General features: G+C 72.9%; 206 protein-coding genes, 1 tRNA gene and 6 pseudogenes (2 of these 213 cut by a window edge). 123 read left to right on the forward strand and 90 right to left on the reverse strand.

What is annotated here, in order from left to right; translation table 11 throughout:
* Positions 1–89: the 3' end of a class F sortase gene (locus IO33_RS0106270; RefSeq protein ID WP_031161130.1), read on the forward strand. 583 nt of this gene lie to the left of the window's left edge; 89 of the gene's 672 nt are visible here — the last part of the coding sequence; its start codon lies beyond the left edge, outside the window; the stop codon is at positions 87–89.
* Between the two features lie 15 nt (positions 90–104).
* On the opposite strand, the gene IO33_RS0106275 is transcribed toward IO33_RS0106270, so the two are convergent.
* From IO33_RS0106275 to IO33_RS0106285, 3 genes are all read right to left on the reverse strand, one after another.
* Positions 105–1,271 carry an SGNH/GDSL hydrolase family protein gene (locus IO33_RS0106275; protein ID WP_031161132.1) on the reverse strand — a complete coding sequence of 389 codons (1,167 nt, stop codon included), beginning with the start codon at positions 1,269–1,271 and terminating at the stop codon, positions 105–107.
* 82 nt (positions 1,272–1,353) lie between these two features.
* Positions 1,354–1,923, reverse strand: coding sequence for a TetR/AcrR family transcriptional regulator (locus IO33_RS0106280; RefSeq protein ID WP_031161134.1), 570 nt, complete (start codon positions 1,921–1,923; stop codon positions 1,354–1,356).
* 592 nt (positions 1,924–2,515) lie between these two features.
* Positions 2,516–2,866, reverse strand: coding sequence for a winged helix-turn-helix transcriptional regulator (locus IO33_RS0106285; protein WP_031161136.1), 351 nt, complete (start codon positions 2,864–2,866; stop codon positions 2,516–2,518).
* A 67-nt stretch (positions 2,867–2,933) separates the two neighbouring features.
* Between IO33_RS0106285 and IO33_RS0106290 the strand changes: the two genes are divergently transcribed.
* The 3 genes from IO33_RS0106290 (at position 2,934) to IO33_RS0106300 (ending at position 7,095) form a co-directional block, all read left to right on the forward strand.
* Positions 2,934–3,821, forward strand: a complete 888-nt coding sequence (locus IO33_RS0106290) for an NAD(P)-dependent oxidoreductase (RefSeq protein ID WP_031161138.1) — start codon at positions 2,934–2,936, stop codon at positions 3,819–3,821.
* 184 nt (positions 3,822–4,005) lie between these two features.
* Positions 4,006–4,956 (forward strand): LysR family transcriptional regulator, encoded by a 951-nt coding sequence (locus IO33_RS0106295; RefSeq protein ID WP_031161140.1) that lies wholly within the window; start codon positions 4,006–4,008, stop codon positions 4,954–4,956.
* Positions 4,957–5,202: 246 nt separating this feature from the next.
* Positions 5,203–7,095, forward strand: a complete 1,893-nt coding sequence (locus tag IO33_RS0106300; protein ID WP_037684999.1) for a collagenase — start codon at positions 5,203–5,205, stop codon at positions 7,093–7,095.
* A 70-nt stretch (positions 7,096–7,165) separates the two neighbouring features.
* On the opposite strand, the gene IO33_RS0106305 is transcribed toward IO33_RS0106300, so the two are convergent.
* Positions 7,166–8,611 carry a glyceraldehyde-3-phosphate dehydrogenase gene (locus IO33_RS0106305; protein WP_031161145.1) on the reverse strand — a complete coding sequence of 482 codons (1,446 nt, stop codon included), beginning with the start codon at positions 8,609–8,611 and terminating at the stop codon, positions 7,166–7,168.
* A 184-nt stretch (positions 8,612–8,795) separates the two neighbouring features.
* Here IO33_RS0106305 and IO33_RS0106310 point away from each other — a divergent pair, with 184 nt between their 5' ends.
* The 4 genes from IO33_RS0106310 to IO33_RS0106325 all read left to right on the forward strand — a co-directional run bounded on the left by IO33_RS0106310 (position 8,796) and on the right by IO33_RS0106325 (position 12,976).
* Positions 8,796–10,007, forward strand: coding sequence for a hypothetical protein (locus IO33_RS0106310; protein ID WP_245235713.1), 1,212 nt, complete (start codon positions 8,796–8,798; stop codon positions 10,005–10,007).
* Between the two features lie 405 nt (positions 10,008–10,412).
* Entirely contained in the window at positions 10,413–10,733 is a 321-nt protein-coding gene (locus tag IO33_RS0106315) for a hypothetical protein (protein ID WP_031161150.1), read from the forward strand.
* A 121-nt stretch (positions 10,734–10,854) separates the two neighbouring features.
* Positions 10,855–11,679 carry a PP2C family protein-serine/threonine phosphatase gene (locus IO33_RS0106320; protein WP_031161152.1) on the forward strand — a complete coding sequence of 275 codons (825 nt, stop codon included), beginning with the start codon at positions 10,855–10,857 and terminating at the stop codon, positions 11,677–11,679.
* A 274-nt stretch (positions 11,680–11,953) separates the two neighbouring features.
* Positions 11,954–12,976, forward strand: coding sequence for an MASE1 domain-containing protein (locus tag IO33_RS0106325; RefSeq protein WP_209438816.1), 1,023 nt, complete (start codon positions 11,954–11,956; stop codon positions 12,974–12,976).
* An 11-nt stretch (positions 12,977–12,987) separates the two neighbouring features.
* Here the strand turns inward: IO33_RS0106325 and IO33_RS0106330 are convergent, their stop codons facing one another.
* Complete coding sequence (locus IO33_RS0106330) at positions 12,988–13,356, reverse strand: hypothetical protein (RefSeq protein WP_031161157.1); 369 nt, start codon at positions 13,354–13,356, stop codon at positions 12,988–12,990.
* Positions 13,357–13,489: 133 nt separating this feature from the next.
* Between IO33_RS0106330 and selA the strand changes: the two genes are divergently transcribed.
* Positions 13,490–14,905, forward strand: coding sequence for an L-seryl-tRNA(Sec) selenium transferase (gene selA, locus IO33_RS0106335; RefSeq protein ID WP_031161160.1), 1,416 nt, complete (start codon positions 13,490–13,492; stop codon positions 14,903–14,905).
* Positions 14,905–16,710 (forward strand): annotated as a pseudogene (gene selB, locus IO33_RS46585) (selenocysteine-specific translation elongation factor); the annotation flags it as partial. The gene selA and the pseudogene selB, both read left to right, overlap by 1 nt.
* 31 nt (positions 16,711–16,741) lie before the next feature.
* Here the strand turns inward: selB and IO33_RS0106340 are convergent.
* Positions 16,742–16,838: transfer RNA gene (locus IO33_RS0106340), tRNA-Sec, on the reverse strand.
* Between the two features lie 37 nt (positions 16,839–16,875).
* Here IO33_RS0106340 and selD point away from each other — a divergent pair.
* A complete protein-coding gene (gene selD, locus IO33_RS0106345; RefSeq protein WP_031161162.1) occupies positions 16,876–17,895 on the forward strand; it encodes a selenide, water dikinase SelD in 1,020 nt (339 codons plus the stop codon).
* Between the two features lie 6 nt (positions 17,896–17,901).
* On the opposite strand, the gene fdh is transcribed toward selD, so the two are convergent.
* The gene (gene fdh, locus IO33_RS0106350) at positions 17,902–21,162 is read right to left on the reverse strand and encodes a formate dehydrogenase (RefSeq protein WP_157857807.1); all 3,261 of its coding nucleotides are present in this window, start codon (positions 21,160–21,162) and stop codon (positions 17,902–17,904) included.
* 277 nt (positions 21,163–21,439) lie between these two features.
* On the opposite strand from fdh, the gene IO33_RS0106360 reads away from it, so the two are divergent.
* Complete coding sequence (locus IO33_RS0106360; protein WP_031161167.1) at positions 21,440–22,123, forward strand: haloacid dehalogenase type II; 684 nt, start codon at positions 21,440–21,442, stop codon at positions 22,121–22,123.
* A gap of 2 nt (positions 22,124–22,125) precedes the next feature.
* On the opposite strand, the gene nrfD is transcribed toward IO33_RS0106360, so the two are convergent.
* Entirely contained in the window at positions 22,126–23,139 is a 1,014-nt protein-coding gene (nrfD, locus tag IO33_RS0106365) for an NrfD/PsrC family molybdoenzyme membrane anchor subunit (RefSeq protein WP_209438817.1), read from the reverse strand.
* Complete coding sequence (locus IO33_RS0106370) at positions 23,136–24,152, reverse strand: 4Fe-4S dicluster domain-containing protein (RefSeq protein ID WP_031161171.1); 1,017 nt, start codon at positions 24,150–24,152, stop codon at positions 23,136–23,138. Before IO33_RS0106370 ends, nrfD begins: the two co-directional genes overlap by 4 nt.
* A gap of 567 nt (positions 24,153–24,719) precedes the next feature.
* On the opposite strand from IO33_RS0106370, the gene IO33_RS50280 reads away from it, so the two are divergent.
* From IO33_RS50280 to IO33_RS0106385, 3 genes are all read left to right on the forward strand, one after another.
* Positions 24,720–24,893, forward strand: a complete 174-nt coding sequence (locus tag IO33_RS50280; protein ID WP_157857808.1) for a hypothetical protein — start codon at positions 24,720–24,722, stop codon at positions 24,891–24,893.
* A 514-nt stretch (positions 24,894–25,407) separates the two neighbouring features.
* Positions 25,408–29,670: a HAMP domain-containing protein gene (locus tag IO33_RS0106380; RefSeq protein WP_031161173.1), complete on the forward strand. Its 4,263-nt coding sequence runs from the start codon at positions 25,408–25,410 to the stop codon at positions 29,668–29,670.
* 55 nt (positions 29,671–29,725) lie between these two features.
* Positions 29,726–32,149, forward strand: a complete 2,424-nt coding sequence (locus IO33_RS0106385) for a SpoIIE family protein phosphatase (RefSeq protein ID WP_031161176.1) — start codon at positions 29,726–29,728, stop codon at positions 32,147–32,149.
* Here IO33_RS0106385 and IO33_RS0106390 read toward each other — a convergent pair.
* Both IO33_RS0106390 and IO33_RS47020 read right to left on the reverse strand, forming a co-directional pair.
* Positions 32,136–32,603 carry an ATP-binding protein gene (locus IO33_RS0106390; RefSeq protein ID WP_031161178.1) on the reverse strand — a complete coding sequence of 156 codons (468 nt, stop codon included), beginning with the start codon at positions 32,601–32,603 and terminating at the stop codon, positions 32,136–32,138. The two genes, IO33_RS0106385 and IO33_RS0106390, sit on opposite strands and share 14 nt — an antisense overlap.
* A 300-nt stretch (positions 32,604–32,903) precedes the next feature.
* Positions 32,904–33,077 carry a CsbD family protein gene (locus tag IO33_RS47020; protein ID WP_078963351.1) on the reverse strand — a complete coding sequence of 58 codons (174 nt, stop codon included), beginning with the start codon at positions 33,075–33,077 and terminating at the stop codon, positions 32,904–32,906.
* Positions 33,078–33,236: 159 nt separating this feature from the next.
* On the opposite strand from IO33_RS47020, the gene IO33_RS0106400 reads away from it, so the two are divergent.
* The gene (locus tag IO33_RS0106400; RefSeq protein ID WP_031161181.1) at positions 33,237–33,659 is read left to right on the forward strand and encodes a MarR family winged helix-turn-helix transcriptional regulator; all 423 of its coding nucleotides are present in this window, start codon (positions 33,237–33,239) and stop codon (positions 33,657–33,659) included.
* 50 nt (positions 33,660–33,709) lie between these two features.
* Positions 33,710–35,464, forward strand: a complete 1,755-nt coding sequence (locus tag IO33_RS0106405) for an MFS transporter (protein ID WP_051926529.1) — start codon at positions 33,710–33,712, stop codon at positions 35,462–35,464.
* On the opposite strand, the gene sph is transcribed toward IO33_RS0106405, so the two are convergent.
* A complete protein-coding gene (sph, locus tag IO33_RS0106410; protein WP_051926472.1) occupies positions 35,461–36,486 on the reverse strand; it encodes a sphingomyelin phosphodiesterase in 1,026 nt (341 codons plus the stop codon). The genes IO33_RS0106405 and sph overlap by 4 nt on opposite strands.
* 264 nt (positions 36,487–36,750) lie before the next feature.
* On the opposite strand from sph, the gene IO33_RS50285 reads away from it, so the two are divergent.
* Positions 36,751–37,926: an ANTAR domain-containing protein gene (locus IO33_RS50285; RefSeq protein ID WP_031161187.1), complete on the forward strand. Its 1,176-nt coding sequence runs from the start codon at positions 36,751–36,753 to the stop codon at positions 37,924–37,926.
* 19 nt (positions 37,927–37,945) lie between these two features.
* Here IO33_RS50285 and IO33_RS0106420 read toward each other — a convergent pair whose 3' ends face one another.
* Both IO33_RS0106420 and IO33_RS0106425 read right to left on the reverse strand, forming a co-directional pair.
* Positions 37,946–38,569, reverse strand: a complete 624-nt coding sequence (locus IO33_RS0106420) for a DedA family protein (RefSeq protein ID WP_031161189.1) — start codon at positions 38,567–38,569, stop codon at positions 37,946–37,948.
* 99 nt (positions 38,570–38,668) lie between these two features.
* Entirely contained in the window at positions 38,669–38,851 is a 183-nt protein-coding gene (locus IO33_RS0106425; protein ID WP_031161191.1) for a hypothetical protein, read from the reverse strand.
* A 634-nt stretch (positions 38,852–39,485) separates the two neighbouring features.
* On the opposite strand from IO33_RS0106425, the gene IO33_RS0106435 reads away from it, so the two are divergent.
* The 3 genes from IO33_RS0106435 (at position 39,486) to IO33_RS0106445 (ending at position 42,709) form a co-directional block, all read left to right on the forward strand.
* A complete protein-coding gene (locus tag IO33_RS0106435; protein WP_157857809.1) occupies positions 39,486–40,073 on the forward strand; it encodes a hypothetical protein in 588 nt (195 codons plus the stop codon).
* 120 nt (positions 40,074–40,193) lie between these two features.
* Positions 40,194–41,723, forward strand: a complete 1,530-nt coding sequence (locus tag IO33_RS0106440) for an MFS transporter (RefSeq protein ID WP_051926532.1) — start codon at positions 40,194–40,196, stop codon at positions 41,721–41,723.
* 146 nt (positions 41,724–41,869) lie between these two features.
* Positions 41,870–42,709, forward strand: a complete 840-nt coding sequence (locus IO33_RS0106445) for a chitosanase (protein WP_031161197.1) — start codon at positions 41,870–41,872, stop codon at positions 42,707–42,709.
* A 9-nt stretch (positions 42,710–42,718) separates the two neighbouring features.
* Here the strand turns inward: IO33_RS0106445 and IO33_RS0106450 are convergent, their stop codons facing one another.
* Complete coding sequence (locus tag IO33_RS0106450) at positions 42,719–43,339, reverse strand: DUF4328 domain-containing protein (RefSeq protein ID WP_031161199.1); 621 nt, start codon at positions 43,337–43,339, stop codon at positions 42,719–42,721.
* A gap of 156 nt (positions 43,340–43,495) precedes the next feature.
* Here IO33_RS0106450 and pgm point away from each other — a divergent pair, with 156 nt between their 5' ends.
* A complete protein-coding gene (gene pgm / locus IO33_RS0106455; RefSeq protein ID WP_031161201.1) occupies positions 43,496–45,136 on the forward strand; it encodes a phosphoglucomutase (alpha-D-glucose-1,6-bisphosphate-dependent) in 1,641 nt (546 codons plus the stop codon).
* Between the two features lie 49 nt (positions 45,137–45,185).
* On the opposite strand, the gene IO33_RS0106460 is transcribed toward pgm, so the two are convergent.
* Positions 45,186–46,103 (reverse strand): SGNH/GDSL hydrolase family protein, encoded by a 918-nt coding sequence (locus IO33_RS0106460; protein ID WP_031161203.1) that lies wholly within the window; start codon positions 46,101–46,103, stop codon positions 45,186–45,188.
* Between the two features lie 218 nt (positions 46,104–46,321).
* On the reverse strand, positions 46,322–46,579 hold the full coding sequence (locus IO33_RS0106465; RefSeq protein WP_031161206.1) for a DUF5133 domain-containing protein: 258 nt from the start codon (positions 46,577–46,579) through the stop codon (positions 46,322–46,324).
* A gap of 322 nt (positions 46,580–46,901) precedes the next feature.
* On the opposite strand from IO33_RS0106465, the gene IO33_RS52245 reads away from it, so the two are divergent.
* The 4 genes from IO33_RS52245 (at position 46,902) to IO33_RS0106485 (ending at position 51,976) form a co-directional block, all read left to right on the forward strand.
* A complete protein-coding gene (locus IO33_RS52245) occupies positions 46,902–48,035 on the forward strand; it encodes a hypothetical protein (RefSeq protein ID WP_063765739.1) in 1,134 nt (377 codons plus the stop codon).
* Between the two features lie 216 nt (positions 48,036–48,251).
* A complete protein-coding gene (locus tag IO33_RS0106475) occupies positions 48,252–48,908 on the forward strand; it encodes a maltokinase N-terminal cap-like domain-containing protein (protein ID WP_031161211.1) in 657 nt (218 codons plus the stop codon).
* A gap of 223 nt (positions 48,909–49,131) precedes the next feature.
* Entirely contained in the window at positions 49,132–50,988 is a 1,857-nt protein-coding gene (locus tag IO33_RS0106480; protein ID WP_031161213.1) for a M1 family aminopeptidase, read from the forward strand.
* 139 nt (positions 50,989–51,127) lie between these two features.
* The gene (locus IO33_RS0106485; protein WP_031161215.1) at positions 51,128–51,976 is read left to right on the forward strand and encodes a lysozyme; all 849 of its coding nucleotides are present in this window, start codon (positions 51,128–51,130) and stop codon (positions 51,974–51,976) included.
* A gap of 21 nt (positions 51,977–51,997) precedes the next feature.
* Here IO33_RS0106485 and IO33_RS0106490 read toward each other — a convergent pair whose 3' ends face one another.
* Positions 51,998–52,633 (reverse strand): LysE family transporter, encoded by a 636-nt coding sequence (locus tag IO33_RS0106490; protein WP_031161218.1) that lies wholly within the window; start codon positions 52,631–52,633, stop codon positions 51,998–52,000.
* 191 nt (positions 52,634–52,824) lie between these two features.
* Positions 52,825–53,253, reverse strand: a complete 429-nt coding sequence (locus IO33_RS0106495) for a DUF6234 family protein (RefSeq protein WP_031161220.1) — start codon at positions 53,251–53,253, stop codon at positions 52,825–52,827.
* A gap of 283 nt (positions 53,254–53,536) precedes the next feature.
* Here IO33_RS0106495 and IO33_RS52250 point away from each other — a divergent pair, with 283 nt between their 5' ends.
* The 6 genes from IO33_RS52250 (at position 53,537) to IO33_RS0106525 (ending at position 58,393) form a co-directional block, all read left to right on the forward strand.
* Positions 53,537–53,827 carry a SpoIIE family protein phosphatase gene (locus tag IO33_RS52250; protein WP_031161222.1) on the forward strand — a complete coding sequence of 97 codons (291 nt, stop codon included), beginning with the start codon at positions 53,537–53,539 and terminating at the stop codon, positions 53,825–53,827.
* 51 nt (positions 53,828–53,878) lie between these two features.
* Positions 53,879–54,409, forward strand: coding sequence for a PadR family transcriptional regulator (locus tag IO33_RS0106505; RefSeq protein WP_031161224.1), 531 nt, complete (start codon positions 53,879–53,881; stop codon positions 54,407–54,409).
* A 93-nt stretch (positions 54,410–54,502) separates the two neighbouring features.
* On the forward strand, positions 54,503–55,678 hold the full coding sequence (locus IO33_RS0106510; protein WP_245235714.1) for a DUF2306 domain-containing protein: 1,176 nt from the start codon (positions 54,503–54,505) through the stop codon (positions 55,676–55,678).
* Between the two features lie 171 nt (positions 55,679–55,849).
* A complete protein-coding gene (locus IO33_RS0106515; protein ID WP_031161228.1) occupies positions 55,850–56,932 on the forward strand; it encodes a hypothetical protein in 1,083 nt (360 codons plus the stop codon).
* A 38-nt stretch (positions 56,933–56,970) separates the two neighbouring features.
* Positions 56,971–57,525, forward strand: a complete 555-nt coding sequence (locus IO33_RS0106520; protein ID WP_051926477.1) for a hypothetical protein — start codon at positions 56,971–56,973, stop codon at positions 57,523–57,525.
* A 55-nt stretch (positions 57,526–57,580) separates the two neighbouring features.
* Entirely contained in the window at positions 57,581–58,393 is an 813-nt protein-coding gene (locus tag IO33_RS0106525) for a class I SAM-dependent methyltransferase (RefSeq protein WP_031161233.1), read from the forward strand.
* A 244-nt stretch (positions 58,394–58,637) separates the two neighbouring features.
* Here IO33_RS0106525 and IO33_RS54055 read toward each other — a convergent pair.
* A pseudogene (locus tag IO33_RS54055) lies at positions 58,638–59,779 on the reverse strand (FUSC family protein).
* A gap of 690 nt (positions 59,780–60,469) precedes the next feature.
* Positions 60,470–61,627: an FAD-dependent monooxygenase gene (locus IO33_RS0106535; RefSeq protein ID WP_031161235.1), complete on the reverse strand. Its 1,158-nt coding sequence runs from the start codon at positions 61,625–61,627 to the stop codon at positions 60,470–60,472.
* Positions 61,628–61,756: 129 nt separating this feature from the next.
* On the opposite strand from IO33_RS0106535, the gene IO33_RS0106540 reads away from it, so the two are divergent.
* A complete protein-coding gene (locus tag IO33_RS0106540) occupies positions 61,757–62,314 on the forward strand; it encodes a TetR/AcrR family transcriptional regulator (protein ID WP_031161236.1) in 558 nt (185 codons plus the stop codon).
* Between the two features lie 70 nt (positions 62,315–62,384).
* Here the strand turns inward: IO33_RS0106540 and IO33_RS0106545 are convergent, their stop codons facing one another.
* On the reverse strand, positions 62,385–63,578 hold the full coding sequence (locus IO33_RS0106545; protein ID WP_037685002.1) for an AI-2E family transporter: 1,194 nt from the start codon (positions 63,576–63,578) through the stop codon (positions 62,385–62,387).
* Between the two features lie 340 nt (positions 63,579–63,918).
* Between IO33_RS0106545 and IO33_RS51075 the strand changes: the two genes are divergently transcribed.
* Entirely contained in the window at positions 63,919–64,068 is a 150-nt protein-coding gene (locus IO33_RS51075; RefSeq protein ID WP_167349437.1) for a hypothetical protein, read from the forward strand.
* Here IO33_RS51075 and IO33_RS43900 read toward each other — a convergent pair.
* A complete protein-coding gene (locus IO33_RS43900; RefSeq protein WP_051926479.1) occupies positions 64,062–64,430 on the reverse strand; it encodes an ANTAR domain-containing protein in 369 nt (122 codons plus the stop codon). The genes IO33_RS51075 and IO33_RS43900 overlap by 7 nt on opposite strands.
* Positions 64,431–64,606: 176 nt before the next feature.
* Complete coding sequence (locus IO33_RS0106560) at positions 64,607–65,059, reverse strand: DUF2267 domain-containing protein (protein ID WP_031161245.1); 453 nt, start codon at positions 65,057–65,059, stop codon at positions 64,607–64,609.
* Positions 65,060–65,307: 248 nt separating this feature from the next.
* Here IO33_RS0106560 and IO33_RS0106565 point away from each other — a divergent pair, with 248 nt between their 5' ends.
* On the forward strand, positions 65,308–66,045 hold the full coding sequence (locus IO33_RS0106565; RefSeq protein ID WP_031161247.1) for an MgtC/SapB family protein: 738 nt from the start codon (positions 65,308–65,310) through the stop codon (positions 66,043–66,045).
* A 192-nt stretch (positions 66,046–66,237) separates the two neighbouring features.
* Here IO33_RS0106565 and IO33_RS0106570 read toward each other — a convergent pair whose 3' ends face one another.
* Positions 66,238–66,738, reverse strand: a complete 501-nt coding sequence (locus tag IO33_RS0106570) for a DUF1360 domain-containing protein (RefSeq protein WP_031161249.1) — start codon at positions 66,736–66,738, stop codon at positions 66,238–66,240.
* A gap of 236 nt (positions 66,739–66,974) precedes the next feature.
* On the opposite strand from IO33_RS0106570, the gene IO33_RS0106575 reads away from it, so the two are divergent.
* The 9 genes from IO33_RS0106575 to hypE all read left to right on the forward strand — a co-directional run bounded on the left by IO33_RS0106575 (position 66,975) and on the right by hypE (position 76,252).
* Entirely contained in the window at positions 66,975–67,505 is a 531-nt protein-coding gene (locus tag IO33_RS0106575; protein WP_031161251.1) for a hypothetical protein, read from the forward strand.
* 385 nt (positions 67,506–67,890) lie between these two features.
* Positions 67,891–68,259 (forward strand): hypothetical protein, encoded by a 369-nt coding sequence (locus tag IO33_RS0106580; RefSeq protein ID WP_031161253.1) that lies wholly within the window; start codon positions 67,891–67,893, stop codon positions 68,257–68,259.
* 66 nt (positions 68,260–68,325) lie between these two features.
* Entirely contained in the window at positions 68,326–70,035 is a 1,710-nt protein-coding gene (locus IO33_RS0106585; protein WP_031161255.1) for an enoyl-CoA hydratase-related protein, read from the forward strand.
* The gene (locus IO33_RS0106590; protein ID WP_031161257.1) at positions 70,032–70,598 is read left to right on the forward strand and encodes a hydrogenase maturation protease; all 567 of its coding nucleotides are present in this window, start codon (positions 70,032–70,034) and stop codon (positions 70,596–70,598) included. Before IO33_RS0106585 ends, IO33_RS0106590 begins: the two co-directional genes overlap by 4 nt.
* A 75-nt stretch (positions 70,599–70,673) precedes the next feature.
* Complete coding sequence (gene hypB, locus IO33_RS0106595; RefSeq protein WP_031161259.1) at positions 70,674–71,396, forward strand: hydrogenase nickel incorporation protein HypB; 723 nt, start codon at positions 70,674–70,676, stop codon at positions 71,394–71,396.
* Positions 71,393–73,741: a carbamoyltransferase HypF gene (hypF, locus tag IO33_RS0106600; RefSeq protein ID WP_031161262.1), complete on the forward strand. Its 2,349-nt coding sequence runs from the start codon at positions 71,393–71,395 to the stop codon at positions 73,739–73,741. Before hypB ends, hypF begins: the two co-directional genes overlap by 4 nt.
* A gap of 3 nt (positions 73,742–73,744) precedes the next feature.
* Positions 73,745–74,035 (forward strand): HypC/HybG/HupF family hydrogenase formation chaperone, encoded by a 291-nt coding sequence (locus IO33_RS0106605; RefSeq protein ID WP_031161264.1) that lies wholly within the window; start codon positions 73,745–73,747, stop codon positions 74,033–74,035.
* Positions 74,032–75,186, forward strand: a complete 1,155-nt coding sequence (gene hypD, locus IO33_RS0106610; RefSeq protein ID WP_031161266.1) for a hydrogenase formation protein HypD — start codon at positions 74,032–74,034, stop codon at positions 75,184–75,186. Before IO33_RS0106605 ends, hypD begins: the two co-directional genes overlap by 4 nt.
* On the forward strand, positions 75,179–76,252 hold the full coding sequence (hypE, locus tag IO33_RS0106615; protein WP_031161268.1) for a hydrogenase expression/formation protein HypE: 1,074 nt from the start codon (positions 75,179–75,181) through the stop codon (positions 76,250–76,252). Before hypD ends, hypE begins: the two co-directional genes overlap by 8 nt.
* A 37-nt stretch (positions 76,253–76,289) precedes the next feature.
* Here hypE and hypA read toward each other — a convergent pair whose 3' ends face one another.
* The 8 genes from hypA to IO33_RS0106655 form a co-directional block, all read right to left on the reverse strand.
* Entirely contained in the window at positions 76,290–76,631 is a 342-nt protein-coding gene (hypA, locus tag IO33_RS0106620) for a hydrogenase maturation nickel metallochaperone HypA (RefSeq protein ID WP_031161270.1), read from the reverse strand.
* A gap of 7 nt (positions 76,632–76,638) precedes the next feature.
* Positions 76,639–76,815 carry a hypothetical protein gene (locus IO33_RS50300; RefSeq protein ID WP_209438827.1) on the reverse strand — a complete coding sequence of 59 codons (177 nt, stop codon included), beginning with the start codon at positions 76,813–76,815 and terminating at the stop codon, positions 76,639–76,641.
* 32 nt (positions 76,816–76,847) lie between these two features.
* Positions 76,848–77,054, reverse strand: a complete 207-nt coding sequence (locus IO33_RS0106630) for a hypothetical protein (RefSeq protein ID WP_031161272.1) — start codon at positions 77,052–77,054, stop codon at positions 76,848–76,850.
* 20 nt (positions 77,055–77,074) lie between these two features.
* Positions 77,075–77,665 (reverse strand): DUF5947 family protein, encoded by a 591-nt coding sequence (locus IO33_RS0106635; protein WP_031161275.1) that lies wholly within the window; start codon positions 77,663–77,665, stop codon positions 77,075–77,077.
* Complete coding sequence (locus IO33_RS0106640) at positions 77,662–78,216, reverse strand: NifU family protein (RefSeq protein WP_031161277.1); 555 nt, start codon at positions 78,214–78,216, stop codon at positions 77,662–77,664. The genes IO33_RS0106635 and IO33_RS0106640 overlap by 4 nt, the downstream gene beginning before the upstream one ends.
* Positions 78,209–80,002 carry a nickel-dependent hydrogenase large subunit gene (locus IO33_RS0106645; protein ID WP_031161279.1) on the reverse strand — a complete coding sequence of 598 codons (1,794 nt, stop codon included), beginning with the start codon at positions 80,000–80,002 and terminating at the stop codon, positions 78,209–78,211. The genes IO33_RS0106640 and IO33_RS0106645 overlap by 8 nt, the downstream gene beginning before the upstream one ends.
* A 63-nt stretch (positions 80,003–80,065) precedes the next feature.
* Complete coding sequence (locus IO33_RS0106650) at positions 80,066–81,154, reverse strand: NADH-quinone oxidoreductase subunit B family protein (protein WP_031161281.1); 1,089 nt, start codon at positions 81,152–81,154, stop codon at positions 80,066–80,068.
* Between the two features lie 102 nt (positions 81,155–81,256).
* Complete coding sequence (locus tag IO33_RS0106655) at positions 81,257–82,819, reverse strand: hypothetical protein (protein ID WP_245235716.1); 1,563 nt, start codon at positions 82,817–82,819, stop codon at positions 81,257–81,259.
* A 244-nt stretch (positions 82,820–83,063) separates the two neighbouring features.
* Between IO33_RS0106655 and IO33_RS0106660 the strand changes: the two genes are divergently transcribed.
* A complete protein-coding gene (locus IO33_RS0106660; protein WP_031161285.1) occupies positions 83,064–83,267 on the forward strand; it encodes an antitoxin in 204 nt (67 codons plus the stop codon).
* Positions 83,268–83,325: 58 nt separating this feature from the next.
* On the opposite strand, the gene IO33_RS0106665 is transcribed toward IO33_RS0106660, so the two are convergent.
* Positions 83,326–84,222, reverse strand: coding sequence for a LysR family transcriptional regulator (locus IO33_RS0106665; protein ID WP_031161288.1), 897 nt, complete (start codon positions 84,220–84,222; stop codon positions 83,326–83,328).
* Positions 84,223–84,379: 157 nt separating this feature from the next.
* Between IO33_RS0106665 and IO33_RS50305 the strand changes: the two are divergent.
* Positions 84,380–84,712, forward strand: a pseudogene (locus IO33_RS50305) (DoxX family protein); the annotation flags it as partial.
* A gap of 34 nt (positions 84,713–84,746) precedes the next feature.
* Here the strand turns inward: IO33_RS50305 and IO33_RS0106670 are convergent.
* From IO33_RS0106670 to IO33_RS0106680, 3 genes are all read right to left on the reverse strand, one after another.
* Positions 84,747–85,973: a PP2C family protein-serine/threonine phosphatase gene (locus IO33_RS0106670; protein ID WP_051926481.1), complete on the reverse strand. Its 1,227-nt coding sequence runs from the start codon at positions 85,971–85,973 to the stop codon at positions 84,747–84,749.
* Positions 85,970–87,070 carry an FUSC family protein gene (locus IO33_RS0106675; RefSeq protein WP_031161292.1) on the reverse strand — a complete coding sequence of 367 codons (1,101 nt, stop codon included), beginning with the start codon at positions 87,068–87,070 and terminating at the stop codon, positions 85,970–85,972. The genes IO33_RS0106670 and IO33_RS0106675 overlap by 4 nt, the downstream gene beginning before the upstream one ends.
* A gap of 313 nt (positions 87,071–87,383) precedes the next feature.
* On the reverse strand, positions 87,384–87,797 hold the full coding sequence (locus tag IO33_RS0106680; RefSeq protein ID WP_031161295.1) for an SRPBCC family protein: 414 nt from the start codon (positions 87,795–87,797) through the stop codon (positions 87,384–87,386).
* Between the two features lie 247 nt (positions 87,798–88,044).
* On the opposite strand from IO33_RS0106680, the gene IO33_RS0106685 reads away from it, so the two are divergent.
* Positions 88,045–89,850 carry an alkaline phosphatase family protein gene (locus IO33_RS0106685; protein ID WP_031161297.1) on the forward strand — a complete coding sequence of 602 codons (1,806 nt, stop codon included), beginning with the start codon at positions 88,045–88,047 and terminating at the stop codon, positions 89,848–89,850.
* Between the two features lie 136 nt (positions 89,851–89,986).
* On the opposite strand, the gene IO33_RS0106690 is transcribed toward IO33_RS0106685, so the two are convergent.
* Positions 89,987–90,220, reverse strand: a complete 234-nt coding sequence (locus tag IO33_RS0106690; RefSeq protein ID WP_031161299.1) for a response regulator transcription factor — start codon at positions 90,218–90,220, stop codon at positions 89,987–89,989.
* A gap of 49 nt (positions 90,221–90,269) precedes the next feature.
* Between IO33_RS0106690 and IO33_RS0106695 the strand changes: the two genes are divergently transcribed.
* Entirely contained in the window at positions 90,270–91,157 is an 888-nt protein-coding gene (locus tag IO33_RS0106695; protein ID WP_078963364.1) for a nitrilase-related carbon-nitrogen hydrolase, read from the forward strand.
* A gap of 12 nt (positions 91,158–91,169) precedes the next feature.
* Here the strand turns inward: IO33_RS0106695 and IO33_RS0106700 are convergent, their stop codons facing one another.
* Positions 91,170–91,982: a serine hydrolase gene (locus IO33_RS0106700; protein WP_031161303.1), complete on the reverse strand. Its 813-nt coding sequence runs from the start codon at positions 91,980–91,982 to the stop codon at positions 91,170–91,172.
* Between the two features lie 202 nt (positions 91,983–92,184).
* On the opposite strand from IO33_RS0106700, the gene IO33_RS0106705 reads away from it, so the two are divergent.
* Together IO33_RS0106705 and IO33_RS0106710 are read left to right on the forward strand one after the other, a co-directional pair.
* The gene (locus IO33_RS0106705) at positions 92,185–93,222 is read left to right on the forward strand and encodes a permease (protein ID WP_245235718.1); all 1,038 of its coding nucleotides are present in this window, start codon (positions 92,185–92,187) and stop codon (positions 93,220–93,222) included.
* Positions 93,219–93,953 carry a TIGR03943 family putative permease subunit gene (locus IO33_RS0106710; RefSeq protein ID WP_031161307.1) on the forward strand — a complete coding sequence of 245 codons (735 nt, stop codon included), beginning with the start codon at positions 93,219–93,221 and terminating at the stop codon, positions 93,951–93,953. Before IO33_RS0106705 ends, IO33_RS0106710 begins: the two co-directional genes overlap by 4 nt.
* Positions 93,954–94,019: 66 nt before the next feature.
* Here the strand turns inward: IO33_RS0106710 and IO33_RS0106715 are convergent, their stop codons facing one another.
* Entirely contained in the window at positions 94,020–94,484 is a 465-nt protein-coding gene (locus IO33_RS0106715; RefSeq protein ID WP_031161309.1) for a pyridoxamine 5'-phosphate oxidase family protein, read from the reverse strand.
* A 388-nt stretch (positions 94,485–94,872) separates the two neighbouring features.
* On the opposite strand from IO33_RS0106715, the gene IO33_RS0106720 reads away from it, so the two are divergent.
* Positions 94,873–95,475: an Rv1733c family protein gene (locus tag IO33_RS0106720; RefSeq protein ID WP_031161312.1), complete on the forward strand. Its 603-nt coding sequence runs from the start codon at positions 94,873–94,875 to the stop codon at positions 95,473–95,475.
* Positions 95,476–95,957: 482 nt separating this feature from the next.
* Here IO33_RS0106720 and IO33_RS0106725 read toward each other — a convergent pair whose 3' ends face one another.
* Complete coding sequence (locus IO33_RS0106725) at positions 95,958–96,329, reverse strand: STAS domain-containing protein (RefSeq protein WP_031161314.1); 372 nt, start codon at positions 96,327–96,329, stop codon at positions 95,958–95,960.
* 208 nt (positions 96,330–96,537) lie between these two features.
* Between IO33_RS0106725 and IO33_RS0106730 the strand changes: the two genes are divergently transcribed.
* The gene (locus tag IO33_RS0106730) at positions 96,538–97,851 is read left to right on the forward strand and encodes a hypothetical protein (RefSeq protein ID WP_031161317.1); all 1,314 of its coding nucleotides are present in this window, start codon (positions 96,538–96,540) and stop codon (positions 97,849–97,851) included.
* Between the two features lie 36 nt (positions 97,852–97,887).
* Here the strand turns inward: IO33_RS0106730 and IO33_RS0106735 are convergent, their stop codons facing one another.
* From IO33_RS0106735 to IO33_RS0106750, 4 genes are all read right to left on the reverse strand, one after another.
* Positions 97,888–98,298 (reverse strand): hypothetical protein, encoded by a 411-nt coding sequence (locus IO33_RS0106735; RefSeq protein ID WP_031161319.1) that lies wholly within the window; start codon positions 98,296–98,298, stop codon positions 97,888–97,890.
* Positions 98,299–98,706: 408 nt separating this feature from the next.
* Complete coding sequence (locus IO33_RS52270; RefSeq protein WP_245235719.1) at positions 98,707–99,192, reverse strand: GyrI-like domain-containing protein; 486 nt, start codon at positions 99,190–99,192, stop codon at positions 98,707–98,709.
* 452 nt (positions 99,193–99,644) lie between these two features.
* Positions 99,645–100,289, reverse strand: coding sequence for a LysE family translocator (locus IO33_RS0106745; protein ID WP_031161321.1), 645 nt, complete (start codon positions 100,287–100,289; stop codon positions 99,645–99,647).
* Between the two features lie 331 nt (positions 100,290–100,620).
* Positions 100,621–100,887 carry a GlsB/YeaQ/YmgE family stress response membrane protein gene (locus tag IO33_RS0106750; RefSeq protein WP_031161323.1) on the reverse strand — a complete coding sequence of 89 codons (267 nt, stop codon included), beginning with the start codon at positions 100,885–100,887 and terminating at the stop codon, positions 100,621–100,623.
* Between the two features lie 243 nt (positions 100,888–101,130).
* Between IO33_RS0106750 and IO33_RS53480 the strand changes: the two genes are divergently transcribed.
* From IO33_RS53480 to IO33_RS0106765, 3 genes are all read left to right on the forward strand, one after another.
* Entirely contained in the window at positions 101,131–102,291 is a 1,161-nt protein-coding gene (locus IO33_RS53480) for a TerD family protein (protein WP_031161324.1), read from the forward strand.
* Between the two features lie 92 nt (positions 102,292–102,383).
* The gene (locus IO33_RS0106760) at positions 102,384–102,755 is read left to right on the forward strand and encodes an ArsR/SmtB family transcription factor (protein WP_037685007.1); all 372 of its coding nucleotides are present in this window, start codon (positions 102,384–102,386) and stop codon (positions 102,753–102,755) included.
* 277 nt (positions 102,756–103,032) lie between these two features.
* Complete coding sequence (locus tag IO33_RS0106765; RefSeq protein WP_031161326.1) at positions 103,033–104,736, forward strand: LCP family protein; 1,704 nt, start codon at positions 103,033–103,035, stop codon at positions 104,734–104,736.
* Between the two features lie 30 nt (positions 104,737–104,766).
* Here the strand turns inward: IO33_RS0106765 and IO33_RS0106770 are convergent, their stop codons facing one another.
* Together IO33_RS0106770 and IO33_RS0106775 are read right to left on the reverse strand one after the other, a co-directional pair.
* Positions 104,767–105,000 (reverse strand): hypothetical protein, encoded by a 234-nt coding sequence (locus IO33_RS0106770; protein ID WP_031161327.1) that lies wholly within the window; start codon positions 104,998–105,000, stop codon positions 104,767–104,769.
* Positions 105,001–105,066: 66 nt separating this feature from the next.
* Complete coding sequence (locus IO33_RS0106775; RefSeq protein ID WP_031161329.1) at positions 105,067–105,936, reverse strand: class II glutamine amidotransferase; 870 nt, start codon at positions 105,934–105,936, stop codon at positions 105,067–105,069.
* A 404-nt stretch (positions 105,937–106,340) separates the two neighbouring features.
* Between IO33_RS0106775 and IO33_RS0106780 the strand changes: the two are divergent.
* The 11 genes and pseudogenes from IO33_RS0106780 to IO33_RS0106830 all read left to right on the forward strand — a co-directional run.
* A pseudogene (locus IO33_RS0106780) lies at positions 106,341–106,607 on the forward strand (heavy metal translocating P-type ATPase); the annotation flags it as partial.
* A gap of 173 nt (positions 106,608–106,780) precedes the next feature.
* Complete coding sequence (locus IO33_RS0106785; RefSeq protein WP_031161333.1) at positions 106,781–107,455, forward strand: hypothetical protein; 675 nt, start codon at positions 106,781–106,783, stop codon at positions 107,453–107,455.
* Between the two features lie 244 nt (positions 107,456–107,699).
* Positions 107,700–108,317: a sigma-70 family RNA polymerase sigma factor gene (locus IO33_RS0106790; RefSeq protein WP_031161334.1), complete on the forward strand. Its 618-nt coding sequence runs from the start codon at positions 107,700–107,702 to the stop codon at positions 108,315–108,317.
* A gap of 482 nt (positions 108,318–108,799) precedes the next feature.
* Positions 108,800–109,873, forward strand: coding sequence for an ABC transporter substrate-binding protein (locus IO33_RS0106795; RefSeq protein ID WP_209438818.1), 1,074 nt, complete (start codon positions 108,800–108,802; stop codon positions 109,871–109,873).
* Positions 109,874–109,875: 2 nt separating this feature from the next.
* Entirely contained in the window at positions 109,876–110,952 is a 1,077-nt protein-coding gene (locus IO33_RS0106800) for a FecCD family ABC transporter permease (RefSeq protein ID WP_031161339.1), read from the forward strand.
* Positions 110,949–111,752 (forward strand): ABC transporter ATP-binding protein, encoded by an 804-nt coding sequence (locus IO33_RS0106805; RefSeq protein WP_031161341.1) that lies wholly within the window; start codon positions 110,949–110,951, stop codon positions 111,750–111,752. The genes IO33_RS0106800 and IO33_RS0106805 overlap by 4 nt, the downstream gene beginning before the upstream one ends.
* Before the next feature lie 14 nt (positions 111,753–111,766).
* Positions 111,767–113,212, forward strand: coding sequence for an MFS transporter (locus IO33_RS0106810; protein WP_245235720.1), 1,446 nt, complete (start codon positions 111,767–111,769; stop codon positions 113,210–113,212).
* 34 nt (positions 113,213–113,246) lie between these two features.
* Entirely contained in the window at positions 113,247–115,073 is a 1,827-nt protein-coding gene (gene asnB / locus IO33_RS0106815) for an asparagine synthase (glutamine-hydrolyzing) (protein ID WP_031161346.1), read from the forward strand.
* A gap of 11 nt (positions 115,074–115,084) precedes the next feature.
* Positions 115,085–116,353, forward strand: coding sequence for a cytochrome P450 family protein (locus IO33_RS0106820; protein ID WP_031161348.1), 1,269 nt, complete (start codon positions 115,085–115,087; stop codon positions 116,351–116,353).
* 392 nt (positions 116,354–116,745) lie between these two features.
* Entirely contained in the window at positions 116,746–117,678 is a 933-nt protein-coding gene (locus tag IO33_RS0106825; protein WP_031161351.1) for an L-tyrosine/L-tryptophan isonitrile synthase family protein, read from the forward strand.
* 21 nt (positions 117,679–117,699) lie between these two features.
* Positions 117,700–118,926 carry an MFS transporter gene (locus tag IO33_RS0106830; protein ID WP_037685011.1) on the forward strand — a complete coding sequence of 409 codons (1,227 nt, stop codon included), beginning with the start codon at positions 117,700–117,702 and terminating at the stop codon, positions 118,924–118,926.
* A 6-nt stretch (positions 118,927–118,932) separates the two neighbouring features.
* Here the strand turns inward: IO33_RS0106830 and IO33_RS0106835 are convergent, their stop codons facing one another.
* Positions 118,933–119,925: a TIGR01777 family oxidoreductase gene (locus tag IO33_RS0106835; RefSeq protein WP_031161356.1), complete on the reverse strand. Its 993-nt coding sequence runs from the start codon at positions 119,923–119,925 to the stop codon at positions 118,933–118,935.
* A gap of 128 nt (positions 119,926–120,053) precedes the next feature.
* On the opposite strand from IO33_RS0106835, the pseudogene IO33_RS52285 reads away from it, so the two are divergent.
* From IO33_RS52285 to IO33_RS0106845, 3 genes and pseudogenes are all read left to right on the forward strand, one after another.
* A pseudogene (locus IO33_RS52285) lies at positions 120,054–120,439 on the forward strand (SAM-dependent methyltransferase); the annotation flags it as partial.
* Positions 120,436–120,987, forward strand: a complete 552-nt coding sequence (locus tag IO33_RS0106840; protein WP_031161358.1) for an NADPH-dependent FMN reductase — start codon at positions 120,436–120,438, stop codon at positions 120,985–120,987. The pseudogene IO33_RS52285 and the gene IO33_RS0106840, both read left to right, overlap by 4 nt.
* Positions 120,988–121,204: 217 nt before the next feature.
* Entirely contained in the window at positions 121,205–121,948 is a 744-nt protein-coding gene (locus IO33_RS0106845; RefSeq protein WP_031161360.1) for a class I SAM-dependent methyltransferase, read from the forward strand.
* A 139-nt stretch (positions 121,949–122,087) separates the two neighbouring features.
* On the opposite strand, the gene IO33_RS0106850 is transcribed toward IO33_RS0106845, so the two are convergent.
* Entirely contained in the window at positions 122,088–123,254 is a 1,167-nt protein-coding gene (locus IO33_RS0106850; protein WP_245235721.1) for a PucR family transcriptional regulator, read from the reverse strand.
* A gap of 185 nt (positions 123,255–123,439) precedes the next feature.
* Between IO33_RS0106850 and IO33_RS0106855 the strand changes: the two genes are divergently transcribed.
* Both IO33_RS0106855 and IO33_RS0106860 read left to right on the forward strand, forming a co-directional pair.
* Positions 123,440–124,933, forward strand: coding sequence for a long-chain-fatty-acid--CoA ligase (locus tag IO33_RS0106855; RefSeq protein WP_031161365.1), 1,494 nt, complete (start codon positions 123,440–123,442; stop codon positions 124,931–124,933).
* A gap of 67 nt (positions 124,934–125,000) precedes the next feature.
* Entirely contained in the window at positions 125,001–125,444 is a 444-nt protein-coding gene (locus IO33_RS0106860; RefSeq protein ID WP_031161368.1) for a hypothetical protein, read from the forward strand.
* On the opposite strand, the gene IO33_RS0106865 is transcribed toward IO33_RS0106860, so the two are convergent.
* On the reverse strand, positions 125,441–128,611 hold the full coding sequence (locus tag IO33_RS0106865) for an amidohydrolase family protein (RefSeq protein WP_051926488.1): 3,171 nt from the start codon (positions 128,609–128,611) through the stop codon (positions 125,441–125,443). The two genes, IO33_RS0106860 and IO33_RS0106865, sit on opposite strands and share 4 nt — an antisense overlap.
* A 684-nt stretch (positions 128,612–129,295) precedes the next feature.
* Here IO33_RS0106865 and IO33_RS0106875 point away from each other — a divergent pair.
* Entirely contained in the window at positions 129,296–129,781 is a 486-nt protein-coding gene (locus tag IO33_RS0106875; RefSeq protein ID WP_031161374.1) for a DUF6083 domain-containing protein, read from the forward strand.
* Between the two features lie 53 nt (positions 129,782–129,834).
* On the opposite strand, the gene IO33_RS0106880 is transcribed toward IO33_RS0106875, so the two are convergent.
* Positions 129,835–131,325, reverse strand: coding sequence for a membrane protein (locus IO33_RS0106880; protein WP_031161376.1), 1,491 nt, complete (start codon positions 131,323–131,325; stop codon positions 129,835–129,837).
* Between the two features lie 113 nt (positions 131,326–131,438).
* Here IO33_RS0106880 and IO33_RS0106885 point away from each other — a divergent pair, with 113 nt between their 5' ends.
* Complete coding sequence (locus IO33_RS0106885; RefSeq protein ID WP_031161378.1) at positions 131,439–132,671, forward strand: molybdopterin-dependent oxidoreductase; 1,233 nt, start codon at positions 131,439–131,441, stop codon at positions 132,669–132,671.
* Positions 132,672–132,984: 313 nt separating this feature from the next.
* On the opposite strand, the gene IO33_RS0106895 is transcribed toward IO33_RS0106885, so the two are convergent.
* Genes IO33_RS0106895 through IO33_RS0106905 form a run of 3 tightly spaced genes read right to left on the reverse strand, consistent with a single transcriptional unit; the run spans position 132,985 to position 135,052 of the window.
* Positions 132,985–133,749: a class I SAM-dependent methyltransferase gene (locus IO33_RS0106895; RefSeq protein WP_031161383.1), complete on the reverse strand. Its 765-nt coding sequence runs from the start codon at positions 133,747–133,749 to the stop codon at positions 132,985–132,987.
* A complete protein-coding gene (locus tag IO33_RS0106900) occupies positions 133,746–134,363 on the reverse strand; it encodes a TIGR04282 family arsenosugar biosynthesis glycosyltransferase (RefSeq protein ID WP_031161385.1) in 618 nt (205 codons plus the stop codon). Before IO33_RS0106900 ends, IO33_RS0106895 begins: the two co-directional genes overlap by 4 nt.
* The gene (locus IO33_RS0106905; protein WP_031161388.1) at positions 134,360–135,052 is read right to left on the reverse strand and encodes a glycosyltransferase family 2 protein; all 693 of its coding nucleotides are present in this window, start codon (positions 135,050–135,052) and stop codon (positions 134,360–134,362) included. The genes IO33_RS0106900 and IO33_RS0106905 overlap by 4 nt, the downstream gene beginning before the upstream one ends.
* 111 nt (positions 135,053–135,163) lie before the next feature.
* Between IO33_RS0106905 and IO33_RS0106910 the strand changes: the two genes are divergently transcribed.
* Together IO33_RS0106910 and IO33_RS0106915 are read left to right on the forward strand one after the other, a co-directional pair.
* The gene (locus IO33_RS0106910) at positions 135,164–135,895 is read left to right on the forward strand and encodes a response regulator transcription factor (RefSeq protein WP_031161391.1); all 732 of its coding nucleotides are present in this window, start codon (positions 135,164–135,166) and stop codon (positions 135,893–135,895) included.
* 2 nt (positions 135,896–135,897) lie between these two features.
* Positions 135,898–137,010 (forward strand): sensor histidine kinase, encoded by a 1,113-nt coding sequence (locus tag IO33_RS0106915; RefSeq protein ID WP_031161394.1) that lies wholly within the window; start codon positions 135,898–135,900, stop codon positions 137,008–137,010.
* A gap of 4 nt (positions 137,011–137,014) precedes the next feature.
* On the opposite strand, the gene IO33_RS0106920 is transcribed toward IO33_RS0106915, so the two are convergent.
* Together IO33_RS0106920 and IO33_RS0106925 are read right to left on the reverse strand one after the other, a co-directional pair.
* A complete protein-coding gene (locus IO33_RS0106920; protein ID WP_031161397.1) occupies positions 137,015–137,320 on the reverse strand; it encodes a hypothetical protein in 306 nt (101 codons plus the stop codon).
* Between the two features lie 86 nt (positions 137,321–137,406).
* The gene (locus IO33_RS0106925) at positions 137,407–138,396 is read right to left on the reverse strand and encodes an NAD-dependent epimerase/dehydratase family protein (RefSeq protein WP_031161399.1); all 990 of its coding nucleotides are present in this window, start codon (positions 138,394–138,396) and stop codon (positions 137,407–137,409) included.
* A gap of 365 nt (positions 138,397–138,761) precedes the next feature.
* Here IO33_RS0106925 and IO33_RS0106930 point away from each other — a divergent pair, with 365 nt between their 5' ends.
* Positions 138,762–139,634 carry an SGNH/GDSL hydrolase family protein gene (locus tag IO33_RS0106930; RefSeq protein ID WP_031161400.1) on the forward strand — a complete coding sequence of 291 codons (873 nt, stop codon included), beginning with the start codon at positions 138,762–138,764 and terminating at the stop codon, positions 139,632–139,634.
* A gap of 21 nt (positions 139,635–139,655) precedes the next feature.
* Here the strand turns inward: IO33_RS0106930 and IO33_RS0106935 are convergent, their stop codons facing one another.
* Positions 139,656–140,456 carry an SDR family NAD(P)-dependent oxidoreductase gene (locus tag IO33_RS0106935; RefSeq protein ID WP_031161402.1) on the reverse strand — a complete coding sequence of 267 codons (801 nt, stop codon included), beginning with the start codon at positions 140,454–140,456 and terminating at the stop codon, positions 139,656–139,658.
* Between the two features lie 86 nt (positions 140,457–140,542).
* Here IO33_RS0106935 and IO33_RS0106940 point away from each other — a divergent pair, with 86 nt between their 5' ends.
* From IO33_RS0106940 to IO33_RS0106960, 5 genes are all read left to right on the forward strand, one after another.
* Positions 140,543–141,388 (forward strand): helix-turn-helix transcriptional regulator, encoded by an 846-nt coding sequence (locus IO33_RS0106940; RefSeq protein ID WP_031161404.1) that lies wholly within the window; start codon positions 140,543–140,545, stop codon positions 141,386–141,388.
* A gap of 115 nt (positions 141,389–141,503) precedes the next feature.
* Positions 141,504–142,178: a DUF6518 family protein gene (locus tag IO33_RS0106945; protein WP_245235722.1), complete on the forward strand. Its 675-nt coding sequence runs from the start codon at positions 141,504–141,506 to the stop codon at positions 142,176–142,178.
* A 128-nt stretch (positions 142,179–142,306) separates the two neighbouring features.
* Positions 142,307–142,672 carry a 5-carboxymethyl-2-hydroxymuconate Delta-isomerase gene (locus tag IO33_RS0106950; protein WP_031161408.1) on the forward strand — a complete coding sequence of 122 codons (366 nt, stop codon included), beginning with the start codon at positions 142,307–142,309 and terminating at the stop codon, positions 142,670–142,672.
* Positions 142,673–142,774: 102 nt separating this feature from the next.
* On the forward strand, positions 142,775–143,428 hold the full coding sequence (locus IO33_RS0106955; protein WP_031161410.1) for a maleylpyruvate isomerase N-terminal domain-containing protein: 654 nt from the start codon (positions 142,775–142,777) through the stop codon (positions 143,426–143,428).
* A gap of 164 nt (positions 143,429–143,592) precedes the next feature.
* Complete coding sequence (locus tag IO33_RS0106960) at positions 143,593–145,779, forward strand: MMPL family transporter (protein ID WP_031161412.1); 2,187 nt, start codon at positions 143,593–143,595, stop codon at positions 145,777–145,779.
* A 122-nt stretch (positions 145,780–145,901) separates the two neighbouring features.
* On the opposite strand, the gene IO33_RS45840 is transcribed toward IO33_RS0106960, so the two are convergent.
* The 3 genes from IO33_RS45840 to IO33_RS43915 all read right to left on the reverse strand — a co-directional run bounded on the left by IO33_RS45840 (position 145,902) and on the right by IO33_RS43915 (position 148,860).
* On the reverse strand, positions 145,902–148,028 hold the full coding sequence (locus IO33_RS45840) for a hypothetical protein (protein ID WP_157857812.1): 2,127 nt from the start codon (positions 148,026–148,028) through the stop codon (positions 145,902–145,904).
* A gap of 149 nt (positions 148,029–148,177) precedes the next feature.
* Positions 148,178–148,576, reverse strand: coding sequence for a hypothetical protein (locus IO33_RS0106970; protein WP_031161417.1), 399 nt, complete (start codon positions 148,574–148,576; stop codon positions 148,178–148,180).
* A 32-nt stretch (positions 148,577–148,608) separates the two neighbouring features.
* Positions 148,609–148,860: a 2Fe-2S iron-sulfur cluster-binding protein gene (locus IO33_RS43915; protein ID WP_107069249.1), complete on the reverse strand. Its 252-nt coding sequence runs from the start codon at positions 148,858–148,860 to the stop codon at positions 148,609–148,611.
* A gap of 159 nt (positions 148,861–149,019) precedes the next feature.
* Between IO33_RS43915 and IO33_RS50310 the strand changes: the two genes are divergently transcribed.
* The 5 genes from IO33_RS50310 (at position 149,020) to IO33_RS0107000 (ending at position 151,991) form a co-directional block, all read left to right on the forward strand.
* Positions 149,020–149,181, forward strand: coding sequence for a hypothetical protein (locus tag IO33_RS50310; protein WP_157857813.1), 162 nt, complete (start codon positions 149,020–149,022; stop codon positions 149,179–149,181).
* Between the two features lie 15 nt (positions 149,182–149,196).
* Positions 149,197–149,592, forward strand: a complete 396-nt coding sequence (locus IO33_RS0106985; protein WP_031161420.1) for a GNAT family N-acetyltransferase — start codon at positions 149,197–149,199, stop codon at positions 149,590–149,592.
* 102 nt (positions 149,593–149,694) lie between these two features.
* Entirely contained in the window at positions 149,695–150,153 is a 459-nt protein-coding gene (locus IO33_RS0106990) for a pyridoxamine 5'-phosphate oxidase family protein (protein ID WP_031161422.1), read from the forward strand.
* 204 nt (positions 150,154–150,357) lie between these two features.
* Positions 150,358–150,828, forward strand: a complete 471-nt coding sequence (locus IO33_RS0106995; RefSeq protein WP_245235731.1) for a GNAT family N-acetyltransferase — start codon at positions 150,358–150,360, stop codon at positions 150,826–150,828.
* Between the two features lie 479 nt (positions 150,829–151,307).
* Positions 151,308–151,991, forward strand: coding sequence for a dienelactone hydrolase family protein (locus tag IO33_RS0107000; RefSeq protein WP_031161424.1), 684 nt, complete (start codon positions 151,308–151,310; stop codon positions 151,989–151,991).
* Positions 151,992–152,034: 43 nt separating this feature from the next.
* On the opposite strand, the gene IO33_RS0107005 is transcribed toward IO33_RS0107000, so the two are convergent.
* Positions 152,035–152,421: a DUF2267 domain-containing protein gene (locus tag IO33_RS0107005; protein WP_031161425.1), complete on the reverse strand. Its 387-nt coding sequence runs from the start codon at positions 152,419–152,421 to the stop codon at positions 152,035–152,037.
* A 482-nt stretch (positions 152,422–152,903) separates the two neighbouring features.
* Positions 152,904–153,247, reverse strand: a pseudogene (locus tag IO33_RS43920) (dienelactone hydrolase family protein); the annotation flags it as partial.
* A gap of 386 nt (positions 153,248–153,633) precedes the next feature.
* On the opposite strand from IO33_RS43920, the gene IO33_RS0107015 reads away from it, so the two are divergent.
* Both IO33_RS0107015 and IO33_RS0107020 read left to right on the forward strand, forming a co-directional pair.
* On the forward strand, positions 153,634–154,521 hold the full coding sequence (locus IO33_RS0107015) for an MBL fold metallo-hydrolase (RefSeq protein WP_031161426.1): 888 nt from the start codon (positions 153,634–153,636) through the stop codon (positions 154,519–154,521).
* A 245-nt stretch (positions 154,522–154,766) separates the two neighbouring features.
* A complete protein-coding gene (locus tag IO33_RS0107020) occupies positions 154,767–155,759 on the forward strand; it encodes an NADPH:quinone reductase (RefSeq protein WP_031161427.1) in 993 nt (330 codons plus the stop codon).
* Between the two features lie 92 nt (positions 155,760–155,851).
* Here IO33_RS0107020 and IO33_RS0107025 read toward each other — a convergent pair whose 3' ends face one another.
* Positions 155,852–156,694, reverse strand: a complete 843-nt coding sequence (locus tag IO33_RS0107025; protein WP_031161428.1) for an NmrA/HSCARG family protein — start codon at positions 156,692–156,694, stop codon at positions 155,852–155,854.
* A gap of 184 nt (positions 156,695–156,878) precedes the next feature.
* Here IO33_RS0107025 and IO33_RS0107030 point away from each other — a divergent pair, with 184 nt between their 5' ends.
* Positions 156,879–157,859 (forward strand): pirin family protein, encoded by a 981-nt coding sequence (locus tag IO33_RS0107030; protein WP_031161430.1) that lies wholly within the window; start codon positions 156,879–156,881, stop codon positions 157,857–157,859.
* A 156-nt stretch (positions 157,860–158,015) separates the two neighbouring features.
* Here the strand turns inward: IO33_RS0107030 and IO33_RS0107035 are convergent, their stop codons facing one another.
* Positions 158,016–159,200: a macrolide family glycosyltransferase gene (locus IO33_RS0107035; protein ID WP_245235723.1), complete on the reverse strand. Its 1,185-nt coding sequence runs from the start codon at positions 159,198–159,200 to the stop codon at positions 158,016–158,018.
* A 143-nt stretch (positions 159,201–159,343) separates the two neighbouring features.
* Positions 159,344–160,312 carry an esterase/lipase family protein gene (locus IO33_RS0107040; RefSeq protein WP_245235724.1) on the reverse strand — a complete coding sequence of 323 codons (969 nt, stop codon included), beginning with the start codon at positions 160,310–160,312 and terminating at the stop codon, positions 159,344–159,346.
* Between the two features lie 454 nt (positions 160,313–160,766).
* Here IO33_RS0107040 and IO33_RS0107045 point away from each other — a divergent pair, with 454 nt between their 5' ends.
* From IO33_RS0107045 to IO33_RS0107055, 3 genes are all read left to right on the forward strand, one after another.
* Positions 160,767–162,185 (forward strand): MFS transporter, encoded by a 1,419-nt coding sequence (locus tag IO33_RS0107045; RefSeq protein ID WP_031161437.1) that lies wholly within the window; start codon positions 160,767–160,769, stop codon positions 162,183–162,185.
* 195 nt (positions 162,186–162,380) lie between these two features.
* A complete protein-coding gene (locus IO33_RS43925) occupies positions 162,381–163,181 on the forward strand; it encodes an SCO4651 family lipoprotein (RefSeq protein ID WP_063765740.1) in 801 nt (266 codons plus the stop codon).
* An 83-nt stretch (positions 163,182–163,264) separates the two neighbouring features.
* The gene (locus IO33_RS0107055; RefSeq protein ID WP_031161443.1) at positions 163,265–163,741 is read left to right on the forward strand and encodes a hypothetical protein; all 477 of its coding nucleotides are present in this window, start codon (positions 163,265–163,267) and stop codon (positions 163,739–163,741) included.
* Positions 163,742–163,872: 131 nt separating this feature from the next.
* Here the strand turns inward: IO33_RS0107055 and pcp are convergent, their stop codons facing one another.
* The 3 genes from pcp to IO33_RS0107070 are packed head-to-tail and all read right to left on the reverse strand — an operon-like array spanning position 163,873 to position 166,245.
* Entirely contained in the window at positions 163,873–164,523 is a 651-nt protein-coding gene (pcp, locus tag IO33_RS0107060) for a pyroglutamyl-peptidase I (protein WP_031161445.1), read from the reverse strand.
* Positions 164,524–164,554: 31 nt separating this feature from the next.
* Positions 164,555–165,529, reverse strand: a complete 975-nt coding sequence (locus tag IO33_RS0107065) for a DUF979 domain-containing protein (RefSeq protein WP_031161447.1) — start codon at positions 165,527–165,529, stop codon at positions 164,555–164,557.
* The gene (locus IO33_RS0107070; RefSeq protein ID WP_031161450.1) at positions 165,526–166,245 is read right to left on the reverse strand and encodes a DUF969 domain-containing protein; all 720 of its coding nucleotides are present in this window, start codon (positions 166,243–166,245) and stop codon (positions 165,526–165,528) included. Before IO33_RS0107070 ends, IO33_RS0107065 begins: the two co-directional genes overlap by 4 nt.
* 169 nt (positions 166,246–166,414) lie before the next feature.
* Between IO33_RS0107070 and IO33_RS0107075 the strand changes: the two genes are divergently transcribed.
* The 5 genes from IO33_RS0107075 to IO33_RS0107095 all read left to right on the forward strand — a co-directional run bounded on the left by IO33_RS0107075 (position 166,415) and on the right by IO33_RS0107095 (position 171,647).
* Complete coding sequence (locus IO33_RS0107075; RefSeq protein WP_031161452.1) at positions 166,415–167,167, forward strand: LamB/YcsF family protein; 753 nt, start codon at positions 166,415–166,417, stop codon at positions 167,165–167,167.
* A complete protein-coding gene (locus tag IO33_RS0107080) occupies positions 167,164–167,811 on the forward strand; it encodes a 5-oxoprolinase subunit B family protein (protein ID WP_031161455.1) in 648 nt (215 codons plus the stop codon). The genes IO33_RS0107075 and IO33_RS0107080 overlap by 4 nt, the downstream gene beginning before the upstream one ends.
* The gene (locus IO33_RS0107085) at positions 167,808–168,665 is read left to right on the forward strand and encodes a 5-oxoprolinase subunit C family protein (RefSeq protein ID WP_031161458.1); all 858 of its coding nucleotides are present in this window, start codon (positions 167,808–167,810) and stop codon (positions 168,663–168,665) included. The genes IO33_RS0107080 and IO33_RS0107085 overlap by 4 nt, the downstream gene beginning before the upstream one ends.
* 84 nt (positions 168,666–168,749) lie before the next feature.
* Positions 168,750–171,026, forward strand: coding sequence for an FUSC family protein (locus IO33_RS0107090; protein ID WP_107069250.1), 2,277 nt, complete (start codon positions 168,750–168,752; stop codon positions 171,024–171,026).
* Between the two features lie 120 nt (positions 171,027–171,146).
* Positions 171,147–171,647, forward strand: a complete 501-nt coding sequence (locus IO33_RS0107095) for a hypothetical protein (RefSeq protein ID WP_051926493.1) — start codon at positions 171,147–171,149, stop codon at positions 171,645–171,647.
* Here the strand turns inward: IO33_RS0107095 and IO33_RS0107100 are convergent.
* Positions 171,583–172,614: an alpha/beta hydrolase gene (locus tag IO33_RS0107100; protein WP_031161465.1), complete on the reverse strand. Its 1,032-nt coding sequence runs from the start codon at positions 172,612–172,614 to the stop codon at positions 171,583–171,585. The genes IO33_RS0107095 and IO33_RS0107100 overlap by 65 nt on opposite strands.
* A gap of 264 nt (positions 172,615–172,878) precedes the next feature.
* Between IO33_RS0107100 and IO33_RS0107105 the strand changes: the two genes are divergently transcribed.
* Positions 172,879–173,442: a hypothetical protein gene (locus IO33_RS0107105; protein WP_031161468.1), complete on the forward strand. Its 564-nt coding sequence runs from the start codon at positions 172,879–172,881 to the stop codon at positions 173,440–173,442.
* A 48-nt stretch (positions 173,443–173,490) separates the two neighbouring features.
* Here IO33_RS0107105 and IO33_RS0107110 read toward each other — a convergent pair whose 3' ends face one another.
* Positions 173,491–174,399, reverse strand: a complete 909-nt coding sequence (locus tag IO33_RS0107110) for a TolB-like translocation protein (protein ID WP_031161471.1) — start codon at positions 174,397–174,399, stop codon at positions 173,491–173,493.
* A 275-nt stretch (positions 174,400–174,674) separates the two neighbouring features.
* Here IO33_RS0107110 and IO33_RS0107115 point away from each other — a divergent pair, with 275 nt between their 5' ends.
* Complete coding sequence (locus IO33_RS0107115; RefSeq protein WP_157857814.1) at positions 174,675–176,084, forward strand: hypothetical protein; 1,410 nt, start codon at positions 174,675–174,677, stop codon at positions 176,082–176,084.
* Positions 176,085–176,206: 122 nt separating this feature from the next.
* Complete coding sequence (locus IO33_RS0107120; RefSeq protein WP_031161476.1) at positions 176,207–176,851, forward strand: dihydrofolate reductase family protein; 645 nt, start codon at positions 176,207–176,209, stop codon at positions 176,849–176,851.
* Positions 176,852–176,878: 27 nt separating this feature from the next.
* Here the strand turns inward: IO33_RS0107120 and IO33_RS0107125 are convergent, their stop codons facing one another.
* On the reverse strand, positions 176,879–177,748 hold the full coding sequence (locus tag IO33_RS0107125) for an alpha/beta fold hydrolase (RefSeq protein WP_031161479.1): 870 nt from the start codon (positions 177,746–177,748) through the stop codon (positions 176,879–176,881).
* 201 nt (positions 177,749–177,949) lie between these two features.
* Here IO33_RS0107125 and IO33_RS0107130 point away from each other — a divergent pair, with 201 nt between their 5' ends.
* The 4 genes from IO33_RS0107130 (at position 177,950) to IO33_RS0107145 (ending at position 184,213) form a co-directional block, all read left to right on the forward strand.
* The gene (locus tag IO33_RS0107130) at positions 177,950–178,927 is read left to right on the forward strand and encodes an asparaginase (protein WP_051926496.1); all 978 of its coding nucleotides are present in this window, start codon (positions 177,950–177,952) and stop codon (positions 178,925–178,927) included.
* A gap of 195 nt (positions 178,928–179,122) precedes the next feature.
* Positions 179,123–180,106: an ABC transporter ATP-binding protein gene (locus IO33_RS0107135; RefSeq protein WP_031161484.1), complete on the forward strand. Its 984-nt coding sequence runs from the start codon at positions 179,123–179,125 to the stop codon at positions 180,104–180,106.
* On the forward strand, positions 180,103–181,461 hold the full coding sequence (locus tag IO33_RS0107140; protein WP_031161486.1) for an ABC transporter permease: 1,359 nt from the start codon (positions 180,103–180,105) through the stop codon (positions 181,459–181,461). Before IO33_RS0107135 ends, IO33_RS0107140 begins: the two co-directional genes overlap by 4 nt.
* Positions 181,462–181,465: 4 nt before the next feature.
* Positions 181,466–184,213, forward strand: a complete 2,748-nt coding sequence (locus IO33_RS0107145) for a bifunctional YncE family protein/alkaline phosphatase family protein (RefSeq protein WP_031161487.1) — start codon at positions 181,466–181,468, stop codon at positions 184,211–184,213.
* Between the two features lie 35 nt (positions 184,214–184,248).
* Here the strand turns inward: IO33_RS0107145 and IO33_RS0107150 are convergent, their stop codons facing one another.
* Positions 184,249–184,980, reverse strand: a complete 732-nt coding sequence (locus IO33_RS0107150; protein WP_051926541.1) for a response regulator — start codon at positions 184,978–184,980, stop codon at positions 184,249–184,251.
* A gap of 426 nt (positions 184,981–185,406) precedes the next feature.
* On the opposite strand from IO33_RS0107150, the gene IO33_RS0107155 reads away from it, so the two are divergent.
* Complete coding sequence (locus tag IO33_RS0107155) at positions 185,407–185,610, forward strand: hypothetical protein (protein WP_157857815.1); 204 nt, start codon at positions 185,407–185,409, stop codon at positions 185,608–185,610.
* Positions 185,611–185,634: 24 nt separating this feature from the next.
* Positions 185,635–186,501 (forward strand): universal stress protein, encoded by an 867-nt coding sequence (locus IO33_RS0107160; protein ID WP_031161495.1) that lies wholly within the window; start codon positions 185,635–185,637, stop codon positions 186,499–186,501.
* Between the two features lie 25 nt (positions 186,502–186,526).
* Here IO33_RS0107160 and IO33_RS0107165 read toward each other — a convergent pair whose 3' ends face one another.
* Positions 186,527–186,925: an STAS domain-containing protein gene (locus tag IO33_RS0107165; protein WP_031161497.1), complete on the reverse strand. Its 399-nt coding sequence runs from the start codon at positions 186,923–186,925 to the stop codon at positions 186,527–186,529.
* Between the two features lie 162 nt (positions 186,926–187,087).
* Here IO33_RS0107165 and IO33_RS0107170 point away from each other — a divergent pair, with 162 nt between their 5' ends.
* Positions 187,088–188,806, forward strand: coding sequence for a sensor histidine kinase (locus tag IO33_RS0107170; protein ID WP_031161499.1), 1,719 nt, complete (start codon positions 187,088–187,090; stop codon positions 188,804–188,806).
* Positions 188,807–188,869: 63 nt separating this feature from the next.
* On the opposite strand, the gene IO33_RS0107175 is transcribed toward IO33_RS0107170, so the two are convergent.
* Together IO33_RS0107175 and IO33_RS0107180 are read right to left on the reverse strand one after the other, a co-directional pair.
* Positions 188,870–189,523 carry a CBS domain-containing protein gene (locus IO33_RS0107175; RefSeq protein WP_031161501.1) on the reverse strand — a complete coding sequence of 218 codons (654 nt, stop codon included), beginning with the start codon at positions 189,521–189,523 and terminating at the stop codon, positions 188,870–188,872.
* A gap of 26 nt (positions 189,524–189,549) precedes the next feature.
* Entirely contained in the window at positions 189,550–190,008 is a 459-nt protein-coding gene (locus IO33_RS0107180; protein WP_031161504.1) for a Crp/Fnr family transcriptional regulator, read from the reverse strand.
* 162 nt (positions 190,009–190,170) lie between these two features.
* Between IO33_RS0107180 and IO33_RS0107185 the strand changes: the two genes are divergently transcribed.
* Entirely contained in the window at positions 190,171–191,037 is an 867-nt protein-coding gene (locus IO33_RS0107185) for a winged helix-turn-helix transcriptional regulator (RefSeq protein WP_031161506.1), read from the forward strand.
* Between the two features lie 27 nt (positions 191,038–191,064).
* Here IO33_RS0107185 and IO33_RS0107190 read toward each other — a convergent pair whose 3' ends face one another.
* Positions 191,065–191,490, reverse strand: coding sequence for a GNAT family N-acetyltransferase (locus IO33_RS0107190; protein ID WP_245235725.1), 426 nt, complete (start codon positions 191,488–191,490; stop codon positions 191,065–191,067).
* 23 nt (positions 191,491–191,513) lie between these two features.
* Complete coding sequence (locus tag IO33_RS0107195; RefSeq protein WP_031161510.1) at positions 191,514–192,329, reverse strand: SAM-dependent methyltransferase; 816 nt, start codon at positions 192,327–192,329, stop codon at positions 191,514–191,516.
* Positions 192,330–192,512: 183 nt separating this feature from the next.
* On the opposite strand from IO33_RS0107195, the gene IO33_RS0107200 reads away from it, so the two are divergent.
* Both IO33_RS0107200 and IO33_RS43930 read left to right on the forward strand, forming a co-directional pair.
* The gene (locus IO33_RS0107200; protein WP_031161513.1) at positions 192,513–193,622 is read left to right on the forward strand and encodes a CapA family protein; all 1,110 of its coding nucleotides are present in this window, start codon (positions 192,513–192,515) and stop codon (positions 193,620–193,622) included.
* 50 nt (positions 193,623–193,672) lie between these two features.
* On the forward strand, positions 193,673–193,996 hold the full coding sequence (locus IO33_RS43930) for a hypothetical protein (RefSeq protein ID WP_245235726.1): 324 nt from the start codon (positions 193,673–193,675) through the stop codon (positions 193,994–193,996).
* 11 nt (positions 193,997–194,007) lie between these two features.
* On the opposite strand, the gene IO33_RS0107210 is transcribed toward IO33_RS43930, so the two are convergent.
* Positions 194,008–194,634: a TetR/AcrR family transcriptional regulator gene (locus tag IO33_RS0107210; RefSeq protein WP_031161519.1), complete on the reverse strand. Its 627-nt coding sequence runs from the start codon at positions 194,632–194,634 to the stop codon at positions 194,008–194,010.
* A 99-nt stretch (positions 194,635–194,733) separates the two neighbouring features.
* On the opposite strand from IO33_RS0107210, the gene IO33_RS0107215 reads away from it, so the two are divergent.
* Positions 194,734–195,780 (forward strand): aldo/keto reductase, encoded by a 1,047-nt coding sequence (locus IO33_RS0107215; protein WP_031161521.1) that lies wholly within the window; start codon positions 194,734–194,736, stop codon positions 195,778–195,780.
* A 60-nt stretch (positions 195,781–195,840) separates the two neighbouring features.
* Here IO33_RS0107215 and IO33_RS0107220 read toward each other — a convergent pair whose 3' ends face one another.
* The 5 genes from IO33_RS0107220 to IO33_RS0107240 form a co-directional block, all read right to left on the reverse strand.
* On the reverse strand, positions 195,841–196,068 hold the full coding sequence (locus IO33_RS0107220; protein ID WP_031161523.1) for an orotidine 5'-phosphate decarboxylase / HUMPS family protein: 228 nt from the start codon (positions 196,066–196,068) through the stop codon (positions 195,841–195,843).
* A gap of 4 nt (positions 196,069–196,072) precedes the next feature.
* Positions 196,073–197,608 (reverse strand): L-piperidine-6-carboxylate dehydrogenase, encoded by a 1,536-nt coding sequence (amaB, locus tag IO33_RS0107225; protein ID WP_031161526.1) that lies wholly within the window; start codon positions 197,606–197,608, stop codon positions 196,073–196,075.
* A 24-nt stretch (positions 197,609–197,632) separates the two neighbouring features.
* Positions 197,633–199,030: a 2-oxoadipate dioxygenase/decarboxylase gene (hglS, locus tag IO33_RS0107230; protein ID WP_031161528.1), complete on the reverse strand. Its 1,398-nt coding sequence runs from the start codon at positions 199,028–199,030 to the stop codon at positions 197,633–197,635.
* 22 nt (positions 199,031–199,052) lie between these two features.
* Positions 199,053–200,228 carry an NAD(P)/FAD-dependent oxidoreductase gene (locus IO33_RS0107235; protein WP_031161531.1) on the reverse strand — a complete coding sequence of 392 codons (1,176 nt, stop codon included), beginning with the start codon at positions 200,226–200,228 and terminating at the stop codon, positions 199,053–199,055.
* 188 nt (positions 200,229–200,416) lie between these two features.
* Positions 200,417–201,364, reverse strand: a complete 948-nt coding sequence (locus IO33_RS0107240; RefSeq protein ID WP_031161534.1) for an alpha/beta fold hydrolase — start codon at positions 201,362–201,364, stop codon at positions 200,417–200,419.
* Between the two features lie 336 nt (positions 201,365–201,700).
* Here IO33_RS0107240 and IO33_RS0107245 point away from each other — a divergent pair, with 336 nt between their 5' ends.
* The 4 genes from IO33_RS0107245 to IO33_RS0107260 all read left to right on the forward strand — a co-directional run bounded on the left by IO33_RS0107245 (position 201,701) and on the right by IO33_RS0107260 (position 206,892).
* Positions 201,701–202,417: a FadR/GntR family transcriptional regulator gene (locus IO33_RS0107245; protein WP_031161536.1), complete on the forward strand. Its 717-nt coding sequence runs from the start codon at positions 201,701–201,703 to the stop codon at positions 202,415–202,417.
* On the forward strand, positions 202,414–203,808 hold the full coding sequence (locus IO33_RS43935) for a hypothetical protein (RefSeq protein WP_107069251.1): 1,395 nt from the start codon (positions 202,414–202,416) through the stop codon (positions 203,806–203,808). The genes IO33_RS0107245 and IO33_RS43935 overlap by 4 nt, the downstream gene beginning before the upstream one ends.
* Positions 203,805–205,661 (forward strand): GMC family oxidoreductase, encoded by a 1,857-nt coding sequence (locus tag IO33_RS0107255; RefSeq protein ID WP_031161540.1) that lies wholly within the window; start codon positions 203,805–203,807, stop codon positions 205,659–205,661. Before IO33_RS43935 ends, IO33_RS0107255 begins: the two co-directional genes overlap by 4 nt.
* Before the next feature lie 151 nt (positions 205,662–205,812).
* Entirely contained in the window at positions 205,813–206,892 is a 1,080-nt protein-coding gene (locus IO33_RS0107260) for a MerR family transcriptional regulator (protein WP_031161543.1), read from the forward strand.
* Here IO33_RS0107260 and IO33_RS0107265 read toward each other — a convergent pair.
* Positions 206,889–207,962, reverse strand: coding sequence for a hypothetical protein (locus IO33_RS0107265; protein ID WP_031161545.1), 1,074 nt, complete (start codon positions 207,960–207,962; stop codon positions 206,889–206,891). The two genes, IO33_RS0107260 and IO33_RS0107265, sit on opposite strands and share 4 nt — an antisense overlap.
* Before the next feature lie 106 nt (positions 207,963–208,068).
* Between IO33_RS0107265 and IO33_RS0107270 the strand changes: the two genes are divergently transcribed.
* The 7 genes from IO33_RS0107270 (at position 208,069) to IO33_RS0107300 (ending at position 217,271) form a co-directional block, all read left to right on the forward strand.
* Entirely contained in the window at positions 208,069–208,686 is a 618-nt protein-coding gene (locus IO33_RS0107270) for a TOPRIM nucleotidyl transferase/hydrolase domain-containing protein (protein ID WP_031161548.1), read from the forward strand.
* A gap of 121 nt (positions 208,687–208,807) precedes the next feature.
* Positions 208,808–209,512, forward strand: a complete 705-nt coding sequence (locus IO33_RS0107275) for a hypothetical protein (protein ID WP_031161550.1) — start codon at positions 208,808–208,810, stop codon at positions 209,510–209,512.
* A 212-nt stretch (positions 209,513–209,724) separates the two neighbouring features.
* Complete coding sequence (locus tag IO33_RS0107280; RefSeq protein ID WP_051926497.1) at positions 209,725–210,918, forward strand: carboxylate-amine ligase; 1,194 nt, start codon at positions 209,725–209,727, stop codon at positions 210,916–210,918.
* 184 nt (positions 210,919–211,102) lie between these two features.
* Positions 211,103–212,884, forward strand: a complete 1,782-nt coding sequence (locus IO33_RS0107285; RefSeq protein ID WP_031161554.1) for an N-acetylglutaminylglutamine amidotransferase — start codon at positions 211,103–211,105, stop codon at positions 212,882–212,884.
* Positions 212,860–215,109, forward strand: coding sequence for a prolyl oligopeptidase family serine peptidase (locus IO33_RS0107290; protein WP_031161556.1), 2,250 nt, complete (start codon positions 212,860–212,862; stop codon positions 215,107–215,109). Before IO33_RS0107285 ends, IO33_RS0107290 begins: the two co-directional genes overlap by 25 nt.
* Before the next feature lie 312 nt (positions 215,110–215,421).
* Complete coding sequence (locus IO33_RS0107295) at positions 215,422–216,375, forward strand: quinone oxidoreductase family protein (RefSeq protein WP_031161558.1); 954 nt, start codon at positions 215,422–215,424, stop codon at positions 216,373–216,375.
* Positions 216,376–216,467: 92 nt separating this feature from the next.
* Entirely contained in the window at positions 216,468–217,271 is an 804-nt protein-coding gene (locus tag IO33_RS0107300) for an IclR family transcriptional regulator domain-containing protein (protein ID WP_037685014.1), read from the forward strand.
* 137 nt (positions 217,272–217,408) lie between these two features.
* Here IO33_RS0107300 and IO33_RS0107305 read toward each other — a convergent pair whose 3' ends face one another.
* Genes IO33_RS0107305 through IO33_RS0107325 form a run of 5 tightly spaced genes read right to left on the reverse strand, consistent with a single transcriptional unit; the run spans position 217,409 to position 224,772 of the window.
* Positions 217,409–219,943, reverse strand: coding sequence for an acyl-CoA reductase (locus IO33_RS0107305; protein WP_031161563.1), 2,535 nt, complete (start codon positions 219,941–219,943; stop codon positions 217,409–217,411).
* Complete coding sequence (locus IO33_RS0107310; RefSeq protein ID WP_031161565.1) at positions 219,940–221,106, reverse strand: LuxE/PaaK family acyltransferase; 1,167 nt, start codon at positions 221,104–221,106, stop codon at positions 219,940–219,942. The genes IO33_RS0107305 and IO33_RS0107310 overlap by 4 nt, the downstream gene beginning before the upstream one ends.
* The gene (locus IO33_RS0107315; RefSeq protein WP_031161567.1) at positions 221,103–222,239 is read right to left on the reverse strand and encodes a GNAT family N-acetyltransferase; all 1,137 of its coding nucleotides are present in this window, start codon (positions 222,237–222,239) and stop codon (positions 221,103–221,105) included. Before IO33_RS0107315 ends, IO33_RS0107310 begins: the two co-directional genes overlap by 4 nt.
* Positions 222,236–223,513, reverse strand: a complete 1,278-nt coding sequence (locus tag IO33_RS0107320; protein ID WP_245235727.1) for an MFS transporter — start codon at positions 223,511–223,513, stop codon at positions 222,236–222,238. Before IO33_RS0107320 ends, IO33_RS0107315 begins: the two co-directional genes overlap by 4 nt.
* Entirely contained in the window at positions 223,510–224,772 is a 1,263-nt protein-coding gene (locus tag IO33_RS0107325; protein ID WP_031161572.1) for a phenylacetate--CoA ligase family protein, read from the reverse strand. Before IO33_RS0107325 ends, IO33_RS0107320 begins: the two co-directional genes overlap by 4 nt.
* A gap of 433 nt (positions 224,773–225,205) precedes the next feature.
* Here IO33_RS0107325 and IO33_RS0107330 point away from each other — a divergent pair, with 433 nt between their 5' ends.
* Complete coding sequence (locus IO33_RS0107330) at positions 225,206–226,051, forward strand: DUF1206 domain-containing protein (protein WP_209438821.1); 846 nt, start codon at positions 225,206–225,208, stop codon at positions 226,049–226,051.
* A gap of 159 nt (positions 226,052–226,210) precedes the next feature.
* Here IO33_RS0107330 and IO33_RS0107335 read toward each other — a convergent pair whose 3' ends face one another.
* Positions 226,211–227,060, reverse strand: partial view of a non-ribosomal peptide synthetase gene (locus IO33_RS0107335; RefSeq protein WP_167349439.1) — the end only. Its footprint extends 3,083 nt past the window's final position; only the last 850 of its 3,933 coding nucleotides appear in the window; the start codon falls outside the window, past its right edge; it ends in the stop codon at positions 226,211–226,213.

Below are 227,060 nucleotides of genomic sequence, written 5' to 3' on the forward strand. Positions count from 1 at the left end.
AGGTCCGGCTGATCACCTGCGCGGGGGACTACGACCACGATGTGCGGGACTACACCGACAACCTCGTCGTCTTCGCCCACCTGGTGTGAGCCGGCCCGTACGGGTCAGGCGGCGGTGTCCGTGAAGGGGCCGCCCGGCGTGAACGCCAGCGCCGCGAACCGTTCGCCGATCCGGCGGTGGGCGGCGGCGTCCGGGTGGAGCCCGTCGGGCAGCGGCAGTTCGGCGGCGTCGGCCTCGCCGTACAGCTCACGGCCGTCGAGGTGGTGCAGATGCGGGTCGTCGGCCGACCGCTCGCGCACGATCCGGGAGAGTTCGTCCCGGATGACTCCGAGGGTGAGTTTCCCGCTCGCCCTCTCCGCCGGATCCCCGGCCGCACGGAACCGCAGCCGGCCCTCGCTCAGGGCGGAGAAGTCCGGGAGGCTGGGGCCGGGCGTGTCCTCGTGGATGGGGCACAGGATCGGCGAGACGACGAGCAGCGGGGTGTCCGGGTGACCGTCGCGCACGGTGTCGAGGAAGCCGTGGACGGCGGGGCCGAACGCGCGCAGCCGCATCAGATCGGTGTTCACGAGGTTGATGCCCAGTTTGACGCTGATCAGGCCGGCCGGCGTGTCGCGCAGCGTGCGCGCGGTGAAGGGGTCGAGCAGGGCGCTCCCGGCCAGCCCCAGGTTGATCAGGTCCACGCCGCCGAGGGACGCGGCGAGCGCGGGCCAGGTGGTGGTCGGGCTCGCGGCGTCCGAGCCGTGACTGATGGAACTGCCGTGGTGCAGCCACACCCTGCCGCCCTGGTCCGGTACGGGTTCGACGGGTGCGTCGGTGCGCAGCGCGACGAGTTCGGTCGTCTCGTTGTGCGGCAGCCAGATCTCCACGAGCTTGACGGTGCCGGGCAGTCCGGTGAAACGGAGGGTGCCGACGGGGCCCTGCCGGTGTTCGGCGGTCCCGGCGGCCATGTCGATCGTGAGGGTGCTGCCGCCGGCGACCCGGCCGCTGCCGGCCGGACGTCCGTCGACGAGCAGGTCGTACACGCCGTCCGGGCGGGGCGGTGCGCCGACGTAGACCCGCTTGGTCGGCAGGGTGTCCAGCTCGACCGTGGTCGCGCGGGTGCGGAAGACCAGCCGTACGCCGGAGGGCTGGGACTCCGCCACGGCCAGCTGGGGATCGGCGCACTGCGCACGCGCGCGGGCCGGCAGCCGGTGCGGCAGCAGCCCCTGGGCGGTGCGTTCCAGATCGAGGGCGCCGCGCAGGAGGTCGGGGGTGATCGGGATGGTGTCCATGGTGTCGCCCTGCGTTTCGGGGGAGTCGTAGGAGGCCGTCAGGCGTCGTGAGAGGGGGGAGCGGACGTGCGAGGTGCTGGGATCAGGCCGTGGGCCAGGCGCGCAGCAAGGAGTCGAGGGCGTCCAGGATGCGGGTCCAGGACTCCTGGGAGTCGGGGGCGCTGTGGCTGAACCCGCCGGCCGTCTCCAGGCTGACGTAGCCGTGGAAGACGCTGCCGAGGAGCCGGACCGCGTGGGTCTGTCCGGGCTCGGGCAGGTCGTAGCCGCGCAGGATCGCCCGGGTCATCTGCGCGTGCCGGCCGCCCGCGCTCGCGGCCGCCGACTCGGGGTCCAGCGGGTGCCGGGCCGCCGCGTAGCGGCCGGGGTGTGCGCGGGCGTAGTCGCGGTACACGTCGGCGAACGCGATGAGGGCGTCCTTGCCGGCCCGGCCGGCGAGCGCCTCGGCGGCGCGGTCGGCCAGCTCCTCCAGGGCGAGCAGCGCGATCCGGGTCTTGAGGTCCTGGGAGTTCTTCAGGTGCGAGTAGAGGCTCGCGGCCTTCACGTCGAACCGCCGGGCCAGCGCGGACACGGTCACCTGGTCGAAGCCGACCTCGTCGGCCAGCTCCGCACCCGCACGGACCAGCCGGTCGGTCGTCAGACCTGCGCGAACCATCAGCTCTCTCCCTCCCGCCATAAGTGATTATGTATTTGCCTAAACACTTTAGGCAAATGAAGGCGTGCTGTAGCCAAGTGAGGCCGGAGGAGTCCGGTCACGGGGCCGTGGACTCGCGGGGCACCAGGGAGAGGGGCCGACGAACTCCTCCTGGTCCACCGGCGGACCCGCGCTGCCCGGCCGGGCGAGGAGCAGGGCGACGGCCCGCTCGGCCATCAACACGCCGTCGAAGTCCGGCCCACCGGCCACCATCCCCCGTGCCTCCCGGGCCCCTGCCGCCATGGTGAGCGCCGGTACGCTCCGCACCAGCTCCGGATCCCCGGGCAGGCCGGCCACGGCGAGCGCCTGCCGGTAGCCGGTGTGCCGCAGGCCTGCGGCGTCCGCGGGGCGTCGACCATCCGGGGGCGCCGCTCGCGGGGGCCGATGCCGTCCTTCCAGTGGTACTCGTCGGCGAACAGCCGCCCGGCCAGCGCGGGTTGGGGACACCCACTTTTTTGTGCGTACTTGGCAGCCGCAGCACCCCCGGGAGAGGCTGTTTCACGAGGTCAGAGGCCAGCGCGACGATGCGGGAGGAGGTGACGGCGGTGGTGCGTCAGGACGCGGCCCCGCGTGCGCGAAGCCGTTCCAGGCGGCGGTGTCCCCAGTCGGACACGGGGCCCAGGGCCGCGGCCAGGTCGCGGCCGAAACCGGTCAGCGTGTACTCGGTCTTCGGCGGCAGCACGTCGTACACCTCCCGGTGCACCAGGCCGTCCTCCTCCATCTCGCGCAGCGCCTGAGTCAGTACCTTCTCGCTCAACCCCGGCAGCAGACGCCGTAGTTCCGCGGGCCGGCGCGGGCCGGACTCCAGGTGCCACAACAAGGACGTCTTCCACTTGCCGTCGATCACGGCGATCGCGGCGGTCACCCCGCAGACGTTCGGGTCCTGGGCGCGGCTGCGTGTCATCGGCGTCCTTTTCTGTCCCTCATCAGGCCGTACGGCCGTATTCCTTTATCTCTACGGGAGTTGAAACATGCCCACATCCACGAATCTTCCTGCCGTCACCGTGCTCGGTCTCGGCCCGATGGGCCGCTCGCTGGCCGGTGCGTTCCTGCGGGCCGGGCTGCGCACCACGGTCTGGAACCGCACACCCGGCCGGGACCGGGAGCTGGTCGAGCAGGGTGCGGCGAGCGCCGGATCGGCCGAGAAGGCCGTGGCCGCCGGTGACCTGACCGTCGTCTGCGTGGTGGACTACGACGCGGTCGACGCCCTCCTGCGGCCCGAGCCCGTCACCCGCGCGCTCAAGGCCCGAACCGTCGTGAACCTCACCGCCGACACCCCTGCCCGGGCCCGGGAGACGGCGGACTGGGCGGCGGCCCACGGCATCCGCTACCTGGACGGCGCGATCATGACCCCGGCGCCCAGCATCGGCACCCCGGAAGCCGTCTTCCTGCACAGCGGACCGCGGGAGCTGTACGAGGAGATCCGGCCCGCGCTGGAGGCACTGGGCGGCACGCACACCCACCTCGGCGAGGACCCCGGACGCGCCGCCACGTTCGACATCGCGCTGCTCGATCTCTTCTGGACGGCCATGGCGGGCTACGCGCACGCCGTTGCGATCGCCCGCGCGGAGGGCGTCACGGCCGGGGAACTGGCACCCTTCGCCCAGGGCATCGGCGCGATCCTGCCGCCGCTCTTCGCCCAGTTCGCGCAGGACGCCGACGACGGCACTTACTCCGGGGCGATCAACCCCCTCACCTCGGCTGCGTCGACCATGGCCCATGTCGTGGCCGTCTCCGAGGCGCACGGCATCGACGCGGGCGTGATCCGCGCGGTGGAGGGCATGGCCCGGCGCACCATCGGCCTCGGCCATGGCACGGACGGCTTCATCCGGGTCGCGGAGGTGCTCGGCCGCCACTGAGACCGGCCCGCCCGCAAGCGCTGCCACGAGGTCGGCGGGCCTGCGACTTGTGCCGGACGCGGCACAGTGCGACGCTTCGGTCCGCCGGCCACGACCACAGCCGGCGGTGGCTGTGAGCAGTGGTTTTCCCCGGGAGGCGGATGGATCCCCCGGGGCGGCCGTGGACGGAACGGGGAGTGGCGCGATGGAGCTGGAGCTGCGGCACCTGCGGGTGCTGTGTGCGATCGCCGACGCCGGCAGCGTGGGGCGCGCGGCGGCACAGCTCGGCTACTCGCAGCCGGCCGTGAGCACCCAGCTGCGGCGCATCGAGCGCCACCTCGGCGAGCCGCTCTTCGAGCGCGGCACGAGCGGGGTCCGGCCGACCCGCTACGGTGCCGAGGTCGTCGCCCAGGCCCGCGACGTGCTGGCCCGCGCCGACGCCATCGGCCACCGCCCGGCCGCCGCGCGAGCCCGCCGTACGCTGCGCGTGGCGGCCACCAACTCGCCCATGCTGTCCGGCACGGTCTCCCGCGTCCGCACCCGCCTGCCGGAACTGTCCCTCGCGGTCACCAGCGTCTACGCCTCCTCGCGGATCGTCGAGCTGCTGGAGGAGGGCGGGGTGGACGCGGCCATCGCCGCCGACTACCCGGGCATGGAGCTGAGCCACTCGGCCGCGGTGCGGCACCGCGGGATCGTCACCGAGCCCACGTTCGTGGCCCTGCCCTCCCGGCACCGGCTGCGCCAGTGCGCCCAGGTCCAGCTCGCCGATCTCGCCGAGGACGCGTGGTTCGTGACCCCGGACGACGGCGCCGGCTGGCCCGGGGTGTTCTACGACGCCTGTGCGGCGGCCGGGTTCACACCGGTCACCGTCCACGAGTTCCTCGGCGACCAGACCCAGCTGCAGAGCATGATCGCCGACGGCCTGGGGGTGTCCCTCGTGCAGCCGACGCTGCGCCCGATCCCGCACGTCGTGGTCAAGCCGCTGGTCGGCTCGCCGCTGTGGTGCCGGTATGTGCTGGCCTGGCGACCCGACACCGTCACCGAGGAGGTCGTGGACGCGCTGTCCCAGTCCGCCACGGCCGCCTACCGCGAGCTCGTCGCCCAGGCACCCCACCTGCGGGCCTGGGCCTCGCGGACGTGGAGCGTCGGGGCGTAGCGACCGGCGTCCGCGGACGGTCGCCGCGATCGCGGCACGTCACAGGCGTGCCGTGATGTTATGAGCGATCAGTGTCATGTGCTATGTCACACGGCATTGTTGGGGCGGGCGGCCCGCTGAGACAGTGCCTCACACGCCTCAACACCCCACCGAGGCGCATCCCTTCGTGGAGGAATCCCGATGCGCTATCGCTTCGCGCCGCCCAGACGCATGCCCGGCCGTCCCCACCCCCGTGCACGCGGACGCATGGCCGGTGCCGCGGCCGTCTGCGTCACCGTGGCCGGGCTGCTGTCCACGCCGGCGCTGGCGGCACCACAGCCGCACACCGCTGCCGCCGGCACTCCCCGCGGGCACACGTCCGTGCCCTCACCGACCGGCGCGTCCACCGCCGTCACCGAGCGTCCAGCACACCAGGCCCGGCGGCTCAGCCCCGCCCAGCTCCCGCCCCTGCAGCCGCTGGCGGGCAGGCCGGTCCGCAAGGCGGCGACGGCGGCCTCCTGCACCCCGGGTGACTTCGGCAGCCGTTCCGGCTCCGCCCTCGCCGCCTTCGTGAAAGCCTCGTCCACGGACTGCGTCAACACCCTGTTCTCGGTGACCGGCAAGGACGCGCACGACGTCTTCCGTCAGTCCCAGATGCTCAGCGTGGCGGCCGCGTACACCCGCACGGCCGGGCAGTACCGCGGTGACGACTCCGGCGGCCTGGAGCAACTGGTCCTCTTCCTGCGCGCCGGCTACTACGTGCAGTTCAACCACTCCGGGGACGTGGGCTCCTACAGCGCTCGTCTGACCAAGGCGGTCACGGCCGGCCTGGACGCGTTCTTCGCCCGGTCCCACTCGCGCGACGTGACGGCGGTGAACGGCGACATCCTCGGCGAGACCGTCATCCTCACCGACAGCGCCGACCAGCAGGGCCGCTATCTGTACGTCTACCGGCGGCTGCTGAACGCCTACGCCGGCTCGTACGACTCCGTCGACAGCATGGTCAGGGCCGTCAACGACGTCTACACCCCGTTGTGGCGCGGCAACTGGAACCCCGACTACGTGAAGGCGGTCGCGGACGACCCCCGGATCATCGACACCCTGTACGACTTCGCGCTCGCCCACACCGATCTGCTCGGCACCGACCGGGCGTTCCTGGACTCCAACGCCGGGATGAACCTGGCCCGTTACGTCGAGCACCCCGAACTGCGGGGCACCGTCCGCCCGTTGACCAGGGACCTGCTGGACGAGACCGCGATGACCGGCCCCACGGCCGGGCTCTGGGTCGCCGCCGCCACGCAGGCCAACGCCTATGACAGCGCCGACTGCGCGTACTACGACGTCTGCGACCTGCCCGGCAAGCTGACCAAGGCCGTCCTGCCGGTCAGCCGCCAGTGCGATGCGAACGTCACCGTCCTCGCCCAGTCGCTGACCGCCACCGACCTCGACGCCGCCTGCGCCAGCGTGCTCAACCAGAGCGACTACTTCCGCGGAGTCGTGAGGGCCGGGGGAGCGATACCGGGCCAGTACGTGTCCACCATCCAACTCGTGGTCTTCACCAGCCGCGCCGACTACCAGACCTACGCCGGCCCGATCTACGGTATCGACACCGACAACGGCGGCATGACCCTGGACGGCACCCCGTCCGACCCGGCCAACCACGTCACCTCGATCATGTACCAGAAGCCCACGGACGACGGTTTCACGGCCCGGATCTGGAACCTCAACCACGAGTACACGCACTTCCTCGACGGCCGCGACGACATGAAGGGCGCCTTCGACCAGCAGATCTCGGTGCCCGACGTGTGGTGGATCGAGGGCGTCGCCGAGTACGTGTCCTACAGCTACCGGGGCATCGCCGACGGCCAGGCGATCCAGGAGGCGGCCAAGCACACGTACAAGCTGAGCACCCTCTTCGAGAACACCTACGAGAACAGCGACGTCATCCGCACCTACCCGTGGGGCTATCTCGCCGTGCGCTACATGGCCGAGAAGCACCCCGACGACGTCCAGCGCATGCTCGACCGCTTCCGCGCCGGTGACTACGCCGGCGGATACGCCGTCTACCACGACGGCATCGGCACCCGCTACGACGCCGACTTCGACCAGTGGCTCACGGCGTGTGCCGCGGGCGCCTGTGCCGGTCCGGCCAAGGCCTGACCGTACGCGCCCCAGCGGGACGGCCGCCGACCGGAACCCGGTCGGCGGCCGTGGTCGTACCCCGGTACCGTCAGACGGCGGTCGCCGGGTACGTGGGGTACTCCACGCCCGACACGTGCTGGACGACGCGGACGACCTGGCAGGAGTAGCCGAACTCGTTGTCGTACCAGAGGTAGAGGATGGCGTTGTCGCCGTCGACCTTCAGGGCGCCGGCGTCCACGATCGAGGCGTGGCGCGAGCCGATGAAGTCGCTGGAGACCGCGTCGGGCGCCGTGATGAAGTCGATCTGCCGCTTGAGCGGCGAGGTCAGCGAGACCTCGCGCAGGTAGTCGTGGACCTCCTCGCGGGTGGCCTCGCGGGCCAGCTGCAGGTTCAGGATCGCGATCGAGACGTCCGGCACGGGGACGCGGATCGAGCTGCCGCTGATCTTCGCCTTGAGGTCCGGCAGCGCCTTGGCGACGGCGGACGCGGCACCGGTCTCGGTGATCACCATGTTCAGCGGCGCGGAGCGGCCCCGGCGCTCGGACTTGTGGTAGTTGTCCAGCAGGTTCTGGTCGTTGGTGAACGAGTGGACGGTCTCCACGTGGCCGCGCAGCACACCGTACTCGTCGTCCATCGCCTTCAGCGGCGGGACGATCGCGTTGGTGGTGCAGGAGGCGCAGGACAGGATCTGCTCGTCCGGCTTGATGGTGTCGTGGTTGACGCCGTGCACGATGTTCGGGACGTCGCCCTTGCCCGGCGCGGTGAGGACGACCTTCTCGATGCCCGGGCGCAGGTGCTTGGACAGGCCCTCGCGGTCGCGCCACTTGCCGGTGTTGTCGATGAGGATGGCGTCCCGGATGCCGTACTCGGTGTAGTCCACGGCCGACGGGTCGTCGGCGTAGATCACCTTGATGGCGTTGCCGTTGGCGACGATCGTGCTGCTGTCCTCGTCGACGGTGATGGTGCCCTGGAACTGGCCGTGGATGGAATCGCGGCGCAGCAGCGAGGCACGCTTCACGATGTCCTGGGCGCCGCCGCCGCGCACCACGATGGCACGCAGCATCAGGCCGTTGCCGGAGCCGGACTTCTCGATCAGCAGACGGGCGACGAGCCGGCCGATGCGGCCGAAGCCGTACAGCACCACGTCGCGCGGCTCACGGCGCTCGATCTTGTTGGCGCCGGTGGCGCCGGCGACGGCCTCCGCGGTGAACTCCGCGACGCTCAGCCCGCGTTCGTCGGCCTGGTACGTGGTGGCCAGCATGCCGAGGTCGATCTGGGAGGGCCCGAGGTCCAGCGAGGCCAGGGCCTCCAGGAACGGCATGGTCTCGGTGACCGACAGCTCCGCACCCGCGATCTGCCGGGCGAAACGGTGCGTCTTGAGAATGCTGACCACCGACTTGTTCACCAGGGAGCGGCTGTGCAGCAGGACGGTCACGTCCCGCTCGCGGTGCAGCTTCCCGATGAGCGGGATCATCGACTCCGCGATCTCCTCGCGGATCTTCCAGTTGGTGAACGAGTCGTCGTTGACAGTCACGGATCCATCTTTCGAGCTAGGCAGCGCTCATATGGTAACCGCACCCCTCAGGTGCTCCTTCCGAGGGGTCCGGTGTAAGGGATTTGCACCCATTCCTTGACTGATTCCTGAATAGGGGTGGAAGTGCGTAAGAAACCCGGGTCGCGCATTGCACGTCTTACCTGGCGTGCCCAAGGTCAACAGAGTGAGCACCTCTTCCGTACCGCGGCCGCCCGAGCCGGCCGCGCCTTCCGGTCCCCTCCGCCGCCCGGCCCTGCCGCGCATCGCCCGGCGCGGGACCCCCGAGGGCGTACTGCCCGCCCTCGCCCTGTTCGTGTCCGTCCGGCTCGCCGGGATCCTGGTGGTGATCCTCACCAACGCCGTCAGGGGCCACCCGCTCCTGCGGACCCTGGCCCACTCCTGGGATTCTCGCTGGTACCTGCACATCGCCGCCCACGGCTACGGCCACAAGATCTGGATCACCCCGCAGGGCGCCGTGCAGAGCGACTGGGCGTTCTTCCCGCTGTATCCGGGGCTCATCAGGGCGCTGACCACGGTCCTGCCGTTCACCCCCGGCCAGGCCGCGCTGCTCATCGCCTGGGCCGCGGCCGGCGTCGCGGCGTACGGCGTCTACGCCATCGGCCACCACCTCTACGGCCGCGGGGTCGCCACCGCGCTGGTCGCGCTGTGGGCCGCCCTGCCACACTCCGTCGAACTGACCATCGCCTACACCGAGTCGCTGTTCGCCGCGCTCGCGATCTGGTCCCTGTACTGCGTGCTCAGGGGGCGCTGGCTGTGGGCCGGGGCACTGGCCGCGCTGGCCGGGCTGTCCCGCCCGAGCGGCTTCGCGATCGCCGTGGCCGTCTCCCTCGCCGCCGGGTACGAGGCGCTGCGCCGGCGCGGCCGGGTCCCGGTGAGCCTGTGGGCCGGTGCCGTGCTGGCCCCGCTCGGCTGGCTCGGCTATGTGCTGTGGGTGGGAAGCCGGATAGGAGACGTGCTCGGCGGCTACTTCACGGTGCAGAGCGCCTGGGACTCCCGCTTCGACTTCGGCGTGGGTTCGGCACGCTTCCTCAAAGCCCTGCTGCTGCACGGCGGGGGTGTCGTCTACCCGGCCTCTCTGGTGATCGTCGCGGCCGGCGTGCTGCTCTTCGCCCTGCTGTGCCTGGAGCGTGCTCCGCTGGTCCTCGTGGTCTTCGCCGGCGTCCTGATCCTGCTCGTGGTCGGCGGCTCCGGCTCCTTCTCCTCCAAGCCGCGGTTCCTGCTGCCCGCCTTCCCGCTGCTCATCCCCATGGCCCGTGCGCTGGCGCGGAGTTGGCGGAACCGGCCGACCCACGCGATGGTCGTCTACGGTGCACTCACCGTCGTGTCCCTGCTGTTCGGCGCCTATGTGACGGCGGTGGCCCGCTCCCCGCTGTGAGCGACCCACCGGCTGCTTGGCAGCAGCCGGCGCCGGGCCGTCCGGCACCGGGCGATGATCGTGGCCGGGGCGGGCGTGCCGACAGCAGGACCACCGCCCGGAACGCCGAGCGCCCCCGGCAGTTGACCCGGCAGGCCCCTGGCGCGCACGCCCATCACACAGGGGGCGTGCCCGCCGGGGCGGCCCGGGCCCCCGGCGGCCGGCGCGACCATTCCGGTCGCCGCCGCGAGCGCCGGCGTCGGCCACGGCCGCGCGCACTCGGTTGGTCAGCGGCACGCCGAAGTATGAGGTGAGCGCCCCGACGGCAGGGGCGGCACGTCAGCGCCCGGACGCACGGGTTCGTCCGGCGCTGTGCGAACGCCGCGAATCGGGGTAGGCGGGGGGACGCCCGAGGAAAGGATCGTCATGACGACCTATGTGATCAGCGTCCCCGGCACCTTCACGGCGGACATCGGCACCGACACCCGCAGTCGCCTGGCCACGGCGCTCAGGCCCGCCGATCCGCACGGCACCCGGATGGGCAACGCCGAGGACCTGGACGTACTCAGCGTCAACGAGGACAACACCTTCACGCTCCGCCTGACCGTCGAGGCGGACACCGGCCCGCACGCCGAGCAGGAGGCCCGCCGGATCGCCGGCTCCGCCCTCCGGAACGCGGGACTGGACGAGGGGAGCGCGCCGCTGGGGCCCGCCGTGATCACGGGGATCGACTCCGAGGTGCGCTGAACGGGATCCGTACCGCGGCCCGCAGCGGAGGCGAGATCTCACGGTATGGGTAAAATCTAGGCGTTTGCCGAACATGCAGGCGGCCGGTCAGGGAAGGCCACCGCCCCGCCGGAAGTGATCGATGCCCCGCAAGCGCCCCCCGGACGAAGGCGACGAGCTGCTGGCCAGGCTCGGCTCGCTCACCGCCCAGGCACGGGAGCGCGCGGAGCTGCAGCGCACCCGGGTCGAGCTGGCCATCGCCCTGCAGCGCGGCATGCTGCCCCGGGACCTGCCCACCGCACCCGGCCTGCACCTCGCCGTCCGCTACACACCGGCCAACCTCGGTCTCAACGTGGGTGGCGACTGGTACGACGCGTTCGCCCTGCCCGACGGCCGGATCGGGCTGTCCATCGGCGACGTCCAGGGGCACAACATCGAGGCCACCGCCTTCATGGGCCAGGTGCGGGCCGGGCTGCGCGCCCTCGCCTCCGTCACCGGCGAGCCGGGCGAGCTCCTCGCCCGCACCAACGAGCTGCTGCTCTCGCTGGGCAGCGAACTGTTCGCCACCTGCACCTTCATGCGCCTCGACCCGGCCACCGGAGTGCTGGAGTGCGCACGGGCCGGCCACATCCCGTTCGTGTGGGCCACGGCGGACGGCAAGTCGGGCGTCGTCGACGAGGAGGGAGGGCCGCCGCTCGGCATCGAGCCGGGCATGGAGTTCCCGGTCAGCAGCCACCGGCTCACCACGGGCGGCGTGTTCGTACTGGTCACCGACGGCGTGGTGGAGGGACCCTCGCTGAACATCGAGGACGGCCTCGACCAGGTGGTGCGCCTCGCCGGTATCGCCGCCGTCGCCGGCCTGGAGGCGCATGCGCTGGCCGCCGCCGTGATCAAGTGTGCCGAGAGCGTCGGCCACGAGGACGACGCGGCCGTCCTGGTCGTCGGCCTGGACGGCATCCACGCATGACCCGGAACCGAACCCGGCGCCGCCCGGCCCGGCCGACCGCCCCCGCTCAGGCGGGCCGGGGGCGATGCCGTCCGTCTCCGCCGCCGATGTGACGGCGGTCCTCCGGTTCGGCCGGCGTCGGCGCAGGTGGTCCGGGGGTCGGCGGTGGCCCGTGCGGGGGCGGAGCCGGATCTGGAGCGGGCCGGGCCGGCCGGCGCCGGGTCGCCCGGGGATTCAGCCATAGGGCCGGACGGGATCGGCTCTCGCCTCGCCGTCGCGGGGCCGCCGGTGTGAGATGGCTGCTGTGGTGGGTTTCGAGGTGCTGCGCCGACCGGGCGGCTACGCCGTCCAGGTGCTCGCCGTCGCGGCCTGCTACTACGCCGCGGCCCGGCTCGGACTCCTGCGCGAACTCACCGTCGAGGGTGCCGTCGTCACCCCCGTCTGGCCGCCCACGGGCGTCGCCGTCGCCGCCCTGCTGATCCTCGGCCTGCGCTGCTGGCCCGGCATCACGATCGGTGCCTTTTTCGCCGTGCTGTCCGTCACCGACCTCCGCCCGGACGTGCTGATCACCGTCGCCGGCCAGACCGGCGCACCGGTGTGCGCGGCGCTCCTGCTGCGCCGCGCCCGCTTCCACACCGACATCGGCCGGTTGCGGGACGGCGTCGCCCTGGTCTTCCTGGGCGCACTGACCGCCACCCTGATCAGCGCGACGGTCGGCGTCGGCCTCCTCGTCGTCACGGACAAGCTGGACGCGGCCTCGTTCTGGCCCGTGTGGCTGGCCTGGTGGGTGGGCGACGCCATGGGCGTCCTGATCGTCACCCCGTTGCTGCTGATCGTGAACCGCGCGCGCTGGCCTCCGCCGCTGGCCCGCTGGAAGGAGGCGACCGCGCTGGTCGTCGTCGCCTGCTGTCTGGTTCCGGTGGCCGCCTACAGCTCGATCAGCGTGCTCTTCCTCGTCTACCCGCTGCTCATCTGGGCCGCCCTGCGCTTCCAGCTCCTGGGCAGTGTGCTGTGCGCCCTCCTGACGTCCGTGCTGGCCACCGTCGCCGCGACGGACGGCGTCGGCCCCTTCGCGGGGCTGAGCCGGATCGAGGTCATGGCGAAGCTCCAGGCGTTCAACGGATCCATGGCCCTGACCGCGCTCCTGCTGTCCGCGGTGATCACCGAGCAGCGCAACACCCGGCGCTCGGTGGAGAAGGCCTGCCAGGAACTGGTCGAGGTGCTGGAACACCTCACCGCCGACGAAGCCCCGCCGCCCCGGCCACAGCCGGACACCGGGTACGCGGACGGCCGACCCTGGCCGAACGGACCCCCGTGACGCCTGCCGCGTCACCGGCCGGAGCGGTTCACCGGTCCCTCGTCGTCGCTGCCCGGCTCCGCGGAACCCGTACGTGACGTCGTGTCCCGGGGCGCGGCGGCCGGCGGGTGCGTGGCGCCGGGCCGACCGCCGCCGGTCGTGCCGTAGCCGCACGGGATGCCCGGCGGCGCGTCCGCGGCGGCCTGGGCGTCGCTCATGCGGCGCCGGCCCCGGACCCCGGCCCAGCGCTCCGGGCGGGGGTGGTCGAACGGCTTTGCGGAGACACGCTCGCGCTCCGTCTCGCGCCGGCCGCGGGCGGCCTGCTCGGCGGCCGTGGCGCCCTCGCCCCGCCGGCGGCGGTCCCTGTCGTCGTGCCCGTGCCTACGGTCCTCGTCGCTCATGCGCGGCCGGGTACCCGGGCGGCGGCCGGCGCCACCCCCGTGCCCCGGCGTGTCGAACGGCCGGTCCGGGGCACTGGGAGACGATGGGCGCAGCCCGGACGGGCCCGGGCCGGACCGGAGGGACGGCGGCGGCATGGAGCAGCGGACGGCGAGAGCGGCGGACCAGCCGAGCGGCGCGGCCCGGCCCCGCTCCGGGTCCGCGCGACCGCACGACGGCCCGGCCGTACCGGTGCCGGACGCCGCCGACGCCCGCCGCGCCATCCCACGCACCGACCACCTGCTGTGCGACCCCCGGCTGTCCCCGGCCGTGGACCGGCTCGGCGCCGGCGTGGTCAAGACCGCCGTACGCGAGGCACAGCAGCGCGCCCGTGAGGGAGGCATCCCGCCCGAGCAGGTGCTGCAGACCGCCCTCGCCCTGCTGCCCGGGACCGCGAGCGGCCTGCGCCCGGTGCTCAACGCCACCGGGGTGCTGCTGCACACCAACCTCGGCCGGGCCCCGCTGTCCGCCGCCGCCCGGCAGGCCGTCCAGGAGGCCGCCGGGCCCACGGACGTCGAACTGGACCTCGCCACCGGCGTACGAGCCCGCCGCGGCCGCTCCGCCCTCGCCGCCCTGCGGGACCGGGTGCCGGCCGCGGGCGCGGCGCACGTCGTCAACAACGGCGCCGCCGCGCTGGTGCTCGCCGCCACCGCCCTCGCGGCCGGCAAGGAGATCGTGGTCAGCCGTGGCGAGATGGTGGAGATCGGGGACGGCTTCCGCCTGCCCGACCTGCTCGTCACGACCGGCGCCCGGCTCCGCGAGGTCGGTACGACCAACCGCACGACCGCCGCCGACTACGCCGCCGTGCTCGGCCCCGACACCGGGTTCGTGCTCAAGGTGCATCCGTCCAACTTCCGCATCACCGGCTTCACCCGCTCCGCCGAGACCGCCGAGCTCACCGGTCTGGGCGTGCCGGTCGTCGTCGACATCGGCTCCGGACTGCTCGCCCCGCACCCGGTGCTGCCCGAGGAACCCGACGCCGACACGCAGCTCCGCGCGGGCGCCGCCCTCGTCACCGCGAGCGGCGACAAACTGCTCGGCGGACCCCAGTGCGGACTGCTGCTCGGCGACCAGGACCTGGTCCGCGCCCTCGCCCGGCACCCGCTGGCCCGTGCCCTGCGTGTCGACAAGCTGACCCTGGCAGCGCTGGAGGCCACCCTCACCGGACCGCCCACCCCGACGGCCCTCGCCCTCACCGCCGACCCGGTCCGCCTGCGCGCCCGCGCCGACCGACTCGCCGGAACCCTCGCCGCCGACGGCCTCGACGTACGGGCCGTCGACTCCCGTGCCACCGTCGGCGGCGGAGGAGCACCCGGGGTCACCCTGCCCAGCGCGGCCCTCTCGCTGCCCGAGCCGTACGCCGCCGCCTTGCGCACCGGCCGCACCCCGGTCGTCGGACGCCTGGAGGCGGGCCGCTGCCTGCTGGACCTGCGGGCCGTGCCCGAGCAGGACGACGCGCGGCTGGCCGAAGCCGTGCGCGCGGCCGGGCCGGCCGGGAAGGGACGGGCATGATGCGCGTGCTCGCCACCGCCGGCCATGTCGACCACGGCAAGTCCGCCCTGGTGCGGGCCCTGACCGGCATGGAGCCCGACCGCTACGAGGAGGAACGCCGCCGGGGCCTCACCCTCGACCTGGGCTTCGTATGGACCCGGCTCGGCCCGGAGGGCGACCACCTCGCCTTCGTCGACGTCCCCGGGCACGAACGCTTCGTGCCCACCATGCTGGCCGGAGTCGGACCGGTGCCCGCCGTGCTGTTCGTGGTCGCCGCCGACCAGGGCTGGCAGCCGCAGTCGCAGGAGCACCTGGCGATCCTCGACGCGCTCGGCGTCCGGCACGCCGTCCTCGCGGTGACCCGCAGCGACCTCGCGGACCCAAAAGCCGTGCGCTGCGACGCCGTCGAGCGGCTGGCCGCGACCTCCCTCGGCAAGGTGCCCGCGGTCGCGGTGAGCGCGGTCACCGGTCGGGGACTGGACGAGCTGCGCGGTGAACTGGCGCGAATGGCGGACGAGTTGACGGACCCCGACCCCGACGCCGACGTACGTCTGTGGCTCGACCGGGCCTTCACCGTGCGCGGGCACGGCACCGTGGTGACCGGCACGCTCGGCGCCGGCACCCTGCGCGTCGGCGACCGCCTGGTCACCGGGGACGGCACCGCCGTGCTGCGGGTACGCGGGCTGCAGAGCCTGCACGAGGAGCGGGCGGAGGTCAGCGGGGTGGCCCGCGTCGCGGTCAACGTGCACGGCCAGGGGGACGGCATCCTGCGCCGCGGACACGTGCTGCTGACCCCGGACCGCTGGCTGAGCAGCGAGGTGATCGACGTCCGGGTCACCGGTGAGCCGGTCGCCGACCTGCCCCGTTCCGTCACCGTGCACATCGGCACCGCCGCCGTACCGGTGACGGTGCGCCCGCTCGGCGAGGACACCGCCCGCCTCACCCTCGCCCGGGGACTGCCCCTGCGCGTCGGCGACCGCGCCGTGCTGCGCGAACCCGGCGGCAGCCGCACACCCCGCGGCGCCACGGTCCTCGACGTACGTCCGCCCCGGCTGACCCGGCGCGGGGCCGGCCGGGCCCGCGCGGCGGAGCTCGCGAGCATGACCGGCCGCCCCGACGGCACCGCCGAACTGCGCCGCCGCAAACTGATCCGGCGCGCCGACCTGCGGGCGATGGGCGTCCCGCCGCCTTCCGCGCTTGAGGGGCAGGACCCGGTTGACACCGCCGGCACGGGGACCGGTGAGGCGCGCGTCCCCGCCCACGCCGCCGGGGACTGGCTGGCCGACCCGACGTACTGGAACGCTCTGCGGGACCGGCTGGCCGCCGAGGCCGGCCGGCACGCCCGCGCCCACCCGCTGGAACCCGGCCTGCCCGCCGAGGCGGCCCGCCGGCTGCTCGGCCTGCCCGACCGCGCCCTGGTCGACGCGCTGGCCGCAGCGACCCCCCGGCTCCAGGCCCGCGGCGGCCGGTTGTACCCCTCCGACAGCCTGCGCCCCGCCCTTCCCCCGCCCGTCCAGGCCGCCGTGGACGCGGTACGCGACGACCTCGCCCGGACGCCGTTCCATGCCCCCGAGGCCGGACGGCTCGCCGAACTCGGCCTGGACCGCAAGGCGTTGGCCGCCGCCGTCACCGCCGGAGCGCTGCTGCGGATCGCCGACGGGATCGTGCTGCTGCCCGGCGCCGACGCCGAGGCCGCCGCCGTACTGCGCGCCCTGCCCCAGCCGTTCACGCTCAGCGAGGCCCGGCGCGCGCTGGACACCACCCGTCGGGTGGCCGTACCGCTGCTGGAGTTCCTGGACGGCCGGGGGCACACCGAACGCGTCGACGACCAGCGCCGGCGCTGCCGCGCGGACGCGGTGGACGGAGGCGGACGGGAATCGAACCCGCCGGCCCGAGATCCTCGGACCCCTCGGTTTTGAAGACCGGGAGGGCCACCAGGCACCCACACGCCTCCACCGCTCGCCAGGCTACTGCCCCAGGAGACCGCCGGTATGACATCGACATCCCCACCGACCGGCCAGGCGCCCGTCCGGCTCACGCAGTACGCGCACGGCGGCGGATGCGCCTGCAAGATCCCGCCCGGAGAGCTGGAGGAGGTGGTCGCCGGGCTGACCGCCCCCCCGCTCACCGGCGGCGACACCCCGCTGCTCGTCGGGCTCGCCACCGGTGACGACGCCGCCGTGGTCACGCACCGCGGGACGGCGGTCGTCTGCACGGCGGACTTCTTCACCCCGGTCGTGGACGACCCGTACGACTGGGGGCGCATCGCCGCCGCGAACGCGCTGTCCGACGTGTACGCGATGGGCGGCCGGCCGGTGCTCGCCGTGAACCTGCTGGCCTGGCCGCGTGACCGGCTCCCCTTCGCGCTGGCCCGCGAGGTGCTGCGCGGCGGACTGGACATCGCCACCGAGGCCGGCTGCCATGTCGGCGGCGGGCACAGCGTCGACGACCCGGAACCGAAGTACGGCATGGCCGTCACCGGCCTCGCCGACCCCGAGCGGCTGCTGCGCAACGACGCCGGCCGGCCCGGGCTGCCGCTGTCGCTGACCAAGCCGCTGGGCGTGGGCGTCCTGAACAACCGGCACAAGGCCACCGGCGAGCGGTTCGAGCAGGCCGTCGCCACCATGACGGCGCTCAACCGGGACGCCGCGCAGGCCGCCCTCGCGGCCGGGGCCACCTGTGCCACCGACGTCACCGGGTTCGGTCTCCTCGGCCACCTGCACAAGCTGGCCCGCGCCTCCGGCGTGACCGCCGTGGTCGACACCGCCGCCGTCCCCTATCTGGACGGGGCGCGGGAGGCCGTCCGGGACGGATACGTCAGCGGCGGCACCCGGCGCAACCTCGAATGGGTCGCCCCGCACACCGACTTCGGGAGCACCGACGCAGACACCCGGCTGCTGCTGGCGGACGCCCAGACCTCCGGCGGGCTGCTCGTGGCCGGTGAGGTGCCCGGAGCACCGGTGGTGGGCGAGCTGGTGCCCCGCGGCGCGCACTCGATCGTCCTCCGGTAGGGGCCCTCACGGCTCCGTTCCGGTGTGGTCGTCGATGCCCGCCCGCGCCCGGTAGGCCCGCACCAGCTCCACGGACGCCGGGCCGCGCGGCCGGCGGCCCGGGCGGATGTCCACGGCGAACGCCTTCGACTCCTGGATGTGCGTGTTCGGATCCAGCGACAGATGCAGCAGCTCGTTGGCCGCGTCGCCGGTGCTGTAGCCGTTGGGACCCCAGTGGTACGGCAGGCCCACCTGGTGCAGTCGCCGTCCCTGTACCGTCAGCGGCGCCATCCGGTCCGTCACCAGCACCCGCGCCTCGATCACCCCGCGGGCGCTGACGATCGTCGCCCACCCGGTGTGCTCCAGGCCCCGCTCGGCCGCGAGCTCCGGGGAGACCTCGCAGAAGAACTCCGGCTGCAGCTCGGCCAGATACGGCTGCCAGCGGGACATGCCGCCCGCCGTGTGGTGCTCGGTCAGCCGGTAGGTGGTGGCCACGTACGGGAACACCTGGGAACCGGGCTCGTCACCGCTCGGCTGGTAGCGGTTGTCGCGGACCGTGGGCATCAAGTGCCGCACCGGGTTGCGCTGTTGGTCGTAGAGCAGGTTCGGGAACGGCGAGTCCTGCGGCTCGTAGTGGGCCGGCAGCGGGCCGTCGGTGAGCCCGGACGGCACATACAGCCAGGCCTTGCCGTCGGCCTGCATGATGAACGGGTCCGTGCCGGACAGCGCCTCCGGGCCGGTGGCGTCCTTCGGCGGCTCGTGATCGGGCGCCTTGTCCTTCTTGAAGTCGGGCACGTCGTGCCCGGTCCACTCGCCCTTCGCCGGGTCCCACCACACCAGCGCCTTCCGCTCGCTCCACGGCCTGCCCCCCGGATCGGCGGAGGCACGGTTGTACAGGATCCGCCGGTTGGCGGGCCAGGCCCACGCCCACTCGGCGGCCACCCAGTCCTGCTCCCCGCCGGGCTTGCGGCGGGCCGCCTGGTTGACGCCGTCGGCGTAGACCCCGCAGTAGATCCAGCAGCCGCAGGCGGTGGAGCCGTCGGGTTTCAGCTCCTCGTAGGAGGACAGCGGGCCGCCCTCGGCGTCCTGGCCGTTGATCTCGGCGAGGACCGCCTCGGCCTCCGGTTCGGCGATGCCGCCCTTCGTCGGGTAGTCCCAGGTCAGGTCGAGCAGCGGCCGGTCCATCTCGTCGGTGGACCCGGCGAGCTTCTCCCGGATGATCCGCCCCAGGTGGTAGGTGAACCACAGGTCGCTGCGCGCCTCGCCGGGCGGCTCGACCGCCTGGTGGTGCCACTGCAGCAGCCGCTGGGTGTTGGTGAAGCTGCCGTCCTTCTCGGTGTGCGCGGCGGCCGGCAGGAAGAACACCTCCGTGCGGATGTCCTCGGTGCGCAGCTCCCCGGTCTCGATCTCCGGGCCGTCCTTCCACCAGGTGGCCGACTCGATCAGCGAGAAGTCACGGACCACCAGCCAGTCCAGGTTCGCCATGCCGAGCCGCATCAGCTTGGAGTTGGCGTTGCCCACCGCCGGGTTCTCGCCGTACAGGAAATAGCCCTTGCAGGTGCCCTCCCGCTGGGCCATGGCCGTCTCGTACGCCGAGTGGGAGCCGGTGAGCCGGGGCAGGTAGTCGAAGCAGAAGTCGTTCTCCTCGGTCGCCGCCTCACCCCAGTACGCCTTGAGCAGACTCACCAGGTACGAGCGCATGTTGCCCCAGTAACCCTTGTGCGCCGCCTCCGCCTCGACGAAGGCGTTCAGGTCCTGGTCCTGGTGGGCGTGCGGCATCGGGATGTAGCCCGGCAGCAGGTTGAACAGCGTCGGGATGTCCGTGGAGCCCTGGATCGAGGCGTGCCCGCGCAGGGCCAGAATGCCGCCGCCCGGCCGGCCGATGTTGCCGAGCAGGGTCTGCAGCACGGCCGCCCCGCGGATGTACTGCACCCCGACCGTGTGCTGCGTCCAGCCGACCGCGTAGGCGAAGGCCGTGGTCCGCTCACGCCCGGAGTTCTCCGTGACCAGCTCGCACACCTGCCGGAACAGGTCCTGCGGCACGCCGCAGACCTGCTCGACCATCTCCGGGGTGTAGCGGGCGTAGTGGCGCTTGAGCACCTGGAAGACACAGCGCGGATGGGTGAGCGTCTCGTCCCGCTCCGGTTCGCCCTCGCCGATCACCGCGCCGCCGGAGCCGTGTGCCTCGCCGCGTGCCGCCTCGGTCACCGAACTGCCGCCGCCGGTGCGCTCCTCGTACTCCTGGTCGCGCTCCCCGGACGCCGCCTGGATCTCGGTGCCCTCGTACTGCCAGCTGCTGTTGTCGTAGGAACGGCTGTCGGCATCGAGACCGGAGAAGACACCCGCCAGGTCCTCGGTGTCGCGGAAGTCCTCCCGCAGGATCACCGGGGCGTTGCTGTACGCCACGACGTAGTCCCGGAAGTACTTCTCGTGCTCCAGAACGTAGTGGACGATCCCGCCGAGGAACGCGATGTCCGTCCCCGCGCGCAGCGGCACGTGCACGTCGGCGAGGGCGCTGGTGCGGGTGAACCGCGGGTCGACATGGATCACCTTCGCACCCCGCGCCTTGGCCTCCATCACCCACTGGAACCCGACCGGATGGCACTCGGCCATGTTCGAGCCCTCGATGACGATGCAGTCCGCGTTCTGCAGGTCCTGCTGGAAGGTGGTCGCGCCGCCGCGTCCGAACGAGGTTCCCAGACTGGGAACGGTGGAGGAGTGTCAAACACGCGCCTGGTTCTCGATCTGGATCGCTCCGAGCGCCGTGAACAACTTCTTGATCAGGTAGTTCTCTTCGTTGTCGAGCGTGGCCCCGCCGAGGCTCGCGATGCCGAGCGTGCGCCGGGTGCGGGTCTCGTCGACCTCCCACTCCCAGCCGGCCCGGCGCGCCTCGATCACCCGGTCGGCGATCATGTCCATCGCCGTGTCGAGGTCCAGCCGCTCCCACCCGGTGCCGTACGGGCGCCGGTAGAGGACGTGGTGCTCGCGGGCGTCCCCGGTCGTCAGCTGCAGGCTCGCCGCACCCTTGGGGCACAGCCTGCCGCGCGAGACGGGGGAGTCCGGGTCACCCTCGATCTGGGTGACCTTCTCGTCCTGGACGTACACGTTCTGGCCACAGCCCACCGCGCAGTACGGGCAGACGGACTTCACCACCCGGTCGGCGGTGGCCACCCGGGGCTGCAGCCGCTCACTGCGCCCGCTCTTGGCCGCGGAGCCGCGGCCCAGCGGGTCCGTGCCCGTCAGCTGGCGGTAGACCGGCCAGGAGTCGATCCAGGTGCGTACGCCCACGGCCACTCCTCCCGCTCGGTCTCCTGATTTTCCCGCACCCGCGCGGCCACTGCATCTCTCCCTGGTGGGCCGCGGAGTACCCCCGTCGGACGGGGCCAAACAGAGGCGCCGGGGAGCCGGGAGGCCCCGCCGCTGGTGTGTCGGCGCACGGCCCCCCACCTGGTGCCGGTAATGTCCGGTTGGCACCGCCGTCGCGAGCCCGTCGGGCAGTCCCGGGTATCCGGGAGGAACGCGAGGCCCAGGCGCTCGCCCTCCCCGCGCCCGGAGGTGACCCCCCTTGCCCGCTGTCCGCCGCCCCTACGTCGTGCTGTTCGACGTGAACGAGACACTCACCGACATGGCTCCGCTCGCCGCCCGCCTGGAGCGCGTCGGTGTGCCCGGGCATCTTCTCACCGCCTGGTTCGCCGGCGTGCTGCGCGACGGCGTGGCCCTCACCCTGGCCGGCGGCCACGCCTCCTTCGCGGCCGTCGCCGGGGAAGGACTGCGGGCGCTGGCGGCCGCCGAAGAGGGCGCCGGCGACCCGGAACAGGCCGCGGCGTACGTCCTCGCCGGGCTGCCCGAACTGCCCCTGCACCCGGACGTGCCCCGAGGTGTACGCGCCCTGCACGCGGCCGGATACCGACTGGCCACCCTGACGAACGGCTCGGCCGACACCACCCGTGCCGTGCTGGACCGGGCCGGACTGGCCGACTGCTTCACCACCCACCTGGACGTGGCGGGCCCCGGCCGCTGGAAGCCCGCGCGGGAGACCTACGCGTACGCCCTGGACACCGTGGGAGTGGCCGCCGACGAGGCCCTGCTGGTCTCCGTGCACCCCTGGGACGTCGACGGCGCCGGCCGCGCCGGCCTGACCACCGCCTGGCTGCGCCGGACATCGCACCCCTACCCCTCGGTGGCCCGCCCCGCCGACCTGACCGCCACCTCGCTGCCGGACCTGGCGGCCCGGCTCGGCGCCGAGTAGCTTCAACGCCCGCGCGTGGCGAGCCGTTCCCGCTGCGGTACGACCGTGTACTTCGGGTCCTCGGCGGACGCCACCCCTGCGTGGAACACGCCGAAGCGCAGCGCCGCCGAGCCGGTCAGCAGGGCGGCCCCGGACGCCAGGGCGAGCCGCCGGTCCCGTCCGCCGAACAGGGCGAGGGCCGCGCCGCCCGCCGTCAGGAGCTCCGCCGCCCGCAGCAACAGGTGCGGCCTGCCCCGGTCGAAGGGCTCGGCGGCCAGGCCCATGCGCCGCTTCATCGTCCGGAACGCACCCAGTTCCAGGGCGGCCCCGAGGACGGCCGTCCGACGGGCGGGGCCCGCCTCGGCGGCCGGAGCCGCGGCCAGGGCCAGACCGGAAGCGGCGGTGGCCGCGGAGCCCGCGAAGACGAACGGCAGTTCCCGGTAGCCCTCGTGCCAGGCGGGCACCGCCGTGTCCGAGAGCAGCACCGCGGTGTACGTCGCCACCGCTGGCCCGAGCACGGCGGAAGCCGCCGTCGCGGCCGAACCCAGCGGCCGCCAGCGGCCCGCCACCTCGGTGGCCGCCGCGGTCAGCGTCAGCGGCGCGTACCCCGCCAGCAGCCATGAGCCCACGCTCATCGGGGAGGTCGGCTTGAGGACCCGCAGCATGTTCAGGAAGCGGGCCGGGCGGCCCAGGTCGTGCACCAGCGCGGCCAGCGAGAGCGAGATCGCCCCGGCCGCCCCGAGCTTCGCCGGTGCCGCGAGCCCCGGCCGGCCGGTGACCTGGCCTCCGGCCGCGAGCAGCGAGGAAGCCCCGGCCAGGCCGCCCAGGTAGAGATAGCCCGCGATGTCCAGGGGCTTCCACGTCGGCTTGTTCAGCACCGGCTTGCCGTAGTACGACGAGAACGTGGCGTCCGGCACCATGGGCTGCTCGCCCCGCCCGCGCCGCCGCCGACGGTGACCCGCGCGCGTGCCTGTCGGCGCCTCCCGGCCGGGCCGCGTGCCCTGGACGCCGTGGCGCGTGACGTCCGACTCGCTCATCGCGGCCTCCGCACGAAACCGCCGAGGGCGAGGGCGGCCAGGGAGGCGGCGGCCAGGGCCGCGTGCCGCCACATGTCGGGCAGGTCCCGGGTGGTGACCACCGGGTCCGGGGGCAGGCCGTAGACCTCCGGGTCGTCCAGCAGCAGGAAGAACGCCCCGTCGCCGCCGACCCCGTCCTCGGGGTTCTCGCCGTACAGCCGGGCGTCGGCCACGCCGGCCGCGCGCAGCTGCGCCACCCGGTCCCGGGCCCGCTCGCGCAGTTCCTCCAGCGGGCCGAACTGGATGGAGTCCGTGGGGCAGGACTTGGCGCAGGCGGGCTCCATGCCGACGCCGAGCCGGTCGTAGCACAGCGTGCACTTCCACACCCGGCCGTCGTCCTTGCGCTGGTCGATGACGCCGTACGGGCAGGCGGGCACGCAGTAGCCGCAGCCGTTGCAGACGTCCTCCTGGACGACGACCGTGCCGAACTCGGTGCGGAACAGCGCCCCGGTCGGGCAGACGTCCAGGCAGGCGGCGTGCGTGCAGTGCTTGCACACGTCCGAGGCCATCAGCCAGCGCAGCTCGGTGCGGCCGTCGGGCGACAGGGGCGAGATCTGCCCGGCGGGCGCGCCCTCGGGGGCCGGGCCGGGCGGGGGGGCGGTGGCGCCGGGACCGGGGGAGGCCGCGTCGGTGCCGAGGCGCCCTGCGGCGGCGAACACGTCGACGTCCTCGTGCGCCACCCCGGGCTCCTGCCCGCCGAACGGTTTGCGCTGCTCGATGAAGGCCACGTGCCGCCAGGTGTCGGCGCCGAGGCTCTGCGTGTTGTCGTAGGACATACCGGTCAGTTCGAGACCGTCCTCCGGGATGGCGTTCCACTCCTTGCAGGCCACCTCGCACGCCTTGCAGCCGATGCACACGGACGTGTCCGTGAAGAAGCCCATCCGCGGCGGGGCGTCCGGGTAGCCGGAGGCGCCGGCCACGTCCGGCAGTGGGCCGTACAGCAGATTTCCGTGGACCTCGGTGCCCTCGCTCATCGCCGTACCTCCTCGCTCATCCCTCCTCGGCCACCACGCCCGGCGCAGCTGCGCCGTCGTCTCGCCGCCCGGCAGCCGCCGGTCCGCCGACTGCGGGCCCGGACGGCGCCTGGCGGCGTAGTACGTCGGGAACGGCGCCACGAAGGGCCCTGCGGGCCGGCTGGTTGCGCGGCCGGTCGCACGGGTGCTGCTCTGTTGAGCGTGGCACGGGTGCCCTCGCTCCGCTCGCCCGAAACGGCACGGCTGGACGGCGTACCCGGTGCCGTCGTCCGCTTGCCGGGACCGGCGCGTGGCCACCCGGCGCCCGGACAGGCGTGCGGGTGTGCGGAGGTCGGCGTGGTGGGCCTGGCCGAGATGGTCGCCGCCCGGCTGCGGGCCCGGGGGCGGAGCAGGTCTTCGGCGTGCCGGCGGTGGAGGTCGCCCCGCTGGTCGGCGCCCTCGACGGCGGGCCGGAGGCGCCGTGGTTCGTGCAGGCGCGCGGCGAGGCGGCCCCCGCCCTCATGGCGTGCGCCGACGCCCGGTCCACCGCCCCTCGGCCGCAGCCCCGTTCCGCCGGGCGCGGGCGCGTTGCGGCTGCTGGGCGGGCTGTGCGACGCGGCGGCGGACGGGGCTCCGGTACGCGCCGTCGTGCGGGACGCGACGAGCGTCCGGCGTCCCGGCGGGCGGATCGTGCGCCCTCTTGCGGAGGTGCGCGTCTTCCGCGAGGAGGACTCCGCGCCGGAGCTGAGGGGCGTGCCCTGAACCGGTCCGTGCGGGCCGCGCCGACCGACCGGGGGCGCCGCGGCCTCGTCATACCGCCATGTCCTCGCGGGCCGGGCCCCCGACGGGAGCTTTCCGGGCGGCTGCCCCACCGGGCCGTCGTCACCGATTCGGGAACCCTTGCCGGACTGGCTGCGTGCTGGACGACGGGGACCTGAAGCGGCTGACCTGGCAGCGCCGCGCCGTGCCGGCGATCCGCTGATCCCGCTGTCCGCCGAGCACATCGCCTTCGGCGGGCCCTTGGCCAAACTCCTTCGGGTACCCCGCCCGTCCGGTCTCAATCCTGCTTGCCCCAGGTGAATTTCAAGATCGCTGCAGGTTGGCCGAGTGCTTTGTCCGTGCTGCCGAAGGTGGGTTAACCTGCGGCGTATTTTCTCATCGAGTACTTCCGTGAACTGCGGAAATGCACATGCCAGTCGCCGGGTCAGGCCGTGTGCCCGGCAATGGTTCCGAGTCCTCCGCGCGAGGGCTCTTGGGGAGCGGAACGAGGGTGCGCATGGCCGGCAAGGCTACCGGGACGACCGACGCGGTCCCGGGGGACGAGGAACTGAGAAGACTGCTCGCGGGGTTGACCGCGGTGCGGGACGGAGACTTCGGCACCCGGTTGCCGGACGACTCCACCGGGCTCATGGGGGACATCGCCACCGTCTTCAACGGCATGGTCGACCAGTTGTCGGTGTTCACCTCCGAAGTCACCCGGGTGGCCCGCGAGGTGGGCACCGAGGGCACCCTCGGCGGCCAGGCGCGGGTACCGGGAGTCTCCGGTACCTGGGCCGATCTGACCGACTCCGTCAACGCGATGGCGGGCAACCTCACCACTCAGGTCCGGGACATCGCCCAGGTCGCCACGGCCGTGGCCAAGGGCGACCTGTCCCAGAAGATCGACGTCGACGCACGCGGCGAGATCCTTCAGCTGAAGGAGACCGTCAACACGATGGTCGATCAGCTTTCGGCCTTTGCGGACGAGGTGACCCGGGTGGCCCGCGAGGTGGGCACCGAGGGCCGGCTCGGCGGCCAGGCGCAGGTTCCCGGCGTCGCCGGTGTCTGGCGCGACCTGACGGACTCGGTCAACTTCATGGCCGGGAATCTCACCGCCCAGGTGCGCAATGTCGCCCAGGTGACGACGGCCGTCGCACAGGGTGACCTGTCGCAGAAGATCACGGTGGACGCGCGCGGCGAGATCCTTCAGCTGAAGTCGACCATCAACACGATGGTGGACCAGCTTTCGGCCTTTGCGGACGAGGTGACCCGGGTGGCCCGCGAGGTGGGCACCGAGGGCCGGCTCGGCGGCCAGGCGGACGTCAAGGGCGTCAAGGGCACCTGGCGGGACCTGACGGACTCGGTGAACTTCATGGCCGGGAACCTGACGGCCCAGGTGCGCAACGTGGCTCAGGTGGCCACCGCGGTGGCGCAGGGCGATCTGTCGCAGAAGATCACGGTGGACGCGCGCGGCGAGATCCTTCAGCTGAAGAACACCATCAACACGATGGTCGACCAGCTCTCGGCGTTCGCGGACGAGGTGACCCGGGTGGCCCGCGAGGTCGGTACCGAGGGCCGGCTCGGCGGCCAGGCACAGGCCCGCGGGGTCGCCGGGACCTGGAAGGACCTCACCGACAATGTCAACGTGATGGCCTCCAACCTCACCGGCCAGGTCCGCTCCATCGCCCAGGTCGCCACCGCCGTCGCCAAGGGCGACCTCTCGCAGAAGATCACCGTCGAGGCCAAGGGCGAGGTCGCCGCCCTCGCCGACGTCATCAACACCATGGTCGACACCCTGTCGGCGTTCGCGGACGAGGTGACCCGGGTGGCCCGCGAGGTCGGTACCGAGGGCCGGCTCGGCGGCCAGGCGCATGTGCCCAACGTGGCCGGTATCTGGAAGGACCTGACCGACAACGTCAACTCCATGGCCAACAACCTCACCGGCCAGGTGCGCAACATCGCGCTGGTGACGACGGCCGTGGCCAAGGGCGACCTGTCGAAGAAGATCGACGTCGACGCGCGCGGCGAGATCCTCGAACTGAAGACCACCATCAACACGATGGTCGACCAGCTCTCCGCCTTCGCCGACGAGGTGACCCGGGTGGCCCGCGAGGTCGGCACCGAGGGCCGGCTCGGCGGTCAGGCCGAGGTGGAAGGCGTGTCCGGCACCTGGAAGCGCCTCACCGAGAACGTCAACGAACTCGCCGGGAACCTCACCCGGCAGGTCCGCGCCATCGCCGACGTGGCCAGCGCCGTCGCCGAGGGCGACCTGACCCGGTCCATCACCGTCGACGCCTCCGGGGAGGTCGCCGACCTCAAGGACAACATCAACTCCATGGTGGAGTCGCTGCGCGAGACCACTCGGGCCAACCAGGAACAGGACTGGCTCAAGACCAACCTCGCCCGGATCTCCGGCCTCATGCAGGGCCACCGCGACCTGCCCGTCGTCGCCGAACTCATCATGGACGAGCTGGCACCCCTGGTCCTGGCCCAGTACGGCGCCTTCTACCTCGCCGAGGACGGCGCGTCGGGACCCGAGCTGCGGCTCGTCGGCTCCTACGGCCGCCCCGAGGAGGACACACGGCCCGTCCGTATCCCCTTCGGCCGCTCCCTCGTCGGTCAGGCCGCGCGCAGCCGCCGTACCATCGTCGTGGACGAGCTGCCACCCGGCTACGTCACCATCTCCTCCGGACTCGGACGGATCGAACCCACCGCACTGCTGCTGCTGCCCATCGTGTTCGAGGAGCAGCTGCTCGGGGTCATCGAGCTGGCGTCCGTCACCCGGTTCACCGCGACCCAGCGGGACTTCCTGCAGCAGCTCGTGGACACCATCGGCGTCAACGTCAACACGATCGTCGCCAACGCCCGCACCGACGAACTCCTCCAGGAGTCGCAGCGTCTGACCAGTGAACTGCAGTCGCGCTCCGCCGAGTTGCAGGCCCGGCAGGAGGAACTGCAGCAGTCCAACGCCGAACTGGAGGAGAAGGCCTCGCTGCTGGCCGAGCAGAACCGGGACATCGAGGCGAAGAACCTGCAGATCGAGCAGGCGCGGCAGGAACTGGAGACACGCGCCCAGCAGTTGTCGCTCGCCTCCAAGTACAAGTCCGAGTTCCTGGCCAACATGAGCCACGAGCTGCGCACCCCGCTCAACAGCCTGCTCATCCTCGCCCAGCTGCTCGCCCAGAACCCCTCGCGCAACCTCACCCCGAAGCAGGTGGAGTACGCGGGCATCATCCACTCGGCGGGCTCGGACCTGCTCCAGCTGATCAACGACATCCTCGACCTGTCCAAGGTCGAGGCCGGCAAGATGGACGTCACCCCGGAGCGGGTGCCGCTGAAGCAGCTGATCGAGTACGTCGAGGCCACCTTCCGGCCCATGACCGCGCAAAGGAGCCTGGAGTTCACCGTCACCACGGCCGCCGGCGCACCCGCCGACCTGCTGACCGACGACTCCCGGCTGCGGCAGATCCTGCGCAACCTGCTGTCCAACGCGGTGAAGTTCACCGAACAGGGCGGTGTCGAACTGCGCGTGGAGCCCGCTGCCGACGACGAGGTGCCCGAGGGTGTGGTGCGCGGCGGCGCGGTCGTCGCCTTCCGGGTGAAGGACACCGGTATCGGTATCCCGGAACAGCAACTGGAGACCATCTTCGGCGCGTTCCAGCAGGCGGACGGCACCACGAGCCGCAAGTACGGCGGCACCGGGCTCGGTCTGTCCATCACCCGGGAGATCGCCCACCTGCTCGGCGGCGCCGTCGCCGTCGACAGCACACCCGGCAAGGGCAGCACCTTCACGCTCTTCCTGCCCGTCGCCCGGCCCGACTTCGACGCGCTCCTGCGCAGCGGACGCACCGCGCCGAAGGCGGCCGAACCGGAGCGAGCGGACGGGGCGGCCGGGGACGAACTCACGGCCGCTGCGCCGCTCGTCAGTGCGAACAGCCAGCGCCCGCGCCGGCTGCTCGTCGTGGAGGAACGACCGCGCGGCCTGCTGACGCTCGTCGCGGAGAGCGTGGTCGGCGACCTTCAGCACCTTCACGCCGAGGGCGCCGGCACACCCGTCGACATCATCACCGCGGTCGGCGCCCAGGAGGCGGCCGGCGCCCTCGCCGCCGAGCCCTGCCACTGCGTCGTCGTGGACCTGGGCCTGCCGGACGGGGAGTCGGCCCGATTCCTCGAGGCACTGCGCGGCGACTCGGCTCTCGCCGGTGTCCCCGTGCTCGTGCACAGCTCCCACCGCGCCGAGCACCCGGCCGAGGAGCCCGGCGGCTCGCTGGAGTACCTGTCCAGCCTGGACGAGCTGCGGGAGCGGATCGCCCTGCACCTGTCGGCCGAGGAGCCCGGCGAGGTGTTCACCCTGGTCCGCACCGAGGAACCGCAGCGCGCGGCGGCGGACTTCGCCGACGAGCACACCCGCGGCCGTACCGTCCTCGTCGTCGACGACGACGCGCGGAACCTGTTCGCGCTCAGCGGCATCCTCGAACTGCACGGCTTCCGCGTCCTGCACGCCGACAACGGCCGCAAGGGCATCGAGACGCTGGTGAACAACCCGGACGTCGAACTCGTGCTGATGGACGTGATGATGCCCGAGATGGACGGGTACACGGCCACGGCCGAGATCCGCAGGATGCCGCAGTACGCCGACCTGCCGGTCATCGCCGTGACCGCCAAGGCGATGCAGGGCGACCGGGAGAAGAGCCTCGCCTCCGGCGCCAGCGACTACGTCACGAAACCGGTGGACACCCATGACCTCATCGCCTGCGTCCGGCGCTGGCTCCCCGCATGAGGGCGACCACGGAACCGCGCACCCGCCCATCCGCAGGCCGAGGAGTACCGAACCGGTGAACCGTCATGAACCGCCCGCCGGACCGGGCGCGCCGACCGGTGTGCCCACTCAGTTCCTGCCCGCGGACGCCGTGCCGGCCGACGTTCCGGCGACCTCGCCGGTGGGCAGGCTCGCCGCCACCGTCGAGCGGCTGCGCCGCGAGGTGCGGTCCGCACAGGCGGAGGCCGAGGGTCGGGCGCTGATCGAGCTGGCCAAGGGCATCCTGGTGGAGCGCCTCGGCTGCGGCCCCGCCCAGGCCGCCCGCCAGCTCGCCGAGCTCGCCGAGCAGGCCCAGGTGACGCCGCTGGAGTTCGCGGTGGACGTCATCAACCAGGCGGCCCGGGACCGGGTCACGGAGGTCACCGAGGCCTTCCTGTCCGTCGCCGCGGACCCCGACGGGCCGGTCGAGGAGTCCGCCGCCGTACGGCTGCGCGCCGCCGAGAGCGGTGTGCTCGCCGCGCACGACACCCAGGCGATGGCCGACTCGCTGCTCGACCACGCCCTGCGCCCGCTCGGCGCGGTCGCCGTCGCGATCTGGGCGGCCGGCTCCGACGGGTCGCTGACCCTCGCGGGCAGCGCCGGGTTCGCCGCGGCCGAGGCGGCCCGCTGGCACTACGTCCCGCCCGACGTGGCTACGGTGGCCCGGCTCGGCCTGACCGAGCCGGACGGACAGTGGCTGCCCTCGCTCGCCGCCTCCGGGCTGCCCACGATCGGCCGGCGGGACTACGCCGACGGCGCCCGGATCGCCGTATCCGCAGGCGCGGGCGGCCGGATCCATGGCGTCCTGGAGATCGCCTGGCCGGGGCCCGAGGAGCCGCTGCCGCGTCCGGTGGTGCGGCAGGTGGAGGCGCTCGCCGAGCTGTGCGCGCACAGCCTGGAGACCTTCGTGCTGCCGTCCGGGGCCGCGCAGGAGCCCAAGGTGCTGCCCGACGCGGTGGAGCTGATGGACCTGGCGGACGGCCTGCACGACCCGGCGCTGGTCCTGGTGCCGCACCTCGACAACGCCGGGCAGCTGGTCGACTTCCGCATCCAGCACGTCAACAGCCGCTTCCTCGACCCCGCGGGCCGGCCGAGGGCCGTCGTCGGGGGCGCCCTGCTGCTGGAGGCCTACCCCATGGCCGCAGGCGCCAGCGAGCTGTTCCAGCGCGTGGAGCGGGTCTACGCCACCGGCGAGCCGTTCCGCGCCAGCCGTATGCGGCTCACCGCGCTGGTCGACCAGGTGCCGCTCTCCGCGGTCGCGGACATCAGCATCAGCCGGCACGGCTCCAGCGTGCTGCTCATCTGGCGCATCGAGGACGAGGCAGCGCGGCTGGCCAGCCTGCTCCAGCACGCCCAGCGGCTCGGCCGGATCGGCGGCTTCGAGGAGAACCTGCTGACCGGCGAGATCACCTGGAACGGCCAGCTGTTCAACCTGTACGGCCGCCCGACCACCAGCCCGCCGGTCCCCCTGGAGGACCTGCCCGCCCACGCCCACCCCGACGACGCCGTCGCCATCGGCCGCTTCCTGCGCGCGCTGCTGCACCAACGCAGGCCGGCGTCCGCCGCGTTCCGGCTGCTGCGCCCGGACGGGGTGACCCGGCACATCCGCGTGGTCGCCGAACCGGTCCTCGACACCGACGGTCAGCTGCTCCTCGTCCGCGGCGCCTACCAGGACATCTCCGCCCAGCACTGGACCGAGGTCGCCCTGGCCGCGACCCGCGACCAGCTCGCCCACACCGAGCAGCAGGCCCACGAACGCAACCGGCTCGCCCTCCAGCTCCAGCACGCCATCATGCCGCCCGCCCAGGCACCGCTGCGGGTGCCCAGCCTGCAGGTGGCGGTGCGCTACCGCCCGGCGGAGACCGAGCAACTGGTCGGTGGCGACTGGTACGACGCCGTCGTGCTGCCCTCCGGGCTGGTGCTGCTGTGCGTGGGGGACGTCGCCGGGCACGGCATCGAGGCGGCCACCAGCATGGTCGTCCTGCGCAACGCGCTGCGCGGCCTCGCCGTCACCGGGGCCGGCCCGGCCCAGCTGCTGTCCTGGCTGAACATCGTCGCCCACCATCTGACGGGCGCCGTCACCGCGACCGCCGTCTGCGGCCTGTACGACGGCGGCCGCCGGACCCTGCGCTGGGCGCGGGCGGGCCATCTCCCGCCGGTGCTGGTCCGCGAGGGGGAGGCCACCGCGCTGCCCACGCTCAGGGGGCTGCTGCTCGGCGCCCTGCCGGAGGCGGTGTACGAGGAGACCGAGGTGCAGCTGGCCGCCGGGGACACCTTGCTGATGTACACCGACGGACTGATCGAGCGCCGGGACCGCTCGGTGGAGGAGTCGCTGTCCCATCTGCTGGAGACGGCGCGCTCGGCGCCGACGACCCTGGACCAGCAGCTGGACCGGTTGCTCACCTACAGCAAGTCGGACACCGACGACGACACCTGCATCGTGGGCATCAGGGTCGGCTGACCGCGGGGCCGCTCTCCCCATCGGTGAGCGGGACGGTGACGGTGACCCGCTTGCCGTGGGAGAGCCAGGTCACCTCCAGGTCGCGCGAGATCATGGTGACGAGATGCAACCCGTGCCCGCCGACCCGGCCGGGATCGGGCGGGCGCCGCCGGGGCGGATCAACGGAGGTGTCCGTCACCGTGATCCGCAACGCGGCGGCGCGCGGCAGCAGTTCCAGGCGCAGGGCGCAGGGGCCGGGAGCGTGCTTGGCCGCGTTGGTGACCAGTTCGCTGACCACGAGCTGGGCATCCTGCACCGCGCGTCGCGCGGGTGCGGGCCGGGCCCGGGAGAGCAGGGCGGCGACGGCGTCTCTCGCGTCGCCGATGCTGGTCACGCCGGTGGACCAGCTGCGGCTGTAGCGCAGGGGCGCGGGGCGCGGCTGCGCCGTCGCGCGGGTCCTGAGCGGGATGTCCATACGTCGTTGCCCTTTTCCTCCGGGGTCAGGTTCCCTTTCTGCGCACACGGGAGATCGTGCCGTCCTTGCCCGGTTACCCACTGAACCATCGATCAAGGGGACGTTCGCCGGGAATCCTCCGGTTGCACACACGCCCCTGGTGGGGGCCGCGGGCTGCGCAGGGCGCGGGGTACGGGCACGGCGCGGGACACGGGCAGCGGAGACCGCCCTCCGTACACCATGGAACGGGTCCGGGGAATCCAGCGGACGCTGGATTCCCCGGACCCGTTCGGAGTCCGCACAGCCGGGGGTCGGCGGGTTTCAGTGCTTGAAGGTGTCCTTGGCCTTCTCCTTGGCCTGCCGCGCGTCTCCGCGGGCACCCTCCATACGCCCCTCGGCCTCCAGGCGCTCGTTGCCGACCGCGCGGCCCACGGCCTCCTTGGCCTTGCCCTTGGCCTGCTCGGCCTTGCCCTTCGCCTTCTGGTTGCCAGCCATCGGTGTCACATCCCAACGTGTTCGCGGTGTCTGGACGACATTCGGCTTGCCGCTGGACCGTCGTCCAAACAAGAAATCCGGGTTCGGTCCCCAGAAGACGAGCAAACTTACTTACGTTTGGTTGAACAGTCCAAACTGATAAACCTACTGTTAGTACTCATGGACACGGTTGCACTCGCCGCCGCGCTGCGGCTGGCCATGGGGCGGATCGTGCGTCGGCTGCGGCAGGCGCACGAGGTGGGCGACGTGACGCTGGCCGGCGTCTCGGTGCTGGCGCGGCTGGCCCGCACCGGTCCGGACTCACCCGGCGCCCTCGCCGAACTGGAACGGGTCCGGCCGCAGGCGATGGCGGGCACACTCGCCGGACTCGAACAACGCGGCTTGGTGAGCCGCGCCGCCGACGCGGCCGACGGGCGGCGGACCATCGTGTCGATCACCGACGAGGGACGGAGCATGCTGGAGCAGCGCCGCTCCGAGTCCGTGAGCCGCCTCACGCACGCCCTGGACGAGTTCACCCCACAGGAACGGCAGGCCCTGTACGACGTCCTGCCCCTGCTCGACCGGCTGGCGGAGCGACTGTGACCGGCAACGCGCCCGGCAACGCGCCCGGCGCCGTCGGCCTACGGGCCCGGCTGCTCGCCCGCTCCGCCCGGCTGCGGGACACACCCCCGGGACCCGGCTACAAGTGGGTCGCCCTCTCCAACACCACGCTCGGCGTGCTGATCGCGACGATGGACGCCTCCATCGTGATCATCTCACTGCCGGCGATCTTCCGCGGGATCGGCCTGGACCCGCTCGCGGCCGGCAACATCGGCTACCTGCTGTGGATGATCCTCGGCTATCTGCTGGTCTCGGCCGTCCTGGTGGTCGTCCTCGGCCGGCTCGGCGACATGTTCGGCCGGGTACGGATCTACAACCTGGGCTTCCTGGTCTTCGCCTGCGCCTCCGTCGCCCTGTCCCTGGACCCGTTCCGGGCGGGCGCGGGCGCGCTGTGGCTGATCCTCTGGCGCATCGTGCAGGCCTTCGGCGGCTCCATGCTCACCGCCAACTCGGCCGCCATCCTCACCGACGCCTTCCCGGCCCGGCAGCGCGGCATGGCCCTCGGCGTCAACCAGATCACCGCGCTCGCCGGGCAGTTCCTCGGCCTGCTCGCCGGTGGCCTGCTCGCCGCGGTGGACTGGCGGGCGGTGTTCTGGGTGAGCGTCCCGGTCAGCGTCACCGGCACCGTCTGGTCGTATCTGAGCCTGCGCGAGACCTCGGCCGGCGGACGCGGCAGCATCGACTGGCTCGGCAATCTCACCTTCGCCTCCGGCGCCGGCATCCTGCTCGCCGGCATCACCTACGGCATCCAGCCCTACGGCGGCCACCCCACCGGCTGGACCAACCCCTGGGTGCTCGCGGGCCTGATCGGCGGCGTGTCCCTGCTGCTGGCGTTCTGCCTGGTCGAGACGCGGGTGCACGAACCCATGTTCCGGCTGTCGCTGTTCAGGGTGCGGGCGTTCGCCGCCGGCAACCTGGCCGCCCTGCTGACCGCGATAGCCCGGGGCGGGCTGCAGTTCATGCTGATCATCTGGCTGCAGGGCATCTGGCTGCCCCTGCACGGCTACGACTACGAGGAAACCCCGCTGTGGGCGGGCATCTTCATGCTGCCGCTCACCGTCGGCTTCCTCGTCGCCGGGCCGGTCTCCGGCTGTCTCTCCGACCGGTTCGGCGCGCGTGTCTTCTCCACCGCCGGACTGGTGGTCGTCGCCGCGTCCTTCCTCGGCCTGCTGGCCCTGCCGGTGAACTTCGGCTACGGCCCCTTCGCGACGCTGCTGCTCCTCAACGGCGTGGGCCAGGGCATGTTCTCCTCGCCGAACACCTCCTCCATCATGGGCAGCGTGCCGGCCCGCCACCGGGGCGTGGCCTCCGGGATGCGCTCCACCTTCCAGAACTCCGGCACCGCCCTGTCCATCGGCGTCTTCTTCTCGCTGATGGTCTCCGGCCTCGCGAGCACCCTGCCGAAGACGCTCGGCAGCGGACTCCAGGCGCACGGCGTGCCCGCCGGGACCGCCCACCAGGTGGCCGCGCTGCCGCCGGTCAGCACCCTGTTCGCCACGTTCCTCGGAAACAACCCGATCGGCCATCTGCTCGGCGACGGCGGCACCCTGGACCACCTGACCGCCGCCCAGCGGGCCACCCTGACCGGCCACACCTTCTTCCCGGCACTGGTCTCCGGCCCCTTCCACCACGGCCTGGCCATCGTCTTCACCGTGGCGGCGGGCATGGCCCTGGTCTCCGCGGTCGCCTCCGCCCTGCGCGGTCGTCACGAACGCGCCGACGACGACCCCCGGCAGCCCGGGCCGGGCCACCCGGCGACGGCCCGGCCCACACGCACCTCGCCCTAGCCGGCGTAGGCCCGCAGCGGGTAGTGGTCGGAGAGGTCGGTGTAGGTGTACGACGTGCCCCAGCTGGTCACGGTCCAGGGCGCCGACTCCTCCTTGACGACCTCGTTCGTCCACCCGCCGGGACGGGGGTGGCCGGTCCGCGGCAGGACGTAGTCCAGGTCCTCGCGCGGATCGCCCGGGTAGCGGTAGCGGGCGACGGAGTTCTCCTGGGTGTCGAACGAGTACGGGTGCCCGGTCCGCGCGTCGGCCCCGGTCAGACCGGCGTCGGCGAGCATCGAGCCGTACTCGGCGCTGCGCGAGTCGACATTGAAGTCGCCCGCGACCAGTACCTCCTCGTCCGCCGGGATGTTCTTGGCGTCCAGGAAGGCGTCGACGGCCTGGAACTGACGGCTGCGATCCCGCGCCGCCTCACCCGCGCCGCAGCCCGAGTCCGTGGACTGCGTATGGGTGCCGATCACATGCACCCTGGTGCCGTTCACATTCAACACCACATAGGCGAAGCCCTTGTTGGACCACCAGTCCGAGCCGCACGCGTCCTTGTAGACGTACTGCTCCCGGTGCACGATCGGCCACCGGCTCAGCACGGTCACCCCGCCGTCCTCCGGCGTGGTCGACGAGTACGCCCCGCCGGTCGCGTCCCAGCCGTCGCGGCTGCGCCCCACCACCGGGGTCTGGTAGGGGTACTGGGCCGCCGCCACGCTTTTCAGCGCCTCCGACGAGGAGTTGTCGAACGCCTCCTCGAGCACCACCACGTCGTTGCCCCGGAAGAACGACGCCTTCGGTATCTCGGCCGCCCGGTGGTCCTGCCCCCAGTTCGGGTAGAGGTTCTTGCTCATCAGGAAGACGTTGTACGTCAGGACCTTCAGCGTGGGTGCCGGTGCGGCCGCGGCCGCGGGCGTGGGGCCGGCGAGCGCGGCGGCGGGCAGGGCGAGGGCGAGCACGGCAGCGGCGAGAGCGCGGCGCGGTGCGAAGGACGTCACTGGATCTCCCTGTCGATGAAGGGGCTGAGTGGCGCCGCACATCAAACCACTCGGGATTACCCACAGGTAACACCCAGGCGCGCACCAGTTGGCCGCCGGTGGAGGGACGAGGGGCGCGACACGCACTCCGGCCAGGGGGAGATCGGAAACGCGCCGGGCGGGCTGCTTGCCTTTTCCTCATATGACGGCACAAGGTGGGAAGAGGTGGCGGTCAGGAAGCGGCCGGGGGCCGGCGAGCTGATCGGGGTGTGTGGTGAGCCAGTGTGCGCAGTCCGCGGGTGGTGCCCCGTGACGGGGAGGGCCACGGTGACCGTGCAGCCGGTGACCGAGCGGGCGGTGGTGCTGCGACTGTCGGGGACTCTCGATGCTCAGGGCGCCGGAGTGCTCGGACGCGAGCTGGCCCTGCGGCTGAGGCGGGCCGACGAGCGGGGCCTCCGGCTGGTCCTGGACATGTCGGGGGTGCATCGCGTGAGCAGCACGGCGGTGCACACCCTCGACACCCACACCCGGCACCGCGCCGCCGGACCCGTCCTGGTGACGGGAGCCACCGCCCAGGTCCGCCGGGTGCTCACGACGACGTGCCTGCCGGGCATCCGGCTGTACCCGAGCCTTGAGGGTGCCCTCGCCGCCGTGTGCGGCACCCGCGCGGGCCAGGCCGAGAAGCCCCCGTCCTACCCGGCCGAGACCACCCCGGGCGAGGTCTTCGGGCTGCGGGCCAAGGCCCGTACCAGCGGAATCATCGGCATGGCCCAGGGCATCCTGATCGCCCGCTACGCCCTGACCGGACCGGCCGACGCCTTCGCCCTGCTGCGCGCGGCCTCCCAGCACCACAACGTGCCCCTGCGCGTGGTGGCCTCGGCGGTGGTGACCGCGCCACCACCGTTGACGTTGACGGCCCAGCAGTGGTTCCCCGGGCGCCGGCACACTCCGCCGCCGGTCCTCGGGCTGCCGCAGGTCGACCGGGTCGACCCACGCGACCGACGGCAGGTCCTGAGGGCGGCCGTGTACGCGGCGGTGACACTGGCGGACGCCGACGCGGCCGAGATCCACCTCACCGACAGCGTGCAGGACGGGGTGCTCGTGCTGGAGGCCCACCACGGACTGGACGCCGCCTACCGCGACTGCCTGGCGCTGGTGGACGGACCGCCTGCGGTGTGCGCGCGGGTTCGGGGCGAAGGGCGGCCGGTGACCGTGCCGGACGTGGCGGCCGAGCCGGATCTGGCCGGTCATCCGGTGGGCAGCGCTGCGCTCGCGCTGGGCACCCGTGCCCTGTACGGCGTGCCGATGATCACGGAGGACGGCGACTGCAACGGGGTGGTCTCGCTGCACCGCGCGGACCCCGGCGCATGGCTGCAGCCCGGTCAGGAGGCCGGCCTGGACGGCATGGCGCGCCGCCTGGCGGCATGGCGGTCGTGGTACCGGCGCACCGTGGTGCAGGACGCGCTCGAGTTCCTGCACGCGCGGTGCGCCGAGGACGGCTGAGCGGGCGGCGCCGGTCGGGTCAGCACTCGCGCCGCCGTCGCCGGACATGCCGTACGGCGAAGGCCGCGACCAGGGCGGCGGCGGTGAACAGGACGTAGAGCTGGTAGCGCGAGACCTCGTCGTAGACGGTCGTGATGTGGTCGCCCACCAGGTAGGCCAGGGTCGTCCACAGACCGACCCAGAGGGCGGCGCCGAGCGCGTTGAAGACGAGGAAGCGGCGCCAGTGCATGCGCGTGGTGCCGGCGATGATGCCGTTGGCCTGGCGCAGGCCCTCGATGAACCGGGCCACGGTCACGATCTTGCCGCCGTGCCGGCCGAAGAACTCCTCGGCGGCCTCGAACCGCTTCGGCGTCAGGAAGACGTACCGTCCCCACCGGTGGACGAAGGGCCGCCCGCCGATCCGGCCGATCAGATAGCCGATGTTGTCCCCGATGACGGCGGCGGTGAACGCGATGACCGCCACGGCGACGACGTTCAGCCGGCCCGCGCCCGCGTACACTCCTGCGGCCAGCAGGATGGTCTCGCCGGGGGCGGGGACGCCGAAGTCCTCCACGAAGACCACGGCCCCTACGGCCCAGTAGCCGTAGTGGCCGAGGAGCGGCGCCAGATGCGCCAGCGGACCCGGGAGGGGAGGGGCGGCCATGCCTCCACGGTACGTCGCCGCGATCAGCGGGCCTGCCCCGGGCTCCGGGCGCGGCCTGCTCCGGGCCGGCGGCGACCGGTGGCAGGCCGGGGGAGTGCGCTAGGGACCGGCGGGGGCGGTGCCCTCGTCGTCACCGGCGGCGGGCTGACACGTGCGGCACAGTTCGTGGTCCCCGTCGCGGGTGACGACCGTTCCCCACCCGAGGCACTGCTCGCAGTCGCGGGCGACGGTCAGGTCGGGGTGGGGAGGCAGAAGGGGGCTGCGGTGTACTCCGTATGCCATGCGGTGAGCGGCTCCTCGAAAGTCGCGGACGGACGCAAGGGGAAGGGGGCAAGGGAGGCGACGGGGAACTGGACTGGTGACAACGCTGTCCGAGCTGCCTCCATTATGTCCTACTTTTCTATTATGTCCAGGGTCCCTGTCACTCGGTGCCGGACTTCTCCGGCACCGAGTGCCCCACCCGCTGCCCGACGCCACGAGGGTGGTGAGCCGTCGCGCAGGCGGGCGGCCCGTGCGCCGTCGGTGGAGAGCCGGTTGCGCCAGGAGCGGCCCTCGGTGGCGTGGTGGTCGACGGCGGCGGGCTCGTGCGGACGGGTCGCACTGCGCTGCGGACTTGGCCGCGGCCTCAGGGCCGACGGCGATGGTGGCGGCCCGGGTGCGGCGTCGGCCGCCGCGCGGAAGGCTGCCGACCGGTCGCCGATCAGTCGCAGCAGATCGGGGAAGTCCAGAGTGTTGTGCACTGCGGATGTCCATCACCATGATCAGGTGACGGGACAGCGATTTTCACGGCGACGCGGCGGGTGCCCGGCACGGGCCGCGCGGCCTCGGAGCGGGGCGGGCTAGAGTCTTCGCCGATCACCGGTACGCCGGTACGGACGAGGGGCGGGCGACAGTGGCGACGACGGAGCCCGGCGACGTGAGTGACCCGCCGGTGCCCACCCGGAGCCGCATGGTCATCGGATGGCTCCTGGTCGTGCTGCTGGCCGCCCTGACCACCTCGCTGCTGGGCGCCCTCGACGCCGGACTGGGCGGGGTCCTCGGTGCCCTCACCCTCCTCCTGAGCTACCACCTGATCGTCCGGCGCCTGATCCTGCACCGGAACGCGGTGCCCAGGCGGGTCAAGGTCTGCTACGCGCTGGCGTCGATCGCGCTCACCGTGAGCGCCGTCTACGCGTCCCCCGCCGGACTGGTCGTCTTCGGCAAGCAAGGCGTCGGCTCCATCGACTACCAGGACCGTCAGCAGGGCAGCCACGGGACGTACGTGCAGTGCTACGTCCAGGACCCCGACGGCAATGTCGATCAGCTGCCGTCCGGCGGCGCCTGCCCGCACCCGGAGGGGACGCCCGTCACCATGGTCTACAGCGCCGACGGGATCGGGGGGCCGCTGCTGGGCACCAAGTCCTCCTACACCGAGGCAGTCGCCCTCTGTGCGGCGGGCGAGCTGACCGGCTACTCCCTGATGTTCGCCGCCGCCGTCCTCACGGTCCGCCGGTTCGCGGCCTGACGGTGCGCGATGGGCAGCCGCTGCCACGGCGAAGGCGGGATCGAGTGGTTCCGTTTCCGGATCGGCCATGGGGGCAGGCGATGACCGGTGGAGCGAGAGAAGGAGGCGCTCGTGAGCGGTGTGACGTCGGACGAGCAGCGCCCAGGCCCCGACCGGCCGACGGCCTCCCAGGCCGCGGCACGGCTGCCCCGCCAGGTCCGCGAGGACCTCACCCGCAGGCTGCGCCAGGGCCGGAGCGCCTTCGGTGAGGACGACGTCCAGGTCGTCGAGCGCCCACTGCTCCGGCGCGCCGTCGGCGCCTCCGCTCTCGGCAACTGCATGGAGTGGTTCGACTTCGGGGTCTACAGCTACCTCGCCGCCACCATCGGCAAGGTGTTCTTCCCGGGCGCGTCCCCGGCCGCCCAGGTCATCTCCTCCTTCGCGACCTTCGCCGCGGCCTTCGTCGTCAGGCCGATCGGCGGTCTGGTCTTCGGACCGCTCGGCGACCGGATCGGCCGGCAGAAGGTGCTCGCCACCACCATGATCATGATGGCGGCCGGCACCTTCGCCATCGGTGTCATCCCCGGGTACGGCACGATCGGCATCGCCGCACCCCTGCTGCTCCTGCTGGCCCGTATGGTCCAGGGCTTCTCCACCGGCGGTGAGTACGGCGGTGCGACCACCTTCGTCGCCGAGTACTCGCCGGACCGCCGGCGCGGGTTCCTCTCCAGCTGGCTCGACTTCGGCACCTTCGTCGGCTACGCCCTCGGCTCCGCCCTGGTCACCGTGCTCAACCTCTCCCTGACGGATGCTCAGATGCTGTCGTGGGGCTGGCGCGTCCCGTTCCTGATCGCCGGACCGCTCGGCGTGATCGGTCTCTACATGCGGCTCCGGCTGGAGGAGTCCCCGGCCTTCCAGCAGCAGCTGGACGAACACGAGAAGAGCCTCGCACAGGAGTCCGCGGGCAGCGAGTTCAAGGACATCGTCCGCAACCACTGGCGGCCGCTGCTGCTCTGCATGGGCCTGGTCCTGCTGTACAACGTCACCAACTACATGGTCACCGGCTATCTGCCGACCTATCAGACCGAGACCCTGAACCGCTCCAGCAGCTCCGCGGACGTCCTGGTGCTGGTGGGCATGCTGTGGATCGTCGTACTGATCACCTTCCTCGGGCGGCTCAGCGACCGCGTCGGCCGGCGGCCCGTCTACGCCGTCGCCGCCGCCGCGATGATCGTGCTGGCCGTGCCCGCCTTCCTGCTGATCAAGGCGCACGGCACCTGGCCGCCGATCCTCGGCGTCCTGATCCTCTCCACGCTGCTCGCGTGCTTCGCCGCGCCGAGCGCGGCGACGCTGCCCGCCCTGTTCCCGACCGCCGTCCGTTACGCGGCGATGGGTATCGGCTTCAACTTCGCCGTCGCCGCGTTCGGCGGCACCACGCCCCTGGTCACGGCCGCGCTGGTCACCGCCACCGGGGACGACCTGATGCCCGCGTACTACCTGATGCTGGCGGGCGCCATCGGCCTGCTCACCGTCAAGTTCCTTCCCGAGAGCGCCCAGGTGCCGCTCAAGGGCTCGCAGCCGATGGTCGGTTCGCGTGCGGAGCGGCGCGAACTGATCCTCGCCTCCGAGGAACTCTACGCGTGCGCGCGGGAGCCGCAGCGGCGCGGCTGAGCCGGCCGGAACCTCGCACAGGGCTGTTCGATCCTACGAACTTCACGCGCAGCGGGTTACCGCGTCCCGCCAGATTTGATAGGAAACTTTCCTACCAGTAAGCGGTACGGACCAACTCGCCACCCCCCACCCTTGTTTGGAGCCCTGTGGTGCACGCAGACCGCGAAACCCCTGCCCCCGCCCGCGTCTCCCGCCGGACCGTCGTCGCCGTGCTCGGCGCGGTCGCCTCCGGTGCCCTGACAGGCACCCAGCGCGCCCTCGCCGCGCCCGCGGCCGCGCCGGGCCTCGACGACCCGGCGAAGAAGGAGATCGCCATGGAACTGGTGTCGAGCGCGGAGAACTCCTCGCTCGACTGGAAGGCCCAGTACAAGTACATCGAGGACATCGGCGACGGCCGCGGCTACACCGCGGGCATCATCGGCTTCTGTTCCGGCACCGGTGACATGCTCGACCTGGTCCAGCTCTACGCCGACCGCAAGCCCGGCAACGTCCTCGCCAAGTACCTGCCCGCACTGCGCGACGTCAACGGCTCCGACTCGCACGCCGGCCTCGACCCGAACTTCCCCAGGGACTGGCGCAAGGCCGCCCAGGACACCGCCTTCCAGCAGTGTCAGAACGACGAGCGCGACCGCGTCTACTTCAACCCCGCGGTCGCCCAGGGCAAGGCGGACGGCCTGCGCGCCCTGGGCCAGTTCTGCTACTACGACGCCCTCGTCATGCACGGTGACGGGGACGACCCGACCAGCTTCCGCAACATCCGCAAGCGCGCCCTGCGCAGCGCCAAGCCGCCGGCGCAGGGCGGCAACGAGACGACGTACCTCAACGCCTTCCTCGACGCCCGGGTGTGGGCCATGAAGCAGGAGGAGGCACACAGCGACACCACCCGCGTCGACACCGAGCAGCGGGTGTTCCTGCGCAAGGGCAACCTCGACCTGAACACCCCGCTCGACTGGAAGGTCTACGGCGACAGCTACCACATCGGCTGACCGCGGCCGCTACGGAGCGTGCGGCAGGCCGGCGGGCGCGGACAACGGCACCGCCGACCGCGGCCCGTCGGCCTGCCGCCTCGTGATGCCCTCGATCAGCGTGACCGCCGGCCCTGCGGCCAGCAGGTCGAGGGCCTGCGCGGCCACGAGCAGCGGCATCGAGGTGCCGTCACCGACCCGCGTGCTCACCAGGCTCAGCACCGCGTGCCCGACCCAGGCCGCCGACCACGCGTTCACCAGGACGTCCGCGCGGTCCGGGCCCGTGCCGGCGGAGCGGCTCGCGCGTCCCACGTCCAGCAGCAGCCCGCGCGGAGCCCAGAAGTCGACGCCCGGTATCAGCCACGCGAGTACGGCCCACGCGGCCGAGCCGCGCACCCGGCCGGGCGAGAGGAATTCGGCGTCGGCCCGGCACCGGGCGAACCACACGGGGAACAGCACGATCGCCGCCGTCATCACATACGCGTAGATCATCGACACCCGGCCCGACTCGGAGGCCGACGCGGTCGACGGACGCAGCAGGTGAGCGCGGACCTTCAGCGCCCGGATCAACTCGGCACCGGCCGCCGCTGCCACGGCGAACCGGGCGGAACGAGCGAAGAGCCAAGGAGCACGGGCGGCGGAACCGGTCACGGTCGAAGACCTGTCCGGGAGGGCGTCCGCCCGGCCGGCAGCGCGCGCGAGGAGCGGAGCACCGGATCACAGGGCGGGGCGCTCTCGCATGTCAGGCCCCTGACGAGGAAAGATGGGCGGTGAGCGATCGACCAGACGATGCGGAGGAGCGGACTCATGCCGCACGAGCGAGCCGGCCGGCCAGCCGGTCCCGAGGACCTTGTCGACGTGGCCCGGCTGGTCACGGCGTACTACGCACTGCACCCGGACCCGGCCGACCCGGCACAGCGGGTGGCGTTCGGGACCTCCGGACACCGGGGCTCGTCCCTCGCGAGCGCCTTCAACGAGGACCACATCGCCGCCACCAGCCAGGCCATCTGCGAGTACCGCGCGACCCAGGGCACCGACGGCCCCCTCTTCCTCGGCGCCGACACCCACGCCCTGTCCGAGCCGGCGAAGGTCACCGCGCTGGAGGTGTTCGCCGCCAACGGCGTGACCGTCCTCATCGACAGCGCAGACGGCTACACGCCCACCCCCGCCGTCTCCCACGCGATCCTCACCCACAACCGGGACCGCAGCACCGGCCTCGCGGACGGCGTGGTGGTCACTCCCTCGCACAACCCGCCCGCCGACGGCGGCTTCAAGTACAACCCGCCGAGCGGCGGCCCCGCGGCCTCCGACGCCACCTCCTGGATCCAGGACCGGGCCAACGAGATCATCACGGGCGGTCTGAAGGACGTCCGCCGGGTTCCGTACGCCCGGGCGCTGGCCGCGGACACCACCGGACGGTACGACTTCCTCGGCGCCTACGTCGCCGATCTGCCCGGCGTGCTGGACCTGGACGCCATCCGCTCGGCGGGCGTGCGCATCGGCGCCGACCCGCTCGGCGGCGCCTCCGTCGCCTACTGGGGCCGCATCGCCGAACAGCACCGCATCGACCTCACCGTCGTCAACCCGCACACCGATCCCACCTGGCGCTTCATGACGCTGGACTGGGACGGTCAGATCCGCATGGACTGCTCCTCGCCGTACGCGATGGCCTCGCTCATCGAGCAGCGCGACCGGTTCCGCATCGCCACCGGCAACGACGCCGACGCCGACCGGCACGGCATCGTCACCCCGGACGCGGGCCTGATGAACCCCAACCACTATCTGGCGGTGGCCATCTCCTACCTCTACCGGCACCGCGAGCAGTGGCCCGCCGGGACGGGGATCGGCAAGACGCTGGTGTCCTCCACCATGATCGACCGGGTGGCCGCCGACCTCGGCCGGCAACTGGTCGAGGTCCCGGTCGGCTTCAAGTGGTTCGTGGACGGACTGGCCGGCGGCACCCTCGGGTTCGGCGGCGAGGAGTCGGCCGGCGCGTCCTTCCTGCGCCGCGACGGCTCGGTGTGGACCACCGACAAGGACGGCATCATCCTCGCTCTCCTCGCCTCGGAGATCACGGCCGTCACGGACCGCACCCCGTCGGAGCACTACGCCGGCCTGGCCGCCCGCTTCGGCGCGCCCGCCTACGCCCGCGTCGACGCGCCCGCGACCCGTGAACAGAAGGCCCTGCTCGGCAAGCTGTCACCGGCTCAGGTGACCGCCGACACGCTTGCCGGAGAGGCGGTCACGGCCGTGCTCACCGAGGCGCCCGGCAACGGCGCCGCGATCGGCGGCATCAAGGTGACCACCGACCACGCCTGGTTCGCGGCCCGCCCTTCGGGCACCGAGGACGTGTACAAGGTGTACGCCGAGTCCTTCCTCGGCCCCGGCCACCTCGCCCGCGTGCAGGAAGAGGCCCAGGCCGTGGTGCTGGCCGCGCTCGGCGGCTGAGCCCCCGGTACGGCGGCCTCCGGCACGGACTCCGGCGGCCGCCGACGGCTCAGCCGCGCCCGTGCCGCCGGTCCAGCCGGTCCAGGACCGCCTGCGCCATGGCCTGCTCACCCCGGGCGTTGGGGTGCGCCGGGGCCGCGGGCGAGGCCGGCTGCAGCGGTTCGATCCAGCGGTCCGCGGGTGCCTTGCACATGTCGTGGCCGACCGTGGGGCCGTAGGTGTCGACGTACTCGGCGCGGTTGACGCCGGCCACGACGCGCAGCATCAGGTTGAGCCGCTTCTCGGTGTCGCGCAGGTAGGCGAAGTCCTTCTGCGCGAAGGGCACCTGCGGGAAGCAGCCGCTCCCGTCGTCGGGCAGCAGGTCCGGATAGCCGACGACCACCACACGCGCGTGCGGCGCCCGGGCGTGTACGGCCCGCAGCACCCGGTCGACCTTCGGGGCGGTCCGCAGGACGGCGAGGGCCAACTCGTCGTACCCGGTCGTCCGGTAGGAGCGTTCGCACGGGTTGCCCGTCGGATCCTGGGCGGCCAGGTGGGCGCAGGTGGAGATGATCGAGCCGAAGCCGACGTCGTTGCCGCCGATCTGAACGGTCACCAGACCGGTGTCCCGCCCCAGCGCGTCGAGTTGCGGCTCGTTGGCGCCCTGCGCCTGCCACATCTCGGCCGTCGTCGCTCCGGCGCAGCTGACGTCCGTGAACTCGGTCGGCCGGCGCTGTGCCGCCACCAGCGAGGGGTAGTTGTGGTCGGAGCGGGCACAGCCGGCGTCCACCTGGCGCGGGATGCCGGGGCCCGAGGTGTAGGAGTCGCCGAGGGCCACGTAACCGAGGGCGCGGCCGTGTCCGGCGGGTTGCGCGGCGGCCGGTGTGGTGGAGGCGGCGACAAGGGCGCATCCGCCCAGCGCCGCCCCCAGCACGGCGGCCCGCCGCCGGCCTCTCGCACCGTCCGCCGCGCGCGTGTCGTTCGCCATGGTTCCCCCTGAGGCCGGTACCGCGCGTGGCGGCGGCACCGGCGAGTGCTCCGTCACGCGTTCGACCGGCCCTGTATACCGCCCGGTAGGTCTCGCCGACCAGAAGCGGGAGGCATCGAGTTCAGGGGACGTGCTCAACGGTGCCGAACCTGGGCGCCTTCAGCGGGGCGCGCCCGGCCGGCAGGGGGACCGTGCGGCGGCCCGTCTCTTGTCTCTCGTCAGACACCGGACGGCTCCGGCGTCGACGCGGACACCTGGAGCAGCGAGTCGTCGTCCGGCCGGGCCCCGGACAGACGGTGCCGGGCGGCGATCAGCGCCATGTCGACGTCCCTGGTCCCGGTGGCCACGCACAGTGTGTACGAGATGTCCGCGAGCCGCTGCCGGGCCTGCGGGGTGCTTTTCCCGGCCCCGAGCAGGGTGAGGGTCTCGTACTGCGCGATGAGGTCCTTCAGCACCGCCGGGTGTGCCATCAGCATGCGTTCCGCCTCCCAGGTGGGTCGCCGGTGTACGAAGTCGCAGCGCGAATACTCGCACCGGCGCGCGGCATGCCGCCTCCGGCGGATCGCTGGTCCCGCGGTGCCCGGACGAGGCGCCGGCCCTGATCTCGAACCGGCACCGGTGCGCAGCGAATTTTCGCCGACCACCGGGCCAAGTGGTGTTCTGTGCTCGCCCATCCGGTGGCTTATGGCCGCCGCAGCGTTATTCATGTCTCGGATTTCCTGATCATTCCACTATCGAGCCCTTGGGACTGACCAGCCGTCATGAAGCTCTGACCCAAGTCGAGGAGAGTGGAAGAGAATGACGACATCGCCGCGACGGCGATACGTTCTGGCGTCGGCCGCCACCGTCGCCGCGCTCGCCGCAGCCACGCTGGCGAACGCGGGAGGCGCCTACGCGCAGGACCACACCACCCCGAACCCGCCGTATCCGAAGAACGCCGGTTATCCGCATCATCGGGAGAAGCCCGCGTACCCGGTGAAGCCCGTGTACCCGCACCACCCCGAGAAGCCCGCGGCGCCGGTGAAGCCTATGTATCCGGCTCATCCGGAAAAGCCCGTGTATCCGGTGAAGCCGGTCAAGCCGGTGTATCCGGAGCATCCGGTGAAGCCTGTTTACCCGGAGCGGCCGGTGAAGCCGGTGTATCCGGAGCGGCCGGTGAAGCCCGTGTATCCGGAGCGGCCGGTGAAGCCTGTTTACCCGGAGCGGCCGGTGAAGCCGGTGTATCCGGAGCGGCCGGCGAAGCCCGTGTATCCGGAGCGGCCGGTGAAGCCGGTGTATCCGGAGCGGCCGGTGAAGCCCGTATATCCGGAGCGGCCGGTGAAGCCGGTGTATCCGGAGCGGCCGGTGAAGCCCGTGTATCCGGAGAAGCCGGTCAAGCCGGTGTATCCGGAGAAGCCCGCTTACCCGCGCAGTCCTGAAAAGCCCGTGTATCCGGTCAAGCCGGTCTACCCGGAGCGGCCCGTGAAGCCGGTGTATCCGGAGCGGCCGGTCAAGCCCGCTTACCCGCAGCGGCCGGTGAAGCCTGTTTACCCGGAGAAGCCGGTGGTTCCGGTTAAGCCCGTCTACCCGGAGCGGCCGGTGAAGCCGGTGTATCCGGAGCGGCCGGTGAAGCCTGTTTACCCGGAGAAGCCGGTGGTGCCGGTCAAGCCCGTGTACCCGGAGCGGCCGGTGAAGCCCGTCTACCCGGAGCGGCCGGTCAAGCCCGTCTACCCGGAGCGGCCCGCGAAGCCCGTGTACCCGGAGCACCCGGTCAAGCCGGTGTATCCGGAGAAGCCGGTGGTTCCGGTGAAGCCCGTGTACCCGGAGCGGCCCGTCAAGCCCACCTACCCGCAGCACCCGGTGAAGCCGGAGTATCCGCAGCACCCGGTGAAGCCTGACTACCCCAAGCACGCGAAGTCGAGCGGTGGGCATCAGGAGGCGCCCGAGGAGTGAACACCGGTGACAACGGCCTGTCGAGGGCCGCTGCCGCACCCGCAACAGAGCGCTGGGCCGCCCCGCACGGGCGGCCCAGCCGCGCGTTCGGCCGCAACTGCTCGTGTCCTGGCCCGTGTTGAACCGCACACACGGCCAGGGCGGCCGGATGACCTGCGAGAACGGTGTGCGAAGCTGCGCGGGTCAGCTTTCCTACGACGGAAGGGAGCGGCCGGCATGGCCGTCATCCACCACACCACCCTCAAGCCCACGAAGCTGGAGCTGCTCACCGACTGGCTGCCCACCCGTCCTTGGTACCGCGGCACGGCGCAAGCCCCGGCGCTGACCAAGTCCGGCGGCTTCCGGCTGGAGGACCCCGCGGGTGAGGTCGGCATCGAGTTCATGGTGGCCACGGACACCTCCGCCCCCGAACCGACCGTCTATCTGACGCCGTTGACCTATCGCGGCGCACCGCTGGACGGCGCGCAGCACGCGCTGGTGGGCACCATGGAGCACGGCGTGCTGGGCAAGCGCTGGGTGTACGACGGCTGCCATGACCCGGTCCTGGTCACCGGGTTGCTGTCGCTGATCGAGGGCAGGGCGCAGGCGCACGCCCAGAGCATCGACGGTGCCCTCGACCCCGAGGTGGTCCGTTCCTACACCGGCGCCCCCCTCACCATGGACGGCTTCACACCCGACCCGGCCGACGACCAGGCGGGCACCCGTCTGCGCGCGCCGCACGGCACGGTCCTTCATGTGCATCGCGTCCTGACCCCGGCCCCCGAAAACCCGCCGCTGTGCCCCGAGGGAGCCATCGGCCATGTGGCGCGCGCCTGGCAGGACCCGCAGGGCGCCGGGCTGACGGCGGTCTTCGCGACGCTGCGCACCGCCTGACCCGCACCGCCACCCGGCTCACCGGCCAAGCATGTCGCGCTTCTGGCATGGTCCGGTCAAATCTGTCACTCTTTCGGCATCCCGTGCCCTGTCCGGTGAGGGCGCGGCGCACCACTCGGTGCAGCGATCGCGCAAGCCCCGTCCGCGGCCGCCCCGGCGTACCCCAGCCGGCCGGCGGCCATCGAGCAGGCCGGGAATCCCGGCCGCCGCAAAGGAGTAGCGTGTGAGATCGACCCCCCACAAGGCCCTCGGCGCCGGTGCCCTCACCGTCGCCGCGGTTGCCGCCCTCGTGCTCCCCGGCACGCCCGCCGCAGCCGGTCCGGCCGCGGCTCCTGCCGCCTGCACCCCGGCGCAGGTCGTCGGCAACGGCGGCTTCGAGAGCGGGACATCGCCCTGGTCGACGTCCTCCTCCACCGTCATCACCAGCCGCTCGGGTGAGGCCGCCCACGGCGGCAGCTCCTTCGCCTGGCTGGACGGCGTCGGCAGCACCCATACGGACACCGTCAGCCAGAGCGTCACGATCCCGGCCGGGTGCGACGCGGCCACCCTCACCTTCTGGCTGCACATCGACACCGCCGAGACCACCTCGTCCATCGCATACGACAAGCTCACCGCCAAGATCGGCGGCACGACGCTGGCCACCTACTCGAACCTCGACAAGAACACCGGCTATGTGCGCAAGTCCGTCGACGTGTCGGCGTACGCGGGACAGACCGTCAGCCTCTCCTTCACGGGGACCGAGGACTCCAGCCTCCAGACGAGCTTCGTGCTCGACGACGTGGCGCTCGACACCTCCGGCGGCACCACGCCACCGCCGTCCGACTCCACGCGCACCCCGGCCGCGCCCGCGTACACCGTCAGCCTCAGCAGCGACACGAGCGGCACCGTCTGGACCGGGCACGAGAGCGCGACCTTCACCAACGCCTCGGCCACCGCGCTGAACGAGGTCTATCTGAGGCTGTGGGACAACTACCACGGCACCTGCGACGCCATGCCGATCCGCGTCAGCAACGTCACCGGTGGCACCGCGGGCGCGCCCTCCGTCGGCTGCACCGCCCTCAAGATCGACCTCCCGGCGCCGCTCGGCCAGGGCCAGAGCGCCACCATCGGCTTCGACCTCGGCATCACCGTGCCCAGCGGCGCCGACCGCTTCGGCCACGACGGCGCCTTCAGCTTCATCGGCAACGCCCTGCCCGTCCTCGCGGTCCGCGACAGCAGCGGCTGGCACCTGGACCCGTACACGGACAACGGCGAGTCGTTCTACTCGCTGGCTGCCGACTTCAAGGTGACCCTCGACCACCCCAGCAGCCTGCTGGTCCCGGCCACCGGCACCTCCACCGACACCCCCGGCTCCAGCGGCCGTACCGTCACGACGGCGACCGCGTCCAAGGTGCGTGACTTCGCCTGGGCCGCCGGGCCCTTCACCAAGATCTCCGGAACCTCGCCGGCCGGTGTCGCGGTGAACGTCTACTCCGTCTCGGGCATCAGTTCCTCCAGCGCCCAGTCCATGCTGAGCACGGCCAAGTCCGCCGTCGACGCCCACGCGGCCCGCTTCGGCGCCTACCCCTACGGCGAGCTGGACGCCGTCATCGACAACAACTACTGGTTCGGCGGAATGGAGTACCCCGGTTTCGTTCTGGACCTGGTCAGCACCACCGCACTCACCCACGAGATAGGCCACCAGTGGTGGTACGGCATCGTCGGCGACGACGAGTACAACAGCCCCTGGCTGGACGAGGCCTTCGCCGACTACTCCACCGACCTCGCCCTCGGCAAGACCGGCAGCAACTGCTGGAGCAGCGTCTCCTGGGCCTCCAGCGCCGAGAAGATCACCAACTCCATGGCCTACTGGGACGCACACTCCTCCCGCTACTCCACCGTCGTCTACGGCTACGGCAAGTGCGCCCTGCACGACCTGCGCCGAGTCCTCGGTGACACCGCCATGACCAAACTGATGAAGGACTACGCGACCGCCCACTGGTACGGCGTGTCGACCACGGCGGAGTTCAAGGCCGCCGCCCAGGCCGCCACGAGTACCGACCTCACCTCCTTCTGGACCCAGCACCGCATCGACGGCTGATCCGGCGCGGGCCGGTCGCCGGAGCTGCCCAGGGCGACTCCCACGACCGGCCCGAACGCCACCCGAACGGCCCGGACGCGGCGCGCAACAGCTCCGTTGGGCGCAATCCGAAGTGCGCCGCGACCCGATCACGGGTCAGATGGTGTTCGTGCGAAGCGCCATGTCCTTCCCTCGCGGCCGCTCACGCCTTGCCGTCACGGGCGTCCTGACCGGCCTCCTGTTCACCGTGCCCGGCCCCGCGGCCCGTTCCGCGCCGGCCCCGGTCGTCCCCCCACGCGGCAGCGCGTACATGGGCATGGGCGTCCTCGCCCATGACGGACGCGCCAGTGGCCCCGACGCCACACCCGCTCCCGCCCGTGCGAACCAGATCGAAGGCGTCGACGTCTCCAGCTATCAGGGGAACGTCAACTGGACGACGCTGTGGAGCGGCGGCGCCAAGTGGGCCTACACGAAGGCCACCGAGGGGACGTCCTACACCAACCCCTCTTTCAGCAGCCAGTACAACGGCGCCTACAAGGTGGGCATGATCCGGGGTGCGTACCACTTCGCCACCCCGGACACGGCCGGCGGCGCCGCTCAGGCCGACTACTTCCTTGCGCACGGCGGCGGCTGGTCCAAGGACGGCAAGACCCTGCCCGGCGTGCTCGACATCGAGTGGAATCCGTACGGCGGCTCCTGCTACGGCAAGTCCAAGAGCAGCATGGTCAGCTGGATCCGGGACTTCGTGAACCGTTACAAGTCCCGCACCGGCCGGGACGCGGTCATCTACACGGCGACCAGCTGGTGGACCGAGTGCACCGGCAACTACTCGGGCTTCGGCAAGACCAACCCGTTGTGGATCGCCCGCTACGCCTCGACCGCCGGGACACTGCCGGCGGGCTGGCCGTATCACACGATGTGGCAGTACACCTCGTCCGGCAAGACCGTCGGGGACCGGGACCGCTTCAACGGCGCCCTGGACCGGTTGCAGGCCCTCGCGAACGGCTGAGGCCCGTTCCCCGGGCGGTTGCTAGTAGGCGTGGGCGACGAGCATGCGCACGGCGAGCACGGTCATCAGGGCGCTGGACGCCAGGGCCGTGAGGAGCCGCCCGCGGCTGCCGGTCAGAAGCCGGCCGAGCAGGGCTCCGCCGCCGGCCAGGAGCAGCTGCCAACTGGCGGATGCGGCGAAGGCGGCCAGGACGAACACGGCCCGTTCGAGGTGACCGGGTCGCGCCGAGGCCTGGCTGCCGACGACGAGAGCCGCGAAGTAGACCACGGTGACGGGGTTCATCATCGTGACACCCCACAGCCCGACGAAGGCCCGCGCGGGTCGGGGCGGAGCCTCGTCTGCACGGGCGGCCGAGTGCGGCTCGTGGTGGTGGGCGAGCGCCTGCGCCGCGCCGCGCACGGCCAGGACGACGAGCACCGAGCCGGCGATCCAGCGCAGGGGGTGGGTGATCGGCTCAAGGGCGTGCGCCAGCGCGGAGCCCCCGAGCACCGCGATCAGCGCGTAGAGGCCGTCCGCGGTCGCGACCCCCAGCGCGGCGCACGCACCGATCCTCCACGAGGTCCGGGCGGTCAACGCCACTAGATACGTCCCGACGGCCCCCACGGGTACGGCGATGCCGTACCCCGCGAGCAGCCCCGCGACCAGCGCCGCGGTCATGCGTGAGCGGGTGTCGGCCTCAGCGATCGACCGCCGCGCTGCTGTCGGCCGCGCACCGATCGGTCGGCGGCGGTCGGCGGCAGGAGGGCGGTCAGCGAGGTCATGGGCTGATCGTGGCGGCAGCGCCCCGCCCGGACAACTCCTTTTCGGCGGACCGTCCGCACGCCACAGCCGGAACGCGGGCTTCTGCTTCAGCCGCAGCGCGGCGTGGCCGGTCCGGTCGGGCAGGAGCGTGCGCCGTCGTCGGCCGCACTGTCGTCGTGGGCCTGGGCGAGGACGCCGGCGCAGATCACGACGGTGATCAGGACGGCCATGACGAGCTGGCCGACGACGGTCACGACCGCCCGGGCCCGGGCGGCGACCAGGGCCGCCACGAGGGTGAAGGCGGCCACTCCCGCTGCGGCGGTCAGGTAGCCCCACAACGGGTCCGCCTCGATGATCTCGACCGGATCCAGGGTCACCCCGGACAGGAACCAGAGCCCGAAGTCGACCACCAGCGCCGTCAGCTCCAGGAGCACCAGGCCGCACCCGGCTCCGATGTCGGCACCGGTGTCGGCGCGGTCGCGCCGCCGGGGACCTCGGGTGGCGTCGAACGCGGGTGGGGCGACAGGCAGGTTCATGGCCTTCACGGTGCCCGCCCGGCCGGTCGGGCGCATGAGTACGGGTACTCACGCCCCCTCCCGTCGGCCAGGCACCGGAGCGGACGTCGGTCATGTGCCTGCCTCCGGGCTCGTCGGCACAAGCGGACGATCGACCTCCACCGGACTTTGAAGCAGCTGATTCGATCAAGGGCCGGAGTGGTCGTGCCCGGCGCAACTGCGGGCACCCCGCACCCCTGCTGATCCGCGATCAGCGGCTCGTCGCCGCCGCCCCCGCCCGTGAGGCGGATCCGCCCATGGGGCCATGGGGCTGCGCAATCTGCTCACCAGACGGGAGCGCCGGGTGCACGAGGCGCGGCTCCAGCCCGGCGACCGGGTCCTGCTCTACACCGACGGGGTCACCGAGGCCCGGATGGCCGACGGGCGACTGCTCGGCCTGGAGAGGTTCGCCGACTACGTCATCCGGGCCGGCGCCACCGGCGAGCTCGCGCCGGAGACCCTCCGGCGCCTGATCCACTCGCTGCTGGACTCCGAGGACAGCCGGCTCCGCGACGACGCCACCATCCTGATGTTCGAGTGGCGACCGGACGGCTGAGCGTCGGAACCCGCCGTGGGCCGCACCGTCCGGCGCGGTACGGTCACCCCCATGGCTGACGCTCGGCTGACCACCTCTTCCTTCCTCGTCCTCGGCATCATCGACAAGCTGGGCGAAGCCAGCGCGTACGACGTGAAGGTGGAGGCGGGCCGCACCGTCGCCCCGTTCTGGTCGGTGCCGCACGCGCAGGTGTACGCGCAGTGCGACCGGCTGCTCGCCGCCGGTCTGCTGGCCCAGGTGCGGCAGGAGAGCGGGCGGGGCCGCCGGGTGCTGGCGCTGACCGACCGGGGCCGCCAGACCCTGCGCGACTGGCTCGCCGACCCGGAGTTCGTGCCGGTCGAGGCCCGCGAGCGCGGCATCCTGAAACTCTGGTTCGGTGCCCGCCCGGACCGCATCGCCCCGGTCCAGCTCGCCGAACACCGGCGCACCCTGGGCGAGTACGAGGAACTCGCGGACAGCGTCGGCGAGCTGTTGACCCCGGGACAGCGGGAGGCGCTGGAGTTCGGCATCCGGTACGAGCGGATGATGACCGAGTTCTGGGACTGGGTCCGGCACCGGGACGAACGCACCCCGGACCGTTGACCTCGCCGCCGGCCCGCTCTACCGTCGGTAACCCGCAATAGTCCAGAAGAGACTATGGGCTGCGACCGAACCGGTGAGGGACAGGGGGACGCCGTGCGTCCGTGGACGAGCAGCACCTGGCGCCGAGCCGCCGGGGTGAGCGTGACGGCCGTGTGCCTCTGGTACGCGCCCTTCGCGATGACCGAACTGTGGTCCTACGCCAGCCCCGGCGCCCCGGCGCCGGGCAAGTGGCTGCTGGCCCACACCGTCTCGCCCCGGTACGTCACCGATGCGCTGGCGACCCGGGTCGCCCCGTACCGGCACAGCCTGATCCCGATGATCGTGCACTCCGTGCTCGGCGGGCTGCTCATGCTGCTCGGACCCGCGCAGCTGCTGACCGCCGCGCGCCGGCGCGTACGACTGCACCGCGCGCTGGGCGTCGTGTTCGCCGTCACCGTCTACGCCTCGATGGCTGGCGCCGGCCTCTATCTCGCCCGCACCGCGCCGAAGGACGCCTTCAGCGGGGCGGCCTTCTGGATCGTCCTCGCCACGATCCTCGTCGGCACCGTCCTCAGCGTCACCTTCGGCATCCTCGCGGCCGTCGGCGGCTTCCCCGACCTCCACCAGCGCTGGATGCTGCTGTGCTACGGATACCTGCTGACCGCTCCCTTGCTGCGGCTGGAGTGGGGCGCCCTCCCGGCGGTGCTGCCCGGGCTGCCGATGGCGGAGGTCAACCGGGTGGCCGTCATGCACCTCGGCTCCCTCGTCGTGTTCGGCGCGCTGCTCGCCTCCCGGGCCAAGGACCCCCGGGACGGCGTGGACGGCCTCGGCCGGTCCTGGGCCCCGCTGCCCGTGACCGCGGCGGCCCATCTGGTGGGAGCGGCGGCACTGCTCTGGATCGCGCGCGCCCTCTCGGCGTACGGCACGACCGGGAACCGGCTGCTGGCCGCCTACCTGGTGCCGTTCGCCGTGGCCTACGCGGTGATGGCGCACGGCGCACGGCGTGCCGCCCGTGCGGGCCGGCTGTGGGCGCGCGAGGAGTGGCGGATCCACCTCACGGCTCTCTGCCTGGCACCCGTGCTCTCAGCCGGGGCGGTCGCCGTCTTCCAGCACACCCTGGGGCTCGGCCGGTTCACCGCGCTCACCGCCGGCGTCGCCATCGGCTGCGGGATCACCGCCTTCGGCGCCACGCTCGTGGTGAGCCTGCGGCTGATGTACGCGCGCGAGGTGCGCAAACGCTCCCTCCCGGCCCCGCTGCCCGTGCCCCGGAGGACCACGGCGGTGCCGTAACCACGCGCCCCCGCCCGGCCGCCTCAGCGGCCTGGTCCACGAACGGGGCGCCGAGCAGCCCGCACCGGTGCGCCGGGCCCCCGAAACCGGCGGGTCCAAGCGTCCACTCGGCCCGCCCCCGCCCCCGCCCCCGGAACCGCCCACCGCTTCCCCGGAAACGGAACCTCAGCCATGATCCGACCGCCCGACCCGACTGACCCGCCCGGCCCGCCCGACCCGACTGACCCGAACGGCCCGAACGGCAGGGCCGACCCGACCGAATCTACGGACCCGGTCGACCCGATCGACCGGACCGATTCGACCGACCGGACCGTCCCGACCGACCCGACCACTCCGGCCGTATCGGCGGCGACCTCACCGGTACGGCAGCCCCTTCCCGGACCCCCGTCCGGCCGCCCCCTCGCGGCCGGCGTGGCGCTGCTGGCCGTCACCGTCGCGGTGATCAATCTGTTCGTGGGGACCGTCCTCACCGTCGTCGCCCTGACCGGGCACGTCCTCGGGGCGTGGCCGTCACCGGATCCGCTCAGCCCCGGACTGCTCGGGGCCGCGATGCTGGGCACCGCGCCGGCGCTCTTCGCGCTCGGCCGCGCGACGACGTGGCAGCAGGCGCGCACGCTCGTGCTGCCCCTCGCCGTGGTCCTGGCCGGTCTCTTCACGGTCAGTCTGCTCAACGCGGGACGGCTCTACATCGCCCACGGCGGCCCGATCGTGTCCGTGCTGTTCAGCCTCGGCTGGCTGTTCACCCTCGGCCTGCTGTGCGTGGCGGCGGCGATCTGCCTGGCGGGACAGTTCCTCGCCCGGTCAGGACCGGCCGCGGCAACGGCCTCCCCCCGCACCGCGCCGCTGCCGGGCTGGGCCAAGCCGCCGCTCGCCGTGCTCGGCTCCTCCTGGCTGGGCATCGGCACCGGACTGCTCGTACGCCCCGGATTCTGGGCGGAGTTCGTGCCCTGGCGGACCAACCGCGTGGACGCGCAGGCACTCGGCGTCTGGGCGCTGGCCCTCGGCGTGGGCGTCCTCGGCTCTCTCGCCGAGGACGACCTGGACCGCACGCGCCCCGCCCTGCTGTCCCTGCCCGGCACCGCCCTCGCCGTGACGGTCGTGCTGGCCGCCCGCGCCTCCCACGTCCACTGGTCCTCCGGGCCGGGCCTGAGCCTGGTCGTCATGGTGGCCGGACTGCTGGTGGCCGGGGCGAGCGGACGATCGCTGCTCAGGGGGAGCGCGGTTCCGGGCGAGGCGATGCGGAGCGCCGGCTGAGGGACGCAGCGAGCGGTGGGCAGTCGTAGGCTCGGTGTGTGCCGCGTGTCGAAATCCTCCAGCTGCTGGTCTCCCCGGTGCACCGGCTCGCGGGCCGGCCGGGCGACGGGACGCCCGAGCTGCCGTCCGGTGAACTGGTGACGGCGGTCCAAGTGCGTGCCGGGCTGGGGCTGGTCGGGGACCGGTACTTCAACCAGCCGGCCCACCGCAACGCCTCGATCACCCTCATGGCCGTCGAGCGGTTCCCACAAGGGGAGCCGTACGCTGCCGACCTGCTGCGCACCCGGCGCAACGTCCTGTTGCGAGGGGTCGACATCGACGCCTGCGTCGGTGCGACCGTCTTCCTCGACTGCGGAGCCGGCCCCGTGGAACTCGCGGTGCGCAGTGCGGCCCGGCCCTGCGCCTGGATGGACACCACCCTCGGCCCCGGCGCACAGCGTGCGCTGCGCGGCGGCGGGGGCGTGCGCTGCAGGCCGCTGACCGACGGCACCCTCACCGTGGGCCCCGCCCTGTTCGGTGTACGGGAACCGGGCCGCGCCGCGGCCCCCGACGCCGCTTGGCGCGATCCGGGTGCCGCGACCGGGATGCGTTAGCGTCAGGACCTGCAGTGCTGTGGCGCTGTGGTGGTGCTTTTGGGGGAGGGGACGGATGGAACAGACGGCGTTCGACGAGTCCGAGCGGCGGGCGTGGGCCGGGCGGGCCGAGGCCTACGCCGCGAGTTTCGCCGGACTCTGCGCGTACCCGGTGCCGGAGCTCCTCGATGCCGCAGGGGTGCGCGAGGGTGTACGGGTCCTCGATGTGGGGACGGGCACGGGCAGCGTCGCCGCGGCCGCGTGTGAGCGGGGCGCGAAGGTGGCGGCGGTGGACGCCGAACCGGGCATGGTCGTCCGGGCCGCGCGGACGGCCCCGGACGCCGACGTACGACTGGCCACCCTGCCCCGACTTCCCTTCGCCGACGGTGAATTCGACGCCGTGGTCGGCAACTTCGTTCTGAATCACGTCGGACGGCCTCGGGAAGCCCTGAGGGAGCTGCGCCGGGTGACGCGTCCTGGCGGACGGACAGCGGTCACCGTCTGGCCGGTACCCGCGACTGCCGGGCAGGCGCTGCTGGGCAGGGCGGTCCAGGCGGCGGGCGTCAGCCGTCCCGCGCACCTGCCGGCCCTTGCCCCCGAGGAGGACTTCCCGCGCACGGAAGAGGGCTTTGCCGCGCTGCTGAGCGAGGCGGGCCTGACGAAGGTCTCCTGCGACACCCTGGTCTGGGACCATCTGACGACTCCGCAGGAGTGGTGGAGCGGGCCCGCCGCCGGAGTGGCGACGATCGGGCAGGTCGTCACGAGTCAGTCCCCGGTGGTCATCGCGGAGATCAGGGATCACTTCGAGTCGTTGTGTGCCGAGTTCGTCCGTCCGGACGGCGTACTGGTGTTGCCGCACGCGGCCCTGGTGGCGCACGGCCGGGCGTGACGCCGGCCGTGACGCCTCGGACTGCCACCGAGGAGCACCGCGCACGCCGCCGTGGTCAGCAGCCCTCCGGCGAGGAAGGCGCCCCGCACGCCGGCCGGCGGCAGGATCAGTCCTCCGAGTGCGGCGCCGGCGGCGATGCCGGCGTTGTAGGCGCCGGAGTTCGCCGCGAGTGCGAGGTCCGTGCGGCCCGCGTCGCATCCGCGGGCGCGGGCGAACGGCGGCGCCGATCGGTGACCGCCCACGGTCAGGTGCCCGAGACGGCCAGCTGGTCGGCGAGCCGATGGGCCTGGGCGAGCAGCGCGCCGTAGGTGGCGACCTCGTCGGGGTCGTCCGTCGTGGCGCGGACCAGGTCGCGGCGCAGCTCCTCCAGCGTCTCGCGCAACCGCGCGACGGCCGTGCCCAGTTCGTCCTCGCATGTTTCGTGGCCGAACCGGCTGTGGCTGTAGAGCCGCAGCGCGTGTGCGGTGCGGCACAGGAACTCGGCGTAGCGGCAGGCGAGTTCGGGTGTGGACGGGGTGCCGGGCGGTCCTGCGCGGCGGCCTCCAGCACCGTGCGGGTCACGCCCGCCGTGTGCACGGCCGCGTAGTCCAGCACCACGATCGCGTCGTCGTACCCCTGGCCGGGCGGCGGCTCGGCACGTCGGTGCCGGCGGCGCAGGTTGCCGCGCAGGCTCTCCCGGCTCCATGCGAGCGCCGAGCGGGCCTGCTCCACGAGCCGGTGCAGCCGCAGGGCACGCTCGTGCCAGGCGCCGGCCTCCTCGGCGCCCCAGCGCCCCTCGGTCAGCCCCTCCGCCACGGCCCGCAGGATGGCGTGGGCCTCTTCGGCCGCGTCCCTGAGGACGGCCCGGCTGTCCCGCAGATACAGCGGTGGCCGGACCAGGGCGTTGACCGTGATGCCGACCACGGCTCCGAACAGGGCCTCGGCGAGCCGGGCAGCGGAGGTGGCGACGGTGACGGACCCGTTGGTGAGCACGAACAGGGCCCCGGTGGCGGCGTAGATGCCCTGGCTGCCCAGGCCCCGCCACTGCCCGAGCAGCAGCGCGAGCGGCAGGACGACGGCCATCGCGGCCACGGTGTCGTGCAGCGGCAGCGCGATCGCGGTGGCCACGATCGTGCCGGCCGCGATCGCCGAGAGCTGCTGCAGCCCGTGCGCGATCGACCGGTACACGGTGGACTCCACCAGGACCACCGCCACCCACGGCGCGACGAACGCCACCGGCGCGTGCAGCCACCAGCCCGCCACCGCCCAGGCCAGCCACGCGGCCAGGGCCGCCTTGACCGCCTGGACGGCGAGGTCCCGCTCCCGGCACGGCCCCGCCCAGGCCCGTGCCGCACCGCGCGCCGCGGCCGTCACCTCACACCACAGCGCCTGCCACGTCACTCGCATGCCACGCATGACGCCCGGGTGCCACCCGGACACCGCCCCATGCCGGCCGTACGCCTCGCACACGGGTCCGGCCGCCCGGGCGCCGGAGCAACCGCCGCCGGGTCTCCGCGACACCCGCGGCGTCACCATCGGCCCCCGTCACCGGCCCAGCGGCCGCGGTCCGGCGAGCCGTGGCAAGGCTGGGGAGTGGAGCGCGTCGGCCGATGAACGCTGGAGCCGGGTGTGGGAGGGTCGGTGACGAGCGCTGGAGCCCTGGCCGGGGGGATCGGCTCCGGCCGTCCGGCGTGGCGGGTGTGGTCTGGGGGGCGTGGGAGGGTCGGGGCGTGGAGCGCGTCGGGTGACGAGCGCTGCTGCCTGCGGTCGGTGGGACCGGCTCTGGTCGTCTGGCGTGGCGGGTGGGGGCGCGGGGGGCGTCGGGTGACGCGCGCTGGAGCCTTGGCCGGCGGGATCGGCTCCGGTCGTTTGGTGCGGCGGGTGTGGTCTGACGGGGCGTGGCAGGGATCGGTCTCGGCCGTGGTCTGGTGGGGCGTGGGGGGACGGGGCGCACCGTGCGCCGGGTGACGCGCGCTGGGCCGACGGCCGGCGGGATCGGCTCCGGTCGTTCGCTGCGGCGGGTGTGGTCCGGTGAGGCGTGGCGGGGCGGGGCACCGGGACGCGGTGGCCGACGAGCGCCGGATCCCGGTGGGCAGGTCACCCCAGGCTGGGCGGCGTCCAGTCGGCGTGCCGCAGGATCGCCCGGGTCGTCGCCCCCGACGGCGCGAGCCGCAGCGCGGTGTTGCGCAAGGTCACGGCGAGCGGATGGGACAGCCGCTGACCCATCCGGCCGGCCTGCCGGGCGGCGCGGGCGACCGCCTGCGAGCGCGGGCGGCGCTCGGCGTCGTAGCGGGCCAGCGCCGAGCCCACCGAGGGCTCGGTGGCGACGGCCGCGGCCAGCGTGACCGCGTCCTCCAGCGCCTGGCAGGCGCCCTGGCCGAGATTCGGCGTCATGGCGTGCGCGGCGTCCCCGAGGAGCGCCACCCGGCCCGCGACGAACGACCGCAACGGCGTGGCCAGCTCGTGGATGTCGTGGTGGAGCACGTCCTTTGGCCGGGTCGCGTCCAGGAGTGCCGGGACCGGATCGTGCCAGCCGCCGAAGCGCCGGCGCAGCATGCCGAGCGGATCGTCGTGCCGGACACCGGCCGCAGCGGTGACCACCGCATGCCACTCGGCCCGGCCGTCGGCGAAGGCGATGTGGCCGAACTCCGCGCCCCCGCCCCAGGTCAGCTCGAAGTCGCCGCTCAGCTCCAGCACCCGGTCGGTGACGGCCCGCAGCACCGTGGAGCCGGCGTAGACCGGACCGGGATGGCCGGGAAACAGCAGTCCGCGCAGCCGGCTGCCCACCCCGTCGGCCGCGACGACCAGGTCGGCGTCCAGGACGGCGTCCCCGACCGGAACCCCCACGCGGTCGGGGGCCGAGCGGTCCAGCGTGGGCACGGTGACACCGGTGTGCAGGCACTCGGCCGGCAGGGCCGCGCGCAGCAGACGGTGCAGGACCGCGCGCCGGATGCCGACGATCGGCGTGCCCAGCGCGCGTTCGAGGGCGGCGCCGTCCATCCGGGCCAGCCAGCCGCCCGCCGGGGTGCGGGTGCCGCCGGTGTACTGCGGACGGGCCGCCGCGCGTACGGCCGCGCCGACGCCGAGCGCGTCCAGGGCGCGCAGTCCGTTGGCATGCAGCGAGATGCCCGCGCCCGCGTCGGCCAGGGTGGCGGCCCGCTCCACCACCCGGACGTCCCAGCCGATCCGGCGCAGTCCGATCGCCGTCGCCAGCCCGCCTATGCCGCCCCCGACCACCACTGCCGTACCGCCCACGCCGGCCCCCTTCGATCTCGGTTCGCATCGGTCCTCCGCAGAAGTGGCCGCTAGTAGGGTCTTCTACAGATGTAGAAGACCCTACTGCGGGCTTTCTACAGGTGTAGAGGCGGGGTGTAGAAAGAGAGGATGCCGACCGACCGACGTACAGTCCTCGCCGACGCGGCCATCGCCGTGCTCGCCGACACCGGGATGCGGGGGCTGACGCACCGCGCCGTGGACCGGGCGGCGCGGCTGCCCGCCGGTACCACGTCCGCGTACTACCGCACCCGCCAGGCCCTGCTCACCGCACTGGTCCGGCGCCTGGTGGAACTCGACCAGGCCGAGCTGCGGGAGATCGGGGCCAGGGTGCCGGTCCCGCGCACCGCCGCCGAACTGGTCACCGGAATCGTGGGGTTCGCCGCAGTGCGGCTCACCGGGGAGGGCCGTATGCGCTCTCTGGCGCGATACGCCTGTGCCGTCGAGAGCGCGCGGCACCCCGAACTGCGCGAGATCCTGGTGCCGCGCGAGAACCAGGCTCGGCAGGCGGTGTGCGAGTTTCTCGCCGCCCAGGGCGTGGCGGACCCGGACGCACGCACGGTGACGCTGCTGACCTGCGTGGACGGCCTGGTCTTCGATCGCCTGGTGAACGGCGGAAGCGTCTGCGAGGAGGAGGTACGCGGGCTCGTGGCGGCGGCTCTGCGCTGAGCGGTACGGCTGCGCCGCCTGCCTGGACGGGCGCGGCGGTGGACGCCGGGGGACGGCAGCCGTCCGTTCGTCAGGGTGGCACCGTGCGCAGGGCGCGCAGCACCGCCCAGACGACAGAGACCAGCGGTACGGCCACCACCGCGCCGATCACCCCCGCGATGATGCTGCCGGCGATCACCGACACCGCGACGACGAGCGGATGCAGCCGTACCGCCCAGCTCATCACCACCGGATGCAGCACATGCCCCTCCAGCTGGCCGATGACGACGATCAGTGCCAGCACGGCCAGCGCGGTGATCGGCCCGCGTCCGGCCAGCGCGACGACCGTGGCGACGCCGAGCGCGACGGGGGAGCCCACCAGCGGCACGAACGCGGCGAAGAACTCCAGCAGCGTCAGCGGCAGCGCCAGCGGCACCCGCAGCGCCAGCAGCGCGACACCGACCAGTACGGCATTGGTGGCGGCCACGATGATGATGCCGCGCGTGTACCCGGCGAAGGCCCGCCACGCCGCGTGCCCCGCCCGGTCCCACGCCGGACGGGCGCCGCTCGGCAACAACTGGTCGCGGATCCACCCCCACAGGCGTTCACCGGAGTAGATGAAGAACACCGAGGCGAACAGCGCCAGCGCGGCCCCGGTGACCAGCTCGACCACCCGGCTCAGCCCGCTGACGGCTTGGCTGAGCAGGCTGGAGCGGTGCGCGGAGAAGTAATGCGTCACCTGGTTCTCCAGCTCGGACAGCCGCCCGGGACTCAGCCGGAACGGCGGCCGTTGCAACCACTCCTCGATACGGTGCACCCCGCCCCGGAACTCGCCCGCCAGCCGGGCCGACTCGCCCGCCACGGCGTTGCCCACCAGGGCGAGCAGTCCGAGCAGGAGCAGCACACTGCCCAGCAGCGCCATGGCGACGGCCAGCGACCGCGGCAGGATCCGGCCGAGCAGGTCCGTCAGCGGGCGCAGGACGGAGGTCACGACCAGCGCGAGGAAGAGGGCGACGGCGATGAGCTGGAAGCTGCCGAGGATGCTGAAGACGCCGTAGACGGCGATCCCGACGAGGATGAGGCGCCAGGCGTAGGCCGCGCCGACCCGCAGCCACGGCACCGTCCGCTCGGCCACCGGCACGGGCACCGGCACCGGTACCGGCACGGTCTCGGGCCGCAGGCCGGCCGGGATGCGCACGGAGTACGCCGGCCGGCTGCCCAGCACCTGCCTCCCCCGGCGCCGGCCGCCCGGTCCGGCCGCCCGCCGACGCGCATCGCCCACCACCGATTCCGACTCCTCTCCGTCATCCCTGATGACGGTCGGTCATATGTACAGCACCGTAAGCGCACGTCGCGGGCGGGGCGCGCGGAATGCGCCGCCCGCGACGTTCCCCGGATGGCGACGTTTCGACGCGGACCGGGCCGTGCAGCACCTGGTGGGCGCGCAGGGCTACGACGAAGCGCGCTCACGCGGCCCCGCCGCGGACGCGGTGGTCCAGGGGCGGCCGGTCACGTCGACGACCGGCGCAGACGGAGAGCGGTCACAGGACCTTCACAGCCGCTGGGGGTGTGCCGGGAGCGGGCGGGGCACTCGGCAGGTGTCGCCGGCAGAGAGGGATGCGCCAGTGATCATCATCGCCCTACTGCTGCTCCCCGTCCTCAGCGTCCTGCTGTACGGGCTCGACCAGGTCGAGGACCGATGGATCCTGCGGCCGCCGGCCGCCCGCCACAGCAGGCACCGCCGGCTTCGCCGTACGAAGGCGGACCGTCACTGATCCGTCGCCGGATCCTCGGCCAGGCCGGCGCACCGCCGGTAGCGCGCGATCGCCCGCCCGAGTTCGACCCGCTCCGGTCCGGGGAGCGTCCCGCCCTGGACGTACTCCAGGATGTGCTCGGCGACCGCCCGCAGCTTGGTGTTGGTGCGCTGGGAGACGTCCCGCAGCGCTCGCCAGGCCTCTTCCGGGGCGATCCGCCCGAGCACGACGACGGCTCCGACGGCCTGGTCGATCACCGCGTGTGAGGACACGGCACGCCGCAACTGCTGGTTCTCGGTCATCAGCCGGTCGTACTCCGCTGCCAGGTCGGTGGACGAGAGCAGGACCAGCGGCTGGTGCCGGGAGAGGGTGAAGAAGGCCATGGAGCACCTTTGCGAGGTGGGGGCGTCACTGCTACGTCTGCCCTCGGCGGGCGCCGGCACACAGATTGAACCAGCAACCCGGGACACCGTCATGTCGCACGGGCCGTGCCGCGCGGCCCGTACATCCGTGCGCCGCTGCCGGGCCGGCCGGTCCGTGTCGCGCGGGCGCCCCGGTGTCAACCCTCCTGGCTCCAGGGGCCGGTGCTCTCGGCGCCCTCGGTGGCCCGGCCCACCGGCAGCAGGTCGCGGATGTCCGCGGGCAACGCGCCGGCCATCCGCTCGGTCAGCTCCGGGGCGAGCGCGGCGTCGAGCACCTCCATGACGGCGGCGGCCTCCCGCAGGGCCGTGTCCTCGTCGGTGCCCGCCCGGTCGGCGATGCGCCCGGCGAAGACGGTCAGCCCGAACCGCTCGCCCGCCGTGCCGGCGTCGGAGGTGGCCGATGCGTCGGCCGCCTCCCGCATCGCCGTCGCCATGTCGGGCGGCAACTGGGCGGCCACATGCCGGGCCAGTCCGGACGGCAGCCGCTCCGAGAGCGTGCTGACGACAGCGTGCGCTGCCCGTTCGGCCGAACCCCGGTCCGGCAGGTGGGCCAGCTCCTGCACCTTTCCGATCATCTCGTCGTGCCGCATGAGGTCGCATCCTTCCTCACGAAGTCGTGACGGTCTGGTGTGTCCCTCGCCGTGGGTCCCTCGCCGCGGGTGAGGCCACGCGCCTCGACCCGGCCGCGTGCCTGCGCGGGCCGAGTACCCGGATGCCGCGGCCGCGTACCCGGTCGCGGCCGGTCGCCGCCGGTGGAGTCACGGTGCCGTCGCGGGGTAGGCGTCGGCAGCGGACCATCGGACAAGCGGACGCCGGCGGACCGGGATGTGAGGTGTTCATGGCGGGAGCGGGGCTTGCGGCGCCGTTGTGGGACGTGCACAACGGCCAGGGGCTGCGACAGCTGGCCGAGCTGGGACTGGCACTGCTGCTGTCCAGCCTGATCGGCTGGGAGCGGGCGGCACAGCAGAAAAGCGCCGGGCTGCGCACCCACACGCTGGTCGGCATCGCGAGCGCGCTGATGATGGAGGTGTCCCAGCACGGGTTCACGGCGGTGCTCGGGCTGCAGAACGTCTCCTTCGACCCCTCCCGCGTCGCGGCGCAGATCGTGTCCGGCATCGGCTTCATCGGCGGGGGCCTGATCTTCGTCCGGCGCGACGCCGTACGGGGCCTGACGACGGCCGCCACCGTCTGGCTGACCTGCGCGGTGGGTATGGCCTGCGGCGGCGGGCTGCCCATCCTCGCGCTCGCGGTGACCGCCCTGCACTTCCTGGTGGTGCGGGGCTATCCGCTCATGACGTCCCGTCTGATCCCCGCCACGGCCGCCGGCACCTTCGAGGCGCGCCTTACCTACCGGACCGGGGCGGCACTGCTGCCTCGCCTGATGGAGACCTGCACCCGCAGCGGCTTCCGGATCGTGCAGGTCAAGGTGGAACGGCTGCCCGGCCGCGCGGACGACGCGGCCCGGGTGCTGCTGGAGCTGGAGGGCACCGGGGACTCGTCTGGGCTGGCGTCGGAGCTGTTCCAGGACGCGGGGGTGCTCGACGTCGAGGTGAGCGCCGCGGCGGACGACGAATAGACGAACAGGGGGTACGACGGCCACCCGGCGGAACCGGCCCCTCGGCCCACCGGGCTCAGCAGCGGTGACCAGGCCTGCCCGGCTGGGGTCCGCTCGGCATGGCAGGGGTGGCCGGGCCTGCGCGGGGCCCGGGTCGCCTCGGCTGGAGCGGGGGGTCCGCTGAGCTCCACGGTCCGCAGTCGCCCGGTCCGCTCAGCTTCCTTCCGTCTGCTCCGCCTGCTGTGTCCACGTCCAGGCGTACTGCAGCCAGTCCGAGACCGTCAGCGCGCCGAGGCCTGCGCAGACCAGGCGGGTGAGCCGGGGTGCCGCGGCGTACGAGCACACCAGGGTGCCGGCGGCCCAGGCCGAGGTGCAGAAGGGGCAGGACAGCAGGTCTCCGACGGCTCGCCGGACACCGTGCCCCCGCGGTTCGTCGACGACCTCGCCGGCCTCGCCCGCGTCCGTGCGGCGGGTGAAGGGCGCCCGCAGAAAGCTCGTGATCTTGTCCCGGGTCAGCAGCCTGGACGCCTTGTACGCCCCCGCGCCCATCAGGACCACGTCCCACGGCGGCACCTCGCGCGGCAGCCGGACACCCCGGTGCCTGGCCAGCACCGCGAACGCGCCGGCGCCCGCCGTGAAGACGGAGGCGAGAGCGGCGTACCCGGCGAGCGGGACGTCGCCCTGGTCGTCGTACCGCGCGGCGTCCGTCGTCATGAGACCTCCCATACCTGCCCGGGGCGCGCACCCGGCCCGCACCGGGCCCCGCCCCGAGTTCCCCGGGCCGAGGCGGCGACACGCGCCGGAACGGCGCCCCCCGTGAGACGGCGATGCCGGTACGACGTGGGCGATGCCACATATGACCTGGTTCGCAACGTCTCCCTCTCGCGCCTGGTACCGGGCTACCGTTGCGTCGAGCCCCTGTTCCCCATCGCCCCTCGGACGGCCCGGCTGTGCTCACTGATCTGTCCCCCCTCATCGCCGCGACGGCGCGCTGGCTGACGGTCTCCTATCCGCCCAGCGGCGGCGCGCTGGCCTCCGCCCTGTGCGAGGCGCAGGCCCGGCAGGCCGTGACCGTCGCCGCGTGGCTGCGCTACCCCACCGAGATGGACGCGGCCCTGGTCACCATGGCCGGTCCCGGCGGCGCCGCGCGGCTCGACTGGATCAGCGGCACCGAGCGTGACGGCGAGGAGGGCCCCGCGGACGACCGGGCCTGGCGCACCTGGGTCGACGAGGTCGTCGCCAGCTGGGCGGCCGGCCTGCTCACCGACCCCGAGCTGGCCGGAACGGCCGTCGCCGCACTCGCCGACGGCGAGCACACCTCGGGCACCCCGGCGGAGTTCCGGCGGCTGCTCGCGCCCGACGACGGTGACCGGCGCGCCGCCGCGCTGCTGCGCCACCCCGACCTCCTCGCCCCCGTGGCCGAGCTGCACCTCGACCAGCTCCTGGACCGTCTCGGACCGGGCCGCGCCCTCGCCGCCTGAACGCTCGGTCGCACCCGTCCGCACTGCCGCCCCGAACGCCTCCCGCCCAGCCCGACCGGCGCCCGTGTCGCACGCCCCCGCAGGGGTACTGCGGAGCTGATCCATGGGTCGTTCGCCGACGGCGGCCGGTCCCGAGCGACGGCAGGCAGGAGAACGCGATGCGCGCGCAAGGTGACGAGGCAGCGGCGCCCGGCGGCGCCCACGACCCTCCCGGCCGCCCCCGGCTCGGTCCCGCCCGGGCGCTCGCCCTCGGCCGTACCGCGCCGCTCCTGCGCCAAGGGGGCGGTGGGCCCGGACACCGGCACGCCGAACCGGGGCCGGGCTGCTGTGTGAACGGCCGGCGGCCGGTGAGCCGGTGGTGCCGGCCGACGGGGAAGACCCGGTCATGACCTTCAAGAATCCCGTGCACCGCGGCGGGGAGCGCCGCGGCCGGTTCGAGCAGTTCGCGGAGTACGCCTCCAACTTCACCAGCTCCCCGGTGTTCTTCCTCTTCTGTCTGCTGCTCGTCGGCTTCTTCGTCGCCGCGCACCTCGCGCATCTGCGGATCGAACTGCTGCTGCTCGCGGGTGAGTCGATGACGGCGGTCACCCTGCTGCTCCTGGCGCTGCTGAAGAACGCCGAGATGCGCGCCGAGCACGCGATCCAGCGCAAGCTCGACGCGATCGCCGGGGCCCTGTTGGAGTCCCACTCCGACGACCGCAGCCAGGCCTTCGAGGATCTGCGCCATGCGATCCGTATGGAGGAAGAGACCTGACACAGAGGGACAAAACCGCGCGCCGGTTCTTCACGGCACCCCGGCCAGGGACGACCATGCCGTGTCATGGACATTTTGCTGGTCGCCAGCGCGTTCAACAGCCTCTCCCAGCGTGTGTACGCCGAACTGTCGGACCTGGGGCACCGCGTGGACGTCGTCCTCGCGGCACAGGGCGCCGACCCGGTCCGGGCCGCCGTGCGTGAGCTGCGGCCGGAGCTGGTCATCGCGCCGATGCTCAGGACCGCCCTGCCCGAGGACGTGTGGCGGGACCACACCTGCCTGATCGTGCATCCCGGGCCGCCCGGTGACCGCGGCCCGTCCTCACTGGACTGGGCCGTCGCCGAGGGCGCGACGCACTGGGGGGTGACGGTCCTGCAGGCCGAGGCGGCGATGGACGCGGGCGCGATCTGGGCGGCGGAGCCGTTCGCGGTGGCGCCCGTCGGCAAGAGCGACCTGTACCGCAACGAGGCCTCCGACGCCGCCGTCACCGCCGTCCTCACCGCCGTCCGCCGGTACGCCGAGGGCTCCTGCAAGCCCCAGCCGCAGACCGACGACTCGGTCCGCGTGGTCTGGCGCGACGCCTTCCGGCAGGAGCGGCGCCGCATCGACTGGGAGCGGGACGACACCGAAACGGTCCTGCGTAAACTCCGCGGCGCCGACTCACAGCCGGGTGTCCTGGACGAACTCCTCGGCCACGAGGTGTTCCTGCACGGCGGGCACCCCGAGGACCAGCTGCGCGGCCGTCCCGGCGCACTCCTGGCCCAGCGGACGGGCGCCGTCTGCCGGGCCACCCGCGACGGCGCCGTCTGGATCCCCGAGCTGCGCCCCCGCAAGAACTCCGGTGACCCCGCGCCCTTCCGCCGCCCGGCCGCCTCCGTGCTCGCCGCGTGGGAACCTTCCCTCAAGCTCCCGGAAGCCGCCGCCCCGCTGGAACTGCCGCCCGGCCGGAGCACCTGGACGGACATCCGCTACCGGCAGCGCGGCGACACCGGCTTCCTCGGCTTCTCCTTCCCGGGCGGCGCCATGAGCACCGACCAGTGCCGCCGCCTGCTGGCCGCCTACGCGTACGCACTCGCCCGGCCCACCCGGGTCCTCGTGCTCGGCGGGTCCCGCGACTTCTTCTCCAACGGCATCCACCTGAACGTCATCGAGGCGGCCCCCGACCCGGCCCAGGAGTCGTGGACCAACCTGAACGCCATGGACGACCTGGTCGAGGCGGTGCTGCACACCACCGACCGGCTGGTCGTGGCCGCACTCGCCGGCAACGCGGCGGCCGGCGGCGCCATGCTCGCCCTCGCCGCCGACCAGGTGTGGTGCCGTACCGGCACCGTCCTCAACCCGCACTACCGGCGCATGGGCCTGTACGGCTCGGAGTTCTGGACGTACAGCCTGCCGCGCCGCGCCGGGGCGGCGCAGGCCCGCCGGCTGACCGGCGACGCCCTGCCGGTCAGCGCCGCCCGCGCCGAGCGGCTCGGGCTCGTGGACCGGCTGGTACCGGCCACACCCGCCGGCTTCCCGGCCGAGGCCGAACGACTGGCGGCCGAACTCGCCGCGGACCCCCGCCTGGACGAGCGGATCGCCGCCAAGGCCGCCGCCCGTGCCGCCGACGAACGCGAACGCCCCCTCGCGCAGTACCGCGCGGCCGAACTGGCCCGTATGCACGCCATCTTCTTCGACCCGCGGGCCCCCTACCACGAGCTGCGCTCGGCCTTCGTACGCAAGACCCCGTCCGGCTCCCCCAGGCCCCTGGCCGCGCCCGCCGGAGACGTCCGGTGACGCCGCGCCTGCTGGTGGCGGGCGTCGGTAACATCTTCCTCGCCGACGATGCCTTCGGCCCCGAGGTGATCCGCGCGCTCGGCGAACGCCCGCTGCCGCCCCAGGTGCGGGTGCACGACTACGGCATCCGGGGCATGGACCTCGCCTACGCCCTGCTGGACGGCTGCGCCACCGCCGTCCTGGTCGACACCGCGCGGCGCGGCCACCGCCCCGGCACCCTCTCGCTGATCGAGGCCGAACCGCCCGACGGCACGGTCGTCCCCGAGGCCCACGGCATGGACCCGGCGAAGGTGCTGGCCCTGGCCGCGCACCTCGGCGAGGAGCCGCTGCCCCGCGTCCTCGTGCTGGCCTGCGAGCCGCAGGTGCTGCCGGCCGCCGACGAGGACCTGCTGCCCGGGCTCAGCACACCGGTCCGGGAAGCCGTCCCCCGGGCCGTCGACGCGCTGCACACCCTGGTCCCGGCCCTGCTCGCCGACCCCGCGGCGCCCCCGCCCCCGTTGGGCCGCCCGGTGGAATCCGGGCCCCCGCACCCGGCTGCGCTGCCCGGCACAGCGGCCGGCTGAGCGGAAGATCGGTGGAGCCCGGGCCGCAGGGACGCGGCCCGGGCTCCACCGCCGTACCCCCGAGGAGCAGCGCCCATGTGCCGGTCCGACGTCAAGCAGGCCGTCCTGGCGAAGAACGACGACCTGGCCGCAGACCTGCGCGGCGACCTCGCCCGACGGGGCGTGACCGTCGTCAACCTGCTGTCCAGCCCCGGCAGCGGCAAGACCGAACTCCTCGGCGAGGTCCTGGCCCGCGCCGTCGGGCAGGGGGTGCCGGTGGCCGCGCTGACCGCCGACCTGGCCACCGAGAACGACGCGGAACGCCTGGCCCGTTCCGGTGCCCCGGTCCAGCAGCTGCTCACCGGCGGACTGTGCCATCTGGAGGCCCGTCAGGTGCGCGCCCGGCTGGACGGCTGGCTGCCGGCGGACACCTCGGTGCTGTTCGTGGAGAACGTCGGCAACCTCGTCTGCCCGGCCGCCTACGACCTCGGCGAGACCCTGCGGGTGGTGCTGATGGCGGTCACCGAGGGCGAGGACAAACCGCTGAAGTACCCCACCGCCTTCGGCTCCGCCCATCTGGTGGTGATCACCAAGACGGACCTCGCCGAGCCGGCCGGCTTCGACGAGACCGCCTTCCGCACCCACGTGCACCGGGTCAACCCGGGCGTGGAGATCGTACGGTCCTGTGCCCGCACCGGCGCCGGAGTGGACACCCTCCTGGAGCGCGCCCTCGCCGCCCGGGACGGCGTACCGCACCGGCCGCCCCTGGCCCCGCATCCGCACGGCCACCACCACACCGCGTCCGCTCCCGTCGCATGACCGCCCCCGTCACCGGACCGGTGCGACGCGCTCTCACCGTGCGGGGCACCGTGCAGGGCGTCGGCTTCCGGCCGTATGTGCACCGCCTCGCCGCCGGACTCGGCCTGGCCGGGTTCGTCGGCAACACCGGCGACGGCGTGCACATCGAGATCGAGGGCCCGGCGCCGGAGGTGGACCGCTTCTGCGTCCTGCTCGCCGAACGGCCGCCGCCGCTCGCCACCGTCACCGCCGTCGAGGACGCGGTCCTGCCCGCAACCGGTGACACCGCTGCCTTCGCCATCCGCTCCACCGAGCGGGCCGGCGGCCGCACCCAGCTCCCGCCCGACACCGCCACCTGCGCCGACTGCCTGCGCGAACTGGCCGATCCGGCCGACCGCCGGCACCGGCACCCGTTCGTCACCTGCACCCACTGCGGCCCGCGTTTCACCATCGCCACCGGGATGCCGTACGACCGCGTGGCCACCACCATGGCCGGCTTCCCCATGTGTCCGTCCTGCGCCCGCGAGTACCGCGACCCCGCCGACCGGCGGTTCCACGCCCAGCCGGTCGCCTGCCCCGACTGCGGCCCACGGCTCACCCTGGTCCCGGCCGACGGCCTCGGCGTCCGCCCGGCCCGGGACGCGGACGCCCTGGCGACGGCGCGGGCACTGCTGGCCGCCGGGAAGATCGTCGCCGTCAAGGGCCTCGGCGGCTACCACCTGGCCTGCGACGCCACTGACGCCCGGGCCGTGGCCGCGCTGCGCGACCGCAAGGAACGGGGTGGCAAGGCCTTCGCGGTGATGTGCGCCGACCTCGGCACCGCCGAGCGGCTCGCGGTCCTCTCCAGCGCCGAACGGGCCGCGCTGACCAGCGCCCGGCGCCCCATCGTCCTGCTCCGCCGGCGCACCCCGGCCGACGGCCTGCGCCTCGCCGACCAGGTCTGCCCGGGCAGCCCGCACGTGGGCGTGATGCTGCCCTACACGCCCGTGCACACCCTGCTGTTCGGGCTGCCCGGCGACCCGCCCGGCCCCCGGGTCCTGGTCATGACGAGCGGCAACCGCTCCGGCGAACCCATCGTCACCGACGACGCCGAGGCGCTGACCCGGCTCGCCGGACTGGCCGACGCCTGGCTCGCCCACGACCGGCCCATCGCCTCGCCCTGCGACGACTCCCTGCTCCGGGTCCGCCCCGACGGCACCGAACAGGTCCTGCGGCGCTCCCGCGGCTACGTCCCCCGCCCCGTGCGGCTCCCGGTGCCGGTACGGCCCGTCCTCGCGGTCGGCGGCGACCTGAAGAACGTCCTGTGCCTGGGCGAGGGCGACCACGCCTGGTTCGGGCCGCACATCGGTGACATGGGCGAACTGGCCGCCCTGGAGGCCGCCGAGCGCGCCGAGCGGCACCTGGCCGTCCTGACCGGAGTCACCCCGGCCCTCGTCGCCGCCGACCGGCACCCCGGCTACCACTCGGCCCGCCGGGCCCGCCGCCGCGCCTCCCGGCTGCCGGACGGCTCCCTGCGTCTGGTCCAGCACCACCACGCCCACATCGCCTCCGCGATGGCCGAGCACGGCCTGGACGGCACGACCCGGGTGATCGGCGTCGCCTTCGACGGCACCGGGTACGGCGACGACGGCACGGTGTGGGGCGGCGAGATCCTGCTCGCCGACTACACCGGCTACCGGCGCTACGCCCACCTCAGCCCCGCACCGCTGCCCGGCGGCGACGCCGGCGTGGCCAACCCGTGCCGGCTGGCGCTGGCCCGGCTGTGGGCGGCGGGCGTGGCGTGGGAACCGGATCTGGCGAGCGCGCGGGCCTGCTCGGACGTCGAACGCGCCGTGTTGCGGCGGCAGTTGGACCGGCAGGCGGCGTGTGTGCCGACGTCCAGCATGGGCCGCCTGTTCGACGCGGTGTCCTCCCTGGCCGGTGTCTGCCACCGGGCGGGCTACGAGGCGCAGGCCGCGCTGGAACTGGAGGCGGTGGCGACCGAGGCCCGGGACGCCGACCGGACGGCGTACCCCTTCGGGTTCGACCGGCAGCGGGAGATCGACCCGACGCCCATGCTGCGCGCACTCCTGGAGGACCAGCGGCGCGGCACCCCCGCACCGGTCCTCGCCGCCCGCTTCCACCGAGGCGTCGCCGCGGCCGTCGCCGGGGTCTGTGACCGCGCCCGCGCCGAGACCGGACTGACCACGGTCGCCCTCACCGGAGGTGTCTTCGCCAACGGCCTGCTGGAACAGGAGTGCACCGCGCGGCTGGCCGCGGCCGGCTTCACGGTCCTGCGGCACGGCGACGTCCCCCCGAACGACGGAGGGTTGGCGCTCGGTCAGCTCATGGTCGCGGGAACAGCGAACAACCACGAGACGGAGTGACCCATGTGTCTGGCAGTGCCCGGCAAGGTCGTGTCCATCGACCATCGTGCCGACCCCCTGACCGGGATGATCGACTTCGGCGGGGTGCGCAAGCAGGCGTGCCTCGAGTACCTGCCCGACGTAAGGGTGGGGGAGTACGTCATCGTCCACGTCGGCTTCGCCCTGCAGCGGCTGGACGAGGCGTCGGCCCGGGCGTCCCTGGAGCTGTTCGAGCAACTGGGGCTGCTGGAGGAGGAGTTCGGCGACGCCTGGGAGCAGGCGGCCCGGCAGGAGAGCGGGAGTGAGGCCCGGTGAAGTACATCGACGAGTTCAACGACCCCGACCTGGCGCGCCGGCTGCTGGACGAGATCCACGCCACCGTCACCCGGCCCTGGGCGCTGATGGAGGTCTGCGGCGGCCAGACCCACTCCATCATCCGGCACGGCATCGACCAACTCCTGCCGGACAAGGTCGAGTTGATCCACGGACCCGGCTGCCCGGTGTGCGTCACGCCGCTCGACGTCATCGACAAGGCCCTGGAGATCGCCGCCCGCCCCGGGGTGATCTTCTGTTCCTTCGGGGACATGCTGCGCGTGCCCGGCACCGACCGGGACCTGTTCCGGGTCAAGGGCGAGGGCGGTGACGTACGCGTGGTGTACTCACCGCTGGACGCGCTCGACCTCGCCCGCAAGAACCCGGACCGCCAGGTCGTGTTCTTCGCCATCGGCTTCGAGACGACCGCACCCGCCAACGCCATGGCCGTCCACCAGGCCCGCCGCCTCGGCCTGGACAACTTCAGCCTGCTGGTCTCCCACGTGCGGGTCCCACCCGCGATCGAGGCCATCATGACGGCACCGGAATGCCGGGTGCAGGGCTTCCTCGCCGCCGGACACGTGTGCAGCGTGATGGGCACGGCCGAGTACCCGGACCTTGCCGACAAGCACCGGGTGCCCGTCGTCGTCACCGGCTTCGAGCCGCTGGACATCCTTGAGGGCATCCGCCTCGCCGTCCACCAGCTGGAGCGCGGCGAGCACCGGGTGGAGAACGCCTACCCGCGTGCCGTACGGGAACAGGGCAACCCGGCCGCCCTGCGCATGCTGGAGGAGGTCTTCGAGGTCATCGACCGCAACTGGCGCGGCATCGGCCGCATCCCCGCCAGCGGCTGGCGGCTGTCCGACGCCTACCGGGCCTACGACGCCGAACACCGTTTCGACGTCGCCGGCATCCGCACCGAGGAGCCCGCCGTCTGCCGCGCCGGCGAGGTTCTCCAGGGGCTGATCAAGCCCACCGAGTGCGAGGCGTTCGGCACGAGCTGCACCCCGCGCACCCCGCTCGGCGCCACCATGGTCTCCAGCGAGGGCGCCTGCGCGGCCTACTACCTGTACCGCCGGATGAACAACACCCCAGCAGCACGGGGATCCGGCGTGCCGCAGTCCCAGCAGGAGGAGATGAACCCCGTTGGCTGACCTGGCTACCGAAGCGGCCGTCGACCCCGCGAACTGGACCTGTCCCGCGCCCCTGCGCGACCAGCCGGTGGTCGTCATGGGCCACGGCGGAGGCGGCGCCCTGTCCGCCGAACTCATCGAGCACGTCTTCGCCCCCGCCTACGGCAACCCCACCCTGGCCGCCCTCACCGACTCGGCCGTCCTCGACCTGGGCGGGGCCCGCCTGGCCTTCTCCACGGACTCCTACGTCGTACGGCCGCTGTTCTTCCCCGGCGGCAGCCTCGGCGACCTCGCCGTCAACGGCACGGTGAACGACCTGGCGATGAGCGGAGCCCGGCCCGCCTACCTGTCCACCGCCTTCGTCCTGGAGGAGGGCGTGGAACTGGACGTCGTCCGCCGCGTCGCTCAGGCCATCGGCGCGGCGGCCTCGACGGCGGGGGTCACCGTCGCCACCGGCGACACCAAGGTGGTCGAGTCCGGCCACGGCGACGGCGTCTACGTCACCACCGCCGGCGTGGGCCTCGTACCGGACGGCGTCGACATCCGCCCGCAGCGCGCCCGGCCGGGCGACGCCGTCATCGTCAGCGGCCCCATCGGGCTGCACGGCGTGGCGATCATGAGCGTCCGCGAGGGCCTGGAGTTCGGCGTCGAGATCGTCTCCGACACCGCGCCCCTGGCGGATCTCGTCGCTGCCATGCTGGCGGTCACGACGGACATCCACGTCCTGCGCGACCCCACCAGGGGCGGACTCGGCGCTTCCCTGAACGAGATCGCCCGCGCCTCCGGTACCGGCGTGCGGCTGCACGAGCGGGCCATCCCGGTCCCCGAGGAGGTCGCGAACGCCTGCGGCTTCCTCGGCCTGGACCCGCTGTACGTCGCCAACGAGGGCCGGCTCGTCGCGTTCGTGCCACCGCGGGACGCCGAGGCGGTCCTGGCGGCGATGCGGGCGCACCCGCAGGGCCACGGCGCCGCCCTCGTCGGCGAGTGCGTCGCCGACCACCCGGGCATGGTCGTCGTCGCCACCGGCCTCGGCGGCACCCGGGTGGTGGACCTGCCGCTCGGGGAACAACTGCCCCGGATCTGCTGAACGGGTGACCTGGCCCCGCCCCGAGGGCGGGGCCAGGTCACCCCTCGACACCCGTGATCTCCAGCTCCCGGCCACTGCGCAGCTCCTGCGAGGGCCGGTCGCAGGACGGGCACCAGAAGAACGGCGGCATGCCGACCGCGAACTCCTCGGCACACCCACCGCACCAGGCCCGCGCCGACACCTCCTCCACGACCAGGTCCGCCCCGGCGAGCGCCGTGCCGTCGCGGGCCACCTCGAAGGCGAAGTGCAGCGCGTCCGGCACGACACCGGCCAGCTCGCCCACGCGGACGGTCACCGCGGTCACACGGTCCGCCCCGTCCGCGCGGGCGATCTCCTCGGCCTGTTCCACGATCGCGGTCGCGATCGACAGCTCGTGCACGAGCGGCTCACGGGTACCGGCGGTGGGCACGCAGCCCACCGGTCATCCGGTAGATACGCACTTCGCGCAGGATGCCCGGGAGCTCCTTGACGATCAAGGCGGTCACGAGGCTGCCGACGACCGCGGCCTGGGCCACGAGCAGCTGCCGTCCCGACATCTCCGCTCGTCGGGGCCTTCTGCGCATGCCAATGCTCATTGCTGTCATGTTCAGCTCTCTCATCCCGGTGAGATGTTCGGCATGTCCTTCACCAGGGCGTCATGCCGTTTCCAGTGGATACCGGTGGAACGGCGCGCATCGGAAGTGCCGTCCTTGTGGTGCCCGGTCTGATGCTTGTACGGGCCCTTGTTGCCCTGGTGAAGTCCCCGCACGTGGCTGGGCGTATCGGGCTTCGCCTGGGGGCGGCCCACGCGGATGCTGCCCATGTCGGTTCTCCTTCCGGGTCTCACGACCGCTCGGTCAGCTCCTTGAAGAACTGTTCTACGGCCGGCCAGACCCGGCCGCCACCGGACAGGCCCCGCCACTCGCGGCGGACCAGGGCGATCATCCGGTAGCAGTCGTCGACCGGCACGATCCAGTGTGCGTCGAAGTCGCGCACGGTGTTCACCAGCAGCGCCTCCACGTCCGGTGCCAGGGACGCGAGCTCGGGGACCGTGCCGGCCAGCCGGCGCCAGGCCGCCGCGTCCACCTCCCAGCGCATGGCCCCGGCCGGGCTCGGGCCCTGCGCGGTGACCGTGCCGTCGGAGCGCGGGACGAAGAACACCAGACCCACCGGGACGCCCAGCACCGCCGTGTCGACCGGCGGCAGCCGCAGCCGCCGCCGGGGCACCAGCCGGTAGCGGCCCGCCGTGTCGTCGGCGAACAGCACCGAGCAGGGGCCGCACACGCACCGCGGCTCGGCCGTACCGGTGTCGTACAGGTGGGCGTGCTCCCCGGCCAGGCGGGCCGCGCACAGCTCGCAGACCTCGGACTCGGCCGTCGCCGCGCGGTCGGCCGCGGAGCGGATGACGCGTCCGAGGGCTCCGGCCGCGCTCACCGCGCCTCCTGCGACACGGCCCTGCGCTTGATCGTGGTCAGCGGTACGAACGCCGGTGCCGCCCTGCGCTCGTCCTGCACCGTCTCCACCCCGGTCAGTTCGGGAGCCACGGCCAGCACGGCCGCCCGGACCGCCTCGGCGACGTCCGAGGAGCCCCCACCGCACCCGGAGCCGCACCCGCCACCGGCGCTCAGCCGCACCCGCGCCACCTGCCCGTCGACCCCGGCCCACGCCAGGTCGCCGCCGCGCTCGCGGACCGCCGGCCGCAGCTTCTCCACCGCACGGGCGGCCCGGCGCTCCGGGGGCTCGGGGTGGATCCCGTGCAGGACCAGGAGATGCCCGGCCAGCTCGTCGTCGGCGAGCCGCTCCCGCAGCGGCTCGTCCGCGTGGTCCAGCACCCTGGCGAGCGCCTCGCCGTAGACCTCGGTCAGCAGCCGCACCGCCTCCAGGGCGGGGCCGGGCGTGGCTTCCAGCCCGGCCAGCACCTCGTCGAGCCGGGCGAGCCGGGCCTCCACCGCCCGATCCGCGAGCCGCACGGCGGGCTCAGCCATGGTTGGCCCCGTACGTCGGGGAGTGCACGGTGGTCAGGGTCTTGCCCTTGCCCATGTACATGTGCACACCGCAGGGCAGACACGGGTCGAAGCTGCGGACGGTACGCATGATGTCGACGCCCTTGAAGTCGTCCGGGCCGTTCTCCTCGAAGATCGGCTGGCCCTGCACGGCGTCCTCATAGGGGCCGGGCGTGCCGTAGATGTCACGCGGACTGGCGTTCCACGGGGTCGGCGGGTACGGGTGGTAGTTGGCGATCTTGTGGTCCCTGATCACCAGGTGGTGGGAGAGGACGCCGCGCACCGCCTCGTGGAAGCCGCAGCCGATCGACTCGTCCGGCACCTCGAAGTTCTCGAACACCTTCGTGTCGCCGCTCTTGAGCATCCCCATCGCCTCCTCCAGGAACTGCAGGGCCATGGCGGCGGCGTAGGCGATGAAGTAGGGCCGGGCGCGATCCCGTTCGAGGGTGTTGCTCCACTTCGGGATGCGCCACTCCAGGGTCGTCTCCGGCAGTTTCTCGCCCTTGGGCAGGGTGATGCGGATGCCGCCGCCCGTCGTCTTGACGTACGGCGTGTCGACCAGGCCGCTCAGCGCGGTCGACCACAGCCGGGCGAGGGGCCCGCCACCGGTGTCCAGGGCGAGGTGGTCGCCGGTGTCCGGGTGGTACCAGCGCGGGCTCATCACCCAGCTGTAGTTGCCGTCGAATTCCCGCTTCTGCGGCACCGGGACGGTGGTCTGGTTCCACGGGTGGCGCATGTCCACGGGGTTGCCGAGCGGGTCGTGGGTGACGAACGGCTTCTCGTTGACCCAGTCCTCGTAGTACGAGCTGCCCAGCATGATGCGCAGCCCGAGGTTGATGTCGATCAGGTTGTTGGTGACCAGCTTGCCGTCCACGATGATGCCCGGGGTGACGTACATCGCCCGGCCCCACTCGTTCATCGTCGCGTAGCGGTAGTCGACCACGTCCGGGTTCTGGAAGGCGCCCCAGCAGCCCAGCAGGATGCGGCGCTTGCCGACCTCCTCGTAGCCCGGCAGCGCCTCGTAGAAGAAGTCGAAGACGTCGTCGTTCATCGCCACCGCCTTCTTGATGAAGTCGATGACCCGCATGAGGCGGCTGAGGTAGTCGGTGAAGGTGCTCGGCTGCGGCATCGTGCCGACGCCGCCCGGGTACAGCGTGGAGGGGTGCACATGGCGCCCCTCCATCAGGCAGAACATCTCCCGGGTGATCCGGCTGACCTTCAGCGCCTCCTTGTAGACCTCGCCCTCGAACGGGTTGAAGGCCTTCATGATCTCGGCGATGGTGCGGTAGCCGTGCACGTCGCCGCGGGGCGCGTCGGTGCGCTCGGCGCGCGCCAGCACGCCGGGGTTGGTGGCCTTGACCATCGCCTCGCAGAAGTCCACGAAGACCAGGTTGTCCTGGAAGATCGTGTGGTCGAAGATGTACTCCGCCGCCTCGCCCAGGTTGGTGATGTGCTCGGCCAGCTTCGGCGGTTTGACGCCGTAGGCCATCTGCTGGGCGTAGTTGGAGCAGGTGGTGTGGTTGTCGCCGCAGATGCCGCAGATCCGCGAGGTGATGAACCCGGCGTCACGCGGGTCCTTGCCCTTCATGAACACCGAATAGCCGCGGAACAGCGACGAGGTGCTGTGGCACTCCACGACTTCCTGGTTGGCGAAGTCGATCTTCGTGTAGATACCCAGGTTGCCGATGATCCGGGTGATCGGATCCCAGGACATGTCCACGATCTGGGCGGGTTTGCGTCCTGTCGGCCGCGATTCGGTGGTGGTCATCTGCGGTACTGCCCCTCGCTGTTCGGGTCGGGCGGTTCGTTGGCGGGACGGTGTGGGCAGGCGTCAGGCACGCCAGTGCGGGTCGTAACCGCTGGTGAGCTTGTGCTTGTTGTGACGCCACTTGGGCTCGTGGTTCACCACGTCGTTGGTCAGCCCGCGCAGCCGGCGGACGACCGCGCCGTACGGCTTGACGAGCAGGGTCGACAGCGTGCCGCCGGGCGGCTCGTCCATGAACGGCATGAAGGCGTCCGGGAAGCTGGGCATCGTGCAGCCGATGCAGATGCCGCCGACGTTCGGGCAGCCGCCGATGCCGGCCATCCAGCCGCGCTTGGGCACGTTGCAGTTGACGACCGGGCCCCAGCAGCCCACCCTCACCTGGCACTTGGGGGAGTTGTAGTCCCGTGCGAAGTCGGCCTGCTCGTAGTACGCGGCCCGGTCGCAGCCCTCGTGCACGGTCTTGCCGAACAGCCACTGCGGACGCAGCATGTGGTCCAGCGGCGGTGCCGGAGCGGCACCGGCCGCGTGCTGGAGCACCCAGACGAGGGTCTCCATGAAGTTCTCCGGCTGGATGGGACAGCCGGGGACGTTGACGACCGGCAGCCCCGAGCGTGCCTTGAACTCCCAGCCCAGGTAGTCCGCGAGGCCCATGCAGCCGGTCGGGTTGCCCGCCATCGCGTGGATCCCGCCGAAGGTGGCGCAGGTACCTGCGGCCACCACCGCCCAGGCCTTGGGGGCGAGCTGGTCGATCCACCAGTTCAGGGTCTGCGGTTCACCGGTGTCCGGATCGTTGCCGAACGACGTCCAGTAGCCGTCCCCCTCGATGATGTTCTGGTTGGGGACCGAACCCTCGATCACGAGGATGAACGGCTCCAGTTCGCCGCGGGCCGCCGCCCGGTACGGCGCCAGGAAGTCCTCGCCGCCCAGGCTGGGCGAGAGGACCTTGTTGACGAGGTTCACCTTCGGCAGGCCCGGGATGAGGCCGAGCACCACGTCCTCGATGGACGGCTGGCCCGCGGCGGTCAGCGACACCGTGTCGCCGTCGCAGCTCATGCCCTCCGAGATCCAGAGGATGGTGATCTCGTCGAAGCCCTCCCGCGCCTCGGCCCGGCCGGGCTCGCCGCCGACTTCGGTGGTACCGCTCTGTGTGGTCATGTCTGCAACCTCCGTCGCAGCCGGTCTCGGAGTGGGTCGTGGGTTGTCGCGTCGCAGGCGCGGAACAGCCGCTCGGGCTTGCGCCGGCCGTGAGCCGTTGTCTCAGGGGCGTCCCCCGGGCCGTCGCTCCGGCGGCCGGTCGGCCGGCCCCGGTGACCGCGGGGACCGCGGCCTGGGTGAGCCCGCCGGGCCCGAGGGCTCCAGCACGTCCGAGTGGCCGAGCGGCTCCAGCTCGTCGGGCCGGAAGTAGTGGAAACGGCCGTACCAGCCGTGCAGTTCGGCGGCCGGATCGTCGTCGACCGTGACCGCCAGGTGGACGCTGCCGTCCACGTCGTGGAAGACGGCGGCCACCCGCGCCGTCCGCCCGTCCAGGAACATGTCCTGTGCGTCGGCTCCCCGGCCGCGCGGGCGCAGCCGCACCCGGCTGCCGCCGCCGACGGCCACCCCGGCCACGAAAACCGTGTCGGTCGCCGGGGACAGCCCGTCGTCGCCGCCCTCCTGCCACCAGGCGGGCCGATCGGCGGGCGGCGGCACCGGCGTCAGGGAACGGATCGCGCCGTGCAGACGCTCGAAGACCTCCCGGGGCATGGTGTCGACCCGGTCGAGGATCCGCGCGGCCCGCGGATCGGTGGCCCTGGCCTCGGCCTTCTCCTCGTCCGTCAGCAGCATGGTCCGCAGTGTGAGGATCTCGTCGATCTCCGCGGCGTCGTGCAGGTCGCCGGGACTCTCCGGCGCCACCTGGGGGTGGTCGGGCAGGATGATCGGGGCGGAGAGCATGACACCGGCGCTCCCCGGGCGCGCGGGCGGGCCGCCGAGAACGGGGAACGTGAAGGCGTTGCGGCACTGCCGCGCCGGCTCCGCGAGGCCCTCGGGCGGGTCGATCAGGGACACGAACTCCACGCCGTCGCCGCCCATGAGCGTGTGCGTGGCGATCAGCGCCTGCCGCAGCGCCTCGTGGCGAGGGGCCCGCGGGTTCACGGCCTCCCCGGTGTTCTCGGTGCGCACCCGCAGCCGGTACAGCTCCGGCGCGACCGGTTCGGCCGTGACCGTCACCGCGGCCCGCACCTCCCGGCGCCGCCGCACCGTTCGCCCCGCACCGCCCGGCAGCGGTTCGGACTCCACACCGCCGGCCGCGTCCACCGGGGCGGTACGGCCGCCGCGCAGCAGCTCCGCGAGCGGCAGCACCAGCTCCGACTCGCGCGGCACCGCCTCCTCGAAGGAGAGGTGCGCGGTGCCGTCGGCGGTCCGCAACGACTCGACCGGGCGGTACCGTCCGGTCGAGTCGGCCTGTTCGACCTGCTTGTCCTGCATCTGCAGACAGCGGACCCGGACCCGGACGACCGCGTCGGCGCGCGATGCCCGTACCAGGCACTCGGTCTGCTGGTACCACGAGTCCGCGGAACCGGAGATGCCCGGTGCGACCGGCCCGTCCCGCTCCACCCAGGCGCGGGGCAGCAGCACCCCGAACTGCCACCGGACCCGGTTCTTAGGCGAGGACCGGCGGTAGGGGTAGAGCAGGTACCCCTCGTAGAGCACGGCGTCGGCCACGGCTCCCACCTGTTCGAAGGTGTCACGTTCGAAGGCGTCACGCGGCCCTCCGGCGTCGTCGCCGTCCACCAGGGCGGCACCCACCGCGCCACCGCCCACGCCGACTCCGTCCGCCATGCCGCCTCCTCGTCACCGGTGCACCCGCGGATTCCTTCCACCACGGTCACACCCGTCACGGTCCCTCGCCCCTCCGGCGCACTGCCATTGGGCCGACCAGGGGACGGCGGGCCTTCCCGGCGGGTTTCGCGCGCTGGGGCGCCCCCGATGCTTCGCACGCCGTCCGGAGCCGCCTTCCCCGTCGGCTCACACGCGGGGATCATGGCCGTGGTCCGCTCACACGACCGACGGAGAGGAGCCGTACGTGTTCGACGCCCTGAAGAACCTCAAGGACGAGGCCGAGGACATCGCCGAGGCGCACGGAGACAAGATCGCCGACGGCCTGGAGAAGGCTGGTGACCTCATCGACGACAAGACCGAGGGCAAGCACAGCGACACGATCGACACGGCCGTCGACAAGGCGCAGGACCTCGTCCGGAAGCTGGGCGAGAACGGCGCCGGACACTGACACCGACACACGGACACCCGGGTCCGTGTGTCGGGCAGAGCCGTGCGAGGACGTCCCGTCAGACAGGTCGTGCGAGCTCCAGACAGCAGCGGACGAAGTCCCGGACGACCGGATTGCGGTCGTCGGCCGGTGACCAGGCCACGCCCACCCGCGTCGGGCTCACTCCCGTGACCGGGCGGTAGACCACGCCGGGGCGGGAGTAGAACCGCGCCGCGGACTCCGGGGCGAGGGCGATGCCGTACCCGTTGGCGATGGCGCTCAGCCAGTCGTCGGGCTGCTCGGTGACCGCGCCGACGCGCACCGGGCGGCCCTCGCGCTCGTCGGCGGCCAGCCAGTCGTCGCGCCACGCCCCGGTCCCCTCGGGCGCGGCGACGAACGGCTCGTCCCACAGCTCGCGGAAGGCGATCCCGGTGCGCCCGGCGAGCGGATGCCCGCTCGGCAGCGCCACCCATCGCGCCTCGCTGAACAGCACCTCCACCCGCAGCGCGGCCTGGCCGGGGAAGGGCAGGCGCAGCAGCGCCGCGTCCACCTCGCCGTCGGCCAGCCCGGCGCTCGGGTTGCTCCAGGCCGCCTGCCGCAGTTCGGCACGCCAGCCGGGCCGCCGCCGGGCGAACTCCGCGACGATCTCCCGGGTCGCCTCGTTGGCCGCGCTCGCGAGGAATCCCACGCGCAGTACCCGTGCGGCCCGCCGGCCGGTGGTCTGCGTGGCGCGCAGGGCGTCGTCCCAGGAGGCGAGCACCTCGGGAGCCCGGCGCGCGAGTGCGCGGCCGGCGTCCGTGAGCGCCATGCCGGTGCGCGAGCGGTCGAAGAGCCGTACCCCGAGCTGGGTCTCCAGCTGCCGGATCTGCTTGGTCAGGGCGGGCTGGGACACGAACACGCGCTCGGCGGCCCGAGTGAGGCTGCCGTCCTCGGCGACGGCGAGGAAGGAACGCAGGAGACGTGTGTCGACATCCATTCCATCAGGTTATAGCCGCTGGTATTGGACGTCACGCCGGCCTTCCGAGCAGGCTGGAGACACCCCCTGGGAGCTCCCGGGACGCCCTGTGACCACCTGGGGCACGCCCGCCGGGACCACCCCGCCGGCCCGCCCCTCGCTCGGAAGGTCTGCTGTCGTGGAACCCGTCTATGTGACCGTCACCTACGTCGCCGTCCTGGCCAACGCGGGCATCGCGGCGGCCGACCTCGCGAAGGCGCCGTTCGTGCTCGCCAACGCGGCCGAGGTCGGCGTGACCCGCTCCTGGATTCCCGCACTGGCGCTGCTGAAGGCGGCCGGAGGGGCCGGGCTGCTCCTCGGTCTGCTCGGCGTACGCCCGCTCGGGATCGCGGCCGGCGTCGGCCTGGTGCTGTTCTACCTGGGGGCGGTGACCGTCCATGTACGGGCGCGGGTGTTCCACAACATCGCGTTCCCGGGCCTCTTCCTCGCGTTGGCGGCCGGGGCCCTGGCCTGGCGACGAGCCGGTGACCGGCGTGGGACACGGCTCACACGCACCGGTCGTCCTCGCCCGGCAGGCGTTCGAGGACGACCAGGGCCGCGTCGTCGTCCAGGTCGCCGTGCACGTGGTGCACGAGGCCGCGACGCAGCGCGGCCACCATCGCCTCCAGCGGCCGGCCGGCGTGCGCCTGCACGGGGGCGGCCAGGTCGTGGAAGCGGCCCCTGCGGTCGCGGCCCTCGATGAACCCGTCGGTGTACAGCACGAGACGGTCGCCCGGAACGAACGGCAGGGTCTGGGCGACCGGTTCCGTCTCCAGCAGATCGCCCAGGCCGAGCGGCGCGCCGGGCCGGGCGGGCTCGTACGGTCTGGCCTCGCCCGCGTGGACGACGTACGGCTCGGGGTGGCCGCAGTGCACGATGCGGGTCACCGGCTCACCGGGCGGGAACTCCACCAGGAGCGCCGTCGCGAACCGTTCCGTGAACAGGGCGGCCGTGCCGACGTCGTCGGGTCCGTCCCCGTCCGGCGCGCGGTCCAGCGTCGCTATGTGCCGACGGGCCCGCTCGTCCAGTTGCTCCGCCACTCTCGTCAACGACGGCTCGCGGTAGGCCAGTTCCCGGAACGCGCCGAGCAGGGTCGCCGATGCGCCGACGGCCTCCAGCCCCTTGCCCCGTACGTCGCCGATCACGATCCTCGTTCCGTACGGCGTGGGCAGGGCCTCGTAGAAGTCGCCGCCGATGCGCGCCTCCGACTCGGCCGGCAGATACACACCGCTCAGGGCGAGCGAGCCGATCCGGTGGGGGAGCGGGTGCATCAGGGCGCGCTGGGCGGTCTCGGCGACGGAACGGATCTGATGGAGCTGCCGTTCCCGGCGCTGCCGCAGGGAGCACGCGGCCAGTGAGGCGAGCCCGACCACGAAGAGGCTGCCGAGGGTGACGTCGGAGTCCGGGCGTCCGTAGCTGCCGGCGTCCCACTGGAGCAGCCCCGTGATCACGAGTACGGCGCAGGCGAGTACGGCCGTCGCCCGCCACGGCAGCAGTGCGGCGGCCAGCACCGGGACGGCGGCCATCGCCGGTGAGACGTGCAGCCAGTCCGGGGTGAACAGGTCGGTGAGGGCGACGACCACCATGAGCAGCACGGGGGCCGGGGCCAGAAGCGCGCGGGAGCCGGGGCGGCGGGTCCCGCGCGCCGGGAACCGCCGCCCCGGCTTCCCGGGCGTGGGTGCGGCGGCCCGCTGCGTGGTCGTGTCCGGGACGTCGGTGGTGTGAGAAGTCATCGTCGCGCTGAGGGCCGTAGCGGGTCGAGGAGCCGGTGGGCTCGGGCGGGCGGGGCGGGCGCGGGCGCCGACAGGCAGGTCAGGGCCGACTCCAGGGGGCGCAGGAGACGTCGGTCCGGGGTGGCGGTGCCCGGTGGATCGCAACCGGGGGTGCCGAGCCGGGCGAGGGCCTGGCGCGCGGCGGGCAGGGCCGGGTGCGGCCGGCCGCCGCGGCAGGAGTAGGCGCACAGGGCGGTCGTACGCAGCAGGCGTGCATAGGGCTGTGCGAAGGCGGAGCCGGGGCGGCAGCCCGCGGCCGCGTCGGGGTGGGCGTCGAGCAGCCGGCCCGTCGTGGTGACCTGCCCGGCCACGTCGGACAGTGTGCACAGCACCCGGTCGTCCAGGTGCCAGCGGCGGCGCCGGGCGGTCGGCCGGACGTTCCAGCGCATGCTCTCGTGCGCCTCGTCGACGGCGGTGCGCGCCCGGTTCAGTGCCGTACCGAGGTCGTCCTCCCAGGCCGCACCGAGCCTGTTCCGTGGCCGCTCGCGCCGTACGACCGCGTCGGCCAGGCCGTCGAGGTACCGGGCGACCAGGAGCCGCAGGTCGTCCAGCGCCCGCTCGGCGGACCGGACGCGCACGGCGGGGAACAACAGCACACTGCACGCCAGCCCGAAGCCGATGCCGAGCACGATCTCCGCCAGGTGGACGGCCAGCTCACCGGCGTGGCGGCCACGGACCAGGGCGAAGGTGATCAGGGCGGTCGTCGGCACGTGGAGGCCGTGGTGCCCGAGGAAGCCGTGGCGGGCCAGCAGCACCGAGGCGAACACGACGAGCGCCAGGCCCACCATGCCGGGCTCGGTGTAGAGCGCGCCGGGTACGGCGACCAGGACGCCGAGCAGGCAGCCGGCGGCGTAGCGGATGGCGGCGGAGACCGTGGCGACCACCGTCGTCTCGACGATGAGCAGAGCGGCGACGGCCCCCGCGTAGGGATCGGAGATGTGCAGCAGCGTCGCGCAGGTCTGCCAGGTCAGACCGGCCGCCACGGTGGCGCGCGCGGCCTCGGCGCCGCCGGCCTGTCCGATCCGGGCGATGAGTGCGGGCAACCGTGCGCGCTGCATGTCCCGTCCGTCCCCTTTCCGTATCCGATCAGGCAAGGCCGCCCAGGATAGTCGGACAAATGGGGCATGTGGCAAATAAGGAACATGTAGAGATGGTCGCTGCCCGCCGGTGCGCGCGACCCGTTCAAGGCTCAACAAATAGGCCTGTGTTGCAGCGGTCGGTGACATGGCCGCACAGGAGGTCGCTGGGCCCGTCCGCCCGCACCACGGAGTCCTCCCGCGGCGGGCTCGGTCCCGGCGGCAGTCGCAGGCTCAGCCCCGCGAGCGGGCCCTGCGTGACCGTGGCGCCCACGGCGTACGCCGGCCCGGCGGCTCAGCCGGCCGTGTGGTCCACGCGGATGCGCACCTGCTCCTCCAGGCGCCGCAGGCTGTCGTCCAGTGCGTCGAGCACCGCCTCCTCGCCGGGATCGTGAGTGGCGTCGAAGAACGACAGGTGCACGGTCACCTCGCTGGCTCCGCTGCCGATGCCGGCGACCTGCAGCCATCCGGCGTAGTCGCCCTGCTCCCGGGTGCCCCATTCCAGGCGCATCTGGTCGGGCGCGGTGCGCAGCAGCGCGGGGGTGTCCTGGCCGGAGGTGTCCTCGTGCACGGTCACGGCGGACGGGTCCTCGGCGTCCACGTGCAGGGCGTTCGGGAGCCACGCGTCGAGCTGGCCGAGGTTGGCCGCCTGGTCGAAGACGTGCTCGGGCTGTGCGGGCATCGTGCGGGACGATTCGTACTCGGTCATGGTGACACCGCCCCTGTGCTCGGGAGTCGTACCCCTGCCGCGTGCCCCTTCCGGCGCGACCGAAAAGCCCGGCACGGCCGTCGCGGTGCACCGAGCCCTGTCCGCCGCGAACTTGTCTGGTCAAGTTTGGTCGTGGTTCTTCCGCTCGACAGCGGCGTCCCGTACTCATGTCCCGTTCGTTGCGCACAGTCAGGCCGTGAGGCCAGCACCCTCACGGCATCATCACCCACAGGACGAGGTACCACGTATGCGACTGCGCTGGAGATCCCTCGGCGGGCTCCTGGCCCTCCTCGGCGCACTGATCGTCGTCGCTCCCGCCCCCGCCGGGGCGGCCGGGAGCAGCGGCAACCTGATCGTCAACGGCGATGCGGAGAGCGGCGGTTACTGCACCCAGGACTGGTCGGCGGCCACCACGCTGCCCGGCTGGACCACCCAGGCCGGCGGGCCGGACGTCATGTGCCACAGCGTCGCCTCCTTCGGGCTGCCCGGCGACGGCGGCACACCGGGAAAGGCGTTCTTCGGGCCCGGCAACTTCGGTGACGGCTCCATGAGCCAGACCGTCGACGTCTCCTCGGCCGCCTCCGCCATCGACGGCGGCGGCGTGCACTACAATCTCTCGGGCTGGCTCGGCGGCTGGACCACCCACAGCGGATACGTCGCGGTGAGCCTGCACTTCCACGACGGCAGCGGCCGCCCGGTCGGCGCCACCGCCAAGCTGCCCACCGTGTCCGCGAGCGACCGGGGCCTGGCCACCAAGTTCCTCTCGCGCAGCACCACCGGAGCTGTCCCGGCGGGCACCCGGTCCATCCAGGCCGAGGTGCAGTTCCTGTCGACGAGCAGCGAGACCGGCTACCTCGACAACCTCTCCCTTACCCTGGACACCCCGGTCACCGCACCGGCCCCGCTCGCCCCGCCCGTCTCCAAGGTCCCCGGCTACGACCATGTGTTCATGGTCATGATGGAGAACACGGACTACTCCGAGGTCATGAACGATCCGGCGGACACGCCGTACATGCACAGCCTCATGACCCAGGGCGCCACCCTCACCGACTTCCACGGCGTCTACCACCCGAGCGACGAGAACTACCTCGCCGTCGCCGGCGGTGACACCTACGCCAAGGGTGCCACCTACTGGCCCAACATCAACTCCCCGCAGCGCAACCTCGGCGACACCATCGAGGCGGCCGGCAAGAGCTGGAAGGCCTACGAACAGGGCATGGGCACGCCCTGCAACACCAAGAACAACAACGACAGTTACTACGAGCCCGACGACGCGCCCTTCATCAACTACACCGACGTCAGCGCAGACGCCACACGCTGCGCGGCCCACCTGTTCGACACCACCCAGCTGACCACCGACCTGAAGTCCGCGACCACCACCCCGGACTTCTCCTGGATCGCCGCCGACGACTACTACGACGGCGAGGCCTCGGGCAACGGCAACGCCACCAGCCTGAAGACCCAGGACGGCTGGCTGAAGCAGACCCTCGCCCCGGTCCTCGCCTCCCCGGCCTGGACCCAGCAGCGCTCGCTGCTCGTGCTGACCTGGGACGAGAGCGCGAACGAGGGCTACAACCACATCGTCACCACCCTCGTAGGCTCCCAGGGCACCGTCCCGGCCGGCACCAGCAGCCCGCTGCACTACGACCACTACGGCATCGGCCGCACCATCGAGGCGGCCCTCGGCCTGCCCGGCCTGACGGCCAACGACACCTACGCGACACCGCTCAACGCCGCGTTCGCGCCGTCCACCGCGACCGTGCCGACGCTCACCGGCGACCTGAACGCCGTCGCGGGCGGCGGCAACGTCACCTTCCGCTACTCGGTGCCGTCGGCGGCGCAGGTGAGTGCCAAGAACTGGATCGGCGTCTACCCGGCGGGCGTCACCCCCGGCAAGCAGTCCTCGCTCACCTGGTCCTACGCCCCGAACGCCAGCGGCGCCGTCACCCTGTCCACCGGCAAACTGAGCGGCGCGGGCACGTACGACGTGTACTACCTCGCCAACGACGGCTACTCGGTCCTGGCCGGACCGTTCTCCCTGACCGTCGGCTGACCCCCCGCAAAAGACCGGCCCACGCGCCGCTGCCCGGAGGAGCGGCCCGGTCCACGGAACCTCGTGGCCGGCCGCCCGTTCCGCACGGCCGGCGCGTGGGCCCGGGGAGGAATCCGCCGCCGTACGACCCTGTGCGTCACAGGCCCAGGGCGATGGCCGTGCGGGTCAGCTCGGCCGTGTTGGTGATGTTGAGCTTGGCCCGGATGCGGCGCAGATAGGCGTCCACGGTGTGGGTGGACAGTCCCATGTGGCGGGCGGTCTGCAGATAGGTGCGGCCGGCGGCGATGTGCCGGAGCGTCTCCCGCTCGCGCGGAGCCAGCGCGACGGGGGCGGGGGCCTCGGTGTGCGGCAGGGCGAGAGTGGGGCTCATGTGGGGTCCTCCGGCGAGATGCCTGGCCGTTTAGGGCGTTTTGCCCTGATTGCTCCAGGCTGCTCTCCGGACGTCATGGCGCTGTCCGCCGACTGTCACAGGCGCGTCACAGGCGCCGGAGACATGGTTTGAGCCACCGGGCCCGGCCCGCCCCGGCAGGCTCCGGCAGCCGCTCTCTCAGCCGTCGGCGCCGGCCGGCGGACCGGGCGGCCCGACCTCCACCGCGTCCGCGACGAGACCGGCGCGATGGGCGAACAGGGGCGCGAAGATCGTGGTCTGGCCCGAGGAAGGCGTCAGGACCCAGGAGTCGCAGGAGTTCGCCGCCATCGCCGCCGCCCGGGCCGAGGCCCGGAGCTCACACGTCTACCTGGAGATCGGGGTGCGCGTCCACAGCACCACCGCGCCCGCCTACGGCCGGAACGAGGCGCTCCTCATCGACCCCTGCGGCACGGTCCTCCGGACCTACCAGAAGGTCCACCCGATCCCCGGTTCGGAGCGGTTCACGCCCGGCGACGGCCCTGTGCCGGTCGTGCGTACCCCGTACGGCCGGCTCGCCAACGTGATCTGCTACGACGCCGACTTCCCGGCCCTGATGCGCACCCGGGCCGACATCATGCTCGTGCCCGCGCACGACTGGAAGGAGTACGGCGGCGCGCACACCGGCAAGGCGGCCCTGGCCGCCGTCGAGGGCGGCTACGCGCTGTTCCGCCAGGACGCGGAGGGCGTCTCGGCCGCGTACGACGCCCAGGGCCAGCTCCTCGCCACCGGCGACTACTTCACGACCGGCCGCCAGACCACGGTCGCCAACGTGCCCGTGCGCGGCGTCACCACGGTCTACGACCGCATCGGCGACGCCTTCGCCTGGCTCTGTCTGGCCGCTCTGGCGGCCCTCACCCTCACCGCCGTGGTCCGGGCCCGCCGTCCGGCGGGCCCGTGACGAGGGGTGGCCTCACGCGACAGCCTGGCGGGCCGTCCTCTCCACCAGGGAGACGCCGTCGCTCATCGAGGCGCTGCCGTTCGACAGGACCGCGACCAGGTAGCGGTGCCCCTTCACGGTGACCTGGCCGACGCTGTTGACGTCCCACAGGCCGGAGGTGTTGCGTTGCAGCCAGCCGTTCTTCAGTACCCGGGGGGAGCCTGGGCCGCCGGCGGCGGAGACTCCCCAGGTCTGCTCCGGGATGACCTGGCCCATGAGGGTGCGGACGTAGGCCCGGGATGCCGCGTTCAGCGCGGGGGAGCCCGACTTCGCCGCCGTGCCGCCGTCGAACACGGCCCTGAGCAGCCGTATCTGGTCGCTCGCGGTCGTCCGCGTCAGCCCCCACTTGACGCCGGGGCCGCCCGTGGTCGAGGACAGCCCCAGCCGCTTGTTGGCCGCCGCCAGCCCGGAGGCCTGGCCGATCTGCCGCCAGAGCGCGTTGGCCGCCGTGTTGTCGCTGCGCTTGATCATCGGCTCGGCGTGACCGCGTTCCTCGGCGGTGAGCCCCCGTCCCGCGTCCTGGGCCTGGAGCAGCAGCGTCGCGAGGATGTCGACCTTCACGATGCTGGCGGTGTCGTACGCGCTGTCCGTCCCGTGCACCTCGGGGGTGCGGCCGGGCCCGTCCAGGTCGAGCACGGCGGCCGTGGCGTGCGGGGCCGCGACCGGCGGGGAGGCAGCCGCGGCCGGTGCCGGGTGCAGGGCGCCGGCGGAGAGGAGGGCCGCGACCGAGGCCACGAGGAGGCCGGTCCGGGTGCGTGCGGCAGTGCGGGAGGGGCGAGACGACATGGCCCCGAACGTAAACAAAACGTGCACCGTGCGACGTGGCAGCCGTCACCTTCCGGGCCGTTGAGGGCGAAGTGTGAGAAGAGCCACCGACACCACCAATGGGACGCATTGCGACGCGTGGCCGGCCATGCGGCGGCGTGTACACGCGGCCGGAGCGCATGTCTCGCCTATCGTCGGCCAGACACCGACATCCGGAGTGATAATGGAAAAATCGGATGAATTGGTTGGTGTGGTCGACGGCGTGGCCGCCGTCCCCGTCGGCTCGCCGCCCCTGCGCCGCATCCGGCCGTGGCCGCTCGGCGCCGCCCTCGCGATCGCGGCCGGCGCCGCCGTGCTCCTCCTCGCCGGCACCCAGTGGCTGAACCAGCCGGCCGTCCAGGCCTGGCGGACCGTCTGCCTGGCCATCACCGTCCAGGCGCTGCCCTTCCTCCTGCTCGGCACCGCCCTGTCCGGTGCCATCAACGCCTTCGTGCCGGCCGACCTCTTCACCAAGATCCTCCCGAAGCGCCCCGCCCTCGCCGTGCCGGTCGCCGGCGTCGCGGGCGCCGTGCTGCCGGGGTGCGAATGCGCCTCCGTCCCCGTCGCCAACAGCCTGATCCGGCGCGGTGTCACCCCGGCCGCCGCCTTCGCCTTCCTGCTCTCCGCGCCCGCCGTCAACCCCGTCGTGCTGACCGCCACCGCCGTCGCCTTCCCCGGCAACCCCGCGATGGTCGCCGCCCGGCTGCTCGCCTCCCTCGCCGCGGCGGCCGTGATGGGCTGGCTGTGGCTCTGGCTGGGCAAGGAGGAGTGGCTGCGGCCGGCCCTGCGGCACCGGCACACCGGTCACGAGCACGGCCACAGCCGCTGGAACGAGTTCCGGCTCGGATTCCAGCACGACTTCCTGCACGCCGGCGGCTTCCTCGTCCTCGGCGCCATGGCCGCCGCCACCTTCAACGTCGCCGTGCCGCGCTCCGTCCTCGACACCTTCTCCGGCTCACCCTGGATCTCGGTGCTCTTCCTGGCCGGCCTCGCCGTGCTGCTGGCCGTCTGCTCGGAGGCCGATGCTTTCGTCGCCGCCTCCCTCAGCGGGTTCTCCCCGACCGCGCGGCTCGCGTTCATGGTGGTCGGACCCATGGTCGACCTGAAGCTGATCGCCCTTCAGGCGGGCACCTTCGGGCGGGCCTTCGCCTGGCGGTTCTCCACCGCCACCACCGTCGTGGCGGTCACCGCGAGCGCCCTGATCGGAGGCGCCCTGCTGTGAAACGCCCAGTCCAGGCCCTGCTCCTGACCCTGACCGGCACCGGCCTGCTGCACACCGCCCTGTTCACCGACATCTACCTGCGCTACGTCAAGGCCGGTCTGCGCCCCGTGCTGATCGCCTCCGGTGTCGTCCTGCTGCTGCTCGGCCTGGCCGCGGCGGCCGTCGGGGACGGACAGCGCCCCACGGCACACGACGAACACGAGCACGGACACGACCACGCCGCCACCCCGCGCATCGCCTGGCTGCTGTTCCTCCCGGCGATCAGCCTGCTCTGCTACGCTCCGCCCGCCCTGGGCGCGTACACCGCGGCACGCTCGAACACCAAGCCCGTCGCGGTGCAGAAGGGATTCGCCGCGCTGCCCGCGACCTCACCGCTGCCCCTGACCCTCACCGACTTCACCAAACGCGTCCAGCAGGACCGCAGCCGGGCCATCAGGAACCGGATCGTCCAGCTCACGGGCTTCGTCACCCCGGCCGAGGACGACGACGGCTTCTACCTGACCCGCATCATCTTCACGTGCTGCGCGGCGGACTCACAGACCGTCAAGATCCGCGTCCACGGCACCGAGGCGCCGCCCGCGAACACCTGGCTCGCGGTGACCGGCACCTGGCACCCCCAGGGCACTCTCGGCACGAGGACCGCGCCGGCCGCACTCGACGTGAAGGACACCCGCCCCATCGCCCAGCCGGTGAACGCCTACACCGACGATCTGCCGCTCACCCCCTCCTAGCCGTCGTACGCACCTTCCCGGCCGTCGTACCGCGACGACCCCGGCGCCCCATGCGCCGGACGACACTCAGCCGGCAGCCTCCGCCGAGAGGGCCGTGGCCGCCGTGTCGGTGAGGAGCACGCCAGTGACCAGGCAGGGGCGGATGCGCACGGCGTGGTCCCTGTCCTCCTGCGCCGGCCAGGGGGCGAGCAGCGCCCGGATCCGGGCCAGATCCGCCGCCTCGGTGACGAGCCGGGCGTAGCCGGTGACCACCACGGTCCAGCCCAGGTGGGTGTCCGGGTCGAGCGCGTCGGCCTCATAGGCGACGACGACGCCCTGGCCGCCCTCCCGTGGATGCGCGGTCAGGGCGGCACCCTCGTGGGTGCGGATGACGATGTCACCGTCGTCCATGACGTGGCTGACCGGGCGGACGGTGGGCAGTGCCTGGCGGGTGAAAACGATCCTGCCCAGGGGCACGCTGCCCAGGAGCCGCAGCGCCTCGACCGGGTCGAGGTCGATGCGCCGGTGCGCCGGGCCGTCGTCATGGATCATGGCTGACTTCTCCGCAGGTGCGTGGGGGGCTTCTCGCCTGCTCCGGGCCCTCGCGCGCGGCGGGCGGGAGGGGGACGGAGCGACACCGCGGGGGTCGGTGCCGCTCCTGCATCAACCGTCCCCCGCCTTCCGCCGGCCGCACAGTGCCCTTCGGCCCTCGGCCGCAGGGCCGGTCGTCCCTGTTCGCGAGGGCCCGGGCCGAGGTCGGTCCGGCACTCGCACCGCCGGTATCCGGATTGAGGTGCAGGATGGTGTCGTGGCACTCCACGGACGGGTCCGGGAGACCTCCCCGGGCCCGCTCGCCACCCGCCCGGCGCGATCCCGCCCGGCGCGGTGGGCGGGGAGTGTGCGGCGAAGCCGCCGGTGCGCGCGAGAGGAGGCGGTGACGATGAACCGGACACCTCCCACGACGGTCGCCCGGGTGCGGCTGTGGCGCTGGCGACGCAATCCGCTCAGGCGCCACAGCGACGTCATCGAGGCCTGGATCGTCCTGGCGACCTGGGTGGTCGCCGTGCTCGGGGGAGTGGTCGCCGGGCTGGCGGCGGTACAGACCGCCGATTCGGCGTTCTCCGCCCGGCAGGCCCAGGTGCACGCCGTGCCCGCCGTGCTCGTGGACGGCGCCGCCAGGACCCCGACCTCCGGAAGCGGCTACGACGACGGGCGGGTGTGGGCCGCCGTGCGCTGGACGGACGAGCACGGCAGAGTGCACACCGACCAGGCCAAGGTCCGGCCCGGCGCCCCCGCCGGATCCCCGCTGACCGTGTGGACCAACCGCGCGGGCCATGTGGTCTCCCCGCCCGTCACCGGCGCCGCGGCGGACCTGCAGGCGGCCCTCACCGGCGCCCTTGTCGCCCCGTCGGCGGGCGCGGCGGTCTGGGCCGCGGGATGGCTGGTCCGCGGCCGGCTGATCCGGCGGCGCATGGCCGAGTGGGACGAGGAGTGGAAGCAGTTCGGGCCGCGGTGGGGGAACCTCAGCGGCGGACGAGGCTGAATCCGAGACCACACCCCGGTCTGCGGGAGGGCGGGTGGTCACAGAGACCACACGGACACGGTCTTGTCCGAGAACCGTCCGCGGCACAGGGCCCGTCGGCGTCCGGTGCCGCAGCGAAGGACGCCGGGGCCTGCGCGTATCTCGTACGCGTATCTCCTACGCACCGACCGAGTGCCGATCGCGCCCCGCGCCGCGGCGGGCGGCGCGGCGCGACGGCGGCCGTCGCCGGTGAGGCGTGCAGCCAGTGTCGGCGACGCTCGGCGACGCACGGAGACGCCACGACAGGGCGGGAAGGGCCACCCGCTTCTCGCGGATCCGGATTGCGCGGTGCGCGGTTCCCGACCGCTTCCCCGCGTCTGTTCTCGGTCCTTCCCGCCACTACCCAGCACACCACGGATTCCGCCGCCCCACCAGGCCCGGCGGCCACCGACCGGCGACGGGTGCCCGCAGGCCCGGGGCCGGCCCGCCCTGGGCCGGGCAGCTCAGCCGGCCACGGCCGCGTTCACCGTGGGATAGCAGGCGACGAGTTCGGTGAAGCCGACGATCTCCAGGGTGCGCAGGACGGCTGAGCGCACGCCGGCCAGGCGCAGCCAGCCGGCCGGGCCGTGGGCCTGGTGCGCGGTGATGAGGACGTTGATGCCGCTGGAGTCCATGAACGCCACGCCCGTGAAGTCCGCGACGGTGCGAGGCGGCGTCGCGGACTCTTCGGGCGTCAGTGCCTGGCGGAGCAGACCGGAGGTGTGGTAGTCGATCTCGCCGGACACCGTGACGACCGTGACGTCGTCCACGGTGGTACGGCTGATCACCAGCCGGTCCGGGGCGGTCGGCTCGTTGGTGCCTGCGGTGTCTGCCACGCGTCCCTCGTCCTCGTTCGGCGATCCCTGACCTGAGGTTGCCTCACCGTGGCGGCTGCCCAGGATCCCGCCGAGGATGCGTGTCCTGCCGACAACCTTCCGGGCCCTTCACGTGTCCGTACAACCTCTGGGCCCTTCCGGGTGTCCAGTACATGATCAACCGGCCCTGCGGGCCGGGTCATGTCCTGCGCCTTCGAGGAGATCCAACGTGCGCTCAGCCCTCCGCCCCGCGGCGACCTGCGTGGCCGCCGCCGCGATCGGCATCGGCCTGCCCGTGCTCGCCGCACCCCTGGCGCACGCCGAGGAGCCCGCTCCCGACCTGGTGGTCTCGACCCTGCCGACCGCCACCCCCAAGCCCGGCGAGGTGTACGACCAGCCGGTCACCATCACCAACAAGGGCACGGCGGCCGCGGACGGAGTGACCTTCCGGATCCGGCTGACCCGCGGCCTGGACTTTCCGGCGCACATGGACGGGTGCACCTACTCGACCGTCGCGGACCATGTCAGGCAGGCGCTGTGCGAGCTGGACAAGGCCGTCGAGCCGGGCGCCACCGTCACCACGCCCGTGCGGTTCAAGGCGCTGCCCAAGGCGCTGATGGAGGCCGTCGAGTACGGCACGAGCCCCACCGGCGAAACACCGAGGGAGGGCTTCGACGACAGCTACCGGCGGCTGGCCCTGACCGCGGACAGCACGGCCGACCTGGAGGCGCAGGGAGACCTCGCCGAAGGGACGCCCGGCAGCCGGGTGACCGTCACCGCGACGCTGCGCGACGTCGGGCCAGGCTGGGTCCGCGAGCAGGAGAGCGACGACCAGCCGGCCCTGATGGTGCGGATCCCGAAGGGCACCGTCGCCGTCGACGTGCCCGGGGACTGCGAGCCGTTCGGGATCGACGGCCCGACCGGCCCGTCGGAACCGGGCCACACCACGTACGTGTGCGCGCCCGGCGACCACACCCTTGAGGTCGACCAGTCCCTCGACTACACCTTCGTCCTCAAGATCGGCAAGACGGCCCAGGACACCAGGGGCGAGGTGTCGGTCAGCTCTGTGTACGGCATCCACCCGGCGTTCGACAGGAACACGTCGAACGACACGGCGTACCTGAACGTCGACGTGACCCGTGACGGCGACCCGGGCACGAGCACCTCCGGAGGCGCCGCGAACGGCGGGAACTCCGGCGACGGCGGCACGGGCACAGGTGGCGGCTCGGCTGGTACGGGCACGAGTGGTACGGGTACCGGAGGCCAGGAGAACGACCCGCACGGCCAGTCGACCGGAGGCTCCGGTACGACGGGTGCGACAGGCACCACCGGCACCACGGGTACGTCGGGCACCTCGGGGACGTCCGGCAGTTCCGGCTCCATGTCGACCGCGTCCGGGACGGGCGGTTCGGGCGGCACCGGTGGCAGCCTCGCCGCCACGGGAAGCGACGGCACGCCGATGCTGGCCGCGGGGGCGCTGGCCGTGACGGCGGTCGGCGGACTGGTGCTGGTGGCCGCGCGCCGCCGGACCTCAGGGAAGTGAACCACGCTCCCGCATGCGCCGACGCGGTACGGCCGCTCAGGCCTTGCCCAGGACGACGAGGAGCACCAGCAGCACGGTGGCACCGGCGGTCGTACCGTGGGCGACCACGGCCGTGAGCGGGAAGTGCCGCTCGGCCGTGGCGCCGCCGTGGGAGTGGCGCCCGGAGCTGGGCAGCCAGCGCAGCAGCATCATGAAGCCGAACGCGGCCACGATCAGCACGACCGCGCACGCCGCCCAGGCCGAACTCCGCACCCCTCCCACCACATAGGCGGTCCAGGCGGCGAGTCCGGCCACGGCGAGAGCAACATGGCCGAGCACGAGCCACAGCGGCAGCCGCGTCACGCCCGGCGTGCGCTGCCGCAGTCCACCGTGCCGGACCCACACCGTGGCGAGGTACCCGCCGAGACCGGCGGTCAGCAGCCACGCGCCCAGAACGAAGACACCCATACGTCCCGCCCCCCTGTCCTGATACGGCCGCCCTGTGACAGCGTCAGGGCTGCGTGGCCCAGCACACCGCACAGAGCGGGAGGAGTCCGGACATCCATCCGCTGATTCACCCGTAGGGATGAAAAGTGTCGCGGCTGCCCCACGGGTCGTCAGAGGCGTGCAAGTGAAGCCGCTCGTACGGAGCAGGTGTCTCCCGCCTGAGCACCTTCAGCGTTGCCGAGTCGTGCACGCCGGGTCGCTGTCGGACAGCGGCCGTTGGTCTGGCCCACCGGTGCGGAAGACCGGCCGGCAGACTTCGGTCCGCCACAGTGCGCGGTCCGCGGTCTGGCGCTGGCCGGCCAGGTGGTACTCGCGCGGTGGGCCGTCGACGACGAGTGCGTGACGCGCAACGTGGGCGGCCAACGTGCCCTAGGCTCGGTCGATTTCGGAGGGCGGGCCGCAGTGCTCGATCACGGCGAGTTCCGCCGGCGGCACGTGGAGCCGCTCGACCCGGCCGAGCGGCCGGAGGGGGCCGTCGCAGGACACGAAGACGGTGGCCTGCCCCCGGTGCACGGTGAAGAGCTCGTCCCCGTACACGCCTCCGGCGGGGCCGGTCTCCCGCAGCCCCTGGCCGGCCACGGTCGCGAACAGTTCGCCCAGGGCGCCCTGGAACCAGCTCGTGACGTCCTGGGCCTCGACCGTCGCGGTGACGGCCGCAGCCGGGGCCGTACCGACGCCGCGCAGCTCGATCGCGGGCGCGCTGCCGGACGGGGGCGGCGTCAGCAGGTCGCGGAGTGCCGCGACCGCGCGCGGGGTGCGGCCGAGCTCTTCCTCCAGTCGGCGCAGGTGCGCGCTGATGTGCCGCTTGCGGGTTGCCACGTCCGAGGCGGTCAGGATGGTCCTGGTCTCCTCCAAGGGCATACCGAGGCCCCGGAAGCCACGCACCACCTGAGCCGTGGGGATCTGCTCGCCGAGTAGCCCCGATACCCGGTCTGCGCATCCACGTCGGCCGGCTCCGGCAGACCGATCCCGTGGTAGTGGCGCCGAGCCTTGACGGTCATGTGGGTGGCGCGGGAGAAGTCGCCGATCGACAAGTAGCTCGTCACGATTCGAATGTGCAGCCTCCCCCAGGGGGAGGGTTCGGCGGAGCCGTCGCCCTTGTCCCTCCCCCCGCGGTCGCTCGCAGCGTGGTGCCCACGGCCGGAATCCCAGCCGTCCACGCACCGGGCAAGGGAGTTGACCGGCGCGGTACCGCGCCACTCGACAAGTCAACCGCTGACGGACGATCTACCCCGCGGACTCTGGCCCACGACCAGTATGAGCACCCCGGGCGCCATGCTGCCGGCCGTCACTGACCTCAGGGGGAGCTAGTCGGCGCGGCCCGTCGCTGCCACGGTGACACCCAGCCCGATCATCGCGAAGCCGCCCACCCCGCCGACCATCGACAGGCGGCGGTCCGAGCGGGCGAACCAGGAACGGGCCGCCGAGGCGCCCAGTCCCCAGAGCGTGTCCGTGATCATGCCGATGGAGATGGGGACCAGCCCCAGCAGCATCATCTGAAGGGGGACGCGGCCCGCCGAGTGGTTCACGAACTGCGGCAGCACCGCCGCGAAGAAGACGAGGCCCTTCGGGTTGGTGAAGCCCACGAAGATGCCGTCCAGGATCGTGCGCAGATCGCCGCGCCGCTCACCCGCCGGAGCCTCCATGTCCGCCGCGCGCATCTCCTTGCGGTGCCGAAACACCTGGACGCCGAGGTAGACGAGATACGCCGCACCAGCCAGCCGCACGCCCGTGAACACCGCCGCGGAAGTCTCCACCAGCGTGCCGAGGCCCCACGCCACAGCGGCCACCAGCAGGTACGAACCGATCAGGTTGCCCAGGACGGTCGCGAGGGCTGTGCGGCGGCCGTGCGCGAGGGCTCTGCCGATCACGAACAGCACGCTGGGCCCGGGTATCACGATCACGAGTAGGGACATCGCCGCGAACGCGAGAATGCTCTCCATGGACACCATATGTCTGCGACCTCCCTGAACTGCCTTCCAGAGGTCATACAAACAGACAGGGAACCGTCCGCTCTAGGCCTACCGGGTCACTGCCCCGGCCTGGGTCGCCACAACCCGGCCGTTGCCCTCGACACGAGGCACGCATACGGCCCGATGCGCTTCGAGCAGCGCGGCGACACGCAGGGGGGAGCGGCCCCGGCACGGTCGGCGCGGGGAGCGTCGGTGCGGCGTGGCGGGGGGAGACCAGCGCGGCGGCGCGGATCGCGCGGGCGACGGCCTGGGTGCTGCCGACGGCCCGGGCGGTCTCCCGGCTTGTTTCGTGGTGCGGACCGAGGCCGGATCAGTCGCGGGAGTTGCCGAACAGGATGCGGTAGCCGATGAGCAGGACCAGCGAGCCGCCGATCGCCGCACCCCAGGTGTAGAGGTCGAAGAAGTGCTTCTCCACCGGGCGGTCGAGGAACCGGGCGGAGAGCCAGCCGCCGACGAAGGCGCCGGCGACGCCGATGAGGGTGGTGCCGATCAGCCCGCCCGGGTCGCGGCCGGGCAGCAGCACCTTGGCGATGGCTCCGGCGAGCAGGCCGAGGATGATCCAGCCGATGATGCCCACGGTGTTGTCCTCCAGTCAGGTCGAGATCCGCGCCGAGTGCTCCGGACGCCGATGCTTGGTTTGCTTGCTTGCGCAAGCCTAGGGGGCCTTCGGGGCGGTGGGGCAAGCCGAGTTGGCCCCTGGCGACGACCCGTCGAAGTTCTGCTACATGATTAAGACATTGCGCAATCCGGGAACTGAGAGTGACTCAGGAGCGTTGGTCATGACGGATGCGGGACGTGTGAGCGGCTGTGGAGGACGTGGATGAGTGTGTCCCTGACCAAGGGCGGCAATGTGTCGCTCAGCAGGCAGGCCCCCGGACTGACCGCGGTGACGGTCGGGCTGGGCTGGCAGGCGGACACCGGTGGCGAACCGGACGCAGGCGCCCTGCTCTGCGAGGCCTCGGGCAGGGTGCTGTCCGACGAGCACGTCGTCTTCTCCGGCAACCCGAGCAGTCCCGACGGCTCGGTCCGGCACGGGGGCGGCGGCACTCCGGTCGACGGAGACGACCAGCGGATCCAGGTCGACCTGACCAGGATCCCGGACCGGGCCGAGAAGATCGTCTTCCTGGTGTCCCACCACGAGGGCGCCGGCCGCGGCCAGACCCTCCGGCAGGTGCGCCGGGCGTACATCCGCGTGCTCGACCAGGACAGCGGCACCGAACTGGCCCGTTACGACCTCGCGGCCGGCGGCCTGTCGGCCGAGACCGCACTGGTCTTCGGCGAGTTGTACCGCCACGGTGCGGAGTGGAAGTTCCGTGCGGTCGGCCAGGGTTACGCCTCGGGACTCGCCGGCATCGCCGCCGACTACGGCGTCACGGTGCTGCGGGACACGCCCGCGAAGCCGGCCCCGGCCGCAACGCCGGGCCCGGCCTCGCCTCCCGGGCAGAACCCGCCTCCTCCTTCCGCCCCGAGCCCGAGTCCGGCCCCGCTCACAGCACCGCGGACGAGCGCCGGGACGTATGTGCCGCCCGTCCCGCCGAACCCACCGGTCGCCGCCCCGTCGGCCCCGGCGTACCCCACATCCCCGCAACCCACCGGGAGTTCCACCGTGACCTGCTTCTTCGACCCCCAGCACGGCCCGGGCGTCGTGACCGTGACCTGGTCCCCGCAGTGGGGCGTACCCCGGCCCGTCCAGACCTGCGGCGCCTGCGCGCAGCGCGTCCAGACCACGCCGCCGCCCTTCTACACCCCGCCCCAGCAGGGCTATCCCCAGCAGGGTTATCCCCATCAGGGGTACCCCCATCAGGGATACGCGCAGCCGTACGAGGACCACGACCACCACCAGCAGAGCGGCGGCCGACGCTTCGGCGCGGGGGCGCTCATCGGGGCCGGCGCGGCGGGCCTCATCGGTGGCGCGCTGCTCAACGAGGCGTTCGACGACGACGAGCCGGACGTCGAGGTCAACAACTACTACGAGGAGTGACCGGGCCAGGGCGAGGGTCCCTGGAGCCGGGCGCCTACACTGGGTGGGCGCGTGTGCGTCGGCTGTGACGAGGGCGGGGACGGGAGGGGACCGTGACGGAGAACGCCGCTGGCTTCCAGGACCCGCCGGCCGAGGTGCTGGCGGAGGCCGCCGCGGCGTTCGGGCTGCTCGCCTCTCCCGCCCGGCTGCACCTGATGTGGGCCTTGTCGCAGCGGGAGAGCGATGTCACACATCTCGCGGACCGGGTGGGCGGCGCGCTGCCCGCGGTCAGCCAGCACCTGGCGAAGCTGAAGCTCGCCGGACTCGTCCGCTCCCGCCGCGAAGGCCGACGCCAGGTCTACTACATCGACGATCCCGACGTCGTGACCCTGGTCCGCGTGATGGTGGGACAGCTGACCGCACGCTTGCGGCGCAGCACCAACACCTCGCTCCCCGTCCAGGAGCTGCGCGGGCTCGGGGGCTGACGGCACCGGCCGTTCTCACCCACACCCGGTTCCTTTCTTATGCGGGACGCGTAGACTCCCGCTCCCGTACCGCCCCGGTCCGCCTGGCGATTCCATGAGATGCCTCACCTGTGAATCGTGTGTGGATCTGTGCTGTTCGGGCCCAGGTTTGTTAGATTGCGCAACTACGCAAGCAAGGTGGAGCGACGCGCTCCGCCCGCCCGTACACCGCCGCGCGGGCCTGGCCGTACACCCCACGGCCCGGCCTGAGGGGCCCGACCCTTCAGGGGAGTGGGAGATGAGCGACCCGTGGGACGGGCCCGCCGGCCAGGCCACCCGCAGCCGTGGTGCGCGGGTGCCCGGACAGCGAGCGGGCGAGCCCGACGGGCCGCGTCCTGCGGGCGGCCGGGCCGCGGCCCGGGCGGCTGCCCGCTCCGGCGGCAGGCGGGGGCACCGGGCCCGTCCGGCGGGCCGCGGCAGGCGGGTACTGAAGGTCCTCGGGATCAGCCTCTCGACCGCCATCGTGGTCACGGCGGGCGCGGGCTGGTGGTTCTACGAGCACCTGAACGGCAACATCCACAGCGTCTCGCTCGACGGCAAGGGCGGCAGCGAGAAGGCCGACGCGTTCGGCCGCACCCCGATCAACATCCTGGTCATGGGCTCGGACGGCCGCACCAGCGCGGCCGACTGCAAGCTCGGCGGCGGCTGCTCGAAGACCGGGGTGCAGACCGGCAGCAACGCGGACGTGCAGATGGTGGTGCACATATCCGCCGACCGCTCCAACGCGACGGTGATGAGCATTCCCCGCGACACCATGACCAAGGTCCCGGCCTGCAAGGACAGCGAGACGGGCCAGTCCACGTCCGGGTACTACGGCCAGATCAACAGCGCGCTGCAGTACGGCCCCGCCTGCCAGGTGGCCACCGTCCACCAGCTCACCGGGATCCCGATCGACCACTTCGTCAAGCTCGACTTCTCCGGCGTCGTGAAGATGTCCGACGCGGTCGGCGGTGTCTCCGTCTGCGTCACCGACGACGTCTACGACACCTACTCGCACCTGAAGCTGTCCAAGGGATCCCACACCCTCAAGGGCGTCGCGGCCCTGGAGTTCGTCCGCTCCCGGCACGGCTTCGGCGACGGCAGCGACCTGGGCCGTACGATCTCGCAGCACATCTTCCTCAGCGCGATGATCCGCAACTTCAAGAGCGCCGGGACGCTCACCGACCCCAGTGCCGTCTACGACCTGGCCGACGCCGCCACCAAGGCGCTGACCGTGGACGACGGACTGGGCAGCGTGAAGAAGCTGATCTCGCTCGCGTCGGACGTGAACAAGGTGCCGACGAAGCGGATGACGTTCACGACGATGCAGACGGCCGCCGACCCGAACAACAAGGACCGGGTCGTCGTGGGCTCGGGTGCCAGGACGCTGTTCTCCACCATCGCCAACGACCAGTCGCTGACCACCGGCTCCGGCAAGAAGTCCGCCGCGGCCTCGGCGACCGCGAAGGCCACCGCCCCGGCCGTACCGGCGTCGCGGATCGCCGTCACGGTCGAGAACGGCACATCGGTCACCGGCCGTGCCTCGGACATCGCGACCGCGCTGACCGACCAGGGCTTCAGCACCGCCACCACCACGGCCAACGCCCCGAGCCCCGCGGCGACCACCACCCTCACCTACGGCCCCGGTCAGAAGGACGAGGCCAAGACGGCCGCAAAGGCGCTCGGGCTGTCCTCCGCGCACCTGAAGCAGGGCACCGGCACCGGCCTGACCCTGGTCATCGGCAGCGACTGGCCGAGCGGTACCGGCTACCCGGGCGGCAACTCCTCGCCCGCGCCCGCCGACACCCAGGCCGCCGTCGGCGGCGCCCACGCCTCCACCGCCGACCAGGCCAAGACCTGTGCCAAGGTCAGCCCCTACAGGACGGTCACCTACAACGGTGTGTCGATGACCCCGGCCCAGGCCTACAAGGCGGCACGCGGCAAGCCCGACTCCGACGCCTGACCGCCGCGAAGAACCTCGCGTGGCGGCCGGTCAGGGGCTGGCGACGTCGAAGCCGTACCGCAGGGGCTCGGTGATGACGGTGTAGTCGCGGCGGTACAGGTACACCGCTTCCGCGCGTATGCCTCCGGGCGGTGCGGCCTCGACCGGGCAGGGGCACGTCACCTGGATCACGCGCGGCCGGTCGGAGACCTTCATGCGCAGCCCGTCCGCCGGCCCGCCGTCGAGCACGGCGGTCTCCCAACCCGTCACTTCGGTAGTCTCCACGATGGAAATTTTACGGGTTGCGCAAGTTTTGAGTCGGTGAGTCGGATCACTGGGACGCCCGCCGGGCTACGCGGGCCGTTGCGAGGCCGCCGCTTCGGGGCGCAGATCGGACAGGCCCAGCGGGTGGGCCGGGGGACCGGCCAGGGCGATGCGGGAGGTCGCCCGAAGGTCGGGACCGACGTGGAGCAGTTCGCCGGGTGCCATGAGCTGCCAGTGCGGGCTCTCGTCCAGGCGCTCGCTGGCCACGACGACGGACGGACGGTCACCGAGGTGCGCCGAGCGCACCCGCAGACGGCCGTCCCGTCCGGTGTGGTCCAGATGCCGCGATCCCTGGTGACCGCCCGCCGGGCGCCGTAGGACGTACAACTCGTGGGTGGCGGGATAGCGCAGGGCCCACAGTTCCCGGGCGGTGACGAGGACGACGTTGAGCGCGAACAGGGGCAGGTTCCCGGCGACCCAGCGTGCCGCCGACTCCAGGCCGGCGGACACGTCCCCGCCGTGTGCCGCGGTCTCCCGTGTGACCAGGGCGAAGAAGCGCTCGGAGTCGGTGTCGCCGTGCACCAGCGAACGGTCCTCGCCCAGGTGGCGGTCGAGTTCGTCCAGTCCCTCGATCACCCCGTTGTGGGCGAAGAGCCGCCCGTGCTGCTCGAAGGGATGCGTGTTGCGCACGTCCAGTCCGCCGGTCGAGGCGTAGCGGATGTGGGCGAGGAAGGTGGCCGACTCCACCTCTCGGGCCTCCCTGGCGAAGACCCGGTCCTCATAGGCCGCGATCGGCGCCTTGTGCACCTGTGGCGTGCCGTCCGCGTCGAAGTAGCCGAGTCCGGTTCCGTCGGGTTCGCGGTGACTCTGCGCGCTGAGACTGTCGGGGGCGTCCAGCAGCCAGAACGTGGCGTGGCTGCGGAGCGGGGAACTGATCAGCCCGAACAGTCGGCACACGGCGTCCTCCTTGTCGCCCGTCTTCCGCCGGGGCCCGCAGCGGGGGCGCCCGGACGCCCATGGTCCCGCGCGGTGGACGATTCCGCACGCGGCGCGCGCGGCCGGTGTCCCGGTCCCGCACCCGCCCGCCGGGAGCGTCGGCCGGTCCCGGCCGAGAGCCGGGAGGTCCTCAACCCGCCGGTCGTAGCGCCGAGTCGAGTGCCAAGCCGAGGGCGTCGAGCGCCGGGCGGTGCAGGGCGCGGCCCAGCGCCCGGGTCACCTCAAGGTGGGTGAGCGGCTCGGGGACCGTGACCCCGACGGGGCCCGGACAGTTCCCCGGTGCCGAGGGCCGCGCGGAGCGCCGCGATGTGGTCCGACAGGGAGATGAACGGCCGGTACGGGCCCCCGGAGCCGAGCCGTCCACCGCGCCCGTCGCCGTGTGGGGGGCCTGGCCGTTCCACACGCGGGCGGTGCGCGGGCTGCGGCACGCGGCGGCGACCATGGAAACCCTTGTGTCGGTCGGCGTGACGGCGTCCGTCACCTGGTCGGCCTACGCGCTGTTCCTCGGCGGTGCCGGTGCTCCCGGGATGCGTATGCCGTTCACCCTGGTGCCCTCCACGGCGGACGGGCCCGCGCACCTCTACCTGGAAGCCGCCGTCGGCGTCCCCCAGTTCGTACTGGCGGGCCGGTACCCCCTGTGACGATCCCGCTGAGATGCTCCCCGCCGTAGCAGTCGTAGGGAACGGCCCGCCGGTTCCGTGCCGCGCCGGTGACGTGGGTCACGTCCGGTGCGGTGAGTGCGTGGGCGGGGCAGTGTCCGTACCTCCGCATGACGACGCGAGCCGGGATGCGAGGATGGGGTGACATGACAGCAGGGTGGTGTTCGCGCACAGTACGGGCCGCGGTGTTCGCGGCCGTCTGTGTCGTGCTCGCCGCCCTCGGCCACGTCCTGATGTCCGGGCAGGATGTTCCCGCCTGGGCGCTGGTCGCGGGCCTGACCGCTACCGGCGGTGTGGGCTGGTGTCTGACGGGCCGTGAGCGCGGCCCGTGGCTCGTCGTCCCGCTCGTGGTCGCCGCCCAGGCGGCGCTGCACACGGCGTTCTCCCTCGCCCAGTCGGCGTCCGGGAGCGCGCTGTCCCCGGCGTCCGGACCCGCGGCCACGGACATGCGCATGGGGTCGATGCGGATGGACTCCATGGACATGGGACACATGGGGCACACGTCCATGAGTCACATGTCGCACATGGGGCACGCCATGGGCGGCGACACCTCGTCGTTCGGGATGCTGGCCGCCCACCTGCTGGCCGCGCTCCTCACCGGGCTGTGGCTGGCGTACGGCGAGAGGGCCGCGTTCCGTGTCCTGCGGGCCGTGGCCGGATGGCTGGCCGCGCCGCTGCGGCTGCTGCTGGCCCTGCCCGTCACCGGCGAGCGCCCGGACCGGCGTCTGCGCCGGCCCCGTTCCGACCGGCAGCCCAGCCTCGACCTCCTCATCCACGCGATCACCTCGCGCGGGCCTCCCGTGGGGACCGCTGTCGTCTGAAGACAGCCGGTATCCCGAGGCCGCCCCTGTGCGCCTCGGGCCACGGTCATACGTCCGCGCGCACGCCGTGGCACCCAGGTGCCACAACGCCCCCATGCCGTAGCACTGCCGTGCCCCGGCGATCCGGCCGCAGCCCTGCGCTGTAGGCGGCGTCGCGCGCCGTAGGACCGTCCCCTCACTCACCGGACCGTCCGCGCTCACCCGCGCCCCGGTCCGGTCACGGTTGACCCGAGAAGGACACCAGGTGATCACTCCTGTCCTGCCCGCACCGCGGACCGCGTACGACCCGGCGGTATCCGCCGACGAGTCGATAACCGCCTGGGCGCTGGCCGCCCGTGGCGGCGACCCGGAAGCGGTCGAGCACTTCGTCCGTGCCCTGCACCGCGACGTCCAGCGCTATGTCGCCCACCTCTGCGCCGACCCCCAGGCCGTCGACGACCTCGCGCAGGACACGTTCCTGCGCGCGATCAGCAGCCTGCACCGCTTCGAGGGCCGCTCCTCGGCCCGCGCCTGGCTGCTGTCCATCGCACGTCGCGCGGTGATCGACAGCTACCGGTACGCCGCCGCCCGGCCCAAGCTGTCCGACGTGGCGGACTGGCAACTGGCGGTCGAGTCGGCCCAGCCGCGGGACCTGCCCGGATTCGACGACGGCATCGCCCTGCTGGACCTGCTCGCCTGTCTGCCGGACGAGCGCCGGGAGGCGTTCGTCCTCACCCAGCTGCTCGGCCTGCCCTACGCGGAGGCCGCCGCGGTCAGCGACTGTCCCGTGGGCACGGTCCGCTCGCGAGTGGCCCGTGCCCGGGCGACGTTGACGGACCTGCTCGACGCCGCGGAGCGGCCCGCCGCCACGCTGGCGGCCTGAGCCGTCCGGAGGGTGGCGCCCGCCCCACGAGGCCGGCGCCACCCTCCGAGCCGGACCGTGGCGCCCCTCCTGTGCGACCGGCGTCCCTTCGAGCCGGATCGCGGCGTGCTTCGCGTGCGGCCGGCGCCCCCTCCGAGTCGGATCGCGGCGTGCTTCGCGTGCGACCAGGGCCACCTCCCCCGAGCCGGACCGTGCCGCCCTGCATGTGCGACTGGCGCCCCTTCGAGCCGGATCGCGGCGTTCTTCGCGTGCGACCGAGGCCATCCTTCGAGTCGGATCGCTGCGTTCTCCACGTGCGACCGAGGCCGCCCTCCGAGCCGGACCGTGGCGTCCTTCGCGTGCGGCCCGCGCCCCTCCGAACCCGTTCCGGACGCTTTCGAACCGGATCTCCGGCCTCCGGGAACTCCCGGCGCCCGCGCCCCGACTACTGGACCGGGTGACGGAGGTTCACCCGCGTACCGAGTGGAACTTGGAGTTGTTCGATGCGTTCTCGCATGTGGGGCGGTACGGCGGCCGTCGTACTGGGCGGCCTGCTGGTGGCGGGTTGCGGCGGCGGTGGGAGGCAGGACGCCGCGGACGGCGGTGCGGGGGCGGCCGTGTCCGGCGGGTACCCGGTGACCGTGACCGACTGCGCGGGCGCCGCGACGACCTTCGCCAAGGCCCCCCGGAGGATCGTCACCAGCAACGCCTCCGGCCTGGAGCTGCTGTTGCGGCTCGGCGTGGGGGACCGGGTGATCGGCACCGGGTTCCCGCCCGGCAAGGGCACACTGCCCGGTCCGCTCGACGCGCGGGCGCAGAAGGTCAAGGTGCTCAGCCGGAGCGTCATCCCGAAGGAGAAGCTGCTCGGCTCCGGCGCCGACCTCTACCTCGACACCTTCGCCGCGATGGGCGGCATGGGCGGCGGCGGGATGGGTGACGCGCCGACCGAGGACGAGTTCAAGGCGGCCGGCATCAAGCACCTCTACCTGAAGTCCACCGCCTGCGCCGCGCGCAGCACCAAACCGGTCACCGACCTGTCGGCCGTCGAGTCGGACATCACCTCCCTCGGCGCGGTCACCGGCACGAGCGCGCGGGCGCGGGAACTCGTCGCCGGCATGCGCGCGAAGGTCGACGCGGTCCGGAAGGCGATCGGCGGCACCGCACCGAGCGAACGCCCGACGTACTTCTTCTTCGACTACGACGCCGGGACCAAGCAGCCCACCGTGGTCTGCGACCGCCAGGTCGCCAACGCCGTGATCACCCTCGCCGGCGCCCGCAACGTCTTCGCCGACTGCCACGGCGACTACCGGCAGACCGACTGGGAGGACGTCATCGCCAAGAACCCCGACTGGATCCAGCTCGGCGTACGCGACCGGGGCAGCGCCGCGGCGAACGACAGGGCCTTCGACGAGGCAGAACAGTGGCTCAGGAGCAACCCGGCCACGAAGGGGCTCAAGGCCGTCAAGGCGGGCCACTTCCTGCGGATCGGCTCCGAGCGGACCACCATCGCCGGCGTGCAGAACGCCGACACCGTACGGGAGATCGCCCGCACCCTCTACCCGCGAAAGGTCCGCTAGCCGTGCGGTCCGCTCTCTCGCGGCGCGCGGACACCGGCACGGCCGGGGACGCGCGCATCCTGCCCGCCGGGCCGCTGCTGCTCGTCCTCGGCATCGTCCTGCTGCTGGCCCTGACGGCGGCGGTGGCCTGGGGGTCGACCTCCGTCCCACCCGCCGAGGTGTGGAACGTGGTCGGGCGCAGACTGACCGGGGCCGCACCGAGGCCCGGCACCGACGACCTCATCGTCTGGCAGCTCCGGGTGCCCCGCGCCCTGCTCGCCGCGCTCGTCGGAGCCGGGCTCGGTCTGGTGGGTACGGCCGTGCAGGCGTTGGTGCGCAACCCGCTCGCGGATCCCTACCTGCTGGGCATCTCCAACGGTGCCTCGCTCGGCGCCGTCGCCGCCCTCGTGCTCGGCCTCGGCACCGGCGGGACACTCGGCGTCGGCCTGTCCGGAGCGGCCTTCGCCGGGGCGCTCGCCACCTTCGCGCTCGTCTGGGCGGTGGCCGCCCGGCGCGGCGGGTTCGCGCCGCTGCGCCTGGTGCTGGCCGGGGTCGCCATCGGCCAGTTCCTGTCCGGCTTCACCAGCTATCTGGTGCTGCGGGCCGGGGACGAGCAGCAGACCCACAGCGTGCTCTTCTGGCTCATGGGCAGCCTCGGCGGGGCGACCTGGGACCTCCTCGCCCTCCCGGCCCTCGCCGTACCCGGCGCCTGGCTGTGCCTGCAGGCCCGCGCCCGCGGCCTGAACGCCCTGCTGATGGGCGACGAGACGGCGGCCGGGCTCGGCGTCGACGTCACCCGGCTGCGCCGCGAACTGTTCACGGTGACCAGCGTGCTCACCGGCGTCCTCGTCGCCGCCTCCGGGGCGATCGCCTTCGTCGCGCTGATGGTGCCGCACGTCTGCAGGCTGCTCGTCGGCGGCGACCACCGGCGGCTGCTGCCCGTCTCCGCGCTCGGCGGCGCCGTGCTGCTCGTGGTGGTCGACATCGTCTGCCGTACGGCCATGGACGCCCAGGAGCTCCCGGTCGGGGTGGTCACCTCCCTGCTGGGCGCTCCGGCCCTGCTGTACCTGCTGGACCGGCGGCTGGGGAGCGACAGTTGAGGATCGACATCGAGGACCTGCGGGTGGCCTACGCGGGCCGCACGGTCGTGGCGGGCGCACATCTGGTAGCGGCCGAGGGCGAGATCACGGGTCTCGTCGGCCCGAACGGCAGCGGCAAGTCCACGCTGCTGCGCACGGTGTACCGCCACCTGAGACCGACCGCCGGACGGGTTCTGCTGGCCGGCACCGACATCCGCGAGCTGACTCCGGCCCTGGCGGCCCGGCATGTCGCGGCCTTGCCACAGGAGCGCGGCAGCGACTTCGAACTGACGGTGCGTGAGGTCGTCGCCATGGGGCGTACGCCGTACAAGCGGGCGTTCGCGGGCGAGGACGCCACCGACCGGGACGTCGTCGCCCGCGCTCTCGCCGACGTCGGCATGGACGGTCAGGCCGGACGCCGGTTCGCCGCCCTGTCCGGTGGCGAACGGCAACGGGTGCTTCTGGCACGGGCGTTCGCGCAGGGCCCGGACGTCCTGGTCCTGGACGAGCCGACCAACCACCTCGACGTCCGGCACCAGGTCGAACTCCTCGCCCTGCTGCGTGGCCGGCGCCGTACGACCCTGGTGTCGCTGCACGACCTCAACGCCGCCGCGTCCGTCTGCGACCGGCTGCACGTCCTGCACGCCGGGACCGTGATCGCCTCCGGACCGCCCCGCGAGGTGCTCACCCCGCCGCTGCTGGCCGAGGTGTTCGGCGTGCGCGCGGCCGTGGTCGACCACCCGCTCACCGGTGACCCGCTGATCGCCTTCGACCACCGGACCCCGGCCCAGCCGAAGCAGGAAGCCCCCTCATGGCGTTGAGGAGCAGACGTGCCGTGTCCGGAAGCGTGAAACCGCACCGTCCCGAGCCGGGGCGGGCCGGCCCCGCACCCGTGGGCGAGGATCGCTGGCTGCACGTCGCGGTGGCGGGTGTGCTGTCGTTCGTGGCGATGCTCGACATGAGCATCGTGAACGTGGCACTCGCGGACATCGCCGACGGTCTGCGGGTGTCCGCCGCGACCGCGCAGTGGGCCGCACTGGGCTGTCAACTGCCCGTGGTCGCCCTGTTGTTGCCCGCCGGTCGGCTGCTGGACCGGTACGGGACGCGCGGCGCCGTGCTGGTCGCGACCGCAGGCTTCGGGCTGTGCGGCGCCCTGACCGCCGCCGCTCCCTGGGCCGCCTGGCTGATCGCCGCCCGGATCGCCCAGGGCGCTTTCGGCGCGGTGCTCTTCGTGTCGATGCCGGTGCTCGCGATGCGCTCGGTACGGCCGGAGCTGCGCGGACGGGCGATGAGCGTGCCCGCCACCCTGGGACCGCTGGGCGCGATGCTCGGACCGGCCGTGGGCGGGCTGCTGCTCGACCACCTGGGCTGGCGCTCCGTCTTCCTGGTCAAACTGCCCTTCTGCGCACTGGCCTTCGCCGTGCTGGCGATGCCCGTGGCGCGGCCGGTGCGGGAGGTTCGCGCGCGTGCGGCGAGGCCGCGCGTCTCCCGGCGGTCCCTGGGGGACACCGCGCTGCTGGCCGTCGGTGTGGCGACCCTGTTGCTGGCGCTGACGCTGGCCGCGGACGGCCCGCGGTGGCTGCTGCTCGCCGTGGCCGCCCTGCCGCCGCTGGGGTGGTGGCTGCGGGGCGCGGGCGGCCGGCCCCTCGTCGGTGTGCTGCGCGTCCCCGGACTGCTGCGGGCACACGGCGCGGTCCTGGCGCTGGCGGCCGGATTCGCCGCCATGCACTACGTCGTCGCCCTGCACCTGCAGCGCGACGACGGGCTCAGCGCGACCACCACAGGGCTCACGGTGCTCGCCTTCCCGCTCGGCATGGCCCTGGCCGGCCCCCTCGGCGGGCGCCTGGCCGACGCCTCCTGGTACCGGTCCCGCGCGAGCGGGCCGGCCCGCTGCGGACCCCGGGCGGTCGCCGTCACCGGCGCCGCGCTCACCGCGACAGGGCTGCTCCTGCTGCTGTCGCTGGGGGAGGACTGGTCGCCCACAGCGGTGGCCTGGCGCCTCGCCCTGGCCGGCATCGGCATGGGCCTGAACGGCGGCCCCACCCAGGCCCTCGTGATGGGCGCGGCCCCACCGGACCGGATCGCCGCCGTCGGCTCCACGGTGCAACTCGCCCGCAGCCTCGGCTTCGCCCTCGGCCCGGCCCTCGCGACCGCCGCCTGGGGCATCACCGGCCCGGCAGCCGGCGCCCGGGCCGCACTGGCCCTGGCCGCCGCGGCCGCCTGCCTCGCCGTACCCCTGCTCGCGCTGCCCGGCCGGCGCCCCGACACCGATCCCCGCTGATCGCTGAACCGTTCCCCCTGATCCAGGAGTACTCATGTGCGGAATCACCGGCTGGGCGTCCTTCCACGGCGACGCCCGCGCCCGTACCCCGGTCATCGAGGCCATGACCGCCACGCTCGCCCCCCGCGGCCCCGACGCCGGCGGCATCTGGCTCGGCGAGCGGGCCGCCCTCGGCCACCGCCGGCTGGCCGTCATCGATCTCGCGGGCGGCACACAGCCCATGCCGGACCGACCCGAGGCACCCGCCCTCGTGCTCAGCCACAGCGGCGAGATCTACAACCACCACGCGCTGCGAACCGAACTGCGCGCCCGCGGACACCACTTCCGCACCCGCAGCGACACCGAGGTGGTGCTGCGCGCCTACGCCGAGTGGGGCGAGGCCGTCGCCGAGCACCTGGACGGCATGTTCGCCTTCGCCGTCTGGGACGAGCGGGCCCAGAAGCTGGTGCTGGTGCGGGACCGGCTCGGTGTCAAACCCCTCTTCTGGGCACGGGTCGACGGCGGCCTCGCCTTCGCCTCGGAGCCCAAGGCCCTCTTCGCCCACCCCGAGATACGGCCGCGGGTGGACGCCGACGGACTGAGGGAGGCCTACAGCCTGCTGTTCAACACCGGGCCGACGCTGTGGTCCGGGGTCCGGGAGGTGCAGCCCGGCGCATGCCTGGTCCTGGACCGCGACGGCGTGCGGGAACGGGTGTACTGGCAGCTGGCGGCCGCACCCCACACCGACGACCTCGACACCACCGTCGAGCGCGTCGGCGACCTGGTCGGCACCGCGGCCCGTGGCCAGCTGGAGGCCGACGTCCCGGTGTGCAGCCTGCTGTCCGGCGGCCTGGACTCCACCGTCCTGACCGCGCTGCTCGCCGACGAACTCCGTCTGCGCGAGGGCCCGGACGCCCGCATCCGTTCCCACGCCGTCGACTACAGCGACCAGGCCGAGCGGTTCACCGGCGACGTCCTGCGCACCGGGCACGACACCCCGTACGCCATCGAGGCCGGCGCCTTCATCGGCACCGACCACAGCACGGTCGTCCTCGACCCGCACGCCCTGCTCGACCCCGAGCACCGCAGGGCCGTCGTCGTGGCGCGGGACTCGCCCATCGGCGTGGGCGACATGGACACCTCGCTGTATCTGCTGTGCGGCGAGATCCGCCGGCACTCCACGGTCGCCCTGTCCGGGGAGGCGGCGGACGAGGTGTTCGGCGGCTACCCCTGGTTCCACAGCCCCGAGGCCCTCGCCGCCGACACCTTCCCCTGGCTGCTGGTGACCGGCGACGAGGCCGCCATGCCCCTCAACCCCGAACTCGACCTGCGCATGGCCGAGTTCCGCGACGGCACCTACCGCGGCGCGCTGGCCGACGTGCCGCACCTGGACGACGAGACACCGGCCGAACACCGGCAGCGCGAGATGCAGCACCTGTCCCTGACCCGCTGGCTGCGCCAACTCTTGCACCGTAAGGACCGGTTGAGCATGGCGCGGGGCCTGGAGGTGCGGGTCCCGTACTGCGATCACCGACTGGTCGAGTACGCCTTCAACGTGCCCTGGTCGCTGAAGAGCCACGACGGCCGGGAGAAGAGCCTCCTGCGCGCCGCGGGCACCGGCCTCGCCCCCGACTCGGTCCTGCACCGGCCCAAGAACCACTACCCGGCCACCCACCACCCCGACTACAACCGCGGCCTGCAGAACCTGGCCCGGGACGCCCTGGCCGGCGCGCAGGTCCGGGACCTCGTCGACGAAACCCGCATCAAACCCTGCCTCGACACCCCGCCCGACCGGCTGCGGTGGGGTCACCGGCTGCGTCTGGAACGCGTCGTCGACCTCGCCCTGTGGCTGGACCACCACCGACCCGAACTCGCCCTGTGAGGAGCCCGGACATGACCCCCCAGGAACCGACGGCCACCGCGGACACACGCACCGCGGACACACGGGAACCCGTCCCGCTCATGGGCTGCCCCTACAAGCGCGACCCCTACCCGCTGTACGCGCGGATGCGCGAGGACGGGCCGGTCCACCGCGTCCTGTTCCCGAGCGGCGTCCAGGCCTGGCTCGTCACCGGATACGACGCCGCCCACTCCGCGCTGGGCGACGACCGTCTCGGCAAGAACCACGAGCGGGGCAACCCCCGCTGGCGCGCCCGCGCCTCGATCATGCCCGAGCCCCAGCACTCCCAGCTCCAGGTGCACCTGCTGCATCAGGACCCGCCGCAGCACACCCGCATGCGGCGCCTCGTGACCGACGCCTTCACCCCGCGCCGGATCGAGCGGCTCCGCCCGCGCATGCAGCAGTTGGCCGACCGACTCGTCGACGACCTGCCCGGGAACGGCCCCGCCGACCTCGTCGCGGGCTTCGCCGCGCACTTCCCCTTCCAGGTGCTCGCCGAGGTCATCGGCCTGCCACCGACGCAGGCCGCGCGGTTCGACCGCGACTGGGGCAAGGTGGTCCAGCCCGTCGGCCCCGCCGATCCGGGACGCCCGCTGTACGAGGCCCGCCTGCACGGGCTGCAGAACTACATCGCCGAGGTCGTCGCGCACAAGCGCGCGCACCGGGACGACGACCTCCTCACCGGCCTCGTCGCGGCTCGGGACCGGCGTGAACTGTCCCAGGCGGAGCTGGACTCGATGATCTTCCAGCTCCTGGTCGCCGGCCAGGAACCGGTCACCAACCAGATCACCACCGCGCTGATCGCCCTGCTCCGTCACCCGGCCCAGCTCACCCGTCTGAGGGACGACCCCTCGCTGCTTCCCCGCGCCGTCGAGGAACTCCTCCGCTACGACAGCGCCTTCGAGCTCACCACCTGGCGCTTCTTCGATCAGGACAGCGACCTGCAGGGCACCCGGATCCCGGCCGGCGATTCCGTCATCGTCTCCCTGTGCGCGGCCAACCGCGACCCGCGCCGCTTCGCCGACCCCGACACCCTGGACCTCGACCGCAGCCCCAACCCCCACCTCGCCTTCGGCCACGGCATCCACTTCTGCCCCGGCGCGGCCCTCGCCCGCGCCGAACTCCAGATCGCCCTGGGCGCGCTCCTGTCCAGACTGCCGGGCCTGCGTCCGGCCGTCGCCGACGAGGAGATCGAGTGGATCCCGGCGGTCCTGGCCCGCGGCACCAACCACCTGCCGGTCGACTACGACGTGCGCCTCTGACACGCTCCCCGGCGGAGAGGGGGCAGCACGTGCCCGTCCTGCTCAACGGGCCGACGGCCGCGTACCGGCCGCCCCTTCCACCGATCGGGCCGACGGCCGCGTACCAGCCGCCTCTTCCGCCGACCGGGCCGACGGTGTCGTAGCGCCGCCTGCGATCGCGGCGGGCCCGGGGCGTACGACCCGGGCGGACCTGGTCCGCGCTGGTGACGGGCGGCCGGGCCCCCGCCGGCCGGCCGGATGCGGTTGCCGCACGCGTCCCGCCGGCCGTCCCCTCCCGACGCCACGGACGCCCGGCCGCATCCCGCCGGCGAACCAGCGTCGCACTCGCGGGCCGGCACACCGGCACATCCCCACGCTTCTTCCTTCCCGATTCCCGCTTCCCGGAGACCCCCATGCCTCTGACGACCGCGCCGGACCCCCGCCCCACGCGCATCAGCGCCGCCATCCTCAGGCTGCTCCTGCCCCACCACCGCACCATGGAGCGGACCCCCGCGCCCGTGCAGGCGTTCCCCCACCAGCTGCGCCGCATCGGGGATTTCGTACGCGACGGCGCCCCGGTCGTCTTCACCCTTCCCGCCTTCCCCTGCAAGTCCCCCAACCCGGCCAAGGTGTTGGGCCGCCTGCCCGATCAGGGCGAACGCCTGTCCCTCGGCTTCCTGCACCGGCTCTGCACGGACATCGAGCGGATCCACCCGCCCGGCGCCCGTATCGTGATCTGCTCCGACGGACATGTCTTCGGCGACGTCATCCACGTCCCGGACGCGCACATCGACGCCTACGCCGACGAACTGCGCAGCCTCATAGCCCGCCTGGGCCTCACCCGGCTCTCCGTCTTCGACCTGCGCGACGTGCTCGGCGACCTGCCGTACGACGCGAAACGCGCCCGCGTCCACCGGCACCACGCGCCCACCGTCGACGCCCTGCGCGCCGAGGTGCACGCCGACGACCAGGCACGCGCCCTCTACCGGGGCATCACGCGCTTCCTCGTCGAGGACACCGCCGGGTTCCCCGGCACCCGGTCGGCCCTCCAACGCGCCTGCCGGCAGCGCGCGTACGCGGTCCTCCAGCGCAGCCGTGCCTGGGGTGCCCTGATCGCCGAGCACCATCCGGCCGCCGTACGACTGTCCATCCACCCCCAGCCGGTCGGTGCCGCGAAGTTCGGCATCCGCCTGCTGGACGCCCCGGACGCCTGGACCACCCCCTGGCACTCGGCCGCCCTGCACCGCGCCGACGGAACCTGGACGCTGCTGCCGCGCGACCGGGCCGCACAGCTGGGCCGTCTGGTGACGGCCGACGGCAGACCGAGCCACTTCCGGCAGACCTGACCCGGAAGCCAGGATGAGGGCATGAGCATCGAGGACGCGGGGCCGGGCCCGGAGCGGGCGGTGATGGGACCGTGGCGGTTCGTGGTGTGGTTCGGCACGGTCAGCCTGCTCGCGGACTTCGTCTACGAGGGCGCCCGGTCGGTCACGGGCCCCCTGCTGGCCTCGCTGGGAGCGTCCGCCCTGGTGGTCGGCGTGGTGACGGGCGCGGGGGAGGCCGCCGCCCTGGGCCTGCGGCTGGTCTCGGGCCCCCTGGCCGATCGCACCCGGCGCTTCTGGGGGCTGGCGATCGCCGGGTACGCACTGACCGTCGCGTCGGTTCCGCTTCTGGGTGTCGTCGGCGTGCTGTGGGCGGCCTGTGCCCTGGTGATCGCGGAGCGCGTCGGCAAGGCGGTGCGCTCCCCGGCCAAGGACACGCTGCTGTCGCACGCCACCGCGGCGACCGGGCGAGGCCGTGGCTTCGCCGTGCACGAGGCCCTGGACCAGATCGGTGCCCTGATCGGCCCGCTCCTGGTCGCCGCGATGCTGGTCCTGACCGGCGGTGACTACGGACCCGCGCTCGGCGTGCTGGCACTGCCCGGTGTCGCCGTACTGGTGCTGCTGGTGTGGCTCAGGAGCCGGGTGCCTGACCCGGAGGCGTACGAGCGCGGGGCGACCACCGGTACCCCCGCGCGGGACCAGCCGGCCGATGGACGGCTGCCCGGCGCGTTCTGGGCCTACGCCGGGTTCACGGCGGCCACCACGACCGGCTTCGCCACCTTCGGCCTCCTCTCTTACCACCTGGTCGAGCGCCGGCTGATGGCCACCGCCTGGGTGCCGGTGCTGTACGCGGCGGCGATGGTCGTGGACGCCGTGGCGGCACTGGCCACCGGATGGCTGTACGACCGGTTCGGCCCGCGCGTCCTGGTCGCCCTGCCCGTGCTCACCGCGGGCGTGGCGCTGCTGGCGTTCACGGACACCGTCGGCGTCGCGGTGGCCGGCTCGCTGGTCTGGGGCGCCGCCATGGGCATCCAGGAGTCCACCCTGCGGGCCACCGTCGCCGACCTGGTGCCGAGCGGACGGCGCGCGACCGCGTACGGCCTCTTCGCCGGCGTGGTGGGCGCGGCGAGCCTGGCGGGCGGCGCACTGACCGGGGGCCTGTACGGCTACTCGATTCCCCTGCTGATCACGGTGGTGGCCGCGATCCAGGTGGTCGCGCTGGCGCTGTTGGGCGTCACCCGGGCGGCGCGTGCCCCACTCCGCCGCCCGTGACCGGGGTCAGCTCCGCCACCGGGACGCCGCCGCCCCTGCCCGCCCGCGACGGGCCGCCCGGGACGACCTGGCCCGTCCCGCGAGGTCCACGGCGGCCTGCGGCCAGGCGCCGTGGGCGAAGTCGAACCCGGCCTCGCGTAGCCGGCCCGGGACCACCCGGCGGCTCTTGAGCAGCAACTCCGTGTCCGAGCGCAGCGCGAACGCCCCCAGCTCCGCCATCCACCGCGTGGCGGGCAGCCCCACGGGGACGCCGCAGGCCGCGCGCAGTGCCCGCATGAACTCACGGTGCGGAAGCGGGCCGGGGGAGGCGAGATTCACCGGCCCGTCGATGTCGTCCCGCTCGATCAGGAACTCCACCGCGCGGACGAAGTCCTCGTCGTGGATCCAGGAGACGTACTGCGCCCCACCGGCGACCGGCCCGCCCAGCCCCAGCCGGGCCAGGCCCAGCAGCACGTCGAAGACCCCGCCCCGGTCCGGGCTCATCACCATCGCCGAGCGCAGCGCCACCTTCCGCGTCCCGGGCGTCGGCGCCTCGGACTGCGCGCGCTCCCAGTTCCGCGCGATGGCGACGCTGTACGCCCAGTACTCCGGAACCCCGGCCTCCGAGCCGCCGATCGTGCCCGTCGCCTCGTCGTTCGCCGCGTCGAAGCTGTGGGCGTAGATCGTCGCCGTGCTCATCTGCAGCCACACCCGCGGCGGCCGCGCGGCGGCGGCGATCGCCTCGCCGACCACGCGTGCCGAGTCCACCCGCGAGTCCATCATGGCCCGCAGGTTCTCGTCGGTGTAGCGGCAGGAGACGCTGCGTCCGGCCAGGTTGATCACGACATCGCTGCCGTCGACCGCCTCGGCCCAGCGGCCGAGTGTGACCCCGTCCCATGCGACCTGCCGGTCTCCTCGCGGGTGCCGGCTCACCAGGGTCACCTCATGCCCGGCCGCCGTCAGCGCCCGGTCGAGAATCGTGCCCACCTGTCCGGTTCCCCCGGGCAGAACCACCTTCATCGAGCCCCCTCAGTTCGGTGGGCACAGCGTAGCCCCATAATTGAACGCGTTCAAAACGGCGGACCGTCCCGCTGGCCGGGCTGTTCCGCGAGACCGCCGGAGTCGACCCGGGCGCCGGAATGATCGCCGAGGCCGTGGTCAAGCGATACCTGGGCCCGGTCCGCCGGGCCGGCCGAGGGCTGCTGCCGCGGGGCACGGCCGGCGGCGAGGGCGCGATCCTCGCCGGTGCCGGCTTCCTGGGCCCCGAGCGTTACGTCGTCCCCGGCGGACAGGAGCTGCGGCGCACGGTGGACGACGTGGTCGCCTGGACGTTCTCCATGTCCTACGCGGCACCCCACCTGTTCGGCCCCGCCGCGAGGCCTTCGAAACGGACCTGCGCCGCCTGCTCCTTCGGACCTCGGCAGCGGGACTGTTCTCCGAACGTGTGCCCGGCACCGAGGTGTTCGTCCGGCGCCGGCCGGGGCCGGGGCCGGTGCGCACGGCCGGAGAACCCGGCAGTAGGTTGGGCGGATGACGTCGACGCCGATGATCCTGCTGCTCTCCGGAAGTCTGCGCAAGGGCTCCACCAACGACGCCGTCCTGCGGACCGCGCAGGCCGTGGCGCCGTCGGTGGGGGTGGACACGGTTCTGTACGAGGACCTCGCCCGGCTACCCCCCTTCAACCCCGATGACGACACCGACCCGCTGCCGGACCCGGTCGCCGGCCTGCGGGCGGCGCTGGAGCGCGCGGACGGGATCCTGATCTGCGCCCCCGAGTACGCGGGCACGCTGCCGGGCTCGTTCAAGAACCTGCTGGACTGGACGGTCGGCGGCACGGAGATCAGCGACAAGCCGACCGCCTGGATCAACGCGGCCGCCCCCGGCCGCGGACAGGGGGCGGAGGCCACATTGCGGACGGTCCTGGGCTACACGGGAGCCACCGTCGTGGCACCGGCCTGCGGACGGCTCCCCGTAGGCCGGGACACGCTCGACGAGGACGGTCTGATCGCCGATCCGGACATGCGCCGCCAACTCGGCAGCACACTCGCACTGCTGGCGGCACACCGTCCCGCGCAGGGCTGAGGAAGCCCCCCAGGAACCCTGGGCGAGGGCTGCGGCCTCGGTGGCGGACAGCGTCCTGCCGTAGACCCGGTCATTCGAAATGTCGAAAGCTGTGCGACATGCTGTGCGAAGATCTACCGTAGAGGATCGGTTCCTGGTGTCGATGGCACCCGGGAGGTGCGAGCGGCGGGACGATATTCGGTGGACAACCCACCGGCCGGAGGCCAGCGTTGCTGAAATGCAGCAGGAGAACATCTGGGACGCCGCCGTCGCCCGGCGTTACGACACGCCCGGCACCGGGATGTTCGCGCCCGAGGTGCTGACGCCCGTGGTGGAACGGCTCGCCGAGCTGGCGGACGGCGGAGCGGCGCTGGAGTTCGCGATCGGGACGGGACGGGTCGCCGTCCCGCTCGCCGCGCGGGGCGTGCCCGTCACCGGCATCGAGTTGTCAGGCCCGATGGTGGAGCAACTGCGGACCAAGGCCGACGCGGCCACGATCCCCGTGGTCATGGGTGACATGGCGACGACGGCCGCCCCGGGGGCGTACACCCTGGTCTACCTCGTCTACAACACGATCTCCAACCTGCTCACCCAGGCCGGGCAGGTCGAGTGCTTCCGCAACGCCGCCCGTCATCTCGCACCCGGCGGCCGGTTCGTGATCGAACTGGGGGTGCCCGAACTGCGCACGCTTCCCCCGGGCAGGGCGGCCACCGTGTGGCGCACCGACTCCGACTACATCGGGCTCGACACCTACGACATCCTCGACCAGCGGGTCGTGTCGCACCACTTCCACTTCGACGGCACCGAACAGGCCCGGCTGTACCGCAGCCCGCACCGCTACATCTGGCCGTCCGAACTCGACCTCATGGCCCAACTGGCCGGATTCGAGCTGGAGTCGCGCCACGCGGACTGGGAGGGTGCCGAGTTCACGGCCGAGTCCCGCTCCCATGTCTCGGTCTACCGGCTCACCGAGACCGGCTAGCGGCCCGCCGGTTCGCGGCGGACCCACCGCCCCGATCCCCTGGACAAGGGCGCCGGGGGTCGGGCGCGCGGTCGCCGCGCGTACCCCGGGCCCGTGCAGACCGTCACCGACGCCGACGCGCCGGCACCGGGGCGATCCCTCAGGAGGGCAGCAGGCGCAGGGCGTACATCGCGGCGCCCAGGTCGGCCAGGGCGATCGGGTCGGAGAGCGAACGGCCCGTCAGCTCCTCGACCCGGCGCAGCCGGTAGCGCACGGTGTTCGGGTGGACGAAGAGCCGTTCGGCGGCCTCGGCGGCCACTCCTCCCGCACCGAACCAGTGCCCCAGCGTCTGCAGCAGCCGTGCCCGCTCCGCCTCCGGCAGTCCCAGGAGCGGCCCCAGCGCGACCTCGACCAGGCGGCTGGCCTCCGCTGGGGCCGCGGCCACCAGCATCGCCAGCGGGCTGTCGTCGAACCGGGTGACCCCCGGCCCGCCTGCGGGCAGCCCGGCCAGTGCCAGCCGGGCGAAACGCAGCGCCTGCGGAGTGTCCCGCAGCGAGTCGAACCGAGGGCTGACGCCGACCCGGGCACGCCGGCGGCGCAGCGCCCGCAGGCTCACCGTCTCCGCGTCCCGGTGCGCGAGCGAGACCAGCCCGATCTGCTGGTCCGGCAGCAGCCGCCACACCGACGGCACCCCGGAACGGCGCAACGCCGCTTCGATGCCGGGCAGCGGCTCCTGGCCGGGATCCGGCACCGACGCGGCCACGACCGCATACGGGCCGCGCTCCGGCAGGCCGAGTTGCCGGGCCGCCTCCCACGGCGTCGTACGGTCCGCGAGTGCGCCCGTGAACAGGGCCTCCGCCAGGGCCGAGCGGCGCGCCTCGCGCTGCAGCGCCAGCTCCGCGCTGGCCTCGCGGTAGGCGGCGGCCACGGCCTCCGCGTACCGGCCGAACAGGGCCCAGATCTCCGAGGAACCGGCCACCAGCTCGGCGTCCGTCGCCTCCGGATGCCGACGGGCCTCGTCGACCATCTCCGACCACAGCAACTCGAAACCGACCCGGTAGGCGTGCAGCGTGTCCGCGAGCGGCACCCCCTGCTCGGCGCGCAGCCGTCCGGTCTGCTGCGCGGCTCCCACATCGGGTTCGGCGCCGTAGGCGAAACGGCCGAGGAGCAGATCGGCGTTGCCCTCGCAGGACTCCCTGAGCGACGCGAAGGGGATGAGCGCGTCGTCGGCGTAGGACTCGACCTCCGCACGGATGCGCTCGGTCATCAGCTCGCCCAGCTCCGGAAGGCGCACACGCAACGCGGCGGCCACATTCTGCAAACCCATACCCGCAGCGTACGGCTGTCAGATTGTCCTCCGGAACAACTCGGGCGGGGGTGAACTGTGGGCGCCGCCATGGACCCCCGCGATGGTCCGGGCGACCATGCCGTGAGCGTCGGGGGCGGGACCCCGCGTGAGCGCCGGGGGGCGGGGCCCCGTGAGCGCGGTGAGCGTGCGTGCGAGGAGGCATCATGGCCAATCTGGCGGAGTTCCTGGTGGAGACGGCACGACGGCTGCCGGGCAGCCCGGCGCTGCGGCTCGGGACGGAGACCACCACCTACGCCGAACTGGACCGGCTGAGCGCGCAGGCCGCCGCGCTGCTGCGCACCGAGGGCCTGCGCACGGGCGACCGCGTTGCGCTGATGCTCCCGAACGTGCCCGAGTTCGTCGTCCTGTACTACGCCGTCCTGCGCGCCGGCGGCATCGTGGTGCCGCTGAACCCGCTCCTGAAGGAGCGCGAGACCGAGTACCACCTGCGGGACTCCGGCGCCGTCCTGCTCTTCGAGTGGTACCAGGCACCGGGAGAGGGGACGGCCGGCGCGGCCGCCGCCGGGGTACGGCGCCTGGCGGTCGAACCGGCCGCGTTCGCCGCCGAACTGGCGCGCCTGGAGCCGCAGTACGAGGTGACCGCGGCCGCCGGCGACGACGTCGCGGTGCTCCTCTACACGTCGGGCACCACGGGCCGGCCCAAGGGCGCCGCGCTCACCCACGCCGGGCTCCGCCACAACACCGAGGTCAACGTCACCGAGGTCCAGCGGCTGACGTCCGACGACGTGATCGTCGGCTGTCTGCCGCTGTTCCACATCTTCGGGCAGACCTGCACCATGAACGTCGCCGTCCGCAGTGGGGCCTCACTCACCCTCGTCCCCCGCTTCGAGCCGCAGACGGTGCTCGACGCCATCGCGCGCGACCGGGCGACCGTGTTCGAGGGCGTCCCCACCATGTACGCGGCGCTGCTGCAGCACCCGGGCGCCGCCGCGGCGGACGTCGCCAGTCTGCGCATGTGCATCTCGGGCGGCGCGTCCCTGCCGGTGGAGATCCTGCACGGGTTCGAGCGGCGCTTCGGCTGCATGGTGCTGGAGGGCTTCGGCATGTCCGAGACCAGCCCGGTGGTGTCCTTCAACCACCCCGACCGCCCGCGCAAGCCCGGCTCCATCGGCACGCCGATCCGCGACGTCGAGGTCCGGCTGCTGGACGACGCCGGCCGGGACGTCGCCCCGGGCGAGGTCGGTGAGCTGGCCGTGCGCGGTCCCAACCTGATGAAGGAGTACTGGCACCGCCCCGAGGAGACGGCCGCCACCGTCCCCGACGGCTGGCTGCGCACCGGCGACCTGGCCCGCCGGGACGAGGACGGCTATCTGTTCATCGTCGACCGGAAGAAGGACCTCATCATCCGCGGCGGCTACAACGTCTACCCGCGCGAGATCGAGGAGGTGCTGCACGAGCACCCCGCCGTCGCCCTCGCCGCGGTGCTCGGTGTGCCGGACGAGCGGCTCGGTGAGGAGGTGGCCGCCGCGGTGGTACTGCGGCCGGGAGCCCAGGCGGACACCGAGGAACTGCAGCAGTTCGTGCGGGACCGGGTCGCGGCCTACAAGTACCCCCGCCGGGTGTGGCTGGCGGAGACGCTGCCGATGGGTCCGAGCGGCAAGATCCTCAAGCGGGAGATCACCGCACCGCTCTCCTGACCGAAGTGAACAACCTGTTCACAATATTCAGTTGCCGTCATGTCGTGTGCAGTCCCATGCTGGTCACATGTCATCGACCACGGACCCCACCGATCCCTTCACACCCCCGCAGCCCGAGCAGGCCCGCGCCCAACGGGTCTACGCCTCGCTGTTCCGCATCGCCGAGCGGCACGCCGCGACGGACGAGCAACGGCGGCGGCAGACGAATCCGACGCTCCTCGCGCCGCACGAGGCCGTCAGGCTTGTGACGTTCCTGCTCAGCGGGGCCGCACTGCGCGAAGACGGGGAGCCGGAGGTGGACCACGCCGACATCACGGCCGCGCTGAGCCTCGTCCCGCTGGTGCGGGCGGAGCTGGACGAACTGGAGACCGGGCTCCTGGAGATGGCGAGGGGCCGGGGCATGACCTGGCCCGAGATCGCCTTCGGCCTGGGGCTCGGCACGCCCCAGGCCGCCAGACAGCGCTACGAACGACTGGCCAGCCGCACCGCCACCGAGGACGAAGCCTCCTAGACGCCGTCCGGACCAGGAGGGCAGCACGAGCTGCGCCGGAGGTGACCGGCCACCTCGAGCCATGTCATGCCGCGGGGAGGCGCCTGCCCGGCTGCCGCGTCCGGCCGGTGGGCGGACGTCAGGTCGCCCTGCGTGTGGGGCACTCCCTCGCGCACCACGACCGGGATGTCGACCAGGGTGGCGAAGTCGGAGAAGGGGTCGCCGGCCACGATCGTCAGGTCGGCGATCCTGCCCTCCTCCACCGTGCCGAGGTCGGCGTCCAGCCCGAACAGGCGGGCCGGCACGGTGGTCGCGCTGTGCAGGGCCTCGGCGGGCGTGAAGCCGTGGGCGTGCAGCGCCCGCAGCGCCAGATGCAGGGAGAGACCGACCGGGACCAGGGGCGCGTCGGTGCCCAGGGCGATACGGGCGCCGTCCGCCGCCAGCCGACGGTAGTCCGCCATCTCGGTGGCCAGGGCCTGCCGTTGGGCGTCGGTGGGCGCCGTCCGGGCGTGTTCGCGGACGGCGGCGGCGTCCCAGGGCGGCATGAGGCGCGTCACGCGCGGGTCCTCGGCCAGCCGCGGCTCGGCGGCGAGCAGGATCTGCGCGCTGAACGGCGTGATGACCAGGGCGAAGGAGCCGTCGGCGTACTGCTGCACCAGATCCTGGCCGATCCGGCCGAGCGGGGTGACGGCATGCCCGTACTCCAGGCGCTGGGTGGCCTGCAGATGGGTCGTCAGGTCCTGGCCCGCCGCCCGGCCCGGGGCGCACAGATGGCTGCCACTGGGCACCCCCAGCGCGTGGGCGGCCTCCGCCGCCTCGGCCATGACCTCGCCGGATGCGCGCACATAGGTCTTGACGAAGTCCACGTCCAGCGCGGTGGCGCGGCGGAGCGTGCGCCGGACGCCCTCGCCGGTGCGGTGGGCGCGGCCCATGCTGTACGCCGTGCGGGCGCCGTCGACGAGTTCCGCGCAGGCGAGCTGCCGCGGACCGAGAAGATCCCCCGAGGCGGCCGCCTCGCGCAGCCGGACGGCGTCGTAGAGCGGACCGCCGAGACAGGCCGTGGTCGTGATGCCGTACGCGAGCGCCGTGAGGCTCTGCCGGGCACCGTAGGTGGCCGCATAGGGGTGGGTGTGGCTGTCGAACAGGCCGGGCAGGACGGTCCGGTCCGAGGCGTCGAGAGTGCGATGGCCGGGTCGGCGGGCGCGGTGCGGCTCGACGGCGGTGATCCGTTTGCCGGTGACGAGGATGTCCACGTCGTGCCGGGGTGGCGCGCCGGTGGCGTCCCACAGCTGTCCCGCGTGGATCCGCAGCGGCTCGGCAAAGGCGCCCGCGGTGCGCCCGGTGGTCAGCCGGACCGGGAGGGTGCGGGCTCGTGCGGTGGGGACGGAGAGCCGGCGCAGCCGTCCGGCGGAGAGATACAGGAGCGTGGCGGAGTCCGCGGACCAGCTGGGGTGGTCGGCCGGCTCGTCGGTGAGCCGGCGTGCCGGACCCTCCGGTGTGCCGTCGGCCGTCACGGGCAGCAGCCACAACGCCGACTCGGCCACCAACGCCATCCAGCGGCCGTCGGGGGACCACACCGGCCCGGCGGCCACCCGGTCGGACAGCGACTGGTGCTCGGCGGGCAGATGGCGGCGTTCGCCGCCGGTACGCGTGTCGATGACGCGGATGAGGTGGTAGCCCTCGCGGAACCGCTGGTTGAGCCGGTTGCGGTCGCAGAAGGCCAGGTACCGGCCGTCGGGCGACCAACTGGGGGCCCCGGGCGGCCCGTCGGTGGCCAGCGGCCGGGCCAGCCGCTGCTCGTCGCCCGTGGCCAGGGTGCGCAGCAGCAGGTTCCCGGTGAGGTCCTGGCAGGCCAGGCGGGTGCCGTCCGGGGACAGCGCGGGATACAGCCGGCCGCCCTCGGTCAACGGCTCGTCGGCGCCGCTGTCCAGGTGACGGCGGCGTACGGCCACCAGCCCGTCCTGGTCCGTGCAGTACAGCAGGCTGCCCCCGTCCGGCGCCCACGCCGGCATCTGCATCAGATGGACGTCGGCCGCCTGGAGCAGCTTGCGCGCAGCGCCCCCGACCGGCATCAGCCACAGCGCGTTCAGCGCCACGAACGCCACACTGCGGCCGTCGGGGGACAGGGCCGGCCGGTGCAGACCGCGTACCGGTCGCTGCCGCTCCGGTGCGAGCGGACGACGGCGACGGACCGGGGACGGACCGGGCATGGGCATACGGGCGGCGAACGGCACCTCTCGCACGGAGGAGCCGCCGAGAGAGCGGATTCGGATCCGCCCGTCCCCGACGTACAGCAGCTCGTCCTCGCTCAGCCAGCACGGCGGAGCGGCAGCCAGGTCCTCGTCCGCCGTGACGACCTCCCCGTCGACCATCAGCAGTGCCGCGTCGGCCGGCAGCCCCGGGGCCGCCGGGCCGGCCAGCCGCACGTACGCGATCCGCCCCGAGGGCGACACCGACGGGCACAGCAGCCGGCCCCCGGTCACCGTGCGCAGTACCTCGGCAGGGCCTCCCGCGGCCGGTACCCGGACCAGCGCCAGTCCGCCGTCGTTGCCGCCGCCCGGTGTGTGGGCGGCGCGCACGCACACCAGCGACCGGCCGTCCGCCGACCAGGCCGGATCGAAGTCCTCGTAGTCCCCGCCGGTGAGCCGGCGCGGCCGGCCGTCGGCCACGTCCAGCACGCACAGCCCGTAGGAGGCGCCGGCCGTGGCGTCGCCGCCGCGTTCGGACGAGAACGCCAGGCGGGTGCCGTCCGGCGACCAGGCGACACCGCGGTCGTCCCAGGGCCCGTCCGTCACCTGCCGCAGTCCGCCGCCGTCCGGCCGCAGCGTCCACAGATGGAAACCGCCCCCGCGATAGCCGCACACGGCCAGACTCTCACCGTCGGGGGACACGGCGGGACGCGTCGCCTCCAGCTCCCAGCCCGTCACCTGCTCGGCCGTTCCGCCGCCCCGGGGCACCCGCCACAACACCCCCTGCACCTCGGCGATCAGCGCACCGCCGGCCCGGCAGGCGGTGACCGAACCCCCGGTCATCCGCGTGTAGGTGAGGTACCGCTGGGTGCGGCCGGCCGGCGCACCGGCCCCGTCCGCCGCTTCCCGTGCCCCCGCCGGCGGCGGCGAGACGGCGGTGACCAGCCCTGCCGCAGCCGTCCCCAGGAACCGGCGCCGGTCGACCCTGCCGAAGTCCATACCCTGTCCCCTGACCTTCCTGCCGTTTCCGTTCAGCGAAGTGGCAGCGGTACGCCCCGCACCAGTACGCGATCCGGCCACTCCCGCCCCCTCCCACGCCCAGCGCAACGCCCGGACGGTACGGCGGTCACGCGGTGTCACCCCGGAGCGGGGCGCGCGGCAGCCGCGGGCAGCGCCCTCGTGTGCGGTGGGCGGCGGAAGCCGCCGGGGGGGTGGCACCGGTCGGACGGGTGAAGAACTTGCCGAGACCCCCGGGCGTCGAGCCGCAGGAAAGGCGGGCTCCCGCGTCGTCACCGAGGCCGCCGCACGCGGACACCCGGTGACCGCCGTCGTCCGGCGCCCCGGATCACCGGGCCGACTGCCCGACGGCGCGGCGGCGGTGCGGGCAGACGCCACCGGGGCCGTCCGCGTCCGCGGGCTCCGGATCCCCTGCATGGGCGGCGGTGCGAGCCCGCCCTACGCGAGGGCGTCCGCCCTTACGACGCCTGGGGCGACGGGCGGGCCCGCGTCCCGTACCAGGACCGCGCGGTCGCCCCGCTGGAGCAGATCGAGCCCAGCGCCTCAACGGGCGCTTCACCGTGGGTCCTTGACACCGGCCTCGGCCGGGCCGGGCGGCCGGTCTGCTCCCGGTGCGCCCTCGTCGCGCCCTGCTGGGATGCCGTCCGGGCAGGGATGCTGGCGCCCATGGGGGTATACGACGACAGCATCATCCCGTTGGCCGGTTCCGACGAGCAGCGGCAGCCGCTCCCCGGCGCGCCCCGCTCGTGGGAGAACGCGGACCGCGCCCAAGCGGCCCTCGACGGAGCCGTCGGTCCGGAACCGCCCAGCCCGCCGTGCTGCCCGCACTGCGGTCTGGCCGGGGAGCGGCGCCCCACCTACACGGGTCAGCATGTGCTCCTCGAACCCGGCCTCGTGCTGCCCGCCCACCTGGTTCCCGGCGGCCACCGCTGGCACATCGACAGCAACGGGGTGGCCTGGAACGGCGGATTCGAGGAGCCCCTGCGCGGTGCCCGGTGCCGCATCCCGCACCACCTGGCCTGTCCGGGGCTCAGCCTGGACGAGATCCGGCCCTGGCGCTGGCTGACCGAGATCCGGACGGAGAACGCCGACAGGGCACGGCGGAGAGCGGACGAGGAGAGCGGCCCCACGGCACTGCCCGATGCCGGCTGAGACCGGCGCGCGGAAGCGGTCCGTGCGCGGCACCGGGCACCGGGAACCCCGGCTCACCAGCCCGTCAGCAACAGGTGGTTGAGGAGCAGGGCCAGTACGGCCTGGGCGGTGAGCCAGGCGCGGGGATGGGGGAGGAGCGCGCAGGCCGGCAGGAGCCACAGGGCGAACGGCAGCCAGATGCGTTCCGTCTCCGCCTTGCTCATCCCGGACAGGTCGGCCACCAGCAGGGCGAGCAGCGCGGCGGAGACGAGGAGGGCCAGCCGCGCGTCCGCGGGGCGCCGGCGGCCGGTGGCCGGGAGCGGCGCCGCGCAGGCCTGGGAGGTGGACTCGGCAAGAGGGGCGGCGCGGCGCTGACGGCCGGTCGTCGGCAGCGGCCCGGGGGACGGTGACGCGGCACGCCCGGCGCCGGTCGAGTGGAGCGGGGCCGCTGGAGGTCGCAGGCCGGTGCGGGGGAGCAGTGCCGCCGTCGTCCGGCGCAGCCCCGCCGCGGTGGCCGGACCGGTGATGAGGGCCGTACAGGCGAGGTCGGCCCAGATCCAGTAGCCGTAGGGGCGGGTGCCGCCGACACCCTGGTAGTAGCGCGTGACCAGGAGGTGGTAGGCGGTCCACCAGTCGAATCCGGCGAGGCCGAAGGTAACCGGGAGCACGGCCAGTCCGGCGAGCAGGGACACGAGGAGCATGGGGCGTTCGCGCAGACCGGAGCGGGCGAGCGCGAGAACCGCCGCGCCGATGAGCGCGAAGAGCGTGAGGCCGTAGGAGAGGTAGCAGGTCAGGCCGAACAGGAGGCCCGAGGCCGCCGCGTACCCGTGGGACCGCCTGGTCAGCGCCAGGGCGAACAGCGCCAGGGTCCAGGCGGCGACGGCCGCGAAGTAGCCGTCGGCGGAGGTGCCCTGCCACACCGCGGCCGGGGCGAGCACCAGGAACGGCGCGGCCCGGCGAGCGAGGGTCTCGTCGGCGAGCGCGCGGATCGCGATCAGCACGGCCACGCATCCCGTCGCGCCGACGGTGACGCACCACATCCCGGCCCAGCCACCGCCCCGCAGCCCGATCCGGTCCAGCACGACGAAGGTCAGCGTGGCGGCCGGCGGATGGCCGGCGACATGGGCGGGCCAGGGGTGCGGGGTGCCGCTGACGATGTGATGCGTGAAGTCCCGCAGCGTCGCCGGGATGTCGTGGAAGCGGCCGATGACCCGGAGGTACTCCTCACGGGTGGTCAGCCGGACCGCCACACCCTGGTGCCAGCCGTCGATCAGGGCGAGGGACAGGATCCAGGCCAGGGCGCTCGCCCACGCCGCCGCGAGCAGGCCCCGCCAGGGCAGCCGGGCCGCGACGGCGGGACCGTACGCCACGAGAGCAGCCGCCACCGCCAGGGCCGCCGGGGTGCCCGGACCGATGTGCGGATCCCACTCGGCCAGCACGGGCGGCCAGTGCACGAACAGGGTGTGTCGGGTGTCCTGGATGTGCCGGCCGACGACGACGGCCGCCGTCACGAGCAGGACGGCGGCACCGGCGGCGTACAGGTCGCGGCGAAGAGATCGGGTCACACCGGAACGCTAGGGCGGGAGATCGGCAACCGGCCGCCGTCCGGGCAGGACGTCAGCGTTTCGTCACCGGTCACGGACCCCTTTGCGGGGGTGCACCGGCCTACGGTCGGGACATGCGCGACCATCCCCGGCTTCCCACTTCCCCAGGTTTCTGGCGCAGCCCGCTGCGCGGCCCCTGGTTCACCTCGGTGCTCGGCCTCGTCCTGCTCGTCGGCATCACCGTGCTCTTCGTGACCGGACTGGTGTCGTACGCCGCCTACAACCCGGGCCTGGCCCGGGTGAACGACCAGACACCGGACAAGGGCGTCCTGGGCTTCTACCTCTTCGCCTGGCCCACCGACCCGGTGTGGCTGTACCGGCTCACCCAGGGCGTCCACGTGACGCTCGGCATCACCCTCGTCCCCGTGCTGCTGGCCAAGCTGTGGTCGGTGGTGCCGAGGCTGTTCACCCTGCCCCCGGCCCGCTCCCTAGCGCACGCGCTGGAGCGGATCTCCCTGGTGCTGCTGGTCGGGGGCGGACTGTTCGAGTTCACCACCGGGATCCTCAACGTCCAGTTGGACTATGTCTTCCCCGGCTCCTTCTACCCGCTCCACTTCTACGGCGCCTGGGTCTTCTTCGCCGCGTTCCTGGCCCACGCGGCGCTCAAGACACCGGCCGCGGTGCGCACCGTGCGCAGCCGGCGGCAGGAGCACGACGACCTGGTCCCGCCGCGTCCCGCGGCGCCCACGGTCTCCCGGCGCGGCGCGCTGGGACTGGTCGGCGGGGGTTCCCTGCTGCTTTTCCTGACCACGGTCGGGCAGAGCCTCGGCGGCCCCTTCCGCCGTACGGCCCTGCTCGCGCCGCACGGCACGGCCGATCCCGGCGGCGGCCCGAACGGCTTCCAGATCAACAAGACCGCCGCCTACGCCGGCATCACGGCGGCCGATACCCACGAGGACGCCTGGCGGCTCGTCGTCACCGGCCGCACCACGACCGTGCGGCTCAGCCGCGCCCAGCTCCTCCGGCTGCCGCAGCACAGCGCGTCGTTGCCGATCGCCTGCGTGGAGGGCTGGTCGACCGCCGATCAGTGGTGGCGCGGGGTGCGGCTACGGGACCTCGCGGCACTCGTGGGGTACGACGGTGATCCGCCGGACGTGCTCGTGGAGTCCCTGCAACGGCACGGGGCCTTCCGCCGCGCGGCCCTGCGCGCCAACCAGGTGGCCGACGGGCGCTCCCTGCTCGCCCTGTACGTCAACGGCGAGGAACTGTCCCCCGACCACGGCCACCCCGCGCGGATCATCGTCCCCGCGGCACCCGGTGTGCTCAACACCAAGTGGGTGGCCCGGCTGACCTTCGGAGACCTGTGATGCCACCTCGCGTGAACCTGGGCAGTCCGTTCCAACTCCTGCTGCTGGCCTGTTCGTTCGCGCTCGCCGCGTACGCCGGGATCCGGCTGTTCGCCGGTGACTGGTTCGGCGTGGCGCTGTGGATCGTGGGCGCCGCCCTGCTGCACGACCTCGTCCTGCTGCCGCTGTACACGGCGGCCGACCGGGCGGTCGTACGCGGGCTGGGAGCGGCCGGACGGCGCGACCGGACGCTGTACGTCCGCGTCCCGGCGATGCTGTCCGGGCTGCTCCTGCTGGTCTGGTTCCCACTGATCAGCGGCATGGCGGACCGCCGTTACCGGTCGGCCACCGGCCTCTCCCCGGACGGCTTCCTCGCCCGCTGGCTGCTGATCACCGCAGTGCTCTTCGGCGGTTCGGCGCTGCTGCTCGCCAGGCGCGTGCGCAGGGCGGCGAAGCACCGGCCGCCCGCGCCCCACTGAGCCACCGGCCGCCAGCCGGCCCTGCGCGCGTACCGCAGCAGGGCCGGCGTGCCGAGCCGCGCCCAGGGGAACGGCGCGCCGTCGGCCCGCGGGGCGCCGACGGTGCCGACCACCTGGACCCGGGCGCGTTCGTCGACGTGGCCGGGCACGGTCTCGGCGATCAGCAGCCCGCCCGGGCGCAACAGCGCCGCCACCCGCTCCAGCAGGACGGACGGTTCCCCGCCGATGCCGATGTTGCCGTCCATGAGCAGCACGGTGTCCCAGCGGCCCTCGCCGGGCAGCGGTTCGAAGACCGAGCGCCGCAGCGCCTGCCCGCCGAGCCGCACCGTCTGGTCGACGGCGGCCTCGCTGACGTCGATGCCCAGCACGGTACGGCCCCGGGCGGCCAGCTCCGCGACCAGCCGGCCCGGGCCGCAGCCGACGTCCAGCACGGCGCCCTCGCAGCGGTCCAGCACCGCCCGGTCCACGGCGTCCGCGTCGGCGCACCAGCGCTCCACCTCCAGCGGCAGCAGCCAGCCGTCGGCGCGGCGCAGGAACAGCGGGCCCCGGCCGGTGCGCAGCGCGGTCGCGTAGGGGTCGGCGGCCGCCCAGGCGACGCGGGCGGCGGTCGGGCCGCTCACCGCGGGGTGACCGGTGTGCAGCGGGCCAGCCGCGCGGCGAACCTGCCGTGCGGGGCGAGCGCGGCGACGGCGCGGGCGTCGGCGGCGGTGTCGACGTCCCGCAGCCGGGGCAGCTCACGCACCCGCAACCCGGCGGCCAGCAGCCGCTCGCGCTGTACGGCGCCGGTCACGGGCGTCGACATGGGCACGCCCCGCAGCAGCGCGGGGGCGGGCTGGGCCAGGCCCAACGCCCAGAAACCGCCGTCCTCGGCGGCGCCCAGGTACGCGTCGCAGTCCGCGAAGTCCACGGTGAGCAGTTCCGGCGTCACCTGCGGGGTGTCCATGCCGATGAGCAGCGCCGGGCCGAAGCAGCTGGCGAAGGCGTCCGCCAGCCGCTCGTCCAAGCCGCCCGCGCACTGGGGCAGTACCTCGAAACCGGGCGGCAGCCACGGTCCCGGCGCCCCGTCCAGGACGAGAACCCGGCGGGTCGCGGGAGCCGCCACCACCGCGTGCAGGGTGTCCGCGAGGGCCGCCTCCGCCAGCTGGGCCGCCTCCCGCGGGGTGAACGGCGGGGTGAGCCGGGTCTTGACCCGCCCCGGCAGCGGCTCCTTGGCGATGACGAGAAGCGTGGTCACCGTACGGGCCTCCCGTCGGCCGGGGTCTCGGCCAGCACGCGGCTCATGTCCCGCACCGCCTGCCAGGTGCCGCGCCAGGTGCCCGTCACCTTCGAGGCGCCGGTGCGCGGCCGGTAGGGAACGTCGTGCTCGGCGATGCGCCAGCCGGCGTCGGCCGCACGGACGACCATCTGCAGCGGATAGCCGCTGCGCCGGTCGGTGAGTCCGAGCGCGAGCAGCGGCTCGCGGCGGGCGGCGCGCAGCGGCCCCAGATCGTGCAGGCGCAGCCCGGTGCGGCGGCGCAGCATCCGCGCCAGCGCCAGGTTGCCCGCGCGGGCGTGTGCCGGCCAGGCACCCCGGCCCTCCGGGCGTCGCCGGCCGAGCACCAGGTCGGCCGCGCCGTCGCGGATCTCCCGCACGAACGGCAGGAGCAGCGAGGGATCGAGCGAGGCGTCGCAGTCGCAGAAGCACACGATGTCGCCCGTGGCCGCCGTCAGACCGGCGTGGCAGGCGGCGCCGAAGCCGCGCCGCGGCTCGTGCACCACCGTCGCGCCGAGCGAGCGGGCGATGTCGGGGGAGCCGTCGGTGGAACCGTTGTCGACGACGAGGGCGCGCCAGCCGGCCGGGATCCGGCCGAGCACCCAGGGCAGGGCCTCGGCCTCGTCCAGGCAGGGCAGCACCACGTCGACGTCCGTGGAAGTGGTCGTCACGGTTTCACCCTACGAACGCAAACCAGGCATACAGGACCCTTGGTCCTTACGAAACGCGGACGCCCGGACCGCGGCCCGGCGGCGGGGGCGGCGCGGTGCGAAGCTGGAGGCATGCAACCGCTGTACGAGCCCCACGAGGCCGAGTCCGCAGGTGAGACGGCCCGGATCCTGGTCGTGGACGACGACCCGACCGTCGCCGAGGTCGTCGCCGGATATCTGCACCGCGCCGGCTATCTGGTCGACCGCGCCGACGACGGTCCGACCGCCCTCACCCGCGCCGCCGCACACCGGCCCGACCTGGTGGTGCTCGACCTGATGCTGCCCGGCATGGACGGCCTGGAGGTGTGCCGGCGGATGCGGGACCGCGGTCCCGTGCCGGTCATCATGCTCACCGCCCGCGGCGACGAGGACGACCGCATCCTGGGCCTGGAGGTCGGCGCCGACGACTACGTCACCAAGCCCTTCAGCCCCCGTGAACTCGTCCTGCGCGTCGAGTCGGTGCTGCGCCGCAGCCGCCCCTCCAGCACCGGGTACCGGCTGGCCGCGGCCGGACTGACCGTCGACCCCGATGCCCGCAGGGCCACCAAGGACGGCAGCGAACTCGCCCTCACCCTCCGGGAGTTCGACCTGCTCGCCTTCTTCCTGCGGCACCCCGGCCGGGCCTTCAGCCGCGAGGACCTGATGCGCGAGGTCTGGGGCTGGGACTTCGGCGACCTGTCGACCGTCACCGTCCATGTCCGCCGGTTGCGCGGCAAGGTCGAGGACGACCCGGCCCGGCCCCGGCTCATCCAGACCGTGTGGGGCGTGGGCTACCGCTTCGAGCCCGCGGGGGCGGTGCACTGACCATGCGTGACACCCTGCTCATCGCCCTCTACGCCTTCGCCGGCGCCGCGGCCGCGGGGGCCGCGGGAGCGGGCGCGCTGCGCCTGATCCGGCGCCGCTCGCTGACCGCTTCCCTGGCCGTGGTCGCGGCGGTCGGCGTCGTCGCGATGCTCGCCGGTACGCTCGCCGTCGCCTGGGCGATGTTCCTCTCCCGGCACGACCTGACCGTGGTCACGACCGTCGTCGCGATGGCGGCCGTGGTCTCCCTGGTCACCGCGCTGCTGCTGGGCCGCTGGGTCGTCGCCCGCAGCCGCGAACTCACCGACGCGGCCCGCTCGTTCGGCGACGCCGGGTCCTTCGCCGCCCCGCACGGCCCGGCCACCGCCGAACTGGACGCCCTCAGCCGCGAGCTGGCGGCCACCAGCGCCCGGCTCGCCGAATCCCGGGAGCGGGAGCGGGCGCTGGAGAAGTCCCGGCGCGAGCTGGTCGCCTGGATCTCGCACGACCTGCGCACCCCGCTGGCCGGCCTGCGCGCCATGGCGGAGGCGCTGGAGGACGGCGTGGCCGCCGACCCCGACCGCTATCTCCAGCAGATCCGCACCGAGGTCGAACGGCTCAACGACATGGTCGGTGACCTCTTCGAACTCTCCCGCATCCACGCGGGCACCCTCCCGCTGAGCCCCGCCAGGATCTCGCTGTACGACCTGGTCGGCGACGCGCTGGCCGGAGCCGACCCGCTCGCCCGGGAACACGGGGTTCGGCTGGTGGGCGACCGCGTCGAACCCGTGCCGGTGGAGGTGGACGGCAAGGAGATGAGCCGCGTGCTGGGGAACCTGCTGGTGAACGCCATCCGCCGGACCCCGGCCGACGGTACGGTCGCGGTCGCCGCCGAACGGGGCCCGCACGGTGTGGTGCTGTCGGTGACGGACGGCTGCGGCGGCATCCCGGAGGAGGACCTGCCCCGCGTCTTCGACACCGGCTGGCGCGGCACCGACGCCCGGACCCCGCCCGCCGGGGCGGGGCTGGGGCTGGCGATCGTACGGGGCATCGTCGAGGCCCATCAGGGCCGGGCTAGCGTCCGCAACATCCCGGGCGGCTGCCGCTTCGAGGTGACCTTGCCGACGGCCGAGGTGTGAGCGGTCACTTCTCCGGGCGGCAGACGATGTCGGTCGCGGACTGGCTCCGGCAGGTGATCCCGCTCCCGGGGCCGATGAGACGCGACAGGAGCGGCGCGATGTCCTTCTCGCAGGACAGACCCGACCCCTCCTCGGGGTCCGCGCCCGCCTGCCGGCAGACCCTGCCGATGACCTCGCCGCTGTCGACCCTCTGTCCGGGCGGCGGTGTGTCCGCGAAGGCCGACGGGGCGAGCAGGCCCACGCCGAGCAGGGGTGCGGTGAGCAGCGCTGCGACCTGGGCGCGGGTCGGCCTCAGGATCCGTCGCGACATGGCTGTCCTTTCGACTGGTTCGTGCGAACGTCATGGGGAGCAACGCCATGATCGGCGGCGCGCCCGCCCCGCGGGTGCGGACACGCTCAGTGCGTTCGCGTGAACTCCTGCATTCCCTCCGTGAAGTCCACCTCCGGCTTCCAGCCGAGTTCCGCGCGCAGCCGGGAGGAGTCCGCCGTGATGTGGCGGACGTCGCCCAGGCGGTACTCGCCGGTCACGACCGGCTGCGGGCCGCCGTGGGCGGCGGACAGGGCGCGGGCCAGATCGCCGACCGTGTGCGGCTCGCCGCTGCCGGTGTTGTACGCCGTGAGGGTTCCGCGGCGCGGCGCGGCCTCCAGCGCGATGACGTTGGCCGCGGCCACGTCCCGTACGTGGACGAAGTCCCGCCGCTGCCGGCCGTCCTCGAACACCCGCGGTGCGTCGCCGCGTTCGAGGGCCGATCGGAAGAACGAGGCGACGCCGGCGTACGGGGTGTCACGGGGCATCCCGGGGCCGTACACGTTGTGGTAGCGCAGCGAGATCGCCGTACCGTCCGTGGCGCGGGCCCAGGCGGCCGACAGGTGCTCCTGGGCGAGCTTGGTCGAGGCGTAGACGTTGCGCGGGTCGGGCGGGGCGTCCTCGGCGACCAGGCCGGGGACGAGTGGGGCGCCGCAGCGCGGACAGGGCGGTTCGAAGCGGCCCGCCTCCAGGTCTGCCGCGGCCCGCGGCCCGGGGCGTACGACGCCGTGCTCAGGGCAGTCGTAGCGGCCCTCTCCGTACACCACCATCGACCCGGCCAGCACCAGCCGCCGTACGCCCGCCTCGGCCATCGCGGCGAGCAGGACCGCGGTGCCCAGGTCGTTGCGGGAGACGTACTCGGCCGCGTCCGCGACGCCGTTGCCGAGGCCCACCATGGCCGCCTGGTGACAGACCGCGTCCACGCCGGACAGGGCGCGGGCGACCGCCGCGTGGTCGCGCACGTCGGCGCCCGGATCGGTCCGGACGTCGTACACGAGCGGCTCGTGTCCGCTCGCCCGCAGCGCCTCGACGACATGGGACCCGATGAAACCGGCACCGCCGGTGACCAGTACTCGCATACGGCCACGCTAGACGCGCACGGCGCCGCGACCGGGCGACGCGGCCACCGCGTCATGGCTCCGTAAGGAGTGGTCGGGGCACCGGGAAAGGCCTGTTGACGGACCGGATCATTCTGTAGGTGTTTCAAGAATTCCTGTCGACAACGTTGACTCCGCCGTGCCGCACCCGCACATTACCTATCGGTAGTACCCAGCGGTAATCCCGCGATCCCCCACTTCGCGGCCGTAGCCGTGGATGCGCACGCGCGCCCACCTCCCGACGGCCGGTACGTTCCGCTGCTCTGAGCCGCATTCTCGTGCACCAGTTCAGGCGGGCTCCGCCATGCCCGCCTGATCCGTGTCCCCACCCCGAGAAGAGGGAGCACATGTCCCTGCCTGCCCTGCGTCGTGCCATCGCCGCGACCTCCGCACTCGCCGGCGCGCTGGTCCTCGGCGTCACCGCCGTCCCCGCCCACGCCACGACGACCCTGAACTACGCCGCCCTCGGCGACAGTTACAGCGCCGCCTCGGGTGTCCTGCCCGTCGACCCCGGCAATCTCCTCTGTCTGCGCTCCACGGCCAACTACCCCCACGTGCTCGCCGCCCGCACCGGCGCCCGGCTCACGGACGTCACCTGCGGCGCCGCCCAGACGAAGGACTTCACCCAGTCGCAGTACCCCGGTCTCGCCCCGCAGGCGGACGCGGTCACCGCGAACACCGACCTGGTGACGCTCACGATCGGCGGCAACGACAACGGCACCTTCATCAACGCCATGCTCGCCTGCGGCACCGCGGGCGTCCTCAGCGCAGGCAGGGGCAGCCCCTGCAAGGACACCTACGGCAGCTCCTTCGACGACGCGATCGACACCCACACCTATCCCGCGCTGAAGGCCGCGCTGCGCGCCGTCCGGGCCAAGGCCCCGGGCGCCCGGGTGGCGGTGCTCGGCTATCCGTGGATCACCCCGGCGAAGGCCGACCCGTCCTGCTTCGCCCAGCTGCCGGTCGCCTCCGGTGACGTGCCCTACATGCACGCCCTGCAGGCCCATCTCAACGCCGTCGTCGAGCGCGCGGCCGAGGAGGGCGGGGCCACGTACGTCGACTTCTCGCAGGCGTCCGAGGGCCACGACGCGTGCCAGGCCGTCGGCACCCGGTGGATCGAGCCGCTCCTCTTCGGGCAGAACATCGTCCCGGTCCACCCCAACGCGCTCGGCGAGCAGCGCATGGCCCAGCGCACGATGAACGTGCTCGGCCTCGGCTGACCGGGCCCCGCCGGCCCCGGGTCAGGCCCGTGCGCCGCCGTCGACCCGCAGCACCGTGCCGGTCACGAAGGAGGAGCGGTCGCTCAGGAGCCATGCGGCGGCCTCGGCGACCTCCTCCGGGGCGGCCGCGCGGCGCAGCGGGGTGAGTGCCGTGAGCCGGTCCTGAAGTCCGGGGGACCGCGCTTCCCAGGCCCGGATCATCTGCGTCAGCGTGTTGCCCGGCGCTATCGCGTTGACGCGGATGCCTTCCGGGCCGTAGGTCACGGCGGCCGACTCCGTCAGGCTGTTCACCGCCCGCTTCATCGCACCGTACGCCGGCAGCTCGGGATTGCCCCGCAGACTGCCGATGGACGAGTTGTTGACGATGGCCCCCGTCCCGGCGGTGGCCCGGATGGCGGCGACCTCGGCGACCATGGCCAGCCAGACACCCCTGAGGTTCACCGTGTACACCCGGTCGAACTCCGCCTCGGACAACCGGTCCATGGGGCCGGGCGGCTGGATCGTCGCGCCGTTGTTGAAGGCGATGTCGAGCCGGCCGTGGAGGTCGACGGCACGGTCCACGGCGGCGCTCACGCTCGCCGCCTCGGCCAGGTCGCACACGACGTGGTCGGCGGTGCCGCCCGCCGCCCGCACCTGCTCGGTCACCGCCTTCAGCTGCTCCTCGGTGCGGGCCGCGAGCAGCACCCGGGCCCCTTCCCGGGCGAACAGCCGCGCCGCGGCGGCGCCGATCCCGCGTCCGGCGCCGGTGACGAGGGCGACCTTGCCGGCCAGCAGGCCCGGCGCGGCCGGGGCGGAGGTGCGGGTGGTCCGTGTGTTGTCCATGGCGGCGAGCGTGCGCCCGCGCCCGGGGCCCATCCAGGCACCGGCAGTACCTGGATCGGCTCGCGGCACGCGCGCACACTGGGCGGGTGGACCGAGCAGAACTGGCGGGCTTCCTGCGCAGCCGGCGCGAGCGGATCAGCCCTGCCGACGTGGGAATGTCCGCCGGGCCGCGCCGCCGTACCCCGGGGCTGCGCCGCGAGGAGGTCGCTCTTCTGGCGTTCATCTCGACCGAGTACTACACGCGCCTGGAGCAGGCCCGCGGCCCGCGCCCGTCCCGTGAGGTGCTGGCCGGACTCGCCCGCGCCCTGCGCCTGTCGGACGCCGAACGCGAGCACCTGCATCTCCTGGCCGGTGCTTCGCCGGGCCCCGCGCCCGGGCCCTCGCGCGAGGTGCGGCAGGGCATCCTCGACCTGGTGCACCGGCTGCCGCGGTCGGCGGCCTTCGTCACCTCGGCCACGCTGGAGGTGCTCGCCTGGAACGAGCTGGCCGCCGCCCTGATGGAGGACTTCTCGGCGCTGTCGCGCCGCGACCGCAACCTCGCGCGCCGCGCCTTCCTCGGGCCGCGCGCCGAGGGACGGCGGCTGTACGGCGTCTCCGACGCCGACGCGTTCGCCCGGCACGCCGCGCGCAGGCTGCGCACGGCCGCCGCCCGCTACCCCGAGGATCCCGAGGTGACCGGACTGGTCCGCGAACTCCGCTCCGGGAGCGAGGAGTTCGCCCGGCTGTGGGACTCCCACGACGTGGCCGCCGAACCGACCCTCCGCAAGACGTTCCAGCATCCGCTGGTCGGACCGGTCACGGTGAACTGCGACGCGCTCGCCCTCGCCGACCGCGACCAGCAGGTCGTGATCTACACCGCCGTTCCCGGCACGCCGTCCGAGCAGGCACTGCGGCTGCTGTCGGAGCGTGCCTCGGATGCCGTCCGGAGCTGACGGAACGCGGCGGGGGCCGGGATCCCGGCGAAGACGAGGTCTGCCGAGGAGGGGAAGGAGCGGTGCGCCCGGCGGGTATACAAGCTGTGTATACGCACTGTGTATAGTGCGCGGCGTGGCACTTGGACCTGTGGGGGCGACGATGACGACCACAACTCCCGGCCCGGCCGGAACGGCGAGCCGATTGCGCGCGGCGGGTGGTGCCGCGGCGACAGCGGCGGTCGCCGGCCTGCTGCTCGGTGTTCTCACCAACCTGGCCCAGGGCTGGCTCCCCGGAGCCTGGCAGCAGATCGCCAATTCGGGAGCGGTCTGGTCCGCGGTCGCGTTCGCCGTGGGTGCCGTGCTGTACCGGGAGGTCACCGCCGCCCGCGCGGCGATCGGCGGCCTGGCCGCGGAGGCCGCGCTCGTCGTCGGGTACTACGGCTTCGCCGAGTTCGGGCGGGACGGCGCGGGGAACCTGTTCTTCCCGCTCGTGTGGCTCGCCATGGCCTGTGTGGCGGGACCGCTGTTCGGTGTGGCCGGCCACTGGTGGCGCAGCGGCCGGGACACGCGCCGCCGCGTCATCGGCCTGGCCGCGCCGGCCGGGCTCTTCGGCGCGGAGGGCCTGACATACGCCTGGAAGCTCCACTACGCGGGGCAGGCGTGGGCGTGCCTGGCGCTCTTCGCCCTCATCCCGCTGCTCATGGCCGCCACCCACAAGGAACGTGCCGCGACGCTGGCTGCCGCCGCGGCCTTCGCGCCGCTCGCCTACGCGGTCGTAGAACTGCCCCTCCAGGCCCTCTCCGCCTGACCCCGGGTGCGTCCCGGCACCGGCCGCGCACCGGTGCGACGCTCCGTGAGGGGTCGCGGTGAAGCCGCGTGGAGGCATGAGGGAAAATAGTTGCCTAGTGAAACCACGGGCACAGGGGAAGGTCCTTCATGCCGCACCTCACCATCGACTACTCCGCCCACCTGGCCGAAACCTTCGATCCCTCCGCCCTCGTGAAGGAGCTGCACCCGCTCGTGGTCGAGGAGTCCGGTACCTCGGGCGTGTGCAAGACGCTGGTCCGTCCGGTGGCGACGTACGTCGGGGACGGGCCGGGTGGCGAGACCGCTTACGTGCACGTGGAGATCGGCCTGATGCCCGGCCGCCCCGAGGGGCGGAAGGCGCATCTGTCCGAGAGCGTCCTGGCGCTGCTCGCCAAGCATCTGCCGACGGACGACGGCGCGGAGGAGCAGGCGGTCGTCTCGGTGGAGGTGCGGGACCTCGCCGGCTCCTACCGGCTGTCGCCCTCGGCGCGGTGAGCCCGCCCACCACTGCCGTTCGCTCCGGCTTACGGACGGGCGCCTTCGGGGCCCGTCCGAATTCGCTTGTCCGCCCGGCCGCGCCCGCACTACCTTGCCGCGGTGGATCTCTTCTCCCGCTCCTGGACGGCGTTGCTCACCGCGGTCGCCGAACTCCCGGACGAGTACTTCGGGCTACCGTCCGGCTGCACCGGCTGGCTGGTACGGGACCTGGTGTGCCACCTGGTCATCGACGCCCAGGACGTCCTGATCACCCTGGTCACTCCGGCCGACACCGAACCGACCGTGGACGCGGTCACCTATTGGAGGCTTGTCGGGCCGCCGACCGGCGAGGACCCGCTCGACGCCCTGATCCCTCGGCTGGCCGCCGCATACGGCGAGCCGTGGTTGCTGAAGTTCCACCTGGACGACGTCGGTTCGGCCGCGGGCCGCGCGGCCCGGCTCGCCGATCCGGCCGTCCGTGTCGGCACCCGCGACGAGGTGCTGACCACCGGTGACTACCTGTCCGCGTACGTGGTCGAGTGGACCCTGCACCACCTCGACCTGATCGCACATCTGCCGTCGGCCGTGGAGCCGCCCGCCGAGACCCTCGCGGCGGCGCGCGCGTCGCTGGAGAGGATCGCCGGGACCGCGTTCCCCGCCTCGTTCTCCGACCGGGACGCCCTGCTCATCGGTACCGCGCGCCGTGCGCCGACCGATGCCGAGAAGGCCCGGTTGGGTGCCGTCGCCGCCCAACTCCCTTTCATTCTCGGTTGAGTGACCCGGGGTGTCTGATGAGATGATCTTCTTATTCGGTCACTACCATGTGGCCTTAAGACAACCATTCGACCGGCTCGTCACCCACGTGCCGTTCGGGGTCGCCGATGCCAGGGACCGCTCCCCGGGCTGCGGTGATCTTCCTGTCCAGGAGGACCTTCCGCATGTTCCGACGTATTGGCAACACCGTCGTCCGACATCCCGTGTGGACGATCGTGGCATGGCTGATCGCCGCGGTGGCGATCGTCGCCACTGCTCCGAGTCTGCCCTCGAACAGCGACGAGAGCAGCTTCCTGCCCAAGAGTTACGAATCCATCAAAGCGGCGGACCTTCAGCAGAAGGCGTTCCCCAGCGCCTTCACGCCGTCCGCGATCGCGCTGTACCAGCGCACCGACGGCGGCACGCTGACCGCCGCCGACAAACAGGACATCGCCCGGATCACCACCGAACTGGGCGAGAAGCACATCGATCAGGTGCAGAAGGTCGTCCCCGGCCAGCCGTCCAAGGACGGCAGGTATGACCTGACCCTGGTCCAGATGGACAGCAAGAACGCCGGCCAGCCCAAACAGGCGGACGCGGCCAAGGTGATGCGCGACGACGTCAAGGCGCTGGCCAAGGGCACACATCTCGACGTCAAGCTCGGCGGCTCCGCCGCGCAGGCCCTGGACCAGCAGGACTCGTCCAAGCGCGGACAGGCGCTGATCGGCATAGGCACCTTCGTGATCATCCTGGTGACCCTGCTGATCATCTTCCGGGCGCCGATCCTGGCGATCCTGCCCCTCGTGCTGATCGGCCTCGTGTCGGCCGTCGCCAACGGCCTGATCGCGTACGCCACCAAGCTGTTCGACCTGCAGGCCAACAGCTCGATCTCGTCGATCCTGATCGTGGTGCTGTTCGGCGTCGGCACGGACTACTTCCTCTTCCTGATGTTCCGTTACCGCGAACGCCTGCGCGCGGGTGACGAACCCAAGCAGGCCATGATCAACGCGGTCGACCGGGTCGGTGAGGCCATCGCCTCGGCGGCGGGCGCGGTCATCATCGCCTTCCTCGCGCTGGTGCTGTCCACGCTGGGCTTCCTCAAGCAGATGGGCCCGGCGCTCGCCATCGCGGTCGCCGCCACCCTGGTCGCGGGCCTCACCCTGATCCCGGCGGTGGTCTCGCTCATCGGACCGAAGGTGTTCTGGCCCTCCAAGTCCTGGCAGAAGGAGCCGGAGAACGCCCGGTTCGCCGCCCTCGGACGCAGCGTGCAGCGCCGCCCGGCGCTGACTGCCGCGGTCTCCGGCCTCATCCTGCTCGTGCTGTCGCTCGGCACCCTCGACTTCCACGCCACCTTCGACCTGGCCTCGGGCTCCATGCCGAAGACCAAGGAGTCGATGGTCGTCCAGGACCAGATGCAGAAGGCCTACTCGGCGGGCGCCGCGGCACCCACCGACGTCTACCTCTCCAGCGCCGACGGCAAGCCCCTGGACAAGGCCGCCTTCGCCGCGTACGCCCAGAAGCTCGGGGCCGTGGACGGGGTCGCCGCCGCCCGTATGACCCAGCTGAACAAGGAGGGCACGACCGCGGACTTCACGGTCACTCTCAAGTACGAGGCGTCGACGGACAAGGCGATCGACGCGGTGGGACGGGTGCGCGACGTCGCCCACGCCAACGCCCCTGAAGGCACCGAGGCGGTCGTCGGCGGCATGTCCTCGATCTTCAAGGACATCAACACCGCGGTCAACCACGACTACCGCACCGTCTTCCCGGTGGCCGCCCTGCTCATCATGGTCATCCTGGGCCTGCTGCTGCGCAGCGTGGTCGCCCCCTGGTACCTGATCGCCTCGGTGGGCCTCGGGTTCGGCGCCACCCTCGGTGCCACCGTGTGGATCTTCCAGGAGGGTCAGGGGCACTCGGGGCTGATGTTCATGCTCCCGGTGATCATGTATCTGTTCGTGGTCGCGATCGGCACCGACTACAACATCCTCATGATCGCCCGGCTCCGCGAGGAGGCCCGCGAGGGCCGCGAGCCGCGTGAGGCGGCCGGCATGGCACTGCGGCACGCCGGTCCGACCGTCGCCGCGGCCGGGTTCATCCTGGCGGCGACCTTCGCCACGATGATGCTGGCGGGCAACTCGCTGCTCACGGAGATGGGTTTCGCGGTGTCGTTCGGCATCGCCGTCGCCGCGTTCGTCATGGCGATGTTCTTCACCCCGAGCCTGACCGCGCTGATCGGCCACGCCGCGTGGTGGCCGGGGCACGGCGACCGCGCCGAGGTGACCGTGGTCGGCGCCGGATCCAGCGGTTCCGCATCGGCGCCCGGCGCCGACCGGGACTCCGTGACCCACGATCGCGCGGGGCGCCGCAACTAGCGGCGGACGCGGGTGACATGGGGTCCTGCCCGGCGGTCGGAGTCGGGCAGGACTCCTTCCGCAGGGCCGCGCGAGGTGCGGCCCTGCGGCCCCACGCTCACGCGAAGCCACGACGGCCGGCGCTATCGACGTCCGGTCCGTCGCCGGTGTACCGCCAGGCGCAGCACCAGCAGGGCGGCGAGAACGGCCACCGCCACCAGCCACCGCGGTACGGCGGCCCCCGCGTTCGGTGCCGCGCTCGCCCCGCTGTCCGGCGCGCCCGAGGCCGCGTTGCCCGGGGCGGCCACCGGTACCCCTCCGCCGAGCCAGACCTGCCCCTCCGCCCTGTCCGTGGTCGGCGCCCTCAGGGACTGGCCCACATCACGCGTCAGCGTGGGAGAAGACGCCTTCAGCTGAGCATCGCTCACGGAGGCGAAGGGCACGCGGGAGAAGTCGACACCGCCGTAGATGTACGTCCTCGTGTAGAGGGTGTTGCCCTTGCGGGTACGGTGTGTCACCTTGAACTCCCCTTTGGTGTACGACCGTACGTATGCGTGGAAGGTGTCGATCGGCGTCCAGTTCTCGCGCGTCGTGAGGCCGCTGACGTCCCCCTTGTCGATCAGCCCCGCGTACATCGTGCTCTTGCGCAGACTGAGCTTCCGGTACCACTCGGCGGCGACCCGGCTGAGATACACGCGCCGCAGATCGGCGTACTCGGGCGCCGTGTTCACCGCCTTGACCACCTTGGGCAGGATCAGCCGACGGAACAGCGCCTCGTTGTGATCCTGCACGGACCTGGCCTGTTTGGGACACGACACCGCGCCCGAGCTGCCGTGCTGCTTGAGGTACTGCGCCTCCATCTGCACGTTCAACGGCGATTTGAGGATGTACAGCTCATCCCCCTTCGTGTACACCGTCGCCGGCGCCGGCACGATCCATGTGCGGAACGACATGCAGTCCCCCGAGAGCCCTCGCCAGAAGTCCGCGCCGAGTGCGCTGTCCGGGTGGATCAGCTTGCCGGTCGTCTTCTTCAGCGTCAGGTCCGCCTGCAACAGCACCCGTCCGGCGTCGGTCCGGCCGAGCCGGGAGTCGACGATGCGGTCGGGCTCGTTCGGGTTGAGATTGACCCAGAAGGTCGAGGGTTCCAGTTCCAGCCAGGTGAAGAACGAGTCGGACGCCTGCGCGGCATGGGCCAGCCCCGTCAGCGCGCTCCCATGCCGCGACGTGGCCGAGGGGGCCTGGAACGCGTAGCGCAGTCCGCCCGCGTGCGGCCCGGAATCGGCGAGGTACCGCAGTTCCAGCTGGGAGAAGTCGATTCCGCCGGGCGCCCGTTCGGGCTCGGAGAGCCCCTTGGCCAGGCCGCCCGCGCGGGGTGCCGGGGACTCGCCGCAGCCGACGGCACCGCGTGCGGCGAAACCGGCGTACCGGGCGCGGGCGGGGCCGCCGGACCGCCGAAAGCCGCTCTGCGACTGGCCCTCGGGGCAGTCTCCCGGCCCGACGAAGACGGAGCCGGCTGCTGACCTGAGCCCCTTGGCCTCGGTGTTCAGTTCCCCGCTGTCGTAGCCGGAACCGGGGTGGATCACCCGGACGTTGGGATTGCCCCTGAACCGGTCCGCCACCGCCTTGGCCTGGTCCTCCGTGGTCGCCGTGAAGACCACGTTGCCGCTCTGGCTCTTTCTGCCACCGGGCAGTTTGTTGGTGATGGTCTTGCTGATCGAGTCCAGGTCGGCGGGGTCGGCGCCGGTGCGGACGGTGGCCGTCGAGTCGACCGATTCGACGCTGATCAGCCGGCCGTCGCTCCAGGTGACCTTGATCATGTCCGAGGTGGTGCCGGCCACGCCGTCGCCGACACTCGCCTTCTCTTCCAGGCGGTTCGTCTCGTCCTGGAAGAGGTACTCGGACCCGGTCCTGGTCCTGGGGTCGTACGCCAGTCCGTCCTTGGCGAGCCTGCGGTTCATGAAGGTGAGAGCCTGGTCCGCGTCCGCCGTGTCACCGCGAGAACCGAGCACGTGCGGCACGCCGTTGGCATCGATGTAGGTCTTGCGGCCGTTGATGGTGCGGACCGTGAGCGGTGGCCCCCACTTGGTGTACGGGGGTGTGCTCGGCCCGCCGGGGCCGGCCGCCGTGGCTGCCCGGGCCGGCGGCGCGATGCCGGACCCGGCACCGGCCAGTGCCACGGCGACGGCCACCAGTGCCACAAGGACCGCCGTGACCCGGCGTCTCCATTCCCGCGTACCTGCCCGGTACACGTCCATGTCCGCTTTGCGCATGGCCGAACGCACCCCCGATCTGCGTACGTGACATCCCCCCGACGGTAGACTCGCGGGGGGCGTTCCTTGCAGGCGCACTCAGGCCAAATCCGGGAGCGCAAGGAGGGGTTCGGCCGCTCTCGGGAGCTGCCGGCCGGCCGCCGGGCCGGTCAGCCCCGGTCGGTTCGGCCGAGCATGCCGGTGACGCTGACCCGGGGATCCCGCACACGCGTGGTGCGCGGCAGAGGAACCTCGGTGAGCTTGCCGTCGTAGATCATCCACAGCCCGAAGCAGTCGTCCTCCTCGTCATGGACCAGGACCTGGACCGAGTGCGGGTCGGGCCAGGGCAGGGCTTCCAGATGCGCGAGCAGTCCCCGCCAGTTGTGGCGGACGAACTGGACGACCCACATGTAGCACTCCCGTGAGCCCGCGCCGGTGCCGGCGAAGACGGAGTCGTCGACCCGGGTGAAGCACTGATGCCACTCCCGGTCGGGGTCCCGGCGCGTCAGCGGCTCCATGACCTCCTCGGCGTCCCGTGCCAGAACGATGACCTCTGCGAATCTGCTCATGCCTCCAGTCTGCGGCCCACCGCCGACCGGATTCAGTCCTGCCGTTCCGGGAGATGGACGATCAGCCCGTCCAGAGCGCGGGTCACCCGCAGCCGGCAGCTCAGCCGGCTGTGCGGCCGACGGGGACCGGCGGTGAAGTCGAGCATCTCGTCCTCGTCCGGCCGCGCCGGCTCCGGTTCGTCGACGGTGGCAGCGTCGACGTGGCCGTGGCAGGTGGCGCACTGCGCCTTGCCGCCGCACCGGGCGACGATGCCGGCGATGTCGTGGACAACGGCGCCCCGCATGACGCTGGTGCCGAGGGGACGTCGACCGGGTGCGCCGTCCCGTCGACGGTGACGTAGGCGATCGTGGGTACGACGGAACTCTTCGGCGGCATCCGATGGCATCCGGTGGCATCCGGTGGCATCCGGTGGCTACGAGGGCGCGTACGGCCGCGGATGCCGATGGGGTGGTGGCCGGTGCTGTTCCTCGACGAACCCACCGAGTGGCTGGCCCCGGACACCGCGGCCGCCGTCCTTGCCGACATCCTCGGCGCCGCCTGCGGCCGTACCACGCTCCTGGTGACCCACGAACGCGCGGGCCGGAAGCGGACGACGCCGTCGTGAGCCTACGATCCGGACGTGAAGATCACCTATGAGTGGCGGGGCGAGTTCGGCGACGCGGCCCTCGACGCGTTGCACGCCGCCGGCTTCGGCCATCCGGTCGGCCGGACCGACTGGCGCGAGCGACTGCGGCGCCACAGCCTCGGCTGGGTCTGCGCCTGGGAGGACGGGACGCTGGTCGGTTTCGTCAACGTCGCCTGGGACGGGGGCACGCACGCCTTCCTCCTGGACACGGTGGTCGCCGAACACCGCCGTACCGAGGGAGTCGGCACCGCGCTCGTCGCGACGGCGGCCGAGCGGGCCCGCGCCGCGGGGTGCGAGTGGCTGCACGCGGACTTCGAGGAACACCTTCGCCCGTTCTACTTCGAGGCGTGCGGTTTCCGGGAGACGGCGGCAGGGCTGCTCGCTCTCTGACACCACGGGTGGCGCCTCCCGCGGCACCGGATCGGCCCGTTGATCACCCGAGCCGGGGGAGGGACGGGAATACCGGTGACGCAGGCCGAAGTTGATCACGGCGTGACTCAAGGACCCGCGCCCCGCCCCCTGTCCGACGACGCCCTCTGCGAGCTGCTCGCCAAGCAGCGGTTCGGCACCCTCGCCACGGTGAAGCAGAGCGGCCATCCGCACCTGACCACCATGCTCTACGCCTGGGACCCCGAGGCCCGCGTCCTGCGGCTGTCCACGACGGCCGACCGTGTGAAGGCGAAACACCTGCGACGCGACCCGCGGGCCGCGTTGCATGTGCAGGGCGGCGACGTGTGGTCCTTCGCCGTCGCCGAGGGCACCGCCGAGGTCTCCGAGACCACGACGGTGCCCGGCGACGCGGTCGGGCGGGAACTGCTGGCGATGATCCCGCCGTCCGCGCAGCCGGAGGACCCTGCCGCCTTCCTGGAGCAGCAGGTCGCCGAGCGCCGGATCGTGATCCGCCTGCGGGTGGAACGGCTCTACGGGACGGCGCTGGACATCAACGGGTAGGTCGGACAGGAGAGTTCACCGACCCCGCGGGTGCAGCGCCCTCCGCTGAGGAGTGAAGTCCGCGCGCCGCCACGGGGGCGGGGAAGAAATGCTTTGCCGGGTCGGCGGCGCGGACGCCATGCTCACGCCGTGACAACCAAGAGCGATCCCACCGGATCCACCGGGCCGACCGCACCCCCACGCCCCAGCGACACGACCGTCGTCATACCCGTCCGCGTACGCGACCTGCTGCCCCGGGATCTGCCCGCCTGTACCTGGGCCGGCTCGGCCACCCATCTGCGTCAGGTCGAGCGGGAGCTGGCGCGCGCCTCGGCGGGCGAGGTGGACTACCTGGCCGTGTGCACGCCTGCGGATCTGCCCGTGGCGATCGGTGGCGTCGACTACCAGGTGTCCGAGGGAGCCGGAACCCTGTGGCAGCTCGGCGTGCTTCCGGCCGTGCAGTCCTGCGGCCTGGGAACGCTGCTGATCCGGGCCGCCGAACAGCGCATCGCGGAACGTGGCCTGCGCAGGGCCGAGCTCGCCGTGGAGGAGGCCAATCCCCGGGCGCGTGCCCTGTACGAGCGTCTGGGGTACGTCGCGTACGGCAGTGCCCCGGACGCATGGGACGAGGAAGGACCGGACGGTGTGATCCGCCGGTACGAGACTACATGTGTCCTCATGCGCAAGGATCTGTGAGTCCCCGCCGCCCGTGCGCACCGCGGGCGTGGCCGTCACGGTGGCCGGTGGGCGAGTTGCCGCCAGGTGGACGCCGTACAGCACGGACAGGGTCGCGAGGGCACCGCACAGCAGGCGGAACAGAACGCCCCGCCGCCCGCGCGCCCAGCCCGGCGGACCGAGGAGGCCGGACCCCGTACGTGCACGGCGATGTGCAGATACCAGGGCTGTCGGACCGCCGCGGTGCGGGGGACATGCTCACCTTCCGACCATGGGCGGCCGGTGTACGAGCGCGATCCGGATCACGGCGTCGCCGGCCCCCGCAGGCCGCCGGCCGGGGCAGGTGCCGCAGGGCAGGCGAGGTGACCGGCCGACCCCGTACCGCTGCTCACGGCGACCCGGCAGCAGTGGGGTCCGGCCGATATGGTGGAGAGGCGGGGTGGGGGACATCCGGGTCGTCGCGATCCGCCGAACCGCCAGGCGTGGAAGAAGTGAAGCCGATGATCTCCGACATGGTTCTCGTGCCCACCAACGACGCCACGCTCCCCGGTGACCTTGTCGTCCCGGCGGCGTCCAGGGCCGTGGTGCTCTTCGCGCACGGCAGCGGAAGCTCCCGGCACAGTCCGCGCAACCGGATGGTCGCCGCCGAGCTGCGCACCGCCGGCTTCGGCACGCTGCTGATGGACCTGCTCAACGAACGGGAGGAGCGGCACGACGCCCTGACCGGCGAGCACCGCTTCGACATCGCGCTCCTCGGCCGGCGCCTCGTGGCCGCGATCGACTGGCTGGACACGCAGCCCGACACCCGCGGCCTCCCGGTCGTGCTGTTCGGCGCCAGTACGGGTGCCGCCGCGGCGCTGGTGGCCGCTGCCGAGCGCCCGGACCGGGTGCTGACCGTGGTGTCGCGAGGCGGCCGGCCCGATCTGGCGGGCGAGGCCCTGGGACAGGTGCGGGCCCCGGTCCTGCTGCTCGTCGGCAGCCTGGACCAGCAGGTCCTGGAGCTGAACGAGGAGGCGGCCCGGCGCCTGGGGGCTCCGCACTCCCTCTCCGTCGTGCCGGGGGCGACCCACCTGTTCGGGGAACCCGGCGCCCTGGAATACGTCGCCGAGGCGGCCAGGCAGTGGTGCGACGACCAGCTGCGCGCCCCGCGCGCGTCCGGAGAGGCCACGCAGCGGGACGAGTGACCGGTACGGGCAGCACGGGCGGGCCTGCCCGGGAAGCCGCCTGTCAGCGCGGGTTCGACCTCCCGAAGTACTCGGCGTAGCGGGTCGGCAGCTGGGACAGGAGATGGTGGATCTGCCCGTCCGGTACCGCGTCGGCGACCGTGGACAACACCGCGTCCGCGTCCCACTCCGCGGTGCGCGGCCGGGCGCCGGTCTGCACGGACACGCGCCGGAGGAACTCGTCGCAGTCGAACGACTCCGGGCGCCCTCGATCCAGATGCAGGGCCTCGCCCAAGGGGGCGGGCAGCCGTGCCGCCAGTTCGTCGGCCTCTTCCGGAGCGATCCGGGTCGCGAGCACCCACAGCACCGCCTCGCAGACGTGCTCGGCCTCGTCCCGGCTGCGGTACTCCCCCCGGTCGCGGACCTGGGTCAGGAACTCTTCCAGTTGCACGGCGGCCTCCCAATGTCGTCGCACGCCATCACGGCGAGCCGCTCCCCTCCAGTCTGCCGCTGAAACCCCCTTCGGCTCCTGCCGTGCCGGTGCCAGGGGCGGGGCGGCCACGGACAGGGGCCGGGTGCGCCGACGGCATCCCGGACCGCCGACGCCACTGCTCCGCTCGTACCCTGCGGGCGGCGACCTCCAAATTCCCCCGCTACGGCATGGGTCTCCGGCCTGCCGCGGGTCCTCAGGCCGCGGCCGGGGTGCACCCGGAGCGCCGCTCGGCGGGGGAGCCCGCAGGCCGGTGCGGAGCGGCACGGCGGCTTCCCCGAGACTGGTGACGCGCGGCGAGTGGACGTCGTGGACCCCGGGGCCGGCCGCACGGGGGCAGCGGTGCGAGCCGCGTGGGGGAGTGGCCGGCTTCGAGACCGCCCGGCCCGAACGCGCGGGCCGGGACCAGGCTCCGGCCGGCGCGCCGGGGACGTCTCCCTGGGTCAGTTCAGATGCCGGGCGAAGAACCGCAGCGAGCTGTCGACTTCGAAGGGCGGCACATCCCCGTGCTTGCCGGGGTTGGCGTGCAGTGTCTTCTCGGCCGAGGCCAGGGCGTCGTACAACGCCAGGCTGTGGTCCCGGGGCACCATCTGGTCGTCCCACTGGACGAGGAACCGCACCGGCACGGTGACCTGTGCGGCGTCCTCGGCCAGCCCGTGCACGCCGAGCAGGCCCGGTACCGCGGCGCGGATGCGGGGCTCCGCGGCGATGAGCGGGATGCCGAGCCCGCAGCCCATGGACATACCGCAGTAGCCCACCGGCCGACGCCGACCTGGTCCAGGCGCTGGGCCGCGGTGAGGACCGCCTGCCAGTCCGCGACAGCCTGTCCGGCCAGATGGCGGTGCATGCCCGCGACCGGTGAGCCCGGATCCTCGCCGGCGGCCACGCCGGCCCGCATCTCGGCCGCGATCCGGCCGAACTCCTCGTCCTGGGGCCGGTCGCCGTGGCCCAGCACGCGCGGCGCAGGTGTGTCCCCGCTGTGGGCGGCCGGTCGACAGCGGCAGGGCGACCCGCTCTCTGCGCCCAACGGACACCGATCGTCAACAGCCCGGTCAGAGCAGCGCCATGTCGCAAGTGCAAGATCCGGACCCCCTTCCTTTCTGCCCGCGGCCCGGGATACCCCTGGAGAGGGAGAAGCCGGGCCGGACGGCCACGATGCGAGAGGAATCCGCCATGAGCGAGGAACGGTTCGAGGACGGGTGGTACGTGGACGAGCGGTGCACGAACTGCGACGTCGCACGACAGCTCGCCCCCGACCTGATCGGTGAGGTCGAAGGACGCGCGGCAGTCCTGCGCCAGCCCCGCGACCTGACCGAGGTACGACAGCTGCACGCCGCCGCCCATGCCTGCCAGACACGGTCGATCCATCCTCCGGGCGGGCGGCTGGACGCGTCGCTGGATCCCTTCCCGATGGCTCTGGACGACACCGTGTACCTGTGCGGACACAACGCCAGGGAGACCGCGGGGGCCAACTCCTACCTGTTACGTCGCCCCGGCGGCACCACGATGATGGTGGACACCCCGCGCTGGAGCACCGCGCTGGCCGCACGCTACGCGTCGCTGGGCCCCGTCACCGACGTCCTGCTCACCCACCGCGACCACGCCGCGCACGGACGCAGCTACGCCGACCACTTCGGCGCCCGGCTGTGGATCCACGAGGGAGACCTCGATGCCGCCCCGGACGCCGACCGTGTGCTGCGGGGCACCGACCCCGCCGAGATCGCCGAGGGCGTCATCGCCCACCCCCTGCCCGGCCACACACGAGGCAGCGTGCTGTTCGTGGCGGACGAGCGCTACTGCTTCAGCGGCGACAGCTTCTACTGGTCGCGCACCACGGGGGACGTCGAAGTGGTCGAGAGTGTCACCTGGTACTCCATCAGCGAGCTGGCCGCCTCCTTGGCCCGGACCGTCGGCGGGCTGCGCTTCGAGTGGCTGTTGCCGGGCCACGGCGACCGCCGCCGGCTCCCCGCCGACGAGATGGCTACGCGACTGCAGCGGCTGACGGCACGCGCCCGGGAACTGCGGCAACAGCCCATCGACTTCACCGCGGTGCGCTGGTGACGACCTGCCCGGGCCCAGGTGCCCCCTGGGGCGACTGAGACGCCATGACCCTGGCCGTGGTGCGGGTGTTCCGGAGCGGGCCGGGGCGTCGCGGCGAGGCGCTGACCGGCTGCCGGTCGGGCAGCGCCCACCGTCCCGCCCTGGAACCGCCAGGTCGGCCGAAGCGAGCCCGTGCGGGTTGTCCGGCGCTGTGTCCCTCGGCTGCTGCGCCGTTACCGGGGGTGCCGGTGACACCATGCGATGCCATGCGTGCTGCGTACATCGAGGAGCTGGGGCCCGCCGACGTCATCCGGTACGGCGAGATCGCCGCTCCCCGCCCCGGTCCCACCGACGTCCTGGTGGACGTCCTCGCCACCCCGGTCAACCCGGTGGACACCTTCGTACGGTCGGGGCTGTTCCCCACACAGGTGGCCTTTCCCTTCGTCGTGGGCCGTGACCTGGTCGGCACGGTCGCCGAGGTGGGACCCGGTGTCACCGGCTTCCGTGCCGGGGACCGGGTGTGGTGCAACAGCCTCGGGCACGGCGGCCGGCAGGGCGCGGCTGCGGAGCAGGCGGTGGTGGCGGTCGATCGGCTCTACCACCTGCCCGAAGGGGTCGATCCGTACGCGGCGGTGGCGGTGGTGCATCCGGCGGCGACCGCGTATCTCGCCCTGTTCGTCCACGGACGGCTCCACGTGGGGGAGACCGTGCTGGTCGCGGGCGCCGCGGGCAATGTCGGCAGCGCTCTGGTGACCATGGCGGTACGGGCCGGCGCCCGTGTCCTCGCCACGGCAGGCGCGCGGGACGCCCGGTACTGCGCGGAGCTGGGCGCGGACGAGGTCTTCGACTACCGGGATCCGGAACTGACCGCGAAGATCCGCGCGACGGCACCGGCGGGGCTCGACCTGTGCCTGGACACGGCGGGTGTCAACGACCTGGAGACCACGGTCGAACTGCTCGCGCTGAGAGGACGCGTGGTGCTGCTGGCCGGCATCCGGACCCGCCCCGTAGTGCCCGCCGGAGCGCTGTACGCGCACGACCGCTCCGTCGTGGGGTTCGTGATCTCGCACGCGACCCCCGACGAACTCGCCGCAGCCGCCGCGTACGTCAACGACCTGTTCGCTCAGGGTGCTCTGCGCCCGCGGAGCATGGAGGCCTTCCCGCTGAGCGCGGCAGCCGACGTCCACGCCCGGATGGAGAGGGGCGAGCTGCGGGGGCGGCGCGCCGTCCTGCGGACGGATCTCACCGCCACCGGCTGACATCGGGAGCGGGGGCCCGTTCGCAGCGCCGTCGCCCCTTCTGCGGACCGCCGGCAGGCACGGGGACGCAGAACAGGCCGGGGAGAACGCCGCTACGCGAAGGCGCTGTGGGCCCAGTCGGCGAAACCGGTCCAGCGGATCTCCGGATGCGCGGCGTGCAGGGCGGCGATGTCGACGCGGTAGCCAGGGCCGTTCAGGAACGTCCACATCGCGTGCATGTCCGGGTTGGTGATCGCCGTCAGAGGCACTTGCTCGTGCCGGACTTCCCGTCCCAGCGCGGCACCCAGCGCTGCCGCCATCCGGCTGGGGGTGGGCGCGTCGCCGGCGAGCTCGATGCGGTGCCCGACGTACCGCGCAGGGTTGAGGAGTACGTTCGCCGCGAAGGCGCCGAGGTCGGGGCGGGCGAGCTGCTGCAGCGGCCGATCGGGCGGCAGCGGCAGGTCGAGGACACCGCTGACGATGCGCTCCGCACCGCTCAGTGTGTTGTCGAAGAAATACGTCGGCCCCAGGACCGTGTGGGGGACATCGCTCAGGGCCAGCTCGGCCTCGATGCGGGCCTTGCTGTCGAAGTGCGGTACGCCGCTGTGCTGGTCGGCCCCGGCGACCGAGCTGAACACGAGATGCGGCACACGCGTCATCGCGGCCGCGGCCAGGATCGACCGTCCTTGTTCCACCTCCGCCTCCGGACCGGCCTCGAAGGGGGTGGTGAACGCGAAGACACCCGCCACGCCGCGCATCGCCGCGGCGAGCGAGTCGCGATCGCTCAGGGATCCCGCCACCACGTCGACGCCCTGGTCCGCCAGGGCCCGTGCCGCTCCGCGCCCCGGGTCGCGCACCAGGGCGCGGACCCGGACCCCGCGATCCAGCAGGGCGTCGGTCACCGCCCCGCCCTGTCCGCCCGTTGCCGCAAGCACCAAGATCGGCTCGTCGACCATCGCAGGGTTTCCTTCCCGCCGGAGAGACACGGTCCGGAGAGTTCCGGCACCTGATCATGATGTGCCGCAACAGCGCGCCGCCTCGGCATGCGATGGTCCGGACGGATGAGGATCCCGTGCCGAACGGCTACGATCATGGCATGATAGTTGAATATCGAACAATATTTCCGGGAGGCGGTCCACGGTGAGCAACGTCGAAACGAAACCGGCCGAGGTGCGGTGCGGTGGAGCGGCCGACGGCGTGCGCCCGGCCGGGGCGGCGCGCGTCGAGGTGCTCAGCCCGCGCGACGTCCCGCTCGGCGGCCCCCGGGCGATGACCGTACGGCGGACACTGCCGCAGCGCGCCCGGACCCTGATCGGCGCCTGGTGCTTCGCCGACCACTACGGCCCCGACGACGTCTCGGTGACGGGCGGCATGGACGTCGCCCCGCATCCGCACACCGGGCTGCAGACGGTGAGCTGGCTGTTCACCGGGGAGATCGAGCACCGCGACAGCATGGGGAGCCACGCCTTCGTGCGGCCCGGCGAGCTGAACCTCATGACCGGCGGACACGGCATAGCCCACTCGGAGGTGTCCACCCCGCGCACGACGATCCTGCACGGCGTGCAGCTGTGGGTGGCGCTGCCGGAGGGGCACCGTCACACCGAGCGGGACTTCCAGCACTACGCGCCCGAGCCGGCCCTGGCCGACGGGGCCGAGATCAGGGTGTTCCTCGGTTCCCTCGCCGGAAGTGTCTCCCCGGTGCGGACGTTCACGCCCCTGCTCGGTGCCGAGATCACCCTCCAGCCCCGTGCGACCCTCACCCTCGCCGTTAACCCCCGCTTCGAGCACGGCCTCCTCGTCGACCAGGGCGAGGTGTGCCTGGCCGGCACCGTGGTCGGTCCCGCGGAGCTCGGCTATGTCCCCCCGGGTGCCGGCGCGTTGACGCTGACGAACGAGTCGGACGGCGTCGCACGGACGGTGCTGCTCGGCGGCACGCCGTTCGAGGAGGAGATCATCATGTGGTGGAACTTCGTCTGCCGGTCACATGAGGAGGTCGTACAGGCTCGCGACGCGTGGACGTCGGGGGACCGGTTCGGTTCGGTACAGGGCTACGACGGCGACCCGCTGCCGGCGCCCGAGCTGCCGACGGTCCCGTTGAAACCGCGAGGGCGATCCCGTTGACCTGCTGAAATGCCGTGAGCCGAGCGAGGCGGGGCGGCGTCTGCGGCGAGCCTGCCGCGTGAGCGTGCCGGGGGCTGCCTCATGCCGGCGTGGACAGACGCGCGCGTCGGGAACAGCACCCCCGGCGCCCTCCGACGCGACGACCGTCCTGCCCTGTCAGCCGACTCTGTCCCCCACCAGCTGGTCTTCGATCAGATCCGCGGCCCGGCGCGTGCCGCCCTCGGCGCGCACCTCGGACCACAGCCATGCCGAGCGCGCCGCGACCCGCGGATCGCCGATGAGCTCCATCAGGGCGGTACGCAGCGTCGCCGCCGTGACGTGAGCGGCGTCGATCCGGCGGGCGACGCCCAGTTCGACCAGCCGGTCGGCGTGGAGCGACTGGTCGGGCCCGTTCGGTACCGCGATCATCGGTACGCCTGCGTACAGGCCCTCGCTGCTGCTGCCCACACCGGTGTGCGTCACCCATACGTCCGCGTGCTCAAGGATCGGCAGCGGCGCCCCCCACGGCCGTACTTCGAAGTTGCGAGGGACGCGCTCGCCCGGAGCGCTGCCACTGACCCTCTGCAGCACCACATGCCACCCCGGGAGATCCGCGAACGCCGCCACGCACTGGTGGTAGGTCTCCTGCGCCCCGTGGCACGCCGAGCCCGTCAGCGAGACCAGCAGCACCTTCTTGGCACCGGCCGGCCGCATCCAGCCGTCCTGCTCCTGACCCACGCCGTAACACGGGCCGACGAACGTCACCGCCTCGGTGTCGACACGTTCCGCATGCGGCTGCATGGCGCGGGGGATCATGGCCAGCACGCGCCGCGGGTGGCCGGTGAACTCCTCCACGTCCGTCGTCACCGCACCGCACCGGTCCAGCCAGGCAGCGAACCGCGCCCGGTGGGCGAATCCTCCGGGCAGCCGGGCGAATGCCGCGCCGATCTCCTCCTGGGCACCCTCCCAGGCCACATGTGCCGCGGACAGCTGGACGCAGCGGCGGCCCTGCGCCTCGGCCAGCGCGCGGCCCGCGTACGCGCCGACGTCGTAGAGATAGACGTCGGCGGGATCGTCGTCGTACGCGGCGTGCAGCTGTGGCAGTACGGCCATCGCCTCGCCGAGGAAGAGGGAGGCGGAGGCGATGGGATCCTGCGGCCAGTCGCGGGCGGCGACCGGCAGAGTGGAGGTGACGCCGACCAGCTCGGCGCCGGTGGGTGCGATCAGCTCGGCGACGGGGTCGGCGATGGCGTACGTCACGCGATGACCGCGGGCCACCAGCTCACGGACGATCTCCAGGCTGGGCAGCACATGGCCGACCAGAGGCGTGCCGACCATGGCGATATGAGCAGGACGGGGCATATCCGGACTTCCTTGGATGGGGGTCTACGGCAGAGAAACGCTCAGGACCCCGACTGAGCAACGCGGTCCTCGGACGGAACCGCCCGGACGCCCGTCGGTGAGCGCCGCGACCCCGGACCGTCCGTGGCGGCGTCCGCCTCGTCTCAGCCGCCGAGTACGGGCAGGGAGAGGCCGCACTGGACGGGACGGGCATGGGCGGGGTCGAGGGCGTTGGTCACCAGCTGGAGGGCGTTGAAGTCGAAGGCCATCGACAGGTGTTCGGAGGTGTCCCCGGGGCAGACCTCCTGGATCAGGATGTTCCGCACGGTCGCGTCCGGTCCCGCGGTCAGGTACTGGTGCAGGTAGGGGGTGACGACCTCGTCGTATCGGGTGGCGATGACGGTGTAGGCGACCCCTGGCTGTGTGTCCCCGTCCCGGTCCAGCGTCGTGTTCACCTCGGATCCGACCATCTGGTCCGAGTAGGCCTGCCCGGCGACAGCGGACACGGCCGGGTTGAGCCCCAGCTCGGTGGTCAGCGTGCCGAGGCCGGAAGCGGTCGTGCCGTGGTTGGACGGCGCCAGGCCGATGAGGCTGTGCACCTTGTTCCGGTCCGGGTGCGCGGGGTCGGTGCCGCCGTCGAACCGCAGGTACCAGCGGGGCAGCACGCCTCCGCCCTGGGAGTGCCCCACGAGGTCGACCTGGTGGGCTCCCGTGGCCTTCAGCACACGGTCGACGTAGTCGGCGATCTGCCGGGCGGAGTCCGGGATGTGCGCGGTGGCCTTGACCGGAGAACCGGCCGGCCCCCCGTAGTTGGGAGCGAAGACGCAGTAGCCCGCCTGCTTCAGATACGGGGCCATCAGGCCCCAGTCGGCGTAGGCGTTCACAAAGGTGCCGTGCAGCAGGACGACCGGGCGCGGATGTTCGGGCGTGGGCTTGCAGCTCCAGTCGTCGGCCCCGGGCGGCGACGCGTCCGGGTGGAGGAGCGAGCCGACGGCCCCCAACGGCGCGGTGAGGATCTTCCCCCGCGGCACCGGGGGCGCGGGGGCGCTTGCCGCGGCTGCCGTGCCCTGCCCCACGCCCAGCGCGAGGGTGAGCCCCGCACAGACCGCGGCCCACCAACCGTGCCGCCCCACCGACCGCCTTCGGCCAACACTCCGGTCCGACACCAGGCCACTCCTCGTCATCGCAAGGCCGGCCGAGCGCCGACGCGGAGATCATCGAGGAAGCAGCCGCTCACAACGGGCAACAACCGCGTGCAACACCCTTATGGAGCAACCGGTTTCATCAGTCCAGCCGGTCCGGATCCGGCCGGAACGGCACCTGCAGTGGACGAGGCGGAGGACGGCAGTCGCGCTCTACGCCCGGCACGCGGCGTCGTGCAGCCCGGCCCGACGCCGGCTCGTCCCGTTCATGGCGGACGTACCGGGCGAACGGGTCAGCCCGGCCCAACTGCCGCCGACCGCTCTCCCCGTAGCCGGACGTACCCGCGGCGGCGCAGCACACCAGCCCGGTTCCCCAGGTGCCGGCCGTCCGTCCCTTACGGTGACGTCCGGTGCAAGAGCCGCGCGACGGGAGGGAGTACGGGACGTGCCGTTCGCAGGGTCTGGCAGGGACGGTGGTTCCGCACCCCCGGGCGCGCCGCCCCCGCTGTCCGGACGGAACTCCTACGCACCGCTCCTGGCCGTCTGCGCCGGGTACTTCATGGTGATTCTCGATGTGACGATCATCAACGTCGCCGTACCGGTGATCGGCCGCGACATGTCCGCCTCGCTCACCGGCATCCAGTGGATCACCGACGGGTACACCCTCGTCTTCGCCGGCTTCCTGCTCAGTGCCGGGGCGCTGGGCGACCGGCTGGGAAACCGTCGCGTCTTCTGCTCGGGAGCGGGGCTGTTCACGCTCGCCTCCGCCGCGTGCGCGCTCGCGCCGAACGCCCCCTTCCTGGTGACGGCGCGGCTGGTGGAGGGACTCGGCGCGGCACTGATCGTGCCCGGTTCCCTGGCCCTGCTCCAGCAGTCCTACCCGGAACCGTCCGCACGGTCGCGGGCCTTCGGGCTGTGGGGTTCGATGGCGGGCATCGCGGCCTCCGCCGGACCACTGCTCGGCGGGCTGCTCGTCTCCACGGTGGGCTGGCGGTGGGTGTTCCTCATCAACCTGCCCGTCGGCGTCGCCTGCCTGGTGCTGACGCGTCGGTACGTGGCGCGCTCACCCCGGCGCGCCGACCGGGCCCTTGACTGGCCGGCACAGTGCGCGGTGGTGGCGGCGGTGGCGCTCCTGACGGCCGCGCTCAACGAGGCCGGACGGCGCGGCTGGTCCGATCCCGCCGTGCTCGCCGGGCTGGGTCTGGTCGTGCTCGCCGCCGCCGCGTTCGTGCTCCGCGAGCGCCTGGCCGCGACGCCCGCGCTCCCGTTGCGGCTGCTGCGCTCGCGTGCGATGAGCGGCGGAGCCGTCATCGGCATGCTGTTCAACTTCGCCTTCTACGGCATGGTGTTCACCGCCAGCCTGGAGTTCCAGCACCAGCGTGGCTACAGCGCCCTGGGCACCGGTGTCGCCCTGTTCCCGGCGGTGGCGATGACCATGTTCGCCTCCGTCCTGTCGGGCCGGCTGGCCCGCCGCACGGGTGACCGTCCGCTGGTGGTCGCCGGCATGCTGCTCGCCGCCCTCGGGCTGGCCGGCTGGGCCGCGGCCGGGTCCGATCCGGCCTACCCGCTGCTGGTGGCGCCGATGATGGCCGCTGGGTTCGGTACGTCCTTCGCCCTCACCGGCTCGACCACCACCATGATGGGTGCCGCGCCCCCGGCCTACTCGGGAACCGCCTCCGCGCTGTTCAACACCACCCGCCAGGTCGGCAGCGCCACCGGCGTGGCACTCGGCGGCAGCCTGCTGGCCACGGCGCACAGCTACGGCACCGGGCTGCGGGTCAGCATGGCCGCCGGCGCCCTCGCCTACCTCACGGCCGCCGTCCTCGCCTCCCTGTGCGTCCCGGCGAAGGCCCAGGCGACCTAGGGCGCCCGTGGATGCCCGTGGATGCCCGGAGCCCGGTCACCCGGATCGCCTGCGGTCCCCCAGTAAGATCGTTGTAATCTCCCCTGTGAGGCGCGTCGGCCGGACCACCGGCAGCGCCCCCATGCCGAGCCACGCAGGACGCGCCGAACGACGCATCTGACGCCGTGCTCGTTCACGACTTCCTCCGGAGAGCCGATGCGTTGTGCCCTGCCCTTGGCCGCTGTCGCCGCTTTGCTGTGCGCGGGCTGTGCCGCGAGCGGTGACGGTTCCGATGACGCGAAGCCGAAGGCCGGTTCGTCCTCCCCGGCTCTGGATGCCGCCGTGCGCGCCGCCGTCGCCCGGACCGGTACGACATCGGCCCGCCTGCACGAGCGCATCGAGATCGGCGGCGGGGGACGGGAGTACGCGCTCACCGTCACCGGTGGGTTCGACTTCGGTCGCGACCGGGGTTCCCTCGCCGTCGACTTTCCGGAGGGCGGCATCTCGCACCTCGACGAGGTCTTCGCGGACGGCAAGGTGTACGTCCGGGGCGCCTCCGGTCCCGACGCCGGCACGTGGGGCGTGATGCCCCGGGACAAGGCCGTGGCACACTACGCGCTCCGGGCCCCGGTCAACGACCCGGAGCATGTCTTCCGGCAGATATCCGCGATGCGACACGTCTCCCGTGAGGGTGAGGAGACCGTCAACGGTGTGCGGGCCGCGCACTACCGAGGGACGCTCGACCACAAGACCCTCACGCTGAGAATGGCCCCGGACGTCCGCTCGAAGATGGACCAGGGCCGGGACCTCTTGGGGGACGACCTCCCGGTCTTCGCCGACGCGTGGGTCGACGGCCGTGGGCGGCTGGTGCAGACCCGCATGACACTGAACCTGGCCGGCACCCAGGTGAAGGTGACGACGGGACTGTCCGGGCTCGGCACGCCGGTGTCGGTGAAGACGCCCCGGCCCGGCGACACGGTCCCTGCCGGCAGCATGAGCGGAGTGCTGAGCGGCTGAGCGTGCCCCCCGCTCGGCACCGCGGACCACCCCGTACAAGCCGCCGTCACCTGCCGTACCCCTGGGCGCGGCAGCGTGGCCGCATGACGTACGACCCCGTCCCGTCCGTGGACGCGCTCATGGCCCTGCTGGCCGACTGCGAGGCCGTCTGGGACACCCCGGACCGGTCCGGCGACCCGGTGGACATCCCGGACCACGGCCTCCAGGTCACCGCCCCGCTCGCCGTGAGCCACCCGCGGGACCAGGAGCTTCAGCTGGCCGGGCTGGTCCACGGCATCGGCCACTTTCTGGTGCCCGCCGACGAGGCGGGGGACGGCAGGCACGCCGCGGTGGCGGTCGAGGGGCTGCTCGGTCCGCGGGTCGCCCGCCTGGTCGCCGCGCACATCCCGGCCAAACGCCAGCTGGCGGCGGCCGATCCGGACCTGGTGCTGTCCCCGGAGAGCGCTCGCACCGCGCCGCGCGGACGACGCGGGGAAGGTGAGGGCCTGCGGGTCGCTCCGCCCGACTCCTGGCGACCGGTCGCGGAGCGAGTGGCCGCCGGCCGATGTCCTCGGGCGTGAGGTGGCTGTCGCGTACCTCGGTGACCGGCGCTCGGCCGTACGCCCTCGTCCGGTGACGTCATCAGGTGTACGGGCGAGTGGGGGTACTCCGTGTGAGGTCGGCGAAGCCCGCCGCGTGCGCGTGAGCGGCGTCAGTGTGTGGCTCCCTCGGTGACCTTCAGGTCCTGCCCCGCCGGGGTGTCGGCGGCAGCGAGCAGCAGGGCACGCAGTCCGTGCGCGACCGTGGTGGTCTCAAGAGCCGGGGCGCTGCCGTCGGTGACCTGTTCCGGCGCCCAGGGCACGTGCACGAAACCGCCCCGGGCGTACGGGAATTCGGTGGCCAGGAGGTGGCCGAGGCCGTAGGCGACGTGGTTGCAGACGAACGTGCCCGCCGTGTTGGAGACGCCGGCCGGGACGCCGGCCGCGCGCAAGGCGGCGACGCAGGCCTTCACGGGGAGGGTGGAGAAGTAGGCGGCGGGACCGCCCGGGACCACCGGCTCGTCGACGGGCTGGTTGCCGGCGTTGTCGGGGATGCGTGCGTCGTCGACGTTGACGGCGACACGTTCGACGGTGACGCCGGGGCGACCGCCCGCCTGGCCCAGGCACACGACCAGGTCGGGGCGGGAACCGCGGATGGCGTCGCGGAGTGTGTCGACGGACTTGCCGAAGACGCAGGGGAGTTCGGTGGCGCCGACCGTCAGCCCGGCCGGTGGCTCGGCGGCCACCAGCAGGGCGGCCTGCCAGGACGGGTTGACCCGCTGGCCGTCGAAGGGGGCGAAACCGGTGATGAGCACGCGGGTCATGGCATGTCCTCCACGAGGGGCGTCGGTCGGCTCAGAACGCGAACAGCGCCATGATCACGGTCGAGCAGGCCAGCAGCGGAAGAGCCGTCGGGATCTGAGCCTTGATGGGGCCGTACTGGTCCTTCAGTTCGAGCAGGGTGGCCGGGACGATGTTGAAGTTGGCGGCCATCGGCGTACACAGCGTTCCGGAGAACCCGGCCAGCATGCCGATCGCGAGGACGGCCGGCGGGTTGCCGTGCAGTTGCCCGACGAGGACCGGCCAGCCGATCGCCGCGGTCATCACGGGGAACGCGGCGAACGCGTTGCCCATGATCAGGGTGAACAGGAACATGCCGACGCAGTACGCGATGACGGCGAGGTACTTCGAGTGGTCCGGCAGGACGTCGTGCACGATCTTGCCGACCTGGGTGCCGACGCCGGCCAGCGCGAAGAGCGAGCCGAGCACGGCGAGGAGCTGGGGCAGCAGCAGGGCGGCTCCCATCGCCTCCAGCATGGAACGGCCGGAGTGGAGCGGTACGGACAGCCTGCGCTCGCCGGTGACCAGCATGCCGACGGCAAGGGCGACGAGACAGCCGGCGCCGAGCCCGAGGAGGGTGGCCTTGCCGGTCTCGAACAGGCCGGACGTGTCGAGGAACGAGGCGCAGACGATGGCGACGAGCGGGATGGTCAGGGCGGGGACGAAGATCTTGCTGCCGAGCCGGGTCGCGGAGGCCTCGCGTTCCTCGGAGCTGCTGGTGACGGGCGTGCCCTTGCCCAGGAAGTTGAATCCGGCGAGCACGATGAGGACGAGGACCGCGGCGCCGAGCGGTTCGGCGGGCAGGGTCCAGCCGCCGTTCTTCGCGGTGGCGTCGGCGACGCCGGTGCCGTAGGGGAAGGTGAGTCCGAGCAGGCCCCAGAACGCGGCGGACGTCCACCGCTTGGGGTTGCTGCGGTCGGCGGCCATCTGCGCGGCCATGACGACGAAGACGAGCCCCACGAGCCAGTAGAGCCACTCGACCTTGATCACTTGCTGTTCTCCTTCGGAAGCGGCAGGTCGTGTTCGGCGGCGGCGAGCGCCATCTCCCGCTGCAACTGCCGGTCCAGGAGCAGCAGGCGGGCGCCGTGCACGAGGAAGGCGCAGACAGCGAGCGGTATCGCCCACAGGGCCAGCTGGGTGGGTTCGAGGTTCTGGTGGTACGTCGAGTTGACGAAGCCCGTGATCAGGAGGATCGAGCCGATCGCGATGAAACAGTCCTCGCCGAAGAAGAGGCCCACGGTGTCGGACGAGGCGGCGTAGGAACGTACCTTCTCCCGCATGCGCTCGGGCAGCGCGGCGCCCGCGGTGCGCTCGGCGGCGGCCTCGGCCATGGGTGCGACCAGCGGGCGTACCGTCTGCGCGGGACCGCCGATGCTGTTGAGGCCGAACGCCGCGGTGATCTGACGGATCAGCAGGTACACGGTGAGGAACCGGCCGGCGCTGAGGCCGCCGAGCCGGCCGATGAGTCTGCGGGCCTGTTCGCGCAGGCCGTAGCGCTCCAGGAGGCCGATCACGGGCAGGACGACGGCGAAGACGGTGACCGAGCGGCTGTCGGCGAAGGACCGGCCGAAGGCCGCGAGGACCTCCAGCGGGTTCATCCCGCCGATGAGTCCGGTGAAGACACCGGCGACACCGACCACGAGGACGGGATTGCGGCGCGTGACGAATCCGAGGATCACCACGACCACGCCGAGGAGAACGATCATACGGTTGCCTTAGGCGTGAGCGGGCGGGACGCCCGAGCGGCGCGGATCCGGGGCCCCGGATCCGTGAGGGATGCCCGGGACCCTAGGGGATCGTTCAACGATCGAACAAGGGGTAGGCAGGAAAATCAATCCCTTGTCGGATCGTTCAACAATCGCCTACCTTGAAGGAGTGATCGACCTCAACGCAGACCTCGGTGAAGGCTTCGGCCGCTGGACCCTCACCGACGACGACGCCCTGCTCTCCGTCGTGACCAGCGCCAACGTCGCCTGCGGCTTCCACGCCGGCGACCCCTCGGTGATGCGCCGCGTCTGCGACCTCGCCGCCGAACGCGGCGTCCGGATCGGGGCCCAGGTCTCCTACCGCGATCTGGCCGGCTTCGGCCGCCGCGCCATGGACGTGCCGGGCGACGAGCTGGCGGCCGAGATCGCCTACCAGATCGGGGCGCTGCGGGTCTTCGCCGAGGCCGCCGGTGCCGAGGTGGCCTACGTCAAGCCGCACGGCGCCCTCTACAACCGCACCGTGCACGACGCCGAACAGGCCGCGGCCGTGGTGGCCGGCGTACGCCTGGCGGGCGGAACGCCGCCGGTGCTGGGCCTGCCCGGGTCACGGCTGCTCGCCGCCGCCGAGGAGGCGGGCCTCACCGCCGTACCCGAGGCCTTCGCCGACCGCGCCTACACCCCCGCGGGCACGCTCGTGCCGCGCCGCGAGCCCGGCGCCGTGGTGAGCGACGAGCAGGCGGTGGTGAGGCGCGCGCTGGCCTTCGCGGTGGACCGGGCCGTGGAGGCCGTGGACGGTACGACCGTCCCCGTGGCCGCCCGCTCCCTGTGCGTCCACGGCGACACCCCGGGCGCCGCCCGGATCGCCGCGCGGGTCCGTGAGGCACTCGACGCGGCCGGAGTCGAGGTGAGGGCATTCGCATGACCGAGAGCCGGTCCGTCGAGGTGCGCCCTGCCGGGCGGCGCGCCCTGCTCGTCGAACTGCCGGACGCCGAGCGCACCGGAGCCTTCCACGCCGAACTGCTGCGACGGCGCGCCGCGGGAACCCTGCCACCGGTCGAGGAGATCGTGCCGGGTGCGCGGACGGTACTCCTGGACGGCGTCACCGACCCGGAGGAACTGGCCCGCCGGATCGCCGGCTGGGACCTGCCGTCGCACGCGGCCGACGACGGGGCGACGGTGGAGATCCCGGTACGCTACGACGGCCCGGACCTGGCCCGGGTGGCCGCCCTGTGGGGCATCGGCGCCGACGAGGTCGCCACCCGGCACTCCTCGTACACCTACCGCGTCGCCTTCTGCGGATTCGCCCCCGGCTTCGGCTACCTCACCGGCCTGCCCGCCGAACTGCACGTGCCACGCCGCGACACGCCCCGCACCCGGGTCCCGGCCGGCGCGGTCGCGCTCGCCGGCCCCTACAGCGCCGTGTACCCGCGCTCCACCCCCGGCGGCTGGCAGCTGATCGGCACCATGCCCGACCCGGCACCCCTGTGGGACCTCACCCGGGAGGAACCGGCGCTGCTCACCCCGGGAACGCGCGTGCGGTTCGTCCCCCAGGACGGCACGCCATGAAGGCCGAGCTCGCCGTCGTACGCTCCGGCGCCCTCACCACCGTCCAGGACCGCGGCCGGCGCGGCCATGCCCACCTGGGGGTCCCCCGTTCCGGCGCCCTGGACGCCCCCGCCATGAACCTGGCCAACCGGCTCCTCGGCAACGCCTCCGACGCCGCCGTCCTGGAGACCACCCTGACCGGCTGCGCCCTGCGCCCCGACCACGGGGTGACCGTCGTGATCGGGGGCGCGCCCTGCCCGGTGACGGTCGACGGCCGGCCGGCGGCCTGGGGGGTGCCCGTACGGGTGCCCGCGGGCGCCGTGCTGAACGTGGGCGCCGTGACGTCGGGCGTGCGCTCCTACGTCGCCGTCGCCGGCGGCATAGCCGTCGAGCCGGTCCTCGGCAGCCGTTCCGCGGACCTGCTCTCCGGACTCGGCCCGGCACCCCTGCGGGACGGGGACGTCCTCCCGCTGGGCACCCCCGCCCCGCAGCCGGCGCTCCCCGCCGGCGCCCCCTGGCCGGCGCCGCCCACCGAACTGACCCTGCCCCTGCGCCTCGGCCCCCGCGCCGACTGGTTCGCGCCCGCCGCGCTGCACACCCTGACCTCGGCGACGTACCGCGTGTCGCAGCACAGCAACCGCATCGGCCTGCGCACCGAGGGACCGTCGCTGGAGCGGGTGTCGGCCGGCGAGCTGCCGAGCGAGGGCATGGTGCTCGGCGCCGTACAGGTGCCCCCGGACGGGCGGCCGGTGGTGTTCCTGCACGACCACCCGACCACCGGCGGCTACCCGGTGATCGGCGTGGTCGCCGAGGCGGCCCTGGCGGTCGCCGCCCAGGCCGCGGCGGGCACACCGGTCCGCTTCACCCTGGGCTGACGCGCCGGCACGACCGGGATCACGTCCCACCGGTGCGCCGGGTCGCGGCGTGCCGGGCGATCGACGGTGGGCGATTCTGGAGGAGTGGGTCGAGTCCCGGTCCGCCGGATTCCGCCGGACTACGCCGCCTCGGGCCGCCGGGCGGTACGCGTGACGCTGGTCGCCGCGGCCGGCTTCTACCTTTTCCGCTACGGCTTCGATCGGCCCGTGGCGGCCACGTACGCCCTGTTCGCCGCCGTGGCCCTGGGCGGACTCGCCAAGATCCCGGGCACCGGCCGGCAGCGAGCGGCGACCATGCTGCGGCTGCTTCCGGTGTGCTGGCTGCTGGTCGTCGTCGGCACGTTTCTGTCGGTGCGGACCTGGAGCGCCGTCGCGGGCATGCTGGCGGTCGGCTTCGCGCTGGCCTTCGCCGCCGTGGGCGGCCCGCGCCCGGCAGGGGCGGCGCCAGGCCTGCAACTCCTCTACATCCTCCCGTCGTTCCCGCCGTACGCCCCCGACACGCTCGGTGAGCGCCTCATCGGCACCACCACCGGACTGGCCCTCCTCGTCGCCGCCGAGGCACTGATCTTCCCCGAGCCCAGCCCGCCGTCCTACCGGGAGCGGGCCACCCACGCCGCGCACACGGCCGCGCACTGCGCGACCCTCCTCGCCGCACCCCCGTACGCCCTGACCGACCCGGACATCCGGACAGCCTGGGAAACCGGCCGGTCGCTGCGGTCCCTGACCGTGCCGGAGGCGGAACGCCCGGCCGGACCAGGGGTGCGCGACCGTGCCCTCGCCCACACCGGCCTCGCCACGCGCACCCTGCTCAGCCGCCTGGCGCAACTGCCCGCCGCACCGGACGGGCATCCGGGTCCCGAGGTGACCGCCGTACTGCGGGCCGTGGCACGGCTGGCCACGGCGACCGCGACCTGTCTGGGCACCGGGCGTTCGCCGGAGGCACCGTACGAGGAACTGCGCAAGGCACGCGCACGCCTGTCCGCGGTGTCCGCGGGCCCGGTCGCGGTCGGGGATCCGGCCACCGCCAGGGATTGCGCACCCGGCGGCCCGGCCGCCACCGGGACCAACGTGCCCGCGGACCCGGACCCCATCGGTGGTTTCCCGGCCGCGACCGCCCGCACGCCGGACTTCCCGCCCGCCGTGCTGCGCCGGCACGCCGCCGCTCTGGAGATCGCCGACGCCGCGCTCGCCATGGCCACGGCGGCCGACCTGGCGGTGCACGGCAGACACGCCGCGGTGCGGATCACGCCGGGACGCTTCTGGTACGCCAGGGCCCGGGCGCCGATGCTGTGGTGGCACCGGGTGCGCGGCCACGCGGGACGCCGGTCGGTGTTCTTCCAGAACGCCGTCCGCATCGCCCTGGCCCTGACCGCCGCCCGGCTCGTGGCGGGGGTGGACACGCTGCCCCACGGATTCTGGGCCACGCTCGCCACCCTCACCCTCACCCGTACCACCATGGACGAGACCTGGCACACCATCCGTCTGGCACTCGCCGGCACCCTGGCGGGAGCCCTCGTCACCGCCGGGGTACTGAGCGTGGCCGGACCCCACACCGCCGTCTACGCCGTCGTACTGCCGCTGTGGATGCTGTTCGCCTTCACGGTGGGGCCGGTCAAGGGCGTCGGCTGGGCGCAGGGCCTGTTCACCGTGCTCGTGGCCCTGGTCTTCGCCCAGCTGGCCCCGCCGACCTGGCGACTGGCGGAGGTGCGGATGCTGGACGTGCTGGTCGGCAGCGCGATCGGCGCCGTCTTCGGGCTGCTGGCCTGGCCGCGCGGCGCCCATGACGAGCTGCGCCACGCGGCGGCGGAACTGCTGCGCCGGGCGGCCGAGATCGTGGTGGCGACCGGAGCATGCGTGGCGGGCGGCGGCGTGGTGGTCGTCTCCGCGGGAGTGCCCGGTCACCGGTCGCTGCAGCGCGCGGTCATCCTCGCCGAGTCCGCGTACGCGCAGTTCCAGAGCGAGCCGACGCCCTTCGGCGGCCCGGCGCGCCGGGCCGGGCTGCGCTCCGTGGACTGGCAGGCCACACTGATGGCCGGTCACCACACCCTGTGGGGCTCCGACCGGCTGTTGACGCCGCCGCTCACGGGGCTGGGCACCGCGGCGGCCGAGTCCGTCAACGGCCTGGGAGAGCGGGTGGCCGGGCGGATGCTGCTGGTCTCGGCGGCACTGGACCCCGGGGCGGACACCCCGACCGGGCAGATCCCGCTGGTCGATCCGGCCATCCAGGGGCCCCTGACCGAGCCGCCGGGCGCGCCGCGCCTGTACTACGCGACCGTGTCGTGGCTGGACTCGCTGATGACCGACCTGCGCCGGATCCCCCGGGGCAGCCCCGAGGCCGGGCCGGACCCCCGGGCACCGTGAACCGCACCATGCCGCCGGTGAAGCGGGACGGCGCCGGGTCGTGCCCGCAGCCGGCAGCGTCTTCCCGGCAGCCGATGCGGCACCGTTTGGCGCGTGCTGCGGAAGGGGACCCGGAGCCACATGTTCCGAAGCATCGCGCGTGGCTGCGCGGCCGGTGCCGCAGGTACCACCGCGTTGAACGCCGTGGCCTATCTGGACATGGCACTGCGCGGCCGGCCTTCGAGCAGCGCTCCCGAAGCCGTCGTGGAGAAGGTCACCACCGTAGCGGGACACCCGCTCCCGGACGGTGAGGGGCGGGACAACCGGCTGTCCGGACTGGGAGCCCTGGCCGGCATCGCCGTGGGAGTCGGCACGGGCGCCGTCGTCTCGCTGCTCCACCGGGCCGGTGTACGGCCGCCCGCGTGGCTGGGCGGCGCGCTGACCGGGGCCCTGGCGATGACGCTGGCCGACGCGCCGATCGCGCGCCTGGGCGTCAGTGACCCGCGCACCTGGTCGGCCGTCGACTGGACCGCGGACGCGATCCCGCACCTGGCCTACGGCCTTGTCACCTACGGCGTCATCGCCTCTGCGCGAGGACGCGCCGGAGCCAGCGGGTGCGGGCGTCACGGGCGTCCTGGCTGAGGGCCGCCTTCGGCGCGAAGGTGTCGAAGCCGTGGAAGGCGCCGGGCCACACGTGCAGCTCGGCTTGGCCTCCGGCCCGCCAGAGCGCCTGGGCGTAGGCGACGTCCTCGTCCCTCAGGGTCTCCGCCGACCCGACCTCGACATAGGCCGGGGGCAGCTCGGACAGATCCGTGGCACGGGCGGGAGCGGCGTAGGGCGGCAGGTCCGCCGAACCCCGACGGTCGCCCAGCGCCGCCTGCCACGCGGTCGCGTTGGAGGTGCGGTCCCAGGTGTCGGCGCCGGCCATCTGGTGACTGGAGAACGTGTCGTTGCGGTCGTCGAGCATCGGGCACAGCAGCAGTTGCCCGATCGGCGCGGGTCCGCCCCGGTCACGGGTGAGCAGGGCGAGCGCCGCGGCGAGACCGCCGCCGGCGCTCTTTCCCCCGACGACGACACGACCGGCGTCGAAGCCCCGTTCCGTCGCGTGCGCGGCCACCCAGACGAGTCCGGCGTAGCAGTCCTCCAGCGCTGCCGGGTACCGCGCCTCGGGCGCCAGCCGGTACTCGACGGAGACGACGGCCAGTTCCAGGGTGACAGCCCATTCACGCAGGAGCCGCGGTAGGACGGACCACGCGTTGCCGGTGACCAGTCCGCCGCCGTGCATGTAGTACAGCAGGGGGAGCGGTCCCGGGATCCCGGCGGGCCGCCCGCTGACGAGGGTGACGTCCGGACCGCCCGCCGGCCCCGGCACACGCAGTTCCTCCACCTCGAAACGGCCGCCGGCGCGCAGTTCCCGGAGCGTAGGCCTGGGCCGGGCCGCCGCATCCTGCTCCCTTCGGTCCGCGAGGTTCTCCGGGGTGAACGGCGCCCGGGCCTCCTGCGTCAAACCGCCCAGCGCGACGGCCAGTTCGGGGTCGAAGGGTGGCACGCCCCGGGCGGTCGAGGCAGGGCCGGTCCCCGGCGACGGCGTGTCATCCGTGAGGTCCATACGGCGTAGTCAACCACCTGCGGCGCGCGCGTCACGGGGCACAGGCCGTGAGCGGACCGGCCCCCGGCTCGTCCGCGTTCCCGCAGCCGTCGTGGGCGCTGCGGATCCGGTGGAGTGAGCCCATGGGGCGGTCGCCGTACGCCCGGTGCCGCTACGCGATCCGACCGGTCCGGGTGAGCGGCCCCCTGGCGGTGGTCTCCTGTGGCCTTGGCCGGAAGCCGTCGGGCCTGGTAGGCATGGCCTGTGCGATTCGAGAGTGTTCCCATGCCGGCGGCGGTCGAGGCACGGCCCCGTGACGTTCGTGGGTATCCGGTGCCGGCGATCACTCCCTGGGAAGGGGAGGAGCCGCAGTTCGCGCTGACCGACTACGAGCGCAGCGCGGTGTGCGCGCGGCAGCGTCTGTGCTCGGTGTGCAACCAGGGGATGCCCCAGGGCCCGGTGTGGCGTGTGGTGGGCGCCGCGGAGAGCGCGGCGATCGGCGAGGCGCTGGCCGCCGGGCGGCCCTACCGCAATCTGGAGCCGACCCTCGAAGGACCGGGGCACCGGGCGTGCATGCTGTACGCCTCGATGGTGTGCCCCTATCTGGCCCGGCCCAACGCCCGGCGCGGTACGTCGGCGACGGAGCCGGACGAGATGACCTCACATGTGGTGCGGGGCGCCGTCCGGGGCTCCATGGGCGCGGTGGTGGGGTTCGGCGAGTACGAGTACGCCGTCACCGGCAGCCGGGTGCTCTTCCGCTTCCTCGACGTCGTCGAGTTCCTGCCGCACGACACGTCCGACGCGCACCTGGACGAACTGCGGGCCGAACTCGCCCGGATCGCGAAGTGACCCGCACCTCGCGTCCCGGACGCGTCCGGCCCGTCCCGTCGGTCGAGGTCAGGGGCGGTACGCCGCCAGACCGACCGCCGAGGTGACCTTGGTCGGGTGACCCGTGCCGTCGGCCGGCAGCGTCACCGTGCCGGAGGGGGTGCGCACCGCGAGGGTCTTGCCGTCGGGCGACCAGGCCGGCTCGGTGTAGTCGGTCGTGGCGTGCGGCGTGAGGTCCTTGATGTGGTTGCCGTGCATGAAGTCCTCGACGAGAACGTGGTCGTGGCCGGCGACCGAGCGCACGAAGACGATCTCCTCCTCGTTCGGGGAGAGGGCCGGCTGGGAGCCCTTGGTGAGCTTGCTGCCCTGCTGACGGAGGTAGTCGTCGCGGATGTAGACGTCGCCGGTGTGGTCGTTGGCGTACACCGAGGTGCCGTAGTGGCCGGCCGCGTTCGGCCAGACGTTGCCGGTCTGCGGAAGCGTGCTGTCCGGACCGGGCTCGCCGTACAGGGACAGCGTCTTGGGCGTGCCGTGGACGGCCTTGGCGGAGATGACCTTCAGCCGGGAGACACCGTTCGCGCGCGCCGCGAAGATGAGGTTGTCCTTGGCGGGGATGTTGTTCTGGGTGTCCTTCGCGGTCACCTGCCAGGTCGGGTGCGACCAGTTCTGGTTTCCGGGGTTCTTGGCGACGACGACGCGCCCGCTGCCGTCGGGGTTGGCGATGTCCAGGTTGCCGGAGCCGTCGATGAAGGCGGCCTTGGCGCCGTTCGGGGACCAGGCGAGGTCCCGGACGGGTACCCCGAAGTTCACCTTGTGGCCGCCGATCAGCACGTCCTTGGTGCCGTTGCTGATGGTCAGGGTCCCGTGCGAGGCGCTGGTGGCGGCCGAGGCGGCGCCAGAGGCGCCCAGCAGCGCGGAGCCGGTGACGGCCGCGGCCACGGCGATCGCGGCGGCCATGGTGCGGGTACGGGTGGTCATGACGGGAGTCCCCCAGGAACGTCGACAGGTCAGGTCGTTGGGCGAGGCTGCGCCAGAGCCGCACCGGCGTCGTCCTGGTCGCTGAAGACCACGACCGCCTGCCGCTCTGTTCGAAACCGAGCCTGACAGGATGGTTTCCCCGAATTGTCCGTTCAGTGTCACAGGGGCGTAACACGGTGAGGGGCGATGCCGGTGGTGAGCGCGGAGTGTCCAGGGGCTAGGGTCCACCTGATCGCGCCTCCGTGCGTGAACCTCCTTCCGACCAAAGGACGTTGATGAGACGAAGATCCCTCACCGGTACGGCCGCGGTGTTCATGTCCGCCGCGGGCCTGGCCGCGGCACTGCTGGGCGCAGCCCCGGCCGGCGCCGTCACCGGCCAGCCGGTGATCACCCTCGACGCCCCCGCGCCGGTTGCCCTGCCGGCTGCGCCCGCCACGGCGGACGTGCACCTGGAGTTCCAGACCAAGGCCAGGAACCTGCAGGCGGACGACACCACCCTGACCGTGGACGCCCGGGGCCTGTCGAAGATCGCCAAGGTGACGTTCTCGCACAACTGCACGGCCAGGGGTCTGGTGGCCACCTGCTCGGAGATGTTCGAGACCGACTCCTCTCCCACCACGCACATGGGCGCCATGACCGGGCTGACCCTGACCCCGCTCAAGGGTGCCGCGCTCGGTGCGGCGGGAACGTACAAGGTCACCGGGCGCTCCGCGCACGCGCAGATCGTGGGAGGCACGGGCAGGGTCGAGGTGGGAGGTCCCTCCTTCGGCCTCGACGGCCTCACCGACCACACCGGCCTGAAGGTCGGCAGCACGGTGTCCGAACCGGTCCGGTTCAGCAACGTGGGCGACCGTCCCGCCAAGGGGGTCCAGACGGTCCTGGCCGCCTCACCCGGTCTCGACTTCGCCGACCACTACGCCAACTGCAAGTACGGGTCCAACGGCACCATCCACTTCGCGGAGTGCTATCCCAAGGGCGCGATCGGCATCGGAGAGACGGCCGCCCTGGCCGCACCGGTGCGCCTGCGCGTGAACTCCGCGGCGCTGTACACCTACCTCGACACGCTCACCGCGCCCCTCGGCCAGCCGGGCTGGCCGGACGGTCAGGGCATCAAGTGGACGTGGGGCACGGGCTCCACGCTCAAGCTGAAGGTGATCAGGGCGGGACGGCGGTCCTCGGCGCCGGCGGGTTCCGTCTCGCTGCCGCAGTCGGGCAAGGTCACCGACTACCGGATCGCCTCCCTCCAGGCCCGCAACACGGCGGACTTCGGGGTCACCGGCGCCAGTGCGCGGGCCGGGCAGGGCAAGAACGCGACCTTCGCCTTCCAGCTGTCCGCCAACGGTCCGGCGACGCTGTACGACCGCAGCGGCGGTGACGGCGTGCCCACCGTCTGGGTGACGCTCCCGGCCGGCACCACCGCCGTCGGCCACTCGGCCGACTGCGCTCCATGGCAGGAGAACAATCCGACGGCCGAGGCCCACGGTCCCTATGTCTGCGGCCTGTCGAGCATCGTCCTGACCAAGGGGAAGACCGCCAGGTTCAGCTTGACGCTCCGGGTCGACGAGGTGGTCGCCCATGCCAAGGGAGGCGTCCAGCTGGTCTGGGGCCCGGATCCGTCCCACTCCCGCCGGCCGGCTTTCGACCCGGACAGCCGCAACGACTCCGCAGCCCTCACGCTGAACTGAGACGCGGCGGCCGGCACGGAGAGGCGAACGGGGTCGCTCAGGTCCGGCGACCCCGCTTCGGCGCGGCGATGAGTTTTGCCGGCCCCGGCGGTCCACCCCTCATCGACCGCAGGAGGAGTCCCGTGAACCAGCTGCTGAGGGTGCAGAACTTCAACGTCTCGAGTGACGGATACGGTGCCGGTGAGCACCAGAGCCTGGAGAGGCCGTTCGGCCACGCCGATCCAGCGGCCCTGTTCGCCTGGGCGGGCGCCACCGCGAGCTGGCCCATGCGCACCGACCCCGGCGGGAGCCGGGGCCTCGACGACTACTTCACGCGGGACTACGCCCGCGACATCGGCGCCGAGATCATGGGCCGCAACAAGTTCGGTCCCCAGCGCGGCCCCTGGCAGGACCACGCGTGGCAGGGCTGGTGGGGTGCCGAGCCGCCGTTCCGCACTCCGGTGTTCGTCCTGACCCACCACACGCGTCCTTCGCTCACCCTCGCCGACACCACCTTCCACTTCGTCGACGGCGACCCGGCCGCGGTCCTCGCACAGGCGCGGGAGGCGGCACAGGGCAAGGACGTCCGGCTCGGCGGCGGCGCCACCACCATCCGTGCGTTCCTCGACGCCGATCTGGTCGACACCCTGCACGTGGTGGTCTCGCCGGTGAAGCTCGGATCCGGGTCACGGCTCTGGGAGTCCCCCGAGGAACTGCTCGACCGCTTCCACCTCGATGTCGTGCCCAGCCCGAGCGGTGTGACCCACCACCTGTTCTGGCGCAAGTGACACGTGGGCGAACCTTCCTCGCGGAAGTCAGGCGCGTACGCGGCCGAGGAAGTCGCGGATGTGCCCGGTGATGACCTCGAGGTGGCTCTCCAGGGCGAAGTGCCCGGAGTCGAGGAGATGGATCTCGGCGCCGGGCAGGTCCTGGCCGAACGCCTTGGCACCCTCCGGGCCGAAGATCTCGTCGTTCGCGCCCCAGACCGCCAGCAACGGGACTTGCGAGTCGCGGAAGTACTGGTGGACCCGGGGGTAGAGGTCCACGTTGGTGGGGTAGTCGCGGAAGAGCCTGAGCTGGATCTCGTCGTTTCCGGGGCGGTCCAGCAGCGCCTGGTCGTGGACCCAGTTGTCGGGGCTGACCAGGCTGGGGTCGGCGACTCCGGTCAGGTACTGCCATCGGGTGGCCTCAAGGGTCAGGGCATCCCGCATGGGGGCCTCGGTGTCCGGTCCCGGGGCGTCGGTGTAGGCGAAGACGCCGTCCCAGAAGGGCCTGACGAAGCCCTCCTCGTAGGCGTTGCCGTTCTGCGTGATGATCGCGGTGATGCGGTCGGGGTCCTGGAGCGCGAGTCGCCAGCCGACGGGAGCGCCGTAGTCCTGCACGTACATCGCGAACCGGTCGACGCCCAGATGACGCAGCAGGCCGGCGGTGACCTCGGTGAGGGCGTCGAAGGTGTACGGGAAGTCCTGCGGGGCCGGCATCGCGGACTGTCCGAAGCCGATGAGGTCGGGGGCGATCACGTGGTAGCGGTCGGCGAGCGCCGGGATCAGGTGGCGGAACATGTGCGAGCTGGTCGGGAAGCCGTGCAGGAGGACCACGACGGGTGCCGTCGGGTCGCCGGCCTCCCGGTAGAAGACCTCGAGACCGCTGACGGTGGCGGTGCGGTGGTGGACTGCGGAAGCCATCTCTATAACCTCTCTAGTACCTTTCACCAGTTATGTGCTCCAGTCGAGCACTCCCTCTCTAACCTGTCAAGATAATTTCAACGGTTAAGTGAAATCGAGCCGGCTCCGGCACGGGAACCAGGTGTCCTGCGGTCGCGGACCCTGCGCGCGGACTTGGGTACCGTGACGCGAACCGATGCCCCGCCGGAAGGTGATCCGCCGATGCCTCAGCCCGCCATGGCCGTCAGTTCGGGCGCACCCCGCAACCCGGTCCTCGCCGAGGTAGTCCGCTCCGGATTCGTCGAAGGGCGGCACCGGGGCGGTGTGGTGCTGCTCGCGGCGGACGGTTCGGTGGAGCTGGCCATCGGTGACGTGACGTCCCCCGTCTTCCCGCGTTCCTCCAACAAGCCGATGCAGGCGGTGGGTGTGCTGCGGGCCGGCCTCGACCTCGCGGGGGAGCGGCTGGCCCTGGCGGCCGCGAGCCACTCCGGCGAGCCCTTCCACCGCGACCTGGTGCGAGCGATGCTCCACGAGCACGGCCTGACCCCGGAGCACCTGCAGTGCCCGCCCGCCCTCCCGCTGGACCAGCGGGAGCAGGAGGCTTACCTGGCCGTGGGCGGCCGGCGCGATCGCGTGGCCATGAACTGCTCGGGCAAGCACGCGGCGATGCTGGCCGCCGCCGCGCTCCGGGGCTGGCCGCTTCAGTCCTACCGTGACCCGGACCATCCGCTGCAACGGCTCATCCGTACGGTCGTGGAGGAGGCGGCCGGTGAACCGGTGGCTGCCGTCGGTGTGGACGGCTGCGGGGCGCCGCTGATGGCGATCAGCCTGACCGGGCTCGCCCGCGCCTTCCGCTCGTACGTCCTCGCCGCGCCCGGCACGCCCGGACGGCGGGTCGCCGACGCCATGCGCGCCCACCCCGAGTACGTCGCCGGCACCCGACGCCACGACACCTGGCTCATGAGGGAGATACCGGGTGCCCTGTCCAAGGTGGGCGCGGAAGCCGTCCAGGCCCTCGCGCTGCCCGACGGCCGCTCACTCGCCCTCAAGGTCGACGACGGCGGCACCCGGGCCCTGGGCCCGGTCCTGGCCCGCGCGTTGCGCCTCATGGGGATGACGGCACCGGTCGTGGACCGCGTCGGCCGTGCACCGGTGCTGGGCGGGGGGTGCGAGGTGGGAGAGGTGCGGGCGGTGTTCTGAGGGGCGCCGCTATGCGGCATTCGCCCTGCGTCAGGCGCCTGATGTCCCGTCAACTTTCTTGCTGATTAAGGAATTTACCGTCTATTGGCATGGCGAACGGCTGTTGTGTTCCGTTCTCTGAGCGTTCAACTGGGAATCCCTGTGGGTGTTGTGTGCTCTCCCTAGCCTCCTTGAGGTTTCGGAAAGAAGGGGCTCATGGACGACTCACTCCTCGCGATCCGGGCTCGCGGGATCACCAAGTGTTTCGGTGATGTCGTCGCACTCGACGGCATCGATCTCGGCGTGGCGCAGGGACAGATCCACGGCCTGGTCGGACCGAACGGTGCCGGCAAGACGACGCTCCTCGGCCTCCTGCTCGGCCTGGCCGTGGCCGACACCGGCCGGCTGGAGATCCTCGGTGCGCCGGTGGGCCGGAGGTTCACCGCTCCCGACGGTGTCGCTGGGTTCGTGGACGGACCGGGCCTCTACCCCTCGCTCACCGCCAGGCAGAACCTCACCGCGCTGGCCGCGCTCCGCGGTCAGGACACCCGGACGGCAGGCATCGACGACGTGCTCGACCAGGTCGGACTGACCGATGTCGCCGACGACCGGGTCCGCGGCTTCTCCCTGGGCATGCGCCAACGGCTCGGGCTCGCCGCCGCCCTGCTCACCAGGCCACGGCTCCTCGTGCTCGACGAGCCCTCCAACGGCCTCGACCCGGCCGGCAAGAAGCACGTGCACGGCGTCCTGAGCCGGCTCGCGACGCAGGGCACCGCTGTCGTGCTGTCCAGCCACCGCATGGACGACCTGGAGGCGCTGTGTTCCGAGGTCACCATCCTCGCCACCGGACGGGTCGTCTTCTCCGGCCCGCTGGGCAAACTGGCCGCCGAGAACCGTGAACTCGACTACCGCCTGGTCACCTCCGACCCCCGGGCAGCACGCCGGCTGGCCGCCGAGACGCCCGGGATCCATGTGGTCGACGGCGGGGGAGGACGCCGGCGAGACGAGGCGCTCGTCGTACGCGCGCTGGTGCCCGCCGTCGACGAACTGGTGACACGGCTCGTGCGGTCGGGCCTCGCCCTGCGCGAACTCGCCCCCGTGGTGTCGCCGCTGGAGGCCGCGTTCCTGGCCCTGACCGAACAGGACGCCGGAGCCCGGCCGCAGCAGACCCGCGCTCAGCAGCAGGAGGCCGGCCGATGACCGCGACCGTGACCGCCGCGACCCCCACCGCCGGTGCCGGCCGCGTCTCCGTGGCCCGCGGCTACCGCTTCGAACTGGTCAAGCTCGTCTCGCAATGGCGCATCCGTCTGCTGGTGCTCGCCTGCTGGATCGCACCGGCACTCTTCGTCGCCGGGGTGGGCCGGCAGAGCACACTTCCCTCGGACACCCTCTTCGGCCGCTGGATGCTCGCCACCGGATGGGCGGGCCCCCTGGTGATCCTCGGATTCTCCGGCACCTGGGCGCTCCCGCTGCTGACATCCGTGGTCGCCGGCGACGTGTTCGCCTCCGAGGACCGGCTCGGCACCTGGCGCCATCTGCTGGTCGCGGTCCGCTCGCCCCGTCGGATCTTCGCGGCGAAGGCGCTGGCGAGCCTCACCGTGATCCTGCTGCTCGTGGTCGGGCTGGCCGCATCGAGCACGGTCGGCGGGCTCGTGGCGGTCGGCGACCACCCGCTGGTCGGCCTCGACGGCCACCTGCTGGCCCCGCAGGACGCCGCCGGCAAGGTGCTGCTCGCCTGGGCCTGCGTGCTCGCCCCGACGCTGGCCCTCGCCGGGATCGGCCTCCTCGGGTCCATCGCGCTCGGCCGGTCCCCGATGGGACTGCTGCTGCCGGCGATCGTCGCCCTCGTGATGCAGCTCGCCCAGATGCTGCCCCTGCCGGTCGCCGTGCGACTCGCCCTGCCCAGCTGGGCGTTCATCGCCTGGAACGGTCTGTTCACCGGCCCAGCCCAGCTCGGACCGCTCCTGATCGGCATCGTGGTCAGTCTGCTGTGGGCCCTGACCGCGACCGTGCTGGCGTATCTGCTCTTCCTGCGGCGCGACTTCACCAACCCGACCGACGACGGCTCGGGGCGCCGCGCGGTCACCGCCGGGCTGCTGCCGCTCGCCGCGCTGGCCGCCGCGACGGTCGCCGTCGTGGCGGCGGCGACCGGGGCCACGGGCTCCGGGATCTCGCAGGCCAAGGTGCAGCACTCCCTCGCCACGGAGTTCGCGCACCTCTATCGCATGCAGACCCGGCAGCTCAACCGCCCTGCCGTCACCGAGGCACAGCTGAGGGCCACGGCGACGTGCGACAAGGGCAGCGTCAGGGTCGCCGCCGAGGGGCCCGGCAACGACTGGCGCTGCGTCGTCTCCTGGCATCTCCCCGGCGTCGAGGCCACCGGGACGGCCGTCTACCAGCTCGACGTCACCTCGGACGGGCGGTTCGTCGCCGACGGCGACGGACCGAAGGAAGTGAACGGCTACTTCCTGGTGCGCACCCCCACCGGGGACGCACCGAACCCGCTGTGGCAGTTCGACGGCAACCTCGCACTTCTCCGTACCTCGAAGGGATGACTCCATGCAGGTAACACGGCACCGCCGCCCCGTCGGGACACAGCCGCGCGGCAGACGCATCGGGCGCCGGAGCACCCTCACGGCCGGCGCCACCGCGGTCGTGCTCGCCGTCACCGCCGGCATCGGCTACGCCCAGACACGGCAGTTCGGCACCGACCAGGTCGGCCAGGTGACCGACCGGGGCCAGGTCGTCTCCAGCGACCAGTACATCGCCCCGTACGGCGACCGGCTCGTCCTCGACAACGGCAAGATCATGTCGTCCTCGGTCAGCCCGGACGGCACCCACCTCGCGGCCGCGGTCACCGACGGCGGCAGCGCCCTGGCCATCGTAGACGTGAAGAACTGGAAGGTGCAGCAGGTCGTCGGCACCGCCGCGTCCTCGACGCCGCGCCTGAGCAGCAACTCCGTAGGCCAGGAAGGCCCCACGTACTCGCCCGACGGCACACAGCTGTGGCTGGGCCAGACCGACGGCTACACGAGGTTCACGGTCAACTCGGACGGCACGGTCACCAACCCGACGCCGGTCACCATCCCGGCGGACGGATCCAAGCGCGCGCTGGTCGGCCAGGCCGTGTTCTCCTCCGACGGCTCCACCGTGTACGCCGCGGTCAACGGCCAGAACCGGGTGGTCGCCATCGACGCGGCGACCGGCGCGATCAAGCAGAGCTGGCCCGTCGGCAACGCCCCGCGGGACATGGCCATCGCCGACGGCAAGCTCTACGTCAGCAACGAGGGCGGACGCCCGGCGCAGTCCGGCGACACGACCATGAACTCGTACGGCACCCAGGTGCCGGCCGACCCGCAGACCGGTGCCACCACCACCGGCACGGTCAGCGTCATCGACCTGGCGGACCCGGCCGCGGCCCCCACGAGCATCGACGTCGGCCTGCACCCCACCGCGCTGTACGCCAAGGGCAAGGCACTGTTCGTCACCAACACGGCCACCAACGACGTGTCGGTCATCGACACCGCCCGCGACAAGGTCGTACAGACCATCTCCACCAAACCGTGGCCGGAGGCGTCCGTGGGCTACGAGCCCGACGCCGTGACGCTCACCGACGACGGCCACCTGCTGGTGACGCTCGGCCGCGCCAACGCGGTCGCCGTCTACCGGTACAGGAGCCCGCAGGAGCCGGTGAGTTATGTCGGCCTGCTCCCGACGGACTACTTCCCGGCCGAGATCACGACCGTCGGCGACCAGGTGCTGGTCTCCAACACGCGTGGCATCGACGCCCGCCGCCCCAACAACCCCGCCGGACACGGCACCCACGACACGACATCGAGCGTGCAGCGGTTCACGCTGCCGGACGACAGCGTCATCAGGTCCGAGACGGCGACGGTCTTCCGGCAGAACGGCTGGACCCCCGGCTCGGTCAAGCTGGCCAAGGGCGGCGGCCACTCCTGGCCGGTACCGGTCCCGGCCCGGCTCGGCGACCCCTCGACGATCAAGCACGTCTTCCTGATCGTCAAGGAGAACCGGACCTACGACCAGGTCTTCGGTGACATGTCGCAGGGCGACGGCGATCCGGCGGTGACCCAGTTCGGCGAGAACGTGACGCCGAACCAGCACGCCCTGGCCGAGCAGTTCGGCCTGTACGACAACACATACGACATCGGCACGAACTCCGCCGAGGGACACAACTGGCTGATGCAGGCCGACGACCCGGAGTACACCGAGTCCTCGGCCGGTGAGTACCAGCGCAGCTACGACACCGAGAACGACGCCCTCGGCCACCAGAAGTCCGGCTTCATCTGGACCGGTGCGCAGGCGGCCGGGAAGACCGTGCGGGACTTCGGCGAGTTCCAGTCGATCGAGAGCAAGCCGGCCGGGGCGTCCTGGCAGAACCTGTACTGCGACGCCAAGAACATGGACGCCACCGGCCAGACGACCGCCTATCCCATACAGACCGGCTCGGCGATCCCGTCGCTCAACGCCGTGTCGGCGCCCGGATTCCCGATGTTCGACCTCGACGTCCCGGACATCTACAAGTACCAGATCTGGAAACAGGACTTCGAGAAGAACGGGCCGGCGAACCTGAACATGTTCTGGCTCTCCAACGACCACACCGGTGGTCCGGCGAGCCCGGCGGCCCAGGTGGCGGACAACGACCTCGCGGTCGGCAGGATGGTCGACGAGATCTCGCACAGCAAGTACTGGAAGGACTCGGCGATCTTCGTCGTCGAGGACGACTCCCAGGCTGGCCTCGACCACGTCGACGGCCACCGCGCCCCGATCCAGATCATCAGCCCCTGGGCCCAGCACGACACCGTCGACAGCCGCTACTACTCCCAGATCACGATGATCCGGACCATCGAGCAGATCCTCGGGATCCACCCGATGAACCAGAAGGACAGCGCGGCCAGCCCGATGACCGGGGCCTTCACCCGGCGCCCGGACTACACGCCGTTCACCGCGCTGCCCAACCGGACCTCACTGACCGACGGCCTGAAGACCCCGCCCACCTGCGGCGTGGACACCCCCGCTCCGCAGGACCCCAAGGCGGCGGCCGTGCCGGCGGCCAAGGTGCCGGCGGACAAGCGGCAGCTCGCGGCCGAGTGGGACGCCTGGAAGTCCAAGCAGCGCCTCACCGGCCCCCACGCCGTCCCCGACTTCGCCAACCCCGCGCAGATGAACCACCTCACGTGGTACCAGACGCACAACTGGGCGAAGCCGTACCCCGGGGAGAAGAAGATCTACGCGCCCGATGACGTGCCGGGTGCCTACATCCCGTCGTCGGAGTCCGACGGCTGACGCGGACCGGCCCCGTCGAGGGCCCCCGGCCGGCTTCACCGCCCGCCGGGGGCCCTTCCGTCCTCCCCGTGGAAGACGGCCTCTCCCGAGGCCCGCGGCTCCAGGTGGGACGCGAGCACCGCGGCCTGGACGCGCCGCTGCACGCCCAGCTTCGCCAGCATCCGCGAGATGTGGTTCTTGACGGTCTTCTCCGACAGGTACAGCCGCTGGCCGATCTCACGGTTGGTCAGACCGTCACCGATCAGGGCGAGGATGTCCCGTTCGCGCGGCGACAGGCTCGCCAGCTCCGGCGACAGCGACGGGGCGTCCGCCGGGTCGGTGCGCAGGGAGCGCATCAGCCGGGCCGTGGTCGCCGGGTCGAGCATCGACTGTCCCGAGGCGACGGTACGGACCGCGGAGACGAGGTCGGAGCCCTTGATCTGCTTCAGCACATAGCCGGAGGCCCCGGCCATGATGGCGTCCAGCAGGGCGTCCTCGTCGTCGAACGAGGTCAGCATCAGACAAGCCAGTTCCGGCATCCGGCTGCGCAGCTCCCGGCACACCGAGATACCGTCCCCGTCCGGCAGCCGCACGTCGAGCACGGCCACGTGCGGGCGCACGGCGGGGCCGCGGACCAGGGCGTGCTCCGCGGTGTCGGCGTCCCCGACCACCGAGATGTCCGGTTCGGCGTCGAGCAGGTCGGCCAGTCCGCGCCGGACCACCTCATGGTCGTCCAGCAGGAACACACGGATCGGGTGCTGCTCCGTGAAGCTGCGCGTCTCGGTCATGACGACCTCTCGTTCCCGGGGACGGACAGACAGCGGGCTGTCCACGACGCTGATCATCCAATCAAGGGGGTGCAGGGACTAGGGCCGACCGGCCCCACTGACCGCATGGCCGTCACGCCGGAGGCCGAGCAGTCCGGCTCCGTCCACCACCGTCGACATGAAGTCCCAGCAGCGCTGACGAAGTGCGGGGTGCCGTACATGGTGGCTCCATGAGGTCCGCGGCGGCCGTTCCGTTCTCAGCATGGGCCGGTGCCACCGCACGAGCCAGGGGCCACCAGGCCCCCCGGGCGGTCCGTTCGGCCGCCACTCGGTACGCGGTACGACGGCGAGACGGGTCGGTCCGGCACAGGGCCGTGCGGCCACTGGCCCCGCGGGCAGACCGCGACCATGCTGGAAGCGGAGCCTCGGCCCCGGGAGGTGGAGACGATGTCCCGAGCCGTCACGGCGGATCCCGACGACCGGCCCGAGAGCGGCGCCGCCGGGTGGGCGGCGCGCGAGGCGGGGCTTGGCGGTCTGTCGCCGAAGACCGTGCCCGTCCGGCAGCGGACGCCCGAGCGCCTGACCCAGGCCCCGCCGCTCCGCGCCGGGCCCGGCAGCACGGGAGCGAGCGCGGTGGTCCCGCACGAATGACCCGTCGCTGGGGTGGTGAGCACGATGGACCTTCCGATCGTCGTCGGCGTCGACGGCACCGAGCCGAGCCTGCGCGCCGTCGACTGGGCGGCCGGCGAGGCAGCGCTGCGCGGGGCACCGCTCCGGCTCGTCTACGCCTCCCTCTGGGAGCGCTACGAAGGCGCCCTGCTGGCGCAGGAACTCGGCAAGCCGTTGGAGGAGGTGATGGCCCTGGACGTCGTCGGCGCCGCGGAACAGCGCGCCCTGCGCCGCCGGCCCGGGGTGAAGATCACCACCGACGTGCTGCCCGAGGAACCGGAACACGGGCTCGTACGGGTGAGCGGTACCGCCCTCGCCGTGGTGCTGGGCTGCCGGGGCCGCGGCGGGGTGGCCGAGGCGCTGCTCGGTTCCGTCAGCCTGACGGTCGCGGCGCACGCGCACTGCCCGGTCATCGTGCTGCGCGGCAACCACCACGACCAGGTCCGCTCCCGGACGCAGGGCCGGATCGCGCTCGGCGTCGGTGACGGGCCGAGCGGCTCGGCCGTGCGCTTCGCCGTCGAGGAGGCCGCCCTGCGCGGAGTGCCACTGGAAGCCGTACGGGCCTGGCGACACCCCGCGCATGCGCTCTCCCGTCACGCTCCGGGCGCCGGTGAGCCGGCGCTTCCGGAGCGGCAGCGGGCCGGTGCGTTGCTGGAGGACGCGCTGCGGGACGCACCGGCCGACCTGAAAGTGGACCGCCGTGTCGTCGAGGGTCAGGCCCGCGACGTCCTGGCGGCAGTCTCCCGCGAGGCCGACCTGCTCGTCGTCGGCCGACGACGCCACGCTCACGTCGGCAGCCGGCTCGGCCGCGTCGCCCACGCGGTGTTGCACCACACGGCGTGCCCGGTGGCCGTCGTACCCGAACTCCACTGACATCCCCCCGGTGGCCGTCGGCTGATCAGGAGAGGGGGCCGCTGGGGGCCGACGGGTGCGGGGGTATGCGTTCGTGCACCTCGAAGACGTGCCCCAGTCCCGTGACCCGCAGCATCCTGCAGAAGCCCGGACTCACCGTGACCAGCCGGAGCCGGCCGCACCGGGCCAGTGCCCGGTTGCGAGCGCGGCACAGGACGCTGAGGCCCGCGCAGTCGATGAACGTGACCGGCCGCAGATCCAGTATCAGGTCGGGGCGGGGGTACGCGGTGAGGGCGTCGAGCCGTTCCGACACCGTGGGGGCGGTCAGCAGGTCGATCTCGCCGTGCAGGGACACGACCGTTGCTCCGCCGGCCGCGCCGTCGGCCACGACCACTGCCTGGTGGGTGCTGTGACGTGCCTCGGGGGCCGCGTCGTTCTCGGACATGGGACGAGCAAACCGGGAGAGCGGGAGGGGACGGAAGGGCCGTACGGCCCTGCTCCCGGTCCGTGCGACCACAGGTTCGGCGTAGCGCGGCCGTGTGGAACCGATACCGTGGAGGTGACCCGTCGGTGCACGGGGTGTGCGCCGATGTGCTGGAGGGGTGTGGTGGCAAGCCCGGAGGAGCCCCGCGTACGACTGCCGCAGCTGAAGCTCGACGAGCTGCTGGAGGAGCTGCAGGCGCGGATCAACGCGGTCCGGGGCACGCAGAATCGCGTGCACAGCCTGCTGGAGGCGGTGCTCTCGGTCGGCCGGGAACTGGACCTGGCACAGGTTCTGCGCGCCATCGTGGAAGCGGCCGCGGCACTCGTGGACGCCGAGTACGCCGCCCTCGGCGTGATCGGACCGGACGGCACACGGCTGTCCGCCTTCCACACGGTGGGCGTCACCGAGGAGCGGATCTCCGAGATCGGCCCCTATCCGGAGGGCCACGGCATCCTCGGCGAGCTGATCCGGAACCCGCATTCGCTGCGGCTCGCGAAGATCTCCGCGCATCCGGCCTCGTACGGCTTCCCGCCCAACCACCCGCCGATGAACAGCTTCCTCGGCGTCCCGATCCGGGTCCGCGACCAGGTCTTCGGCAACCTGTACCTGACCGAGAAACGAAGTGGTGCGGAGTTCGACGAGGAGGACGAGTCGGTGCTGTCCACGCTGGCCGTGGCCGCCGGCGTGGCCATCGACAACGCGCGCCTGTACGAGGAGTCCCGGCTGCGCGAGCGCTGGCTGCGCGCGAACGCCGAGATCGGCCACAGCCTGATGTCCGGTACCGACCGCGCCGATTCCCTGGGACTGATCGCCGAGCGGGCCCGGGAGATCTCGGGTTCGGCACTCGCGGCGGTCGCCATGCCCATGGAGAGCACGAAGTCGCTCAGTGTGGAGATCGCCGTCGGTGTGGACGCGGAGGCACACCGCGGTCTGGTGCTGCCCATGCAGGAAAGCCTGATGGGGCTGGCGTACGCCGCGGCGGCCCCGGTCACCAGCGACGACGTCGTCCATGACCCGAGGATCACGCCTGAGCCGCCGCGCTTCGGCGGGCTCGGTCCCGCCGTGGCCGTGCCGATCGGCACGGGCGCGGGCGGGGTACGGGGCGTGGTCCTGGTGGCCCGCGAACTGGGCCGGCCGGTCTTCCTGGAGAAGGAGACCGAGATGCTGCAGGGCTTCGCCGCCCAGGCCGCGATCGCGATGGAGCTGGCCGAGCGCAGGCAGGACGCCCAGCAGATCGCGCTGCTGGAGGACCGCGACCGCATCGCCCGGGACCTGCACGACCTCGCCATCCAGCGGCTGTTCGCGACGGGGATGACCCTGCAGAGCGCGGGCCGTTTCATCGAGCATCCCGAGGCCGCCGAGCGGGTGCTGCGGGCCGTGGACGACCTGGACGAGACCATCAAGATCATCAGGTCGACGATCTTCGGGCTGCGGGCGCGCGTGGGCGTGGCCGGCAGCGGACTGCGCACGCGGGTCGTCCGCGTGGTCGGCGAGGCCGGCCCCGTGCTGGGTTTCGCCCCCAGCGTGCGCATGGAAGGCCTGGTCGAGACCGATGTGCCGCTCGACGTCGCCGACCACATCGTGGCCGTGCTCTCCGAGGCCCTCACCAACATCGCCCGGCACGCCCACGCCGGGCGGGCCCAGGTCGCGCTGACGGCCGACGGCCACGAGGTGTGTCTGAAGGTCTCCGACGACGGTGTGGGCATACCGCCCGGCGGCCGGCGCAGCGGGCTGTCCAACATGGCCGAGCGGGCGGAACGGCTCGGCGGCCGGCTGGAGCTGACCCGTCCCGCGGAAGGCGGCGCCACCCTGGAGTGGCGGGTCCCGCTGCCGGCCGGATAGACGGCCTTCCGCCGTCGGGGACCGGCCGCGCGGCCGCCGCGCCCGGCTCCTGGGTGCCGTGGCTCACTCGGCGCGGGCCGCGGTGAGCCTGCAGTCCACGGCGACGACGCCCTCGACGCCGTGCGCCAGGCGGGCGGCGAGAGGAATCCGCTCGGCGTCCCGCACCCGCCCGGTCAGGGTCGCGACGCCGTCGGTGACCACGATGTGCACGGGCTCGACCGGGTCGGGGAACAAGGGGTCGACGACGTCGCGCCGGATCTCGTCGGCGAGGTCGTTGTCCGGGCGCAGGAACACCTTCAGCAGGTCCCCGCGGCTGACCACGCCTTCGAGCACCCCCGCGGCGTTCACGACGGGCAGCCGTTTGACGTGCCGCAGCGCCATGACGCGCGCGGCTTCGGGGAGCGTGGCGTCGGCGTGCACGGTGACGGCCGGGCTGCTCATCAGCTCCTCGGCGCACACGGCGCCCGCCTTGGCCAGGCCGGGCAGCCGGCGCAGCTGTGTGAACCGGTCCGGATCGCTGTCGCGGAACTCCTCCTTGGGCAGCAGGTCCGCCTCGGACACCACGCCGACGACCCGGCCGTCGCCCTCCAGCACCGGAAGGGCGCCGACCTTCCACTGCTCCATGCGCTCGACGATGTCCTTGAACAGCGCCTTGCGGCCCACGGCGACCACCGCGTGGGTCATCACGTCCCGCACGCGGTGCGCGCCGCCGTCCATGCTCTCCTGCGCACGGGACCGGGCGGTCACATCGCACCACCGCTGCCGTAGGGCGCGTAGAGGTCGAGCAGCCGGACCCGTGACGCGTGCAGCCGTTGGGCGACCACGCGTCCGATCCAGACGGCGACCGCCCGGCCGAACTCGGCGTCCCCGGCGCACATCACCCGCACCGCCTCGGCGTCGAACTCCCAGGCCCGCACCGGGCTCGTCGTCTCGGCGCCCAGGTGCCACAGGTACGGCGGGAAGTGCCACGACCAGCCGATGAGTTCGCCCTGGCCGAGGGCCTCGATGACGGCGGCCCGGCGGCCGGGCACACGCAGGTCGAGGGCGACGGTGCCGGTGCGCACGATCCAGAAGCGGTCGGCGCGCCGTCCCTCCTCGAACAGCCTGACTCCGGCCTCGAAGGAGACCTCGCGGGCGAGGCTCATCAACGGTTCGCGGTACGCGGGCTCGAGGGCCGCGGTCATGGTCGTGACGGAGGTCATCGCACCGGCTCCCTTCCTGGCCTGTCCCCCCAGCGTGGGCGCGCCCGGCCAGGACCACCACGGGCCGCTCGGACCCGCCCCGGGGCCCTTCGGCCTCCAGGGCCGGCAACGGGTTGCCCCAGGAGCCCCAGTGAGTCCCGAAAAGGAACCTACTATGGGCGCATGAGGATGCACACCGCTGACGAGACCTGCGGCATCGCCCAGGCCGCACTGGTCCTGGGGGACTGGTGGAACGTGCTGGTGCTGCGGGAAGTCGCCCGCGGACACGTCCGCTTCGACGCGCTCGCCGAGGAGATCGGCCTGTCCCGCAAGGTCCTCACCGAGCGGCTCGGCCGGCTCGTCGCCCATGGTGTCCTGCGGCGCAGCCCCTACCAGCGGCGACCGGTGCGTCACGAGTACCTGCTCACCGACTCCGGGCTCGCGCTGTTGCCCCTGCTCGTCGCCATGCAGGACTGGGGTGACCGCTGGGTGCTGGGCGACGGCAGCGTCACCGCGACGGCGGCGCAGGACAGCGCCGAGCACGTCCGGGTCCACGCCCTGGCCGGCACCCGGCTGCCCGACGGACTGGAACTGCCGGGCACGCGAGGCGCCGACCTGCCCCTGGTCGCGCCGGGCCGCGCCGCGACCGTACTGTTCACCTACCCGGGTACCGGAGTCGAATGGGGCGAGCCGATCCCCGGTGCCGCCGGCTGCACCCTGGAGAACCGGCTCTTCCGGGACGCCTGGCCCCACTTCCGGCAGGTGGGTGCGGACGTACGCGGCGTCAGCACCCAACTCCCGCACGAACTGGCGGAATTCGCCCGCACCGAGCAGGTCCCGTACGACCTTCTCTCCGACGCCCGCCACCAACTGGCCGCCGCCCTGCGGCTGCCGGCCTTCCGCGGTGCGGGCCGGCTGCGGCACAAACGCCTGATCCTCGTCATCGACGCCGAACGCACCGTCCGGCACACCCTGTTCCCGGTCGTCGACATCCCGCACGCGGTCCAGGAGAGCCTGCGGCTGGCCGCCGACTGCGCCCGGAACGCATGAGCCGCGGGGCCGTGCAGGACTCGCCGCTCAGGACCACGCGGGCGCCTGGAGTGCCGGGTGCCGTCGGTCGAACTCCTCGGAGAGCATGCCCATCACGACGAGATCGCGGTGCCGGCCGGCGAGGAACACACGTTCGCGCAGCCGGCCTTCCTCGACGAAGCCCAGCCGCTCGTGCAGCGCCAGCGATGCCTCGTTGTGTGCGAAGATCCGTGCTTCGCACCGGTGGAAGCGCCGCTCCGCGAACATGAACCGCAGCAGCAGCACCGCCGCCTGGGCCGCATACCCCTGGCGCCGGTGTGCCGCGCCGATCGTGATGCCGTACTCGAACCAGCCCGCGCGCGGGTCGGCGTGGTACGAGCCGACAGCACCGACCAGCTCCCCCGAGTCGACGGCCTCGACGGCGAGCTGGAAGCAGTCACCGTCGGGCGCGGCGACGGCCTGCTCGACGTCCACGGTTTTTGCCGGCCGGTCGGCGCTCAGGGCTTGCGGGCGAGTCCGCCGTGCTCGGCGATGACCTCCGGGGTGGGTGAGCCGGGCTCCGGACGCCACTGCGTCACCGGGACGACGCCGGGCTCGATGAGCTCCAAGCCGTCGAAGAACGCGGTGATCTCGCCGACGGTACGCAGGTTGTACGGGACGGCGCCGCTGCTGTTGTAGGAGTCCTGAGCCTGCTCGAAGACGGGGTCGATGCCGCGGGAACCGTCGTTGACGCAGAGGTGACTGCCGCAGGGCAGGGCGTCCATCAGCCGGGCGGCGATGGAGCGGGCCTGGCCGTGGTCGGCGACGTGTCCCAGGATGTTGCTGAGGATCAGCGCGGTGGGGCGACCGAGGTCCAGTGTCGGTGCGGCGGCCGCGAGGATGCGGTCCGGGTCCGTCACGTCGGCGTCGATGTAGGAGGTCGCTCCCTGGGGGGTGGAGTAGAGCAGGGCGCGGGCGTGCGCGAGAACCATCGGGTCGTTGTCGACGTAGACGATCCGCGCCTCGGGGGCGAGCCGCTGGGCGACCTCGTGTGTGTTCTCGGCGGTCGGCAGGCCGGTGCCGACGTCCAGGAACTGCCGGATGCCCGCCTCGCGGACCAGATACGTGATGGTGCGGCGCAGGAAGGCCCGGCTGCTGCGGGCGATCGTGACGATGCCGGGGTAGACCGCGGTGTACGCGTCGCCGGCCGCCTCGTCGACGGGGTAGTTGTCCTTGCCCCCGAGCCAGTAGTTCCAGATGCGGGCGGAGTGCGGCACCGATGTGTCGATCTTCTGGCGCGTCGTCGCTTCGGGCGTCGTCGAGGGGTCGGTCATGAGTCGTGTCCGTCTTTTCCGTCGTGGCGGGGATCCTTCACGGCACAACCTATGCGGCAACGTCCGCCATTCGCCCGCCAGTTCGGGTTTCCCGTCGGCGGGATGGAGCGGGGCCGTCCGCCGCGAGAGCTCCTCAGCGCCCTCCGTCGGTCGAAAGGGGATGCCCGAGCCTAGGGTGGGGGTATGGGCGACGGTGCCGTGACGCTGTTCCTGTGCGGTGACGTGATGCTCGGGCGTGGCGTCGACCAGATCCTGCCGCATCCCGGAAGCCCGGTGCTGCGCGAGGGCTACGTGACGGATGCCCGGACGTACGTGGAGCTCGCCGAGGCGGTCAGCGGTCCCGTCCCCGCGCCCGTCGACCCCGTCTGGCCGTGGGGCGCGGCGCTGCCGTTGCTGGACCGGTCCGCCCCGGACGCCCGGATCGTGAACCTGGAGACGGCTGTCACGGAAAGTGACGATTTCGCCTGCGGTAAGGCGGTTCACTACCGGATGCACCCGGCCAACCTGCCCGCGCTCACGGTGGCCCGGCCCGATGTGTGTGTGCTGGCCAACAACCACGTCCTGGACTTCGGCCGGCGGGGCCTCGAAGAGACGCTGGCCTCGCTCGCCGGTGCCGGAGTGCGGGCCGTCGGCGCCGGGCGCGACGCCGACGAGGCCTACGCGCCCGTGGCGGTGCCCGTGGGGCACGGCCGCCGCATCCTGGTCCTCGCCCTCGGAGCGCTGTCCAGCGGCATCCCGCCCGACTGGGCGGCGACCACGGACCGGTCCGGTGTCGCCTACGTCCGTGACCTGTCGCCGGCCGCCGCCGAGGCGGCCGTCCGGCGCGTGCGGCGGTCGAAGCGGCCGGGCGACATCGTGGTCGTCTCGGTGCACTGGGGATCCAACTGGGGCTATCTCGTGCCCCGCGACCAGACGCGTTTCGCGCGCGCCCTGGTCGACGGCGGTGTCGACATCGTGCACGGCCACTCCTCGCACCACCCCCGGCCCGTCGAGATGTACCGAGGCCGCCTCGTCCTCTACGGGTGCGGCGACTTCATCGACGACTACGAAGGCATCTCGGGCTACGAGGAGTACCGCGACGACCTCCGGCTGGGTTACCTCGTCTCGGTGGACGAGGACACCGGGTGTACCACCGGCATGCGGATGTTCCCCCTGCAGGCGCGACGGATGCGGCTGGAGCCCGCGGCGGAACAGGACCGCGCCTGGCTGCGCGCGACCCTCGACCGGATCAGCCGCGGCGTCCGCATCGGGATGCAGGCCGACGGCACGCTCAGCCTCGGCTCCGGCGGGTAGGGCCGGAGCGGCACGGGTACCCGTCCGGTCGGCAGACGTTCCCTGAGGAGATGACTCGGATGCTGTTCCTCGGACTGCTCCTTCTCGCGGGCACGGGCGCCTTCACCGCCCTGGCGATCATCGGAAACATGTCGGGCGGACCCGAGTACACGGTCTCCGTCCTCGGCCACGACATCGCCGCCATGAACGGCCTGGCCCTGTTCAGCTCGGGCCTCGCGCTGGCGCTCCTCTTCTGCCTGGGCCTGGCGATGCTGACCACGCGCGCCGCCCACCGCCACCGCCGCCATCGCGCTCCCTGGAACCGCAGGACGCACGACACCACCCCGCTCGGGGGCGGGATGACAGGGCCGGCAGGACCGGGGGCAAGGACCTGAGCGAAAGCCCTTCATACGGGCTCTTCGCCGCCCCTCACGTACGCGCCCGCGCGCGCCGCGGCCTCGGCGGCTTCGGCGGCCCGGTCGGCAGCGGCCTCGTCGAGCGGGCCGCCACTGATGAGCAGCCGGTAGTACAGCGGGGCGGAGACGGCGCGGACCACCTCCTCCGCGTCGGTGCCCGCGGGCACCTCGCCCCGCTCGACGGCCTGCCGGACGCAGGGGGCCCATTCCGCGACGCGGATGTCGTAGAAGCGGTGCAGGGCCGCGGCCGTCTTCGTGTCGCCGGTGGCCGCCGCGATCAGCGCCTTGAACAGCGCCGCCTGCCGGGAGTCTGTCAGGGTGCGCTGCACCAGGCGGGCGTTGGCCTTCAGGTCGCCGATCAGGGAGCCGGTCTCGGTGCGCGGCGCGGACTGCTCGGCCATGTCCAGCAGCAGGTCGGCGACCAGCCCCGTCACCGTTCCCCAGCGTCGGTAGACGGTTGTCTTGCCCACGCCGGCGCGGCGTGCGACGTCGGCCAGATCGAGGCGGGTGAAGCCGAGTTCGGTCAGGGCGTCCTCGGCCGCCCGCAGCACCGCTTCCCGCACACGCGCCGTGCGTCCTCCGGGTCGTACGGTTCCCGGCTCGCTCTCGCCCGCCATAACGGTACTCCAGTTCCATTAATCGGCTCGTCCTGCTACCTTGGGGGCAGCTAACGGAACTATAGACCCGTTAGCTGCCTACTTCGGAAGGGGTCTGACATGGAATACAGGCGACTGGGCGCGTCCGGACTCATGGTTCCCGCACTGAGCTTCGGAGCCGGCACCTTCGGCGGTCGGGGCCCGCTCTTCAGCGCCTGGGGCACGACCGACGCCCGGGAGGCGCGCCGCCTCGTGGACATCTGCCTGGATGCCGGCATCACGATGTTCGACACCGCTGACGTCTACTCGTCCGGCGCCTCCGAGGAAGTGCTGGGGGAAGCGATCAAGGGCCGCAGGGACCAGGTGATCGTCTCCACCAAGACCAGCCTGCCGCTGGGGGACGGACCGGGCGACGCCGGGTCCTCCCGCTCCCGGCTGATCACCGCCTGCGAGGACGCCCTGCGCCGGCTGGGCACCGACCGTCTCGACCTGTTCCAGCTGCACGCCTTCGACGCCGGGACGCCGGTGGAAGAGGTGCTGGCCACCCTCGACACGCTCGTCCAGGCCGGAAAGGTGCGCTACGTCGGCGTGTCCAACTTCTCCGGCTGGCAGGTGATGAAGTCCCTCGCGGCGGCGGAGAAGCACGGTCACCCGCGCTATGTGGCCCACCAGGTGTACTACTCCCTCATCGGCCGCGACTACGAGTGGGAACTCATGCCGCTCGCCCTGGACCAGGGCCTCGGCGCGATCGTCTGGAGCCCGCTCGGCTGGGGCCGCCTCACCGGCAGGATCCGCCGCGGCGCCCCGCTGCCCGACGACAGCCGACTGCACCGCACCGCCGACTACGGCCCGCCCGTCAGCGACGAACACCTCTACCGGGTGGTGGACGCGCTGGAGGAGGTCGCGGAGGAGACGGGCAGGGCCGTGCCGCAGATCGCCCTCAACTGGCTGCTCCAACGGCCCACCGTGTCCTCGGTCATCATCGGCGCCCGCGATGAGCGGCAGCTGCGCCAGAACCTCGGTGCCGTCGGCTGGAGCCTCACCCCCGAGCAGCTGGCGAAACTCGATGCGGCGAGCCATCGGCCGGCGCCGTACCCGTACTTCCCCTACGAGCGCCAGGAGGGATTCGCCCGCCTGAACCCGCCGGTCTTCGCCGCGCCGCGCTGAGGAACGGCAGGGTGGCGGATGCGCCGGACGGTCACCCGCGCCGCGTCACGCAGCCCTCGCTCACGGCCGGAGGCCGGCGCGGACGAGCCGGAACGCGGCCGCCGGGTCCGCGGTGCGTGTGACGCCGCGCCCGACGACGGCGTGAGAGGCGCCGGCGGCCGTCGCGGCGGACGGTGTCGCCGCGCGGGCGTGGTCGGCCAGATCCTCGTCGGTCATGCCGGTGACCACGGTCAGGGCAAGGAACCGCAGGTCCGGGAAGGCGACGATGATCGGGTTGTCTTGATCCACGAGGTCATCGTGCGGTGAAGCTGACGCCCTGGGCGAGGGTGAGGGCGCTGGAGTAGTTGACGGTGTTGGTGGCCGAGCGCATGTAGGCCTTCCAGGCGTCGGAGCCGGACTCCCGGCCGCCCCCGGTGTCCTTCTCGCCGCCGAAGGCACCGCCGATCTCGGCGCCGGAGGTACCGATGTTGACGTTCGCGATGCCGCAGTCGGAGCCGGCCGCCGACAGGAAGATCTCGGCCTCCTGCTGGTCGCGGGTGAAGATGCTGGACGACAGCCCCTGGGGGACGTCGTTGTGCAGGGCGATCGCCTCCTCAAGGGTGTCGTAGGTGAGGACGTACAGGATCGGCGCGAACGTCTCCTCCCGTACGACGTCGGTCTGTTCCCCGACCCGGACGAGGACCGGCTCGGTGTAGGCCGCCGCGGGCGCGGCCTCGGCCAGGCGCCGGCCTCCGCCGGCCAGGACCCGGCCGCCCTGGGCCCGCACGCGGGAGAGGGTGTGCTGCATGGCGTCGAGCGCCCCGGTGGAGATGAGCGGGCCGACCAGCGTGGTGTCGTCGAACGGGTCGCCGATGGGGAGCTTGGCGTAGGCGGCGGTGAGCCGATCGACGACGGTGCCGGCGATGTCGCGGTGCACGATGAGGCGCCGCAGCGTCGTGCAGCGCTGGCCAGCGGTGCCGGCCGCGGCGAAGACGATCGCCGGGACGGCGAGGTCCAGGTCGGCGGAAGGGGCGACGATCGCGGCGTTGTTGCCGCCGAGTTCCAGCAGACTGCGGCCGAAGCGGGCGGCCACGCGGGGGCCCACCTCGCGGCCCATGCGGGTGGAGCCGGTTGCGCTGACGAGGGCGACGCGGGGGTCGTCGACGAGCCTCTCACCGACGGCGCGGTCACCGAGCAGGAGGCGGTGCACGTCCCGGGGCGCGCCGGCCTCGTCGGTGGCGCGGGCGAGCAGGTGGTCGCAGGCCAGGGAGGTCAGCGGGGTGAGTTCCGAGGGCTTCCAGAGCACGGTGTCGCCGCAGACGAGGGCGATCGCGGTGTTCCAGGACCACACGGCGGCGGGGAAGTTGAAGGCGGAGATGACGCCCACCACGCCCAGGGGGTGCCAGGTCTCGGCCAGCCGGTGGCCGGGGCGTTCGGAGGCGATCGTACGGCCGTACAGCTGGCGGGACAGGCCTACGGCGAAGTCGCAGATGTCGATCATCTCCTGGATCTCGCCGAGCGCCTCGGAACGGATCTTGCCCGCCTCGATGGTGACCAGGTCGGCCAGGTCGCTCTTGTGCGCGCGCAGCAACTCGCCCAGGCGGCGCACCAGTTCGCCGCGGCGTGGCGCGGGTGTGGTGCGCCACGTGAGGAAGGCCGTACGGGCGGCGGTGACGGCCTCATCGGTGTCGGCGCCGGTGGCGGCCGTCAGCCCGAAGAGGTGCTCGCCGGTGACGGGCGTACGGGCGTGCAGGTCGTTGCCCTCGGGCACGTCGACGCCGATGTTCTTCAGGGCGGCACGGGCGCGGGCGCGCAGGTCGTCCGTGCTGGGCAGTGCGCTGCTGGTCATGGTGGTCCTCGGAGGTGAGAGGCGTCAGCCGGGCGGGTGGGGGAGGCCGAGTTCGCGGGCGACGTGGGCGAGGGAGCGGTTCTGCTGCTGTTCGTAGAGCGCGTAGGGGTCCAGGACGTCGCGGTCGATGGCGCCGGAGAGCCGGGCGGCGTCGTAGGCGGTGCCCGGCTGGTCGTTGTCGCGGGTGCCCTCGCCGCCGAGGTTGGACCGGAAGATGCCGGCGGCGGAGCGGGGCAGGAAGTCCTCGTAGACGAGGGGTTCGGCGGTGACCCAGCCCTGCCGCACCAGTTCGCCGGTGGTGGTGGGCGGCGGGCTGCCGTCGCGCGGCCGGCCGGGGCGGGGACGGTAGGTGAAGTACGCCAGCTTCCCGGCGGCGAGTTCCTGCTCGCTGCCGGGCATGTGCCGTTCCCACAGCGCGCGTGCGAGGTCGGCGCGGGGTTGCGAGGGGTTCCGGGCCACCTGCTCGTCGACGCGGCCGAGGAGGTCGTCGTAGAGCGCGCGTCCCTGTCGGGTCAGGGCGATGCCGCGGGCTTCCACCTCGCCGAAGCGGACCCGCAGGGCACCGCTGACGACGCTGCCGTCCGGGGTGCGCAGGGCGCGGGGTTCCGCCAGCGCCCGGAAGGAGGTCTGCCGCAGCAGGACGTCGGGGCCCTTCCAGGCCGGCGGGCCCTGGATGGTGTCGATCATCTCGATGCCGCGCTCGGTCATGCGCCGGTACAGCTCGTCGATGTCGAGGACGCGCGGGGTGAGGTGGTTGATGTGCGTGCTGCGGACGCCGCCGATGTCCGCGGCGACGGCGGAGATCCGCTCCAGGGTCTCGTACCAGGCCTTGTCGACCGGCTCGGGGGACAGCTCGAAGGCCTGCACGGCGAGCCGCAGGAACCGCTCGGCCTCCTGCCGGGGCAGTTCCCGCTCGGCGGCGGCACGGTCGGCCAGCGCGAGCAGCTCCGGAGGAAACAGTTCGCGGGCGGCGAGGAAGGCTTCGAGGCGCCGGCGCAGGTCCGGGCCGAAGAAGCGGGGGTCGCCGGGGGTGAGCATGGAGGTGAACACCCGGAAGGGGTTGCGTGCCAGTTCCTCGCCGTCGACCGGGCGGAACGCGGTGGAGACCACGGGAACGGCGCTGGCCGCGGCCTCCCTGAGGTCGTAGAACCCGACCGGGTGCATGCCGAGGGCGGCGAAGACGCGGGCGACCTGCTGCAGTTCGCGCGGAGTGCCGACGCGGACGGCGCCGTGCCGCTCGGCGCTCACCCGGCTGATGGACCCCAGGCGCTCGGCGTCGGCTCCCCGCGCGCGCAGCACGTCCTCGTTGACCTCGCGCGAGACGTCCACGAGCGTGCCGTAGGCGGGGACCTCCTGCCCGTACATCCGCGACAGCCGGGCAGCGAAGGCGGTCCGCAGGCGCCACTGACTGATCGTCGACATGGTTCGGCCTCCCGGACGGGGTTCACACCACGTGGGCTTCGGGACGGACGCCGGCGCCGTGCCGGAACCGGTCGGCGCTGAGCGGGGAGATGTCGGTGAACGGCTCGCGCTCCAGGTACAGGTCCCGTACCACCTCACCGACCGCGGGTGCCTGGAGGAAGCCGTGTCCGGAAAACCCGGTTGCGTACAGGAAGCCGGGCACTTCGCCGGAGCGGCCGATGAGCGCGTTGTGGTCCGGCGTGACCTCGTACAGACCCGCCCACCCCCCGGCCGTCCGCATGCCGGCCAGCGCCGGGGCGCGGTGGCGGGCGACGGCGCGGAACAGCTCCAGCCACTCCGGCGTCCACGTGGTGTCGAAGCCCTCCCGCTGGCCCGGGTCGGCCAGCCCGAACAGCAGACCGTCGTCGCTGTTGTGGAAGTAGGCGGTGGAGGAGAAGTCGATGGTGAACGGGACACGTGGAGCGGGCGGCGTGAGCGGCTCGGTGAACGCGACCTGCCGCCGCACGGGCCGCACCGGCAGGTCGACGCCGGCCATGGCACCGATCCGCGCCGACCAGGCCCCGGCCGTGCAGACGACGGTGGGGCAGGTGATACGGCCGTGGCCGGTGTGCACGGCGGTGACACGGCTCCCGGCCCTGTCGATGCCCACGACGGCGGTGTGGGTGGCGAAGGTGACACCGGCCCGGGCCGCGGCCCGCGCGTACCCCTGGACGACCCGTCCGGGCCGGGCGTGCCCGTCGGCGGGGGAGTACGCGGCGGCCACCAGGCCGTCGGTGCTGAGGTAGGGACACAGGCGCTGGGCGTCGCCGGGACTGATCATGCGGCTCGGCACGCCGAGGCTGTTCTGGAGCTCGACGGCGGCCTCGAAGGTGCTCGCCTGCTGGGCGCCGTCCAACAGGAACAGGTAACCGACGGGATCCAGCCCGATGCCCGCGCCGGGCCGCCGGGCAAAGTCCCGGAAGGCCCGCAGGCTGCGGCTGCCCAGCTCGATGTTGAGCGGATCGGAGAACTGGGCGCGGACGCCGCCGATGGGCTTGCCGGAACTACCGCGGCCGAGATCGCCGCGCTCGACGACGACGATGTTCCGCACACCGGCCTCGGCGAGGTGGAACGCGGTGCTCACACCCATGACACCGCCACCGATGATCACCACATCGGCGCGGGCCGGAACGGTACGGAAGGCGGAGGAGGAGGACAACGGGCCGCTCCCTTCCAGAGGCCACCCGGGTTTCCTTTCGAAGGACGGGGCTGTTCAGTGACGCGGTGATGCCGATCAGCTGTCTCTGCGTCATCCTGCAGCAGCCCGCCCGTCGACGTCCATGAGCGGTAGGTGTCTTTGATCCCGAAGCCGTGGATCCGGTGCTCGGCGGCCGACCTCTCAAGCGCTCAGGAATGGGCCCTGAGGAAGTCGATGAGGGCCGCGTTCACCTCCTGCGGGCGTTCCTGCTGGGTCCAGTGGCCGCAGCCCGCCAGTTCGAGCGGCTTGCGCCACAGGCTGGGCATCAGGTCGGGGAGCTTTTCGATCAGCTCGGGTGTGCCGGGGAAGGCCGGGACGAGGTCGCGGTCGCCGTAGATGTACAGGGCGGGCCGGGAGACGACGGCGCCGTGCCAGGGTGCGGTCAGTTCCCAGTTGCGGTCCAGGTTGCGGTACCAGTTGAGAGCACCGGTGAAGCCGCCGGAGAAGCTCTCGGTGAGCGCGTCGAGATCGTCCTCGGTGAACCACTCCGGCAGCACCTCGGGGTCCGTCATCGTGTCGAGCCAGCCCTGCCCCGGACTCACCAGCGGCTGTTCCACCCCGCCGGTGCGCGGGGCGGAGCCGGAGGCCGAGTAGAAGAACTTCCGCAGCGTGGTGCGGACGTCCCTGCCGAACTCGGCGTCGGCCACGCCGGGGCGGTTGAAGTAGTTCCAGTAGAAGCGGCCGCCGAACCGCTTGTCCATGGTGGCGAGCGGAGGCTGGGTCCCCCGGAAGGGAGGCGGCACGCTCAGACCGGCCACCCCGAGCACCATGTCCGGTCGCAGCAGCGCCGTGTGCCAGGCGACCGGCGCGCCCCAGTCGTGCCCGACGACGAACGCCTTCTCCTCGCCCAGCGCCCGGACCAGGCCGACGACGTCGCCGACCAGATGGAAGATGGTGTACGCGTCGACCTCGTCGGGATGGTCGCTGCGTCCGTATCCCCGCTGGTCGGGGGCGACCACGCGGAAGCCGGCCTCGGCCAGGGGGCCGAACTGGTGGTGCCAGGAGTGCCATGACTCGGGGAAGCCGTGCAGCAGCACCACCAGCGGGCCGTCGCCCTGCTCGGCGATGTGCAGCCGGACGCCGTTCACGTCGACCATGCGATGCTCAACCATGCGCACGAGCGTACGCCCGGTGATCTTCGAGCGGCGGCACCGGCCCGGGCGTGCGGCGAGCCCGCCCCCGTTCGCCGTACGCGGGGCGGCGATGACGCCGTGACGCACACCGACGGCCTGGGGCGCGGGTGTGCCGTGTCGTCTCGCGTCAGGCCGGCCTGACCACCGCCGCCGCCAGGGCGCCGGGCAGGCCCGCTCGCAGCCGGCCACGCCCCTCCTCGCGGATCGCTCCAACAGCCCGTTCCCTGAAGGGCATTGACTGCCGGCGCCTTCATTGGTTGAGTGGCTCAGCCACTGAACCACTGTCGTTGGAGGGCCGGGGTGGAAGCACTGCCACGCGAGACGATCGTCGACGTGCTGGAAAGGAGACTGCGCGAGGACATCCTCGCCGGGCGCCATCCGGCCGGGAGCTATCTGCCGCCCGAACGTGAACTCGCCGACGGGTTCGGGGTCACCCGCACCACGCTCAAGCACGCCTTCGGCCGGCTGGCGCACGCCGGCCTGCTCGAGACACGGCACGGAGTGGGCACGCGTGTACGGGACTTCCTGCGCCTGGGCGGAGCGGACCTGCTGCCGATGCTCGTGCGCCACAGCCCCGACTGGATCGGCGAGATCTTCGAAGTGCGCCGCAGCATCGGCGCGTTGATCGCGGAACGGGCCGCGGCCCGGGCCACGGCGGACCAGATCGCCGAACTGCGCCGGCTGCTGGGGGCCGTCGCGGCGGCGGACGGCGGCGACCCGGCACAGCTGGCGGACGCCGAGGTGCACCGGGCGCTGGCCCGGGCCACGGGCAACCGCGTCTACGTCCTGCTGACCAACACGTTGTTCAACGCGTACCTGCCGGTGCGCGCCGCCCTGGTGGGGCCCTTCGAGGACGCCCGCACCGCGCACGACCGCCTGGCCCCCGTGGTCGAAGCCGTGGCGGCCGGCGACCCGGAAGCGGCACGCACCGCCGCCGGTGCCTACCTCTCGGCGAGCGAACGCATCATGCTCGAAGGCCTGGCCCGGTCCGCGGGACGTGGGGAGACAGCCCGGTGAGCCCGCGCGGAACGGTGTTCCGGGAATCCATGCTGGGCCGCGTACGCCTCGTCGGCGAGGAGACCGACCGCCCCGTGCGGCTCGACCTCGTGGCCCGCGCCGACCGGGTGCTGCTGCCCCACCGGACGACGCGGGCACGGCTGACGGGACGGATCCGGATAGCGGGACGGGCCGACGACCCCGGTATCGAGGGCGAGTTGGAGATCTCACCGCTGGCCCGCCGCAGGATCCGCTACCGGGCCGGCTTTGACCTGGACGGCCGGCGCCTGCTGCTGGACGGCTGGAAGTCGGTGTCGTTCAGGCGTCCGCTGGCGTCGATGACCGTACTGCCGTACACCCTGTACGAGGACGGTGCGTGCGCCGGTGCGGGCACCCTGCGCTTCCCCCTCGCCACCGGCCTGCTGCCCTTCCTCGCCGGCTTCCGGTTCCCCCGGACGGCCGTGCCCGCCGACGACCCCGATCCCACGCCGCGTTGGGACGGCACGCCGGGCCGGACGGAGGTCTGGTACACCACGCTGACCGATCCGGCGACCGGCACCGGCGTCTGGCTGCACCACGAGGTCGTCGCGCCCAGCGACGGCTCACCCGCCTACGCGCACGGCTGGGCCGCCCTGTTCCCCCAGGACGGCCCGGTGCGGCACGCCCGTTTCGGACCCACCCCCTGGACGGCGCGGTCCCACGGCTTTCGCACCGAGGACGCCCGTGCCGTGCCCGGCCGCCTCACCGGCTCGGCGGGCCCGTTCAGCTGGGCCCTCTCGGAGGTGCCGCAGGGACCGCCGCTGTACACCTTTCCGCGCTGGTCCTGGAGGCATGCGTGGCTGCCGGCCGCACACCTGCTGCCCGCGGCCCGCGCCCACTACACCGGGACCGTACGCCACGGCACCGGCGAGCTACGGCTCACCGACGCGCCCGGCGCGAGCGCCCGCATCTACGGCCACGGCAACGCCCGCCGCTGGGCCTGGCTCCACGCCGACCTGGGCGGCGGTGACGTCCTGGAGATCGTCGCCGCGGTCTCGACGCGGCGAGGCCTGGACGGGCTGCCCCCGCTGGTCTTCCTGCGCCTGCGCCACCACGGTCGCACCTGGCCGCGGAGAGCGGAGCGGTCCGCCGTGGGCTGGGCGGGCATGGGCCGGTTCCGGGCGGACATCGGGCTGCCCCGGTGGCGGGTCCGGGGCCGAGCCGGCCTCAGGCGGATCCGGGTGACGGTGACTCAGCCGCCCGAGCGGACACTGGCACTGGACTACACCGATCCGGACGGCTCCGCCGCGGTGTGCCGCAACAGCGAGCGGGCGGACGCGGAAGTGCACCTGGAACGCTGGCGGGGTGGCTGGCGGACGCAGGCCCGGTGGCGGCTGACGGGCACCGCCCATGCGGAGGTCGGCGAGCGATGAGAGCCCCGGCTTCCCCCGCCCTGGACGGATTCGTCGCAGCCGTCCTCGCCGACGACGGCACGGCCGAGTGGACCCGGGCCGTGCCCCCGCGTGTCGCGGCCCTGCTCGACGCCCTGCCCGCCCCGGCACGGCTCGCCGTACGCGGCGCCGCCGCGGCCGTCGACGCCTACGCCGTCGCCCGTACCGGCAGGCGACTGTCCGCGCTCGGTCCGGCGGGGCGGCAGCAGGTCATGGCGTCGCTCGCCTCCCGCCGGGCCCTGCTGCCGCTGCTGGACGCGGTCAAGGTGCCGGTGCTGCTGGCCGCCGGCACCGAGCGGACCCTGCACCACGACGCCGCACCCCCGCTGTCCGCCCCGAAGGACCCGCCCCTCGACTGCACGCCCTCAGCGCACTGGCCCACGCGGTCCACCGCCGACGCGGTCGTCGTCGGCTCGGGCGCTGGTGGGGCGATGGCCGCCCGGACGCTCGCCGCGGCCGGTCTGAGCGTCGTCGTGGTCGAGGAGGGGGAGCGCCACACCACCGCCTCGTTCGCGCGGCGGCCTCCGCTGGACCGCTTCATCGACCTGTACCGGGACGGCGGCGCGACGATCGCCGTCGGCAACCCCCCGCTGGTCCTGCCGGTGGGCCGCGCGGTCGGCGGTACGACCGTCGTCAACTCCGGCACGTGCTACCGCACTCCGGACCACGTCGTCGCCCGCTGGCTGAGCCACTACGGATTCGCGGCCGCCGAGGGCTTCGGCTCCCCGCTCGACGAGGTCGAACGCGCTCTGCGGGTGGCACGCCAGCCGCTGGACGTCCTGGGCGACAACGGGCTGCTCGCACTCGCCGGCGCCGAGCAGCTGGGCTGGGCCGCCGCGCCCCTGCGGCGCAACGCCCCCGGCTGCCGGGGCTCGTGCCAGTGCGTCGTGGGCTGCCCCACCGGCGCCAAGCAGAGCGTCCAGCTGTCCGTGCTGCCCGAGGCCTGCGCGGCGGGCGCCCGCATCGTGACCGGCGCCCGCGTACGGCGGGCCCTCACCGACCGCGACGGGCCGGGCGGGCCACGGGCCGCCGGAGTGCTGGCCCGCCGCCCGGACGGCAGTGAACTGGAGATCCTCAGCCCGTTGGTCGTCGTCGCCGCGGGGGCCCTGCACACGCCGCCGCTGCTGCGCCGCTCCGGTCTGGGGGGACACCCGCGGCTCGGCCGCAACCTGAGCGTCCACCCCGCCATCAGCGTCGCGGGCCGCTTCAGCCGGCCCGTCTCCGGCGGGCAGGGCGTCCTGCAGAGCGTCGGAGTGGAGCACCTGCGCGCCGAGGGCATCCTCATCGAGGCCACCGCGGCGCCGCCCGGCATGAGTTCCTTCGTCCTGCCGGGCGTCGGCCGGGAACTGCGACGCGAGATCGAACGGACGGAGCGACTGGCCACCCTCGGCGCCATGATCGCCGACCGGCCCTCGGGCCGCGTCCTGGGGAGCGACCGCATACTGCTGCGCTACGACCTGGCGGAGCGCGACGCCGGGCGGCTGCTGCGTGCCCAGCGGGCCATGGGGCGGGTGCTGTTCGCCGCGGGAGCGGAGGAGGTGCTCACGGGCGTCCCGCACGCTCCGCGCGCCCGCACCCCGGCCCAACTGGAGGCACTGCTCGACACGGTGAGTGCGCGCCGCCTCCACGTGTCCGCGTTCCACCCCACGGGCACGGCGGCGGCCGGCACCGACCCCGAGCGGTCGCCGGCGGACCCGGAGGGGCGCCTGCGGGGCGTGCACGGCGTACTGATCGCCGACGGCTCCGTACTGCCGAGCTGCCCGGAGGTGAACCCACAACTGAGCATCATGGCCGCGGCCCTGGCCGTCGCCCGGCGTTTCGTCACGGGGTCCTGACGACCGAGCGCGGCACCGACCCCGACGAGCGGCCGGCACCGCGCACCGAGCACCGACCACCGGGGTGTGCCGCCGCGCTTGACCTTCACCTTGGGGGAGGCCGCAGCATCACCGGGGTCGGGCGATGCGCCCGACACGGGGAGGAGCGAGCATGGAGTTGCTGACCATCGGGGCGTTCGCGAAGGCGTCCCGGCTGTCGCCGAAGGCACTGCGTCTCTACGGCGACCTCGGCCTGCTGCCGCCGGCTCGCGTCGACCCGGTGACCGGGTACCGCCTGTACGCACCGGAACAACTGGACCAGGCTCGACTGGTCGCCTGGCTCAGGCGCCTGGGGATGCCCCTGGCCCGCATCCAGCACGTGTGCACGCTGGAGGCGGGCCCCGCGGCCCAGGAGATCCGCGCGTTCTGGGCCCGCGTGGAGGCCGACACCGCCGCACGGCGGGACCTGGCCACCTTCCTCATCGGCCACCTGTCCTGGAAGGACCCCGCCATGGCACCGACCGCCCAGCCCCTGGGAATCCGTTACGCCGCCCTGTCCGACAGGGGACTCGTCCGCGAGAGCAATCAGGACACCGCCTACGCCGGCGCCCGCCTGCTCGCCGTCGCCGACGGCTGCGGCAGTCACGGAGCCCGCGCGAGCGCCGCCGCCGTCGACGCGCTCAAGCCCCTGGAAACCGACGGCATTCCGGCGGGCAGTCTGCTCAACCTCCTCGAAGACGCCGTCGAACAGGCCGAGCAGGCCGTCCACGGCGTCGCCGGGACCGGTGCCGACCCGGAGACGGCCGGCACCACCCTCACCGCGCTGCTCTGGACCGGATCCCAGCTGGCCCTCGTCCACATCGGCGACTCCCGGGTCTACCTGCTGCGGGACGGCGGGCTGTTCCAGATCACCCACGACCACACCCTGGTCCAGGCGATGGTCGACGAGGGACGCATCAGCCCGGCGGAGGCCGTCACCCACCCCGAGCGATCGCTGCTGGTACGAGCGCTGGGCCGGGGGGCCGACGGCACCCCGGACCTGCGGCTGCACGACGTCCGGCTGGGCGACCGGTACCTGCTGTGCTCCGACGGTCTGTCCACCGTCGTGCCGGCCGAGCGGATCCACCGGGTGCTCGCCGCGCCCACGGAGCCCGAGCAGGCGGTGCGTGAACTCGTCGCCCTCGCCAACGACTCGGGCGGCCCGGACAACGTCAGCTGCGTGGTGGCCGACGTCCTGGCGGAGGCTTCCTAGCCGCCGATGCCCGCCTGGTCCGGGCGTGCCCACCGTGCGGCGTGGACCGACCCTTCCTCGATCGCCCGCTGGGGCAGTCGCAGACCGAGGGAGGTCTCCAGGGCGTGGAAGTACAGTTCGAACTCGTCGGTCAGCTCCGGGTGGTCGAGTTCGGCGCGGCGCACGGCCCGGTTGAGGAAGTCGAGTTGGCCGCCCCGGTAGTACGGGGCGCGCCCCCGGTCGTACCAGATCAGTTCCAGCACACCCCAGTCGTCGTCGACGCGGCGGCCGTCACGGGTGTAGTCGAAGGTGTAGATGGCCTTCGCCGCGCAGGCGCTCAGCTCCACGGTCTCGGTGACCCCCAGCCGCGCGAGCGCCGCACTGTCGGCCCGGGTGCCGGGTGGCGTCTCGTGGTACATCAGGAACACCCAGTCGCCGGACTGTCCGAAGCAGACGGTCTGCCAGGCGAGTTCCCAGCTGTCGCGGCCGTCGCCGTCCATGCCGCGCAGGTCCGACAGACGCATCCCGGCCGCGGTCTGCCCGGGGTCGGCCCCGTGGAGCAGGGCGATCTCCTCGGCGCTGATGTCCTCGCCGCGGAAGAAGGCGAGGGTGGTGTAGGGGTCCTGCTCGTGCCAGGAACGGGCGATCCAGGCGAGGCGTTCCAGCGGGTCCCCTTCACACGGCCGTGCCGGAGCCGCACCGTCCACTCCTCCGGCACGGAATCTCTCGCCCCAGGCGGGGTTGATCCGGTCCAGCATCCCCGCCTGCCCGCTGACGAGGTTGGTCGCCGGGCCCCGGCCCGGTGAGCGGGCGACGATGTGTTCCGCGAGCTCGCGGACCGCCGCCTCGGCAGCGAAGTACAGCACCTGGTCGAGGTCCTGGGTGGCGAAGACCTCCCGGTAGGGGCCGTGGTGGCCGCGCACGGTGCCGTCTTCGTCCAGGACGAGGAAGAGGCCGTCGGGATCGCCTGCGCGCCGTGCGCACTGGTCGGGAGAAGTGCCGGTGGGTGGGAGCATGGCGTCGTCGAGCAGGTCGGAACCCGCCGCCATCCGCTGCCAGGCCCGCTTGAGGGTGTGCTCCGTTATCCGCATGGGCGTCAGTATGCGACCGGCCACTGACACACCGTCCTGCCGCGCTGCCGCGACCCCGCTCCGAAACTCCCTCGCGCGGGGGCCGGCAGGGGCGGAGACTTGTCCCATGGCGGACATGGGGTCGTTCCGGGAGGCGGTCACCGCGTGGGCGGCCGGCGGCCCTGGCGACCTCGCGCGCGAGCTGGCCGCGCGGCTGCCCGTCCGCGCGGCCGTCCTGCTCGAAGGACCGAGTGACGTCGCAGCCGTCGACGCGCTGGCCGCGAGCCGCGGCCGGAACCTGGCGGCCGAAGGTGTCTGCGTCCTGGCGATGGGCGGTGCGATGAGCGTCGGACGCTACGCCCACCTCCTCGGGCCACCCGGGCTGGGCCTCCGGCTCACGGGACTGTGCGACGAGCGGGAGCGTGGCTACTACGCCCGCGGTCTGGAGCGGGCCGGTGCGGTACCGCGGGAGTTCTTCGTCTGCGCGGCGGATCTGGAGGACGAGCTCATCCGCGCGCTGGGCGTGAACCGGGTGCGGGAACTGGTCCGGGCGGAGGGCGATGTGCGCTCCCTGCAGACCTTCCTGCGCCAGCCCGCACAGCAAGGCCGCACCTCACAGCAGCAGTTGCGGCGCTTCCTCGGCACGAAGAAGGGGCGCAAGGTCCACTACGGCCGCGTCCTTGTCGAGGCTCTCGACCCCGACCGCGTCCCCGCCCCGCTCGACGGCCTCCTCACGAGCCTGTGACCACGCGCGCCGCGGGCCGGCGGTAACTTCGTGTCCCCGGCTGTGTCTCACTGGCGCGAGGAGGCGTTCACCGGATATCTCTACCAAGGGAGACGGACGAGAGCGTGGGGAGTGGACTCCGGTGACGAGGGAACGGCAACCGAAGCTGCCGATACGAGGGCAGCGCCGGCCGGTTCCCGGTTCGCGCCGGGCACGGCGCGAGCAGGCGGTCTCCGAACTGCGGGCGCGGGGCGCGTACGGCCCCGAACTCCGCGATGTCCTCCCCGCGTTCGCGGGCATCGGGCTGGCCGTGCTCGTGCCCGTGTGCCTGCTCACCTGGCTGCACCGCACGTTCGGTGCCGTCGGCCTGGTGCTCGGCGCCCTCCCGCTGGCCGCGAGCGCCGTGGTGGCCCTGCGGGTGCGCCGGGCGGTCGTCCGCCGGCGCGGCGGCCGCTACCTTCCGGCGGAGCTCGCCCTGCTCGATGAGCAGGGGCTGGCCCAGGCGGCCGCGCGCATCCTGCAGCGCGACGGCTGGCGCGTGGTCGACCTGACCCTGCAGCAAGGGAGGCGGCGCCTGCATGCCCGGGACGGCCGGGGGCGCCAGCTCGACGTCTCGTTCCGCTCCGCGGCGACGGCCGAAACAGGTCAGGACTGGCAGGCGACCCTCGTCGAGACGGACCGGCCGGGCACCGGCCGCCCGATCCAGCTGATCGTCCACCCCGGCAGCTTCAGCCGCACCGACCTGCTGTGGGCCTCCCGCCAGGGAGATGTCCACCTTTTGGACGGCCGTCGGCTGCAGCGCTGGGCGACCGGTGCTTCCCTGGAAGAACTGGGGCTGCCGGGCTGACGCCCGCCGCGCGGTGGGCGCGGTTTCTCCGGGGTGGCGGTGCTCCGTGTGGCTGCTGCTCATCTGTGATGCGAACATCTCTATAGAGCACCCGTTGCTTAGTCATGGGCTGGGTGGGAAGTCGGAGGTGCACAGCCCACCGCCGGTGGTCCGGTGGGACGGGTCGGTCCCGGGCGAGGCAGTAAGGCGCCCGCCGTCACCTGAGGAGTGTCGTGACCGTTCGCATCGGAGTGGAAGAGGAGTTCCACATCGTCGAGGTGGAGACGGGTCTGCTCGTGCCCCGAGCCGACACCGTGCTCGCAACGCTGCCCGGGCCTACCTTCACGACCGAGTTGCAGCAGGCGACGGTGGAATCGAACAGCGGTGTGCACGCGTCCCTGGACGACCTGTACGGCGATGTCCTCCGAACCAGGCGCCGGCTCGATGCCGCAGCGACCGCTCACGGCCTGGCCGTGGTGGCCACCGGAACGGTGCCGCTGGCCCGCACGGCGGACATGCGCCCGACCGCCGGGCGCCGCTACCGCCGCATGGTCGACGAGTACCGCATGGTCGCCGACGAACAACTGATCTGCGGAACCCACGTCCACGTCGACGTCCCCGACCGGGACATCGCGGTGCGCGTCATGTGCGAGGTGGCGCCGTGGCTCCACGTGCTGCTGGCCCTGTCCGCCAGTTCGCCCTTCTGGCTGGGCGCCGACACCGGCTATGCCAGCTGGCGGACCATGGTGTGGCAGCGCTGGCCCACCGCGGGACCGCCGGGATGCTTCGCGGACGCCGCCGCGTACGACGCGGCGGTGCAGTGCCTCGTCGACTCCGGCGTCATCAGCGACGCGGGGATGATCTACTACGACATCCGGCCCTCCGCCCACCAGCGCACCCTCGAACTGCGCATCTGCGACGCCTGCCCGCGCGCGGAAACGGTCGTGCTGATCGCCGGGCTCTTCCGCGCCCTGGTGACCGAAGCCCGGGAGCGGCTGGAGGCGACGGGCACCCCGGCCTGCGCGGGCCGGCACGAGTGGCTGCGTGCCGCCGCCTGGCGCGCCGCGAGGTCGGGCCTGGAAGGAACCCTGATCGACCCCGCGAGCGCGCACGAGGCCCCCGCGGCCCAGGTCGTCCGCAGCCTGCTGGGCCGAGTGCGCCCGGCGCTCGCGGCCGCCGGAGACTGGCCCACGGTCCGGGACCTCGCCGAGAGGGCGCTCGTGGCCGGCAGCGCCGCCCACCGCCTGCGCCGTACGGCCGCGGCGGAGGACCTGCTGGCCTGCACGGATCTGGCGATCGCGGAAACCAGGGGCGAGGACCACCCGCGTCGCCGGCCCGTCGCCGCGCCCACCGGCCAGGTCGCGTCCCCGGGGCGGCCCACCGGGGAGGCCTCCGGGGCCCGCCCGGCGAGAATCGCCCGCCGCTGACGTGTGCACAAGGAGTCCAGTGCGCCGCCGACCCACCCCGTAACCCGCTCTCGACGCCAAGGAGCATCGGCACCGTGTCAACGAGTCCGACGAGTCCCGACCGCATACCGCCGGGCCGGCCCGCGCGCACCTCCTCGCTGCGCGGCCCGCGTGACCCGTACGTGCAGCGGGGAGGTGGAAGTGGATGTGCGGCCTGAGCGGAGAGATGCGCTTCGACGGCACACGGCCCGACCTTGCGGCCGTCGAACGTATGAGTGACCGGCTCGCCGCCCGCGGTCCCGACGGCCACGGCATCTGGTCGCGGGACGCCGTGGCTCTGGGGCACCGCAGACTGAAGATCATCGACCTCTCCGAGCGCGGGGCTCAGCCGATGACCGACGACCGGCAGGAGCTCACCGGCGTCTTCAACGGGTGCATCTACAACTACGCGGAGCTGCGCGCGGAACTCAGGGCCCTCGGCCACCGGTTCCGGTCCACCTCCGACACCGAGGTCGTCCTCAAGGCGTACCAGCAGTGGGGCACCGCCTGCGTCGACCGGTTCTACGGCATGTTCGTCTTCGCCCTGGTCGAGCACCGCACCGGCCGTCTGATCCTGGGACGCGACCGGCTCGGCATCAAGCCCCTGTACCTCGCACAGACACCCGGACGGCTGCGCTTCGCCTCGACGCTGCCCGCCCTGCTCGCGGGCGGGGACGTCGACACCTCGCTGGACCCGGCCGCCGTGCACCAGTACCTCAGCTGGCACGCGACCGTCGCCGCGCCCCGCACCCTCCTGGCCGGGGTGCGCAAACTCGCCCCCGCCACGGTACGGATCGTCGAGCCGGACGGCACCTACGCGGAGCACCGCTACTGGCAGCCGTCGTACACGCGCCGCCCCGAGCACGCGGGTATGGGCCCCACCGAGTGGCGGGACGTGGTGCTGGACACCCTGCGCACCGCCGTGCGCCGGCGGATGGTGGCCGACGTGCCGGTCGGGGTCCTGCTCTCCGGAGGGCTGGATTCCAGCCTGATCGTGGCACTGCTGGCCGACGAGGGGCAGCGGGACCTGGCGACGTTCAGCGTGGGCTTCGAGTCGGAAGGCGGTGACGAGGGGGACGAGTTCCGGTACTCCGACCTGATCGCCCGCGAGTTCGCCACCGATCACCATCAGCTGGTGGTGCCCTCGCGGCGGGTGTCGACGGCCCTGGACGCGGCGGTCGCGGCGATGAGCGAGCCGATGATGAGCCACGACGTGATCGCCTTCCATCTGCTGTCCGAGCAGGTGGCCAGGCACGTGAAGGTCGTCCAGAGCGGGCAGGGCGCCGACGAGGTCTTCGCCGGCTACCACTGGTATCCCCAACTGGCCGCCGTGGCCCGCGAGGAGGAGCCGCAGAGGTACGCCGAGACGTACTTCGACCGGCCGCACGCCGACCTCGCGACGATGCTGCAACCGCACATGCTGCCGCCGGACGACGTCTCCGGCCGGTTCGTCCGGGAGCACATGGCGGTGCCGGGGGCCGAGACCGCGCTCGACGCCGCCCTGCGGCTCGACACGCATGTCATGCTGGTGGACGATCCCGTCAAGCGGGTCGACAACATGACCATGGACTGGGGCCTGGAGGCCCGCGTGCCGTTCCTGGACCACGAACTGGTGGAGCTGGCGGCCGCCTGCCCGCCGGAGCTGAAGCTGGCCGACGGCGGCAAGGGCGTCCTGAAGGAGGCCGGCCGCAAACTGCTGCCCCACGAGGTGGTCGACCGCCCCAAGGGCTACTTCCCGGTCCCGGCGATCACCCACATGGCCGGACCCGTCCTGGAAAGGGTGCGCGAGGCACTCGACGCGCCGGAGGCGAAGCGGCGCGGGCTCTTCCAGGACTCCTACGTCGCCAAACTCCTGGCGGCCCCCGACCGACACCGCACCAAGCGCGGAGCGAACGCGCTGTGGCAAGTGGCTTTGCTGGAGATATGGCTGCAGACGCACGGAATCTGACCGGGGAACCCCTCAGGGAACGCGCGCTCGACACGGACGGGACCGCTGTCGGGCGGCTTCCCGCCGTGCACCCGGCGCGGACCGTCGAGCCGCCTCAAACGGCCCCGGACGTGCGTGGCCAAGCCGTCGCCGCGCCCGCCCGCATCCCCCTGCCCAACGCCTCGGGGCCGCGCGACCCGACGACGCGGCTCATCGCGCACGGCTGCTGGTACCCCTCGGCCGACCCGGCCGGAACGCAGGTCGCCTTCATCTGCGACCGGGGTGGTGTACCCCAGCTCTGGGTGGGTCCCGTCGACGGCGACGCGGTGCGTCTGCTCGACGACGGACCGGACCCCGTCCAGGAGGTCGCCTGGTCGCCCGACGGCCGCTGGATCGCCTACACCACGGCCCCCGGCGGCGGTGAGCTCACCCACGTGCTGTGCGTACGCCCCGACGGCACCGACCGGCACATCCTGGCCGGATCCGAACCGGGCAGCTCCGCCCACCTGGGCTGCTGGGCGCACGACGGCTCGGCGATCGCGGTCACCGTCGCGGTCCCCACCGCCGTATCCGTCCTCGAGGCCCTGGCCGAGCCCGAGCAGGCCGGCCCCGGTCCGGCACCTGGCCGCCTGCCGGACCATTGGCAGAGCCGGATGGGCGATGCGGAACTCCTCGGTGCGCCACCCCACAGGGACCGCGGACCCGGAACGCCGTCACCCCCGGTCACCGCCGAGACGATGGCGATCGGCGCCCCGGCCGACAGCGGGACCGCCCCCGCAGCCGACTTCGGCGACGGACTGTCGGCCTACCTCATCGACCCCGACGGTGTGGCCGCCCCCGTCCTGCTCGCCGCCGAACAGGACGCGGCGACGCTGCGGGTGTGCGATCTCAGCCGTGACGGCGCGCTCGCGCTGCTGCGCCGAGGACCCCGCGGGCGGCGCGAGGCGGTGGTGCTGCGCACCACCGACCACGTGACGACCTGTGTGGTGCCGGTGGCCGACGGCGACCCGTGGATCGGCAGCTTCTCACCCCGCGCCGACACCCTGTGGCTGCGCAGCAACGCCCACCGGGAGTTCGCCGTCCTGCTCGCCGCCGAACTCGACCCGGAAGGCAACCCGCGCGCCTGGTCGGCCGGGGCATCACGTGAGGACTGCGACCTGGAGCTGCTGCGGTGCGCCCACGACGGCGGCGCCGCCGTACTGGCCTGGAACGTTAGGGGCATGACCGAACTGGAGATCCTCGACACGGACCCGTCCGGTACGGCCGGGGCGGCCACCGGTCCGCCCCGGCCCGTGCCCCTGCCCCACGAAGTGGTCACCCGCATCGTGGACGCCGGCCCCCGGCTGCTGCTGGCCCTGTCGGGATCCCGGCGCCGTCCCGGCATCTGGTGGCTGCCCGACGGCGTGGCCTCGGTGCGCACGCCGTGGTCGTCACGGGACGAGGACGCCGTCCCCCCGGGCCGGCCGCCGGTGCGCCCGGTCCCGCTCCGCCCCACCGCGCGCGACGGGCTGCCGCTGAACGGCTGGTACTACCGTGCCCCGGGGCGAGGCCCGGGCGAACCGGCGCCCTGCGTCGTCCATCTGCACGGCGGCCCCGAGGACCAGGAGCGCCCGGTCCTCTCCCCGCTGTACCACGAGATCCTGGGCCGAGGGCTGGACGTCTTCGCCCCCGACGTACGCGGATCGTCCGGGTACGGCCGGTCGTTCGTCGACGCGGACCTGGGCAGGGGCCGGTTCGCCGCGCTCGACGACGTGGCGGACTGCGCCGCCCACGCGGTGCTCGCGGGCCCCGCCGATCCCTCCCGGCTGGCCGTCATGGGACGCTCGTACGGCGGCTATCTCACGTTCGCCTCGCTGGTCTGGCACCCGGACCTGTTCCGCACGGGGGTGGCGGTGTGCGGCATGTCGGACTTCGCGACGTTCTTCGAGGGCACCGAACCCTGGATCGCCCAGTCGGCGGCCAACAAGTACGGTCACCCGGTCGTCGACCGTGAACTGCTGCACGCCCTGTCCCCGATGAGCCGCATCGACGCGCTGCGCGCGCCGGTGCTCGCCGTGCACGGGGAGCACGACACCAACGTGCCGCCGGGGGAGTCGGAGCAGTTCGTCCGGGCGGCACGCGAGCGTGGGGTGACCGCCGAACTGCTCACGCTGCGCGAGGAGGGGCACGAGTTCCTCCGTGCCGACAACCGTCGCCTGTTCCGCCGTGCCGCCGCCGACTGGTTGCAGCGGCACCTGACCGGTTGACCCCCGGCCCGGGTGGATGAGTGCCCTCCTCCCCCGTGTTGCCGGCTGTTCCGTCGAATCCCCCGTCGGAACGCCCGGCAGAAAGGAGGGCGGCATCACTATGACTCCTTCGAAAGGTTGAACGCAACTTGAGAATTCCCTTTCTCATCTCGCGAGAAGTTCGATTTTAAACATTCTCGCGAGGCGAGAAACGAGTATCTCTTTCTCGGCTCGTGAGAAAAATGTATATGGCAAGGTTCCCGGGTCGGAGCCGGTCCGTGGATGCCCTAGCCTGTGGGCGTACGCATCCGGCCCGTGTCGATAGGGAGTACCGTGCGCGCCATTGTGATGAGGGAATTCGGCGGCCCTGAGGTCCTGCGGCTGGAAGAGGTCTCCGACCCCGAGCCCGCGCGTGGACAAACCCTGCTTGATGTGAGGCTCGCGGGCGTTAATTACGCAGATGTCCACGTTCGCGGAAATACCTACCTCGCACCGGTCGAACTGCCCTGCACCCCCGGCAACGAGGTCGTCGGCACCACCCCGGACGGAAGGCGTGTCGTGGCGCTGACGCAGGGCGGCGGCTACGCGGAGAAGGTCGCCGTGCACCGCAGGCTGCACTGGGAGATCCCGCACGACATCACCGACGAACAGGCGGTGCCCCTGGCTCTGCAGGGGAACAGCGCCTACCACCTGCTCTTCACGGTCGCCCGGATCGCCATGGGGGAGACGGTCGTCATTCCCGCCGCGGCCGGCGGCGTGGGCTCCCTGGCCGTTCAGCTGGCGCACCGGGCGGGCGCCCGCGTCGTGGCTCTGGCCGGCACGGCCGAGAAGCGCCGGCTGGCCCTGGAACTCGGGGCGGCGGCAGCAGTCGACTCCTCCGACGAGGACGGGCTGGCGGAGCGGATCCTGGACGCGGCCGGAGGGCCGGTGCACGCGGCGCTGGAGATGACCGGGGGCAGGACGCTGCACCAGACCCTCGCCGTGCTGGCTCCGCGCGGGCGACTCGCCGTGTACGGCTTCGCCGGGGGAGAGCTGGCCGACGTGCCGGTGCACACGCTGCTCCAGAAGTCCATCACCGCGGCCGGGTTCTGGCTGCCCCACCTGTACACCGACCGGACGCTCCCGCTGCAGGCGTCCATGCGGCAGCTCTTCGACGCCGTCGGCAACGGAGCGCTCAAGATCGTCAGCGGCGGTACCTTCCCGTTGGCCGACGCGGCCAAGGCGCACAGCATGCTCAACAACAGGATCGGCATGGGCAAGTTCAGCCTCGACACGGTCACCCAATAACCTGGGTTCCCAGAACCTACCGGTGACGCCAACACCGGTACGGCCGCGTGTCCGACGAGGGGCGCGCGGGCGGGACGAAGGGGGCACGGCTGATGAGTGGGCAGCGCGGCAGCGGGACCGGGTACGCCGACCGTTTCATGCGGGTGCAGCAGGCGTTCATCACTCTCGGCCCCGGTCCCCACCGGCTGTCCGCGATCGCCAAGGCCGCCGGCCTCGATGACTCCACCGCCGGCCGCATGCTGACCGCCGGCACCTACAACAGCACCTTCGTCCGGGTCGACCGAGGTCTCTACCAGCTCGGCAGCACGGTCGCCGACCTGGGGCTCCACGCGCTCGCCGAGGACAAACTCTCCGGTGACGAGGCCACCCACGTCCTGCGGGGACTGCGGGAGGCGACCGACAGCGGTCTGGTCTTCCTGTACATGAGGGCCCCGTTCGGCATAGCCGGCAGGCAGTGCCTGGACATGGCGGTGGGGGACTCCGACCTCGTCGAGCTCGGCATGACACCGCGCGACGTCCTGTCCGTCACACGGTCGCTGCGCACTGGTGCCTCGGGCCGCACGATCCTCGCCTACCTCCCCGCCCAGATCCAGGAGCGTGTCGCCGCCGACCCGGTCCCGCAGGAAGCGGGTCCCGGCGTCATCCGGGACGCCGACGAGCTGCTCGCCTCGCTCGCCGACATCCGGGACCAGGGTTACGCCCTGGGACGCGAGGAGTGCATGGCGAAGTGGAACTCGATCGCCGCCCCCGTGATCTGGGACGGTGCGATCTGGGGGGCGGTGCTGATGCTCAAGCCCATGCACGTCATGCCCGAAGCCCCCCAGCGCTACATTCACGCCACCATCACCGCGGCGGCCCGGCTCAGCCGCCTCGGCGGAGCCTGGTCGGCCGACTGACCACCCGCCCCGAGCCGCCGAACGCTGCGCGCCCCGCACCCTGCCGTGCCTTGTGCCGGTGCACGCCGGCGCTGCCCGGGGTACACCGGCAGCGCCGCGGGCGGCGGCACCCAGGACCGCCGCCCGCGGCATCGCGGCTAGCGCACGTCGATGACCGTGCGCAGTTTGCCGCTGGTCGCGGTGCGCTCGAACGCGTCCCGCCGGACCGTCTGCACGGCGAGGGACAGCAGCCCCTCCGCCCGCGCCGAGGCGATTTCCGCCACCTCGGCGGTGAGAGCGGCCAGGGCGGCCTCGGGGTCGGGGGCGTACTCCTCGTCGAGCCGGACCGTCAGCCGTTCCCGGCCGCCGCCCGGGGCCACCACCAGCTGCGCCTCGCCGTGATAGCCGAGCCGTTCCTCCAACGCCCGGACTATGCGCCGGTAGTTGACGAAGTACGTGCCCACACGCACGACGTCGCCGTAGCGCCCGAGCAGTTCCAGCCGAGGGACCTGGCTGCCGCACGCGCACGGACCCGGCACCGCCCGTCCCAGGTCACCGATCTCGTAGCGCTCCAGCCGCTGGCCGGCCCGCGCCAGGGAGGTGAACACCAGCCGCCCGGGCTCGCCCGGCGCCACCGGCCGGTCCTCGTTCGGGTCGAGGATCTCCAGCGAGTGCAGGTCGGTCAGCACATGGTGGACCGAGCCGTCGCAGGACGCGCACTGGTAGCCCAGCGGTCCCAGGTCGGTGCTCCCGTACGCCGCGGAACGGATCACCTCCACCCCGAAGTCGTCGGTGAGCACCCTGCGTTGTTCGGCGGTGAAGTGCTCGCCGCCGTAGAAGACCTTGCGGATGCCGCCGTGGGCGCGGAACCGGTCGGCCTCGGCGTGGAACAGCTGCCACAGGTAGGACGGCATGCCGAAGACGGTGTCCGCCCGGTGGGCGACCAGCGCTTCGGCCACCGAGGCGTGGTCCGGGCCCGCGGCGATCGGGAGTTGGGTGGCGTTCAGGCGTTCCAGGATGGAGAAGAAGCTGATGAAGCTCCCGTACATCCCTCCGCAGTAGAACAGGTTGGCCGCCCGGTCGCGGGCCGGGTCGAAGCCCGCGGTGAGCAGTCCGTGCGCAGCGGCGCGCATCTGGTTGTCGTAGTCGTCGCAGGTGAACACCGACAGAGCGGGTGCGCCCGTGGAGCCTCCGCTGCGGAAGTACAGGTGCGCGTGGCGTGGGTCCAGGGCGGCGAGCGCGTGCTGTACGCCCTCCTTGCCCAGCAGCGGCGCGTCCGGCGCGGGGGGCAGCACCGGTGGCGCCACCAGGTCGTCCAGGCAGGCCACCGTACGGAAGCCCGCGTCCGCGGCGCGCACGCTCACCCGGCGGCTGTAGCGTTGCAACGCGTAGACACCGTCATGCGGTTCGCCCTCGTAGCTCTCCAGCATGGAGCCGACCGGGGTGACGCGCGTGACGCCCGCCGCGAACAGCGCGCGGGACAGGGCGGCCACGTCGGCGCGGTCGCCGCCGATCGCCGCGGTCTGCAGATAGCGGCGCATGGGGCGCAGGGTCGCGGTGACCGCGTGCCGGGGCAGGGGCTTCACCCAGACGGTGCGGTACAGCGGGGAGGCGTCGAGCGCGGACCGGGTGTCGGCCAGCACCCGCCAGGAACCGTCCTCGGCGGCGAACACTCGGGTCAGGCCCAGGTGCTGTTCGAGCCGGGCGAGCTGCTGCACGGTGGTGATCTCCGCCTGCTCGGCCGGGCCGGGCGAGGTGGACGCCGGTCGCGCGCCGGACGCCTTCGCGAGGCGGTCGGCGAACCGCGCGGCGAACGCGAAGAGTTCCCCGGTGCCGTCGGCCCCCTCGGTGTCGAGGTAGACGACCTGCGGGCTGGAACACGCCTGCTGTTCGAGCTGGCAGACGTCCTCGGCGAGCGCGTCGAGGACGCCGTCGTCGGACGCGGCGGGCCCGGTCAGGTAGGCGAAGGAGATCCGGTGGCCCCACTCGACCACCCGGCAGCCGGGCGGCGCCAGTTCGCCCGCCGCGCGCACCGCGTCCTCGCCGCCCCACACCGCGATCGCGTCGGCCGGCCCGCACAGTGCCTCCAGCCACGCGCGGCGCGAGGACGAAAAGCGCAGGGCGATGACGCGTTCGGCGATCAGTCCGGAGGGATCGGCGGCGCCGATCGCGGCGAGCAGACCCAGCGCGAGCGGCGAATCCGAACTGCTGGTCTTCAGTACATTGAGGTTGCCGGCCAGCAGGCCCTCCACGACGCTCAGCGGTGCCACGGCCGAGGCGTTGCCCGGCGCGATGTGGACCAGCAGGCCGACCGGTGCCCAGGCCTCGTACACCGTCGCGCGGGCGTCCGGCCGGGTCAGCCGCTCCGGGCGCAGGCCGCCCAGTTCCCGCCGCAGCTTGCGTTCCAGAGCCTCCCGGGTGAGGGCGCCGGCCAGCTCGGCCAGGACGGCCGCGGCCTCGTCGGCGGGCAGGTGCCCCGCCAGGCGGCCGTACAGGGCGGAAGCCGGATCACCCAGGTCCCGGCTGACCACGGCGCAGGCGCCGAGCACCACGTCGGTGGGCAGCGGACGCGTCAGGATCCGCCCGGCGGTCTCGGACAGCCCGGCGAGCCGCCGGCCGGCCTCTTCGTCGTCGACGAACTCCCCCTGCCAGAGGTGGAGTACGGGGTGGTGCGCGGATACGGATGCGGTCACGACATTCCCTTCATCAGTTCGGCGGCGGCCACCGCGCAGCTGCGGTTGCGGCTCACCCCGGCCCGGCCGTGCACGGTGAACCAGTCGGTGGGCAGCGGGCAGGGGCAGGCGTCGCCCGGGTGCAGCGACGCGAGGTCGCCCATCACCACGCTGTGCGCGGGCACGGAGGTGATGTAAGGACTGACCAGGTGCAGAAAGCCCCGTTCCCCGTAGGGCAGCGGGCGCAGCGTCCCCGTGTCGCGCACCGCCGCACGCGACCACACCGGCACATGCAGCCGGTGGTGCGCACACTCGATGTACGGCACACAGTGCTCGACCGAGCCGAAGGTGTCGCGCACGCGGTCCCCCGGCACGCCGAGGAGTTCGGTGACCTCGGCGTAGAACGCCTCCTTGCCGATCTGCCGGTCGGCGTGGCCCTTCCACCCGCCGCCGAGCACCACCAGCGATCCCTCGGGCAGCGTGAGCGGCGGCAGGCCCATCGCCCGCATCCGCTCCAGGGTGAAGTACAGGAACGCGGGGAAGCCCAGGATGCGGACCGGTACGTCGTCCTCGGCGTAGCGCCGGAGCGCCGCGATGCAGCCGTGCACGTCGAACTCGTGGCCGCTGCCGGTGTGCCGCAGTGCGTGCGTGGTGTGCCGGGCGGGGGCGAAATCGCACAGGTAGTTGTCGGTGAACGACGTGCCCAGTTTCAGTGAGGGCGCCGGCTCGTAGCTGTACAGCAGGTAGTTCACCGGCTGCTCGGGGGTGATCCAGCCGTAGTGGTCGAAGATCCGGGCCACCATGCGCTGCGCCGAGCGGATGGTCCACTCGTCGAAGAACATCTGCGACTTCTGGCCTGTGGTGCCCGAGGACGTCAGGTGCAGGAACACCTCCTCGCGCGGGACGGAGAGCACCTCGTGACGCTTGAAGAAGGCGGCGGGCACCAGCGGGGTGCGCACCCCTGCGCCGACGGTGGGCGCGGGCGTCTCGGCCGGGTCCTGGAGCAGGGCGGCGAAGAACGGGGAGCGGCGGGCGTGCCAGGCGTTGGTCTGAGCCATGGCGGCGGCGAACAGCTCGTCGGTGACGGGGCCGTCGGCGTACGGCTCCGCCAGGTCGCACAGCCGTTGTACATGGCCGAGCGCCGCCGGGTCGGGAACCTCGACGGGAGCGAGATGGGGTTTCATCGGGACACCTCGGGAAGGGGCAGGTAGGTGGCGGTCCAGGCACTCAGGTAGGCGCCGAGGTACGGCTGGAGCAGCGGGCTGACCGCGGTGCTGCGGAAGTCGATCTGACGGCTGGTCCGTGAGAGCACCACGTAGTCGTGGAGCCGGTCGTGGATGCGGCGCATCGCCGGGTAGACCGCGCTCGGGACGAATCCCGAGGCGAGGAACACCTCCAGGGCCTCGGTGTCGGCCAGCGGCAGCAGCGCCTCGGCGTAGTCCGCGCCGGCCCGGGTGACCGCGGCCATCAGCGCTTCCAGGGCCCCGGCCACCGCGGCCGGACGCGGATGGACGGCGACGAGCGCACAGCTTCCCGCCACGGCGTCGAGGTCGGCGTACGCCTCGAAGCTGCCGTCGGCGGCGACCAGGAGCGCGTTGGGCGTGTGCAGCGGGAAGAAGCGGTCGTCGGCCTGCGGGAACAACTCCAGGAAGCGGCGCCGCACGAAGGCCGGGGCGGTGATCAGCTCGATCGGCTCGGCACCGGTGGCCGTGCCCACCGCGCGGCGGGAGGGGACCTGCCGGGTGCCGCCGCAGTCGATGCCGACACCGGCGGACACGGCGGACAGCAGCGGCGCCAGCCGTTCGGGCACGCTCGTCACCGTCTCGCGGTGTTCCAGCACACCGTCGGCGTATCGGGCGAACAGCGCGAGGGTCTCGCACCCCTCGACCTCGACGGCGTTCGGCAACAGGCCCAGCGGCCGGAAGCCGTTGCGTACGACCACGTGCTGCGGACCCTCGGTGACCAGGCGGACGGTGGCGTACACCGAGTCGAGGCGGCCCGTGCCGAAGGCCTCCTCGCACACCGCACCGGTCAGCCGGGAGGCCAGCCCGCCGCCGCGATGGCCGGGGTGCACGGCGAGGCCGACGAGCTTGCCGATGCGGCTGCCCGGTTCGGTCACCACGACGACGGAGCCCACCAGCGCGCCGCCACGGGTGCGGGCGGTGAGCCAGTGCGCGGTGCCGTCGCCGATCAGCCGGTGCATGACCACCGGGTCGCTGCCGAGCGGCACCGGATAGCCGTGCCCGTACACCTCGAAGTACAACTGCCGCAGTTCGGCGATGTCCTGGACGGAGGCGGCGGTAAGGACGGCGGTCACGACGCCACTCCCGTCGGCTCCGGTACGACGGGTGTCCGCGGGGCTTCGGCGTCGGACCGGCGGCCCAGCCACCACAGCGCCAGCGCCACCGGTACGAGACCCGCGCCCTGGACCAGGCAGAGCGCACGGGCCGCCAGGTGGTCGCCCAGCGCGCCGAAGACGAGGGAGGACACGGGGAAGGTGGCACCCAGCAGCGCCTGCATGACCGCGAAGAATCCCGGCTTGTCGGCGGCGGGCACCAGTCGCTGGAACAGTGCGACGAACCGCACACCGATCACACCGACGCACCAGCCGGCGACGGCCATCGAGACGACGGCCGACGCGGACCCGGCGAACAGCCCCGGAAGGCCGAGGGCGGCGGCCATCACGGCGAGACACACACTGCCGACGGCGACCGGACGGCCGGGCAGCCGCCCGCCGCTGAAGGATCCGACCAGCGTGCCCACGCCGAGCGCCGCCTCCAGCGAGGACACGGTCGAGCCGGTCGCGTGCAGCACCTGCCGGGTGTACAGCGGCATCACGACGTAGACGGCCGTGGTGAAGACGTTGGCGGCGGCGAAACAGACCAGCACCCGACGGATGAAGGGCAGCCCTGCCAGGACCTGGCGCAGCGTACGGCGTGCCGGAGACGGCCCGTCGGCGGCTCCGGACACGGGGGAGGTCCGGGGGAAGCGGGCGGAGCCGACCAGCAGGGCGGCGAGCAGGTACGCGGCGGCGCACGCGGCGATGACGGCGGCCAGTGAGCCCGCGTCGACGACGAGCGGGCCGAGCAGCCCCCCGCACAGCCCGGCGACGGACTGGGTCGACAGCTCGAATCCGGTGGCCGACTCGATGTCGGCGTCCTCGACGAGCTCCGGCACCGAGGTGGTCAGACAGGGATCGAACACCGCCTGGCAGGCGGCCAGCGCGGGCCCGATCGCGTAGGCGGCGGCCCCCGGCAGCATTCCGGCGTGCGCCAGGACGGCCGCCGTGCCCGCCATCAGGCCCGCGACGGCGGCCGCGCCGGCCAGCACCGTGCGGTGCGCGTAACGCGCGACGATACGCGCGACGAGCGGGGCGAGGGCGACCGCAGGCAGGGTGCTCCCCATGAGGAACAGGCCCGAGGCGAGGCCGCGGTGGGCACCGCCGGCGAAGCCGACGAGCCACCAGACCGCGCCGACCTGGAACATTCTGCTCGCCGCCTGGGTGAGGAGCTGACCGGCCCAGACCCGGCCGAAGGACGGATTGCGCAGGACGAGGGGCAGGCGCCGCACACGCGCGGGTGCCGCGCTCACGAGTGGGGCCGTTCGTCGACGACGCGGACGAGCTTGCCCGAGCGGGAGTTGACCGCGAGGTCCCGGTGCCGCACCCATGCGACGGTCAGCGGGTTCACATACCCGTCGGCGGTCGCGGTCGCGTAGAAGGGGCGTTGGGCGAGGAGCGCGGCCACGACGGACTCGCCCAGCCCGGCATGGTTCCGGCCCGGATCGGCGACCGCGAGCCGCAGCACCAGCCCGTCGCGGCCGTCCCGCCGCTGTACGACGAGCTGCAGGCCGGTCACCTCGCCGGATACGTCGGCGGCCTTGACGATGTCGTGGACGTCCTCCGTGTACAGGGAGACGGGACCGACCCGTACGCCCTCCTCGGCGCGGCCCAGGATGCGGAAGATCCCGGCGTCCCGGTCGACCCACTCGGCCCGGTCGCCCGCCGGATAGCGGAGCACCGGCATGAGCCGCCGGCGCAGGTCGGTGACGACGAGCCGCCCCGGTACGCCTGCCTCCTCGACGGGCCGGTCGGTCTCGTCGCAGAGGATCTCGACCACCGTGTAGGGGGTGAACGCGCGGTGCACGCGCGGGTCATCGCCCGGTACGGCCTCGCCGAGGAGCCCGGCGTCCACACTCGCGTATCCCAGGGAGCGTGGCTCGGCGTTCGGGAACGCGGCCCGGAGCAACGGGAGTTGGTCGCCGAAGAGGCATTCCCCGCCGAAGAACAGCAGCTCCACGTCCGGCAGTGTGCGGCTGGCGCCGCTGAGGCGCTCGGCGAGCGAGCACAGCGTGGTCGGTGTACCGGCGACCACCTGGACCCGGAACTCCTCCAGGGTCGCCGCGGTGGACTCCCAGGGTGCCGCGCCGCCGATGGGCAGGCGGACGTTGGCCACGGGCGAGCGGTGCAGCGAGTCGAGGACGAAGCTGAAACTGGCGTACAGGTCACCCGCGTAGAAGAGATCCGCCACCCGGTGACCGGGCCGCAGCCCCGCACGGACCAGCCCGGCACCGAACGCGGCCGTGAACTCCCGCCACTCCGTGCGGGTGTAGTAGGAGAACTTCGGCGATCCGGTGGTCCCGCCGCTGCGGAAGACGACCGCTTCGTCCAGTGGCGCGGTCAGCAGCCGGTTGTCGCGGGGCGAATTGGCCCGCCAGAAGTCGGCCTGGGGTACCACCGGAAGGTCCGTGAGCCCGGTGATGCGCTCGGGAAGCCGGGCGTAGAGCTCACGATAGAAAGGCGAGTTGTTGCGGGCGAAACATATGAGTTCCGCAAAAGGTTGAACGGGCATCAATTCCTGCTCGAAGGCGTGAATGCCGGCGCGTCATATCACCGGCGAGGTACGACGGAGCCGGTGCCCTATGGCGGGTCGGACCGTGTCGTCGAGGATGTGAAAGAGCGACGCTCCCGTGGAGAACGGGGCGTCCGGTGCACCAGGATATCTCACTATGCGGGACGGACTTGCGCTAACCAGCCATGTGAACAAAGGGGTTGACGGCTCGTGGACGTACGGGGGAGCCCCTCGGTTCCTCGGGATGCGGAGACGGTGGTCACACCAGGTCGGCCGTGCATAACATCTCGTTGGATGCTCCTGAAGGGCGCCTTATGGAAAACGGTTGGCGAGGCGCGACGAAAATGCGGCCGGAACACGACTCAGGTCCTTGCAGGATTCCGGCCGAGAGCCGCCGAGGTGTCACACCCGGAACCCGGGGCATCGGCGATATATGGATGCACAGTCATGGGCACTGCGGGGGCGGGGCCGTGCGCGCCGCGCGGCGCACGGTACGGCGATGGCCGTGGCGGCTCGGGCGGGATTCGCCGCCCGCGGACTCATCTACGTTCTCGTGGGTCTGATCGCCCTGGAGATCGCCTTCGGCCGGGACGGGGGCGGGCGGCAGGCCGACCGGGGCGGTGCCCTGGAGGAACTGGCCGGCAGGCCCTTCGGGGCTGCGGCGCTGACGACCGTGGGTGCCGCGCTCGCCGGCATGGCGCTGTGGCGGCTGTCGGAGGCGGTGTTCGGCGCGGCGGGACCGAACGGTGCCAAGCCGTCCAAGCGTGCGGCGGCGGCCGGCCGGTGCGTCTTCTACGTGTTCGCGTGCTCCTCGGTGCTGTCCTACGCGGCCGGGGACCGGGGCAGCGGCAGCGGGTCCTCCGACCGGCGCACCGACGATGTCACCGCCATGGCCCTGAGATGGCCGGGCGGCCCGTGGCTGGTGGGCGTCGCCGGTGCCGCTGTGGTGGTCACCGGGCTGGTGATCTCGATACGGGCCCTGCGCAGGAAGTTCCGGCAGACCCTGCGCACCGGCGCCATGTCGCCGCGGACCCGGCGGATCACCGACCTGCTCGGCGTGAGCGGCGGTGTGGCGCGGGGTGTCGTCTTCGCCGGGGCCGGTGTGTTCGCCGTCGCCGCGGCCGTCCGGCACCGGCCCGGCGAGGCCAAGGGCATGGATGACACGCTGCGTGCCTTCCGTGATCTGCCGGCCGGTCCGGCGGTGCTCGCCGTGATCGCGCTCGGCCTGGCCGCGTTCGGCGTCTTCTCATGGTGCAGCGCGCGCTGGCGCACACTCTGAGGCGGCCGGTCGGCGATCGGTCCAGAGCGTGCGCGGGTTGAGCCGTCAGCGTCCGGTCCGTGTCACCGGCCCAGGGGGCGCGCACCACCGCCCACACCGAGGAGGTGGTGGTGCGCACGCTGGAACGTCACGGAGGGGCGCCGGCCCCGCGCTGCACCGTCATACGGCGTGCGCGTCGGCGGCAGCCAGCAGCGCGGCAAGGTGTGCGGGCCGGTCCTTGACGAAGTAGTGGCCGGCGCCGGGAAGCACCGACAGGCTCGTGTGGTGCGCGTACCGTCCCCAGCCGAGGTAGCCGTCCTCGTACCCCGCGGTGGCCGGGTCCGCGTCTCCGACGACGACGTGGACCGGGGTGCGCAGCTTCTCCCACCGGTCCACGGCCTCGATCTGGAAGGCCGCTCCCTCCACCATCGCATGGCGGACCAGCTTCAGGACGCGCCGCAGATCCCCGGCATCGAGGACGCCGTTGAAACCACCCAGGGACCGCAGATAGGCGTACAGCGCGTCATCGGTCTGCGCTTCGAGCGCGGCCAGGGAGCGGCGGGGGTCAGGGTCCGGCAGGGCCGCCGCCAGGTGGACGGTCCGCGGGGCGCTGTCCCGGTCCTCCAGTTCCCGTGCCGTGAGCATGGTGAGTGCGGTGCCGACGCAGTGTCCGTACAGGGCGAACGGGCCGCTCACGGTGTCGGTGATCTCCTCGGCGAGGCGCTTGGCCGCTTCCCGCAGCGCCGGACCGTCCTGGGCGGGCAGGGCCGGATCGTGCCCGGGGAGCGCGACGGCGCGCAGTTCCACGTCCGGGGGCAGGCAGGTGGCGAGCTGCTGGAACGCGGTGGCGCTCCCGCCCCCGTAGGGGATGCAGATCAGGGACAGCCGCGGCGTCGCGGGCCCGGCCGGTGTCAGGGTGTGCAGCCAGCGCTCCACCGTGGATTCCCGGGCCGTCGTGCGCAGGTGCGCGGCGAGACGGCGAGGCGTGGGGTGCTTGAAGACGTCGATCGCCGACGCGTGATGGCCGATG

It is taken from the genome of Streptomyces durhamensis (assembly GCF_000725475.1).
GTDB lineage: Bacteria > Actinomycetota > Actinomycetes > Streptomycetales > Streptomycetaceae > Streptomyces > Streptomyces filipinensis.

What these genes read in the sequence shown, in the direction of transcription:
- IO33_RS0106275 (WP_031161132.1), bottom strand. Translation starts at nt 1,271, where the DNA reads ATGGACACCATCCCGATCACCCCCGACCTCCTGCGCGGCGCCCTCGAT.
- IO33_RS0106280 (WP_031161134.1), bottom strand. Translation starts at nt 1,923, where the DNA reads ATGGTTCGCGCAGGTCTGACGACCGACCGGCTGGTCCGTGCGGGTGCG.
- IO33_RS0106285 (WP_031161136.1), bottom strand. Translation starts at nt 2,866, where the DNA reads ATGACACGCAGCCGCGCCCAGGACCCGAACGTCTGCGGGGTGACCGCC.
- IO33_RS0106290 (WP_031161138.1), top strand. Translation starts at nt 2,934, where the DNA reads ATGCCCACATCCACGAATCTTCCTGCCGTCACCGTGCTCGGTCTCGGC.
- IO33_RS0106295 (WP_031161140.1), top strand. Translation starts at nt 4,006, where the DNA reads ATGGAGCTGGAGCTGCGGCACCTGCGGGTGCTGTGTGCGATCGCCGAC.
- IO33_RS0106300 (WP_037684999.1), top strand. Translation starts at nt 5,203, where the DNA reads ATGGCCGGTGCCGCGGCCGTCTGCGTCACCGTGGCCGGGCTGCTGTCC.
- IO33_RS0106315 (WP_031161150.1), top strand. Translation starts at nt 10,413, where the DNA reads ATGACGACCTATGTGATCAGCGTCCCCGGCACCTTCACGGCGGACATC.
- IO33_RS0106320 (WP_031161152.1), top strand. Translation starts at nt 10,855, where the DNA reads ATGCCCCGCAAGCGCCCCCCGGACGAAGGCGACGAGCTGCTGGCCAGG.
- IO33_RS0106325 (WP_209438816.1), top strand. Translation starts at nt 11,954, where the DNA reads ATGGCTGCTGTGGTGGGTTTCGAGGTGCTGCGCCGACCGGGCGGCTAC.
- IO33_RS0106330 (WP_031161157.1), bottom strand. Translation starts at nt 13,356, where the DNA reads ATGAGCGACGAGGACCGTAGGCACGGGCACGACGACAGGGACCGCCGC.
- selA (WP_031161160.1), top strand. Translation starts at nt 13,490, where the DNA reads ATGGAGCAGCGGACGGCGAGAGCGGCGGACCAGCCGAGCGGCGCGGCC.
- selD (WP_031161162.1), top strand. Translation starts at nt 16,876, where the DNA reads ATGACATCGACATCCCCACCGACCGGCCAGGCGCCCGTCCGGCTCACG.
- nrfD (WP_209438817.1), bottom strand. Translation starts at nt 23,139, where the DNA reads ATGAGCGAGTCGGACGTCACGCGCCACGGCGTCCAGGGCACGCGGCCC.
- IO33_RS0106370 (WP_031161171.1), bottom strand. Translation starts at nt 24,152, where the DNA reads ATGAGCGAGGGCACCGAGGTCCACGGAAATCTGCTGTACGGCCCACTG.
- IO33_RS0106380 (WP_031161173.1), top strand. Translation starts at nt 25,408, where the DNA reads ATGGCCGGCAAGGCTACCGGGACGACCGACGCGGTCCCGGGGGACGAG.
- IO33_RS0106390 (WP_031161178.1), bottom strand. Translation starts at nt 32,603, where the DNA reads ATGGACATCCCGCTCAGGACCCGCGCGACGGCGCAGCCGCGCCCCGCG.
- IO33_RS47020 (WP_078963351.1), bottom strand. Translation starts at nt 33,077, where the DNA reads ATGGCTGGCAACCAGAAGGCGAAGGGCAAGGCCGAGCAGGCCAAGGGC.
- IO33_RS0106400 (WP_031161181.1), top strand. Translation starts at nt 33,237, where the DNA reads ATGGACACGGTTGCACTCGCCGCCGCGCTGCGGCTGGCCATGGGGCGG.
- sph (WP_051926472.1), bottom strand. Translation starts at nt 36,486, where the DNA reads ATGTGCGGCGCCACTCAGCCCCTTCATCGACAGGGAGATCCAGTGACG.
- IO33_RS0106420 (WP_031161189.1), bottom strand. Translation starts at nt 38,569, where the DNA reads ATGGCCGCCCCTCCCCTCCCGGGTCCGCTGGCGCATCTGGCGCCGCTC.
- IO33_RS0106425 (WP_031161191.1), bottom strand. Translation starts at nt 38,851, where the DNA reads ATGGCATACGGAGTACACCGCAGCCCCCTTCTGCCTCCCCACCCCGAC.
- pgm (WP_031161201.1), top strand. Translation starts at nt 43,496, where the DNA reads ATGCCGCACGAGCGAGCCGGCCGGCCAGCCGGTCCCGAGGACCTTGTC.
- IO33_RS0106460 (WP_031161203.1), bottom strand. Translation starts at nt 46,103, where the DNA reads ATGGCGAACGACACGCGCGCGGCGGACGGTGCGAGAGGCCGGCGGCGG.
- IO33_RS0106465 (WP_031161206.1), bottom strand. Translation starts at nt 46,579, where the DNA reads ATGCTGATGGCACACCCGGCGGTGCTGAAGGACCTCATCGCGCAGTAC.
- IO33_RS52245 (WP_063765739.1), top strand. Translation starts at nt 46,902, where the DNA reads ATGACGACATCGCCGCGACGGCGATACGTTCTGGCGTCGGCCGCCACC.
- IO33_RS0106475 (WP_031161211.1), top strand. Translation starts at nt 48,252, where the DNA reads ATGGCCGTCATCCACCACACCACCCTCAAGCCCACGAAGCTGGAGCTG.
- IO33_RS0106485 (WP_031161215.1), top strand. Translation starts at nt 51,128, where the DNA reads ATGGTGTTCGTGCGAAGCGCCATGTCCTTCCCTCGCGGCCGCTCACGC.
- IO33_RS0106490 (WP_031161218.1), bottom strand. Translation starts at nt 52,633, where the DNA reads ATGACCGCGGCGCTGGTCGCGGGGCTGCTCGCGGGGTACGGCATCGCC.
- IO33_RS0106495 (WP_031161220.1), bottom strand. Translation starts at nt 53,253, where the DNA reads ATGAACCTGCCTGTCGCCCCACCCGCGTTCGACGCCACCCGAGGTCCC.
- IO33_RS52250 (WP_031161222.1), top strand. Translation starts at nt 53,537, where the DNA reads ATGGGGCTGCGCAATCTGCTCACCAGACGGGAGCGCCGGGTGCACGAG.
- IO33_RS0106505 (WP_031161224.1), top strand. Translation starts at nt 53,879, where the DNA reads ATGGCTGACGCTCGGCTGACCACCTCTTCCTTCCTCGTCCTCGGCATC.
- IO33_RS0106515 (WP_031161228.1), top strand. Translation starts at nt 55,850, where the DNA reads ATGATCCGACCGCCCGACCCGACTGACCCGCCCGGCCCGCCCGACCCG.
- IO33_RS0106525 (WP_031161233.1), top strand. Translation starts at nt 57,581, where the DNA reads ATGGAACAGACGGCGTTCGACGAGTCCGAGCGGCGGGCGTGGGCCGGG.
- IO33_RS0106540 (WP_031161236.1), top strand. Translation starts at nt 61,757, where the DNA reads ATGCCGACCGACCGACGTACAGTCCTCGCCGACGCGGCCATCGCCGTG.
- IO33_RS43900 (WP_051926479.1), bottom strand. Translation starts at nt 64,430, where the DNA reads ATGGCCTTCTTCACCCTCTCCCGGCACCAGCCGCTGGTCCTGCTCTCG.
- IO33_RS0106560 (WP_031161245.1), bottom strand. Translation starts at nt 65,059, where the DNA reads ATGCGGCACGACGAGATGATCGGAAAGGTGCAGGAGCTGGCCCACCTG.
- IO33_RS0106565 (WP_031161247.1), top strand. Translation starts at nt 65,308, where the DNA reads ATGGCGGGAGCGGGGCTTGCGGCGCCGTTGTGGGACGTGCACAACGGC.
- IO33_RS0106570 (WP_031161249.1), bottom strand. Translation starts at nt 66,738, where the DNA reads ATGACGACGGACGCCGCGCGGTACGACGACCAGGGCGACGTCCCGCTC.
- IO33_RS0106580 (WP_031161253.1), top strand. Translation starts at nt 67,891, where the DNA reads ATGACCTTCAAGAATCCCGTGCACCGCGGCGGGGAGCGCCGCGGCCGG.
- IO33_RS0106585 (WP_031161255.1), top strand. Translation starts at nt 68,326, where the DNA reads ATGGACATTTTGCTGGTCGCCAGCGCGTTCAACAGCCTCTCCCAGCGT.
- hypB (WP_031161259.1), top strand. Translation starts at nt 70,674, where the DNA reads ATGTGCCGGTCCGACGTCAAGCAGGCCGTCCTGGCGAAGAACGACGAC.
- hypF (WP_031161262.1), top strand. Translation starts at nt 71,393, where the DNA reads ATGACCGCCCCCGTCACCGGACCGGTGCGACGCGCTCTCACCGTGCGG.
- IO33_RS0106605 (WP_031161264.1), top strand. Translation starts at nt 73,745, where the DNA reads ATGTGTCTGGCAGTGCCCGGCAAGGTCGTGTCCATCGACCATCGTGCC.
- IO33_RS50300 (WP_209438827.1), bottom strand. Translation starts at nt 76,815, where the DNA reads ATGCGCAGAAGGCCCCGACGAGCGGAGATGTCGGGACGGCAGCTGCTC.
- IO33_RS0106630 (WP_031161272.1), bottom strand. Translation starts at nt 77,054, where the DNA reads ATGGGCAGCATCCGCGTGGGCCGCCCCCAGGCGAAGCCCGATACGCCC.
- IO33_RS0106640 (WP_031161277.1), bottom strand. Translation starts at nt 78,216, where the DNA reads ATGGCTGAGCCCGCCGTGCGGCTCGCGGATCGGGCGGTGGAGGCCCGG.
- IO33_RS0106645 (WP_031161279.1), bottom strand. Translation starts at nt 80,002, where the DNA reads ATGACCACCACCGAATCGCGGCCGACAGGACGCAAACCCGCCCAGATC.
- IO33_RS0106650 (WP_031161281.1), bottom strand. Translation starts at nt 81,154, where the DNA reads ATGACCACACAGAGCGGTACCACCGAAGTCGGCGGCGAGCCCGGCCGG.
- IO33_RS0106655 (WP_245235716.1), bottom strand. Translation starts at nt 82,819, where the DNA reads ATGGCGGACGGAGTCGGCGTGGGCGGTGGCGCGGTGGGTGCCGCCCTG.
- IO33_RS0106665 (WP_031161288.1), bottom strand. Translation starts at nt 84,222, where the DNA reads ATGGATGTCGACACACGTCTCCTGCGTTCCTTCCTCGCCGTCGCCGAG.
- IO33_RS0106670 (WP_051926481.1), bottom strand. Translation starts at nt 85,973, where the DNA reads ATGACTTCTCACACCACCGACGTCCCGGACACGACCACGCAGCGGGCC.
- IO33_RS0106675 (WP_031161292.1), bottom strand. Translation starts at nt 87,070, where the DNA reads ATGCAGCGCGCACGGTTGCCCGCACTCATCGCCCGGATCGGACAGGCC.
- IO33_RS0106680 (WP_031161295.1), bottom strand. Translation starts at nt 87,797, where the DNA reads ATGACCGAGTACGAATCGTCCCGCACGATGCCCGCACAGCCCGAGCAC.
- IO33_RS0106685 (WP_031161297.1), top strand. Translation starts at nt 88,045, where the DNA reads ATGCGACTGCGCTGGAGATCCCTCGGCGGGCTCCTGGCCCTCCTCGGC.
- IO33_RS0106690 (WP_031161299.1), bottom strand. Translation starts at nt 90,220, where the DNA reads ATGAGCCCCACTCTCGCCCTGCCGCACACCGAGGCCCCCGCCCCCGTC.
- IO33_RS0106700 (WP_031161303.1), bottom strand. Translation starts at nt 91,982, where the DNA reads ATGTCGTCTCGCCCCTCCCGCACTGCCGCACGCACCCGGACCGGCCTC.
- IO33_RS0106705 (WP_245235718.1), top strand. Translation starts at nt 92,185, where the DNA reads ATGGAAAAATCGGATGAATTGGTTGGTGTGGTCGACGGCGTGGCCGCC.
- IO33_RS0106715 (WP_031161309.1), bottom strand. Translation starts at nt 94,484, where the DNA reads ATGATCCATGACGACGGCCCGGCGCACCGGCGCATCGACCTCGACCCG.
- IO33_RS0106720 (WP_031161312.1), top strand. Translation starts at nt 94,873, where the DNA reads ATGAACCGGACACCTCCCACGACGGTCGCCCGGGTGCGGCTGTGGCGC.
- IO33_RS0106735 (WP_031161319.1), bottom strand. Translation starts at nt 98,298, where the DNA reads ATGGGTGTCTTCGTTCTGGGCGCGTGGCTGCTGACCGCCGGTCTCGGC.
- IO33_RS0106745 (WP_031161321.1), bottom strand. Translation starts at nt 100,289, where the DNA reads ATGGTGTCCATGGAGAGCATTCTCGCGTTCGCGGCGATGTCCCTACTC.
- IO33_RS53480 (WP_031161324.1), top strand. Translation starts at nt 101,131, where the DNA reads ATGAGTGTGTCCCTGACCAAGGGCGGCAATGTGTCGCTCAGCAGGCAG.
- IO33_RS0106765 (WP_031161326.1), top strand. Translation starts at nt 103,033, where the DNA reads ATGAGCGACCCGTGGGACGGGCCCGCCGGCCAGGCCACCCGCAGCCGT.
- IO33_RS0106785 (WP_031161333.1), top strand. Translation starts at nt 106,781, where the DNA reads ATGACAGCAGGGTGGTGTTCGCGCACAGTACGGGCCGCGGTGTTCGCG.
- IO33_RS0106795 (WP_209438818.1), top strand. Translation starts at nt 108,800, where the DNA reads ATGCGTTCTCGCATGTGGGGCGGTACGGCGGCCGTCGTACTGGGCGGC.
- asnB (WP_031161346.1), top strand. Translation starts at nt 113,247, where the DNA reads ATGTGCGGAATCACCGGCTGGGCGTCCTTCCACGGCGACGCCCGCGCC.
- IO33_RS0106820 (WP_031161348.1), top strand. Translation starts at nt 115,085, where the DNA reads ATGACCCCCCAGGAACCGACGGCCACCGCGGACACACGCACCGCGGAC.
- IO33_RS0106825 (WP_031161351.1), top strand. Translation starts at nt 116,746, where the DNA reads ATGCCTCTGACGACCGCGCCGGACCCCCGCCCCACGCGCATCAGCGCC.
- IO33_RS0106830 (WP_037685011.1), top strand. Translation starts at nt 117,700, where the DNA reads ATGAGCATCGAGGACGCGGGGCCGGGCCCGGAGCGGGCGGTGATGGGA.
- IO33_RS0106835 (WP_031161356.1), bottom strand. Translation starts at nt 119,925, where the DNA reads ATGAAGGTGGTTCTGCCCGGGGGAACCGGACAGGTGGGCACGATTCTC.
- IO33_RS0106840 (WP_031161358.1), top strand. Translation starts at nt 120,436, where the DNA reads ATGACGTCGACGCCGATGATCCTGCTGCTCTCCGGAAGTCTGCGCAAG.
- IO33_RS0106845 (WP_031161360.1), top strand. Translation starts at nt 121,205, where the DNA reads ATGCAGCAGGAGAACATCTGGGACGCCGCCGTCGCCCGGCGTTACGAC.
- IO33_RS0106850 (WP_245235721.1), bottom strand. Translation starts at nt 123,254, where the DNA reads ATGGGTTTGCAGAATGTGGCCGCCGCGTTGCGTGTGCGCCTTCCGGAG.
- IO33_RS0106855 (WP_031161365.1), top strand. Translation starts at nt 123,440, where the DNA reads ATGGCCAATCTGGCGGAGTTCCTGGTGGAGACGGCACGACGGCTGCCG.
- IO33_RS0106860 (WP_031161368.1), top strand. Translation starts at nt 125,001, where the DNA reads ATGTCATCGACCACGGACCCCACCGATCCCTTCACACCCCCGCAGCCC.
- IO33_RS0106865 (WP_051926488.1), bottom strand. Translation starts at nt 128,611, where the DNA reads ATGGACTTCGGCAGGGTCGACCGGCGCCGGTTCCTGGGGACGGCTGCG.
- IO33_RS0106875 (WP_031161374.1), top strand. Translation starts at nt 129,296, where the DNA reads ATGGGGGTATACGACGACAGCATCATCCCGTTGGCCGGTTCCGACGAG.
- IO33_RS0106885 (WP_031161378.1), top strand. Translation starts at nt 131,439, where the DNA reads ATGCGCGACCATCCCCGGCTTCCCACTTCCCCAGGTTTCTGGCGCAGC.
- IO33_RS0106910 (WP_031161391.1), top strand. Translation starts at nt 135,164, where the DNA reads ATGCAACCGCTGTACGAGCCCCACGAGGCCGAGTCCGCAGGTGAGACG.
- IO33_RS0106915 (WP_031161394.1), top strand. Translation starts at nt 135,898, where the DNA reads ATGCGTGACACCCTGCTCATCGCCCTCTACGCCTTCGCCGGCGCCGCG.
- IO33_RS0106920 (WP_031161397.1), bottom strand. Translation starts at nt 137,320, where the DNA reads ATGTCGCGACGGATCCTGAGGCCGACCCGCGCCCAGGTCGCAGCGCTG.
- IO33_RS0106925 (WP_031161399.1), bottom strand. Translation starts at nt 138,396, where the DNA reads ATGCGAGTACTGGTCACCGGCGGTGCCGGTTTCATCGGGTCCCATGTC.
- IO33_RS0106930 (WP_031161400.1), top strand. Translation starts at nt 138,762, where the DNA reads ATGTCCCTGCCTGCCCTGCGTCGTGCCATCGCCGCGACCTCCGCACTC.
- IO33_RS0106935 (WP_031161402.1), bottom strand. Translation starts at nt 140,456, where the DNA reads ATGGACAACACACGGACCACCCGCACCTCCGCCCCGGCCGCGCCGGGC.
- IO33_RS0106950 (WP_031161408.1), top strand. Translation starts at nt 142,307, where the DNA reads ATGCCGCACCTCACCATCGACTACTCCGCCCACCTGGCCGAAACCTTC.
- IO33_RS0106960 (WP_031161412.1), top strand. Translation starts at nt 143,593, where the DNA reads ATGTTCCGACGTATTGGCAACACCGTCGTCCGACATCCCGTGTGGACG.
- IO33_RS45840 (WP_157857812.1), bottom strand. Translation starts at nt 148,028, where the DNA reads ATGCGCAAAGCGGACATGGACGTGTACCGGGCAGGTACGCGGGAATGG.
- IO33_RS0106970 (WP_031161417.1), bottom strand. Translation starts at nt 148,576, where the DNA reads ATGAGCAGATTCGCAGAGGTCATCGTTCTGGCACGGGACGCCGAGGAG.
- IO33_RS43915 (WP_107069249.1), bottom strand. Translation starts at nt 148,860, where the DNA reads ATGCGGGGCGCCGTTGTCCACGACATCGCCGGCATCGTCGCCCGGTGC.
- IO33_RS50310 (WP_157857813.1), top strand. Translation starts at nt 149,020, where the DNA reads ATGGGGTGGTGGCCGGTGCTGTTCCTCGACGAACCCACCGAGTGGCTG.
- IO33_RS0107000 (WP_031161424.1), top strand. Translation starts at nt 151,308, where the DNA reads ATGATCTCCGACATGGTTCTCGTGCCCACCAACGACGCCACGCTCCCC.
- IO33_RS0107015 (WP_031161426.1), top strand. Translation starts at nt 153,634, where the DNA reads ATGAGCGAGGAACGGTTCGAGGACGGGTGGTACGTGGACGAGCGGTGC.
- IO33_RS0107020 (WP_031161427.1), top strand. Translation starts at nt 154,767, where the DNA reads ATGCGTGCTGCGTACATCGAGGAGCTGGGGCCCGCCGACGTCATCCGG.
- IO33_RS0107025 (WP_031161428.1), bottom strand. Translation starts at nt 156,694, where the DNA reads ATGGTCGACGAGCCGATCTTGGTGCTTGCGGCAACGGGCGGACAGGGC.
- IO33_RS0107035 (WP_245235723.1), bottom strand. Translation starts at nt 159,200, where the DNA reads ATGCCCCGTCCTGCTCATATCGCCATGGTCGGCACGCCTCTGGTCGGC.
- IO33_RS43925 (WP_063765740.1), top strand. Translation starts at nt 162,381, where the DNA reads ATGCGTTGTGCCCTGCCCTTGGCCGCTGTCGCCGCTTTGCTGTGCGCG.
- IO33_RS0107055 (WP_031161443.1), top strand. Translation starts at nt 163,265, where the DNA reads ATGACGTACGACCCCGTCCCGTCCGTGGACGCGCTCATGGCCCTGCTG.
- pcp (WP_031161445.1), bottom strand. Translation starts at nt 164,523, where the DNA reads ATGACCCGCGTGCTCATCACCGGTTTCGCCCCCTTCGACGGCCAGCGG.
- IO33_RS0107070 (WP_031161450.1), bottom strand. Translation starts at nt 166,245, where the DNA reads ATGATCGTTCTCCTCGGCGTGGTCGTGGTGATCCTCGGATTCGTCACG.
- IO33_RS0107080 (WP_031161455.1), top strand. Translation starts at nt 167,164, where the DNA reads ATGACCGAGAGCCGGTCCGTCGAGGTGCGCCCTGCCGGGCGGCGCGCC.
- IO33_RS0107085 (WP_031161458.1), top strand. Translation starts at nt 167,808, where the DNA reads ATGAAGGCCGAGCTCGCCGTCGTACGCTCCGGCGCCCTCACCACCGTC.
- IO33_RS0107095 (WP_051926493.1), top strand. Translation starts at nt 171,147, where the DNA reads ATGTTCCGAAGCATCGCGCGTGGCTGCGCGGCCGGTGCCGCAGGTACC.
- IO33_RS0107100 (WP_031161465.1), bottom strand. Translation starts at nt 172,614, where the DNA reads ATGGACCTCACGGATGACACGCCGTCGCCGGGGACCGGCCCTGCCTCG.
- IO33_RS0107105 (WP_031161468.1), top strand. Translation starts at nt 172,879, where the DNA reads ATGCCGGCGGCGGTCGAGGCACGGCCCCGTGACGTTCGTGGGTATCCG.
- IO33_RS0107110 (WP_031161471.1), bottom strand. Translation starts at nt 174,399, where the DNA reads ATGACCACCCGTACCCGCACCATGGCCGCCGCGATCGCCGTGGCCGCG.
- IO33_RS0107115 (WP_157857814.1), top strand. Translation starts at nt 174,675, where the DNA reads ATGAGACGAAGATCCCTCACCGGTACGGCCGCGGTGTTCATGTCCGCC.
- IO33_RS0107125 (WP_031161479.1), bottom strand. Translation starts at nt 177,748, where the DNA reads ATGGCTTCCGCAGTCCACCACCGCACCGCCACCGTCAGCGGTCTCGAG.
- IO33_RS0107130 (WP_051926496.1), top strand. Translation starts at nt 177,950, where the DNA reads ATGCCTCAGCCCGCCATGGCCGTCAGTTCGGGCGCACCCCGCAACCCG.
- IO33_RS0107135 (WP_031161484.1), top strand. Translation starts at nt 179,123, where the DNA reads ATGGACGACTCACTCCTCGCGATCCGGGCTCGCGGGATCACCAAGTGT.
- IO33_RS0107140 (WP_031161486.1), top strand. Translation starts at nt 180,103, where the DNA reads ATGACCGCGACCGTGACCGCCGCGACCCCCACCGCCGGTGCCGGCCGC.
- IO33_RS0107145 (WP_031161487.1), top strand. Translation starts at nt 181,466, where the DNA reads ATGCAGGTAACACGGCACCGCCGCCCCGTCGGGACACAGCCGCGCGGC.
- IO33_RS0107150 (WP_051926541.1), bottom strand. Translation starts at nt 184,980, where the DNA reads ATGACCGAGACGCGCAGCTTCACGGAGCAGCACCCGATCCGTGTGTTC.
- IO33_RS0107155 (WP_157857815.1), top strand. Translation starts at nt 185,407, where the DNA reads ATGTCCCGAGCCGTCACGGCGGATCCCGACGACCGGCCCGAGAGCGGC.
- IO33_RS0107160 (WP_031161495.1), top strand. Translation starts at nt 185,635, where the DNA reads ATGGACCTTCCGATCGTCGTCGGCGTCGACGGCACCGAGCCGAGCCTG.
- IO33_RS0107165 (WP_031161497.1), bottom strand. Translation starts at nt 186,925, where the DNA reads ATGTCCGAGAACGACGCGGCCCCCGAGGCACGTCACAGCACCCACCAG.
- IO33_RS0107175 (WP_031161501.1), bottom strand. Translation starts at nt 189,523, where the DNA reads ATGGACGGCGGCGCGCACCGCGTGCGGGACGTGATGACCCACGCGGTG.
- IO33_RS0107180 (WP_031161504.1), bottom strand. Translation starts at nt 190,008, where the DNA reads ATGACCTCCGTCACGACCATGACCGCGGCCCTCGAGCCCGCGTACCGC.
- IO33_RS0107185 (WP_031161506.1), top strand. Translation starts at nt 190,171, where the DNA reads ATGAGGATGCACACCGCTGACGAGACCTGCGGCATCGCCCAGGCCGCA.
- IO33_RS0107195 (WP_031161510.1), bottom strand. Translation starts at nt 192,329, where the DNA reads ATGACCGACCCCTCGACGACGCCCGAAGCGACGACGCGCCAGAAGATC.
- IO33_RS0107200 (WP_031161513.1), top strand. Translation starts at nt 192,513, where the DNA reads ATGGGCGACGGTGCCGTGACGCTGTTCCTGTGCGGTGACGTGATGCTC.
- IO33_RS43930 (WP_245235726.1), top strand. Translation starts at nt 193,673, where the DNA reads ATGACTCGGATGCTGTTCCTCGGACTGCTCCTTCTCGCGGGCACGGGC.
- IO33_RS0107210 (WP_031161519.1), bottom strand. Translation starts at nt 194,634, where the DNA reads ATGGCGGGCGAGAGCGAGCCGGGAACCGTACGACCCGGAGGACGCACG.
- IO33_RS0107215 (WP_031161521.1), top strand. Translation starts at nt 194,734, where the DNA reads ATGGAATACAGGCGACTGGGCGCGTCCGGACTCATGGTTCCCGCACTG.
- amaB (WP_031161526.1), bottom strand. Translation starts at nt 197,608, where the DNA reads ATGACCAGCAGCGCACTGCCCAGCACGGACGACCTGCGCGCCCGCGCC.
- hglS (WP_031161528.1), bottom strand. Translation starts at nt 199,030, where the DNA reads ATGTCGACGATCAGTCAGTGGCGCCTGCGGACCGCCTTCGCTGCCCGG.
- IO33_RS0107240 (WP_031161534.1), bottom strand. Translation starts at nt 201,364, where the DNA reads ATGGTCGACGTGAACGGCGTCCGGCTGCACATCGCCGAGCAGGGCGAC.
- IO33_RS0107255 (WP_031161540.1), top strand. Translation starts at nt 203,805, where the DNA reads ATGAGAGCCCCGGCTTCCCCCGCCCTGGACGGATTCGTCGCAGCCGTC.
- IO33_RS0107260 (WP_031161543.1), top strand. Translation starts at nt 205,813, where the DNA reads ATGGAGTTGCTGACCATCGGGGCGTTCGCGAAGGCGTCCCGGCTGTCG.
- IO33_RS0107265 (WP_031161545.1), bottom strand. Translation starts at nt 207,962, where the DNA reads ATGCGGATAACGGAGCACACCCTCAAGCGGGCCTGGCAGCGGATGGCG.
- IO33_RS0107270 (WP_031161548.1), top strand. Translation starts at nt 208,069, where the DNA reads ATGGCGGACATGGGGTCGTTCCGGGAGGCGGTCACCGCGTGGGCGGCC.
- IO33_RS0107285 (WP_031161554.1), top strand. Translation starts at nt 211,103, where the DNA reads ATGTGCGGCCTGAGCGGAGAGATGCGCTTCGACGGCACACGGCCCGAC.
- IO33_RS0107290 (WP_031161556.1), top strand. Translation starts at nt 212,860, where the DNA reads ATGGCTGCAGACGCACGGAATCTGACCGGGGAACCCCTCAGGGAACGC.
- IO33_RS0107300 (WP_037685014.1), top strand. Translation starts at nt 216,468, where the DNA reads ATGAGTGGGCAGCGCGGCAGCGGGACCGGGTACGCCGACCGTTTCATG.
- IO33_RS0107310 (WP_031161565.1), bottom strand. Translation starts at nt 221,106, where the DNA reads ATGAAACCCCATCTCGCTCCCGTCGAGGTTCCCGACCCGGCGGCGCTC.
- IO33_RS0107325 (WP_031161572.1), bottom strand. Translation starts at nt 224,772, where the DNA reads ATGCCCGTTCAACCTTTTGCGGAACTCATATGTTTCGCCCGCAACAAC.
- IO33_RS0107330 (WP_209438821.1), top strand. Translation starts at nt 225,206, where the DNA reads ATGGATGCACAGTCATGGGCACTGCGGGGGCGGGGCCGTGCGCGCCGC.